This window comes from Pinibacter soli, assembly GCF_029961145.1.
Lineage (GTDB): Bacteria > Bacteroidota > Bacteroidia > Chitinophagales > Chitinophagaceae > Pinibacter > Pinibacter soli.
In genome coordinates this window covers 1584845-1752062 of the sequence record NZ_JASBRG010000007.1, presented here as the reverse complement: position 1 = coordinate 1752062, position 167218 = coordinate 1584845, and the positions used below count along the sequence as shown (strand labels likewise).

General features: G+C 41.3%; 124 protein-coding genes (1 of these 124 only partly in view). 66 read left to right on the top strand and 58 right to left on the bottom strand.

Features of this window, described 5'->3' with window-relative positions:
* Positions 1-104 precede the first annotated feature (104 nt).
* Entirely contained in the window at positions 105-521 is a 417-nt protein-coding gene (gene aroQ, locus QJ048_RS17475) for a type II 3-dehydroquinate dehydratase (RefSeq protein ID WP_282335695.1), read from the top strand.
* 177 nt (positions 522-698) lie between these two features.
* On the opposite strand, the gene QJ048_RS17470 is transcribed toward aroQ, so the two are convergent.
* From QJ048_RS17470 to QJ048_RS17460, 3 genes are all read right to left on the bottom strand, one after another.
* A complete protein-coding gene (locus QJ048_RS17470; protein WP_282335694.1) occupies positions 699-1508 on the bottom strand; it encodes a DUF4249 domain-containing protein in 810 nt (269 codons plus the stop codon).
* 91 nt (positions 1509-1599) lie between these two features.
* Positions 1600-3936, bottom strand: coding sequence for a TonB-dependent receptor (locus QJ048_RS17465; RefSeq protein WP_282335693.1), 2337 nt, complete (start codon positions 3934-3936; stop codon positions 1600-1602).
* A 260-nt stretch (positions 3937-4196) separates the two neighbouring features.
* Positions 4197-4886, bottom strand: coding sequence for a peptidylprolyl isomerase (locus QJ048_RS17460; protein ID WP_282335692.1), 690 nt, complete (start codon positions 4884-4886; stop codon positions 4197-4199).
* Between the two features lie 170 nt (positions 4887-5056).
* Here QJ048_RS17460 and QJ048_RS17455 point away from each other — a divergent pair, with 170 nt between their 5' ends.
* On the top strand, positions 5057-5761 hold the full coding sequence (locus QJ048_RS17455; RefSeq protein WP_282335691.1) for a toxin-antitoxin system YwqK family antitoxin: 705 nt from the start codon (positions 5057-5059) through the stop codon (positions 5759-5761).
* Positions 5762-5862: 101 nt separating this feature from the next.
* Here the strand turns inward: QJ048_RS17455 and QJ048_RS17450 are convergent, their stop codons facing one another.
* The 4 genes from QJ048_RS17450 to QJ048_RS17435 all read right to left on the bottom strand — a co-directional run bounded on the left by QJ048_RS17450 (position 5863) and on the right by QJ048_RS17435 (position 10448).
* A complete protein-coding gene (locus tag QJ048_RS17450; RefSeq protein ID WP_282335690.1) occupies positions 5863-6648 on the bottom strand; it encodes a gluconate 5-dehydrogenase in 786 nt (261 codons plus the stop codon).
* 225 nt (positions 6649-6873) lie between these two features.
* A complete protein-coding gene (gene kduI, locus QJ048_RS17445) occupies positions 6874-7716 on the bottom strand; it encodes a 5-dehydro-4-deoxy-D-glucuronate isomerase (protein WP_282335689.1) in 843 nt (280 codons plus the stop codon).
* 92 nt (positions 7717-7808) lie between these two features.
* Positions 7809-10010: a heparinase II/III domain-containing protein gene (locus QJ048_RS17440; RefSeq protein ID WP_282335688.1), complete on the bottom strand. Its 2202-nt coding sequence runs from the start codon at positions 10008-10010 to the stop codon at positions 7809-7811.
* Positions 10011-10109: 99 nt separating this feature from the next.
* Positions 10110-10448 (bottom strand): cupin domain-containing protein, encoded by a 339-nt coding sequence (locus QJ048_RS17435; protein WP_282335687.1) that lies wholly within the window; start codon positions 10446-10448, stop codon positions 10110-10112.
* Between the two features lie 233 nt (positions 10449-10681).
* On the opposite strand from QJ048_RS17435, the gene QJ048_RS17430 reads away from it, so the two are divergent.
* Together QJ048_RS17430 and ald are read left to right on the top strand one after the other, a co-directional pair.
* Positions 10682-11392, top strand: a complete 711-nt coding sequence (locus QJ048_RS17430; RefSeq protein WP_282335686.1) for a FadR/GntR family transcriptional regulator — start codon at positions 10682-10684, stop codon at positions 11390-11392.
* A gap of 424 nt (positions 11393-11816) precedes the next feature.
* The gene (gene ald, locus QJ048_RS17425) at positions 11817-12926 is read left to right on the top strand and encodes an alanine dehydrogenase (RefSeq protein WP_282335685.1); all 1110 of its coding nucleotides are present in this window, start codon (positions 11817-11819) and stop codon (positions 12924-12926) included.
* Between the two features lie 72 nt (positions 12927-12998).
* Here ald and QJ048_RS17420 read toward each other — a convergent pair whose 3' ends face one another.
* Positions 12999-13292 (bottom strand): hypothetical protein, encoded by a 294-nt coding sequence (locus QJ048_RS17420; protein WP_282335684.1) that lies wholly within the window; start codon positions 13290-13292, stop codon positions 12999-13001.
* Positions 13293-13845: 553 nt separating this feature from the next.
* On the opposite strand from QJ048_RS17420, the gene QJ048_RS17415 reads away from it, so the two are divergent.
* Together QJ048_RS17415 and QJ048_RS17410 are read left to right on the top strand one after the other, a co-directional pair.
* Positions 13846-13995 (top strand): hypothetical protein, encoded by a 150-nt coding sequence (locus QJ048_RS17415; RefSeq protein ID WP_282335683.1) that lies wholly within the window; start codon positions 13846-13848, stop codon positions 13993-13995.
* Between the two features lie 173 nt (positions 13996-14168).
* The gene (locus QJ048_RS17410; RefSeq protein ID WP_282335682.1) at positions 14169-14723 is read left to right on the top strand and encodes an NADPH-dependent FMN reductase; all 555 of its coding nucleotides are present in this window, start codon (positions 14169-14171) and stop codon (positions 14721-14723) included.
* A 253-nt stretch (positions 14724-14976) separates the two neighbouring features.
* Here the strand turns inward: QJ048_RS17410 and QJ048_RS17405 are convergent, their stop codons facing one another.
* From QJ048_RS17405 to dnaA, 3 genes are all read right to left on the bottom strand, one after another.
* Positions 14977-16023 carry a patatin-like phospholipase family protein gene (locus QJ048_RS17405; RefSeq protein ID WP_282335681.1) on the bottom strand — a complete coding sequence of 349 codons (1047 nt, stop codon included), beginning with the start codon at positions 16021-16023 and terminating at the stop codon, positions 14977-14979.
* A 91-nt stretch (positions 16024-16114) separates the two neighbouring features.
* The gene (locus QJ048_RS17400; protein ID WP_282335680.1) at positions 16115-16639 is read right to left on the bottom strand and encodes a hypothetical protein; all 525 of its coding nucleotides are present in this window, start codon (positions 16637-16639) and stop codon (positions 16115-16117) included.
* Positions 16640-16929: 290 nt separating this feature from the next.
* On the bottom strand, positions 16930-18369 hold the full coding sequence (gene dnaA / locus QJ048_RS17395; RefSeq protein ID WP_282335679.1) for a chromosomal replication initiator protein DnaA: 1440 nt from the start codon (positions 18367-18369) through the stop codon (positions 16930-16932).
* Between the two features lie 1029 nt (positions 18370-19398).
* On the opposite strand from dnaA, the gene QJ048_RS17390 reads away from it, so the two are divergent.
* Positions 19399-20982: an NAD(P)/FAD-dependent oxidoreductase gene (locus QJ048_RS17390; RefSeq protein WP_282335678.1), complete on the top strand. Its 1584-nt coding sequence runs from the start codon at positions 19399-19401 to the stop codon at positions 20980-20982.
* Positions 20983-21128: 146 nt separating this feature from the next.
* Here QJ048_RS17390 and QJ048_RS17385 read toward each other — a convergent pair whose 3' ends face one another.
* Together QJ048_RS17385 and QJ048_RS17380 are read right to left on the bottom strand one after the other, a co-directional pair.
* Positions 21129-23654 (bottom strand): hypothetical protein, encoded by a 2526-nt coding sequence (locus QJ048_RS17385; RefSeq protein WP_282335677.1) that lies wholly within the window; start codon positions 23652-23654, stop codon positions 21129-21131.
* A 394-nt stretch (positions 23655-24048) separates the two neighbouring features.
* Complete coding sequence (locus QJ048_RS17380) at positions 24049-24939, bottom strand: 3-hydroxybutyryl-CoA dehydrogenase (RefSeq protein ID WP_282335676.1); 891 nt, start codon at positions 24937-24939, stop codon at positions 24049-24051.
* A 340-nt stretch (positions 24940-25279) separates the two neighbouring features.
* On the opposite strand from QJ048_RS17380, the gene glmS reads away from it, so the two are divergent.
* Together glmS and QJ048_RS17370 are read left to right on the top strand one after the other, a co-directional pair.
* Entirely contained in the window at positions 25280-27115 is a 1836-nt protein-coding gene (gene glmS / locus QJ048_RS17375) for a glutamine--fructose-6-phosphate transaminase (isomerizing) (RefSeq protein WP_282335675.1), read from the top strand.
* A gap of 164 nt (positions 27116-27279) precedes the next feature.
* Complete coding sequence (locus tag QJ048_RS17370; protein ID WP_282335674.1) at positions 27280-29496, top strand: DUF4954 family protein; 2217 nt, start codon at positions 27280-27282, stop codon at positions 29494-29496.
* A 509-nt stretch (positions 29497-30005) separates the two neighbouring features.
* On the opposite strand, the gene QJ048_RS17365 is transcribed toward QJ048_RS17370, so the two are convergent.
* The 3 genes from QJ048_RS17365 to pfkA form a co-directional block, all read right to left on the bottom strand.
* Positions 30006-30344 carry an avidin-fold protein gene (locus tag QJ048_RS17365; RefSeq protein ID WP_282335673.1) on the bottom strand — a complete coding sequence of 113 codons (339 nt, stop codon included), beginning with the start codon at positions 30342-30344 and terminating at the stop codon, positions 30006-30008.
* A 143-nt stretch (positions 30345-30487) separates the two neighbouring features.
* Positions 30488-31978, bottom strand: a complete 1491-nt coding sequence (gene pyk, locus QJ048_RS17360; protein WP_282335672.1) for a pyruvate kinase — start codon at positions 31976-31978, stop codon at positions 30488-30490.
* A 111-nt stretch (positions 31979-32089) separates the two neighbouring features.
* Positions 32090-33076, bottom strand: a complete 987-nt coding sequence (gene pfkA / locus QJ048_RS17355; protein WP_282335671.1) for a 6-phosphofructokinase — start codon at positions 33074-33076, stop codon at positions 32090-32092.
* Positions 33077-33434: 358 nt separating this feature from the next.
* Here pfkA and QJ048_RS17350 point away from each other — a divergent pair, with 358 nt between their 5' ends.
* Positions 33435-34328, top strand: coding sequence for an SDR family oxidoreductase (locus QJ048_RS17350; protein WP_282335670.1), 894 nt, complete (start codon positions 33435-33437; stop codon positions 34326-34328).
* Positions 34329-34460: 132 nt separating this feature from the next.
* Here the strand turns inward: QJ048_RS17350 and ctlX are convergent, their stop codons facing one another.
* The 6 genes from ctlX to QJ048_RS17320 form a co-directional block, all read right to left on the bottom strand.
* Positions 34461-35375, bottom strand: a complete 915-nt coding sequence (ctlX, locus tag QJ048_RS17345) for a citrulline utilization hydrolase CtlX (protein WP_282335669.1) — start codon at positions 35373-35375, stop codon at positions 34461-34463.
* Between the two features lie 333 nt (positions 35376-35708).
* Complete coding sequence (locus QJ048_RS17340) at positions 35709-37049, bottom strand: DUF58 domain-containing protein (RefSeq protein ID WP_282335668.1); 1341 nt, start codon at positions 37047-37049, stop codon at positions 35709-35711.
* Between the two features lie 102 nt (positions 37050-37151).
* Positions 37152-38129, bottom strand: a complete 978-nt coding sequence (locus tag QJ048_RS17335; protein ID WP_282335667.1) for an AAA family ATPase — start codon at positions 38127-38129, stop codon at positions 37152-37154.
* Between the two features lies 1 nt (position 38130).
* Positions 38131-39357: a DUF4350 domain-containing protein gene (locus QJ048_RS17330; RefSeq protein ID WP_282335666.1), complete on the bottom strand. Its 1227-nt coding sequence runs from the start codon at positions 39355-39357 to the stop codon at positions 38131-38133.
* A complete protein-coding gene (locus QJ048_RS17325; protein WP_282335665.1) occupies positions 39350-40273 on the bottom strand; it encodes a hypothetical protein in 924 nt (307 codons plus the stop codon). The genes QJ048_RS17330 and QJ048_RS17325 overlap by 8 nt, the downstream gene beginning before the upstream one ends.
* On the bottom strand, positions 40270-41235 hold the full coding sequence (locus QJ048_RS17320) for a stage II sporulation protein M (RefSeq protein WP_282335664.1): 966 nt from the start codon (positions 41233-41235) through the stop codon (positions 40270-40272). The genes QJ048_RS17325 and QJ048_RS17320 overlap by 4 nt, the downstream gene beginning before the upstream one ends.
* A gap of 62 nt (positions 41236-41297) precedes the next feature.
* Here QJ048_RS17320 and QJ048_RS17315 point away from each other — a divergent pair, with 62 nt between their 5' ends.
* Positions 41298-42032 carry an RDD family protein gene (locus QJ048_RS17315; protein WP_282335663.1) on the top strand — a complete coding sequence of 245 codons (735 nt, stop codon included), beginning with the start codon at positions 41298-41300 and terminating at the stop codon, positions 42030-42032.
* Positions 42033-42085: 53 nt separating this feature from the next.
* Positions 42086-42526 (top strand): hypothetical protein, encoded by a 441-nt coding sequence (locus tag QJ048_RS17310; protein ID WP_282335662.1) that lies wholly within the window; start codon positions 42086-42088, stop codon positions 42524-42526.
* A gap of 36 nt (positions 42527-42562) precedes the next feature.
* On the opposite strand, the gene QJ048_RS17305 is transcribed toward QJ048_RS17310, so the two are convergent.
* Positions 42563-44047: a T9SS type A sorting domain-containing protein gene (locus QJ048_RS17305; RefSeq protein WP_282335661.1), complete on the bottom strand. Its 1485-nt coding sequence runs from the start codon at positions 44045-44047 to the stop codon at positions 42563-42565.
* Positions 44048-44276: 229 nt separating this feature from the next.
* On the opposite strand from QJ048_RS17305, the gene QJ048_RS17300 reads away from it, so the two are divergent.
* From QJ048_RS17300 to QJ048_RS17290, 3 genes are all read left to right on the top strand, one after another.
* Positions 44277-44600 (top strand): hypothetical protein, encoded by a 324-nt coding sequence (locus QJ048_RS17300; RefSeq protein WP_282335660.1) that lies wholly within the window; start codon positions 44277-44279, stop codon positions 44598-44600.
* The gene (locus QJ048_RS17295) at positions 44597-44962 is read left to right on the top strand and encodes a hypothetical protein (RefSeq protein WP_282335659.1); all 366 of its coding nucleotides are present in this window, start codon (positions 44597-44599) and stop codon (positions 44960-44962) included. The genes QJ048_RS17300 and QJ048_RS17295 overlap by 4 nt, the downstream gene beginning before the upstream one ends.
* A 112-nt stretch (positions 44963-45074) precedes the next feature.
* Complete coding sequence (locus QJ048_RS17290) at positions 45075-45479, top strand: SET domain-containing protein (RefSeq protein ID WP_282335658.1); 405 nt, start codon at positions 45075-45077, stop codon at positions 45477-45479.
* A 219-nt stretch (positions 45480-45698) separates the two neighbouring features.
* On the opposite strand, the gene QJ048_RS17285 is transcribed toward QJ048_RS17290, so the two are convergent.
* Positions 45699-47201 (bottom strand): trypsin-like peptidase domain-containing protein, encoded by a 1503-nt coding sequence (locus QJ048_RS17285; protein WP_282335657.1) that lies wholly within the window; start codon positions 47199-47201, stop codon positions 45699-45701.
* Between the two features lie 683 nt (positions 47202-47884).
* Between QJ048_RS17285 and QJ048_RS17280 the strand changes: the two genes are divergently transcribed.
* The gene (locus tag QJ048_RS17280) at positions 47885-50350 is read left to right on the top strand and encodes a TonB-dependent receptor domain-containing protein (protein WP_282335656.1); all 2466 of its coding nucleotides are present in this window, start codon (positions 47885-47887) and stop codon (positions 50348-50350) included.
* Between the two features lie 443 nt (positions 50351-50793).
* Positions 50794-51285: a YajQ family cyclic di-GMP-binding protein gene (locus QJ048_RS17275; protein WP_282335655.1), complete on the top strand. Its 492-nt coding sequence runs from the start codon at positions 50794-50796 to the stop codon at positions 51283-51285.
* A gap of 229 nt (positions 51286-51514) precedes the next feature.
* On the opposite strand, the gene QJ048_RS17270 is transcribed toward QJ048_RS17275, so the two are convergent.
* Entirely contained in the window at positions 51515-53197 is a 1683-nt protein-coding gene (locus tag QJ048_RS17270; RefSeq protein ID WP_282335654.1) for a S8 family peptidase, read from the bottom strand.
* A gap of 303 nt (positions 53198-53500) precedes the next feature.
* Positions 53501-55024, bottom strand: a complete 1524-nt coding sequence (gene amaB / locus QJ048_RS17265) for an L-piperidine-6-carboxylate dehydrogenase (RefSeq protein WP_282335653.1) — start codon at positions 55022-55024, stop codon at positions 53501-53503.
* A 161-nt stretch (positions 55025-55185) separates the two neighbouring features.
* Here amaB and QJ048_RS17260 point away from each other — a divergent pair, with 161 nt between their 5' ends.
* Positions 55186-55791 carry a DUF5034 domain-containing protein gene (locus QJ048_RS17260; protein WP_282335652.1) on the top strand — a complete coding sequence of 202 codons (606 nt, stop codon included), beginning with the start codon at positions 55186-55188 and terminating at the stop codon, positions 55789-55791.
* 1 nt (position 55792) lies between these two features.
* On the top strand, positions 55793-56587 hold the full coding sequence (locus tag QJ048_RS17255; protein ID WP_282335651.1) for a hypothetical protein: 795 nt from the start codon (positions 55793-55795) through the stop codon (positions 56585-56587).
* Between the two features lie 99 nt (positions 56588-56686).
* Here the strand turns inward: QJ048_RS17255 and panB are convergent, their stop codons facing one another.
* Entirely contained in the window at positions 56687-57502 is an 816-nt protein-coding gene (gene panB, locus QJ048_RS17250) for a 3-methyl-2-oxobutanoate hydroxymethyltransferase (RefSeq protein ID WP_282335650.1), read from the bottom strand.
* Between the two features lie 235 nt (positions 57503-57737).
* Between panB and QJ048_RS17245 the strand changes: the two genes are divergently transcribed.
* Positions 57738-57923: a hypothetical protein gene (locus QJ048_RS17245; protein ID WP_282335649.1), complete on the top strand. Its 186-nt coding sequence runs from the start codon at positions 57738-57740 to the stop codon at positions 57921-57923.
* 44 nt (positions 57924-57967) lie between these two features.
* Here QJ048_RS17245 and QJ048_RS17240 read toward each other — a convergent pair whose 3' ends face one another.
* The gene (locus QJ048_RS17240; protein ID WP_282335648.1) at positions 57968-58867 is read right to left on the bottom strand and encodes a Ppx/GppA phosphatase family protein; all 900 of its coding nucleotides are present in this window, start codon (positions 58865-58867) and stop codon (positions 57968-57970) included.
* 66 nt (positions 58868-58933) lie between these two features.
* Complete coding sequence (gene ppk1, locus QJ048_RS17235; RefSeq protein ID WP_282335647.1) at positions 58934-61102, bottom strand: polyphosphate kinase 1; 2169 nt, start codon at positions 61100-61102, stop codon at positions 58934-58936.
* A 337-nt stretch (positions 61103-61439) separates the two neighbouring features.
* On the opposite strand from ppk1, the gene rpmB reads away from it, so the two are divergent.
* The 11 genes from rpmB to QJ048_RS17180 all read left to right on the top strand — a co-directional run bounded on the left by rpmB (position 61440) and on the right by QJ048_RS17180 (position 70984).
* Entirely contained in the window at positions 61440-61676 is a 237-nt protein-coding gene (gene rpmB, locus QJ048_RS17230; protein WP_217793397.1) for a 50S ribosomal protein L28, read from the top strand.
* 54 nt (positions 61677-61730) lie between these two features.
* Complete coding sequence (rpmG, locus tag QJ048_RS17225) at positions 61731-61913, top strand: 50S ribosomal protein L33 (RefSeq protein ID WP_217793395.1); 183 nt, start codon at positions 61731-61733, stop codon at positions 61911-61913.
* Between the two features lie 36 nt (positions 61914-61949).
* Positions 61950-62123, top strand: a complete 174-nt coding sequence (locus QJ048_RS17220; RefSeq protein ID WP_217793393.1) for a DUF4295 domain-containing protein — start codon at positions 61950-61952, stop codon at positions 62121-62123.
* Between the two features lie 83 nt (positions 62124-62206).
* A complete protein-coding gene (gene ftsY / locus QJ048_RS17215) occupies positions 62207-63169 on the top strand; it encodes a signal recognition particle-docking protein FtsY (protein WP_282335646.1) in 963 nt (320 codons plus the stop codon).
* A 118-nt stretch (positions 63170-63287) separates the two neighbouring features.
* Complete coding sequence (locus QJ048_RS17210; protein WP_282335644.1) at positions 63288-63914, top strand: NAD(P)-dependent oxidoreductase; 627 nt, start codon at positions 63288-63290, stop codon at positions 63912-63914.
* A gap of 183 nt (positions 63915-64097) precedes the next feature.
* Positions 64098-65405 (top strand): 30S ribosomal protein S12 methylthiotransferase RimO, encoded by a 1308-nt coding sequence (rimO, locus tag QJ048_RS17205; protein WP_282335643.1) that lies wholly within the window; start codon positions 64098-64100, stop codon positions 65403-65405.
* An 895-nt stretch (positions 65406-66300) separates the two neighbouring features.
* On the top strand, positions 66301-67107 hold the full coding sequence (locus QJ048_RS17200) for a helical backbone metal receptor (RefSeq protein ID WP_282335642.1): 807 nt from the start codon (positions 66301-66303) through the stop codon (positions 67105-67107).
* 7 nt (positions 67108-67114) lie between these two features.
* Positions 67115-68224: a hypothetical protein gene (locus QJ048_RS17195; RefSeq protein ID WP_282335641.1), complete on the top strand. Its 1110-nt coding sequence runs from the start codon at positions 67115-67117 to the stop codon at positions 68222-68224.
* Positions 68225-68402: 178 nt separating this feature from the next.
* Positions 68403-69470 carry a class II fructose-bisphosphate aldolase gene (fbaA, locus tag QJ048_RS17190; RefSeq protein WP_282335640.1) on the top strand — a complete coding sequence of 356 codons (1068 nt, stop codon included), beginning with the start codon at positions 68403-68405 and terminating at the stop codon, positions 69468-69470.
* 369 nt (positions 69471-69839) lie between these two features.
* The gene (locus QJ048_RS17185; RefSeq protein WP_282335639.1) at positions 69840-70403 is read left to right on the top strand and encodes a DUF4142 domain-containing protein; all 564 of its coding nucleotides are present in this window, start codon (positions 69840-69842) and stop codon (positions 70401-70403) included.
* A gap of 167 nt (positions 70404-70570) precedes the next feature.
* Entirely contained in the window at positions 70571-70984 is a 414-nt protein-coding gene (locus QJ048_RS17180) for a response regulator (RefSeq protein ID WP_282335638.1), read from the top strand.
* A 181-nt stretch (positions 70985-71165) separates the two neighbouring features.
* Here the strand turns inward: QJ048_RS17180 and QJ048_RS17175 are convergent, their stop codons facing one another.
* A complete protein-coding gene (locus QJ048_RS17175; protein WP_282335637.1) occupies positions 71166-72005 on the bottom strand; it encodes an AraC family transcriptional regulator in 840 nt (279 codons plus the stop codon).
* A 155-nt stretch (positions 72006-72160) separates the two neighbouring features.
* On the opposite strand from QJ048_RS17175, the gene QJ048_RS17170 reads away from it, so the two are divergent.
* The 3 genes from QJ048_RS17170 (at position 72161) to QJ048_RS17160 (ending at position 76748) form a co-directional block, all read left to right on the top strand.
* Positions 72161-73636 carry a xylulokinase gene (locus QJ048_RS17170; protein WP_282335636.1) on the top strand — a complete coding sequence of 492 codons (1476 nt, stop codon included), beginning with the start codon at positions 72161-72163 and terminating at the stop codon, positions 73634-73636.
* Positions 73637-73855: 219 nt separating this feature from the next.
* A complete protein-coding gene (xylA, locus tag QJ048_RS17165) occupies positions 73856-75187 on the top strand; it encodes a xylose isomerase (RefSeq protein WP_282335635.1) in 1332 nt (443 codons plus the stop codon).
* 145 nt (positions 75188-75332) lie between these two features.
* A complete protein-coding gene (locus tag QJ048_RS17160; protein WP_282335634.1) occupies positions 75333-76748 on the top strand; it encodes an MDR family MFS transporter in 1416 nt (471 codons plus the stop codon).
* A 117-nt stretch (positions 76749-76865) separates the two neighbouring features.
* Here QJ048_RS17160 and QJ048_RS17155 read toward each other — a convergent pair whose 3' ends face one another.
* The 7 genes from QJ048_RS17155 to QJ048_RS17125 form a co-directional block, all read right to left on the bottom strand.
* The gene (locus QJ048_RS17155; protein WP_282335633.1) at positions 76866-78455 is read right to left on the bottom strand and encodes a Na+/H+ antiporter; all 1590 of its coding nucleotides are present in this window, start codon (positions 78453-78455) and stop codon (positions 76866-76868) included.
* Between the two features lie 69 nt (positions 78456-78524).
* A complete protein-coding gene (locus QJ048_RS17150; protein ID WP_282335632.1) occupies positions 78525-79379 on the bottom strand; it encodes a pirin family protein in 855 nt (284 codons plus the stop codon).
* A 25-nt stretch (positions 79380-79404) separates the two neighbouring features.
* A complete protein-coding gene (locus QJ048_RS17145; RefSeq protein WP_282335631.1) occupies positions 79405-79821 on the bottom strand; it encodes an OsmC family protein in 417 nt (138 codons plus the stop codon).
* Between the two features lie 50 nt (positions 79822-79871).
* Positions 79872-80162 (bottom strand): GNAT family N-acetyltransferase, encoded by a 291-nt coding sequence (locus QJ048_RS17140; protein ID WP_217793370.1) that lies wholly within the window; start codon positions 80160-80162, stop codon positions 79872-79874.
* A 306-nt stretch (positions 80163-80468) separates the two neighbouring features.
* A complete protein-coding gene (gene pflA, locus QJ048_RS17135) occupies positions 80469-81257 on the bottom strand; it encodes a pyruvate formate-lyase-activating protein (protein ID WP_282335630.1) in 789 nt (262 codons plus the stop codon).
* A 164-nt stretch (positions 81258-81421) separates the two neighbouring features.
* A complete protein-coding gene (gene pflB, locus QJ048_RS17130) occupies positions 81422-83656 on the bottom strand; it encodes a formate C-acetyltransferase (RefSeq protein WP_282335629.1) in 2235 nt (744 codons plus the stop codon).
* A gap of 31 nt (positions 83657-83687) precedes the next feature.
* A complete protein-coding gene (locus QJ048_RS17125; RefSeq protein ID WP_282335628.1) occupies positions 83688-84554 on the bottom strand; it encodes a formate/nitrite transporter family protein in 867 nt (288 codons plus the stop codon).
* Positions 84555-84898: 344 nt separating this feature from the next.
* On the opposite strand from QJ048_RS17125, the gene QJ048_RS17120 reads away from it, so the two are divergent.
* The 6 genes from QJ048_RS17120 to QJ048_RS17095 all read left to right on the top strand — a co-directional run bounded on the left by QJ048_RS17120 (position 84899) and on the right by QJ048_RS17095 (position 90103).
* Entirely contained in the window at positions 84899-86056 is a 1158-nt protein-coding gene (locus QJ048_RS17120) for a sensor histidine kinase (protein WP_282335627.1), read from the top strand.
* Position 86057: 1 nt separating this feature from the next.
* Positions 86058-86756, top strand: a complete 699-nt coding sequence (locus QJ048_RS17115; RefSeq protein ID WP_282335626.1) for a LytR/AlgR family response regulator transcription factor — start codon at positions 86058-86060, stop codon at positions 86754-86756.
* Between the two features lie 268 nt (positions 86757-87024).
* Complete coding sequence (locus tag QJ048_RS17110; protein ID WP_282335625.1) at positions 87025-87768, top strand: dioxygenase family protein; 744 nt, start codon at positions 87025-87027, stop codon at positions 87766-87768.
* A gap of 21 nt (positions 87769-87789) precedes the next feature.
* A complete protein-coding gene (locus QJ048_RS17105; RefSeq protein WP_282335624.1) occupies positions 87790-88296 on the top strand; it encodes a hypothetical protein in 507 nt (168 codons plus the stop codon).
* Complete coding sequence (locus QJ048_RS17100) at positions 88293-89006, top strand: pirin family protein (protein WP_282335623.1); 714 nt, start codon at positions 88293-88295, stop codon at positions 89004-89006. Before QJ048_RS17105 ends, QJ048_RS17100 begins: the two co-directional genes overlap by 4 nt.
* A 269-nt stretch (positions 89007-89275) precedes the next feature.
* The gene (locus tag QJ048_RS17095) at positions 89276-90103 is read left to right on the top strand and encodes a hypothetical protein (protein ID WP_282335622.1); all 828 of its coding nucleotides are present in this window, start codon (positions 89276-89278) and stop codon (positions 90101-90103) included.
* Positions 90104-90311: 208 nt separating this feature from the next.
* Here the strand turns inward: QJ048_RS17095 and QJ048_RS17090 are convergent, their stop codons facing one another.
* On the bottom strand, positions 90312-91166 hold the full coding sequence (locus QJ048_RS17090; protein ID WP_282335621.1) for a class I SAM-dependent methyltransferase: 855 nt from the start codon (positions 91164-91166) through the stop codon (positions 90312-90314).
* 234 nt (positions 91167-91400) lie between these two features.
* Here QJ048_RS17090 and QJ048_RS17085 point away from each other — a divergent pair, with 234 nt between their 5' ends.
* The gene (locus tag QJ048_RS17085) at positions 91401-92204 is read left to right on the top strand and encodes an alpha/beta fold hydrolase (RefSeq protein WP_282335620.1); all 804 of its coding nucleotides are present in this window, start codon (positions 91401-91403) and stop codon (positions 92202-92204) included.
* Positions 92205-92272: 68 nt separating this feature from the next.
* Here QJ048_RS17085 and QJ048_RS17080 read toward each other — a convergent pair whose 3' ends face one another.
* Positions 92273-92809, bottom strand: coding sequence for a pyridoxamine 5'-phosphate oxidase family protein (locus QJ048_RS17080; protein WP_282335619.1), 537 nt, complete (start codon positions 92807-92809; stop codon positions 92273-92275).
* Between the two features lie 183 nt (positions 92810-92992).
* Positions 92993-94504: a M20/M25/M40 family metallo-hydrolase gene (locus tag QJ048_RS17075; RefSeq protein WP_282335618.1), complete on the bottom strand. Its 1512-nt coding sequence runs from the start codon at positions 94502-94504 to the stop codon at positions 92993-92995.
* Between the two features lie 465 nt (positions 94505-94969).
* On the opposite strand from QJ048_RS17075, the gene QJ048_RS17070 reads away from it, so the two are divergent.
* Complete coding sequence (locus QJ048_RS17070; protein ID WP_282335617.1) at positions 94970-97198, top strand: patatin-like phospholipase family protein; 2229 nt, start codon at positions 94970-94972, stop codon at positions 97196-97198.
* A gap of 3 nt (positions 97199-97201) precedes the next feature.
* Positions 97202-97780, top strand: coding sequence for a hypothetical protein (locus tag QJ048_RS17065; protein ID WP_282335616.1), 579 nt, complete (start codon positions 97202-97204; stop codon positions 97778-97780).
* Positions 97781-97916: 136 nt separating this feature from the next.
* On the opposite strand, the gene QJ048_RS17060 is transcribed toward QJ048_RS17065, so the two are convergent.
* From QJ048_RS17060 to QJ048_RS17005, 12 genes are all read right to left on the bottom strand, one after another.
* Positions 97917-98993: an isoaspartyl peptidase/L-asparaginase family protein gene (locus tag QJ048_RS17060; protein ID WP_282335615.1), complete on the bottom strand. Its 1077-nt coding sequence runs from the start codon at positions 98991-98993 to the stop codon at positions 97917-97919.
* A 404-nt stretch (positions 98994-99397) separates the two neighbouring features.
* On the bottom strand, positions 99398-100888 hold the full coding sequence (gene araA / locus QJ048_RS17055; protein ID WP_282335614.1) for an L-arabinose isomerase: 1491 nt from the start codon (positions 100886-100888) through the stop codon (positions 99398-99400).
* A 43-nt stretch (positions 100889-100931) separates the two neighbouring features.
* Positions 100932-101630, bottom strand: a complete 699-nt coding sequence (locus QJ048_RS17050; protein ID WP_282335613.1) for an L-ribulose-5-phosphate 4-epimerase — start codon at positions 101628-101630, stop codon at positions 100932-100934.
* Positions 101631-101789: 159 nt separating this feature from the next.
* Positions 101790-103487, bottom strand: a complete 1698-nt coding sequence (locus QJ048_RS17045; RefSeq protein ID WP_282335612.1) for a ribulokinase — start codon at positions 103485-103487, stop codon at positions 101790-101792.
* A gap of 356 nt (positions 103488-103843) precedes the next feature.
* Positions 103844-105883, bottom strand: coding sequence for a glycoside hydrolase family 127 protein (locus QJ048_RS17040; RefSeq protein ID WP_282335611.1), 2040 nt, complete (start codon positions 105881-105883; stop codon positions 103844-103846).
* A gap of 161 nt (positions 105884-106044) precedes the next feature.
* Positions 106045-106578 carry a hypothetical protein gene (locus QJ048_RS17035; RefSeq protein ID WP_282335610.1) on the bottom strand — a complete coding sequence of 178 codons (534 nt, stop codon included), beginning with the start codon at positions 106576-106578 and terminating at the stop codon, positions 106045-106047.
* A gap of 59 nt (positions 106579-106637) precedes the next feature.
* Complete coding sequence (locus QJ048_RS17030; protein ID WP_282335609.1) at positions 106638-107579, bottom strand: RNA polymerase sigma factor; 942 nt, start codon at positions 107577-107579, stop codon at positions 106638-106640.
* Positions 107580-107702: 123 nt separating this feature from the next.
* A complete protein-coding gene (locus QJ048_RS17025; RefSeq protein WP_282335608.1) occupies positions 107703-108083 on the bottom strand; it encodes a hypothetical protein in 381 nt (126 codons plus the stop codon).
* Between the two features lie 488 nt (positions 108084-108571).
* Positions 108572-110104 (bottom strand): DUF5689 domain-containing protein, encoded by a 1533-nt coding sequence (locus tag QJ048_RS17020; protein WP_282335607.1) that lies wholly within the window; start codon positions 110102-110104, stop codon positions 108572-108574.
* 193 nt (positions 110105-110297) lie between these two features.
* Positions 110298-111824: a SusD/RagB family nutrient-binding outer membrane lipoprotein gene (locus tag QJ048_RS17015; protein ID WP_282335606.1), complete on the bottom strand. Its 1527-nt coding sequence runs from the start codon at positions 111822-111824 to the stop codon at positions 110298-110300.
* A gap of 30 nt (positions 111825-111854) precedes the next feature.
* Positions 111855-115130: a SusC/RagA family TonB-linked outer membrane protein gene (locus tag QJ048_RS17010; RefSeq protein ID WP_282335605.1), complete on the bottom strand. Its 3276-nt coding sequence runs from the start codon at positions 115128-115130 to the stop codon at positions 111855-111857.
* A gap of 729 nt (positions 115131-115859) precedes the next feature.
* Positions 115860-116192, bottom strand: coding sequence for a DUF5713 family protein (locus tag QJ048_RS17005; protein WP_282335604.1), 333 nt, complete (start codon positions 116190-116192; stop codon positions 115860-115862).
* A gap of 272 nt (positions 116193-116464) precedes the next feature.
* Here QJ048_RS17005 and QJ048_RS17000 point away from each other — a divergent pair, with 272 nt between their 5' ends.
* The gene (locus QJ048_RS17000) at positions 116465-117586 is read left to right on the top strand and encodes a flavin-containing monooxygenase (protein WP_282335603.1); all 1122 of its coding nucleotides are present in this window, start codon (positions 116465-116467) and stop codon (positions 117584-117586) included.
* A gap of 90 nt (positions 117587-117676) precedes the next feature.
* Here the strand turns inward: QJ048_RS17000 and QJ048_RS16995 are convergent, their stop codons facing one another.
* Positions 117677-118411: a hypothetical protein gene (locus tag QJ048_RS16995; RefSeq protein ID WP_282335602.1), complete on the bottom strand. Its 735-nt coding sequence runs from the start codon at positions 118409-118411 to the stop codon at positions 117677-117679.
* A 314-nt stretch (positions 118412-118725) separates the two neighbouring features.
* Here QJ048_RS16995 and QJ048_RS16990 point away from each other — a divergent pair, with 314 nt between their 5' ends.
* Positions 118726-120135: a carbohydrate porin gene (locus tag QJ048_RS16990; RefSeq protein ID WP_282335601.1), complete on the top strand. Its 1410-nt coding sequence runs from the start codon at positions 118726-118728 to the stop codon at positions 120133-120135.
* Positions 120136-120203: 68 nt separating this feature from the next.
* Here the strand turns inward: QJ048_RS16990 and QJ048_RS16985 are convergent, their stop codons facing one another.
* Together QJ048_RS16985 and QJ048_RS16980 are read right to left on the bottom strand one after the other, a co-directional pair.
* Positions 120204-120689 carry a hypothetical protein gene (locus QJ048_RS16985; protein ID WP_282335600.1) on the bottom strand — a complete coding sequence of 162 codons (486 nt, stop codon included), beginning with the start codon at positions 120687-120689 and terminating at the stop codon, positions 120204-120206.
* Between the two features lie 124 nt (positions 120690-120813).
* Positions 120814-121500 carry a TIGR02117 family protein gene (locus tag QJ048_RS16980; protein WP_282335599.1) on the bottom strand — a complete coding sequence of 229 codons (687 nt, stop codon included), beginning with the start codon at positions 121498-121500 and terminating at the stop codon, positions 120814-120816.
* A 286-nt stretch (positions 121501-121786) separates the two neighbouring features.
* Here QJ048_RS16980 and QJ048_RS16975 point away from each other — a divergent pair, with 286 nt between their 5' ends.
* A complete protein-coding gene (locus tag QJ048_RS16975; protein ID WP_282335598.1) occupies positions 121787-124210 on the top strand; it encodes an ABC transporter permease in 2424 nt (807 codons plus the stop codon).
* Between the two features lie 82 nt (positions 124211-124292).
* Here QJ048_RS16975 and QJ048_RS16970 read toward each other — a convergent pair whose 3' ends face one another.
* Positions 124293-125009: a LytR/AlgR family response regulator transcription factor gene (locus tag QJ048_RS16970; RefSeq protein ID WP_282335597.1), complete on the bottom strand. Its 717-nt coding sequence runs from the start codon at positions 125007-125009 to the stop codon at positions 124293-124295.
* A gap of 14 nt (positions 125010-125023) precedes the next feature.
* The gene (locus QJ048_RS16965) at positions 125024-126013 is read right to left on the bottom strand and encodes a sensor histidine kinase (protein ID WP_282335596.1); all 990 of its coding nucleotides are present in this window, start codon (positions 126011-126013) and stop codon (positions 125024-125026) included.
* A 503-nt stretch (positions 126014-126516) separates the two neighbouring features.
* Between QJ048_RS16965 and QJ048_RS16960 the strand changes: the two genes are divergently transcribed.
* The 20 genes from QJ048_RS16960 (at position 126517) to QJ048_RS16865 (ending at position 166961) form a co-directional block, all read left to right on the top strand.
* Positions 126517-129672: a SusC/RagA family TonB-linked outer membrane protein gene (locus tag QJ048_RS16960; RefSeq protein ID WP_282335595.1), complete on the top strand. Its 3156-nt coding sequence runs from the start codon at positions 126517-126519 to the stop codon at positions 129670-129672.
* A 17-nt stretch (positions 129673-129689) separates the two neighbouring features.
* Positions 129690-131045 (top strand): RagB/SusD family nutrient uptake outer membrane protein, encoded by a 1356-nt coding sequence (locus tag QJ048_RS16955; RefSeq protein ID WP_282335594.1) that lies wholly within the window; start codon positions 129690-129692, stop codon positions 131043-131045.
* A gap of 76 nt (positions 131046-131121) precedes the next feature.
* Positions 131122-134253 carry a SusC/RagA family TonB-linked outer membrane protein gene (locus QJ048_RS16950; RefSeq protein WP_282335593.1) on the top strand — a complete coding sequence of 1044 codons (3132 nt, stop codon included), beginning with the start codon at positions 131122-131124 and terminating at the stop codon, positions 134251-134253.
* Between the two features lie 50 nt (positions 134254-134303).
* Positions 134304-135818 carry a RagB/SusD family nutrient uptake outer membrane protein gene (locus tag QJ048_RS16945; RefSeq protein WP_282335592.1) on the top strand — a complete coding sequence of 505 codons (1515 nt, stop codon included), beginning with the start codon at positions 134304-134306 and terminating at the stop codon, positions 135816-135818.
* A 6-nt stretch (positions 135819-135824) separates the two neighbouring features.
* The gene (locus QJ048_RS16940) at positions 135825-136604 is read left to right on the top strand and encodes a DUF4843 domain-containing protein (protein WP_282335591.1); all 780 of its coding nucleotides are present in this window, start codon (positions 135825-135827) and stop codon (positions 136602-136604) included.
* Positions 136605-136627: 23 nt separating this feature from the next.
* The gene (locus tag QJ048_RS16935; protein WP_282335590.1) at positions 136628-138289 is read left to right on the top strand and encodes a PKD-like family lipoprotein; all 1662 of its coding nucleotides are present in this window, start codon (positions 136628-136630) and stop codon (positions 138287-138289) included.
* A gap of 251 nt (positions 138290-138540) precedes the next feature.
* Positions 138541-141003 (top strand): zinc-dependent metalloprotease, encoded by a 2463-nt coding sequence (locus QJ048_RS16930; RefSeq protein WP_282335589.1) that lies wholly within the window; start codon positions 138541-138543, stop codon positions 141001-141003.
* An 80-nt stretch (positions 141004-141083) separates the two neighbouring features.
* Complete coding sequence (locus tag QJ048_RS16925; RefSeq protein WP_282335588.1) at positions 141084-143594, top strand: zinc-dependent metalloprotease; 2511 nt, start codon at positions 141084-141086, stop codon at positions 143592-143594.
* A gap of 56 nt (positions 143595-143650) precedes the next feature.
* Entirely contained in the window at positions 143651-145033 is a 1383-nt protein-coding gene (locus tag QJ048_RS16920; RefSeq protein WP_282335587.1) for a TlpA family protein disulfide reductase, read from the top strand.
* Positions 145017-146780, top strand: coding sequence for a TlpA family protein disulfide reductase (locus tag QJ048_RS16915; protein WP_282335586.1), 1764 nt, complete (start codon positions 145017-145019; stop codon positions 146778-146780). The genes QJ048_RS16920 and QJ048_RS16915 overlap by 17 nt, the downstream gene beginning before the upstream one ends.
* 413 nt (positions 146781-147193) lie before the next feature.
* Positions 147194-147640 (top strand): SRPBCC family protein, encoded by a 447-nt coding sequence (locus QJ048_RS16910; protein ID WP_282335585.1) that lies wholly within the window; start codon positions 147194-147196, stop codon positions 147638-147640.
* 226 nt (positions 147641-147866) lie between these two features.
* Positions 147867-150251 carry an ABC transporter permease gene (locus QJ048_RS16905; RefSeq protein WP_282335584.1) on the top strand — a complete coding sequence of 795 codons (2385 nt, stop codon included), beginning with the start codon at positions 147867-147869 and terminating at the stop codon, positions 150249-150251.
* Positions 150252-150579: 328 nt separating this feature from the next.
* Entirely contained in the window at positions 150580-151584 is a 1005-nt protein-coding gene (locus QJ048_RS16900; protein ID WP_282335583.1) for a family 43 glycosylhydrolase, read from the top strand.
* Positions 151585-151598: 14 nt separating this feature from the next.
* Positions 151599-152744, top strand: coding sequence for a glycoside hydrolase family 88/105 protein (locus QJ048_RS16895; RefSeq protein WP_282335582.1), 1146 nt, complete (start codon positions 151599-151601; stop codon positions 152742-152744).
* Between the two features lie 345 nt (positions 152745-153089).
* The gene (locus QJ048_RS16890) at positions 153090-157154 is read left to right on the top strand and encodes a hybrid sensor histidine kinase/response regulator transcription factor (RefSeq protein WP_282335581.1); all 4065 of its coding nucleotides are present in this window, start codon (positions 153090-153092) and stop codon (positions 157152-157154) included.
* Between the two features lie 187 nt (positions 157155-157341).
* Complete coding sequence (locus tag QJ048_RS16885; RefSeq protein ID WP_282335580.1) at positions 157342-160362, top strand: SusC/RagA family TonB-linked outer membrane protein; 3021 nt, start codon at positions 157342-157344, stop codon at positions 160360-160362.
* Positions 160363-160453: 91 nt separating this feature from the next.
* Positions 160454-162079, top strand: coding sequence for a RagB/SusD family nutrient uptake outer membrane protein (locus tag QJ048_RS16880; protein WP_282335579.1), 1626 nt, complete (start codon positions 160454-160456; stop codon positions 162077-162079).
* 160 nt (positions 162080-162239) lie between these two features.
* Positions 162240-164066, top strand: coding sequence for a glycoside hydrolase family 35 protein (locus QJ048_RS16875; protein ID WP_282335578.1), 1827 nt, complete (start codon positions 162240-162242; stop codon positions 164064-164066).
* 292 nt (positions 164067-164358) lie between these two features.
* Complete coding sequence (locus QJ048_RS16870) at positions 164359-165675, top strand: BNR repeat-containing protein (RefSeq protein ID WP_282335577.1); 1317 nt, start codon at positions 164359-164361, stop codon at positions 165673-165675.
* 32 nt (positions 165676-165707) lie between these two features.
* On the top strand, positions 165708-166961 hold the full coding sequence (locus QJ048_RS16865; RefSeq protein ID WP_282335576.1) for a DUF2264 domain-containing protein: 1254 nt from the start codon (positions 165708-165710) through the stop codon (positions 166959-166961).
* A gap of 153 nt (positions 166962-167114) precedes the next feature.
* Here QJ048_RS16865 and QJ048_RS16860 read toward each other — a convergent pair whose 3' ends face one another.
* Positions 167115-167218: the end of a zinc-dependent metalloprotease gene (locus QJ048_RS16860; protein ID WP_282335575.1), read on the bottom strand. Its footprint extends 3025 nt past the window's final position; 104 of the gene's 3129 nt are visible here — the last part of the coding sequence; its start codon lies off the right edge, out of view; the stop codon is at positions 167115-167117.

Sequence of the window (167218 nt, the reverse complement as noted above, 5' to 3'; positions counted from 1 at the left end):
TTTTTTTTTTTGATGTTAGCCGAAAGGTTGCGGCAAGTAGTCGGAGAATATTGATTTTAATATTAACTTTCAACTTTCAACTTTCAACTTTCAACTTTCAATTGATGAAGCTCGCTATTATCAACGGACCTAACCTTAATCTTCTTGGAACGAGAGAGCCTGGTATTTACGGTAGCCAGACTTTTGAAGCGTTTTATGCAGATCTGCAGAAACTGTTTCCTGCCATTTCATTTCACTATTTTCAAAGCAATGTTGAAGGCGAGTTGATCAATGAACTGCAGCGAGTGGGCTTTGACTACGATGGTATTATAATGAACCCTGGTGGCTATACTCACACTTCTGTAGCGATTGGGGATGCAATAGCGGCCATTAAAACGCCGGTGATTGAAGTGCACATTAGCAATGTACATGCTCGTGAAGATTTCAGGAAACTGTCGCATGTTTCTGCTAAAGCAAAAGGAACGATTGCTGGACTGGGAATGAAAGGGTACGAGCTGGCGGTGAGATTCTTCTTGGCTTAAGAACAACCGAACTAATTTGAAAATTTGAGGATTTGAAAATTTGAAAATTCTTTCAGCTAGGCTTTGCTCTTTTTATTTATTCCCTTGGCATCTGAGAGCGAAGAAACTAATTGAGATCACACACCTAAAGCATTTTCAAATCCTCAAATTTTCAAATTGCAATTGCAAGGCAATTGCTTATTTTACAATCACCGATTTTTGCGATACACTGTACGCCGAAAAATATCCCAACGCGCCTCCGGTGATGCTGCTAACTGGATTCGCTGGTGCAGGATTGTCTGGACGATCAACGATGGTCTGAAGAGAATTGAAATACTCATAGTTTACTTTGTCAACACTTCTCATTTCTACAGACACCGAATCTCCTTTTTTAATGTACTCCTTATCCTTCCTAAAAAGAGTAAAGTTTGTTGAGTTGCCGTCAAAATATTTGTCGTTTGTGATATTGATGGCTTTAGACGAAACGCCATTGATGTATTGTTTAAAATAATAGTTATTGCCCAAACCTTTTGGATCAGTGAAATACACAACCGCTTCGAGCGTGTCTTCATCGCTGGATTTGAAGGTAGAGTGTTGTATTTTAATTTCATCTAAAGGAACAACTGCCGGCATTGTGGAACTCGCTGTGTATTCTTTGTTGTCAGTTGTTTTTATGTACAGATTGTATGTGCTGCCCACAGTACCTTTCAATGTTGCTGTTTGATAAGAGCCTGGAGCTGTTTCTTTAAGCGTTTCGCTATTCCCTTTGTTATCAGAAATTTTTACAACAGCGTTTTGAACTGCCGGAAAACTATTTGTTTGATCGTAATCCACGCTTGTAGAAAGCTTGATCGTATATGGACCGGGAGTATTGGAAATATTGCCTTCCACTACTAGTTGAGGTGCCGAGTTATTTGTTTTAACGTCGATTACCTTTTCGCATGATGTTGTGCCAACTACTACAGCCAACACTAGTAACATCGATATTATAGATTGAGTATGTTTCATCTGTATTGTCTTATTTTATTTTGGTCAGATGGAATTCGCGTGAAAACAATCATCGCTTTTGGTTGGCAAAATTGTTGTCATGCTCATTTCATTAGAATTTGAAATTGTAGGTTACAGAAGGAATGAATTTGAACAAGGCAACCTGAACAGCTTCTGTTTTGGTTGGGTCATCTTCGTTTGTTTTGAAGTTGATCGTGTAAGCGTTTTCTCTACCATAAGCATTATACAGAGAGAATGTCCAGCTTGATTCTTTTGTGGCAGTTTTCTTAACAATGTAAGTTGCGCCAAGATCAAGTCTGTGATAGGCTGGCATACGGTAACCATTTCTTTCAGTGTAATAGTTCACAACCTGGTTGTCTACCTGATACTTGCCGCTTGGGAAAGTAGTTGCGTTACCTGTGTAGTAAACGAAGTCGGCTGAGAATGTCCATTTTTTGCTTAACTCATACATCGCCACAACGGAAATGTCGTGCGTACGATCTTGTCTGGCGGAAAACCATGAACCCTTGTTAATGCCCGCAAATTGTCTTTCACTTTTCGCTATTGTATAGCCAATCCAGCCTGTTAATTTGCCTGATTTTTTCTTGATCAAAAATTCTGCACCGTAAGCTCTTCCTTTACCAAATAACAACTGCGATTCTACGTTTTCATTACCATAAATATCTGCCCCATTTTTATAGTCGATCTGGTTCTGCATTAATTTATAATAAAGCTCAGTTGAGAATTCGTACTGGTTGTTTTTAAAGTTCCTGAAATAGCCAACAGTGAACAGATCCGCAACTTCCGGCTTCACATTGTTGCTGCTTGGTATCCACACATCCCACGGTGACGAGGTTGACGAGGTGCTCAACAGGTGCATGTTTTGCGTATTGCGTGAATAACCTCCTTTAATGGAGTGCTGATCATTTATAACATAGCTTAATGATATTCTTGGCTCAGCAAAGAAGTATGTTTTTACCAAACCCGTGTTGCTGTACACTGAAGAATCTTTTATGCTGCTATCATCATTGTAAGTGTAAAATGTTCCCGGCCCCAATAATGAAAATGAACTGAAACGAACGCCATAGTTCACGTTTAAATGATCGGAGAATGTCCATGTATCATTGATGTAAGCGCCGTTTTCCCAACCATGTTTTTTCTGCAACTCCATGTTATTGATACCTGACTTTGGATTTGCGGTTACTTCGCCCGGAACAAAGGTGTGTGCGATAGAGTTGATACCAAATTTTACGTTGTGATTTGTTCCGACATACCATTGCAAATCCTCCTTGAAGTTCCAGTCTTGTATGGCAGACGTGATCTTTACATCATCACCATTATTGTTGAGGAGGATATGATAATTATAGTTGCTGAAAATAAGAGAAGTGTTAGAAAACAATTTACTGTTGAAGATGTGGTTCCAGCGAAGGGTAGCAGTTGAATTGCTCCAGTCGAGGCCAAACTGTTTATTGTAATTAAAGTTATCACGACCGAAATATCCTGACAAATAAATACGGTCCTTATCGCCTAGTTTATAGTTTGCTTTCGCATTGATATCGTAGAAGTAAAGCGTTGAATTTTTCGCCGTAGTATCTTTTGATAATTTAAGGAAAACATCTGCATAAGTGCGTCGCGCAGAAATGATAAAAGAACCTTTATCCTTAACGATTGGCGCTTCAACACTCAATCTCGATGAAATAAGACCAATACCGCCGCTAACACTTGCCCGCTTGTTGTTTCCTTCATTCATTTTTAAATCGACAACAGAAGACAATCTTCCACCGTATTCTGAAGGTGCGGTTCCCTTGTAAATAGTCGCATCTTTAATAGCGTCTGAGTTAAAAACAGAAAAGAATCCCAGCATGTGAGAAGGATTGTACACCGGAGCCTCATCCAGCAAAATAAGGTTTTGGTCGGCGCTGCCTCCACGTACATAGAAGCCTGAATTACCATCGCCTGCAGACTGAATACCCGGCAAGAGTTGGATGGTTTTCAGCACATCCTTTTCTCCAAAAATCACAGGGATGTTTTGAATCTCTTTCATGCTTACTTTTTCAACGCCCATAACAGGTCGCAAAACAGCTTCATTTTTTTTACGACTGCTAACGACAACTTCCTGTAGAGTGCTGTTGGCTCTTCCCAATTGCATGTTCAACCGGATATCTTTGTTGACATCCAAAGAAATCGTCTGTACATTGAAACCCACTGATTGCGCCACGAGTGTGTATTTGCCCTTGGGCACAGTGAGGGAATAAAATCCATAAGAATTGGTGACGATACCGGCGCTTTTGAGTTCTTTGATATAAACGGACACTCCGATCATATCTTCGCCGGTTGCGGAATCTTTTACTGTTCCGCTAATGCTAAACTTTTCCTGAGCATTGGCAGCTATAGATAGCACAGACAGGATAAGTGCCACTAACAGCTGAAGGCTTTTTTTAAATTGCATGTAAGGGTTTTAAAATTTTCTAATGATAAGGCCGCAAAAATCTTTATCTCATAGTCAAGAAATCGTTAAAATAGCCCAAAACAAGGTTTCATGCGATTTGGCACGCAAAATTATGCCATATGTTAAACTTTGGGTATTAAATAGTGATAAAAGGGTGGTTAAATAGGACTAATATTTTAACAAGATTAGTAGGGGCGAATTGCATTCGCCTTTTCCTAAGAATCGCATTCGCCCTTTAGGCGAGGCCGAATGTCGGATATTTATAAGAAAATTCGCAAGAGTAGAGCATAGCCAATATCCTGTTTCATATTGTCGGCCTTCTTAATTATGTGGACACCGGTTCTGCTCCAAACAATGAATACTTCTCCCTTTTTATGCGCCATGATTTGCTGTTCGATTTCCGGCAAAATGTGACCTTTTGCTATCCAGCCAAGATCTCCTTTGGTAGCAATTTCTCCCCCCATCGAGTACATCTGAGCCATGTCTTCAAAAGTCGCCTGGCCGTTGTTAATACGGTTAAGAATTGATTTGGAGAGGGAATCTGCCACGCGGTAGGTAAGTACAGATGTATCAATAAAAACCTGGCTGATACGGTTAAATGTGCCGGGCTCCTGCGCCAAAACTTCTACGAGATATTTGTCCTGCTTCCTGGTTAAGAATGGGCCATAAACCTTGCCGGGTTTGCCGTGATATGCCATGCTATCGGCAACGCCTTGAAAGTTTAAGGTATTCATAACCACTACCGTATCAATCTTGTATTTTTTCTTTAAAATGTCGCGAGTGTACAAGATCGGATTGTAGGATTTTTCAATTCCTTCCTTTATTTGCGGTATTGTTTTTGGTACAACTACCGCGGGCTGTGGCGGTGCCGGTTGTTTGTTTTGCGCACTTACAGAAAAGAAAAGAAATAAATAGGTTGATACAAAAAGGATGATTTTAAGCCGCGCCATAATTGAAATTAGGAATTAGAAATTAGAAATCAGGAAATAGTCGCAAAGAAATATATTGCCGGACGGGGTAAGTATCATTTACTTTTGACCAGCAAAAGGGAGAAGATTCAAAACTTAGTATTTAATACTTTTTTGCAGAATAAATTATTTGATCAGTACGTTTTATAGACATGAAAAAGATTGCTCTGAAATTTTCTATTGTAGTGTTCATTACATTTTTCATTGCCGGTCCTTTAATGGCTCAGCAATGGAAAAGTTATGTTATTGGCGTGAAAGGTGATACACTTAACCGTGTTGACAAAAAAGACAAAAAACAAGGGAAGTGGGTGGTGAGAGTTGAATCGCTACGCGGCGAACCGGGATATGAGGAAGAGGGCGTTTTTGTTGACGGCCGCAAGGAGGAAACATGGCGCAAATACAGCCTCATGGGTGATTTGCTGGCGGTAGAAAATTATAAGTGGGGACTAAAAGATGGCAGTAATTTGTACTACAGCAGTTTAACCGGAAATGTTGCGATAGAAGAAAGCTGGCTGGCCATCAATCCTGATAAGTTATATGATACTATTGATGTAGAAAACGTTGATGATCCCGGGCATTTTACTCGTGTGATAATCAAAAATGACGGGTCTTCATTAAAGCATGGTACGTGGAAATATTACGACCCGACTACAGGATTTGTCACTAAAACCGAATTTTACCATTTAGGAAAGTTAGACACGGATCCATTGGCTAAGGCTGCGTCTACAGATTCGCCGACTTCTGTTAAAAAAGATGCCGCAAAAACAAGTTCCAAGCCAAAAGAAGTAGAAGAGTTTGAGAAACAGAACGCGGGCAAAAAGAAAGTGAAAGTGAGGGATGGAGCGACGGGGTATTAAGAGTTGAAAATTGAAAGTTGAAAATGGAAAATGCTTCAAATGAAACAGGCTTGATTGACCTTAGGCATTTTCAATTTTCAACTTTCAATTTTCAATTAAACCTACTCGTGACTCGCTTTACCAAGCGTCGCCAGAATACCGCCATCAACATATAAAATGTGACCGCTTACAAAATCAGAAGCTTGTGATGCAAGGAAGATTGCGGCACCCTGCAAATCTTCAGGATTGCCCCATCTTGCTGCTGGTGTGCGTTTAAGGATAAACTCATTGAACGGGTGACCATTCTCGCGAATTGGAGCGGTTTGCGCCGTTGCAAAATAACCGGGCCCGATTCCGTTTACCTGGATATTATGTTTAGCCCATTCAGTTGCCATGCTGCGCGTAAGCATTTTCAAACCACCTTTAGCAGATGCGTATGCACTTACAGTTTCACGACCCAACTCGCTCATCATTGAACAAATGTTAATGATCTTACCGCCGCTGTTGCGTGCGATCATGCGTTTTGCAACATGCTTACCTACGATGAACGGAGCTGTTAAATCAATTTTCAACACCAACTCAAAGTCCGCCACTTCCATATCAACGATTGGCGTTCTTTTGATAATGCCTGCGTTGTTGATAAGAATGTCAACCGGAGCCACTTCTTTCTCAATTTGATCAAGCGCCGCTATCACTTCGCTTTCAACAGTAACGTCAAAGCGGTAACCATAGGCTTTGTAACCTTGCGCCTCGTATTCTTTTATGGCGTTGTCTAATTTTTCCTGTGATACATCATTTACTATGATTGTAGCACCGGCTTTTGCCAGCGCAATAGTCATCGCCATTCCCAGGCCATGTGTACCGCCAGTAGTGAGAGCGGTTTTTCCTTTTAAGCTAAATAGTTCCATGATTTTATTTGTTGATTTTTGAATTAGATATTTCCGCCTTCGGCGGGATTTTACCACAGAGTTAACCGAGGTTTTTTACACAGAGAGAACAGAGAGGTTGCATCAAAAATTAATATAACTTGAGTGAACAGAGGACTGAATGAGTTGTTCGCAAATCTCATTTCCTCCGTGAAAAAAACTCCGTTAACTCTGTGGTAAAAAAAATGGTGTGAAGAAGCGAAGCTTCTATCTCAGATCTCCTGGCTGTACTACATCCATATCACCATAGTCAAGATTTTCGCCGCCCATTCCCCAAATGAAAGTATAAGCAGCTGTTCCTGCGCCTGAGTGAATTGACCAGTTAGGTGAAATGATCGCCTGGTAGTTTTTCATCCACACGTGTCTTGTTTCTTGCGGCTCGCCCATGAAGTGGCATATTGCCTGATTTTCCGGAACTTCAAAATACAGATACACTTCCATTCTACGGTCATGTGTATGCGAAGGCATCGTATTCCAAACACTTCCTGTTTTCAACTCTGTCATACCCATTTGAATCTGACATGTTTGTACCACAGAGTTTACAATAAGTTTATTGATCGTACGGGCATTGCAAGTTTCCGGCGTACCAAGGTTAACAATCTCGGCTTCGTTTTTCGTGATCTTTTTTGTTGGGAAGTTTACGTGCGCAGGAGCGGAGTTGAAGTAGAAATATGCAGGTCTGTTTTTGTCGTTGCTTTCAAACGTAACTTCTTTGTTGCCGCGGCCAACATACAAAGCCTCTTTGTAATCCAGCTCGTATACAGTTCCGTCAACAGTTATTTTGCCTGCACCGCCAACATTGATAAAACCAATTTCACGACGCTCAAGAAAATAATTTGCTTTCAAAGGATCGATCGTTTCAAGTGTGAGCTTGCCAGAAGCTGGGACAGCGCCACCTGCAATCACGCGATCATACAGAGAATAAACCATGTTCACGTTATCATTCTCAAACAATTTTTCAATAAGAAAATGCTCTCTTATTTTTTTTGTGTCGTAATTCTTTACGTCGTTAGGATGCGCAGCATGGCGCAGTTCATAATTGGTAGCCATATTTAAGATTTATATTTTGATTGTTGCGTTTAAGTCAAAAGTCAGAATTCAAAACCCGTTGCCGAATCATCTTGTTTTTATTTTACTTTAATCTAGTTAACTTTTTTGAAGGAATAATTTCCTGTCCAGCTATATGATTTCCCATCAAAGGTAACAGTATGAGAATCAGTAGCAGATACCTTCCCATTATTAATTTCCAGTAACCATTTTTCATTCTTTTTACTCGTGAGCATTACTACAGTTGCTTCATCGTTGCTGCCTATCACTTCAATTTTTGCGAAGCTTCCATAAGAATCTTTGCTCGCTTCTGAAGTAGCGCTGAAAGATCCGTGTGGTTCAATTACTGAAGCAAACACGTGATCGCTGCCGTTTTCCCTGATAGTAATTCCTGGTTCGTTACGCAAACTGAATTCCGGATCATTCGCTCCAATCTCCGTAAAGAAAACTTCTGCGTTATTAGACGTGGCAGTAACAATGGTATAAAAATTATGTTCATTAAATAGTGTAAACAAACTGTTGTCTGTATTGGTTGTTCCTTTTGCTTTTACCCATAAAAACTCATAGCCATCTTTTTTACCAAATGGATACATTTGCGGCGAAGCAGTGTATTTAATATTTGTTTCGATAAGCGAACCTAAATAATAAAAACTGTAATCGTATTGATGTTGCTCTTTTGAAGAAAGCCTGTAAACATCAATCAGGAAGGGCTTCTCAATGCCTTCGGGTTGTACCATTGCCAACGTTCTTTGCATTGCTACACCGCTATAGGCGGTTGTATCTTTTCCGCTGGTGATCTGGAATGACTTATTGCTGAGATCGTTAAAATGTGTGTAGGAAAATGCATTTGCCCCTTCCGCTTTTTTAGTGTTGTTATCGTAGTTGGATTTAGCGTCAACAGTCACCGTATTATGCGCAATGGTTTGTTTTGACCACGTTCTGTTTTCAGGTAAATAACGACCACCTCTTTTTTGTTCTATGTTGAGGAAACGAGTGCCACCATAGTCCGTTAAAATTTCTTTCTCACCATCATACAATTGAATGGCAAGTTTATCGAAGTGACCGTGATCCATTCCATAGGAAGAATATTTTAGCAAGGCACTTACCGCATCAGGCGTTTCATTGCTGCGCAAAATACTGATGCCGCCTTTGCTTCCATCAGGGCCATCTGTTAGTGCCATTGAATGCCATTTAAAAGAAGGTGTCGATTTGCCTGAAGCAATTGCTTTTGCTACTTTCACGCCGTCTGTACTTAATAAAACGCGATCCTGTTTTTGTGCAACAAACAAGAGGGAAGGATCATCTTTAATGGATCCATAACTTATATCAACAGCATACACCACTTCGCCGGATTCCCACGATTTATCTTTCAATGCATCATTAAAGGGGAGAAAATAACCACTAGCATCTGTCATTTGCAAAAGTGCTGATGTTGCCTTTGCCAGCGTTCCGTTTTTGTAGGAAAATATTTTTAAAGAAGGTTGGTTATTGTCGATTGCTTTTGCCAGCACAAGAAACGGTTGAATAGCATAACGCAAATAATAAGCGCCTTCGGTGTAATAACCATCCGGTGAAAACAATTGCTGTATCTGTTTTAGATAGCCGGTTTTACCGTCTTTGTTGCCTCCGTAAATCGCTTTGTTAACCATATCCGTATCGCCGATTGCGTAGCCTGTCATAGCAACGCCCGCAACTGACCATGTACCATGATTGTGAATCAGGTTGAATGTTTTAGAGTCATTCACGGTCATGTACTTCACAAATTTGCGCAGCAAACTATCTTCAATAAATTTTCTGTCGTCCTTTGAAAGATAGTCGTACACGCAATCATATGCCTGTGCTGCATGCACGAGCCAAACAGCATCATTAAGACTTTGCCAGAAAAGCACTCCCGGTGTTCCCGAGTTTTTTCCTTCAGGGTGAACGCCAAGAGTGGGATACATTTTAGCGTAAGCGATGAACATTGCTTTCACGTATTCGGCATATTTTTTATCGCCGCTTACCTGCCAGATGATTCCGGCATTCAGCATGTTCTGATAATTCAGTTTATGTTTTTCGTGTGAATAGCCGCCGCCGGGGTCTTTTGGAAAAGGCACATCAATACCATTTTTAATATCCGCATCAACGCCGGCTTTCGCTTCAGCAAATGTTTTGTCGAGCAACGGATATTTTCCAAGTCCCTGTTTTATTTGCTGTACGCCCTCTTTAGTAAGAATAAGATTGGGATGTTTGCTTTGTGCAAATGAAAGCGAGGCAAAAAGCAAGCAGATCGTAAGTGTTCTAAAGTTTTTCAGCATGGCAAGCATTGTAAGGTATGAGTTTTGAGTTATTGGTTTTGAGTTTTGAGTTGGAGGTTTTATGAACGGCACTATTACTCATAATTCAAAACATTTGGTCTATTGTTTCAAAAAATCTTTGCGCATAGGTGCGAACGCATCGATCAATTCTCCTTGTTCAATACATTTTGCGCCGTGCAAAACATTAGACGGTACAAAGAATCCTTCGCCTTCTTTCAGCCGTTGTGTTTTGCCATCAATTGTTATTTCAAACACTCCTTTTGCTACATAAGAAGTCTGGATATGCGGGTGTTTGTGTTCGTAACCAACGGCGCCGCTTTCAAACACGACACGCACCATCATCACATCTTCATTGTAGCCCATGATTTGACGCTTAACACCAGGGTCGGTATTTTCAAATTGCATTTCTTGCTCTAGTAAAAATTCTTTGCTTTGCATAGTTGGTAAAATGTTGGGGAATAAAATCGGGTATGAAAATATTAAAAATTGGTCGACCAATTAACTAAATTGTGGGTCAATTTTTTAAAAATTATCTCATTTTCTATTTAGTATTGATTTACAGTCTTTTAAAATGATACTTTTATTCCTGAAGATGATCCCCCTCATGAAATTGGTCGTCCAATTTTGATATGATACTTATTTTGGTATTTTTGAAACGTAAATCTTGTTGAATGAAAGATGTTTTGGACGGTTTGAAGGAAGTTGTTGTTGAAAAACCGGTAGATGTTATTATCAGGCAAATAAAGGAGTTATTGATCTCCGGTCAGTTAAAGCCCGGGGACAAATTGCCGCCGGAAAGAAAATTGTCCGAGAAGTTTGCTGTGGGTAGAACCCATGTTCGTGAAGCTATCCAAAAACTTGAGTTCTACGGTATTTTGAAAACCAAACCTCAAAGCGGCACTTATGTTGCAGGCATTGGCATATCTGCGTTGGAAGGTTTGATAAGCGATATTTTAAAGATTGACGCTTACTCTTTCATGTCGCTGGTAGAAACACGTGTGTTGCTTGAAACGTCAGCGGTGGCGCTGGCCGCAGAGCGCAGAACGGAAGAAGATATTGAGAAACTGGAGCTTTCGTTGAATAACTATCTTGCCAAGGCAAAACAGGGAATAAAAGCCGTAGATGAAGATCTTATGTTTCACCTGACCATCGCGGAAGTCAGTAAGAACCAGGTGCTAAAATCGCTTTTGCTTATTATTATTCCTGATATTATTACCAATTACGCTGTTTTTAAAGTTTGCGATACGATTACTGATAAAGCGCTCAGTGAGCATGCACTGTTATTCCAGCAAATCAAGGAGGGTGATTCTGCGGGTGCGCAGGTCACTATGAAAGAGCATTTGCAAGGCATAATGGACTTTGCGAAAATGATCATTCAGTAGGAAGAAGTTATGAGTTATGAGTGGTTTAAAATGGTTGAAAACGCAACACTAAATGCTCGCATACATCATTGTGATTTGCACATTTAACCACAACTCATCACTCAATACTCACAACTCAAAACCTCCCCAATTATTTTTTCTTCTTAAAATGCAAAAGATCGCAGTATAGACGAAATTAAAATTCCCATTTATTTAGAGAAACCTTAACAAATGCCTTTGTTTTTTGAGGTTTGGAAAATAAATGTTGGCTATACGTGATTCCAAATCGTGGTTTCGTCAATTTTATGACTCATAATCCGGAATTATCCTTCAAATTTGCGGAGCAAATTACAACCTGGCATTTTCCTGTTTCGCCATATGCGGACCAGATTTCTTCAATAATTGAGAATGAGCGGGTTTAGTCAAAAAATTAAACATTAGAAAAATGATTATCGGGTTACCTAAAGAAATTAAAAACAACGAAAACCGTGTAGCGTTGACTCCGGCTGGAGTTTCAGAATTGGTTGCTAACGGACACACTGTGTATGTGCAGTCAACTGCAGGTGAAGGAAGTGGATTTTCTGATGAAGAGTACCAAAGCACAGGTGCAAAAATTCTCGCTACTATTGAAGAAGTTTACGCTATCGGCGAAATGATAGTGAAGGTGAAAGAACCAATCGAATCTGAATACAAATTGGTGAAAGAAAACCAATTGTTGTTTACATATTTCCACTTTGCATCTTACAAACCATTGACTGAAGCAATGGTAGCAAGCAAGGCGGTTTGTCTTGCTTACGAAACTGTTGAGAAAAACGGTGGCTTGCCATTGTTGGTTCCAATGAGTGAAGTAGCCGGTCGTATGGCGATCCAGAAAGGTGCAAACTACCTGGAGAAACCTCTTGGCGGTCGTGGTATTTTGCTTGGTGGTGTTGCCGGTGTAAACCCTGCAAAAGTATTGATCTTAGGTGGTGGTGTGGTAGGAACAGAAGCTGCGAAAATGGCTGCTGGCCTTGGTGCTGACGTTACTATCATGGACGTGAGCCTTCCTCGTTTGCGTTATTTGTCTGACGTACTTCCTGCAAACGTGAAAACTGTAATGTCAAACCGTTACAACATCCGCGAACTGGCGAAACATGCTGACCTTATCGTAGGTGCTGTTTTGATTCCCGGTGCTAAAGCTCCTTTCCTAATCACCCGCGACATGCTGAAAGACCTTAAAAAAGGTTGTGTATTGGTAGATGTTGCTGTTGATCAGGGCGGTTGTATCGAGACTTGTAAACCTACAACTCACGAGAATCCAACATACGTAATTGATAATGTGGTGCACTATTGCGTAGCAAATATGCCGGGTGCTGTTCCTTATACTTCTACACTCGCACTTACCAATGCTACTTTGCCTTATGTTATTCAATTGGCAAACAATGGCTGGAAAGATGCTTGCCGCGCAGACGCAGGACTGAAAAAAGGTTTGAACGTAGTAAACGGACAAATCGTTTACAAATCTGTAGCTGATACGTTTGGCATGGCACATTTGCCAGTAGAGGAAATTCTATAGAACAAAGTCAAAATTTAAAAGTCAAAATTCAAAAGGAGGAGACTCCATTTTTGAATTTTGACTTTTAAATTTTTAATTCATTTGCAGCGACGGCAACCTGAATCCATGTCCATCCAACACAAAAAGTTCATCGATCTCATAGGTCCAGTATTTGTATAATGGAGATTTTATGAGATATGCTTCCACACTCTCTCTATCCTCCGCGTTGATTGTGATCCAAGTGCGTCTTTTTTCCATGCTTACGGCATAATACTCAACTATATCCTTGTTAATGAGATAATTGATGTAGGTACGATGTGCCGGTACTAGCGTCATAAATTCGTCGTCCCACGAAAATTCTATGCTTACCTGGTATTTCTTCATCATAGTATACTAACGGTTTTACCCGCCTTTTAGTTTTAGACAATTCAATTGAGGTTGTAGTTGCATTGCTTATATGAAAGTTTTTTAGAATCACGGTTTAATTATTCTTTATTAATTATCATTCCCTCACCGTGATTTTTATATTCGATCCCTACTTGTCTCCTGATATCTTTCGGTGCTTTATAACTAAGGTTTGCTGTAATGGAAATAATGTTGCCTATTGCGCTATGCGAAACAATTTCGATCGCATGTTTTAATACTTGGTATGAATCGTATCCAGATGCCCTTCATTATAAAAGTGTGCTTTTTTTGATAGCTGAATCATGTCTTCGACGTGCTTGAAGTCATCAACAGAATCCTCTGCATATTGCCGGAACCGATCATTCCACAGTGCATAGTCTTCTTTGTAAAGCAGAAGCTCTTATAGCGGGCGGTTACATTATATGGGTAAAATTTGTGCCATTAGAGGCTATTTTTCATTAAGTAAAAGGCACTGTTTGGGAACAATTTTTTAATGCACTGGTTATATATTATTTCACCATTAAAATGTAGCATTATGATACGCAAATTAAAATCCGGTGAGTATCGTTTGTATTCGAAGAAGAAAGATCCTAAAACCAACAAGCGTAGAAATTTAGGCACATTTGATTCCCTCGAAGCTGCTAAGAAACATGAAAGGGATGTGCAGTATTTTAAGAGACACTAGCGGAGGAATTAGGTTAGGAGTTAAAAATTAGAGTTGCCCAATACTTAAGATGTATGGTGTATGATGTACGAGATACTTTAGTGTATTAGATTCTAATGAATATCGTACATCATACATCATACATCGTACTTCGTACATAAATGATTACCTTAATAAAACAAAAGTCAAAACTAATGGCTGTACATTTTGCAGGAGTATCAGGAAGCTTGCGTAAAGGTTCGTATAATACGAAACTACTTAAAACTGTTACCACGTTATTGCCAGAAGATACAACGATGGAGATTCTTTCCATTGATCTTCCGCTATACAATGCTGACCTGGATGTGCCTGCAGCAGCGGAGCGGCCTCCAGCTGTTGTGACTTTTAGAAATGAGCTTGCGAAGGCTGATGGGCTAGTTATTGTTTCACCTGAATACAATTACTCTATTCCGGGTGGCCTTAAGAACGCAATTGACTGGGCTTCCCGCGGCGCCGATGCGCCATTGCTTAATATGCCTGTATCTGTAATGGGAGCCACCACCGGCATGTGGGGAACGGTGCGTATGCAATTGGCTTTTCACGCCGTGTTTCAATTTCTCAATATGAAACCTGTTTATAAGCCTGAAGTGTTGATCGCTCAAGCACCCTCCAAATTCAATGAACACGGAGAGTTTACAGATGAAAGTGCAAAGGTGCTTATTAGGAAGCAACTGGAGAATTTGAAAAAATTAATAATTAATAAAGAATAATTAATAGGGCTGGCTGCTTTTAAACAGCAATCTTAGGAATTAAGAATGCTTTTTGAGTAACATTAAGACTATTAATCTGTGCTTCTTCTGGTGTTAAATCTTGAATTCAAGTAGACGGCACCATCAACAAAATATCCGTGTAGATCCGTCCAATCAGTGTCATCCGTGTGCCATCAAAGTTAAAATCAAAACATCCTGACAAATCATGACAATCATGAAAATCTGCGTTTCATTCTCAAGTCTCTTTACTTCCTCACACCAACCACTCACTTGTCTCCGAGGGAGGCAACGAAGCCAGAAACTCGCCTGTTAATGATTGTCCTGTTACCAGCATTTGTTTCATAGTAGAAGGATCGAACACAAGGCCGCCCGGGCCTCCATTTAACGGTTCTTTTGGTCTGATGATATATAACTTTAACGGTACTTTGTTTTTAAAAGGATTGTCAGGCAACGTAATGTTGAAATAGCTGTCAATCGTTGCCTGATCAATACCTGCGCTTTTCATTTTATTCTTTACTGCATTGATGTATAGCAAGCCCTTGTTGTACAACTGAGGGATGATGATATCATTTTTGCCCACGTCCATTGTGAAAATATCAAGCGTTTGGCCCAGTATGGGAAACAATGTTTGAAACTCTCCTGGTGTTGGCGGAAAAGTTTCTGCAGAAAGCAGGATAGTGAAGATCACCGTAGCGCCATTATCAATAGCCATTTCAACACCGGCATATTCTCTTACTCCACCATCTACGTATTGATATTCCGGATGTGCCTCACCGGGAACTTGCTTGTTAATTTGAATAGGCGGCATGAACACGGGTTGACATGCAGAGGCCATTATCGCCCTTCTGAAGTGGTCTGCACTTTGAAATGTTCGAACGATATAAGTATCTGATGGCGCCGGATTTTTGTTGTTTGTATACACTGTAATATCGCCGGTTTGCAGACAGGTTGTATTAATGTAAATCTGTTTGTCGCCCGTCATGAGCTTATTGTATATATCGTCTGTGAAATAGTGCGTAATGAGGTTCCACAAAGGGTTTGCATCGAATATGGAATGTTGACTGAGCCTGTTTCCAAGGTTGTCTTTCAATACAATATTCTGCGTTGTTTGTGTAGTGTATAATTGTTCGAGTAAATCAAATTCTTCCGTTGCTGCGAGAGGAGTAATCAGTGAACCGGTGCTGGTTCCAACTACAATATCAAAATGAAAAGTAGAGAATTGCTGATGCAATTGTTTGATCACACCCACTGCAAACGCGCCTTTTGAGCCGCCACCGCTAATAACCAATGCTTTTGGCATAACTTATTAATTTGAAAATTTGAGAATATGTAAATTTGAGAATGCCTCATGTGCATGTCTCTGATCTGGTAATGACAAAAGTTCCTGCCTGTCATTTGTTGAATGGTTCGTCTATCTTTTTTACTTTGCTTAATCTTACCGAAACAACACATTGGAACCACCAACTGTTGAGGTTATAATCCCTGTGCGCTGTAAGGCCGATGGTTACTTTGTTTAAGACGCTCACATGAATACCGCCGCCAACAAGCTGTTCGTGCTCGGTGCCAAACAACCAATTGGCCGATAAATGCAAATTGCCTATGCTCCCCATTTCTGCGGCATTAAGGTCTTTGATCTTAAAAAGAACTTCAGGGCCAAACAGTCCCTGTAATTTTTTATTGTAATAAATACCTCCTGCAACAACGCCAGCTTTTAATTTGCCGGGCACGGCGGTAACATGTTCGGTTAGCAATAAGCCACCCGTAAATACGTCCGGGCTGCTGGCTTCAAAATTTGTTGCCAGACCGCTTTGCAGTCTCAACTCCGTTGTCCAGCCTTTTTTGAATTCTGTTATTTGTGCATGTGTAAGCGAAAAAGAAAGTAGCAGGCACAATGCTAAGGAAAGGTATTTGTTCATACGCTAGTATTATGGCTTAAAGCTTAACGCAAAATGCATGACGCTGGTTTAAAGAACGGCAAAACTCTGTAGCGGAGACAGTTGTTAGTTTTTAGTTGTTAGAAGGAAAGCTGCACACAAAGCCTACCAACTACCAACTAACAACTGAACAATGAGACTGCTGCGTTCCGCGTTAGGCATTCCGCATTAGGCGTAGCTAAAGCCCTCAGTCGTAATAAGCAAACTTTAAGAAAACATAAAACCCGGACAAAATCCGGGTTTTACAATGAGTTATGTTTGGGGGTGTTAAACTACATAGCAGCAAGCTGAACTTTCTGTTGAAGCTCCATAACGTTTTCACGGAAAAGTCCATCGGTATCCATCAGGTCCTTTACTGTTTGACAGGAGTGTATTACCGTTGTGTGATCTCGTCCGCCAAAATGTTCGCCAATCGTTTTCAGAGAATTCTTTGTAAACGCTTTTGCAAGGTACATGGTGATTTGGCGCGCCTGTACGATCTCACGTTTACGGGTTTTCTGTAAAAGCTTGTCGTAAGGAACGTCGTAAAAATCACAAACCATTTTTTGGATAGCTTCGATGGTGATTTCCTTGGATGAGGTTTTAACAAAATTTCTCAACACTTTCTTTGCCAAGTCTAAATCAATTTCTCTTCTATTAAGCGAAGATTGTGCCAAAAGAGAGATCAATGCACCTTCCAGTTCACGAACGTTGCTGTTAATATTATATGCAAGATATTTTACAACTTCTTTAGGCATATCAAGGCCGTCATTCTTCATTTTTCTCTCCAGAATCTCAATGCGGGTCTCATAGTCAGGCACCTGAAGGTCTGCGCTAAGCCCCCAGCGGAAACGGCTTAATAATCTTTCCTGAACACCATCCAGATCTTTTGGCGCTTTGTCGGAAGTCAGAATCAACTGCTTGCCGGATTGGTGCAGGTGATTAAAGATGGCGAAGAATGCATCCTGTGACTTTTCTGCACGCATGAAGAATTGAACATCATCAAGGATCAACACATCTATCAGCTGATAGAAATGTATAAAATCATTGATCGCATTATTGCGACTGTGATCAATAAACTGGTTAATGAATTTTTCGGAGCTTACATATAATACCACTTTATTAGGATGTAGTCTTTTTACCTCATTTCCTATTGCCTGGGCAAGGTGTGTTTTACCCAAACCTACGCCGCCGTATATAACAAGTGGGTTAAATGAGTTGGCTCCTGGTTTCTCAGCTACTGTTTTACCCGCTCTTCGCGCCACACGATTGCTGTCGCCTTCCACGAAAGCGTCAAAAGTATAAATAGGATTTAGCTGAGGGTCGATCTGCATTTTTTTCAGACCGGGAATAACAAAAGGATTTTTTACCGGGTTATTTATAACCAACGGAAAGTCCATTTCGTTATTTGAAAATGTCTTGTATCCATGTGCAGGCACATCCATAGTCAATGGCTTATTTTTATGATTGCCACTATCAACCATGATACGATACTCCAGGCGTGCCTCTTTGCCAAGAACTCTTCTTAATGTTTTGCCAAGCAATGTAACATAGTGTTCTTCTAAATACTCATAAAAGAATTGGCTAGGTACCTGAATAACCAAAACATTATTCCTCAACTCTACCGGGCTAATAGGCTCGAACCATGTATTAAAATGCTGCCACTCTACAATATCTTTTATTATATCAAGACAATTACTCCAAACTTTATCTAATTCGTCAGCTTTGACCATTGCAGTATTGTAACATTTAAGTTGATAAAGAATAAAATTTCTCTCTCAGTTTTTCTTAAAAAAGGATTTTAATCCGTCCAAAAAAAGTTTTGCAGGGGAGCGAATATCAAAAGAATTTGTTGAAAAAAAAATTTTTTATTCCCTTGTTTTTGTTCCATTAACTACAGATTGGCATCAAAACAAATTTTATTTTTTTTCTTTTGATAGAGGCGAAAAAAAATGCCTGAAAATACCCGGTTGTTTTAATTTTTTTTGGCGAAAAAAATCATAATATACGGGCCCCGGTTTAAAGTCTTTATTTCTTTTAAAAAGAAATCTCCCTTTGCTGAAAAAAACAAACTTTCTTTTAGATTAGTTGATGGTAAAGCGTTTTAGAAAACCGTCGAGATGAGTAGTGAAAATTTTCTTTGCAGAAGTAGGCAATGATGAGAGTGAATATAATCCACGTTTTTTGAAACGAATGGCAAAGACGTTTTCATAAAATCTTTTTTAGGGATGATAATTTTTTGCAGAGATTTTTCGTGTTGCTTAATCATTTTAGTAAGATAGATTAAATAAAAAAAGGATGCAATACTTATTCCAAAAATTAAATTTTGTGCATAAAAAAATGTGGAAAACACGCGAAATGTTTTTTTTATTCACACCAAATTATAGTAGCTTTTGATAATGTGTATAATCGGTGAGGAACGCTTGACTTGAATCAAATTTTTTTAACAAAAAAAATTGTTCTCATTTTTTTGTCTTCCATATGGGCAAATTACTCTTCGTAACTCGTATGCAACAAAACTTCCTGTTCCATAACATGCCGGCAAAATGAAAGTTTACATGAAAAGAGTTTTGTTTTGAGATACTACCTGAACGACTGTAGAACCGAATAACCGAATAACTGAATAGACTGAAAGTTGAATAGTTAAGTTATTGAATTATTGAGGCAGGGAGCAAACCTGCACTTGGCGTTCAGTTATTCAGTTATTCATTCATTAATGTACCTTTGCTTCACTTTTAGGATAAAAACCTAACGACTATACAATGCAAAAAACCATCTCCATAAAGTTGCTTCCATCCGAAGCTGCGGATGATCAAATTATCAAAGAATATATTTCCGGTGAAACGGGAAAACCTTTATCGCAGGTAAATGGATTTTACATCACGAAGCAATCGCTCGATGCACGCAGCCGCAAAGTGTGGTGCAATCTTACCGTTCATGCATTTATCAATGAGCCATTTCAGGAGCGTATTGTAAAAAAGATCCAGTTAAGAAATGTAGCGTCGTCACCTGATAAGGTGATTGTGATAGGAGCGGGACCTTGCGGGCTATTTGCGGCATTAAAACTAATAGAGCAGGGTATTCAGCCTATCGTACTGGAAAGAGGAAAAGATGTTCGTGCACGCAGACGTGATCTTGCTGCTATGAACAAGGAGGGTATTGTTAATCCTGAAAGCAATTATTGTTTCGGAGAGGGTGGAGCAGGAACATATAGCGATGGAAAATTATATACACGCAGCAGCAAGCGTGGTGATATAGATCGAATTCTTAATATTCTTGTGCAATATGGTGCCGATGAAAAGATTTTGTACCAGGCTCATCCACATATTGGGACCAACAAGCTTCCTCTAATCATTACAGCTATACGCGAAGCCATCAAAGATGCAGGAGGAATATTTTTGTTTGAACAAAAGGTATCGGATTTTATCGTTAGTAATAATATAATAACAGGAGTGAAGACAGCCGCGGGAGATGTGTTTGAAGGAAAGGCTGTTATTCTGGCCACGGGGCACTCTGCGAGAGATATCTTTCAATTGCTAGATCGCAAAAAAATATTGATCGAACAAAAGCCTTTTGCGTTGGGCGTTCGCATCGAGCATCCACAGGAACTTATTGATAGCATTCAATATCATTGCGCTTTACGAGGAGATTTTTTACCACCCGCTTCTTATAGTTTGGTGCAGCAAGTTGATGGGCGAGGAGTGTTTTCATTTTGTATGTGTCCGGGAGGTATTATTGCACCTGCAGCAACAGATCATAATGAAATTGTAGTAAACGGATGGAGCCCATCGAAACGTAATAATCCATTTGCAAATTCCGGCATGGTGGTGTCTGTTGAAATTGCAGACATAGCGGCATCGAAAGAATTTGCAAAGCAACATGACATAAACAGCCCGCTTGCGGCTATGTATTTCCAGCAAATGGTAGAGCAAAAGGCATACAAAGCAGGGGGTGGTGCCTTGGTTGCACCTGCCCAACGCATGGCAGATTTTTCAAAGAATAAATTATCTGCCACTTTGCCGGATTGTTCTTACTTGCCGGGACTAGGTTCAGCGTCTTTAAAAGAAGTATTGCCGCCTTTTGTTTATAAAGGGTTGAGCGAAGGGTTTATCGCCTTCGGCAAAAAAATGCCAGGCTATTTTACCAACGACGCAGTGGTGGTTGCCACAGAATCAAGAACTTCCTCACCGGTACGTATTCCCCGTAACAAAACAGATCTTCAACATCCACAAATAAAAAATCTCTATCCGGCGGGTGAGGGTGCCGGTTATGCCGGTGGTATCGTAAGCGCCGCGATGGATGGAGAGAGAGTTGCGGAAGCGATATTGATGGCAATTAAGAATTAGGAATTAAGAATTAAGAATTCATTCTGTGTTGCACCACAAGTAGCATCGAACATCCTTTCATTTATACACCTGGCAATTCTTAATTCTTAATTGAAAAAGGAGCTCTCTTTCGAGAAACTCCTTCTATTGTAATCAAACTTTTGACATTATCTGTGAGGTCTTCCACCTCCGCCACCGGAAGAGTGAGTTCCACCACTGCTGCTACCACCTGAAGGACGTGAGAATCCGCCGCCGCCACCGCCATAGCTCCGTGGTTGCTGACTTTGCTGGAAGTTCATGCTTCTTTCTGCACCACGTTGCCTGTCATAGTTCGAGCGATCCATTGTTCCCTGAGCAGGTCTGTAAGAAGGCTGCTGCTGAGGCATTGGTCTTTGAACATCTGCAGGTCTTTGCATTTCAGGTCTGCTTTGCGGCTGCTGATAAGCAGGACGATTGTTCGCAGCTGGCTGTTGTTGCTGTTGCTGTGGAACACTTTGAGGCCTGTTACTGTAATCCGGCTGTGTCGGCCTTGTTGCATTGTTGTTAGGAATGCTCGATGGTCTGTTATTGCCTCCACTTCCATTGTTGTCAACAGAAGAAGGTCGTTGACTGTTTTCCTGTCTCCAGGTATTACCATCTCTCACTTCCCAACTGTTGTTGTTTCTACGGTATACATTTCCTTGTCTGTCGGTATAAACATTGTTTGGTCTGTTTACATTACCGCTACCATTTGGTGACACAGATGAAGGACGCATATTCCCAACGTTATTGGTATTGCCCGGCTGAGGTCTTGAAATAACATTGTTTACATCTCTTGTAGCGACTCTGCTGCCAACTGAACGTGTAGTTACTCCATTTGTGTGATAGCTGTACATATTTCTGTTATAACGGTTGTTGTTGATGGTCACATTGTTGTTGATAACAACGTTATTGTTTCCACCATAATAACCTGTTGGTCTGTAATACGGTTTTCCATAGAAGCCACCGCCGCCATAGTAGTATGCAGGTCTGTAGTAGTATGGGTGATAAACGGGAGGTCCCCACCATCCACCATAACCACCATAACAATAACCGAAGCTATACCATGGATTGTACCAACCGTAGTTGAATCCAAAACTAAAGCCCCAACCTGTCCATGGATTATAGTTAAAACCAAATCCCCATGTTACAGGATGTGGATAGTAGTAAGCTCCATACCAGCCGGGGTAATACCAACCTGTACCATACACTACCGTTGGCCCATATGAATAAGCTCCGAGATATCCAGGTGTATAACCAGTATATACAGTAGTTGGCGTTACATCATATATATAAACATACTTTGTATTGTAGTTCGGATTAGACGGTGAAATGTTATCAATTTCCGGAGGACGGGTTGTCGAAACTTCCCACGGGCCGGAAGGAGAAGACGATTGGAACCACACGGCATTGTCGCAGAGATAATAGGTATTGCCTGAGCGGAATACTGTGCTTGATGTATTTTGTGCATATTGAAGATTCGTTCCTTCCACCGCTTTGAAAGAAGGTGAACCGTCGTACGTTACATCACTTGCTTTTGCCGATTTTCTATCAACAGAAGCCGTTTGCGGAATTTGGTTATCCAGCAATGCGTCTCTTGATGCATCGGTGCCGGGCACATAAGCCAGTACATTATCTTTTGGTGATCCTTGTGGAATATTTGCAAAATCTTTCGGAAGTTGATTCGCATCTATGAATGTCCATGGGCCACTTGTGTTTGGCGCTTTGTACCATCTTCCGCTCAATACTGTGTAGTACTGATTGTTGTCGATGTTCATAAACACATCTGCATTGGAATTATCCATGTACAAAAGAGAAGTGTTTTGAATAGGAACAAAGTTTGGCTTGCCATTAGAAGCGATCAATTCTGAAGGATGATCTTTTACGATAATTTGCAGATCCTGGTTTGCCACATTTTGATCATCGTTTTTGTTGTCGCTATTGGCTGTATTGTTATTGTCTTTATTTTTCTCTTCGCTCTTTTTGATATCATCTTCCAGTTTTCGCAGATCTTTAGAAGGCTTATCTACTTTACTCCAACCTGACATTACATTTGGAGAAGTGTACCAGCTGCTTTGCGTATATAAATAATACTGGCTGTTGTCCTTGTCCTTCACCATGAAATACGGAGTGTTTGCCACTTTGCTGTATTTCTTATTGTAGTCTGCCATTTTTGGGGAACCGTCAAGCACTACCAGTAGTGATGGTTTTTGTGTCACTACAATTTCTGGAGCCTTGTTATTAAAAGAAGGTAAATTTTCCGAGCTATTTTGTTCCAGTGTGGTAACGACATCATCAAGATTCATTTGCAACTGCCATTTCGGAACCTCGTTTTCAATCATGTCGATAAGGTCCTCTTTCCTTGATGAGTCTGTAATAGCAGGGAAACGAAGATTGGTAACATCGATATTTTCCAACACCGCGGTGCGTGTACCTCTGTCGGTATTCATTTGTGCCTTGAACCACATAGCGCCAAATGATGGTTGCTTGCCATCAGTGCTTTCTATGGAAATGGCTGCACGTGCCTCCAGCTGATTACCGGTAAGTTTTTCCGGCTGGGGTTGGTAGATGATGATCTTACCCTTGTCTGTTTGTATTTCCCGAGGCCAGTCGGCATCCACGTTGTGCTGTACAACGCCGAGGAAACTGAGCATCGAAAATAAGATAGTTAACATTTTCAAAAGTTTGATTAAAAATAAAATAGGTCAAATTATGTACCAGTGAAAGCCAACAGTATTAACATACGATTGGATAGGCAAACTGTTACATAATCGCCACATATAAGACTGAAAGAAAAGTAAAAAGATTAACTGACGTATTATTCTAACGTTTCTTTTGCAAATTTCGTGTAAAAAGTTAGCAACGGATGACACAGAGTAGACTGATTTACACGGATTTTGGTTGGATGTATGGTGAAGAGCTAAGAAATGAAGGTTTTTGTTATAGCAAAAACTCCCGGCTGAAAATTCGCCGGGAGTTTACTGAGTTATTTTATTACAAATGAATGAGCATCAATATATGTGTAAATCAGTCTAATCAGTGTCATCTGCGTGCCATCTATTGCTCAGACTATTTAAACCTCTCGCTCACTACAAGGTCCTTGCTACCTGCAACGTATTTGTAAAATCCTTCACCGCTTTTTGCGCCGAGATATCCTGCGGTAACCATGTTCACCAGTAATGGACATGGCGCATATTTAGGATTGCCAAATCCATCATGCAGCACTCTCAAAATAGAAAGACAAACATCCAGACCAATAAAGTCTGCTAATTGCAGTGGCCCCATTGGGTGCGCCATGCCAAGTTTCATCACCGTGTCGATCGCTTCTACATCCGCAACGCCTTCATATAAACTATAGATCGCTTCGTTGATCATTGGCATTAAAATGCGGTTGGCAATAAATCCGGGGTAATCATTCACTACGCAAGGAATTTTTCCCAGCTTTTTACTTAACGCAACAATGGAGTCAGTTACGTCCTGGTCCGTTGCGTAGCCGTTGATAATTTCCACAAGTTTCATAACCGGCACGGGGTTCATAAAATGCATCCCAATTACCTTGTTCGCACGTTTTGTAACCGCAGCAATTTTTGTAATAGAAATCGAAGATGTATTTGTGGCAAGAATACAGTTAACGGGTGCCGCTTCATCCAGCTCCTGGAATATTTTGAGTTTTAGATTGATGTTTTCGGTGGCGGCTTCCAACACCAGGTCCACATCTTCTACGCCGGCGTGTATTTGATTAAATGTGGCAATATTGGCCAGGGCTTTGCTTTTTTGCTCCTCGGTAACCGTGCCTTTGGCAATTTGTCTGTCAAAGTTTTTAGCGATCGTGTGCAAAGCTTTTTCAATTTGTGGAGCAGATACGTCAATGAGGTTTACCTTAAAATCGTTTTGGGCAAAAACATGCGCAATGCCATTTCCCATTGTTCCCGCGCCAATAACAGCAACCGTTTTTATCATGTTTAAAAATTTAGGAAGCGTGAAGGTAGGCCAATTTGAAAATGCGTGAAAATTTGAAAATGCCAGGTGTAATTACTTTCTCATGTTAATCGGGAAATTTTCAAAAGATTGCTTTATGTATTTTATTTGAATGATTAATGAGCTTTTGAAATTTTTAGTAAAACATTTTTAGTATCTATTTTCTATTCAAGGAGTCTGCGGCATCATTTTCAAATTTTCAAATTCCCACATTTTCAAATTCTTCCTACTATCGGCTCTTCTTCATAATATTGTGCTTTCGTTGTGTCTACAATGAATTCTGATTATTGAACTATTTTACCATTGATTAAAAAAACTATTTATGTGTGGAATTGTAGCCTACATCGGGCCTAAAGAAGCGTATCCTGTAATTTTAAAAGGTTTAAAACGACTCGAATACCGCGGCTACGATAGTAGCGGTGTCGCTCTTCAAAACGGGGACCTGAGAGTTTACAAAAAGAAAGGAAAAGTTGCAGAACTCGAAGAAAGTCTCGTAGGAAAAGATCTTCACTCCAACATTGGCATCGGCCACACCCGGTGGGCCACACACGGTGAACCCTGCGACCGCAATGCCCACCCTCACATGTCAAACGACGGCAGATTGGCAATGATTCACAATGGGATCATTGAAAACTATGCTCAAATAAAAAGCGAATTGCTTAAGAAAGGATACACTTTCACAAGCGATACCGACACGGAAGTCCTGCTGAATTTCATCCAGGATATACAGCAAAACAACAACTGCGGATTGGAAGAAGCTGTACGCATCGCCCTTAAAAGAGTTGTTGGTGCATATGTTATTGTGCTGATGGATAAAGACAATCCCGACACTTTAATCGCAGCAAGAAAAGGTAGTCCGCTGGTAATCGGCGTTGGTAAAGGAGAACATTTCCTTGCGAGTGATGCTTCTCCAATCATTGAGTACACGAAGGAAGTAGTATATGTAAATGACTACGAACTGGCGGTCATCAAAGCGGATGAACTTATCCTGAAAAATCTTGGTAACGAAAAAATAACACCATACATTACGAAGCTCGACATGGAGCTGGCTGCTATCGAAAAGGATGGTTACGACCACTTCATGCTAAAAGAAATTTTTGAACAACCGCATACCATCTTCGATTGCTTACGCGGAAGATTGGATGTTAATGCCGGTACAATCACTATGGCAGGTGTTCAAAACCATATCGATCAGATCAAAAATGCCAATCGTATTTTGATTATTGCATGTGGAACAAGCTGGCATGCCGGCCTGGTGGCAGAGTATGTTTTTGAAGAATTGTGCAGAATTCCCGTTGAAGTGGAATATGCATCTGAGTTCCGATACAGAAATCCGATTGTAAATAAAGGAGACGTGATCATCGCTATTTCTCAAAGTGGTGAAACAGCGGATACTTTGGTGGCACTCGAAAGCGCTAAAGAAAAAGGTGCAACTATTTTTGGAGTAGTGAACGTTGTGGGCAGTTCCATCGCACGTATCTCGCACGCAGGAGCCTACACACACGCAGGTCCTGAGATTGGTGTGGCAAGTACAAAAGCCTTCACTGCGCAATTAGCGGTGCTTACAATGATAGCATTGAAAGTGGGTCACGAAAAAGGAACAATCGATGAAACCCGCTACCGCAAGTTGCTAAAGGAATTGGAGGAAGTTCCTGAAAAAGTATCAGCAGCATTGAAACTAAACGATCATATCAAAGCATTAGCTGAAAAATATAAAGACGCCAGAGATTTTCTTTTTCTTGGCCGCGGATATAACTTCCCGATTGCTTTGGAAGGTGCATTGAAATTAAAAGAGATCAGCTATATCCACGCTGAAGGTTACCCGGCAGCAGAAATGAAGCATGGTCCGATCGCGCTGGTTGATGAAACTTTACCTGTTGTATTTGTTGCCACTAAAGATTCTTACCACGAAAAGATCGTGAGCAATATCCAGGAGATCAAAGCTCGTAAGGGCAAGGTGTTGGCGGTGATTAGTGAGAATGACGAGATCATCGAAAAAATGGCTGACGATGTTATGATCGTACCATTTGCTGATGAGCTTGTTGCTCCGTTGATCAGTGTAATTCCTCTTCAATTGCTGGCATATTATATTGGTATTGCAAAAGGCTGCGACGTGGATAAGCCGCGTAATCTTGCAAAGAGTGTTACTGTTGAGTAATTAATAATTAAGAATTAAGAATTAATAGGGCTGCAGTCATTATTGAATGTAGCTCTATGATTTTTTAAAAAGCCTTGTAATGTCGATTTTATAAGGTATGAACACTTCTTTATTAATTACTAATTATTAATTCTGTTTTAAACCAACGCTTCATACTTCACACCATGAACATCATCTCCAAACAGGCGATCAATGCGCTGGGTTACGGATTTATTCCGAACGAATACTTGCCAAAAGGAAAAAATGAATATCATTTACGGAACATACAAAACCGCAGTGGTATTGAGTATAAGCACCTGACGGCTTACGAAATTGAAGTGCTTGTTCGCAACAGAAATACTTCAGACAACTGGAACAATATATTGGTATCCGATGCCTTTAACCCGGAACTGGTAAAGAACTGCAAGTTTTACGGATTGGTGCGCATCGGCAAACTGGAGCCGTATTTTCTTGAGTTCAACAACATTAAAATGCCTGTTGGTCTGTACAACAGCACCATTATCAGTTGCGACTTTGGCGACAATGTTGTGGTCGACAACGTAAACTATCTATCTCATTACATTATTGGCAACGAGGTTTTTCTTGTTAACATCAATGAAATGGCCACGACCGATCACACGAAATTTGGTAATGGTGTCCTTAAGGAAGGTGAGCCGGAAAGCATACGCATCTGGCTGGAGGTATGTAATGAAAATGGCGGCAGAAGCATTGTGCCTTTCAGCGGCATGTTGCCGGGCGATGCTTATCTGTGGTCCAGGTACCGCGACAATAAAGAATTGCAGGCTCGTTTCCTGGAAATTACAGAAAGACAGTTCGATAAAATAAGAGGTTACTACGGAAAAGTAGGTGACAGAAGTGTTATTAAAAACTGCTCGATCATAAAAGATGTTTGGATCGGTACAGATGCCTACATCAAAGGAGCCAATAAACTCAAAAACCTTACGATCAATTCTACGGCTGAAGCTCCAACGCAGGTGGGGGAAGGTTGCGAGTTGGTGAATGGAATCATTAATGTTGGTTGCAGAATATTTTACGGTGTAAAAGCTGTTCGTTTTGTAATGGCTTCGCACTCACAGTTGAAGTACGGTGCACGTTTGATCAACTCTTATTTGGGAAACAACGCAACCATTTCCTGTTGCGAAGTATTGAATTCACTTATCTTTCCTGCGCACGAGCAGCACCACAACAACTCGTTTTTGTGTGCCGCTCTGATAATGGGACAAAGTAATATGGCGGCGGGTGCAACCATCGGCTCCAACCACAACTCACGTGCTGCAGACGGTGAAATTATCGCTGGTAGAGGCTTCTGGCCGGGCTTATGTGTAAGCCTGAAACACAATTCAAAGTTCGCTTCATTCATGTTGCTGGCAAAGGGCGACTACCCTGCAGAGCTGAACATTCCAATTCCGTTTTGCTTAGTGGTAAATGAAGTGCATCTCGATAAAATCGTGGTCATGCCGGGTTACTGGTTCAAGTACAACATGTATGCATTGGCACGTAATGCCGGTAAATATATAGACAGAGACAAGCGCATTGAAAAACTGCAACACATAGAGTATGATTACCTGGCTCCTGATACGATCAACGAAATTGTAGGCGCATTATCGTTGTTCGAGAAATTTACCGGAAAGGCATATTACAGAAAATTTCCTGAAGGAAAAGTAAGTGAAGAAAAGATCATCGCGAAAGGTAAGGAGCTGTTGTTGAATAATGATCCTGTAGTGAACGGATTGGAAATATTGGCCGAAGGCTTTGAAAACAGCAGTCGCAAAGTAGAAATCATCAAAGTTGCTTATTGTTATAATTTATTCCGCGAGCTTATTTCCTATTATGTTGCAAACCAGTTAATAGATTGGTTCAAACAAAATAAAAAAGCCGGTATTGAAGAGTTGTCTGAAATTATTCCATCGCGCAATGCCCTAAGCGAGTGGGTTAATGTTGGCGGACAGCTAATGCTGGAAACTGAGCTGCAAAAACTTTTGCAGCAAATAATCAGCGGCAAGATAAAGAATTGGGATTCTGTTCACGCGTTCTATGAAAAACAAGGCATTTTGTACAGCCAACAAAAACTGCTGCATGCGATCGCTGCGTATGAGGCTGTCTATGGTATTGGTTTCAAAAAGAATATCCGCGAATTACTTCCGGCAATTTTAAATAGGAGTGTGGAAACGAAAGAATGGATGACGAAAGGTATTTTGGATTCACGTGCCAAGGATTATAAAAATCCGTTTAAGAAAATGGTGTATGATAATGACAAAGAAATGGACGCGGTTGTAGGAAGCCTGAAAGATAACTCCTTTATAAAACAGGAAACAGAGGCTCTCAAGTCCTACAAAGAAACTATAAAGAAGTTAGCCAAGGTTAAGCAAGTCGCATTGTAGAATTTTATATTTATCAATTTGGATTAAATTCTGTCCAAAACTGGTTGATTTTTGATAAAATACAGAAAAAATTCCGTCCGAAAATAAGTTGGGCATAAGGATGAAAATATAGTGAAACGCTTTATGACAAAGCGTTTCACTTTTTTAGGGAGTGGTTTGTCATAATTAAATCAGCTATTATTTGGTTTCAGCGGTCATGATTTCTGATATACTTTTACATCAGAAAGGAACGCGAGACGTTTCCACAAGATCAGAAAAGAAAAAAGTGAGAATCGGAAAGTTGATCTGACCTTGTTTCAAAATAGATTTTGAACTTTTTTTCATATGGCAAGCAATCGTTAGAGGTCATCTGTTTCTACAGTGTGACCCTTTTTTTTGCCCGGAACTTTCTGGATTTGCCACTGAGGTGCAGAAGGAACTGAATAATGTGTGTACGATGTACGAAATACTTCAGAACGCTGTACTCCGTAATATTCTTTTTGATTTGTATTCAACAACCAACAACTTCCTTAAATTTCCTCTACAATCGATCTTCCTGTACTTTCATCACCACTTGTCCATTGCCAGAGCTCGTGCAACCTTATTTTGCCATTGGATAATATTTCCGGTATAGATCTGCAAACACCCGTCATTAGTACATTTTGTGCATTCACATGATGGTAGCGCATACTAAGATCGCCGTTTTCACTTATCAGCGCAATCAAATGTCCTTCAATAATACCGCCGCCGCTATAAGTGGCTGTTACAATATTGCCCTTTTGTCTGTAATGAAAAGTAGTTTCACCGCTTACTTCGCCATTCTCCGTGTTTTCGATGGAGCGGAAGGTTTTGTTGTCGTAGTTAATCATAATTAAATGAAAATTGAAAGTTGAAAGTTGAAAGTTGAAAAGTGAGAGTTAAGCGTTGATTATGCAACATTTTCAATTTTCCATTAAAAAAAGCGGTCCTGCTTGCATAGGAACCGCTTTGTCGTATAGTTTTCCGGGCAATATTATTCAACTCTTGTAATCTTCAGCAAGTTTGTTGGCAGGTGTAAATGAACAGGAGTGCTACCTGTGTTTACAACGATATCGCCGCTTTTAATAAAGCCTCTTTCTTTTAATACTGTGATCTCATCGTTGATGATATTATCAAGGCTTTCTTCCTCATCGTAGTAGAAAGCGCGAACGCCCCAGCTCAAGCTCAATTGGTTCACCAAAGATCTTTCTTTTGTAAAAATATACAAACTTGATTTTGGTCTGTAGCTGCTCAGCATAAAGGCTGTGTAACCACTTTGCGTCATACCGATCAAAGCCTGTGCGTTTGCGTCTTTCGCAATTTTACATGCATTGTAGCAAATCGCATCGCTTAGGAATGAAGGAGAGTGTGGCTGAGGGATCAGATCGTCTTCACGGTTATAACGGTATTCTGTATTTTCTACTTCAAGAATGATTTTGCGCATAGTTTCCACAACCAATGCAGGGTGCATACCGGTCGCAGTTTCACCGCTCAACATCACCGCATCTGTACCTTCCAACACAGCGTTTGCTACGTCGGTGATTTCGCTACGGTTAGGTTTACTGCGGTCGATCATGCTTTCCATCATTTGCGTAGCCACGATTACAGGCTTTGCTCTGTGACGGCATTTGCGGATCAACTGACGCTGGATCAAAGGTACTTGCTCAACAGGAAGCTCGACACCCAAATCACCACGTGCAATCATGATTGCGTCAGATTCGATGATGATATCGCGAATGTTAACCAATGCTTCTGGTTTTTCGATCTTAGCAATGATCTTTGATTTGCTGTTTCTTGCTTTTAATTTGTCCCGCAGTAAAGTAAGGTCGTTTACGCTACGCACGAAAGATAGTGCCACCCAGTCAAGTTCCTGATCTATAATAAACTCAAGATCTTCAAGATCCTTTTCCGTCAATGCCGGAAGAGAGATTTTCGTATCTGGCAGGTTGATACCTTTTTTAGAAGAGATCACGCCACCCAGGATAACCTCAACCTTTACATCGTTTGAAGGCGTAATTTCAATAACTTTTACTTCCAGTTTACCATCGTCGATCATGATCTTATTGCCAAGTACCACGTCACCTGCAAGGTTAGGGTAAGAGACATAGATCTTTTCCATTGTGCCAACACATTTTTCGTTGGTAAAAGTGAGGATGTCACCCGGAACCACCGGCAATGCATTGTTTGCAATTTCACCTACTCTTAATTTTGGTCCCTGAAGGTCGCCAAGAATAGAAATGTTAACAGGCTCGGTAGCGTTTATTCTTCTGATATGTTCAATGATCTTCGCTTTGTCTTCGTGTTTACCGTGAGAGAAGTTAAGACGGAAAACGTTCACACCGGCTTTCACCAGTTCAAGCAGTTTTTCGTAAGTATCACAAGCGGGTCCTACTGTAGCAACAATCTTTGTTCTGTGGAATGAGTGATTGAGTGCTGTTGTGGAGTCCATTTCCTTATGGAGATATTTTGAAATGTTTTTAGACATGATAATGAATTTTTCGTTGACTTTCGGCCGTTTGTTGGTAAATGTGTTTGTATATGTTTTTTATTCGCTGCAAATGTACAATACGAAGCTGATGCATAAAAAAATGGCTTACTAGGAAGCCAATATTTTAATCATGTCAAACCAGTCTTCATCGATCTGTTGCTTTGCCTTTACTGCTTTTGACAGTGGAGTATAATGCATTTGATCGTTTACGATCCCCACCATTACATTGTTTCTGCCTTCCATCAGGCAAAGAACAGCGTGGTAACCCATGCGGCTCGCCAGGATCCTGTCGGCGCATGTAGGAGAACCTCCTCTTTGGATATGGCCAAGAACGGTGATCTTGATATCTGCGTTTGGTAACTTTTCCTTAATGTATTTGGTAACTTGTTCGCCGCCGCCAAATTCGTCCCCTTCGGCAACAACGATCAGGTTCATCAATTTTTTACGTTTTTCTTTTTCCTGCAATGAGTTGATAACCTCATCAATATCTGTTTTGTGTTCAGGAATCAACACGTGCTCTGCGCCTGTAGCCACGCCGCTGTGCAATGCAATATAACCGGCGTCGCGACCCATTACTTCAATAATGAATAAACGGTCGTGGGCATCTGCCGTATCACGGATTTTGTCAATCGCATCGATGGCTGTGTTTACAGCGGTATCAAAACCGATGGTAAAATCGCTTCCCGCAATGTCTTTGTCAATTGTTCCGGGCAAACCGATGCAGGGAATGTCAAATTCTTCGCTGAATTTCAACGCGCCATTGAAAGAACCATCACCGCCGACAACGATCAAGCCATTGATACCGTGGCTTTTCAGATTTTCGTAAGCTTTCTTTCTACCTTCAGGAGTGAAGAATTCTTTGCTCCTCGCTGTTTTCAGAATAGTGCCGCCTCTTTGAATGATATTGGCAACAGAGCGGGACTCCATTTTTACAATATCATTTTCAATCATGCCCTGGTAACCACGCATAACGGCATATACCTCCAGCCCGTGGTAAATTCCGGTACGAACAACTGCCCTTACAGCAGCATTCATCCCGGGAGCGTCACCACCGGAAGTTAATACTCCTATCCGGGTAACTTTTTTGTCCGTCATATAAATATAATGTTTGGGTTAAGCAAAATAACAGCGGTTCAATGTTTGTCTTTCGAAGTTCCAAAAATAAGGATTTGCAATGAATAGCTGTGCATGAAAGTGAAACGCAAACTGTTTTTATTGAATTAAATTTAGCAATGCTGAGCATTGTTAGTGTTTTAGCTCAGGTTTTTAAATTTTTGTTTGATATGGATCAGGTTTACCTGTTTTTTTGACGGGTAGAAAAATAAGAAGTCGTTTTTTTTGAGCGGAAAATTTATCATTGCAGAATGAAATGAGCGTGAAGGCAATTTGCCATCTAAAGACACGGTTATTTCATGCGAATTCCATCTGGCCAAAATCAAATGAAAATATACTGATGAAAAAAGTTCTGATAACCGGAGCAAACGGTTTGCTTGGGCAATACCTTGTAAAATTATTGCTGGAGAAAAACTATGTGGTAATTGCCACGGGCAAAGGTGACCAGCGACTGAGTCAAAATGAGAGTCCGCTATTCACATACTATGATATTGATGTGATTGAAGGTTTTTCATTGCATGAAGTTCTAAAACATGAAACGCCTGACGTTGTGGTGCATGCCGCCGCGATGACGCAGATTGATGACTGCGAACTGCAACCGGAACAATGCGAACGCGTAAATGTGCAGGGAACAGCACAGGTATTGCTCGATGCTGAAGCTTTTTGCAAGCACTTCATATACATTTCCACTGATTTTGTTTTTGATGGCGTGAAAGGAAATTACAATGAAACGGATGATTGTAATCCGGTGAGTTTTTATGGCTTTACAAAGCTGCAATCTGAAAGCATGGTGGAGATGAGTGAAATGCCGTGGACGATCGTGCGCACATGCCTTGTGTACGGAAACGTTGTTGGTGGCACACGGAGTAATATTGTAAGCTGGGTGAAAAACAGCCTCACCGAAGGCAATAAAATAAAGGTGGTCAGCGACCAGGTACGCACGCCAACATTCGTAGAAGATCTTGCGTGCGGCATAGAGTTAATCATTAATAAAACTGCTGAGGGTTTTTATCATCTTGCGGGAAAAGATATTCTTACTCCCTACGAAATGGCCATTGCCACTGCAGAACATTTCGGCCTCAATAAAGATTTAATTGAAAAAGTAGATGCTTCTGTATTCACACAGCCAGCGAAACGTCCACCTAAAACAGGATTGGATATTACGAAAGCAAGAACAGAGTTAGGGTATGAGCCGATGGGATTTAGCGAAGCGCTTAATAAATTGAAAATATAGTAGAACGCAGATCATCATGATTGTGATGATTGTCAAGATCTTTTGATTTGAAGTTGATAAAAAAGCAATCTCAAATCAAGAAATTCAAATCATGAATAATCATGACAATCATAAAAATCTGCGTTCCGTTTTCTACTCAATGGTGGGCAAATGAATCTCCGCCATCATGCATCTTGCGCTGCCGCCGCCGTTTTTCTCGATAGTGTTGAGGGAAGAGTGGACGATGCGATTAAAGCTTGTGAGTTTTTTTATTTGTTGCTCTGTTAATGATTCGTAGGCTTGAGTAGACATCACCAACAATTTCTCCCCTTTGTTGGTTGCCACTTGCAGCATGTTGCCTGCGAAGTGGTTCATCTGATCAAGTGTAATGTCGACAATTTCTTTTCCTGTATGTTTTATAGTGTTGATCACATGATCACGTTCTGAAGTGATGTGGATGCTGTCCAGGCAAATGACGACATATTTATCGCCAACACACATCATCACGTTGGTGTGGTAAATAGGCTGCCGATTTTTATCCACAGCTTCAAAAGCCTCTGGTTGGTACGTTGCCTGGTCACAGAAATCTTCCAGTACTTTTTTATCGGTTCTTGCAGAAATACAGGCGTATGCAATTCGCTTATCCCTGTCCAGCACCATGCTTCCTGTGCCTTCAAGAAATATATTGTCATCTTCGTAGTGAGTAAGGTCTATAATGCGTTCAATGGCGAAGTTTTCACTAATCGTTTCCAATACATTTTGTTTGCGCTCAAGTCTGCGATTTTCTGCATACATCGGATACAAAACAACAGAACCGTTTGAGTGAAATGATATCCAGTTATTGGGAAATATTGAGTCGGGCGTGTGTGGTTTTGGTGTGTCTTCTACCACAGTTACTGATACACCATTGGAACGAAGCACTTTTACAAAAGTATCAAACTCATCAAGTGCTTTATTTTGAACGTTGCCATCATCGCCGGCCACCTGGAACGCGTTGTTCACAGCGGTTTGTGCATTGTAGCCAAATTGCACCGGGCGTATCATAAGAATGTTATCTGTAGTTTGCATATTCTAATGACTGAATAATTGAATAATTGAACAGGAAGCAATATTAAGAATTTGTATACGATGTAGGAAGTGCGGTGTACGAAATACTTTTAAGCGTGGCATTTTGGTGACTTTCGTGCTCGCCTCGCCAATTTTTTCACCACAGAGTGAGGCGTTTTTTTTCAAAGAGGGAAGGAGAGGGGCTGTTAATAAATAGGAAGTTTCAGAAGGAGAAAGTATCTCAGAAGGCTCTTTTCCTTAATCTCTTTGTGGTTAGATCTTTTAAAAACAAATCCTCCGTTCCTCTGTGAAAAAAAACTCCTTTACTCCGTGGTAAATAAAGTGCCGAAGGTGCTAAACAATCTGCCTCGCTTTCAACTCAAGATATTTATTTAACGCATTTACCGTGAGCTTATTCGGTTCTGTCAGTAATGACATGATGCCATGCTTTTGTAACTCTCTCACAATCTGTTTTTTCTCGAAAGCAAATTTGCTGGCGATGGTGTGTGTATAGATATCCTCGATGGTGTGCGCCTTTTCATTAAGGAACGATGATAACTCAGAGTTTTCGAAAAATATAACTAGTAAAGGGTGATGATTCGCCAGTTTTTTCAAATATGGTAGTTGCCTTTCGAGGCTGTACATGTTTTCAAAATTAGTGAAAAGAATCAGCAGGCTGCGTTGCTTTACCTTATACCTGATATCGCTGTAAAGGCTTTCAAAATCGCTGTCCTGGAAATCCGTTTGCTGACGATAAAGACTCTCCAAAATAAGACCAAGCTGCGACCCTTTCTTATCGGGCATTACTGTTTGCCCCATTTTTTTTCCAAAGGTTATGAGACCTGCTTTGTCCTGCTTCATCAATACCATATTACTTAATACAAGAGATGCATTGATCGCATAATCCAGTAATGTCATGCCTTCGAAAGGCATCTTCATCGTGCGTCCTTTATCGATGATGCAAATAACCTGCTGGCTGCGTTCGTCCATGTAATTATTGATCATCAAGGTATTTCTGCGGGCAGATGCCTTCCAGTTTACCGTTCTGTAATCATCGCCCGACACATATTCTTTGATCTGCTCAAACTCAAGACTGTTGCCTATTTTGCGAAGCTGCCTTGAACCGGCTTCCATTAACTGGTTCGTTGCTGCCATCAATTGAAAGCGACGCATTTGCATATAAGAAGGGTAGGTGGCGACGTCTTTTTCTTCGCCGCTTCTGATATGCCTGACGATCATATTCAAAGGACCGGTAAACAAAATATTAATGATGCCGAAATTATATACACCGCGTTCTGTAGGTTTTAGAATATACGTATACGGTGATGTTCCATTTGCCGGCACTTTAAGATGTGTTCCTACATTGCTTAGCTGAAACTGCACGGGTACTTCATCCAGTAGCTGCACATTGATCGCATAGCCAAGTTGATTGCGCACTTTTATCGTTACAGGATTATCATCTCCATTACTGAATCTGTCTGAGCAAAGGCGTTCTGCTGTTACAGGCATTTTTTTACCAAATACTAACAGGAGATCAAACAATGCCGCAATGCAAAGGAATAGCGTAGCCATCTTTGCAATCAACATCAGTTCGGGAAAGAAAAAGGCTAACGCAAAAGCGGCAATGATACATCCCATGATGATGTAAAATAGCCTGCTGAAGTAGAAGGGGGAACCTGAATGTTTTTTCTTCATTGGTTTTTATTAGGCTTAAAGCTTAATGCATAACACTTAACGCATGTTTCCATGCGCTCAACCTGCGTTAAGCATTGAGCGTTTTGCGTTCAGCGTTGCACATTATCTCGGAACCTCAATCCCATGCACAATCTTCAAAATCACATCATCTTCGCTCACGCCTTCCATTTCTTTTTCCGGTGTTAAAATGATTCTGTGACGAAGCACCGGAACGGCGGCGTAAATGATATCATCGGGTGTAATGAAGTCTCTGCCGGAAATGGCTGCAGTTGCTTTAGCTGCTTGCAGCAGCGACAAAGATGCACGTGGTGAGGCGCCTAAGTAAATTGCTTTATCGTTTCTCGTCGCCACAATGATTTTTGCAATGAAGTTTAACAGCTTTTCTTCTGCTACTACATTTCTTACAAGCTGGCGCAAATGCAATATTTCAGATGTTGAGATTACAGCATTCACTGCATCTGTTTTTGTATCATTGTCCATCGAGCCGAAACGCTGAAGGATAGTTAATTCTTCTGCTTCCGTTGGATAAGGAACAACTATTTTAAACAGAAAACGGTCAAGTTGTGCTTCGGGTAGTCTGTATGTACCTTCCTGTTCTATCGGGTTTTGCGTGGCGAGTACCATAAAAGGCATTTCCATTTTGTGCGTGATGCCATCGATGGTAACCTGCTTTTCTTCCATTACTTCAAACAAAGCAGCTTGTGTTTTTGCCGGGGCACGGTTGATCTCATCAATCAAAATAATGTTGCTGAAAATAGGACCGCGTTTAAACTCAAAGCTTGTATTACCGGGATTATAAATACTCGTTCCCAACACATCGCTCGGCATCAGATCTGGGGTAAACTGAATGCGGCTGAAACCTGTTTGCAGGCTTTTCGCAACAAGTTTCGCGGCAAGTGTTTTTGCTACACCCGGCACACCTTCGATCAGCACATGTCCGTCTGCGAGGATAGCGGTAATGATGAGTTGAACCATTTCGTCCTGGCCAACAATGATCTTCCTGATCTCTGCCTGAAGGTTCGCGACGGCAGCATTCAGTTCGCTTACATTTATTCTTTGTTCAAATAAGGTTTCTTCCATATCAGGCTTTTTTGTAGAAATTTTCTAAATGGTTATAAAAGTGTTTCAGGTCATCAACAGTAATAGAGCCGATTTGTGTTTGCTGAACGTATCCGGTAAGCACACTGGCTTCTTCCTGCGGCACACCAGTTTTTACTGACAATGCTTTTGCAAAGTCATCATTAATGTGGCTCGTGTTTAGTTTATATTTTGTACGAACATGCTCCAGGAAAAACTGGCTCATTTTCGATGCAAGATTGAGGTGGTCGCCTTTTTCAAAATACAATTTTCCAACCGTGGAAATGAACTCCATGTGCTCATTTTTCGGTTTGCTGTATTCTGGTATCTGTCTTTGCTTGCGGCTGCTTTCGGTAAACAGGTAAACAACAAGCACTGCGAGGGTTAACCAAAATGCCCATTGAAAGTTAGGATAGTTGAGGATCACAGATAAAATACCTTTGCCTTCATTTTCTTTTTTCGGCCTGTCAGCAGAAAACAAATAGTATTCATCCCACACAACATGCGTAGGTTTTACAGGAACCATTGCTGCCAGTCGCTCGAGGTATTTGTGATTATTGTTGTACAAAAGAAAAAAGTTTGTCAAGGTGAGCGGTGCAGAATGAAGGAACAGCGTACCTTTTATGCTATTCATGGCAAGTAAATTCGGATTGCCATTGTCTGAATAACCTAACGGATAAGTAATTGTAGAATCGTAGTCCAAAAAACTATTGTCGTATGAAGAGCCGGGGCATGTGTACGCAACAGGCGTGTGAAACGCACCTGTGTCAAGCGTTACCATGAATGAGTCGGGCCTTATGATGTCGTTTATTTTATTCTTGAGATCATACCCGCTGTTATAAGCCTGCCTTATTTTGAAAACATCTGTGGCCATTGAGTTGTACATGACGGCACTAATAAAAACATAGTTTCCTTTTTGTGCAAAGCTGAGAATATTGTCCATCTCTTCTTCCGTAGGATCGAAGTCGAACGCTACAATTATCAGCACCTGTTTGCCGGTATCTACATTGAGGTTTTTCCATGCGCCCGGTTGATTGCGGTTCACCGTTACTTTTGCTGATGGAAACAGTTTCGATAATAATGAATAGGAAACATTGGTTCCGTAAGGAATTTTATCTTTAGGGTTCAGCGTAAACCTGGAATCGAATTGTTTACCCCTTTTTGTCGGAATAAACAGCAGCGCCAAAATAATTACCACGCCCACTATTACAAACGGCAATATCTTATTCATAGGATGGAATTATTTTCTTTTGCATAACGGAAAAATCCCGGCTTATTTTTTCATACATCTCCGGCGTTACATCAAACTTTCCATACCACACATATTCATAGTGCCTTGTAACTTTAAAGAAGTCGTCGTAATAAGAAGTCTTATTCAGCTGCATTAAGTAGTGAATGTTTGTAGAATCCGGCTTGAATTTAATGATGCCATTTTCAGACAGCAATTTCAGTGTTTGCAAATACAGAATGCGTGTTGCCAGTCTGTAGTTTTTATCTTTGATTGCTTTGTTCAACAGATCCTGGTAGGGAAGAATGAATATGTTTTCTCCGAGATCAGTTTCTTCCGGTTGCTCATCAATATTTTTATTGGAAGGCGCAAAAAATCCAACCTTGTTTGAAGATAGGAAATAGAAAAGCGCTCCCAGGAAAATGAGTATCGCCACGCCTAACAAAACGTATTGAAACCAGGGGCCTAAGTTTATTGTTCTTGGCGAATCATCTTCAAAGTTCTCATCTGGTTTGGATGCAGGCTCCGGTTTATCCGCATTTACTCTTTTGATAGAATCTGCAAAGAGCAGATATGCTTTTTGTTTCGCTTTGAATTTTTCTACCGCAGTCGCATACCAAAAATCTTTTTCTTTTTTTAAAGAATCAATCAAAGAAGGCGATAGCGTTTTTGCAGAAAATTTTTGGACGGTAAAAGGTTGTTCCGGATAGAACTTCGCATTGAAAAATCTTTCGGAGGAATCGTAAATGTGTTTTCGCCCGGTTTCGTCATTTTGTTCATTCTTAATCTGTTCCATTGCGGCTCTCTTCAGGGAATCCACATCAATATGCTGTGCATAAACGTGTCGGCTACCGCACACGAAAAGGAACGCCAGTAAAACAATTAAAGGATATGGTGGATAATAGAATCTTTTCTTCATGATTTTGCAAGGCTTTCCTGCTTAACTCGTTTCATAAGCTTAAGCGGATAAATAACAAAATAACCAATTACCAAACACAGGGAGATGGCTATTATAAATAGTTTCAGCACAATCGGCATATCTGCATGGCGGGTGACGAAGCCTTCAAATATTGCTGCGATAAACAACATGGGAACATTTGATAGTGCAATCATCACACCTTCTTTAGCACCTTGTTTTAGTGCTGCCAGTCTGCTTTTAGTACCAGGAAAAATCCAGCTCTTGGCCAATATCAATCCCGATGCTGCTGCTATTACAAAAGTAGAAAGCTCAATGGTGCCGTGAATTAAAATGGTAAGCAAACTATCGTTGATCAAACCTTTGCTATAGAACATGTATTCAAAAGCGCCTACCATTACGGAGTTATACATTAACATCAATACAGTTGGAATACCAAATAAAATGCCTCCGGCAAATTCTTTCAGGGATACCACCACGTTGTTCACGAAAATGTAACAGAAGCTTAGGAATTCATTTCCTTCACCGTATACACCAAATGGGTGTCCGTCCTGGATATTTTTTTCAGTCATGTTCACATAGCCATCGCCCATCACCATTCGCACAAAGCTTTCATCTGTTTTTGCAGAGAAAAATCCAATGGCGACGAATATTACAAACAAACAAAAACTAATCAATATTAAACCTAAGTGTTTCCCTATAGTAAGAGGGAGTGTATACTTGAAAAAATTGACTAAGCGAGACTTCGATTGTTTCTGATTTTGATAAATACCGAGGTATCTTTTACCTGCTTCTGTGTTAAGATATTTCGTAACGCGACTGGTAGGATAAAATGTTTTGCTGTATCCCAGATCTTCAACTAACTGAATGAATTCGTTAGCCATTTCATCTGGCTGGTCGCCGGGTAAATATTGCATTTGGAGCCAGCGGTCTCTATTTTTTTTTATGAATTGCGCTTCTCTCAATTAGGGTTGTTTTATCTTCGAAAATAGAATTACTTTACAATCTAACAAATCTTTTAATCCATATGGAAAAAATTACAGTTCAGACTAGTTTGAATATAGAACTGGAATTTGAATCAGCCCCTTTTCACAAGCGTTTTTTTGCACTGATAATCGATTGGATAATCCTATTTGCCTACACCTATATAACATCACGCATTATCGATTCTCTTGATACAGATTCAACGTCTGAGAATTTGCCTTTATTATACAATCTGTCAGGCTTAAAAATGATTTTTTACGTGCCTGCTTTATTGTATCACCTTGTGTGTGAAAGCTTAATGAACGGCCAGAGCCTTGGCAAAAAGATTTGCCAGATCAGGGTGATCAGTGATAACGGGGGGAGGGCAGCTTTTCATCAATTGGTGCTGCGCTGGCTACTGAGATTTGTGGATATTACGTTTGTGTTGCCGGGCTTGATCACTTACATGTCCACCAAAAGGAACCAGCGCCTTGGAGATCTGGCAGCCGGCACGATGGTGATTGACACCAAGCTTTCCTCGGATTTAAATGAAACCGTTTTCTTTGAACTGGAAAACGATTACAAACCAAAATATACCAATGTGTTGCGCCTCAGCGACCGAGATATGAACCTCGTAAAAGGGGTGCTTGATGCGGCGGTTAAGCAAAACAATACAGCGCTTTTGTATAGGACAACCGCGAAGATCCGCGAAGTGCTTAACATCCAGGAGTACGAAGATGACGTAGCATTTTTGGAAACGATTTTGAAGGATTATAATTATTTGTCGAATCAGAATTAATATTCGTTTGAAGGCATGACTTAGTTCTCAATGGAAGCAGTAAAAAGTAAGGTATGAAAATAGACGTGAATAAGGCAAATGAGCTTTTGAAAAATGAGCGATGGAATAAGATAATAGCTGGAGTGTTTTTTTTATTATTTGCGAGTTCTCTTTACTTCTACGCTTTATGGAATAATAGAAAAATCTATAATCGAATAATAGAGCATGCTGCTTATTCAACAGGATATTTTACAAGGTTTGAGAATTCCAAAGGATCAAGATCTGCAATTTTTAAGTTTTACGTGAATGACACATTACATGCTGGCGGTATAGGAAGCGGGGCGGTAAGCAAAGTATGGGCTCAAATACAAGGTCAATATTTTCCTGTGATATATAACAGAGAAAAACCTGAAGAATGTGACATTTTGGTATTCAGATGGGATTTCGAACGTTATAAAATGCAGTATCCCGATAGCATTCAGTGGGTGCAAGTGTTGTATGACCGGGCGCGGTGAGGTCAGCAAAGCCCTGAAAATTTTTCAGGACTTTTTTTATTGCTTAAAAAATTTTGCCGACTGGCTATAAGCATTCATGGAAAGCCTTGCCACATAAACACCTGCGGGCAAATTGGAAATGTCTATAGTAGGATTAGTTCCAGATATAGTTGATCTGTTTACAAGACTCCCGTTTGTACTAACGATATCCATTGTGCCGGAAATGTTATTATCGGAAATAACTTTAAGCTTGTTGTAGGATGCTGTTATGGTGACTGAATTGCCTTTGTTTTTTGACACCGCAACAATTTTGCTGTAATGAACTTGTTGGGTTTTATCAGTAAATTTTAACCTGTATTGAATCGTGCTATTGTCTTGCAAGGCGCCTTTATCTATGAACGTTATTTCATTCACTCCTATTGGTTGCAAATCACTAAAGTTAGCTTCCGTGCTTCTTTTGCGTTGAACCGTAATATCTGTAATATCGTTGGTACTGTTCAGTTGCCAGCGCAAGGTTACATCGCTGTCATTGACTGTGGCCTGGAAAGATTGCAGCTCGTATGGAAGTGCTGTGTAATAAGTGGTAAGCAAAGAAGAAAGATTAACTGATTGTAATCTCGCCGGTGTGGTGATAATAGAACGTTGGAAAAATTCATTGCTCACAAAAAAGGCAGTGCTGCTAATTGCGGCAATGCCTTCCATTTGCGTAAAGGCTGAATTCAATTGAACCTTCCTTTTATTGGCTCCAAAGAAGTCGTTGTTGGAGAAGTCATACAACAAATATAAAAATGGCGCCAACACAGTGGAGTAGCCGGTTAACACAATTGTTTTTTGCGAGGGCAAAATGGTGGCTCCCGTGATTAGACCGTCGACCAAAATGTCTGCTTTTAAATTAGCCGTATAAGTGCCGGGCGTTTTTGGCAAAGAATATAGCCTTGAGTGAAAATCGACCCAGTCTTTGCTAAATAAAAACAAGCTGTCATTGTATGCCACGAAAGCTTCGCAATCGTAGTTGGTTTGATTGCTTGCTGTTGCAGTAAAATCTGTTTGATCGCTGTAGGAGAAATTGATTGCTTGTGCATGCACACTTGTAGATGATTGTACATCAGCCTTTGCAATTTTATAGATGCGCAGGTTTTTGCGATTGCCGCTCGCATTGTTACCAAAATCGCCGATGTAAATGTATTGGTCATCCTGTGTGATCTCTTCCCAGTCGATATTCGTAGCGTTGGAAATGGTGACTATTTTAGTGATGTTGCCCGTAGCAGAATCGATAGCATATATCTCTGGTAATCCGCCGCTGTCATTGAATGTCCACACTTTGCCATCCCAATACAACAAACCTGATGTTTCCCTCAAGCTATTGTCCATTGTATATTTTACCTTAGGGGTCAACATGATGTCGTTGTATTTGCAGGAGCCGTCATTTGTTTTTGCAGTAGCATTATAGTTGTTAGCAGCTACATCCGTACAGCCACTCTGTGCGTGTAATTTGGCAAACGACGATAATATGAAAGCCGAAGAAAAAAATATTTTTTTCATGATTGCGGGTTCAACAATAAATAAATGGAAAGATGAATTTTCTAGTTGGAATTATCTCGGATGAATGGACACATAAGCAGTAAGCTGCCTGAAAAATAGTGATGAATTTTTATTCGCACAAAGATTTCCTCAATTGTTTGCCAGCGTTCTTTAAATAACGTCTATTTCAATTACGGAAGCTTGCCGAAAATCCGCTAAAAGAGTAGGCGCCATTTAAACCTTAATCATTATGTCAAAATCATTAAAATTCACGATCGAAGTAGAAGGGCTGGACATTCCTGACAAGTATCAGGCTGAAATAAGCAAAGCGCTGAACCAGGCTTTTATGCACAAACTCGGTGAACTGGATCTTGCCAGCGCTAATGCAAAAACGGAAGCACCAACAGCTGTCGGCGGCGGATTTATTTTCCAGAAATGGTTGATCAATGGCGGCAGAATATTGCAGCTAATGAGCAATGAACTAAAAGGCGCCCTTTCTCAAATTGAAAATCAACACGGTCTTGCTAACACCACAGGTCCGATTAGTATTGCACAACGAAACTCAATAGGATGAAAGAGAAATTCCTTTGCCCGAGTGCACCTTTATACGAGGGCTCAAAGCTGCTTGGTATAGTAAAGGATAATTCTGTAGACATTCTTTCTACGCCTATAGAGGTTGACGATGTTTTTGTAAAGGCTGCAAACACCGGAAAGGTTGCCGAGCAGAAATTTCGTTTTGTAAATAAATGCGTAAAGAGTGGATGCGAACAATGGACAGGTGCTGAATGTGGTGTTATAAAGCGTGTGTTAACAGCTATGGAAGAAAAAGTAAACAATGAACAATTACCTCCGTGTAGCATAAGACCGGAATGCCGCTGGTACGCACAGGAAGGAAACATGGCCTGCAAAGCCTGCCCAACCGTACGATACATTTGAGTTTTTGCAAGGGCTTCAGCAAGCTTAGCCTAACACACAGTTTACGCTGTCAGGCTAAGCTTGTTGAAGCCTCATTTTTTCTCCATCTTTGTAGCAACTCATTAATTCTACCATGTCTCTAACTTATAAACTCGAATCGAAAAAAAGCAAGATTGATGGAACCGGCACATTTGCGTTACAAAATATTCCTGCTAAAAAGAAGCTCGGAAATATGGGCGGAGAGATTGTTAGTCTTCGCAAAGCACGGCTGCTCGTGGCTTCGCAAAAGCGTATCGCGTGTGTTGAATTTGGCGATGGACGAGCACTAAACGGCAGCGTGAATAAAAACGAATTGAATTTTATCAATCACTCCTGCGGTCCCAACACGTACATGCGTGTAGCGCATGGAAAAGTAGAGTTCTACACCTTAAAGCCAATCAAAAAAGGAGAGGAGCTCACCTGTAATTATGGAGAAACCCACCACGATGGAAAGTTGAAGTGCAGATGTGGCGCACCGAATTGTAAAGGATTTATTTAATTGAAAATAGAAAGTGGAAAGTTGAAAATGGAGGGAAAGAGTTGAGAGTAGGAAAAGTTGTTAGTTGTTAGTTGATGGTTGTTAGCACTAGCCGATTATGCATGCCTGTGTCTATTTCGCAGCCGCACCCGTCATTTTCAAATTTTCAAATTTCCACATCTTCACATTATCCAAAAATAAAAGGCCCCGAAGGGCCTTTTATTTTTGGATTGCATAACATTAATTGTCACTTAATTTCAATGGGTATGGATATATACCTTCATAACCAGGATACACACCTTCCAGTTTGGCGTTTGCGCCAGAACTTTCGATAGCTTTTCTAAACTCATCTACAGTCTTCACTTCCTGGCCATTAACTTTTAGAATTACATAACCTTCCTGAATTCTTGAACGCTCAAGTAATCCACCGGATTTAAGGCTTTTTACAAGAACGCCGCCTTTAACACCAAGTTCGTTGGCATCTTTCTTAGACAGCGTTTCAAGGTCGGCGCCGAGTTTGTCTGCCGCAGTATTTTTTACTACTTCGGTTGTGCCGGCACTATTGCGCAATGTTACCATCACATCATTCAGTTTGCCATCACGGCGGTAGCTGATCTTGATTTTATCACCAGGGCGATAAGTTGCGATCTGGCCAACCATATCAGCACTTGTAGCTACAGTAACATCGTTGATCTTTTCAATGAAGTCACCTTTTTTAATACCAGCAGAAGCAGCCGCGCCTTCTTTCACAACGTCCATTACATACACACCGTCACCGTTCTTGATGCCGGCTTGTGATTTTTGCTCTTCAGTAATGTCATCTCTCAGGTAGTTGATACCGAGATAAGCTCTTTGTGCAGTACCATATTTGATGATATCGGCAACAATTTTCTTAACAATGTTTACCGGAATAGTAAATGAATAACCAGCAAACGAACCGGTTGGAGAAGCAATGGCTGAGTTAATACCAAGCATTTTGCCGTCCGTTGAAATAAGCGGACCGCCACTGTTTCCCGGGTTCACCGCAGCATCTGTTTGAATGAACGACTCGATAGGCGTGTTGCTCTGTCGGCCATTAATATTCAAGGTTCTGCCTTTTGCACTAATGATGCCCGCTGTCACAGTCGTTTCTAATGTAAGCGGATAACCTACGGCCAATACCCATTGTCCGATCCTTGCGTCATCTGAGTTGCCATACAGTAAGAATGGCAATCCTTTCGCATCGATTTTAATAACAGCGATGTCGCTGCTTGGGTCAGTACCGATTAGTTTCGCTTTAAAGCTTTTTTGATTGTTCAGCGTCACGTTGATTTCGTCAGCATCTTCAATAACGTGATTGTTAGTCACGATGTAACCGTCTTCACTGATAATTGCCCCTGAACCGGAAGCCATTGAAGGGATAGAACGTGGCATGCCGCCCATACCGTCGTCGTCAAAATCAAATCCAAAAAGGTCCAGCAATGGATTTTTCCTTGGTAAATTATTTGAAGCCGTACGAGTGGCCTTTGTTTTAATGTGAACAGTTGCCGGAATAGCAGCAGAAGCAGCCTGTGTAAAGTCTGTAGGAGGAGCACCGCCGGTCGCACCATCAAAAAAACCTGCATAATTCGACGGAAGCTTACCACTGTCAGCCACCGGATACTGGTAAGCGGTCTGGGTGGTTATTTTATTATACGCCCACATACTTCCAACAGACGTAGCAGCGCTAATTAAAATAATCGAGAATACTTGTTTTGTTGTCATATATAATCTTCCTTTTGATAGAACGTAAACGTCAAAAATTAATAACAATACAAATTAACGAAGCAAGAAAACATCTTGAATTACCGGTAAAACTGTTTAACAAATGTTTTACTAAGGTTTTCGTAGATCGTTCTTGTAAAGATAAAAAACATTAAGGGTAAAAGCCTGTAAAATATTGTGTTGGCAGGCCGATAAGATGAAATAAATTTTCTTTTTCTTCAAGAGATAAGTGTTTATTCTTATTAAAATATGCAAGCAGAGAATAAACATGAAATATCTACTAATTTTCCTTGTTTGATGTCAGCTCAATACACAGCATACTGCTTTCCGATGGCCTGAAATAAAACAAATAAAGAGGCAATAAGTTTGATCCGGCCTTTTCGATTTTTCACCTTCGTTTTTCAATTCATCTTTCCCGAGGGGGTAGCAGGGCGAATGCAATTTGCCCCCAAAGGCAAATTGTCTTGTCCCCCGCCAACTTATCTCCCAAATTCCATTCAACTGTCTCAATCACCTCTCATAACAAACCACCGTAAAAGTGTAACATGAAAATGACCGATTCTGTCTTACCTACTACCGAATATCAGTAGCAAACACCGTTCGACATAAAACAATGTACTGTGTAATGCATAGTACATAAGTTTGTGTTGTAATAATCAATAAACAGTACTATACACCACACCATGAGAGATTTACTGACTATGCTGAAGGTCCTAACATTTGTAACCTTATCTTATATCAGCCAAGCACAAATACCTGGAAACCAAATTATTGGTGCCGTAAATGACGACAAAGGAAACCCGGTTCAGGATGCGACCATTTTGCTTCTGCGAGCAACCGACTCATCACAGGTCCTGATTCGCAAGACGGACGCAAAAGGACATTTCGAACTAAAAAATCTTATCAAAGGCAAATACCTTGTAGCCATTACAGCTATCGGTTATAAAAAATTTACGTCGGAGTCGATCGAAGTTACCCAGACTGGCACCGCAAAAGACCTGCCTGTAAAACTTACGACATCCAGTAAAGAATTGAACAATGTAACGGTTGTAGCCAACAGACCGCCTGTTGAAATAAGAGCCGATAAAACGGTTGTAAACGTAGAAGCATCCGTTACCAACGTGGGGGCTACCGCGCTGGAAGTTTTAGAAAAATCGCCAGGCATTACGATTGATAAGGATGGTAACATCAGTCTTAAAGGGAAACAGGGCGTTACTATCATGATAGACGGCAGACCGACTTATTTGTCTTCTGCAGATCTGACTAATTATTTGAAAAGCCTTCCTGCAAGTGCGTTGGATCAAATTGAGATTATGACGAATCCGTCTGCGAAATATGATGCTGCGGGCAACTCTGGAATCATTAACCTGCGCACTAAAAAGAACAAGCAAAAGGGTTTCAACGGTAGCCTCACGCTCAATTATGGACAGGGTTCATACTGGAAAACCAATAATAGCCTCAATCTTAACTACCGCACAGGAAAGTTCAACATTTTTGCAAACTACAGCTACAGCATTTGGAACGGCTACAACCAACTTTACATCACCCGCAAGTTTAAAGATGTCAATACAAAACAGATCAATGGCATTTTTGAACAAGACAGCTGGATGAAGTTTAAAGAAAGAAACAATAATCTTAAAGTAGGGATGGATTATTTCCTGAATAAGAAAACAACATTGGGCGTTGTATTGAATGGTTATTTAAACAAAGAGATAAACTACAGCGAAAGCACGATCTTCTTAAAAGATCCTAACTACAACACAGATTCTATTACGTCTTCCGTAAATACGATCGATACGCGATACAATAGCGGAAGCGTGAACCTGAACATGCGTCATCAGTTTGATACCACAGGGCAGGAGATAACCGCAGACGTTGACTTCGCAAACTATACCAATAAAGGTGATCAGCATTTTACCAACAACACCTTTAACCCTGAATGGTTGCTGATTGGACAACAATACCTGCGTGCTTACATGCCTGTAGATGTAAACATTTATTCCGGAAAGGTTGACTACACAAAACCATTGAAAGGAAATGCAAAACTGGAAGTGGGCATTAAGAGCAGTTACGTTACAACTGTGAACAGCGCCAACTTTTATAATATTGAAAATGGGCACGAAACCGTTGACAACAATAAAACGAACTCTTTTACTTACAAAGAAAATATCAATGCCGCGTACGTTAATTTCAATAAGAAAATCAGCAATAAGTTTAGCATGCAGGTAGGTCTTAGATACGAGAATACCAACAACAATGGCAAACAGTCCGGAAACATTGCACAGAAAGATTCATCTTTTACTAACTCGTATCACAACTTGTTCCCTACAGCTTACCTGACGTATGCGATAAACGACAAGAATGACCTGAACCTGAACTATGGCCGCCGTATCGACAGACCGGCTTACCAGGATATGAATCCGTTCATGTTCTTCCTGGACAACTATACGTACATGGTAGGTAACCCATATCTGCAGCCTCAGTACACCAACAATATTGAGTTTTCGCATACTTATAGAAAGTTCCTTACTACTACTTTGAACTATAGTCATACGAAGAATATTTTCGCTGAAACATTCGAGCAACAAGGAAATGCAACGATCATTCACAGAGGAAATATTGGCAAACGCGATAATGCGGGTGTAGCGGTAAGTGCTCAAATTCCGATAGCAAAATGGTGGACAGCAAGTGTGTATGCAAATGTGAATTACAACCACTATCAGGGTACACTGTATAACGAACCGCTGGATATTGAAGCGACTAATTTCATGACCAACATTAATAACCAGTTTAAATTTAAAAAAGGTTGGAGCGCAGAGTTATCGGGCTTTTACAGAACAAAAGGCATAGAAGGTCAGATCCTGCTTCATCCTTTCGGACAGTTGTCAGCAGGCGTTGCAAAAAACATTTTGAAAGACAAAGCAACGATCAAATTGAATGCACGCGATATTTTGTACACACAAAAGATAAAAGGAGAAATCAACTTCCAGCAAACAGAGGCAACATTCAATCAACATAGAGATAGCCGCGTAGTGAATCTTTCATTTGTTTGGAGATTTGGTAAACAAATTCAAAATGCCCAACAAAACAGACGCACCGGCGGCGCGGACGATGAAAGCAATCGCGTAAAACGCGGAGGCGGAGATTAGAAATTAATTGAAAATTGAAAGTTGAAAGTTGAAAATGGGTTGTTGTATGGGCGAATCGCATTCGACGAGATGCACCGGCGGGGGATTGAAAATCGAACATAGGAGATGCTTGCTACTTTCAGCAATCAGTACATAAAACATTTTCAACTTTCAACTTTCAATTTTCAACTAATTCCTAAACCTTACGCCTTGAAACACCCTTAAAATAGCAGCATAGTTACTCGTGGAATCTAAGGAGCACAGTTGGTGAGCTGTGTTCCTTTTTTTATTGGCGATCGCTGGTATTATTTTTTTAAGCAGCGAAATTAAATTCCAGCATTGCGGACTGTCAGGGCGAATGCAATTCGCCCCTACATTTTCAAATCTTCAAATTTTCAAATTGTCCCATTTTCCATTTTCAACTAAAATCCTACTTTTACAGCTTCACCATTAAATGATTTCTTATGCCATCTTTTGATATCGTAAGCAAAGTAGATGTACAAACAGTGGATAATGCCATTAATACAGTAAAAAAAGAAGTAACTAATCGTTTCGATTTTAAAGGTGCACACGTGGTTATTGAGTTGAATAAAAAAGATCTAACCCTTGCACTTGAATCTGGCAGCGACATGCAGTTGAACCAAATTATTGATGTTTTGATTAGCAGAAGCATGAAACAGGGCCTGCCTCCTGAAGTATTTGATCTGAGCAAGGAAGCTTATCCGAGCGGAAAAGTTGTGAAGAAAGACGTTACTATTCGCAACGGTATCAAGCAGGAAGACGCAAAGAAAATAGTAAAGAACATTAAAGACAGTGGCCTCAAAGTGCAAGCTGCCATCATGGATGATATTGTGCGTGTAACGGGTAAAAAAATTGATGATCTGCAAGATGTGATACAAGCCAGTAAAAGCTGGAACCTTGGACTCGCCTTGCAATTTGTAAATATGAAAAGTTAATACACGGCCGGATTTGATCCGGCCTTTTTTTATTGCAACTTCCGTAGAGGCGCATTGAATGCGTCTGGCAGGAGACGCGTTCAACGCTTCTCTACAATTGCCGATCAATGATATACTGTTGAACGGAGCGTCGCAACCTCAGTTCCATCTATATTCTACCGCCGACCCCAAAAAACAAGAATGCCGAACTTTCGTCCGGCATTCTGCATATAATGAATTCTTAATTGAATTAGTCTTTCTTGCCTTTTTTCAAAGAAGACTTTGGTGCTTTCTTGCCTTCAAGTTTCAATGTAGAAGCCAGTTTGATAGCTTCGTAACCATTAACGATACCACCGGAAGTACACAGGTCAGACATGTTCACCATATCATCAGAACCTGGTTTTTTAACTTGCTCAGGCAATTTAACCACAGACTTTTCTATCACCATTTTAACCTGTTGCGGAGTAAGTTCAGGATAATATGAAAGGATAAATGCGGCCAAACCTGCTACAACAGGAGACGCCATACTTGTACCTTGTGCATTGCCATAAGTGTTGCCACCAGGAATAGTTGAATAGATCTTAGTACCGGGAGCAAAAACATCTACAGTACTTTTTCCGTAATTAGAGAAAGAGGCTGTATAGCTTTTGAAGCTCTCTGCAGAAAGTTCGCTGCTGGCGCCAACGGTAATCCAGTTGGTCGCTCTCGTGCCGCTTGCTCTTAAATATGGATTAGGGAAGTTGTCAACTGAATCAACATTCGCAGCGTCGTTACCTGCAGCATGTACAAGCAAAACGCCTTTTGATTCAGCATATTTCACCGCTTCATCAACCCATTTTTTTTCTGGAGAGAAGCTTTTACCAAAACTCATGTTTACTACTCTTGCGCCATTGTCAACAGCATAACGGATAGCCAACGCGATATCTTTATCGTGCTCGTCGCCATCAGGAACGGCACGGATCGCCATGATCTTTACATTATCCGCAACGCCATCCATACCGAGGCCATTGTTGCGTTTTGCAGCAATGATGCCTGCTACGTGCGTGCCGTGGAAAGGATTGCCGCTCATTACATCGGCATTGCCGTAGAATTTATCATTGAAGTCCATTTCGTTGTCCTTTACGATCTCAGCGCGGTAAGGTTTTGGAGGATTGGAAGCACCATCTTTTTTTCTTTCTTCGCTGGTTACGTATTCACTAAGGCCATCGATGAATTCTTTGTTGGTAGACTCCATCATATTGTTTGCTTTCAGCAAATAAAGGAAGCCGGCTTTCGCTCTTGCTGCATCTGGAGTTACGGCTGCAAAAGAGTCAAGATCGTTACCTGAGTAAACATCTTTACCAATAGATTTTTTCAGAATGGAATCGTTCTTAACAGACATCTCTAAAACTTTCTGCAACATTTTTGTATCTACACCACCAGTTGCATCACCTACAACTTTCTCTTTTGCTTTCAGCCACATTTCGTACTCGTCTTTCTGCTCCTGGCTGAACTTCGTAACGTCTATAGGTTTGTTTTCATATTTGTCTTTGAATTGATAGTAAACACGGATGGCTTCGTAAGAATCTTCTTTCACATAGCGACCATCTTTCCCACCAATAAAGTTCCATCCATGCACATCGTCTACATAGCCGTTGTGATCATCATCGATGCCATTGCCTGGAATTTCTTTTGGATTCACCCACAATATATCTTTCAGGTCCTCGTGCAAAGTGTCGATACCTGCATCAATTACCGCAACGACGATTGTTGTTGATTTTTTTCCTTTTACGAATTCATAGGCTTTGTCCATACTCAAGCCGTACACGCCATCTTTCGATTTGTCAAGCAATTGCCAGCCGTGGGGTAAATCTGTTTTTACGGATGTTCCCTGTGCATATGTAGAACCACTCACCACAAGAGCAAATCCAGCTAAAATGATAATTTTTTTCACTTGTAAAAATTTGGGTTTATAATTTCCTACGCTGAAATAAAACGCTGTATCCCGGCAAAAGGTTGCCGCACAATAATTTCAGCGGATCAAATATGAGGATTAATATCTTACAAAAGAATACCGTTCACAAAAAAAGATATTGAACCGCGCATTTGCCAGATGCAAAGACTTACGGATTTTCAGACGAAAATTGTACATCATCGAATGTTTGCAATATTTGTCTGAATCAACGATAAACAATCGCAGCCTTTTAACAACTAATTCCAAAATCTTAGCCTTCCGAAAATGCCGGTTAATAAACTGCTAAAACTCGAACTTAATACCTTGTGCCAAAGGCAATTGGGTAGAATAGTTGATAGTGTTTGTCTGGCGCCTCATGTACGCTTTCCATGCATCACTGCCGCTTTCACGACCGCCGCCGGTCTCTTTTTCGCCACCAAAAGCGCCGCCAATTTCCGCACCGGATGTGCCGATATTAACGTTTGCAATACCACAATCGCTGCCTGCGTGAGAGAGAAATGCCTCTGCTTCGCGAAGATTGAGCGTCATGATAGCAGAAGATAAGCCTTGAGGAACGCCATTTTGCATCGAAATGGCCTCATCAATACTATCGTATTTCATTACATACAAAATAGGAGCGAAAGTTTCATGCTGCACGATGCTGTATTCATTTTTTACTTCAGCAATACAAGGTTTCACGTAGCAGCCGCTTTCGAAACCGTCGCCATTCATTTGGCCGCCCTCCACAATAAAGTTGCCGCCCTCAGCTTTGCATTTATCAATTGCATTAAGATACATGGTTACCGCGTCTTTGTCAATAAGCGGACCAACATGATTGAGCTCATCAAGCGGGTTGCCTATGCGCAGTTGTTTGTAGGCGTTTTTCAGTTTATCAGTAAATGCGTTATAAACATCTTTGTGTATGATCAATCTGCGGGTAGAAGTACAGCGTTGCCCTGCAGTACCCACAGCGCCAAACACTGCGCCAACCAGTGACATGTCGAGGTCTGCATCTTTGGAAATGATGATCGCATTGTTGCCACCCAGTTCCAAAATGCTCTTGCCCAATCTTGCACCAACAGCAGCACCTACCGCTTTACCCATTCTCGTAGAACCTGTTGCAGAAACAAGCGGAACATTTACATCATTGCTCATCCATTCCCCCACATCACGACCACCGATCACGAGATTGCTCACGCCTTCGGGAACATTGTTTTTAGCAAATATTTCCGCTACAATTTTTTGACATGCAACGCCGCACAAAGGAGTTTTTTCAGATGGTTTCCAAATTGTCACATTACCGCAGATCCATGCCAGCATACTGTTCCAGCTCCATACGGCAACAGGGAAATTGAATGCCGAAATAATGCCCACAATGCCAAGCGGATGATATTGCTCGTACATTCTGTGTGCAGGTCTTTCGCTGTGCATGGTAAGCCCGTGCAGCTGGCGCGACAAGCCAACAGCAAAATCGCAGATGTCTATCATCTCCTGCACTTCGCCATAACCTTCCTGCAGGCTTTTGCCCATTTCGTAAGAAACGAGCTTGCCGAGATCTTCTTTGTGGTGGCGTAATGCTTCACCGATCTGCCGCACAATTTCGCCGCGCTTTGGAGCAGGCCACAGGCGCCATTTGGCAAACGCGTCTTTTGCTTTTGCAACTACGGCCTCATAATTTGCTTTATCTGCACCTCTTGCTGCGGCAATCAATTTGCCATCAACGGGAGAGTAGGAAAATAATTTTTCTCCATTGGCAGCCGGCCATTCCAAACCTGTGGACACGCCATTATTGTCGTTATCGATGTGTAGTTTTTGTAAGAATTCCATATGGCAAAGTTAACGATGGATGATGTAAGGTAATAATTGAATAACTGTAGTTATAAGGCAAAGTTGACTCAAAAGTTCAATTATTCAGTTATTCCGTTAGTCAATTATTGTTTTTGTGCAACGTATCTACCACCTTAATTGTCAACCTGAAAACCCCTAACATGAAACTTGCCCGTATATTATGCTGGCTGCTGCTACCGATGATTGCCGGTACCATAGAAGCCTGCTGTAGTTGCCCCGAAGGATTAAAGTATTTATTTGCCATCGACAAAATAAAACTTCAAGTTTTAGATAATAGTGGCCCTGAGCCTGTGGTAACAAGAGCTGATACACTTTGTAGAAAATGTTATGGAGTAATGCTTGAACTTGAAACTGTAAAGGTTGGACAACATAAGACGAGTCAACCTTTGTTTATGGAATCGGCATATGCAGCAGGGTTTTGCGAATGTCTCTCCAGTGGCTTTACAGGTGATTCTAAGGATACTATACAAAGTATACAGGTGTTTACTGTGCTCGATTTTGATTCCACACACAAAGCAGGCTCTGAGGTTACATCATTCTTTTTTGTTGATGCCACAAAGCCTCTTCCCGCCAACGGCATTTTTAACCAACCAATTTATACCTATGCAGAAGAGCCGAAGCCTATTGATTATAATTTCATTCTCATGCACGAATCTGACTATTCACAATGTCAATTTCGTGTAGTGGTCACAGTGGCAAGTGGGAAACAATTTGAACAAACTACTGCAGTAACCCATCTTATTTAATATGAAAGGCTATTTTCTTTTCTTGGGCGTGCTGCTATGTTGCGTCTCTGGTATACAAGCGCAAAAAAAGAAGCAGCTATATTACGCTGAAAGATCAAAATTTATACTCAGTCTTGAGGCCGGCGGACTTATCCCGCTTCATGGTTTTTCAAATCAAGATCCCTTTTTAAAAAATGCAACCAACATAGATAAAGGAGGTGGCTTCTTTCCTCTAACCAGGGTGGCTTATTTTCTTTCAAAGAAATGGGGGGCTGAGTTTGAATTTTTACCATGGATATTAAATCCCGCAAACACGGGGCAGGCCCAGCAATACTTAAGCAACCAATACTTAAGCAAATATTATGTGAACGCTTCGTCGCCAATGAATAGTCCCGACGCACTTGTGGTTAGTTTCATGATAGGGCCGATCTATAAAATTACATCGGGCAGGTTTATGATCGTTCCAAAATTATTATTTGGTATCAATAGTTACGATGGAATGATGGCCAACTATTCGTTGCATTTAAAAGAAAAAAATGGCAATGAAATTATTGACAAGATGTATAACTGGAACCAGGATGAATCAACCCAGGTTGGTTGGGTGTTTTCGCCTGCCTGCACATTTTCCTACAGGTTACTCAGAAGATTGGGGATAAACGTAAGTGCTAATTATCTCTTTTGTCCATCTGTTCGCATTGCATATACAACAACGGAACAGAATTATAAATTACAACAGCAAACTTCTCAAACCTATGTCTTTGAAAGTTCGCTCCAAAATGTAACAGTGGGCGCAGGCATTTCGTTTTTGTTGAAATGATTAAACTGAGCATAGAAAATCAAAAAACAAAAATCAAAAGTCAAAAGTGGTTCATTTTACAGAGTCCCTTTTTGACTTTTGACTTTTTAATTTCAATTATTAGTACTGCTCCTTCTCATTCGGGAAATCCTTCCTTCTGACATCCTTCACATACTGATGCACAGCATTTGTGATTTGTTCATGAAGGTTTGCATATTTTCTTAAAAAGCGAGGTTGGAATTCATTGTTGATGCCCAGCATATCGTGCATTACTAATACTTGTCCATCACAGTGTGGACCTGCACCAATGCCGATTGTTGGAATGGTTAGGCTCTCGGAAACTTCTTTCGCTAACTGAGCAGGAATTTTTTCCAGCACCACCGCAAAACATCCCGCTTCCTGTAGCAATATGGCGTCACGTTTTAATTTTTCTGCTTCAGCTTCTTCTTTCGCTCTCACCGCGTAAGTGCCGAATTTATAAATAGATTGAGGTGTTAAACCCAGATGCCCCATAACAGGAACGCCGGCAGAAATAATTCTTTTAACAGATTCCACGATCTCTTCACCACCTTCCAGTTTAAGGGCGTGTCCGCCGGACTCTTTCATTACGCGAATCGCAGAAACCAACGCTTCTTTTGAATTACCCTGGTAGGTGCCAAATGGCAAATCAACTACTACAAGGCTTTTATTTACGCCACGAATGACAGAAGAGGCATGATAGATCATTTGGTCAAGCGTAATGGGCAAAGTAGTTTCGTGACCCGCCATTACATTACTCGCAGAATCGCCCACCAATATAACATCTATACCCGCCGCATCAAAAACACGGGCAAATGAAAAATCATAAGCGGTAAGCATGGCAATTTTTTCTCCTGCTGCTTTCATACGCAACAGCGTATTGGTGGTAACTTTTTTTACTTCGTTGTGAACAGACATGTTTGCAATTTTAAGATTAGAATATAGGCGGCAAATGGTAATATGGATCTGCGTTAGAATAAAACATATCTGTCCGCATTTGCCCAAGTGGAAAGCGAAATTAGTAAAAAAACATACAATGGCACGCGGATGACACGGATTGGACTGATTTCCTCGGATATTTGGAAGCCGAATAATTGTGCAACAAATATTATTGAATGATATTGAAACGTAAGTTTGCAAAAAAATGAAACAGATGAGGGTTGCTGTTGCAAAAGAAAGGCCTGAAGATTCTGTTACGAAAGAATTGAAATGGTGGAAAAACAAGGCGTTCGTAAAAGAACTGAACAGACGCTGCGCTGACTGGGAAACCGGCAAGGACAAGGGCTATACAATGGAAGAAATAGATGCATCAATTGAGCAATTGAAAGCTCAATCCTAATCAGTGTAAATCAGTCCAATCCGTGTCATCCGTGTGCCAACTTCTCACACCTTCACCATCTTCTTACTCGTCAGTTCTGCATACAATGACTGTACTAATCCATCTGCCAAACCTATTTTTGGAACGTAAATAACTTCTGTATTTGCCCAACGCATCACATTAATGTAGATCGCAAGCGCAGGCACAATCACGTCGGCGCGGTCCTCACGAAGGTTGTAAAGACGCATGCGCTCCGGCACAGAAAAGCTTGATAATTCTTTATGATAATCTTTTAAAAGTTCCAGTGTTAGCGGCTTGCCATCCTTCCTTTTGGACAACGAGAACACCTTGTTGATATTTCCACCGGAACCAATGGCAACAACGTTTGGAATACCCTTTGTTTTTTCCTTGATAAAATTCTTCATGTTCGCCCAATGCGCTTCCTCCACCTGGTTCTTAAGAAGGCGAATTGTTCCTATATTAAAAGACTCTTTAAAGACCAATTGATTGTTGCTGAAAAAAGTAAGCTCCGTACTGCCACCGCCCACATCAATGTATAGATAAGAATTTTGCTTATCCATGTTCTCCGCAATGTGGTTCTCGTAAATGAGAGAAGCTTCCTCACTTCCGGAAATTATGTGAATTTCTATTCCCGTTTCTTTCTTTACTTTTTGAATGATCTGTTGAGAGTTGGTAGCATCACGCATGGCAGAAGTCGCGCAGGCGCGATAGTATTTCACGTCATAGACATCCATCAGATCGCGATAGGCTCGCATGGTTTTAATAAACATATCCTCTCTGTCCTTCGAAATCTTTGCCTGGTCAAAAACGTCGAAACCTAATCGCAGCGGCACACGCACAAGATTCAGTTTGTTGAACTGCGGTTTGCCTTCAGCAGTTTTTACAACCTCTGTGATCAAGAGCCTGGCGGCATTGCTTCCTATGTCTATAGCGGATAATTTCATTCGTAGGTAAAAAGTTCAAAAGTAAAAATTCAAAACTTAACTGACAAAATTCGCACCTCGCTGCGTCTATCCTTGTGTTACAACAGAAACGGCAGAAATGTTTTGCTCATCGTCGCTAACCACCTGTGTTCCATCTGTCTTTTTTTTATCCTCTTTCTTTTTGCCCTTTGAAAGCAGGTAGTTATAAATTTCTATTTGCGAACGGATTGGTTTTTCATCTTCCGGATGAGTGACATATTCGTTTCTTAGATTATTGTCCAGAATTCTTGCCTTCACATTATCGCTCAGTTGGATCTTCAATATATTCTTGATTACCTTTTTTATGTTTTTGTCGATGATAGGACAAGTTGCTTCTACACGATGGTCAAGATTACGTACCATCCAGTCGGCAGAAGAAATAAACACTTTTTCATCGCCTCCATTATGGAAAATGAATACCCTGGCGTGTTCCAGGTATTCGTCCACAATGCTGATCGCTTTCACCGGCGCTTTGAATTTTTTGTTCTCTGTGTACATACAAATGATACCGCGAATGATCAGGCTAATTTCCACGCCAGCAATCGCTGCGTCATTTAGTTTAAGGATCAGTTCCTCATCAGAAAGTGAGTTCATCTTCAAAATGATCTTCGCCTTTTTTTTGCGCTGCACCATTTTGATCTCGTTATTGATCAGTTTGATTAATTCCTTTCTTAATGAAGTGGGGCAGGGGATAAGCGTTTTGCAAAGATTCAAAACATTGTTATCTGGTTTGGGTTTTTCCAGGTAATTGAACATTCTGTTTAGGTCAGCCATTAGGTTTCTGTTGGCAGTAAGCAAACAATGATCTCCATAAATGCGGCTGGTGCTTTCATTCAAATTACCCGTACTTATAAAACCATAACTCACCGTGCGGTTATTTACCTTTTTCCTGATCATACAAATCTTCGCGTGAACCTTCATGTTCGGGTAACCAATCAAGACTTTCACTCCTTCCAGCTCCAGCAATTCCTTCCATTCAAGATTTGCTTCTTCGTCAAACCTTGCCTTTAATTCCAGCATTACCGTTACCTGTTTGCCATTTCTCACAGCATTGATCAGGGCATTCACAATTTTGGAATTCGCCGCAAGACGATAAGCCGTTATTTTAATAGAAGTAACACTTGGGTCGATCGCTGCTTCGCGCAAAAGATCAATAACCGGATTAAATGAATGGTATGGGAAATTGAGCAGAATATCTTTTTGCAAAACAATATCCGTAACACGATGACTGTCGATCAGGCCGGGATGGATGAATGGCTTCCTTCTCGGATTTTTCTTGAAAACATCCGGGAAGTCCATAAAGTGACGGAAGTTGTGAATCCGTCCGCCCGGACTTAAATTTCCTTTCTTGGCAAGGTTCAATCTGCGAATAAGGTATTCCAGTAAACCCGGATCCATTTCTTTGTCATACACAAATCTTACCGGCTTTCCTTTTCTGCGGTTTTTTAAACCTTTCTCAATTTTTTGGACAATATTCGTAGAAACGTCGTTGTCAATATCGATCTCAGCGTCCTTGGTCACTTTAAAAACCCACGACTCATATTTGTCATAACCGAAATAGCTGAAAATCGATGGAAGATTGTAGCGAACCACATCTTCCAGCAAAATAATATGATGCTCGCCTTCAGGAGAAGGGAGTTGTATAAAACGACCTACGGCGCGGTTGGGCACTTCGATCAGCGCATATTTCTGGGCATAAGCAGTGTCCGATTTGGACATCACCACGCCTAGATAAATTGATTTCTCGCGCAGGTAAGGAAATTGTGGAATGCTTTCGATCATCAGCGGGATCGTGTTGGCACGCACATTTTCTTCGAAAAACTTGATAATGAACACTCTCTGTTCGCGTGTGAGGTCCTTTTCAGTAAGGAGAAATATCTTTTCCTTCTCCATTTCCAGCTTAATATCGTCCCAAATGCGGTTGAATTCAGTTTGCTGGCGCAAAACGATCATTTGTATTTCGTCGATGATCTTTTCCGGGGAGGTTTCCAGGTGCATATTTAACTTGCCTTTTCCTCCCAGTTCAAACATGCGTTTCAGCGTAGCCACCCTCACGCGGAAAAACTCATCCAGGTTATTGGAAAAAATACCCAAAAAACGAATCCTTTCCTTCAAAGGCACATTTTTATCCGCCGCTTCCTGCAAGACCCTGGCATTAAACGACAGCCAGCTGATATCCCTGATAATTGTCTTATTTCTCATTTCCTGAAGTAACATTTGCGCCTTTTTTCCCAAATAAATGAAAATTAAAGGCTGCTTGAAATTAAGTAATTGTTATGATTTGTTGTGAGTTATGAGTTATAAGTTTTGAGTTGTAAGTTTTGGGTTTTGATTGCCGCGCTCAAAATGAAACAATTTTTACAGAGTAAATAAAGAAATAGGTTTAAGTTTTATATTTACATTTTGTATTGATAATCAATGTTTAACGGTTTTACGCCTCTTACTTAAAACCTAAAACCTAAAACTCATTACCCAAAACCCATAACTTTCTTCAAATTCTTTTTGTCAATTCAATACTTTTACTGACCTTTGCCGTCCAAAATTTTTCCAAGTCATGGCTAGAGTATGTCAGGTAACAGGTAAAACACCGATCAGCGGGCACAAGGTTTCTCACTCAAATATTAAAACTAAACGCAGGTTTTTACCAAATTTGCAAACTAAACGTTTTTTCCTTGTAGAAGAGGACAAATGGATCACTTTGAAAGTGTCTTCAGAGGCAATCCGCACAATCAATAAAAACGGATTGTATCCCGTAGTAAAAGAGTTAAGAGCGAAAGGTGTTAAGATCTAATTAATTTCCTTACTACTCGAAACCTATTGGTTTAATTAATAAATTTTTTATAAAATGGCAAAGAAAGGCAACAGAGTTCAGGTGATTTTGGAGTGTACCGAGCACAAAACAAGTGGTCAACCAGGTACTAGCCGCTACATCAGCACTAAGAATAAAAAGAATACTCCTGAACGTTTAGAGTTGAAAAAATTCAACCCTATTCTGAAAAAATACACTGTACACAAAGAAATTAAATAAGTAAATCCGAAAGGATAACTCATAAACTGATTCATTATGGCAAAAGCAGCTTCTAAGAACGCGAAGGTAAAAGATGCTAAAGCATCTGCTGAAGCGAAAAACTGGACTAAAGTTATTAAGGCGGTTCGTAGCCCGAAAACTGGTGCATACACTTTTAAAGAGCAAATCGTGCACAAGGATAAGGTGAAAGATTTTCTTGCCGGTAAATAATTTACATGTAAAGAGATTTTTTGTAAGAAGCTGTTCTGATGGTTTACAGGACGGCTTTTTCCGTTTAACTAAAAGCCTCAACTATGGGATTTTTCAATAAACTTTTTGGAAAAAAAGAAAAGGAAACATTAGATCAGGGACTTCAGCAAACCAAAGAAAACTTTCTTTCTAAAATTACCAAGGCAATTGCCGGTAAAAGTACCGTAGATGAGGAAGTGCTTGATAACCTCGAAGAAGCACTTGTTGGCGCAGACGTAGGAATCGATACAACTGTTCAGATCATCGACCGTATCGAAAAACGCGTAGCAAAAGATAAATACCTTAACACGACCGAACTCAATAATATTCTCCAGCAGGAAATTGAGTCCATGCTGGTAGACGCCCCAAGCGCAAATTCTTACGCATTCGATTCTGAATTGCCCTCCAGACCTTACGTGATCATGGTAGTGGGTGTGAACGGAGTAGGCAAAACTACCACAATAGGTAAACTCGCACATAATTTTAATAAGGCTGGCAAAAATGTATTGCTCGGTGCAGCTGACACTTTCCGTGCTGCAGCTGTTGATCAATTGACCATCTGGAGTGAACGCGCCGGCGTTCCAATTGTTAAACAGGATATGGGATCTGATCCCGCAGCCGTTGCATTCGATACCGTGCAAAGCGGAGTATCAAGAGGCAGCGATGTGATCCTGATCGATACAGCGGGCCGCTTGCATAACAAAGCACACCTGATGGAAGAATTGAGCAAAATTCGCCGTGTAATGCAAAAGGTAATTCCGGATGCGCCGCACGAAGTATTGCTGGTGCTTGATGGATCAACCGGCCAAAACGCACTTGAACAGGCAAAACATTTTACTGCCGCAACTGATGTAACAGCAATTGCTATCACAAAACTCGACGGTACTGCAAAGGGCGGCGTAGTTTTAGCAATAGCTAATCAATTCAAGATCCCTGTGAAATTTATTGGTGTAGGGGAAAAAATGGAAGACCTTCTTGTTTTCAACAAACATGAGTTTGTTGACTCTCTTTTTAATCTGGAAAAATAGTTCAATTTGAAATTTGAGATTTGATATTTGAGATTGATTCTCCAATGTGAAATTTCTAATTTCAAATTTCAAATCTCAGATTTCTAGTCCTAATTTCGAATCTCAAATCGTAAGTGAAATGAAAGTAATGATTGTTGGTAAAAACATCGCAAGACAGCATTTGATAAATCAGTTAGTCGGAAAAAAGATCGATGTTAGAGTTTTTGGCCGCCATGTATTGGAAAGCGTTACAAAGATTGACCATGTTGAATTAGTTACGGGGTCTGTTTTTGCCGAAGTAGATATCCGCGCAGCTTTGAAAGGCATTGACGCTGTAATTTCTATCATAGAAGCACGTAATGACGGTACAGATGTTACATTGTCTTTGGGAACAAAGAAAATTGTTGCAGAAATGGAAGCAGCCGGCATTAAGCGAATGATTGCCTTGGGTACAACAGCCGTTTTGGATATCAGCGAAGATGATCACGCATTGTTGGTTGACACAGATCTTTATCCTGAAACGCACAAATGCGAGGGTGACGAACTGAAAAAGGCAATGGAAACATTGAAACATTCAAAACTTGATTGGACATTGGTTTGCCCAGCGACTGTAAAGGAAGGAATTGTAACAGAGCATTATCACATTACAAAGAACTATCCGGCTTGGGGTAAAGGAAAAATTCTGGCCGGTGATCTGGCAGATTTTATTGTGAAAGAATTGGAAAGCGGAAATTATGTGAAAAGCAGAGTGGGAATCTCGAACTAAATTGTTGGGGCGAATGAATTCGCCCTATGCATTCTAAATAATTGCAAAGGCTCAGGGCGGTTTCGCTTTGAGCCTTTGCAATTATAGGACTCCGAATAACATCTTAAAAAATCTTAACAATCATAAAAAACAGCGTTTCAGGTTTTCAATGCCACATTTTCAAATTACCTTTGCCGCCTATTTATGAAGACAAGAACGCTTAAGAAAGATAAGGTAAACATCATTACGCTGGGTTGCAGCAAAAACATGGTGGATAGCGAGGTGCTAAGTGGCCAGCTTGCTGCCAATGAAATTGATGTAGTGCATGAAAGTGCGAAACGTGATCATAATATCGTGATCGTGAATACCTGCGGTTTTATCGACAAAGCCAAGGAAGAATCCATCAACACGATCATTGAGCAGGTTTCATTGAAGCAGAAAGGTAAGCTGGACAAAGTTTACGTTACAGGCTGCCTTAGCCAGCGTTACCGCGACGACCTGGAATCTGAAATTCCGGAAGTGGACGCATGGTTCGGTACAATGGAACTGCCTCTGATTCTCAAGAAATTTGAAGCTGATTATAAAAGCGAATTGTTGGGAGAGAGACTTTTGGCTACTCCTCAGCACTATGCTTACCTGAAAATAGCGGAAGGTTGTAACCGTACCTGCGCATTTTGCGCCATTCCACTGATGCGTGGTACACACGTGAGTAAATCCATTGAAGAGATTGTAGCTGAGGCTGAAAACCTGGTAAAACGTGGCGTAAAAGAGATCATGCTGATCGCACAGGAGCTTACTTATTACGGTTTGGATCTTTATAAAAAAAGAATGCTGGCCGATCTGCTGAACAAACTGGCAGATGTAAAAGGGCTTGAATGGATCCGTTTGCATTATGCTTACCCGCACAAGTTCCCAATGGAAGTGTTGGATGTAATGCGCGAACGCGATAATATTTGCAAATACCTCGATATGCCTTTACAGCATGCAGCAGACAATATGCTGAAAGCAATGAAGCGCCAGATCACCCGTCGCGAGATGGAAGAACTGATCGCCGCAATCCGCGAAAAAGTACCAGGCATTTGCTTGCGTACTACATTGATCGCAGGTTTTCCTGGTGAAACACAGGAAGATGTCGAAGAGCTTAAAGCATTTTTGCAGGCGCAGCGTTTCGACAGAGTGGGTATTTTCCCATATTCTCACGAAGAAGGTACTTCTGCGTACGATCTTGTAGACGACGTTCCACAAGAAGAAAAGGAGAGAAGAGCGCAGGAGATCATGGAAGTGCAGCAAGAGATCAGCTACGAAAAGAACCAGGAGAAAGTGGGCAAGATCTTCAAGGTATTGATCGATAAAAAAGAAGCAGGCCGCTACCTCGGCCGAACAGAGTTTGATAGCGTAGAGGTTGATAATGAAGTAGTAATCAGTAGCGATAAGAAGTTAACGGTCGGCGAATTCGTGAACGTAAAAATCACTAAAGCGTACGATTATGACCTTGAAGGAGAGGTAGTTTAATTGAAAATTGAAAGTTGAAATAGGAAAATGCGGTTTTCCCGTCAGTTTTCAGAATATATTGAAGCAGCACTTTTGTGCTGCTTTTTCTATTTATAGGGGATTTTACGCAACGCTCACTTTTTTGCCATTCCAATCTGAAGGACTTCAATTGATCATGAATTTCAGCTTCTATTTCCTATTTTTAATATTGTCGGGTATTTTTTAAATTAATCGAAACCCGCTCGGGTACTGACTTCCACGCATTGCAGCAATCTCATTTTCAATTTTCAATTTTCCACTTTCAATTGACTACATGGCGCGGTTTTTGTATTATTACATTCTACCTTCTTTATCTCTCAATCCACTTATTTAGCCGTAAAACATAAAAAGTTAGTAATAATACGATCGTTGTATTACTACATGTGTGTATTTACTGCACCACACAAATTGAGCAGATGTGCTCTTGTGGGGGAGCGGGGTCGGTTGTATGTTTGCATTAGAAGTTGATTGATCAGTAGATCAATAATATCCAAATCCAAGAGAAACCTACCGCTTAAAACACGGTAATTCCAATATCCAGTATCAGAAAGACCATTTAAAAATCCAGTATCAATCAACTTTCTTTTTATCCAATTTTCTTTGAAACCATAAGTCCAAGTCCGTTAAAACCGAAAACCAAGATCCGAGAAAAACCAAGATCCAAATCCAAGAAAAACTAAAAAGTCCTAAGTCCGTAAAACCAGTAGAAGTTTTTAAAGTCCAAAGTCCAGGTCCATCCGTCCCGAGAAACTAATTGAAATCCAGTAACCTCCTGCTAATTAAAGATTTTTTAGCAGGAGGAAACTAAAGCTCCTCCCCAACAATTTCACGTTTTTGATTTCCAATAATGCATAAATTGCCGCCACAAATCATTTGAATGCATTCTTTCTCGGACCAAACCGGTAATAGCATCTCTCTTTTGAATTTTCCCAAACGAATAATTTCTCTTGTTCCCTCGCAAACCGAATTGCTTTATACTTTACAGCTAGATGAAGAAGTCGTAGGTATCACGAAATTTTGTGTGCATCCTGAAATTTGGTTGCGCACAAAAAACAGGGTAGGTGGAACGAAGGATGTAAAATTTGACATCATAGAACAACTACAACCTGACCTTATTCTCGCCAATAAAGAAGAAAATGTAAAAGAACAGATCGAATATTTGTCAACCAAATTCCCAGTTTGGGTAAGCGATGTGGAGGATATTCAATCGGCGTACGAAATGATTTTGCAAATTGGCTCAATGACAGGAAAGGGCGTGATTGCAAATGAGTTAGCCGCTGCTATTGCCAAAGGATTTTCTGAATTGCATTCATTTGCGCCACCCACAAAAATTCCTGTCGGCTACCTAATTTGGAAAAATCCGTTCATGACGGTTGGCGGCGGTACATTTATCAACAACATGCTGGATGTTTGTGGTTTTAAGAATGTATTTGCTTCGCAAAAAAGATATCCTGAAATAACTATAGAGGACATCAAACAATCTGGTTGCAAAGCGTTGTTTCTTTCTTCAGAGCCTTATCCTTTCAAACAAAAACACATTGACGAATTACAAAAAGAATTGCCCGGTGTTGTTATAAAACTTGTTGACGGCGAAATGTTCAGTTGGTACGGAAGCCGCATGCTGCCTGCGATTGAGTATTTCAAAAGACTTATTCAGGAAGTTTTGTTAATTTGTAACAATTGAATGACGAATGAATTTACTGTACGATAAAAATATATTGCACTCGAAGGAACCGGGCAAGCCTTCACGTCGTAAACAATTATATAACGTAAATAAAGAATTGCGTGATTACCTGATCAGGTGGGGACGCGAAGTGGCGCTGCCGGTCGCTTATAACGATCTTTTGCTGTTCCGGTTTTCCATTCCGTTACTCGATAAAAATGGAAACGACACGCATTGGGAAAGAGTGAGCTATGACATGCGCGAGTGGGAATACCTGCGTGAAGGCCTTGTAAAAATCTACGCTATTTTAAAAATAGAAGGGAACTATGTTTACAATGATCATCTGGATGTGGCAAGTATAGATTATTGCCCATTCGGAAATTCCCGTCCTTTCAGAATTCGCATCATTAATAAGTTTAACGACAACTGTGATCATTATTACATAAAGCAGGCAGATGCATCGCGTATTTATGGTTTGGAGCTTGAGCATATTCTTTCATCTAATCGCGTACTATTTTTTACTAACTATAATACGCTGGTGGAACAACATATTCCCGGTATTCCGGGCGATATCTTTATACAAAGAGAATTAGATGGCGAACACACAAACAAAGTGCGCTTTGCAAAAGAGTTTGTGAAGTTTAATGAACATTGTTTTATCCGTCTTCTCGGCGACATGCGAAGCTATAATTTTGTAGTGAATGTGACACCGGATATAGAAGGTTATCACTACAAAATACAAGCGATAGATTTTGACCAGCAAAGTTACGAAGGCCGTAAAAATATGTACCTGCCACAGTTTTTTAAAGACAACTATGAGCTAGTTAAACTTTGCCTTTCATACCTTAATAAGGAATCTATCGAACAATACCAGGCTGAAGAAAGAACGTTGATGACCTTTAGGTTGGTGTCATCAAAACTGCGGATGCAGGCGCTTATGAACATTATGGTAAAGGACGATATTGCCCCTCCGGAAAAAATAAACCAGCTTAAAACAGAACTTGCTGAATTTTATAATCAGCCGCGATTTTTGAAATGCAAAACAATGGGAGATGTATTAAAGCTGCAGATGAAGCAGAAGTTAATTAAGAACCTGCAACAAATTCCGAAAGACAAAAGGCATTTCGTGTTCAGATAAAAACGGGTAGAGCAAAATCAATTAGATTCTGAATCAGCCGGGTGTATGATAATAATCAAAAAACAAGTTGTTTAAGCGCAATTTTAATCTTTATTATCAATTGAATACTTTCTTATCTTAGCGGGCCGACAAATTTCGACCAAACTCAATTGTATAAAACGAAAAAACACAATTTTAGATGAAAAAGTATAGAGCCGGGGTTCTATTTGGCGACGAACTGGAAGCATTGTACAATGATGCTAAAGATAACCAGTTTGCTATTCCTGCAGTAAACGTAATTGGAACAGACAGTATCAACGCTGTTTTGGAAACTGCTGCCAAAGTAAATTCTCCAGTAATCATTCAGTTTAGTAACGGTGGCGCTCAGTTCATGGCGGGAAAAGGTATGCCAAATGACCAACTTCAGGCAAACATTTCCGGTGCTATTTCTGGCGCTCTTCACGTACATAACGTAGCAAAATACTACGGCGTTCCTGTAGTGTTACACACTGACCACGCTGCAAAAAAATGGTTGCCATGGATCAGTGGTTTGCTGGATGCCGGCGAACAGTTCTATAAAGAAAAAGGTCAGCCTTTGTTCAGCTCTCACATGCTGGATCTTTCTGAAGAGCCTTTAGAAGAAAATATTCATACGTCTGTTGAATTCTTCAAACGCATGGCTCCGCTTGGTATGAGCATCGAAATCGAACTGGGTGTTACCGGTGGTGAAGAAGATGGCGTAGACAACAGCGGTGTTGAAAACGATAAATTATATACTCAACCAGAGCACGTTGCTTACTCATATACAGAGTTGAGCAAAGTAGGTAAACTGTTCACAGTTGCTGCCGCTTTCGGTAACGTACACGGTGTGTACAGCCCGGGCAACGTAGAATTGCGCCCTGTAATTCTGAACAACAGCCAGGTGTACATCGAGAAAGAATTGAAAACAGGTCCAAAACCTGTATACTTTGTGTTCCACGGTGGTAGTGGCTCTCCTCAACATCAGATCCGTGAGGCAATTGGTTACGGTGCCATTAAAATGAACATCGATACTGATATGCAGTGGGCAATGTGGGAAGGTGTATTGAAGTTCTACAAAAAGAATGAAGCTTATTTGCAAGGCCAATTAGGAAATCCTGAAGGCGCAGACAAGCCAAACAAAAAATTCTACGATCCACGCGTATGGCTTCGCAAAGGCCAGGATAGCTTTATTCAGCGTTTGGAAGTAGCATTTAACGATCTGAACTGTATAAACAGAAATGCATAAAAAGAAAGATCCCGCGAAATGCGGGACTTTTTGTTTTTAGAATGCACACGGATGACACGGATGACACGGATTGGACGGATTTACACGGATTTTTTAATAACTGAATAACTGAGTGTTCATGTGTAAGGGTCAATCTCAACCTTAAACACTCAGTTATTCTACTTTAGCTAACTATCCGTGTAAATCCGTCCAATCCGTGTCATCCGTGTGCCATCAAAATCTGCGTTCATCAGTTAAATCAGCGTCATCTGCGTGCTCACTAGTGCAGAATATTATCCTCAAATTGTTGCTTTATCCTCATAATTACCAAGGGCTTAGTATTTGATGCTTAGGTAGTACAATATTTTTTGTAAACCTAAAAGTCACATTATGAAACGGATTGTTTTTGCTTCATGCCTTGCCCTCGCTTCTTCTATAATGGTATCTTGTAACAGTGGTACAACTACAGAAAATAAAGACGCTGTAGATAGCGCCAAAGCTGTAAATAAAGAAATAAAACCTGTTGATAAATCAGTTTCTGACTTCGCAGTGAAAGCCGCCAGCGGTGGCATCATGGAAGTAGAACTGGGAAAAATTGCAGCACAAAAAGCTGTTAATCCGAGAGTGAAAGCTTTTGGTCAAATGATGGTGGATGATCACTCGAAAGCAAATGATGATCTTAAAAGTCGTGCTGCGATGGAAAATATCACGCTGCCATCCAACATGAGCGATGATCAGCAAAAAATGATTGATAAGTGCAACAAAAAGATGGGTAAGGATTTCGATAAGGAATACATGGATATGATGTTGAACGATCACAAAGAAGATGTGGATATGTTTAAAAAAGCTTCATCAGATTTAACAGATTCAACAATTAAAGATTTTGCAACAAGTACGTTGCCAACATTGCAAAAACATTTGGATTCTGCGCAAGCAATTACAGGGAAGCAGTAAACAATTTGAAAATTTGAGGATTTGAAAATTTGAAAATGCTTTTGGTTGAAAATTCATTGTCTAACTGGTCAGATCGTTTTGGCAGGATGATTAGAATTTGAAAATAGAATGATGCACATCCCATTTTAAAATTTTCAAATCCTCAAATTTTCAAATTACAATTTAACATGACGCAGGCAAAAATCTTACTGGTAGATGATGATCTGGAGGACCGCTTTTTGATTGAAGATTCATTCAAAGAGATAGGTGTGAGCGATCTTTTGCACTTTGAAGACAACGGTGAAAATGCGTTGAATTACCTGGAGCAAAGCTTTTATAGTTGTTCTCTTCCATGCCTCATAATACTTGATCTGAACATGCCGAAGATGAACGGCACTCAAATCCTTCGTCTTTTAAAAGGCAACGATAAATTCATCAATATCCCTGTTATCATTTTTTCTACTTCCTTAAATGCAATAGAAAAAGAAGAATGTCTTCGTCTTGGGGCTTATTCATATGTGATCAAACCAGTATTCTACAAGGATTCTATTGATACCGCAAAAATGTTTTACGATTTGTCGAGAGAATTTAGCGAGAGTTGATTTTACGCAAAGGCGCAAAGGGAAAACAAAGTACGCAAAGGCTGATCAATAGAAATACTACTGTCGACGTGTGCGACGCAACGATGCTGAATCAAAGTCTACCGCTCACCTCCAAAAAAGTCTTTTCAAATCATGACGATCATGATAATCTGCGTTCCCATTTTAAAATTTTCAAATATTCTCAATAGTTCTTCCGAAACTTCCCCGGCGTCATTCCCTTTCTTCTTAAAAATTGCCGGTTGAAATTGGCGATTGTTTCAAAACCGCTTTCATAGCAGATATCAAGAATGCTCATTTGTGTTGACAACAACAATTTACATGCATAGCCAATGCGTATTTCGTGCACAAAATCAAGGTAAGTTTTGCGTGTCCGTTTTTTAAAATAAGAACAAAAAGCAGGCACACTCATGTTGGCAATATTTGCAATAACCGTTAGTTCGATCGGTGATTTAAAGTTTGCCATTGTGTACTGAAAAATATTGTCAATGCGCCTTTGCTCATGTGGGTTAAGCGCTTTGATCTGTTGTGTGGAAACAAGTGTGTAGTCTTTCGTCTCGGCCAGTACCTGCAAACATTCACAAAGGCGAACAATTTTGCTAAAGCCACTTTCAGACTCCAGCGCTTTAATGTAAGGCTTAAGTATAGCTTTCGTTTCGCCGGTTATCTTCATGCCATGTGCAGATGTTGCGAGCAGTTTTTTTACAGACTTACTTTCAGGAAGATTTAGAAATTCCTGTCCCCAAAAATCATCTCTGAAGTGAATTACCACCGCACTTGTGATGAGATCCTCCGTGCTTTTCTGAAAAGTATGAGGCAGGTTGGAACCGAGAAAGAAAATATCATCTACCTCAAATTCATCTACGGCATTGCCCACAAAGCTTAATCCGCCGCCTTCCGTAAAAAGAATCAACTCGTACTCGATATGCTGGTGCCACGGAACTTCAAAAAGGGGAGTCCTGTGCGTTCTTGCGACGAACGAAGAATCTACTGCGAGGGGCAATTTCTCAATAAAAGTCTTCATAATACAATATTACGGTTTCCGGTGACTAAAAAATGCTAATTTGATTAATATTGTATAAGTTTTGATTAAAAAAATAGCAGTTTTAAATTCAAAGGGTTTATAATTTCGAATCGTCGGAATGATTGAATAATTTGAATCACTGAACTGTTTGCCATATGTTATTACTGGGAATAGACGTAGGAACTTCTTCCATTAAAGTGTCTGTTGTAGACGCATCTACAAGAAAAAACATTGTTTCAGCGCAATATCCTGAAACAGAATCTGCCATCAACTCCGTAAAACCAGGCTGGGCAGAACAAGAGCCGGAGATGTGGTGGGAACACGTACAACAGGCCATTCTAAAAGCAAACGCAACAAAAAAATACGATCCGAAGGAAATAGGGGCCATAGGTATCGCTTACCAAATGCACGGTTTGGTATTGGTAAATAAACAACAGCAGGTGCTGCGTCAATCCATTATCTGGTGCGATAGCCGTGCTGTTGAAATTGGAGATAAGGCCTTCTCCGCAATCGGAGAAGCAAAAAGCCTGAGCCATTTATTGAATTCTCCGGGCAACTTCACTGCATCAAAACTCGCGTGGGTAAAGGCAAACGAACCTGCCGTATATAATGAAGTTCACAAAGCAATGTTGCCAGGTGATTTCATCGCTATGAAATTAACGGGCGATATTACTACAAGCATATCTGCGTTGTCGGAAGGTATTTTCTGGGACTTTAAAGAAAACAAACTGTCTGACGACGTTTTTAATTACTACGGTTTTAGCAAAGACGTGATTCCTGCTATTAATCCTGTTTTTTCTGAACATGGAAAACTGCAGGCATCCGTTGCGCACATCCTCTCATTAAAAGAAGGTATTCCGGTGACATATAAGGCCGGTGACCAACCGAATAATGCATTGTCGTTGAACGTGCTGGAACCCGGTGAAGTAGCAGCAACAGCAGGCACTTCCGGTGTTATCTATGGAGTGAGCGATGAATTGACTTACGACAAACAATCCCGTGTAAATACATTTGCGCATGTGAATCACCGTGAGGATGAACAACGACTTGGTGTGTTGCTTTGCATCAACGGCACAGGCATTCTGAACCGTTGGGTGAAGAATACATTTACGCCTGCGATCTCATATTCACAAATGAACGACTCGCACAAGAAAGCGCCTGCGGGTAGCGACGGCCTGCGTGTATTGCCTTTCGGAAATGGTGCTGAAAGAATGCTGAACAACAAAATAGTAGGGGCTCATTTTCATAACATCGATTTGAATTTGCATTCGCAGGAACATGTGCAACGTGCATCGCAGGAAGGTATTGCGTTTGCATTTCGCTATGGTTTGGATATCATGCGTGAAAACGGCATGAATCCACAGGTGATCCGTGCGGGTAAAGCAAATCTTTTCTTAAGTGATCTTTTTGCAAAATCATTTGTAAATGCTACTGGCGTTCCTGTCGAATTATACGAGTGTGATGGTAGCGTGGGCGCTGCAATAGGTGCAGGTATTGGCGTGGGCGCATACAGCACGCCTAAGGATGCATTTGCAGATGAGAAGCCGCTGCAACTGATAGAACCAACGGAGACGAAGACATTCGACAAGTTTTATTTCGATTGGAAAGAGTTGCTGCAGAAATTTATTTGAAAAGAGAACGAACGCAGATTTTCATGATTGTCATGATTTGTTATGATTTTGAAATTGTGTCAATTGATCGTAATAATCACATAAAATCTGATTTCAAAATTGAATATGGAAAAACGCTGATTGCTCGATACGATGATTATTATGGTTTTAAAAAATCATAACAAATCATGACAATCATGAGAATCTGCGTTCCATAAATAAAAAATAAATACAAACGATATGTCAAAGATTGTAACCGGCTCGAAAGAGTTCTTTAAAGGTGTAGGACAAATTAAATTTGAAGGTCCTCAAACTGACAACCCGCTTGCTTTTCGCTGGTATGATGAAAACCGTGTGATCGGCGGAAAAACAATGAAAGAATATTTGCGCTTTGCAGGTGCTTACTGGCACTCTTTCTGTGCAACGGGTAACGATCCGTTTGGTGGTGGCACCATTGTTCACGAGTGGAATGAAAAAGCAGATGCTGTAGAAAGAGCAAAAGACAAGATGGATGCAGCTTTCGAGTTTCTTACAAAAATGAATCTTCCTTACTACTGCTTCCACGATACGGATGTTGTAGACTATACCGACAATGTTGCTGACAACGAAAAACGTTTGGCTGCATTGGTAGAATATGCAAAACAAAAACAAGCTGACAGTGGTGTTAAACTTTTGTGGGGTACTGCAAACGTGTTCTCTCATAAAAGATACATGAATGGAGCATCTACCAATCCTGATTTCCATGTGTTGTCACACGCTGGCGCACAAGTGAAAGCTGCGATCGATGCGACTATCGCTTTGAAAGGTGAAAACTATGTATTCTGGGGCGGTCGTGAAGGTTACATGAGTTTGTTGAACACAAACATGAAACGTGAGAAAGAACATTTTGCACGCTTCCTGCACACGGCAAAAGATTACGCAAGAAAGAACGGTTTCACAGGTACATTCTTCATCGAGCCTAAGCCTTGCGAACCAACTAAGCACCAATATGATTACGACAGCGAAACTGTAATTGGTTTCTTGCGTCAATACGATCTGTTGAATGATTTCAAATTGAACATTGAAGTAAACCACGCAACATTGGCTGGCCATACTTTCCAACACGAATTACAAGTTGCAGCAGATGCAGGTATGTTGGGTAGCATGGACGCAAACCGTGGTGATTATCAAAACGGATGGGATACTGACCAGTTCCCTAACAACCTGAATGAATTGGCTGAAGCAATGCTTGTAATTGTTGAAGCTGGAGGATTCCAGGGTGGTGGTATCAACTTCGATGCGAAGATCCGCAGAAACTCTACTGACATCGATGATATCTTCCACGCACACATCGGCGGTATGGACAACTTCGCAAGAGCGTTGGTCATTGCTGATGGCATCCTTAATAAATCTGACTACAAAAAATTGCGTACTGAACGTTATGCATCTTTTGATAGCGGAAAAGGAAAAGAATATGAGCAAGGCAAACTTTCTCTGGAAGATCTTCGTGCCTATGCGATTGAAAACGGCGAACCTGCTACTAAGAGTGGTAAACAAGAGTACTTCGAAAATCTTGTGAACAGGTTCATTTAATCAGCGTTTTGTAAGCAAGCATATATTCGATTACAATGCGGGGCCAAAAGCCTCGCATTTTTTTTGCGGGTACAGATAGCCACTGGCTACCGGGAACCTTTCCGCTGGAACAATTTTTTAACAAATCTGTTACTACATACATCTATTGAAAAATAAAACACTCATACTCATTACACTCATGTGCGGAACATTCATGGCGGCAATTGATGCCAGCATCGTGAATGTATCATTGCCTGTAATGCGCACTGAGTTTGATGTGCGGGTGGATGAAATAGAATGGGTGATCACCTCCTACATGGTCGCGTTTTCATTATTTATACCATTGATCAATTGGGTAAAAAACAGGATTGGTTATTATAACCTGTATTTATTAAGTGTGGCAATATTTACACTCGGTTCGTTGCTGTGTAGTCTTGCAGTTGATTTGCCGATGCTTGTAATTGCAAGAGTGATACAAGCCATTGGCGGCGGTGCAATTAGTCCAACGTCATTAGCGATTGTATCAGAAACATTTCCCAAAGAGGAGAGAGGAAGCGCCATTGGTTGGTGGGGATTGGGAAATGTGATGGGTCCCGCACTCGGGCCAACATTAGGTGGCGTATTGACGCAATATCTTGGTTGGCCATCTATCTTTTACGTAAACATTCCGGTAGGCATTGTTACCATATTGCTTACAATGAAACATCTTAATTTCTTAAAGAAACAACCACGCTACAAATATGGATTCGATATAAAGGGCTTCGCATTTTTCGGGCTCTTCATCATTGCTATACAGTATGCCATTGCAGGCATTGCGAAGTATAACCCGTTGTCGTGGCATGTGTTGGTTGGCTTTGGTGTTTCAATTTTATCATTGGCCCTGTTCATTCGTTCTGCAAGAAGACCCGCGCCATTATTGGATTTATCGGTGTTTAGATCGGGCGTGTTTTTAAACAGCATTGTGATTGTTGCGATACGTTCCATCGCATTGTATGGTGGCTTGTTTTTTCTACCGTTTTTATTGCAAGGCTTATTGGGCTTTTCAGAATTCCAGTCAGCTATGCTCATGTTGCCAAATGCGCTTGTAATGATTATTGTAAGACCAGTTGCGGGAAGGTATGCAGATAAAGGCGCGGTGAGAAATATTTCAGTTGCAGGAATTATTCTCGTCTCGATCTCCATGTTGTTGTTTTCCCGAATCAATGTTGGTTCGGGTATATGGTTGATTATCGTCGCAATGGTAGTGCGTGGAGTGGGCATGGGCATATTGGTTGCGCCTGTTTCTACTTCGTTGCTGAATGCAGTAAGCGAAGCGCAAACGGCAACAGCTACTTCGTTAAATAGTTTGGTACAGCAGGTTGGCGGTTCAATTGGTATTGCAATAAGCGGAGTGGTGCATCAATACATTTACAATTACTATCTCGATAAAAATGATGTGATCATTATTGCAGAGCACTTTGCTTTGCAAGATGGCTTTGTGATCGCGGCAATCATTATTGCCCTCGCTCTTATTCCTGCATTTAAGTTGCCTGCAAAGACGTATGTAAGACCTAAAGTAGAAGCGGAAGTTGCCTTGAAATAATAACTACAATCGGCACACGGATGACACGGATTTGACGGATTTACACGGATTTTTTTTTGATCACATTGAAAAGATGTAACGGTTCTGCATTTCACATCAACGGGCAAAACTCAAAACTCACTTGTGCAATCTCGCTTCTTCCAGATCAAGCTCCAATTCTTTCTTACGAATCAATTCATCCGGAAAGCTATTGTTGTGGCGCATTTTGTTTAACTCATTTCTTTTGATGGCAACAAGATCAATAAGCATTTGCCTGTACTTTGGAAGAAAGGCAGGCGCCTCAGCTGCATTGGTTTCCATGTTGAGGCGTTTGCCTGCAATGTCTATCATGCGGGCATAACGTTCTTTCACACGTATATAAGCATCATTATCTGCAAGCTCTGAATAGTGACTGTCCATGTGTTCAAGTGAAGCTTCTGCCAATCGCAAACGCACGGCCAGCGCCAGTTGTGACTCATCTTCTTCCGAATGTACTTTCAATACTTTGATCAACCACGGAAGCGTTAAACCCTGGAACACCAACGTAACAAGGATGAGAATGAATGTGATGAACAAAATAAGATCGCGGTGAGGAAAAGGCGTTTTGTCAGATAATGTCAATGGAATCGCCAATCCTGATGCGAGTGACACCACACCCCGCATACCGCTCCAGCCCACTATCAGCACATTTTGCCATGTTGGTTTGGGCTCTGTTGTTCTGATCTTTTTACTTAAAAGCCTTGGTATGTAAGTGTTTGGAAATATCCACGCTATTCTGATAACAATCACCAGCAGTGTGATCAACAATGCATAACCGATGGAAGCAATAATAGAATACTCCTGGATGCCATTGATGATGCTGCGTAATTGCAGGCCGATCAAAATGAACACAACACCGTTCAACATAAACACAACAGTGTCCCACACATGCTGCATTTGCAGTCTTGAGCTGTAGGAAAAAATGTCTTGTGATCTGTAAGTAAGAAATAAACCACCGCTTACAACTGCTAGCACGCCTGAGCTATGAAAATGCTCCGCCGCGATATACATGATATATGGAGTCATCAAACTTACAGCTGTATCAATGCTTGGTGTAGTGGGTAAGTAACGGTGTATCGAGTAAATGACAAAGCCGATGGCGATACCAATCAATACGCCCAAGACAACGACGTATAAAAAGTTTGCTTCAGCTTTCCAGATATTAAAATTACCAATAAGAATAGCTGCCAGTGCAAAGCGAAATACGATCAAACTCGCTGCGTCATTCACAAGGCTTTCGCCTTCAAGTATGGTAACGATTCGTTTGGGTAGTTTTAATTCCTGCATTACCGTTGTCGCGGCAACAGCATCTGGTGGCGAAATGATACCACCCAATAAAAAGCCAAATGCCAATCCGAAATTTGGAATGATATAAGATGAAAAGAATGCAACGCCACAGGCCGTTGTGATCACCAAACCAAAGGCCAGCAACGAAATTGGTCTTTTCCATTTCCAAAAATCTTTCCATGAGGTGTTCCATGCAGCAGCATATAACAAGGGCGGAAGGAATATCAGAAACACGAGATCCGGTTGCAATTGTATATCAGGAATGCCGGGAATGATGCTGATGAAAAGCCCTGACACGACAAGAAATATAGGATAAGAAATGCGCAGCTTGTTGCTAAGCATTGCCAGCATGGAAACGCCAAGTAACAGAGATATTATAAGGAGTATGTTGTCCTGGATCATACCGGGAAATTAGGAATTAGAAATTAGAAATCAGGAATTAGGAATTAGGTGGGGCGTAGGGTCCATCAATTAATAATCAAGCGTGCCGAATTTGCCATCGGCGAAATCTTGTTCCGCTTGCAAAACTTCTTCTTCAGTGTTCATTACAATGTTCCCTTTGGCAGCAACGGGTTCATTGATTGGTTCGGCAGATAGAAAAATGATTTTGCAATCAGCTTCAGTTGCTATTTGAATGTCTGTGTTATTTTTTTCAAAGATGATCAGCTCATGCGATTTTACATGACTGCCATTGACATTTGCTGATCCTTTCAGAAAATATAATAAGGTCCAGTATCCCTCTTTGGTAGAGAGTTTCAGCGTTTTGCCATTTGCTATACTTCCAAAAAGAGAAACGATTGGAGTGAATGATTGCAGTGGTCCGCTGAAATTTCCATATTCACCACTGGCCAGTTTTAAGTTGATGCCTTCTTCGTTAAAGAGCGATGGCATTTGACTTGCAGATACCTGTTGATAGTTAGGTGCGTCCCATTTATGAGCCTTCGGTACATTTACCCAAAGCTGTATAAATTCATAGTTGCCGCCTTTTTCAAGAAACTCTTTTGTTGGGCCTTCGCTATGTAATAATCCGCTTCCTGCAAACATCCATTGTACATCTCCCGCGTTAATAACACCTTCATTTCCCTGGTTGTCTTTATGGTATCCGGAGCCCTGAAACATAAATGTTACCGGTGCGAAACCCCTGTGTGGATGCGGATGCACACGCTCCGCAGGAGAGTTAGGTGAATACTGATGCTCTGGTAAATGATGCAAAACAATGAACGGATTAGCAAACCGGAAATCCTTATGTGGTAAAGGTTGTAAAATGGTTTCTTCGCCTATGCTTTTTTCTCGTCCTTCTAATATGTGATCGATCTTTTTCTCCATACAAAACAATTTTACTAGTGAAGCATTACGCAAGCATCGTGATAATGTCATTCGGTTTTTTCAACAGCTTGTGAACGGGACACACGTCTGCAATCTCCATCAAACGTCGACGCTGCTCGTCGGTAAGATCACCGCTGAATGAAAGCTCTACATAAAAGGTGTTGTTGCCGGATGGTAATGCCTTGCCTGATACAAGATTGACTTTGGCATGTATTTTCTGAAGGTTCCAGCCTTTGCGGTTGGCATACATACGCAATGTAATTACAGTGCAGGATGCGAGCGACATACAGATGTAATCTCCCGGCGCAGGGCCAAGGTCAAGGCCGCCTTTTTCCGTAAGCTCATCTGCTATAAGGCTATGGCCATTTACATTCAGGTTGATCGTATACAGCTCGCCGTTATTTTCGGCTTCTGCAGTGGCAATTATATTTGTTGGCAACACGATGGGTGGTTTTGTTTTTAAGGAATATTGGTTTCAGAAATTATGGCGGATTATTTTTTCCAGACATCATTGTACAGGTCGGGATGTCTTTGAAATTGCGCGTGAACGTATGGGCACAATGGAATGACTTTTAATTGATGTTGACGTGCATAGTTTACCATTGTTTCCAGCAGCTTTTTGGCAATGCCTTTGCCTTCTGCTTCCGGTTTCACTTCAGTATGATACACTGCCATGTCATGTCCGTTAATGCCAATTTCCATTTCGCCTATTTGCTGATCATTTTCCTCGTAAAAAAAAGCGCCTCGGTTTCTGTCGTTTAACTGAAGTGTGATATTGTCCATGGTAACAGGTTGAAGATTTGTTGCTCAAATTTAATGAACGAAGCTTATGTTACAAAGTGAGCACGTAGATGACGCAGATTTAACTGATTTGCGCAGATTTCTGATGGCACACGGATTGGGCGCCCGCCTGAATGAATTTATTCGGGCAGGGATTTATACGGATTTTTTTTGAGTATTTAGGCAAACCGGACTTAGTGAAGCATCTAAATTAAAAAAGTCCCTCGCTTGGGGACTTTACTTTTTCAAGTAGGCAATATATCGGTAGAAGATCCGTGAAAATCAGTCAAATCAGTGTCATCCGTGTGCTTACTTCAAACGCACATCAGCGAAATATTTTTGGAAAGTATGTAGTACTCTTTCTTTGATCTCTGAAGAAGGAGTCGTAACATCTGTTAACTGATAGGGAAGTCCCATCATGCGCCATTTATGCATGCCCAGCTGGTGATATGGAAGAATCTCGACACGGTCCACATTTTTGTAACCCGTAAATTGTCGGGCCCATCTTTCAACAAATTCAGGTTGATCGTTCCAGCCGGGTACCAGCACGTAACGCAGCCACATCTTTTGATTGACGCTTTCGCAATATTCAGCCACTTTTAAAGTAGGCTTGTTCGAAACGCCACATAGTTTGTGGTGCCAGTCATCATCAATATGTTTTACGTCGAGAAGAATCAGGTCTGTATGATGCAGCAGTTCTTTAACATCATTATCCAGTAATCTGCCATTGGAATCAAGGCAGGTGTTTATACCATTTTCGTGCAATTTTTTAAAGAAGGTAATCAACTTTGACCTTTGCAACAGCGGCTCTCCTCCGGAAACAGTTACACCGCCCTTGTGACCAAAATAATCTTTTTGATTAATGGCCCGTGTTACCAATTCATCGATTGAAACCATTGTGCCGCCATTCACATCCAGCGTATCTACATTTTGACAATACAGGCACCGAAACTGGCAGCCTTGTACAAAGATCACCATTCGCACGCCCGGGCCATCGTGCGTTCCAAACGTTTCAAGCGAATGAATGCGAAGATCATTCGGATGCTGAATGTTTAATGTATCCTGCTCGGTATCCTGGAGTGGAAAATATAGGCCCATGGCTGAATAATTAAAATAGTTGAAAATTGAAAATTGAAAGTTGAAAATGAAGTTGTTGGAAGCGCGACAATCTATGTTTTCTGTCGGACAATGAATGCCCGTTTTCCTTAAACAAACTTAATCTACTTCATTTTCAACTTTCAACTTTCAAATTTCAATTAAAACTACATGCTTTCATGGAATGTTCTCGCAATCACTTCCAGTTGGTGTGCTTTTGACAAGCGAACGAAATTAACCGCATAACCAGAAACACGTATTGTCAACTGAGGATATTGTTCCGGATGATTGTACGCATCCATTAATGTTTCGCGCTTAAGCACGTTAACATTCAGGTGATGTGCACCATGGCCAAAATATCCATTCAAAGTAGCAACGAGATTTTCAACCTGCTCTTCTTTTGTTGACCCTAATGATTTAGGGATCATAGAGAATGTGTTGGAAATACCGTCCTGTGCATCTTCGTAACTTAGTTTACTAACAGAGTTCAAAGAAGCGATCGCTCCTGTGCAATCACGGCCATGCATTGGGTTGGCACCCGGTGCAAATGATTCTCCCGCTTTGCGTCCGTCAGGAGTTGCGCCGGTGTTTTTACCATACATTACATTGGATGTGATGGTTAACAGTGACAATGTTGGTGTAGCGTTTTTGTATGTCTGGTGTTTGCGCAGTTCGCCGATAAAGAAGGATGTGATCTCTTTTGCGATATTATCAACACGATCGTCATCGTTACCATATTTAGGGAAATCGCCTTCAATGTTGAAATCAGTAGTCAAACCTTTGCTATTGCGAACCGGCGTAACTCTTGCGTATTTAATGGCACTCAGTGAATCTGCGATGATTGAAATGCCTGCTGCACCGTAAGCAATGTCAATGCCGGGATCTGTATCTATCACAGCCATTTGCGCTCTTTCGTAGTAATATTTATCATGCATGTAATGAATAACAAACATTGATTTTGCATACACTCTTGCTAATTCACTTAATGCATACTTGAATTGTTGCAGCACAAGATCATAACTTAAAACACCTTCCGGTACTGCAGGAATGCCGTTAATGATTTGTGTGCCTTTTTCTTCTTCGCGTCCTTCGTTAAGCGACAACAGTAACGCTTTTGGTATGTTCGCCCTTGCGCCAAAGTGTTGAATGCGTTTGCCGATAGGTTGGTAAGAAACGCAGCAAGCAATGCCATAATCATCAGACCCGCGAACGCATCTCATTACGTCATCATTTTCATATTGCAATGAAGATGTGTCGATAGAAACCTGTGCGCAGAAGCTTTTGAATTCTTCAGGCAAATCATTTGACCAAAGCACTGTAAGATTTGGTTCAGGAGCAGGTCCTAAATTGTATAATGTTTGCAAAAAGCGGAAAGATGTTTTGGTAACTTTTGTACGGCCATCGTGGAATTGTCCGCCAATAGATTCTGTTACCCATGTAGGATCACCGCCAAATATTTCATCGTAAGTGCCAGGCCTTAAGTGACGAACCAGGCGAAGTTTCATTACAAACTGGTCAACCATTTCCTGTGCTTCTTCTTCAGTGATAATGCCTGCTTCCAAGTCGCGTTCGATATAGATATCAAAGAATGAAGAAACGTTACCGAGAGACATCGCTGCACCATCTTGTTCTTTAATGGCTGCGAGATATGCAATGTATGTCCATTGTATCGCTTCTTGTGCGGTTTCCGCAGGACCTGTTATGTCAATCCCGTATCCTTTCGCCATCACAATCATGTCTTTCAATGCATTGATCTGCGAAGAAAGCTCTTCGCGCAGGCGAACTTTATGCTCAGTCAATTCTCCCGAAACATTGGCATAGTCAAATTTTTTTGCCTCGATAAGTACATTGGCTCCATAGAGTGCCATGCGGCGGAAGTCGCCAATGATGCGGCCCCTGGCATAGTTGTCAGGCAAACCTGTTAGTACGTGATTGGAGCGATAAGCACGGATTTCACTGTCGTAAGCATCAAACACCGCCTGGTTATGGTTTCTAGCATAATTAAAAATATCAACCACGCGTTCTGAAACTGTTAGTCCCCGTTCTTCAACCGCAGCCTGTACCAACTTAATGCCCCCAAAGGGTTTCATGGCACGCATCAATGGCAATTCCGTTTGCAGGCCAACAATTACTTCGTCATCTTTTTTTATATAGCCCGGCCCAAATGCGGTTATATTTGAAATTACTTCTGTATTGATCGAACGACAGCCATTGTTAATTCTTTCTTCGTTCAAAGCTACCTTAGCTGCGCCCCATACACTAAGCGTTTTCTTGCTGGGTCCTTGCAGAAAAGAGGCTCCTCCTTCATACGGAGTAATATTGTTTTTTACAAAGTCTGCCGGATCAATGTTTTTGTTCCATGCTCCTTTTTTAAACGCTCTTAAAGAAAGGTCTGTGTTCATAATAATACTGTTTAAATTTTATAAAAATCGATCAGTAACAATCATGTTTTGATTTCACTGATTTCTGTTCGTTCTTAAAAAACATCCACCAATAGAATGCCCCCACCATAAGCGCACCACCAACAAGGTTTCCAATAGTTGCAGGAATAATATTGTTTATGATGGCATTTGATAGGTTGAGGTTGCAAAGCTTTTCTGCACTTACTCCCATGTCTTTAGCAGCTTGCAGATAAGCAGGATTTGTTTTTGCAAGCAAACCCATTGGTATGTAATACATATTGGCAATTACGTGTTCGAGGCCAAGTACAATGAATAGAAATATCGGATAGAATATTCCCATTATCTTGCCGGCCACATCTTTGGCTGTGTAGCAGAACCAAACGCCCATACATACGAGCAGGTTGGCGAAGGTTGAGGAAATTAATGCAGCAGAAGGAGTCATAGAACTCTTAGTGGCTGCAACTTTTATGTTGTATGCGCTTATGAGGTTATCGGTGTGGCAGTCATGATTGTAGCAATACAGACAAACAACTACCAGCAATGAGCCAATCAAATTTCCGATGTAAACAAAGAATAAACTTTTCGCATAGTTTTTCCAGCTTGCTTTCTTCTGCAGGCAGCTTACCATGATAAGCGTGTTGCCGGTAAAGAGCTCGGAACCGCTTAACAGAATCAATACAAGACCTACTGGAAATATCAAACCACTTATAAGGCGTGCAAAACCAAGGTAAGGTATATTGTGTGTTACAATGATCGTTGCGTGTGCGGCGAGTGAAAGAAACACGCCAGCCATAATCCCAAGAAACAACATTTTTGTTGTGGGGAGAGTTGATTTTTTATGGCCCGTTTCTACTACGTAATCAACGACCTGTGCAGGAGTGTTATAACCTAAATCCATATAAACATTCTTGGTTTATATGGCAAGCAATCGTTAAGAATATGGCAAGCAATCGTTAGGAAAAATCGAAAGGAAACTTACGCAAACCTACGCCGTGTATCGCGGGGATTCTATGACATTAATCAAAAGTATTATGTTAAATCCCTGTTTTTAATCAGTTGCAAATCAGGAGTTAAAAATTAGGAATTAGGAATTAGAAGGGTGCGCATCGTAAGTTTTGTCAAACTCTCTAATTATCAGACTGTTTAGATGGCTTTTATGAAGTTGTGCTCACAACTAATTCCTAATTTCTAATTCCTGGTTCCTATTTGTCTCTATATTCGTATTTGTAACCTAACCATTGCATGAAGCTAAACATCTCGGTAATACTTGTCCATTTCATTGGCTGGATCTTGTTCCTGTCCCTGCCGGTGCTGTTTTTTGCAGGCTACAACAATGGTAATGGCATAGGGAGATTTTTATTTTCATGGGAGTATTGGCTGTATTTCACTTTCTACTGTTCGTTGTTTTATGTTCACACATTTGCGCTGTTGCCAAGGCTGTATTTTGCCGGCAAAAAGATTTGGTACGCATTGATCTTGATTGCCTTATTTTTTCTCACGCTAACGTTGAGACCTTTTGATTTGCTTACTTTCAAGCACAGGCCTTTTAATGATCGGGAGATGATGGCCGGTGAACGGCAAATGTTCCGGGAAAGACGGGAGCCGCCTCAAATGCACGGAGAGCCAGGAGAAATGCCACCGCCCGATTTTAATTCGAAGAATATGCAGCCAATGCCTCCGAATGGATTCGGGCAAAGAAGGGTGCACATCGATATTGTAAGTCTGTTTTTGTACTTCCTTATCATAGCACTGAGTCTCGCTTTGGAAATTTCAAGAAGGCTGGCTAAAGCAGAGCAAAAATTAATCGCCACCGAATCGGAAAAGGCGAGGGCCGAACTTTCCTTTTTAAAAGCACAGATAAATCCCCATTTTCTATTTAACACACTTAACAATATCTATTCTCTTTCATTGCTGAAAAATGAGAAGACGCCGGATGCCATTATGAAGCTGTCCAACATAATGCGTTATGTAACAGACGATGTGCATGAGGATTTTGTACCGTTGAAAGAGGAGCTGGACTGCATTGCGGATTATATTTATCTGCAGCAGTTACGATTGGGAAAGAACGTACAGTTGTGTTTTAAAATTACCGGCGACAGTGAGGATAGAGAGATTGCGCCTTTACTGCTTATGACATTTATCGAAAACGTTTTCAAGCATGGCGTTAGCAGTCACGAAACGTCAGTATTGACAATTCATTTAACTGTAGAGGAAACGCAGCTTGTTTTTACTACGCATAACAAAATATTTTTGGCAAATGAAAAGCTGGAAAGGATCGGGCAGGGGATTGAAAATGCAACAAAAAGATTGCAATTGCTTTATCCCGACAAGCATAGTTTGCAGATAGGAAATGCAAACGGTTACTATGACGTAAAACTAACTTTACAATTTAGCGAATAGTATGAAACTCAAATGTGTAGCGATAGATGACGAACCTTTAGCGATAGCACTCATACGGGAATACATCACCAGAATTCCTGAGCTGAGGCTATTGCATACATTTGAAGATGCTATTGCTGGCAGCGAATTTTTACGCAACAATCCTGTAGATATTTTGTTCGTGGACATCAATATGCCCGACATTTCCGGGCTTTCACTTGTTGCTTCGCTGAATGAAAAACCTGCCGTTATTTTTACTACAGCTTACAAAAAGTTCGCGTTCGAAGGGTTTGAACTGGAGGCAGTAGATTACCTGTTAAAGCCCATCAGCTTTGAACGGTTTGAAAAAGCAGTGAAGAAGGCGTTGCAGGTATTGAAGAGTAAAGAAAAAGAGACCGAACCGGTTCAGGATGATTTCTTTGTATGGAGCGAATACAAACAAGTTAAAATAGATCTTTCCCTGGTAGAGTTTGTTGAGGCACGGGAAGATTATGTGTTATTTCATCAGCGTCATCAAAGACCTGTACTGTCTTTGATGACGCTGAAAAGTGTGCAGGAAAAATTGCCCGTTACTAAATTCATCCGCATACATCGGAGTTATATTATTCCCGTTTCCTGCATAAAATTAATCGGTTCAAAAAAGGTGACACTCACTTCCGGTAAAGAACTTCCTGTGGGCAATAGCTATGCTTCGGCATTGCAGGAGATAGCACGCAGATGACACAGATTGAACTGATTTTCACTGATTTTTATCTTCCAATTTTAAAGTCGCGAACTTATCAAGAGTAGCGTCCTTAGTGTGTTGCAAACACTTTTGCTCTCCTATTAATTACTAATTATTAATTATTAATTCGCTTCATCGGTACAACGACTTCATTCACCGATACTTTGCTTTTTAGTGTTTAAACGATATATAATTTCGGTAAGAACAATACAGAGAATACCATGCTATAATTTCTACTCCTTGTTAGTTTATTAATTCAATTTTTATGGACAGAAAGCTTTTCGTAAAGCATGCATTCTCTGCTTTAGGTATTGTAGCTGTAGCGCCGTTGGTGAACGCGTGCAGTAAAAACGACTCTACAACAAATTCGTCGGCTGGTTCGTCGGGAAGTAGCAGTGATGTTACAACGGATACAAGTTGTTCGGTTTCGCCCACAGAAACAGAAGGACCGTTTCCGACAAAGCAACCTTCTTCTTATGTGAGAAGTGATATTACCAAAGGCGATGGAATAGGCTCGCCGCTTACGGCAAAGATCACAATCGTTAACGGTAATAATAATTGCACAGCACTCGCGGGTGCGATCGTTGACATCTGGCATTGTGATGTAGATGGCAACTATTCTGAGTATGGAGGCACACAAATGCAGTCTACCAACTTTCAATCTGTGCATTGGCTACGCGGCAGGCAGGTAACAGATGCTAATGGGCTCGTAACATTCAAATCTATTTTCCCCGGTTGGTATCAAGGGCGCGCCACGCACATCCATGTGCATGTGTACAATGCAAGTGGCACCTCCTTACTTGTTACGCAAATCGCATTTCCGGATGCATTGGCTATTACGGTGAACAGCACAGGGTCTGCATACGGTTATGCAAAAGGAACCAGTGGATACACGTACAACAATGCAGACAACGTTTTCAGCGATTCTGTAGCAAAAGAAATGGCGACTGTTACAGGCAGTGTAGACAAAGGATTTGACCTGTCGATTACCATTAAAGCAAATGCCTGATAAAGCAATATCCTACAGATCATGAAGCAAAGAATTATTACACTTTGTTACAGGAAAATGATAGATGCCAATTGCAGTGATGAATGGTCTAAGAATGTGTTTGCCGCAACTTACCAGGAATTCAAGATGCAGGCGCAGTTTTATAATCAACAGAAGAAGCATACAACATACAAGCAATTGATTGAGGAGGTGCAAGGTGCCAATAAGTTGAATTTTCTTGTCAGTGCCGCCATCATTGAGTATTTGAAAGAGTTAAACGATCAGGTGCCGGATGTTGTAAATAACTTAGGAAGATCTTTTTTACGATTTAAAAATTTTCAGTTTGAGATCAATAAATCGGATATCACAAACAGTGCATCGCATGTAGTAGCCATTTATTTTATGTCGCAGCCTTTAATATGGCACGATACTGTAGGAGATCAAATGATCACTTCTGAAAAATACGATGATAATTGCGAAATGATCATCAACCAGTTTCGCCTGAGCGACAACTTAGGAATTTATACACTTCAAACACTAGAAGTATGACAACTCAGTTACCTGCAAAAATGTTTGTCGCGGAGCAGCGGGGACATTTTGAAAACGATCATTTAAGAGTGTATGCGACTTTTAATTACAGCAATTATTTTAACGAACACAAAAAAGCTTTTGGACCCTTGCATTTGTTGAATGATAACACGCTGGCTGGTAATCATGTCTCTCTTACAAAGTTTGATGAAGATATGTACACAGTGTTGTTGCCAATCGTGGGTACAATTGAATATGCCGATAACCAAGGGGTGCATGCAGTGATTCACTCAGGAGAAATGCAATGTGGATTTTACAAGGGGAATTCAGGTTTTGTAGTTAAGAATCCGTATGAATCTGCATTGGTGAATTACCTGCAAATCGGTATTAGCGGATCATTTGTAGAAAAATTTGAAAAGCCACAACTCTTTCAATTTGACATTGATGGGTACAAAAATGTTTTGGTTGATATGACATTGAAAGAGGTTAATCCGGCCCTACCTTTTATTATGACTATTTGCAAGCTTACCTCTAAAAAAGAGCTTACCTATTTCATGAACGACCCTGGAAATGTGCTATACGCTTTTGCAATAGAAGGTGAATGCGAAGTAGAACAAAGGCTTCTGCATGCAAGAGATGGATTGGGTTTGCAGGATATTCATAAAGTAGAAATGGAAGGATTGACAAACAACGCGAATTTGCTGCTCATTGAAATGACACAAAAAAGATAGTCCAAATGTTGCAGTTACAATGAGGTGTATCAGGGTGTTTTTAAGGTTTACAAAAATGGCTCCGGTTCTCCGGGGCCATTGCCTTTTTGAGTGATGAGTTATGAGTTGTTGGTTGTTATTTGTCAGGGCTTGTGGCTCTTTCTTGCTGTAATCTGCATTTATATCGATTTGCAACCTGATCGTAATGTTTTTGACGGTGGTCCTGAAAGAATTCTTAATTCTTGATTTTTAATTCCTAATTTACCTTGGGTTAAACCAGCAACAATCGTATGAAAACAACATCCCTGTCTCTGATCACTTTCTTACTTTTTGCTCTCAATGCTTCTGCACAAAAGAATCCTACAGAAATGGCAGCGCCAATTGTAGAGGAAGGAAAAATGCTATACCGTTCTGAAATGGCTTCCTGGAATGGCACTGATTTGTTTTTAGAAAAATACACCGACAAAGGGAATATAGGCGGCTATTTTTCTTATGCTGATGGCGATTCCACAAGATGTATTTTTTACTCAAAAGAAGAAAGTCCCAAAGTGCTTGGTGCCGTCACATTTGACAGCACATACAGTACAAGTGTCGCAAGTGTTAATCTTGCTGAAAGATCATTTTCCAAAAAAGAAAAGGAACTCTTTGTAATAAGAGATGCCGCAAAGAAATTGATGTTGTCGGATACATTATTTGAGAGCTTTAACAATACCTCGTTAAATCTAATTCCCATTATCGTTAAAGGAGAAAGGAGAGTTTACATAATCACCGGAGCCGAAAAGACCGGCGTTGTTATTTTCGGAAATGATTATTTGCTTACGTTTGACAATGACGCAAAAGTTTTGACGAAGAAAAAACTACATGCCAACATTTTACCGTCATACTATGGCGAAAAAGACGGGAAAAAATCAGTTGGCTCGATTCACTCGCACAATTCGCAAACCGGCGACTTCATTACTCCCACAGACATTTGTACCTTGATGCTGTATGAAAAAGTAGCGGGATGGGAGCAATATGTTGTGGTGAGTGAACACTATGTAAACATCTGGAATTGTGAAACGAATACACTTGTCGTAAGGCCAAGTGAAAGCGAAAAAGAGATGCAGGAAACGATGTGATGATTGGCACACAGATGAAGCTGATTTGGCAGATTTGCGCAGATTTTAACCACGGAGTAAAGGAGTTTTTTTCACAGAGTGAAGGAGAGGATTATTACAACAATCTCTTTTCCTCTGTGAAAAAAAACTCTGCTAACTCTGTGGTTAAAGGAACTTAGTGGCCTTAATGTCTTAGTGGTAAATTTTTGAGATGCGAAGCATCCTCAAGCTACCTTGCCTTCAATCGCCATGTCTCTCTTACCTTACCGATCTTGCGGAATTCTTCCACCTGCTCCGGCGTAAGATTTTCAACAAAATAGGGATAAGCGCTCAGTTCTTTATAATCAATTTCGTTTACTTTATCTATTACAAAGCCCATGCGATCAAAGAAGTCTCTTGCGCTTTGTTCATCATCAAATTTCTTTTCGTCAATGCGATGCGTTGCTGTAAATTCTCCCAACGCATCTTTACGCTTCAATGTTTTGCTAAGATCCTTTTTAAAATAGATATCGCCTGTGATCCAGCAACCGCCGCATTTCCGTAGTATGTGATGGATAATTTCACAAAGCCTTTCTTTCTCCTCTGGTTCAAGATACATTAGCAAGCCTTCATTCACAATAGTTACCGGCCCTTTTTCAAAATGCCTGATTACTTTCGAAAACTGCTCCTCGTCGAGCACGTTTAGTTGCATGAGTTCCAGCTTGCTGTGTTTGCGAACATCATCAAGAAGATCTTCGATAATGTCTTTTTTCGCTTCAATAATACCGGGAAGATCAGTGTCTATATAGTGCAGATGATTTTTAGCTGTAGTCATTTCCAGACCACGAAAAGAGAAGCCTGAAGAAAGCTCCAGAATATTGTGCGCATCGATGTCTTCCAGCATTTCATTAATGCTGAAATAACGTGCTTCGAAATGTAGTATTCTTGCCCATAACCTCGCATCTTTGTTATCGTAATCGGGTTCATATGGTTCGGGCCGCATCATAAGCTCGGCAGCTTCTTTGGCATAGGGAATATCTGTGACTCCTTTCATTAATAGCAAAGCCCTGGCAGATGGACTGATAGTTGAATAATCTCTTAGCATAGCATCGTTATTTTTCTGGTAAACTTGTTGGTTATGTTCAGTAAGTTAGCAAAAAGCACACGAAGAAAAAAGTGAGAAAGATCAATGTGTGGAAAATAATATGATGGTAAAATGTAGCTACTAATTGTCGCATATACCCATTGTTATGTTTGCGGATGATTTCTATTTTTGAGAAAAATCAGCACAATGAAACCTTTTTTGGTAACAGTCACCATCATAATAATTTCAATAACTATGAGTACCAATTCAGTGCAGGCACAGCAAACAGGAAGTAACGGTAAGTATGCCAGCGTTAACGGCATCAATATGTATTATGAAATACACGGTAGCGGACAACCATTAGTGTTGATTCATGGCGGTGGCTCCACAATCTACACGACGTTTGGCAAGATATTACCGGAACTTGCTAAACATCACCAGGTGATTTCGGTGGAATTACAGGCACACGGCCATACATCGGACCGCAATGCGCCTTCCAGCTTCGAACAGGATGCTGATGATGTAGCGTCTCTGCTTAAGCAGTTAAACATTGCAAAGGCTTCCTTTTTCGGATTCAGTAACGGCGGTAACACGGCGATGCAGGTTGCCATCCGCCATCCGGAAATAGTTAACAAGCTAATCATCGCTTCTTCTTTGTACAGACGCGACGGCATGCCGCAGAGCTTTTGGGATGGAATGAATCATGCGACGATCGACAACATGCCAAAGCAATTGCGTGATGCTTATCTCAAAATAAATAATGACTCCGCCGGGCTAATGACAATGTTTAAAAGAGATGCGGTGCGCATGCAGAATTTTAAGGATTGGAACGAAGCTGACATCAAATCAATCAAAGCGCCAACGCTTGTTATTGCAGCATCAAATGATGTAATGACTCCTGAGCACACAGTAGCCTTGTACAGACTATTTGCAAACGGACAACTTGCAATTCTGCCCGGAGGGCACGGTGATTATTTGGGAGAAATCACAACAAGTGCTGCTCCCGGAGAAATAACATATGTTTTATCACTGTTTGACCAGTTTTTACACTCAAAGTAATTTGTTCCTCGGATACATATGCCAAACATCTTTGTTTTAAGGGATGTTTTTTCAAACGGTGGTTAAAACTATAAAGTTATCGTTCCTTCAATAGAATCATCTAATGTTTTACCCACTATTGCACCGGCAACACGTTTTATCAGGCCGATTGCCATATTATGTTTCGTATCCCAGTAATAACCTTCTGCCGGATCAACGCTGATTACCGAAATGCGTGGATCGTCAATGCCTTCGGTGAACCAGGTTTTTAAAATGGGTTGCCACAATTCTTTGATCTTCTCTTTGTCATCGCTAACAACTGCGGTGCCATAAATATTCAAGAAATCGGAATAATTCGAGCCCTGGAACAAAAGCTGAACGGAGGAGTCGAGTTGTAGTTCAGCGTTTTTATTACTATCCTTTGCGCTTAGAAACCAGAAAATGCCGTTCTCGTCGAGTTTTTGAACGGACATCGGGCGTGTAGAGAAAGCTTTTCCACTAGTGATATTTGTACAAAAAAAACAGGTGGAAGCCTTATCGGTAAGTTCTTTTATTTTCTCCAGAGCTTCATCCCACTGCAAATCTTTACGATTATTTTCCGGTTGTTGCCTGTTTATACTGTCCATATTGTTTTTATTAAGGAATGCAAAACTGGTACCGAAGGGACAGTGGAATTTTATCCCCGCTGAGTTTATGGATCATGCAGAAAATTCCCATTCTGTTGGGTTACACAGATGGTTTTCAGGACACCTTTTAGGACGATACGAAGCGTTATTAAATGTAGTATAGCATTCGCCTTTCCTGAATAGTTATTCCGCTTCCATCATTCCCTTAAAATAATCGATCAATCGTCTGTAGTTTTCAATGCTGATATATTCGTTATAGCCGTGAATGATCTTTTGCTCGTATTCATTTATTTCAAGCGGCAGAAAGCGATAAATGTTTTTGCTAACAGACTGATATTTGTAAGCATCTGTAGCAGCAATAGTTAGATAAGGTGTGATGATGGCAGAAGGATAAAGCCTTTCAATGTTTCTTTTCATGTTGTCATAGCCTTCTGATGGAACCGGTGAAATGCCCGATGCTTCACGTGCAGCAATCGTATCTATTTCGGTCTGGTAAGGTTTGCATATCTTTTTTGCATGATAAACAACATCCGCAACGGTTGTGCCCGGCAGCAAACGAAAGTTTACAGTCACTTCTGAAATCGTTGGTAACACGTTCTCCGCATCGCTTCCCTTGGCCATTGTGACTGCCGTGGTCGTGCGCACAAGTGCATTTGTGTTTGGCGCTTTGGTTAATGTCTTTATCAGCAAAGGTTTTAGTAGCCATTGATTGGCAATACCCACTTGCGAAACGAAACTCATCTCGCCACCAACATTCGTCAAAAAGTTTTCTACAGGAGGAATGATGTCTGGCTTTAATTGTTCATTCTCCAATTGCTGAATGATTTCTGCAGCCTGCACAAGCGAACTGTTCCGTGGTGGCATGGACGAATGACCGCCTGTTCCCTTTACTTTGATCTTTAAAGTGAGAAAACCTTTTTCTGAAGAGCCTATCAATGCAATGGGTTTTCCAATGCCTGCGATGCCAGGCGCAGCAACAATTCCGCCTTCATCATATACTGCATCAAACTCTATTTTGTTCGCTTGAAAATACGCGGCAATTTTACCGGCGCCATTCGCACCACTTACTTCTTCATCGTGGCCGAATGCGAAGTAAATGTCGCGATTTGGCTGAAATCCTTTGCTGATCAATTGTGTAGATGCTTCTATAATACCGAACAACATGCACTTCATGTCGATCGTTCCTCGTCCATATATTCGACCATGCGCAACAGCACCTGAAAAAGGTGGATATTCCCAATCTTTTTGAACGGTGTTTACGGGCTCTGCGGGTTTGTCGTTGATGTGGAAAATGACGGTTTTGGTTGTGTCTGAAGAAGGGCCGTAACCATTAACGGGAACCACATCATAGTGCGATAAAAACAACACCGGTTTTAGTGCCGGGTTTTTCCCTTTCCAATGAAAGACCAAACCATAATTGTTGATCGTAGCTGTATCCATTGTTTGATACGCAAGCGGAAATGTTTGTCGCAGATAAGTTTTGAAATCGTCAAAGGGCTTGAAGTTTGTCTGGCTGTAATTTGAATTGCTTACAGTTGGTATTCGGATGCCACCGGCGAATCGTTTCAGTTCTGCGGTAGAAGTGTCCGTGACAAAATAGCTGCTTTGCGTATTAGTATTTTTAGTGAAGGGATAAAGCTTAGTTTTTACAAGAACAATAACTACAAGGATAACAAGCAATACGAGTAAACTCATGAAAACGGTTTTCAGTAAGCGTAGCGCAGTCATAAGAGAGACGTTTAATAAATGTACTAAATGTGTACGATGTATAGAGTACGATGTACGGAAGTCTTTTAGAAGCTGCTCTTTGATAATACTCTCGCACCATGCAGGACTTTTTTTCACCACGCAGGCACTAAGGATACTTAGAATACACTAAGGAGTTCCCGATAGTCAGCGTTTCTTAGGAAGCTTAGTGTCCTTAGCGTTTTAGTGGTAAAGAATCGGGTGCATATTCGCCGAAAGCCCTGATTTTACTTGCATTTCTACGTAACTATTGCTATATTTATTAAGCATGCCAATATCTCCTTAAAAGCACTTCCTCTTTTTCCGCTCTCTATAAGTCAATTACAGCAGCAGTTTCCGGCTTATGAAATAAAGTTAAACGGCATAGTATCCGCTGTTTAATTCGTAAACACTATTTAACCTAAACCTTATAATATGGCAGGAACGATTGGTGAAGAATCTGCACTTACACTGGAAGACTTTCGCCTGGTAGTAGCTCCGCTTATTGAATACCTGCAAAAAAGCAATGGCGATAGTGTAATCAAAAAAGAGAAATATGGAAATGGCGAGCGCCGCAGCAATTTGATCTTATCAGATGTTGTGGATGACAACGGATCGCAGTATGTTGATCTTGTGCAGGAGGGTGGTGGCGTGCATGGTATTGCGCTCGCTGGTTACACTTATGTGCTGGAGAAAATGGGCGTGTCGTTTATGAAGATGGCCGGGACCAGTGCCGGTGCCATCAATACATTGCTGTTGAGTGCAGTGAATACAAAGGCTGAGATTTTAAAGTTGCAGGAGTGTGTAAAGCAACCCGTCAACGCGCCAACCGATAAATGGAACGATTCATTAAAATACCATCCGTTTAGTGTGAAGGCGGAAGATTACTATGAAACGCGTTCGGAGAAATTGTTGAAATATTTGTGTGAAAAGAAGTTGAGCGATTTGGTAGATGGACATATAATGTGGCGCAAATTGTTGTTGAATCTCTTTCAAAACACAGTGAATGTAAAGTCAGTTAAAGACTATCTTACAAGAATGAAAGTTTGGAGTCTCATTGCACTGGCGGCTTTCGGTTTACTCATTGTATCCGCATCGGGATTGGTTTTTATCACTTGCAATCAAAATCTTTATTGTTGTGATAACTGGATAGAAAAACTCTTCAAGTGGATCGCAGCTATTTCTGTTGTGGTCATCTTTTCTTCCATTAGTTATTTGCTCGGGCAATTTTTGGTGGGCAGGTTATTGTATAGAAATGCAGAACGTTTTGGTATCAATCCTGGAAAAGATTTCGAAGAATGGCTCACAAAAATTATGGAAGAGAATGGAATAAAAAACGTCTCGCATCTAAAGAACAAATTGCAACTGGAACGCAATTGTTTGAACCCCGCCTATTATCCTTCTAAAGTAAAATACGATAGTAAAAACTTACCCATAGAAACGCAGCCGTTTGTGAATGCAATAGACATTGCTAAGCAGGATATAGCAGTCGCCAAAGTCAGGGCAGATGACGCTAGTTTTCAAACAAAAGACGACATATTGGATGAGATGACTGATAAACTGGTGGCGCTGTCAAAAAAAATAAAACCGGAGCTGGCTGGGCGCAAGGATCTTGCGGCTAATTTACTTGAGGGGTTCCAGGAGATCATTGCTGCAAAAGCAGGAATGGAAACGGCAAGAGACGTTGTTGCCAACAACCAACAGCAGCCTGATCAACGGGATAGTAGCGAGGGAAGCGACCAGCCCCATGACGAAGAAACAAAAACATCCTTTGATAAGGAGATCGCCATTGTAAGTTCCGATATCACAAATGGAATCAAGGTTGAATTTCCTGCGATGCATAAAATGTACTGGGGTGAAGATTTTGATATTTCTCCTGCACGATACGTCAGGGCTTCTATGTCTGTACATTTTTTCTTCAAACCATTTGAGGTGGATTATGTAGCGGCGCAAAAATCAGTGATTGAAAAAGAATGGAAATGTTTGCTGAACATTGATAAAAGATTACAGGAGAAAGACACGCATGCGTTGATGGTTGATGGAGGTATGCTTTCGAATTTTCCCGTAAATATTTTTTACAATCCGAGCTCGCCTGTACCCATCAAGCCAACTGTGGGCATTAAGCTTGAGTTTGAAGATGATGCCACTTCCAATACCATCGATACGATGGGGAAACTTGTAGGCTCCATGATTTCGACGATGCGCTATTTCTACGACAGAGATTTTATTTCCAAGCATAATATTTTTAAGAAGACAATTCGCAGCATTGATACGGGGCAAATAAACTGGCTGAATTTTAATTTGAGTGATGAAGACAAGATTGAATTGTTCTTTCGTGGTGCGCTTACTGCTGCAATATTTCTGGTGAACAATGATGACTTGCAAAAACGTGCAAAGGATATTCAGTATCTCGTGAAATGTGGAACGGCGTTGAACTTCAGAGGAAAGAAGATCAACATTTACCCGGATCAAAAATGTGAATTTCGAACAGAGGATTATAGCACGGAAGAAGTTTCTTTTAACTGGAACAATTATAAAATAGACCGGGTGTTATTTATTGGCGAAGCCATTACAACCAAAAACAGGTTAAAGAGAAAAGCAAGCTTTGGCAAAAAACCTGATAACACTGTTGATGTAAATCCCAACCAACCGCCTAAAAAGTAGTGTATGGAACCGATAGATTATTCTATTAGAATTTACTGCCCCGACAACTTATTGTTGTTCGCTATTTTTCTGTCGTTTTTAAGTGCTTTGGCTATAGGAAGAATGATGTTGAATGCGAGCAAATTTATATTGAACAAAAAGGGGCAGCGACTATCAATAATAGAATTGGAAATGCCAAAGACTTTTGCACGATTTACCGACACGCTTGCAAACATGCCGGCAAAGGCGAAAGAGGCGGTACGCTTGAATTTGATCCTTGATTTTTTCTTCATGCCGTGTTTGTATTTGTGTATGTTTTTTGTTGCGACATACGCGAAACACCGCCTGGCATACAATCACAGTGTGAATGATGTTTGGATCAATGCTTTGTCTGTGGTTCGTTTACTTCCATTCCTGACATGGGCACTGGACATTACGGAGAATATGTTCACCCTATCGCTCATGCGCTTGCCCAGCAGAAGAGGTATTATCTGGATGAAATTTTTCTCAATTGTAAAATGGCTGAGTGGCTTTTTGTATGTGCTTTATTTCATAATGCTGCTAGTGATTTATGTGCTGAAGGTGAATCATCTTGCAGAATAATTGAAAATTGAAAGTTGAAAATTGAAAATGCAAAAGGTCGAACACTATTTGATAATGTTCGACCTTTTGCATTTTATAAACAGATGTGGGTTCGATATTTCAGCGCAACTCATTTTCAATTTTCAACTTTCAATTTTCAATTTTTATAAAAATAAATTTCAATCTTCCCATCTTTCGTCACAGCTCCTCTGTACATACCTTCTGTGTTAAATGGCATTGTCATGTTGCCGTTTTTGTCAAGGGCAATCAAACCACCTGAGCCGCCGAGTTTACCGACTTTGTCGATGACTGCTTTGCCGGCATTTTTTACTGACATGCCTTTATATTCCATCATCGCGGACAGATCATATGCCACTGTGCAACGGATAAAAAATTCTCCCCATCCGGTGCAGGAAACAGCAACCGTATTATTGTTTGCGTAAGTGCCTGCACCAATGATAGGTGAGTCGCCAATGCGGTTATATTTTTTATTGGTCATACCACCGGTTGATGTGCCTGCAGCGAGATTGCCATAAAGGTCAAGTGCAACACAACCTACAGTGCCAAACTTTTGGTCGGTGTTGATGATGCCGTATTTGTTGTTTTGCGAAAGAATTGTTTCACTGGTATCGTAAGGTGTTGGGTCGTCGTTAGAGCCGCTGTTTTTCTTTGCTTTGATGCTGTCTTCTTTAAGCGCTTGCTGCAGGTTGTCCCATCTGTCTTGTGTAAAAAAATAGCTTGGGTCGACAATTTCTAATCCTGCTTCTTTTGCAAACTGATCTGCACCTGCACCTGTCAGCATCACATGCTCTGATTTATCCATCACAGCTCTTGCTGCGCTAATTGGATTGCGAATGGTGCGTACACCTGCAACGGCACCGGCAGAGAGCGTTTTGCCTTCCATGATGGCGGCATCGAGTTCGTTATGTCCGTCGTGTGTAAACACAGCGCCTTTGCCGGCATTGAAATGTGGATCATCTTCGAGAACATGAATGGTCGCTTCAACTGCATCTACACTGGATTTGCCGGCTTTTATTTCTGCATAACCGGTTTCTAACGCTTTCTGCAAAGCTGCCCTGTAGGCTTGTTCTTTTTCGGGAGTCATTTTACTTTTTAAAATGGTTCCCGCGCCGCCATGTATGACGAGAACGTAATTGCCTTTTGCTTTTTTTTGTGCAATGGAAAAATTAAAATTAATAAGGAAAGCAGTAAGCAGTAGAAAAATGTTTCTCATATCAGAGTGTTTTGCGAAGTAAATTTAATTAGATTTAGAGTAGTTGAAAATTGAAAATTGAAAGTTGAAAGTTGAAAATGGCGACTGTGACAAACGCTTTCGGTGTAACACGTCATTGCGACCGCGAGAAACGAAGCGGGAAGCAATCTCATGCTTCGGGTGCCGGAGATTGCTTCGCTCATGCATTGTAAACTCCGAGCATCATGATGGTGCGCTCGCAATGACGGTGTTGCATACAAAGCGCCCAATAGCATTCTTTCTGTACAAGAGTGCGACGCAAACGAAGCACAATAGTAGCAATATCGCCCGGCCCATAATAACAAGTGAAACAAAAGAGAAGCCCCGGAAAAATCTCCCGGGGCCGCACATAAACTAATTTCTAGTTCCTAATTTCTAATTCCTGATTATCTATAGTACGCTTCGCTCCAGCGCAACTCATTTTTGAATTGATAGAGGTTTGTGTTTTTGCCGATCAGTGTGAATTCTATGTCTGCCATTTCTGCAAAGTCTTGCATGTGTTCTGCATTCAGGTTTTGGCTATAACCAGTGTGGTGCGCACCACCTGCAAGGATCCATGCCGCGCAACCTGTTTTCATATCCGGGTATGGTTTCCACAAGACACGTGCAACAGGTAGTTTTGGAAGATCGTGTGGCGCATCGACAGCTTCCACTTCGTTCACTAACAAACGGAAGCGGTTGCCCATATCAATTAAAGATGCGTTGATAGCAGGGCCGGAAGCCACGTTGAACACCAGTCTTACAGGGTCTGCTTTCCCGCCGATACCCAAAGGATGTATTTCGCAAGAAGCTTTTCCCTTTGCAATAGACTCGCAGATCTCGAGCATGTGAGAACCCAATACCATTGGGTTGCTTGGGTCAAAATGGTAAGTGTAATCTTCCATGAAAGAGTTGCCGCCAGGTAAGCCGCTACCCATTACTTTCATCGCACGTACCAATGCTGCAGTTTTCCAGTCGCCTTCGCCGGCAAAGCCGTAGCCTGCGCCCATCAAGCGTTGAGAGGCAATACCCGGAAGTTGTTTCATGCCATGCAGGTCTTCAAATGTATCTGAGAAGCCTTTGTAGTTGCCATCTTCAAGGAATGCTTTCATACCAAGCTCTATTCTCGCAGCATCGCGAAGAGATTCATATTGTGCGTTGCCTTTCAGTAAACTATTTGCTATTTTATAAGAGTCTCCGTATTCACTAACGAGCTTGTCAACTTCTGCGTCGCTGATCTGGTTGATAACGGCAACAAGGTCGCCGATGCCGTGTGTGTTCACAGAAAAACCGAATTTGTATTCAGCTTCTACTTTATCGCCATCAGTTACTGCAACGTAGCGCATGTTGTCGCCGAAGCGTACAAATCTGGCACCTTGCCAATCGTGCCAGCCCGCTGCAGATCTTGTCCAGCTGTTGATTTGCTCAAGAGCTTCAGGGTCTTGCCAGTGGCCCACCACTACCTTTCTGTTTCTGCGCATACGGCTAACGATGAAACCAAATTCACGGTCACCGTGTGCAGACTGGTTAAGGTTCATGAAGTCCATATCGATCTCGCCCCAAGGGATATCGCGATTGAACTGTGTATGTAAATGCAATAATGGTTTATGTAAAATTTTCAAACCGGTGATCCACATTTTCGCCGGCGAGAATGTGTGCATCCATGCGATGATACCGATACAATTCTTTGCAGCATTTGCTTCCGCGCAGATTGCATAAATTTCTTCTGTTGATTTTACTGTAGGTTTGAATACTACTGTTACGGGGATCTGAGAAGCATCATTTAAGGATTTAGCGATGATCTGTGAGTGTTCTGCTACTTGCTTTAAAGTTTCTTCTCCATACAGGTGCTGGCTTCCGGTTACGAACCAAACTTCCAGTTGCTTTAGGTTTATCATGTACTGTTTTTTTGCGATTGTTTATGTGTGAGGTGTTTTTTATTTATTGTCCGTAATAAGAGTTTGGACCATGCTTGCGTTCAAAGTGTTTTTGAATAAGCGAATCTTTCAGGCGTGGGCTGTCATGTCTGATCTGTTCTGTTAGGAATGCCATTTTCGCAACGGCTTCGCAAACTGCACTATTGTATACCGCTTTTGCAGCTGTTTTACCCCATGAAAAAGGAGCGTGGTTGCCAACAAGTACCATTTCTGTTTCTTCGTAGCTCAAGCCTTTATCTTTGAAGCAATTCATTATTTGAAAACCTGTTTGGTATTCATAATCACCTTTGATCATTTCATCATCCATTGGCGGAGCACAGGGAATATCATTGGTGGTATAATCTGCATGTGTAGTGCCGAAGATCGGAATGTCGCGCTGAGCCTGTGCCCACGCAGTTGCGTATGTTGAGTGCGTGTGTACGATGCCATTGATCTTATCCCAGTGCTTGTACAAAACTGCGTGGGTTAATGTATCGGAAGAAGGGCGAAGATTACCGTCTACTATTTTGCCTTCGAAATCTACGATCACCATTTTAGCAGGCGTCAGATCCTCGTAAGGAACACCGCTCGGCTTAATGGCAAACACGCCTAAGTCTCTGTCTGCGGCACTTACGTTTCCAAATGTAAAGATCACAAGGTTTAGCTTTGGTAGCTGCATGTTTGCTTCGTAAGCAGCTTGCTGGATGTGCGTGTATTTGCTCATTTTGTTTTTATGATTAATGAGAGGCTTTGTGGTTTTAATTAATAATTAATAATTAACAATTAATATCGTGTGTCTCTAATGCTTTTTTTCCTGGCCGTAAAGTATCGAAAGCGGCATTTACTAACGATTGCAGCTCTATTAATTCTTAATTATTAATTATTAATTGACAGCGGCAACTTTGCTTTGAACAGGTGTTTTGGATGTTGCATTACCAAGTTCCAAGTATTTTGCGTATCGTTTCGCATATACAGGAACCAAGGCTTCGTTTGGATGGTACTCAGCATCAAAGCCTTGTCCCATCGCATGCATGGCGTCTTCTACTTTTTCATACAAGCCAGCTGCTGTTGCGGCAAACATTGCTGCACCCAATGCGCAGGTTTGTTCTGAACTGTGAATGCGGATCGGCATGTTCATTACGTCTGCCATCATTTGCATGATGAACGGAGATTTTTTCGCCACACCTCCCAGGCCGATCAAACCTTTTACAGGAACGCCTTCTGTATTGAATCTGTCAACAATCGCTTTCGCTCCAAAACATGTTGCTTCTACAATTGCTCGGAAGAATTTAGGTGCGTCTGTTGCGAGATTTAATCCGGTGATAGTACCTTTTAATAATTGGTTCGCATCCGGTGTACGGCGCCCGTTGAGCCAATCTGTTGCCAGTTCTGCTTTTTCGTCCACTTTAAAGTTTGCTGCCTGTTTGCTCAACTCAGCGATCATGTTATCAGTGGTCTCGTTGATCAGTGCTTCCAATGTTTGTCCATCAGCAAGTTTGCTGTTTTTCAAAACATTTTGCAAAGGCCATGACAACAGGTTTCTGAACCATGCGTAACAGTCTCCGAATGCAGATTGTCCAGCTTCCATTCCCATCATGCCCGGGATAACCGAACCTGGAACCTGGCCGCAAATACCTTTTACCAATATACCGTCCACTTCATCAAAAGGAGCAACCAACATGTCACAAGTTGATGTTCCCATAACCTTACTTAAATGGTATGGTTCAATTTGTCCACCCACTGCACCCATGTGTGCGTCGAACGCGCCTATACCTACAACAACGTTTGTAGTAAGACCGAGACGGCTGGCCCATTCGTTTGACAAATGACCGGCTGCCTCAGAAGAAGTATATGTATCGTTGAATAAATTTTTAGTAAATCCATCCAGCAATGGGTCCAGTGTTGCGAAGAAGTCATTTGGAGGAAGTCCGCCGAATTCTTTCGCCCACAAAGCTTTGTGACCTGCAGAGCAAACGCCGCGTTTTAGTTTCGTAATATCTTTTCCTCCTGTTAAAAGGAAAGGGATCCAGTCGCAATGCTCTACCCATGAGTGGATCTGCTGTCTAACCGTTTCGTCTACACGAAGAATGTGCAGGAGTTTTGCCCAAAACCATTCTGATGAATAGATGCCGCCAACAAACTGAAGATAGTTTGTGTCGAATTTTGTAGCATGGTCGTTTATCTCCGCCGCTTCGTTTGTGGAGGTGTGATCTTTCCACAATACAAACATAGCGTTTGGATTGCTTTCAAATTCCGGCAACAAAGCCAGCGGTGTTCCGGTATCGTCAACTGCAACAGGAGTGGAGCCGGTTGTATCCACCGAGATTGCTTTTACATCTTTAGCTATATCCGCACCTGCTCTTGCCAAACAGTCTTTGATCGTTTTTTCGATTCCCTCGATATAATCAAGAGGGTGCTGTCTGAACTGATTGTTCGCAGCGTCGCAATAAAGACCGGCTTTCCAGCGTGGGTAATAAAAAACAGATGAGGCTACTTCTTTACCGTTGAGGGCGTTCACGATGATGGAACGAACGGAGTCTGAGCCAAAGTCAACACCTATTACAAAGGCATTCTGTGTCATTGCTGTAATTGTTTTTAGAACTGTTTTATATCTGCGCCGCAAGACAATTATGCCTGTTTTGAAGGTTGACAAGCTCAATGATCCGGCAAGCGTAAATTATATTAGTGTCAAAGTAACACTTATTGTGAGAATTAAAAAAATATTTTTAGAACTAGCGTTGTTGGCGCTTGAATGTCAACCGCAAAGGGCGCGAAGGTGACGCAAAGAAAGCAAAGAAGTCACGAACTAAAGTATGCCCGAAACCAGCGTGCAAAGAGGAAGAAGGAGGTAAGTCTTTGCTTCCTTTGCGCCTTTTATGCCGGCTATTTATTTTGCTACCAACTCCTTTGCGCCCTTTGCGGTTAAAAGACAGGTAGTTAGTGATTGACAACCGGTGTCAGCGCTTCATCACTTGCCATCAACTGCACGTCCTTCACTTTTTCAGGGAACCAGATCATCATTTCTCCTTTGCCGCGGTTGGCCCAGGCATAATAAGGAATGGCGGTAAAAGACTGTGCACGGGTGCTTACGTTTACACCGTCGTTGCTGATGTCTACGGCAGGAACGTTCGCTTTTAGAATCGTAACTCCGTTAAGTAGGGCGGCATTGTATTCGCTTGTAAATGACGAAGCTTCAGGCAGAATAATATTGCTTACACGTCCGTCATTGTCTTTCCATTCGCCGCAATACATAAGGGGGCCGCGTTGCAGAGCCACTTTGTTAATATCGTTTTTAATGTTGTTGCTGGCCACTACTTTTCTAATTTCCATCGGTAAAATCACTTCCACTTTGTCGCCTTTTTTCCATGTTCTGTTTAAAACTGCGTAACCTTTGTCAACGGTATATTCTGCCACATTTCCGTTGATTTTTATAACAGTTTTTTGCGTTGAATTGTTCTGAAAGCTGTATAAAGATGACGGTATCGCTTGGTTGTTTGCCCAGCCCGGAATGCGCACGAGCAGGTTGAACTGTGTCGCTTTTTTAGGATCGATGGTGAAAGAAAGATTGCCATCCCATGGATAGTTGTTTTCCTGCCTTATCTGAACCGGTTTGCCATTTACATTAACAGAAGCGTCGCCACTCACGAACAGATTTACATATATGTCATTTCCTTTTTGTGCGTATACATAGCCCGGAAGCGCTGGAATAAATCTTGCGAGGTTGGTGGGGCAGCAGGAGCAGTCGAACCAACCTGAGCGAACGGGTTCCATTGCAGTGTGAGAAAAGTTGTTGGTGATCTGCATGGCGTTGGTGTAGAAGAACGATTTGCCGTCCAGACCAATTCCTGAGATCAAACCATTGTACAAAGTTTTCTCCAGCACATCAATGTATTTGGATTCGCCATGCAGCATGAACATGCGCTCGTTCCAGTACACACCGGCGATGGCTGCACAAGTTTCGTTATATGCAGTAGTGTTTGGTAAGTCATAGTTGTCACCAAAGCGCTCGCCATCAGGAATGGCACCAACGCTTCCCTGCACATACATTTTTTTGCCTACCACATTGTCCCATATTTTGTCAATCGCGGCAATCATTTTTTGATCGCCTGTAAGTGCCGCTACGTCTGCCATTCCGGAGTACAGATATTCTGCACGAACTGCATGTCCTTCTGCTTCTGTTTGATCGTACACGCTTTTATCATCCTGCCAGTAAGAACCGTTTTTCCAGGGGTTCTTATTTTTTGCATCGTAATCTTTTCTTTGCCCACGTTGTTCAATGAAGAATTTTGCAGTCTCCAGGTATTTCTTTTCCCCGGTTACACGATATAATTTCACAAGACCCATTTCCACAATTTCATGACCTGGCGCCACGCCACGTTTGCCCGGTCCAAAAACAGAGCAAACAAGGTCAGCGTTTTTAAGTGCAATGCTCAGCAGGTTTTTTTTACCTGTAGCCTGGTAGTGCGCAACCGCAGCTTCATATAAATGTCCCGCGTTGTATAGCTCATGGCTAAGCTCAGCTTCCTTCACCCATCTTTCCTGTCCGGCCCATGCGTGCGGGTGCGCGGGATCTATTGTTCTTGCAGTATATAAATATCCATCGGGTTCTTGTGCCTTTGCAATTTTATCAATCAGCGTGTCAAGGTATTTTGATAAAGTGGCATCAGGGAAAACGCTTAGCGAATACGAAGCTCCTTCCAGTGTTTTATAAATGTCCGTGTCGTCAAAAGGAAAGGTGGTGCAGAATTTGCCCGATTTCGCTGCAGCCATTTCAAAGTTTTTTACACGTCCTGTGCTTTCACATCTTTGAAAAGAAGCAGGAATGGTTACGGTGCGATTGGTTTGAATGCGAGGCAGCCAGAAATGATCATTGAGCTTTACCTGTGTAAAAGGCACTCCGGTGATGGAGTAGTCAGTTTGTTGTGCGTGCGAGCCCAATGCTGCAAGCAGCAAAAACGGCAAGAAGCGTTTTTTCATGATAGCGTTCAATTTTGTTGATCGGGTAAGTAAATGTTTAGTGTCAAAATAACACTTATTTGTGGAAATTAAAAAGTAAAAATAAAAAAGTCAAAAAAACTCGGGTGTAACTTGCACCAAAGACCTTTTGATTTTTGAGTTTTTACTTTTTAATTATTTACTTACTCCGTCCTGTGAAAAACCGCGCTGCCTTTTTCTATTTCCTTGTTATCCAAAAAACTTACCAAAGCAAATTCAAGCGTATTATCGTCTTTGAACACAAGGTCAATTTTTTCGAGGAACTTTTTCTTTTGTTGAATTTCATTTGCCTGCATGTAAAAATGATTATCAGCTTTCCAAACGCCCAGGTGATCATGGGCTGTACCGAAGTTGTCAACGCTGAACCAATGTATCTTGTTGTCATTGCTGTTGTAACCAACAAGATTTGATCCCTTTAGTGTGCCAAGTTGCGGATCGGTGAACCATTCGTCCATGTATAAACCGCTGCCATCTGCGGTTTTTTTGAAGTCTACATAATAGGTGAATTCATGCTTTTGGCCATCCATCATAAGAGTGGCTTTGCCCTCCCATTTTCCAAGGAGCTTCATGAGGTTAGTGAACGCTGCTGGCATTTGATTTTGTGCCTGTGTTTGAATAGAACCATTGGCTGAAAGCAATGCAATGATGATTGCCTGTAAAATGATTTTGTTGCGCATAGGTTATGTTTTTTAGAGTGATACATTGCCCATGCAAAAAGTTCGGATGGAAGCGAAAATTATTTTCTGGGAGCGTCGTAAACGTGGATGGTTTCTACCGCCTTGCCCGGATTCCGGAACAGAACGTATACGGAAGAAGGGGCGCAGCGGTCAGGATATTCAGGCGTATTGATGTTTGGGCCCTCGATAATAGAAATGTTGCCGCAACTGATAACATCATGCACATTGAACCTCGTACCCAGGACAAGATCCTCATTTATTTCTTTCTCAACGATTTGTCTCCCTTTGCCGTATTTGCCGCTGGTGAAGCGAATATTGATAGCAGGATGAAGGTGGTCAAATAATTCGTTGCGAGTGTATGCATCATCATACAAATTGCTCCAAAGGCGATAGTAGTAGCCTGACCATTCCTTGGCATTTTTTAAAATTTTATCGCCAGCATCTTCGAATTTATTGTAGACCTGCGAAAGCTTTTGTCGTGCCGCTGATAACCTGCTGCGAACGGTGCCAACCGGAATGCACAGTATCGCTGCGATTTCTTCGTAACTATTGTAGTTGCTGAAATAACGAAGCAATACGCATGATCTCAACTCATCTGAGAGTGCCTGGAGCGACGAATACAATTGTTGTTGGTACGATGTTTTTTCAACAGCAGCATGCACGGACTGGAAAATCATTTGTTCGCTAATGCACGTTGATTCGCTAAACTGGTTAAATTTTTTCTTACGAAGCAATTGGTAGGTGCTGTTGATAAGAATATGTTTCAACCAGGGATAAAAAGAACCATTATTTCGAAGGGTGTGTAAATGAGTGAAGGCAGCGATGAATGTACCCTGAACGGCATCCTGTGCGGTGTCGCTATTCGAGCAAATTCTGAGAGCCAGTGCATACAACCTTGGACGGAAAAATTCAAAAACAGCGCCCATTTCACAAATATTTCCGTTTAGTGCCGCATTTGTTTTTTGCTGTATAATTTCCGGAATGTTAAGTGCCTGTTGCACGATTAAGAAGTTTTGGCCCATATAAGTTACGAAATCCCCTGGCCGTTGTCAATGCAAGCAAAAAGTCAAAAAGGTTTTGATTGTAAACTTGCACTGGAACCTTTTTGACTTTTTAATTTCTTCCTATGCAGCTTGTTTCTTCTCTTTCATCTTTTCCTTCATTTGTTTTTTCATTTCCTCTTTCTTTTGCAGATAGGTTTGATATTGACTATCATTTAATATCGCTTTTAACTCAGCATCTTTTGCTGCTTCATCGCTTTTCATACTTGTCATTTTGTCCTGCTTGGTAGCAGTGCTCTTATGGAGTTCATCCATTTTGTTGGCATACTTTAAATTGACGTCCTGCACCTTATTGGCTTGGTCGTCGGTCAGCTTCAGGTTGGACTTCATCCAGTTTGTTTGTTTCATCGCCCTTTCAGAGGCGGAAGGCATTTGAGCAGAAACAGAAAGGCCTACAAATACAAATGCGGAAATAATCAAAAGATGGCTAATGATCTTTTTCATACAAAATGTTTTTTAAAGTGATGTAAGAAGATAACTATACAGTAATCAAAGGATTAGTTCTGCGTTAATGTTTAGAAGCAAAATCACATGTATTTGTTCTGCAATAAACTGAAAGGAATTTGAGTGAATAACAAGTCTTTCCGTAAAAAGTTTGCACGTTTGCGTTAATTTAAAACGATGTTGAACCGCTTAAAGTAGCTAATTAAAAATTGAAAATTAAAAGTCGTTTAGTTAAGTAACATTTCGATTAGTTGGTTGCTATATCCAGGAAAGAAAGACAGCTTGTCATCCCGACGAAGGAGGGATCTGAGTCTCGCCCAATCAAGTTCGTTAGTGTTAGACCCAGATCCCTCGTTCCCCGGGATGACAAGCGAGATAGTTTTGTTTTTTCAAACCTCTTAACTAAACGACATTGAATTGAAAATTAAAAAGTCAAAAGGTCTTAGGCGCAGTTGCACCTAAGACCTTTTGACTTTTTAATTTTCAATTTATTTAACCTGCGTTCCGCTGGTTTCAATCATGTCGATTGTGCCGCCCTTTGCAGGAATCAACACATTCGTTTGAGATCGTGCGGTCGTCCATCTGCCAAGTTTCGTATCGTACACACCGCCCAGCAGCTCAAAGTAACCAATGTTTGCCGTAGGGTAGGTAAGTGCAAGTGTATTTGAACCAGCTCTGTTGAATGCTTGTGATTTCAACGTAAGCGGATTTTTTATGTCATAGAAATCAGTGTTCGTAATACGGTAGCCCATTTCAGGTGGGCCCGCAGCGTAAATCGTACCACCGGTTCCAATAAACATAACGTCAACTGGTTCTGAGTTTGCGTTTACAGCGCTGTCCGCGAATACTGCGATGCCAGATGCGTTTCCACTGTTTGCCAGGATATTTGTTGTAACTGCACCAAAACCATCGCCCGGAATTTTAGTGTAGTCAAAAGTTCTGATCCATTTGGCGGCGCTGATATCACCAGAAGTTTCACCGTTGATTTTCTTTCCGGTTCCACCTACGTAGAAGAAATCTCCCTTCTTAACAGTTCCCGAGAAAAGGTTGAACTTGAAAGTACGTAGCCCTCCCGTGGCCCAGCCGGTAGTAGGGTTCCCTACTGGAGTAGAGGCACCTGCATTGTTTGTAGTTACTACTGCGAAAGGCGTTTTAGAGAAGTCGATGTCTTTTGTAGCCTTCAATTGGATGTACTCATAGTTGGCTTCGCTTTTGCTGCTTTCATTGTAAGGATCTGCAAGGAAACCTGTAATTACAACAGGAGCGATGTTGATAACAGAACTAAGCACTTGCACATCGCTGCCGGTACGCAAACGCAATGTCGGCTTGGTTGTTTTTCCATCATTGGCGTTAAATACAATTCCATAGAAATTGGCCAGCACTGGAGCTTGCATGCTTGCAAATGATGCAGTTGCTTCTGTATGCAAAGTGATGCTGCCGAAACCATCGTTCAGTTGTTTGTCGCCGCTCAATGTTTCGCCGGGAGCAGGCAGCGGATCGAAACCGCCTTTTACGACAACGATCAACGAACTTTCATAGTTGTCAGGAGTTGCAAGGACCTGAGCGGTTGTTATGCGGTTAATAGCAATGGCATTTCCTGAAGAGACCTTTCTGATGTTGCTTTCTGTAAGACCGGTAATTTTAAGAATGCCATTTGGTTTTGTCAAAGTGCCGCCGGATATTTTAACCACCAGCGAATCACCTGTTGTATATTTTGTTGCAGCAGATCCAAGATCGATGGAGATGCCTCTTACTTTAGACAAGCGGCGTGCGTCCTGCACCGCTACTAAACCTGCCGGCATATTGCTGCCAGAGTGATCAGAAACTACCATAACAGCGATACTGTCGGCGCCGCCAAGGTTTTCAGGCGTAAGTATAACGTCTATTCCTTTGTACAAAGGTCTCACGTCAAAAACAGAAATGTAAAGGCTCGGAACACCGCCCGGATATGCGTCTTTTTTGCATCCCCACAATGAAGCTAAGGATAGCGCGAAGAAGGAATACTTTAATATTTGTTTCATTATTAGTTTTTTTGAGTTAGCACACAGATGACACGGATTTAACTGATTTACACGGATTTTTTGTGAACCTGGCGTTTTCCGTATCAAATGTGTGCTGCTTAATTCATTTTTTCTGAGAGGTTGAAAATTGTTGTCATTTTACGAACTGCATTAACAACTCTCCACTGAAAAATCATTTTCAATTTTCAATTGATTACGGTTTCTGCCACCAAACCTGCGTGCTGATCGCATCTGTTCCTTGTGAAGCAACAGCTGCTTTATAGTTGGTAGGGTTTGTTGATTGTATGTACACCGGATATTTTAATCTTGCCGGCATTACACCACCGTTTTGCAAGCCTGTTCCTTTGGGCAACACAGGGTGACCGGTGCGGCGGTATTCGAACCATTGCTCCATATCTGTAAGGAATAATGCGTAATACTTTTGCAGGTGGATCATTTCCATTTTTGCGTTCAGAGTAGCAGCGTCATCCCAGGTGATATCAGCAGCACTTGTGTAGTCTGTGATTTTTTTGCTCCATGTCGGGATCCACTGTGTGATGCAGTTTTGAATGCCGGCATTATAGTAGTCGCCCGCTTTTCCGCTGATCCATCCTTTTGCAATACACTCTGCCATGATGAAATTCAATTCAGCGTAAGTCATGATGATACCAGTGTTAGGATCTGTTTGTAATGTAAGCGGAACGGCACTGTTAACAGTTTGGTCGGTTGCATAGAAATAAGCGCCTTTTGGTGCGCCTGTTCCCGGAGAGTATCCGCTGGGTACACCAATGAAGTTACCCGCAGCAGGTGCGATGCCCCATCTGCACACACCATTTGTGCCATAAGTTGGAATGTCGATGAAAGGGCTGCTCCATGCAGAAAGGTGATCGATAAAGAAGCTGCATATTGCAGGAGCTCTGAAGTCTTGCGCCCTCACACTTACATAAGGAGAAACCAACGCACCGCCTGTCCATTTCAAAATTGCAGACTCAGCATTACTGGTCATGATCGGACGGTTGGTGGTATCTGCAATGCGAGTTTGAATCTGCTTGATGACATCAGCTGTAACATCCTGTTTGCCTGAAATGCGCAGTAGTAAACGCAGGTATAATGAGTTGCCGAGTTTTCTCCATTTGCTAACATCTCCACCGTATACAGGATCGCTGTTAGGAACAATAGCGGTTCCTTTTTTCAGCAACGTATCAGCTGCATCCAGTCTTTTGAAGATATCTGTGTAGATGTCCTTTTGTCTGTCAAAAGCAGGAGTGAAATTCAAGCTGTCTCTTCCTTCGTTTGAATGGAAATAGGGAACGTCTCCGTAAGTATCTGTAAGCATAGAGTAAACCCATGCCTGGCAGATCTGAGAGATGCCCATGTATGAAGTGTTGAGTGTAAGAGAATCACTGGCAGTTTTGTAAAGATCTTTATAGTTGGTAAGATCTGTGAACCAGCCGTTGTATAAGTAGTCAGAAACGTTATCGCGGATATCGTATCTGAATACCTCTCCCTGCCCATCACCCATGTCCACAGTCACCTGCATCAATTCGTTGTTAACGTTGCGGTTTCTTAGCAGGTTATAGTTTAAAGTGCTTGCCAGCGCAGGCGCCAAAAGCTGCTGTGGCAGCGTGTGCGGCGTATTGTTCGGATCAGTGTTTACCTCTGTGAAATTTTTTGTACAGGAAGTAAGAGCAACACTGAACGCGATTATTGCAGTTGAAAATTTATAAAAAGTTGTCTTCATAATCGTAAATAATAATTACACTTAATAATGTTACAAACCAACAATGATGTTAGCTCCGAATGATCTTGTAGATGGAAACTGGCCGATTTCAAAGCCCTGGAGAATGTCAGAACCATTCAATGTTCCGAACTCAGGATCGAAGCCCGGCCATTTGCTCCAAATGAAAAGATCTCTTCCGTAAACGCCTACGGTTACTTTTTGCACACCGATTCTTTTTGTTATCGAAGGATTGATGGTGTAATCCAGGCTTAACTCTCTGAATTTGATAAAGTCTGTAGAAAACGTACTTCCTTCTGCGTTGTCAACACCAAAATGAGAACGGTAGTAGTTGTCGACATCGGTTGCGATAACTGTATTCTTTGTATAAGAACCGTCTTTTCCCATCACTACGCCATTGCCAACGATACCGCTGTATCTTCCTGGAAGCGTGCTGGTGATTTTACCCTGTTCTGCCAGTTTGTAATGTGTAAGTGAATACGCTACCGCACCATATTGCGCATCAAACAACAAGTGCATATGGAACTGTTTGTAAGTGAAATCGTTGTTCAAACCAATTTTACCTTTAGGGTTAGTGTTACCCAATTTTTTTACATTATCAGAGATCAATGCAAAACCTGTTGTGCCATCATATACAACCTGTCCGTCCGGAGCACGTACGTAGCCTCTGCCAAACAAGTCACCAATGCTTCCTCCAACTTGTGCCACCAATTGGGCACCGCCTGTAGGACCGTTGTACAACACAACTGAACTATCAGCCAATTGTTTGATAGTGTTTACGTTTTTAGAATAAACAAGGCTTGTTGTCCATTTGAAACCATGAGGGTTCACGATCGGTGTGGCATTTACTGAAAGCTCAATGCCCTTGTTGTTAACCTGTCCTATGTTGATCAGTGATTTTGCGTAACCGGACGATTGGTCAACGATACGTTGAAGGATCTGGTTCTTTGTGCTGCCCTGGTATACTGCAACGTCAAAGCCTAAACGGTTTTTGAAGAACTCAACATTTGCACCCGCTTCGTACGTAGTTGTTTTAAGCGGCTTCAGGTTTGGGTTCGCCAATGTTGTTGGGTTTTCCAAACCACCATTGAACAAGCTTCCAGCAGATGTGTAGTTGAATGAAGTGATGTAAGGAGTTGTACCGCCACTGCCTACGCCAGACGCAGAGAATCTAAGTTTTGCAAAACTGATCGCTTCCGGAAGTTTTACTGCGTCAGATAAAATGAAGCTCAGGTTAGCTGAAGGGTAGAAGAAGCCTGCATTTTCGGTACGTGTTGGTGTAGCCAAAACGCTGTTCCAGTCTTGTCTTCCTGTAACATCAAGGTAAATCATATTTCTATAATTCGCAGTGATCATACCATACAAGCTGTTGATATTGTATTTGCTTTTCCATGGCATACTAACTAAAGGACCAGCTGCGTTAGCCATTGAGTAGATGCCAGGATAAGTAAGTGAATCAGCACGAACTTCATCTCTGTTGTAGTTGTTTCTCAACATGCTTCCACCGAGAGATGCGGTGATGTCGAAATCGTGATTGATCTTCTTGGCATATCTCAGAAAAAAGTCAGCACTTGATTCCATTGAGAAGATGTTCTGAGTGCGGTAGCTTCCTTTCGGAAATTTCGCACCTGCATCATACGGACGTTCTTGTGCACGCTGCTCGTAAGACATGTCCAAAGAAGTTCTTACCTGCAAGCTCAATTCTTTGGTGAAGTTGTAAGTTGCCTGGATGTTGCCTGTTACAGCATTGCGGTTCGATTTGTTGATAAACTCATATGCAACAGCATAAGGGTTTTCAGGGAAAGAGCTGAATGGATATTCGATAGCTTTATTTTCTTTACCATTCTGCCAGTAGTTTTTCAACCAGTTAAGATCAGCGCTTGGTTGCCAGAAAATGTACCAGTACATGATTGACTGGTTACCGTAACCCGCTCCAGGCAAGTTGTCGCTCCATTTGTTGTTGTAGTCAACTTTAGAAGAGATGGTCAGTTTGTCGCTCAACTTAGAATTAACAGACATAGAAACGGTGTTTCTTTTATAGCCTGTATTTGGAAGTATCCATTTGTTGGAAACATTTGTAAGACCAAATCTTGCTGTTGTTTTTTCAGTACCACCTTCAACGCTGATGCTGTTTGTATATGTTTGACCGGTTTGAAAATATTCACGGCTTTGATTTTTGTAAGGAACCCATGGTGTTTTTATTGAATCTTGCGATTGCGTCCCTGGGTTGAACTGATAAAATTTTTGTCCGTTAAATTTTGGGCCGTACGCAGAACTCGTTCCACTTGTACTTGCTAATCCTTCGCTGGCACCCCAAGAATAATAATCAGCACCCGCAAGGCCCTGACCGTATTCGTATTGGAGGTCGGGCCATCGGTTAACTTTCTCCGCGTTGGCATTTGAACGAATTGTTACACTCATTTTTTTGCTTCCACCACCGGACTTCGTCGTAATAATGATGGCTCCGTTTGCGCCTCTTTGTCCGTACAATGCCGCCGCACCGGGCCCTTTCAATATTTGTACGTCTTCGAAGTCTGCAGGGTTAAGGTCATTCAGGTTGCTACCATAATCCGCCGGCATGTTATCACTACCTGTGCCGTAAACAGTTTCTCCTCCGTTAGCTGTTCTTCTTCCGCTTCCCTGGTTGATCACAACACCATCCACAACGATCAACGCTTCGTTGTCGCCGGTCAGGTTGTTTTCACCACGAAGAATGATTTTGTTGGAACCTGCAGGGCCGCTGTTTGATCTGATGAGATTCAAACCAGCTACCTTACCAGACAATGCGTCTGTCCAGTTGCCTGCCATCGACTCTGTTAATTGCTCGCCTTTTACAGTGGTTGTTGAATAGCCAAGAGCTCTGTTGGAACGTTTAATACCAAGGGCGGTTACAACCTGCACTTCCTGCAGGTCTGTTGCTGCGCCCAGCAGTGCAATGCTAAGCTGGTTGTGTTTGCCAACTTTGATTTCTTTGGTTTTAAAACCAACTACAGAAATAACCAGTGTGTCTTCTTCTGCACAACTGATTTTAAACACACCATCAAGGTCGGTGTTCGTTCCTTTCTTCGATTTTTTGATCATTACTGATGCACCTGCAACAGGTTTGTCATCAGCTACATTTTTTACTGAGCCGGATACTAATTTTTGCTGAGCAAAAGAAGCACCGCAGAGCAGTACCAATGCAATAATGCTCAAAAAAGAAACTCGTTTTTGTTTTCTGCTTCTTACACCCGCCGACGAATCAGTGGGGGCTAAACAAGCATTGCCGGGCGTTTTGGGTCCATAGCAAATTGCGGTAGAAAGATTCATTTGAGTTTGATTTGGTAAGAAATGAAGCGAGAGTGCTGATCAAGGCGTCGCACCGCATTTCTTTTTGTCAAAAGTTTGGTTGTGAAATTCAGGGCGCAATAGTAGAGCCGCGACGTTAAGTTTATGTTAACCAGACGTTATGTTAAAGTGATGTTATCGGTTACGCACAACCGAATAATTACATTATGTGTTTTGTCGGGTACAATCTGAGTTGGTAACATTCCCTTAATCTTGGAAACGGACTTTCGCCGGAAAGTAAAGTTTTGAATAATGAGTTGAGTTAGTTGTCCGAAATTTAAGTTACGACTGCATATAACTAGCAACCTAATACAAAACCAATAAGCTCCAACTCGGGATATAGAAATGATGATGGCAGCTTTAGTAATGAGTATGTGCCGTATGGTTTTAGCTAATTGAAAATTGAAAGTTGAAAATGATTGCCGGAGTAAAATGTCGGAGGGAGTATTTGAAGTTTCGAGTTGGCGAGTTTTTTTTGGGGAGGTCAGCTACATATCTTTGATTGGACTTTGGTTGCGTCGCACTCTTCAACTGAAGTAATTCTAATCATCAGGAAGTAATGTTGTTACGAAAACTCTGTTCAACATATATTCTTCAGTTGAAGAGTGCGACGCAAGGATGTTAAATTGAAAGACAAATGCCGCCTTCCCGACTAAGCGTTTAAAAAAATAGCGAGTTGAAGAAAAAGGAACGACAATATTTTCAATTAAATTACCAGTCTCTCTCCCTAATCGCTTCTTCCACATTCAATGTTATTTCAAAGTGCTTTAAAATTCTGTCTATTGTCATTTCAATAGATTCAAGGGCGACGGTGTCGAACTCGCTGTCGTGTTCCAAAAACTCGTCTTGCAGATCATTTGTCTTTGTGATCATTTTGTCAAACAATTCCTGGATATCTGTGTTAGAAAGATGGCCCTTTTCAAGTTGGTCGACAGTTTCTTTAATGACGACTTTAAGTTTGTCGACCAGGAATGGAGGATAGAAATCATCTTCGTACATTTCAGGAATGTACTCAAAGTCATCTGGCAGTTTTTTCGTACGCATGATCGTTAGTTTTAAGAGGTGTAAATAGCGGAAAACTAGTCGGGTTCTCAATGATGTCGGTCACGCTCTATCATGAATTTAAGCAAAAAATGTGGAAAATAAAAGCCATTCATAAGCTGGCCGGCCGTGTGTGCATAAATTCTGCCTAAGTTTTGTATCTTGTTATAACTGGGAAAAAACGAACGCCAATAAACCCCCGAAAAACCATGACATCTAGTCGCTAACGAATGCTGCTGCGGTAACTACTCTTTAATAACTATTAATTTTTTCCTATGGTCACCAACACGCTTGTAATTGGCGCAAGCATTGCAGGTTTGGCCGTTGCAGGTTCTTTACAAAAGCAGGAGATAGAATACACTATTATAGAAAAGGATAACTGTATTGCTGCTCCATGGCACAGGCACTACGATCGATTGCACCTGCACACGAGTAAAAGATTTTCTCATTTACCCTACAAAAAATTTAATAGCAATGTGCCGCGATATCCGGCGAAAGAACAAGTTATAGAGTATCTAAACGACTACAGATCTGCCTTTGATATCAAGCCTCTTTTTAACATGGAAGCTTTTTCCGTAAAGCGGGTAAACGATGTGTGGGTAACGCGGACAAACAAAGAAAGTATAGAATCGAAATTTGTGGTGATGGCTACCGGTGCTTTTGGAGAGCCCAAAACGGCATTCTTCAAAGGAATGGAAACATTTCCCGGAAGAATTATGCACAGCAGCGAATACAAGACCGGTGCAGATTTTAAAGGACAGAAAGTGTTGGTTGTTGGCTTTGGCAACTCCGCGTGTGAAATAGCTATGGACCTGTACGAGCAGGGGGCAAAGCCTGTTATGTCTGCTCGTTCACCTGTTAACATTGTGCCGCGTGATGTACTCGGAATTCCTATTCTGGAGATAAGTATTTTATTGAATCCTTTGCAACCTGCAGTTGCAGATTTGATCAGCAAGCCATTGATGAAATTGTTGATCGGTGACATCAGCAGACTTGGCCTGCAGCCAATGCCATACGGTCCGTTGAGGCAAATCCAAAAAGATCACAAAGCGCCAGTGCTCGATATTGGAACGGTTAAGCATATCCGGCAGGGTAACATACAAGTGGAGGGAGGCATTGATCACATCACCGGCAATATAGTGTATTTCAAAAACGGGAGGGTGGCTAAATTTGATGCAATCATTGCTGCTGTTGGTTATCGCAGTGTTGATGAGAAAATTGTGAGTGTAGAAAAAGAGCGTTTCGATGATTTGCTGGTCAGTGTAGATCATCAAAATTATTTTGGAAAAGACGGCTTGTATTTTTGCGGCTACTGGATAAGTCCGACAGGACAGATACGGGAGATTGCACAGGATGCGAAGAAGATTGCGAAGGATATCGCGAAGAAGAATAACTGAGTAACTGAATGGTTGACGATTGCAGGGTAAGGTTGAAAATCTACGGTTCGACTATTTAGTTGTAGATAAGAAAAAGAACACCGCAATTCACTAAGTATGCCGTCTATCAGGAGGATAACTGATCCATTTTGCACCTGTGTCTACATAACCTTCTTTTATCCAGTCTTCAGATTTATAAAATTCTTTACCAAGGGTTCGCACGTTGTCAAAATCAATTGAATTGTTGAATAGAGCGTGAAAAACGGAGCTCGTGGCATTTTCGTTCCAGTTATGAATGAACAGGCCTTCCACTTTTTGCTGGTAAATGTGGAAGGGAACAAAACGAAATCCTTTGAATTGTTTCTCTATCTTTTCGCAAACGATGTTGAAGCCTTCTGCGAATTCATTTTCGGGAGAAACGGCAAAGTAATTAGTGCTATGGTAACTGTCATTGTCTTCCATCTTTACCGTGTTTTTGTCCTGACCAAATACTGTGTAAAAAGGCCCCAGTAAACTGACATAGAAATGAAGCTCTTTTGTTCTGATTAAATTGTCTGCTATGTTTTTTTCAAGTTCTATATAGGAGCTTAAGCAGGGATTCAAGATGTTAGTTGTCCCAAAAACATATTTGCCTGTTTCTTTTGCGATCTGGTTGGTAAAATTGTTCCAGTGTTCAAATTGCGTTTTATCGACAATCTCGTCAGTAATAATTTTTCTTAATTCTTTATATCCCGGATATTCAAAAAAGAATTTCGTTTCATCTTTTTTTATGCCGAGGGGATAAAAGCGAATGATCGTCTGGTATATGGGCCAAAAATCGAACTTGTCGTAAGAGAAGAGAAACATAATATTCGTTTGATATCAACCGAATATACTCAGCTAAATTGAATACCGCAATGCGAAATGATTTCACGCAGCGAACGCAGCGGTGCAACGGCGCGGCGAAGTATTTCATGCAAAGTTGCATAAGGAGCGAAGGGCATAAGGGCAGAAAGTGAAATGCTTAGTTTCCATTTTCCGTTGCACCTTTGTTCCTAACCTTTGCGCCTTTGCCTGCCCGACTAAAGTCATTCAGGCGGGCGTGAAATCGCCCTCATGAAAACTTTTCGGGAAATTAAACTCAATCGGCACTGGTTTGTTATTAGTCCAAATCCTACGCCATGGGCCGCTCATTCTTGCCTGTTGTATACACTTGCATTGCAATTATCCTAACGTTTACCGCTAGGGCGCAGGAACCTGTTATCCAAAACAAGTATTTTTCGCTCGGCTCTTACGGCCGCGTAGGAGTCGGCTGGGCGCCTGATGTTACCGGTAAAGTGGGCCGCAGTCTTAATTTGAAAGGCATGGGCGCAGTTGGCGGCAGGCTGGAACAGGGAGACTATTTTGAGCTTGGTACAGCCTTTCATTTTTTTCCGGGAACGGCAAACAAAGATACCTCCACGCTGGACGCCCAAATTCGATTTGGATTCTTTCCCACACAGGGCCAGTTGATTGGAAACAGCACTTCGAAATCATACGGCAGCATCACCACCACGATTCCTGAGTTATATGTGGAGGCAAAGAAAATTGCAGGTTCCGATTGGTCCGCGTGGATCGGTGCCCGTTATTTTAGAGGAGGCGATATTCACATTATCGACTACTTTCATTTTGATGATCACAGCAGCCAGGGAGTGGGTGTGAAATATAAGAACACACAATTTTCTGTAATGCTTCCAGGCGCAGTGGACACCAATAGTTCGGTTCCTCCTTATTTTTATCTGAACGTCCGCGATTCTACACCGGTGCTGGGACTTCGTGGCAGACAAGTCTACATTATAGAACAGCAGCTATTCAACAAGTATGGACAAATAAAGCTAATGGGTGAGTTTCACAAACTGAACAACGCCACAAAAAACGATACGGCCAATTATAATTACCCGGCAGATGTCGGTTTTGTGCTGGGCGTTAAACACCAGATAGAGCTAAAGAAATTACTCGCAGGTTCTTTTCAACAGTTTTCGATAAGGTATGGATATGGCATTGCAAATGGCGGTGATGGGGGCGGTTCCAGGACCTTCCTTACTTACGGAGCGCCAAATATTAAAACCCAAAAGTTTAACAAAGCGTCTTCCATTGCACTGACGGAACATTTTTTGGCCAACTTCAATCGCGACTATTCTCTTAACGCTTATGGAATCTACACCCAGAGCAGAGGTGCGGCAGACAGCAGTAATAAAGCGCCGGACTTCATGGGCAGGCTGGTGTTTAACCGCAAAACAGATATTGCCGTTGGCTTCCGGGGAACGTGGTACATCACCAATTGGTTCCACCTGATGCATGAGGCGAACTATGCCGCCCGCAAAGATGGTACGCAGCCTTATGCCACGATGTTTAAGTTTGGTATTATTCCAACCATTGTGCCCTTCGCTAAGCGTGACGTCTGGAGCAGGCCGCAGTTAAGATTCATTTATGAAATTGCTTTCTACAACAAATTTGCCAGCGACAATCTTTATTCTGACTATCTGCAACAGTCCGGCAGCAAAAGCTTTGGGCAGTACATAGGGTTTGGAGCGGAGTGGTGGTTGTGGTAAAGAATGCTGAGCCAATGCATGTTTTGGAAATAACCTAAGATAGATGTCTCCCGCATTGTTATTGCATTTTACCAGAAAACTATCATGATGAATCCAACGTAAAAAGCAATACAGAAAAGTGTAAAATCGTAGCCAGATTTTGAAAAAGTTCTTTTGCTCACTATCACCCAAAGCGAAGTAATTATCAAGCCAATCATTACCCCCAGGAACAGCGGATTGTCTATTTGATCGATAACTGACGCGTTTTGCAGAGAAGCAGACGGAGAAGACATTGTCATTGGAATTTGAAAAATAACAGATTGCTCAATGACCAGGCTTGAGTCTTTATTTAGCTCGAAACGGAAATGCTCTGGAACCTGGTATTTTCTGCCAGATTTACAAACAAAGTATATTGTGTGATGGCTGCTGTTTCTTGATCTGCTTTCAATGTCTGACACGAAATCGAATTTTTCGTTTACTATTTTTCGCGGAAGAAAGTGGCAATCCGCTATAACAGTTAACGCAATCAATACATTGAATATGGCTAAATAGAAAAAGGCCTTTGACTGATTCATGATTAAGTCTATTAATCGTATTTCTGAAAAATCCCAATCTCACAGATGCTAATGGCACATACTATATTGAAGACAGATAAAAAGAAATGGAAACAGAGTCTTGATTGGTTCATGGTTTAAACGATTACTCATACTTCTGAAAAATGCCTTTATCGAAAGGCGTCCATAAACAGGCTCTTTGATCACAACTTTTAAGGCCGTTATTTGCCCACGTATTACAGGTGTGGAACATGCTGTAACTTCCTTTCGCTTCATAGAAAGCGTCGCTATTGCCGTAATTGGCATTGGTAACGATATGCATGACATGACCCGTTGCGTCATGTTGAAGACTGTTAGTAATGTAGTTGATTAATTTGCTGTATTCCTCTTTGCTGATCATGATCTTCTTGCAAGTCGAATCCGATGGCAAACGGTTGTGGTAGGTAGCGTGGATCGCGGTGGTGCTTAATCCAAATGCCGCTTTAAACGCAACACTGAATTTCAGGTCTGCCCATGTTGGTGTTTGCAGATAGAAGCCTTTATCTCCCCAGCCAAGTCCAAGATATTGCATGCCGGCTGTATCTTTCAAATGTGTATTTGCAAAACAAATTTCCTTTGTCCAATCGAATTGTTCGTTCTTGGATGGAACAACAATGTCTGTGTGAACGCCATTTGTCAAAATATAAATTGTCACATCGCTTGAAGGCTGAGGGTTTTTGTTCACAGCAATTTTCGCCAAACCATATGCGGAAAGAAGGTAAATGATTACAAATGCAATAAAGCCTGCAATGAAGATACCAATGTACTTGAGTGTTTTCTTTAAAAGGCGCACGATGTAAATGTTTAGGAGTCGGGTAATATAAAGCTGCGAAGATAATGAGTGTTGACCAATCGACTAATTGAATGGTTGAACTATCGATGCAAGGGCGACTTTGAATTTCAGTTATTCAGTTACTCAGTTATTCTGTTATTGATCAATACTGAACGTTTTGTTGTATCAAAATCGTACATGTTCCGAGGAGCTTCTTCACTAAACAATTGACTTGCAATGTTTAAAACGATTGGCATTTTTTTGGCAAGTTCTATATCAATAACAACACCTTGCTAAAAAAACAGGTATGATCAGGAACTATTTCAAAACTGCGTGGAGAAATCTTCTTAAGAACAAGATTTTTTCCTTTATTAATATATCGGGTCTTTCAATAGGTATTGCAGCATTTCTGCTGATCATAAGCTATCTGCGCTTTGAATATAGTTTTGATACATTCAATGTCAACAAGGATCGCATTTATCGTGTGCCGATGGTAATAAGCGAAACTAACGGTAAACCGCAAACATTTGCGTTTACATTTCCTGCACTAGCTCCGGCCATGAAAAAGGATTTTCCTGAAATAGAAGAAATTGTGCGCTTTAGAAGACGTTGGGGTGTGGTGCAGTATGAAGATCAAAAGATCGTTGAAAATGGAATGGTTTATTATGTTGATCCTGGTGTGTTCAATGTGTTTACTTTCCCTTTTGAAAAAGGCGATCCTGTCAATGCTTTTACACAATTGAACGACGCGGTCATTACGCATTCCACCGCACAGAAATATTTTGGTAGCGAAAATCCTGTTGGCAAACTTTTGCGTTATGATCATGAAGATTACAAAGTAACGGCTGTGCTGGAAGACATTCCCGCAAACGCTCATCTTCAATTTCACATTCTTCTTAACTACAACAAATACATTCAGCTAACCAGGGGAGGTGCTGATAAAAGCTGGACTTGGAGTGACTTTTACACCTATCTCTTGTTGAAGCCGGGAACTGACGCCGCCGCGTTGCAAAAGAAAATGCCCGCATTCACTGATCGTTATATGGGGGACCTTATGAGGAAAAACGGCTACAGTGTCTCGTTTAATTTACAACCGCTAAAAGACATTCATACAAAATCCAATTATGATTATGAAATGGCTGGTAGCGGTAATCTTTCTTACCTAAAGTATTTGGGCATTGCGGCCTTATTCATCTTGCTGATTGCATTGATCAACTACGTGAATCTTTCAACGGCACATTCATTGGAACGCTCCAAAGAAGTGGGTGTACGCAAAGTCGTTGGCGCATCAACGCAACAACTGGTGCGGCAATTCCTCGCTGAAACATTTTTGGTAAACATGATGGCAATCGTTTTGGGGTTGATCTTTTTCAAATTGTCATTGCCGTTCTTCGCGAGGCTTATTAACCAGGATGCAGCCGCTCTACAAACAAACAACTGGATATTCTGGTTGGGAATAATCGCCTTGTTTGTCGTTAGTACACTAGTCGCAGGTTTTTATCCCGCTTTTGTCTTGTCTTCATTCCGACCGGTGCAAACACTTAAGTCTGCCGCTGGAGGCGCAACAATAAAAGACAGAGCGTTTTTTAGGAAGTCACTTGTGATCCTTCAGTATTCAATCGCCATCATTTTAATCGGAAGCGCCATTGGTTTTTACAAACAGTTGAAGTTTATGAGCAGCCGCGATCTTGGCATTAATATAGATCAAACGCTTGTATTGCAACAGACTGTTGACATGGATAGCAGTAAAAATCTTATAGTTGAAAAGGCAATACACGACCTGCAACAAATTCCGGGCGTTGAATATGTAACAGTTTCTACTGACGTTCCCGGTGGAGAAGTAGGAAGCTCAGAAGGTTTCAGATTATTGTCCTCCAATGATGACAAGCGCTGCAGGACTTTTGGCATAGATGAATATTTTGTTCCGCATTTTGGTCTGAGCATTTTGGCCGGAAGAAATTTTGATAAAGACAAAGCTTTTGGTACCGACACCACACAGCCTGTAAGTATTATTGTAAATGAAACAGCCGCAAAAGTATTTGGGTTTGCAAAGCCTGCTGAAGCCATTAATCAACAGCTTCAGGCAGCCAACGGCACCATGTGTAAGATCGTAGGCGTAATGAATGACTACCATCAGCAATCATTGCGGTATAGTTATGATCCTGTGATTTATTATCCAAACAGGCATATTGATATGAACAACTTTTCCCTGAAGTTGAAAACAAACAATATTGAACAAGTAATGGCGCAGGCCAGGCAAACATGGAGCGCTGCCTTTCCGCAGAGTCCGTTGCAATACTTTTTCCTAGACGAATTTTTCAATCGCCAGTATAAAGATGATCAGTTGTTTTCTACTGTGCTATGGTGGTTCACGGTGCTGGCGATTATTATTGCCAATCTCGGTTTGCTCGGTTTGTCATTGTACAGTATTGCAAAACGAACAAAAGAAATTGGCATAAGAAAAGTGCTCGGCGCAAATATTGCACAGATCACTGCACTTGTTACTAAGGACTATATCAAGCTAATGCTCTATGCAGGATTGATCGCTATTCCGATTGCATACTTACTGCTTCAAAGCTGGCTGAAAGATTACGCTTTTCACATTCGCATAGGCCTTTGGTTTTTCTTCCTGCCATTATTATTGATCACGCTGGTTGCATTTGTTACAATTGCTTACCAGGCGATGAGAGCCGCATCTGCCAATCCTGTGAAGAGTTTGAGAACAGAGTAGGGGCGAATCGCATTCGCCCTTGTAGCATCCGAATGAATGACAGATAAATGTTTCAGTGCGGCAGGGCGAATGCAATTCGCCCCTACGCTTTCCTCGACTCAAGCAGTTTGAAAAAACTTTCCTGGTAAGTAACACCTATAGGAATGATCTGGTCCTTAATACTCACTTCCTGGCGTTCGATTGAAACAATTTTGTCTAGCGCAACAATGTATGATTTATGTACCCTAACGAACCGGTTGGGAGGCAACACCTTTTCCAATTGTTTCATCACCTGTAATGTAACAATGCGTTGTGTTTTTGTGTGAATGGAAACATAGTTTTTTAAACCTTCGATATACAAAATATCATCCAGCTCCACCCTTACCATTTTTGTTTCCACTTTTATAAAAATATAGCCGCCGGTAGGGGCATGCAGGTCGGGACCGCCTTCTATTTTTTGCGTTGGGTTGGTCCGGTTGTATGCTTTTTCAACCGCTTTGTAAAATCTTTCAAATGAAATCGGCTTCAGCAAATAGTCCGTTACATTGTGTTCAAATCCCTCAATTGCATACTCCTCATAGGCTGAAGTGATAATAACCTGTGCACGGTTTTGCAGCAGCTTCATAAACTGGATTCCGGTTAACTGCGGCATTTGTATGTCGAGAAAAATCAAATCAACAGGGTTGGAGTTGAAATCAATCAGTCCATCCATTGGGTTATTATAGGTTTTCACCAAGTCAAGAAAAGGAACCTTGCTGATGTAATTTTCCAGCAACGTGGTTGCAAGAGGCTCATCATCGATAATAGTGCACTTTAGCATACTTCGCGTTATTGCTATAAAGGTAAAATTAAATTTACGATATGCATATCATTCGTGTGTTGAATGTCGAAAGTATGGTTATTTGGATAGATAAGGTCAAGCCGTTTTTTCACATTTTGCAGGCCAATGCCCCCCACTTTATCTTTTTGGTAGTTGTTGTTGTAATTGGCGATATGAAACTTAAGTTTCTCATCAGTTACTGTTAATTCAATGACCACAGGTTTCTTACAGTCAGAAATTATTCCGTGTTTGAATGAATTTTCAATTAACGGGAACAGTAGCAAAGGGACAATTCTTTTGCCCGAAATATCACCTTCTATTGAAAAATTGATATAGACATCTTCAGAATGGCGCAGTTTCTCCAGATCAATATAGCTGTTAATGTGCCTTAGTTCCTTGTGCAGACTCACCTTGTTTGAATCATCCTCTTTTTCGTATAGCATATACCGTATGAGCTCTGAAAGCTTCAAAATGCTGTTGCCGGTTCTTGTACTTTCCTCAATTACAGCGAGGGAGTAGATATTGTTCAAAGCATTAAAGAGAAAATGAGGATTAACTTGCATTTTCAGATAAGACAGTTCTGTTCGTAGCTTTTGGGTTTCCAGATCCTTCCTGATCTTTTCTCCCTGCATCCAGCTTAGCAAAAGGCGATATGCAAAACCCACGACAACGATCGAGAAGTTTGTTAAAATGTTAAGCTGAAAATAACTCCTGAAGCGATAGCTGAAAAACCCCAGTGACTGTGTTGGAGCTTTTCTTTGTAACACATTATTAAAAAGAGTTTTACTTAAAAGATATTCGGTGTTATAGACTTCAAGCCGGAATTTGAAATAGGTGAAAGCGATCGTTAATAGCAAAGACCCCAGTAGCACCCAGAACCATTTTTTCTGCAACGTTCCAATCAGGGATATAATGTGAAAGGCAGTTACGTAAAAGAGAAGAAAGTTGAGGGTGATGAGTGCAAAATGATTAAAAAAGAACTGCTCGGTGGTAAACTTTGTCATGTTCACTAGTGTCGGCAGAAATATGACAAAATGCAAGAAAAGCCATGTTATCCAATGGATAACAAAAAGGACAAAGCGATTTTGTTTGAAGGGGAGTGCCAACACCGGGAATATATTTAAATTAAATTCTCTCACAATTTACACTCTATAATGGTTAATTCATTCCCTAAAGTGATCAAATAGTTAAATGTTTTCTTCGGTTGATTGACGTATTTTAGAATTTTCGGGATGAATTTGTTTAAATTGTGGATGAGTTGTTCGTCCTTCGAATTCCCCAATTCGTATAATGGCACCTGCAAATGATCAAATGTATCCTAACGCTACTAATAATCAATCTATTTTTAATGTGACCGGATTGACCTGGAACTAAAAAAGAGAAGAAAACTCGTGCCAATTTCTTTTGAAGCTTCCAAATAATAATTGATCTGTAACACCGCCAGCTTTATCCTGATATTCTTACCTCGTTGAATTTGCAACAAGTATAATTTATATAATAACTGTTCATGATACGTTTACTATTTGGTAGTCTTTTTTACAGTCTTTGTATTTTTTGTTTTTCCAAAACCGTAGCAGGGGAAACAGGTAGTCATTTTACGAAGGATTCTATCCCTTCAAGAATAATCCCCAAATTAAGAATTACTGTCAAGGATATGGCAGATGGCTTACCCATCGATAGTGCATTGGTTATAGCCGGCTATAAAAAAGGCTATACAAACGCCAATGGGTATATTGAATTTGACAGTATTTCTAAAGAAACAATTATTACGGCAGTGGTAGATCGCTATTTTTCGTTGTCAAAAACAGCAAAACCATCACTTACTTTGCGCCTTGCAAGGAAAGAATATTCTTTTGCAAATACCTATTCAAACGGTCTTTATGAAAGACCTCTTGAACACTTTTCCGGTGCTGCCACAATAGTTGACGGTGTAGAACTGAGAAGACTAAATCCGGTAAATTTTGCCGATGCGTTAAAAATATGTGCGCCTTCTTTTTTGGTTACAAGAGGCAATGACAATGGAGATGATCCAAATATTACGCCATCTACAAACATTCGCGGGTTATACAATTTCCCTGCTTCTGCATCAGTCGTGCTGTACCCCGGCGGTAATAATACAAATCTACAATTGAACCCCTCAGTTGGTGACTTTGTGGCCGGCAATGTGGCAAATCCAAACCAACCGGTGGTTTTATTGGATGGCGTGCAGGTGTCACTTCAAACGGTGCTTGATATGGACATCAACCGCATTAGCCAGGTAGTTATTTTAAAAGATGCTGCTGCAACAGCGGTTTATGGAGTGCGTGGAGGAACCGGTGTTTTGCTGGTTAAAACAAAAAAGCCGGAGAAAGGCATGTTTAATGTTACCTATTCGGGTCAGGTTCAAATTGCTACACCGGATTTGTCCTCTTATCATTTAATGAATGCGGCTGACAAACTTCAGTTAGAGCAGACCTCAGGTTTTTGGGGAGATAACGCTGCACTTGCTCAAAAGCGTCAGGCATTTGCCCAAAGCGGTAGGAATACAAACTGGCTTGCAATTCCAACAAGAACAGGCGTCGGCTCGAAGCACTATTTAACAGTGGGTGGAGGCGACGATGATCTAAGTTACGGTATGGACTTTTCGTACAATGATGTTGAAGGAGTAATGAAGGGATCGAAGAGGCAGAACATCAATATCGGCGGATATGTTGGTACTCGCATAAAAAACTTCACTGTCAATAATTATCTGAGATATACAACTACCAACGCCTTTAACTCTCCTTACGGAACATTGGCCGAATATGCCGGACTAAACGCATTCTGGAATCCTTATGATTCTATAACCGGAAAATTTGCCAAAGTGCTGGACGAGTACAGGTACAAGGGAGACAGCGTTCGTATTTATAATCCTGCCTATAATGGTATACTATCCACCACAGACAAAGGCAAGTATACAAGATTCAGCGATCAACTTTCTTTGAGCTTGAATATTGGCCGGGGTTTTAAAGCAGATGGTTACATCAGTTTGAGCAAACAGGCTGATGTAACGGACGTTTTTCTGCCTCCGGGACACACTGCGTTTGCAAACTACACTCCGGAGCTCTTCTTTTTAAGAGGTATGTACAACCAGGTGTCGAGCGATTTTTCGAGCATGGAGGGCGGACTTAATCTTAATTACACAAAAAGGGTAAACCTTCACCAATTCTATGGTTCTGCAGGAATAATGGCTATGCAAACAAGAAGCGAGTCTGCTGGTATCTCACTCGTTGGCTTTACAAGTGATAAATTGTCTGCGCTGTCTTTTGGAAATTCATATCTGACCAGTAAGCCACAGGCAAGTCTCATTCTCACAAGACTGGCTTCCGCTTATGGAAACTTTACATACAGCTATGATAATCGATATCAATTAGAGGTGACAGGGCACGCCGATCAATCTTCACAATTCCCACAAAATGTGACTGAACCTTATTGGTCCGTTGGCGCAAGCTGGAACCTGCACCAGGAAAGATTTTTTCATGCCAATAAGTTCGTGAGCATTTTGCGTGTGCGTGGTAGCGTAGGTACAACAGGAAACCAGTTCTACCAGTCGTACCTTTCTCACTCAACTTATGATTATTACACAGACAGACAATATATCCAGGGATCTACTGGCTATACTAATGTTGGCATTGGACAGGGCGCTTATTTAACTGCTTATGCCAACAATGCTCTTAAAGTTCCGCAAACTGAAAAACAAAATATTGGCCTTGAAGCAATGTTGTTTAAGGACAGGTTATCGATTATGATTGATGCATACAAAAACAAATCAAGCAATATTATTCTGCCTGTATCATCTCCTGCATCAACAGGGTTCATGAATTTCAGTTACTATGATAACCTTGGAGCTATTGAAAGTAAAGGAGTGGAGTTTGCTTTAAACTACCGTGTTATCAATAACATTAAAAAAGGAGTAACCTGGTCAGTAAGTCTTAACGGAATTCACAATGAAAACCGCGTTGCAGCCATTTCAAACTACATTGATGGGTTAAACACAAACAAAGCTGTTGACAATACAGTGCCTCAGCCTAACTACGTAGTAGGCCAGTCCCTAACCGGTATATGGGCCGTTCGTTCGCTGGGCATAGATCCCGCAACAGGGCAGGAAAAGTTTTTGAAAGCAGATGGTACCCAAACGTTTACATGGAACGCAGCAGACAGAGTGCTGGCAGGAGATCTCAATCCAAAATGGCGCGGATCATTTGGTACATCGATTTCTGTAAAAAGTATTTCCGCAGGCGTTTATTTTTCCTATCAGTTAGGCGCTTCATACTACAATCAAACATTGGCTGATTATGTTGAGAATGCGGATATCAGTTACAATGTTGACGAAAGAGCTGCAAATAACCGCTGGACGAAGCCGGGAGATGTGGCGCTGTACAAAGCTTTATCAGTAAATGGACTTGTTACATCACCTACTTATGCAACAACAAGGTTTGTAGAAAAAAATAACAGTATCGAATGTGCGGCGATTTCATTGGGTTACAAACTGGCAGAAAAAATTTCATCAAAGATCGGTGCGAAAAATACAATGTTTGGGTTTATTGCCAACAATGTTTTTCAATCATCAACAATGAAAGCGCAAAGAGGTATTTATTATCCTTTTCAACACACGTACACCTTTTCAATAACAACAAGTTTTTAAAATCATAATAGTAGCAGATGTTAAGCAGAAATTATTTAGTTGTTTTTCTTGCGCTTATCTCGGCACTCTCATTTAGCTCATGTCAGAAATGGGTAAATGTGCCGCCGCAATTGCAGGTAGATCAGAATGAATTGTTTGCGAATGAGCAAGGCTTCAGAGATGCATTGAATGGCATTTACCTACAAATGGGAAGTCAAAGCTTATATGGAAGAGATTTGACTACAGGTGTTCTCTCTATTATGGGGAGAAGTTATGATACATCTTTCAAGCAAGCAGATACTTTGTTTTACCAAAGTGCGGCATTTAATGTGCAGCATTATACATTGAAAAATACATTTCAAAATGTTTGGGACAGCCTTTATTTATGTGTAGCCAATTTGAACAATGTGTTGGCAAATGCAGACGCCAGGCAAAATGTTTTCTCTGCAGGACACTATAATACAACAAAAGGAGAAGCATTGGGTTTGCGTGCGTTTATCCACTTCGATCTCTTGCGCTTGTTTGCTCCGTCACCTGCGGCTGCGGGTTTGAGTGTGCCGGCAATTCCATATATAACGAAGGTGTCGCCGTACGCATCACCGGTATTGTCGACCGGTGCAGTAATTGATTCTTGTATAGCCGATTTGTTAAACGCTCAAAATTTGCTGAGCAAATCCGACATGACGACGTCCCAGTTTACTGCGTGGGCCGTAAAAGGATTGCTGGCCAGGATCTATTTGTATAAAGGTGATCTTGCAAACGCTCAAAGCAATGCACTTGCCGTTATTAACAGTAATGTATTTCCATTGGCTACCAATAATACTGACCTGATGTTTAATAAAGAGCAATTGTTCTCGCTGTATAGCAGCGGTAATTTTGCATTCGCTTATAACAAGTCTGTATTTGTTAAACCGCTGGGTTTATCTCCGACTAATCAAACCGCTGTATTTGTAACCGGCAGCGGTTCAGGCAATGATTACAGAAAGCTTGGCGCTTTTGTTGATCCAACTACAGGTAACACTACTGGAAACATCATTTCTCCCAAAAAGTATTACACTAACGGTTCCGTAAGTGTAAATACATTGCCAATGATCCGGTTAACGGAGCTCTATTACATTGCAGCAGAAGCTTCCAATGCATCGGCGGACTCTCTTACAGCCACAAATCTTCTTGACTCAGTACGGGTGCATCGCAATCTTGCCAAGTATACTCAAACTGCATTGAAAAGAGATAGCATCAATATTGAAATTGGCAAAGAATATCAAAAAGAGTTTTTGGGCGAAGGACAAGTGTTTTTCTACTACAAAAGAAAAAATATTCCATTCGCATCTCTGCCTTATACAAAGGTCCCTGTGGTGCCTAATGCATCTTATGTTTTTGTAAAACCGGAATAACTAAATCGAGAAAGAAATTATGAACTGTTTTAAAAATATACTATCAATAAAATTCCGCGCAATCATATCCGCGAAAATGTCATTGACACTTCTCGTGTTTTCTGTTATTTGTATTTCGCTTTCTGCACAGGATAAAATTCCCGTTTTGAAAGGGGTTGTGAAAAATGATGCCGGTGAACGTTTGGTTGGTGCCACAGTTTTTGTGCAGGGAACCAGTAACCATGCAGTTACCGGTAAAGACGGCAGTTTTGAATTGCATAATGTAGAAACAGGGGCCACTCTTCGGATTTCTTATGTGGGCCATGCCGCTACAACAATAAAAGTAAAACGTGGCGATACTGACATAGCAGTGAAGATGGTTCAATCATCAAATATGATGAACGAAGTGGTTGTGAATACGGGGTTGTACAAAAGACCAGCCGGCAACTTTACCGGTGCCGCAAAAACCTATGCCGGTGATGATCTGAAATTATTGAATCCCACCAACGTTTTGCAGGCATTGGCAATGGCAGATCCTTCTGTTCGTATTGAGCAAAACAATGCAATGGGGAGTGATCCGAACAGTTTGCCGGTTATTCAGTTAAGAGGTCAGAACAGTTTACCGGTAGGCACACAAGGTGGAACGTCTGATTACTATAGTTCAGCAGTTTCCAGCGGTGATATTATGTCAAGTTATTTGTCAAATCCCAACCAGCCGCTGATCATCCTTGATGGTTTTCAGACTTCGCTGCAGACGCTGTATGACATGGATATCAACAGAATTGCCAGCATTACAGTATTGAAAGATGCTGCGGCAACAACAGCGTATGGCGCCAAAGCCGCAAATGGTGTAATTGTCGTGGAAACCAAACAGCCTCTACCGGGAAGAGCTCAGGTTTCGTATGCGGTAAATTTTAACCTGCAGGCGCCAGATCTGACTTCATATCATTTGATGGATGCAAAACAATTGCTGGAGGCACAGCGTTTGGCGGGTGTTTACTCAGATCCCAATAATGGCCATTATAATAATGTAGCATTGAATCAGTGGTATGATCAGCGTTTACAGCAAGTGCAGAGCGGTGTAAATACCTATTGGCTCTCACAGCCGGTACGTACTGGTTTTGGAACGAGTCATAGTCTTAATGTTTCCGGAGGCACAAGAGCAATCCGCTATTCTCTTGCACTTAACTACAATAATGGCGTGGGTGTAATGAAAGGCTCTGGTCGTGACAATTTCGGGTTGAGCTATGCTCTTTCCTATAATGGAAAAAAGATCCGTCTCAGCAATTCGACAAGCATCGGTTACAACAAAGCAAATAATTCTCCCTGGGGAAGCTTTAACCAATATGCTAGTCAGTTTCCATACTTCAAGCCATATGATTCTGCCGGAAATGTGATCAAAGTATTCGAGCCCAGTGCTGCCACATTAGGTATAGGGCTGAATGCACCTGGCGGAACATTCACCAATGCTGCATACAACTCAACACTAAATGTTAAAGACTATTCCTATTATTACAGCCTAACCAATAATACCAATCTTGAATGGACAATAAACAGCAATTTTAAATTCAGGGCTGCTGTAAGTTATAGTGCCAATACGCCAGGTGCCGAACAGTTTTTGCCTGCGGATCATACCAGCTTCGTTAACGCTTTAACAGCAGGTCTTGGCACAATGGGATCCTATACCAGAACGAGAGGTAACAATAATGTGCTTGATGGAAAACTGAACCTGGATTATTATAAAAAAATAAACGCCCATACTTTTTTTGCAGCGGTGGGTACCGAAGTACAAGGTACGTCAACGAACGCAACCACTATTAAAGTCACCGGAATACCTAATGAGTACCTTGGGGAATTGGGCATGGCGAATGGTTATGGTCTTGCGCAGAAACCGCAAAGCAATCAGGGTATTACCCGCACGATTTCTTCATTTGCAAGCTTCAGTTATAACTATGCAGAACGCTACACAGCAGAAGTTACCGGCAACGTAAGCGGATCTTCGCTGTTTGGTGCAAACCAGCGGTTCGCTCCTTTTTGGGCCGGAGGTATAGGATGGAACGTAGATAAAGAAAAGTTTTTTGTCAGCAATCCCATTATCCAGCAACTAAGATTCAGGTTGAGCACGGGTGTAACAGGTAACCAGAATTTTGCCGCTCTTGGTCAGTCAATCTACCAATACAATAATCAAAATAGTTACAGGTTGCAGTTAGGCGCGACAGCTCCCTCATATGCAAATCCCGATCTGAAATATCAGCAGACACTTAAAAACAATCTGGGAGTTGCCATCATCTTATTGAATGGACGTTTAAATGTCTCAGCTGATGTATTCCGTGAAACAACCAACAACCTGATTTTGCCATTAGATGTGGCACCTTCCACAGGATTTTTGCAATACCAGGACAATCTTGGAGCCACAAAAAATAGTGGATATGAGGTTACTGTTTCCGCACCTATCATTCGCGATCGCAAAAGAAATATATTCTGGTCCTTATCCTTCAATGTTGGTTCAGCAAAAAATGTTATTACGGCGCTTTCTCCTGCGGTAGACGCTATCAATGCAACGTATGACACAGCAGGAACAAAGCAGCTGCAGGCATTGCCAAAATATGTGGTGGGCAGATCACTTAGCCAGATATGGGCGGTGCAATCTTTAGGTATAGATCCTGCAACAGGCAAAGAACTGTTCCAGAAATTGGACGGAAGCAAAACATTTTTATGGGATGTAAAAGACAAACAACCGATTGGTGATGCTGCCCCTAAACTAAAAGGTGGGTTTGGTTCAAACTTCACATATAAAGGATTCTCGTTGAACATTAATATGAGCTTCCAGTGGGGGGGACAAATGTATAACCAGACGTTGGTTGACAAAGTGGAAAATGTGGATCTGCGTTCAGCCAATGCAGATGAGCGTGTAATCACACAAAGGTGGAAACAGCCGGGCGACAAGGTGCCATTCAAAGCATTAGTGGTAAATGGAACAAATACACTGCAGGCAACTTATGCCACTTCGCGTTTTGTTCAAGACAATAATTTTTTGGATGCAAGTAGTTTGACAGTGGCTTATCAGTTTTCTCCCAATTTATGGTGGGTGCGCAAATTGAGGCTGTCCACTCCAAGATTAGCTGTTACCCAAAACAATGCGTTTCATTTGGGTACCATAAAAACGGAAAGAGGTACTGCTTATCCTTTTGCACGCAGTTTTAGTTTTGGGCTGTCTACCACTTTTTAATAAATATTATCATGAGCTATTTATATAACAATAAAAGAAAAAGAAGGATCATGCCAAAGCATCTAATGGCGGTTTATTCGGTAATGGTGTTGTTCATGGCAACATTATGCGGGTGCAACAAGTTTTTGGATGTGGCACCCAAAGACAAAGTACCACAGGGAAAATTATTTAGTGATGAACAGGGATTCAAGGACGCTTTGAATGGTGTCTATCTTGGAATGGACAAGCCCGCCACCTCATCCGGCGTTTTTGGTTTGTATACCGGTGATTTGTCTATGGGATTTATGTCGACCCTTGCATATGACTACGACAATGCCGCAACGCCAAACGTAGGCTCCAATGCCAGTTTTTTTACGACAGCCTATGCCTACAATTATGCGGATGTTACTATAAAACCTGAAGTGACTGCCATTTGGAACGGCATGTACTACAATATCGCTAATCTCAACAATATGCTTGTCCAGATCGATGATAAGAAAAGCTTATTTACGGGCGATTCCTACAATCGCGTAAAAGGAGAGGCTACGGCATTGAGGGCGTTGTTTCATTTTGACCTCGCCCGCATGTATGGACAGCCGCCGGTTACAGGCATGTCCGCACCTGCCATTCCCTATGTTACACGTTATGGCGTTACGTCCACTCCATTTTCCAGCTTAAGCAATGTGTTGGATTCATGTATCCGCGATCTTGCCGCGGCAAAAGACATGTTGGCTCAAACGGATACTTCAGCAGTGCTAAAAAGTGTTGATGATGCGTTTACCTCATATACACAAAATCACCTGAACTATTGGGCTGTTGAAGCGCTGATGGCCCGTGTCTATTTGTATAAGGGCGACATGGCAAACGCAGGCAAATACGCAAAAGCTGTTATTGCCAGCGGAAAGTTTCCATTGATCACCACTAATGTGGCGCTGCAAACGAATACTGTAAGAGACAGGCTCTTTTCGCAGGAGCTCCTATTCTCGGTGTATTCAAGCAACGTAAAAAACTACAATCTCAATTTGTTTAACAAGAGTAGCGGAACGCCGCTACAAATATTGACAACTCCCATTGTAGTAAACGGAGTAAAAGATACGGTGGGAAATAAATATCTGTACTACAGAAAAGGCAGTGGTGCAGCAAGCGATTACCGTTTTATATCCTGGTTTGACAAAAATGTGGCAACAAGCGCGGTGGTGGTGCCTTCCAAATATTTTCAGGATGATAATTTGCCTTACTATATGCAAGGAAACGTTCCGGTTATACGCGTTTCTGAGATGTATTATATCGTTGCTGAAGTTGCAAAAGCAAACGGCGATATTCCTACAGGCGTTGCATTCTTAAATAATGTTCGTCAGGCTCGCGGCCTCTCCATGTTGAATGCCGGCGGAATTAGCACTACAGATAGTTTATCCAGTGAGATCATGGCAGAATATAGAAAGGAATTTGTGCAGGAAGGACAAACGTTCTTTTACTACAAAAGGCTAAACAAAGATCTGAGAGTTGTAACCGCTACCACTGCCGCAGTTCCTGCCGGTGCGTACGTGTTTCCAATTCCGGATCAAGAAAACGAATACAATCACTAATTAACTATGAAAAGAATATATATCACCACAATATTGCTCGCAATTGCTGCAGGATTTGCTGCATGCAAACAAGAGTCACCCACGATGTTTACTGAAAATGATGCCATTTATTTTAGTGCGGCATCTGACAGTATAGGATATAGTTTTGCCAAATACCCAAGTCGTGTTGTTGATACCATCAAAGTACCGGTTACTGTTTTGGGCAGCCCAGTAAATGCTGACCGCGAAATCGTTGTGCAATCGATAAAAGATTCTGCTATCAATGCTGTGGAAGGGGTGCACTATAAATTGCTGACACCGTACAAAATGCCGGCAAACCAGGTAACCACACAACTGCCGGTTGTTATTTATCGTACGCCTGATCTGGATAGCCTCACAGCGACATTTGTTTTGAGCCTGCAGGTGAATAATAATTTCAAACTGGGATTTGCTCAAAAAAGCAGGATCAAACTGAAAACCGCCTATTTGCAAAAGCCATCCTCATGGGGTGAAACCAACGGTACGCAATGGGCCGGCAACATTAGCAATTTTGGAACCTGGACAAGAACAAAATACAAGATGATCCTTGCTGCTTTGTACGATCCTATTGGAGACTCTACCATTACAGAGTTTCCCTATCCCAAAAGTTCAGCGCCGGTTATTTATGGTCAGTATTTGCAATTGGTAAGAAACTATATCAGAACAAATTATCCGGGTAATGTTTCTTCTCCGGTAGGAGTAGGTGCCACCCTGAGGGATCCCGATGCAAACAATGCTGTTGTACTGGTAGGAAATGCAAATTATTAATGGAGAAAAAAGTTTTAGAAACAATGAACCATAAAAATATTTGGAGAGCTTTTATAGTTGCCGCATTGGGCATATGCGCACTTGTAGCCTGTAAAAAAGATAAGGGTAATTATAATTATTCCTCTGTTAATACCATAACCGTTATCACGGATACCGTGAATGCAAATCGTAGCCAGATTATAACGGTTGATTCGATTTCGGTTAAACAGTTTGATACTTTAACGGTGAATATTCAGCTGTCTCAAACGCAAGCGTCTGAAAATCTTTCCTACCAATGGATGATCATCCAGACCGCACAGAATCTTGCAAACCCGTTTCAATACATTGTGGGTACATCAAAACAATTAAAAGCGAGAATTGATGTGCCAATCAGTGTGTACCGCCTGGTTGTAAAGGTTACGGATAATGCGACAGGTGTTTCTTTTTACAAATTTTACGCTTTGAATGTGGATAGCTCCCCATGGGGCGGAGAAGGATGGGTTGTGTTACAGGACCAGCCTTCCAACGGTGGATGTGATATTGCGTTAATCGCATCACGGGACGGAACGGCAGGCAGCGGAGCTATATACTCCAATTTATATTCATTTGGAAATAACGGAAAGAAATTGCCAACAGGTACAAGCAAGGTTAATGTGCTTGACTACTCAGCATCGTTGCGTATCCAGAAAGTTTCCTTCTTCTATCCTAACGGAGGTTTGCAGGTGCGATCAACTGATTTTGCAGACTCCAGTTATAGCTCAGGCTGGTTTTTTTCCGAGCCTGCTACTATTAATTTACAGGCAAACGCCTGTAGTTCTCAGTATGAATATTTGATCAACAATAACCAACTACATTACAGAGCTGTAAATTCGACTTCTATCAAGACGCCACCAATTCTGTTTAATGCGCCGTTACTGGGTTCCTGGACGCTTGCTCCATTTGTTTTAAATCCCGCTGGGTCGTTGAGTGATTATTGGTTTATGTTATACGATCAGGCTAACAAATGTTTTCTTCAATACAATGCTCAAACCGGAGCATTAGTGGGAGTTACCACAGATGTTCCGAATGGACATTTTGCTGCATATTCTAAAGGAACTGCACCACTGGATCCCCTAACTGGTTCAGGATTTGATTTGAACTACATAGGCAAAACACTCCTCTATGCAGAGAATAGCCAGCCTCAATCAGGAAATCCTGTTACATACAGTTGTGTTTTTAGAAATACCACCAGCGATTCTACCTGGCTTTATCAGCTTTCTGTTGGAGGTTTTGCAGCGACAAATGCCAATATCACAGGCAGGTATCTTCTCTCGGGGACAAAAGTACCGGGAATCAATACAGCAAAGCTTTTTGCTTTCCCAACTTTTTTAACGCTACCCGGAAAATTCTATTATGTAAATGGTAATACTATTAATACTTGTACCATTGCAACGCTCGCTACGTCTACTTCTTTGGTTGGTTATACGTTCCCGACAGGAACTATTATTAAAACGATGAAAGTTTTCAAATCTGGCTACGCAACTGCACCTTCAACAGACAGCAGAGTATTGGTTGTGGCTACTGATGAAACAGCGACTGGTGGTGGCAATAAAGTTTATTTCTTAAGCTTAACATCAACAGGTGATATTAACAACACTCCAATTGCTGTATATGGAGGCTTTGATAAAATCGTTGATGTTGCATTCAAGAAAGGATTGGGACTGTAAACTGAATGAGTCGCTTTCGGCTTTTGATTTTCATTCACAGCCGATATGATAGTGTTTCAAAAATACCATTAAAACAAGCATCTGCACCTTAACGCAGATGCTTGTTTTTTATAGGTTGCATCAAGGATAAGAAGGGTGTCAAAATTCGTCAAGTTTTTTTATTAATTGGTACTATTTGCCAATAAACACTCTGTAAACAGGAGTAGTTTTAAGGTTCTTGTGAAACAGAAATAATATTTCAAAAGTTAGTTATGAATCTAAAAAAGGTATTTGGTTTTCTTTCGCTGGTTAGTGCGGTTAACTATGTAGTTGCGCAGGACAGTACCAGTGTAAAAAAGGCGGAGTCTCCAAAAATTAAATCATATTCAGAAGTCATCACTTCAAGAGCCGTTGCGAAAAACGGTTTATTCACGGTATATAAGCAAGATGAAAAATATTTCTTCGAAATCCCCGACTCTTTGCTTAACAGAGACGTTCTTTTCTCCACTCGTTTAGCCAAGGTGCCGACAGGCAGCCCAATGTTCAACGGTGAAATGGTGAACAGTATCATCGTGTATTTTGAAAAGGCAAGTGATGAAAAACTATACGTGAAGGCGCTGACAAATGTAGCCATGGCTGCTCCTGGTCAGGCGATCGCAAGAGCTGTTTCCAATTCATCCATGGACCCTATCATAATGGTAGTAGACGTTAAGGCTCGTGGAAAAAATAATAAGAGCTCCATTATTGATGTTACGGATTTCTTCTTAAAAGATAATATCATAACAGGTTTCGATGCGGGTGCCAAGAAAAATATGGGATTGGGCGGTGTTGCTCCAGACAGATCTTTTCTTTTGGCGGCAGATTCCTACCAGCAAAATATAGAGATTAAAACCTTAAAGACCTACACCATGGGCGCAGGTGGCACGGACGCAAGTCCAAGTGTTGGTGTAACATTTGAGTTGAGCAACTCTGTTATGCTTCTTCCAAAGGAGCCTATGCATGCGAGATACGCTGACCCTCGTGTTGGATACAGCACAGAAAGCTGCAAAGTGTTTTCTGATGATCAGCAAAAAGTGGACATAAAAACTTTTGTTGTTCGTCAGCGTTTGGAGCCCAAAGCTGAAGACATCGAAAAATATAAAAAAGGCGAATTGGTAGAACCCAAAGAACCTATCGTTTATTATGTAGATCCAGCAACGCCGAAACAATGGCGCGCATATATTATAGCTGGTGTCAACGATTGGAACGAGGCATTTAAATCTGCCGGTTTTAAAAATGCAATTATTGGCAAAGAATGGCCCGAGAATGATACAACGATGAAGCTGGAAGATGCAAGGTATAAAGTGATACGCTATTTCGCTTCCAGTCAGTCCATGTCAACTGTTCCTAAAGTGTACGATCCGCGCAGTGGTGAAATACTACAAACTTATATCGGATGGTCGCACAGTAACTTGCAGGCGCTGCACGACTGGTATTTTGTTCAGGCATCTGCCGTTGATCCTGCGGCAAGAAACGTAAAATTCAGCAATGAATTAATGGGCGCCCTGATCAAGGCTGAAATTACCAGAGCGGTGGGTGTTTCTCTCGGACTTCGCAGCAATCTCATTGCAAGCTTTGCTACTCCGGTAGAAAAACTTCGTGAGAAAAACTGGGTAGAGAGCAATGGATTTTCCTCTTCAATAATGGATATGCAGCACTACAATTACGTAGCGCAACCAGAAGACAAAATTTCAACGAAGGGGCTTATTCCTCAAATTGGTGATTACGACAAATGGGCTATAAAATATGGATATAGCTATACAGGTATAGATGATTTTGAAAAAGAAAAGGACCAGTTAGCAAAATTTACAACCAGTACAACTGCAGATGGAAGATTGAGTTTTAAGACAGAGGTAACTCCTAACCTCAATGATCCTTCTGATCCGCGTGCACAAACTGAAGACCTGAGCAATGACCAGGTGAAGGCGGCCGAGTACGGTATAAAGAATCTGAAGATTTTAATGGCAAATCTTCTGAGCTGGACACGGGCAGATATGGACATGTACGACAACGCAGCAGGTGCATACAATGATGTTGTTGATTGGTACAAAATTCTTACACGTCATGCTTATACGCAGATTGGCGGTACTTATGAAAATGCGAAGACAGTAGAGCAGTCCGGTGATGTTTATACTATTGTTTCAAAAGAAAAACAAAAAAGAGCACTTGCTTTTTTACAAAAAGAAGTGTTTCAAACGCCAACATGGTTGTTGAATCCTGAAGTGCTGAACAAATTCAGTAAGCCGGCTAAAAAAGAAAAATTGATTGGAATACAGTATGATGCTTTGTACTATGTGCTCAAACCTGACCGCTTGTATAAGATGACCACTGAAACAATGCGCTACGGAAAAGAAAATACTTATACCGTGGATGAATTGATGACAGATGTTGAAAAAGGTTTATGGAGTGAATTGAATGGCAAACCAGCAATAATAGACAGCTATAGAAGAAGCTTGCAGAAATCATGGATCGAAAGTCTTAGTAATGTTCTGAAAGAAGCGTCCAAAACACCGGAGCCTGGCAGCACATCACCAGATCTTTCCCTAACCGATATTCCTGCAGTGGTACGTGCTCACATGGAAAGCATTGCGAATCGTTGCAAAACTGCTGCTGCAACTTGCACGGATCCAATGACGCTTGCACACTTGAAATATGTAGAAGCGAAACTGAGAAAAAAGCTGAATCCTAAAGACTAAGTGTTTAAAAAATACTTGTCTGCATTAAACATGAAATGATGAAATCATCCCGCTTGGGCGGGATCACTAAAATGAAACGGATGAAACAAGTTTTCTTATCGACAATATTATGTGGTTTTCTTTCTGCAATTGGTTTTGCGCAAACGAATGTAGCTGCGCCAACTGCTATCAAAACAACATCAACTTCCTATAATCAAATTGTTAAGCCTGGAACGCTTAGCAAAAAAGGATTGTTTTCCATTTACAAAACGGATGATAAATATTACTTTGAAATACCTGACTCATTGTTGGGTCGACAGCTTTTGCTAACTACATGGCTCGTAAAGGTGCCAGGAGGAAGTCCCAAGTTTGGCGGAGAATCAATGAATACCCGTGTAATAACTTTTGAAAAAGAAAGAGGGAAAATTGCTTTAAAGGTTGTTACCATACTTCAAGAAACAGATAGTACGAATGCCATCTCCAAAGCGATAAAAAATTCCAATGTAAATTCGATCGCGACTTTGTTCGATGTAAAAGCACAAGGTACAAGCGGCAGGTCTTCGATCATTGATGTTACCGATTTTCTTCAAAAGGAAAATTCATTTACGATACTTAGCTCAGAAGTTAAAAGAGGTTTGTCAGTTGGTTCAATGGCGCCAGATCGCAGTTTTGTGAAAAGCTTTGCTGCCTATCCGATCAACGTTGAGGTAAAAATGCTGCGCACGTATTCGGCATCTGGAGGCGGCACAGTTGGAATAGGTGCACGCCCTGCAGCTGCACCATTGGACGCTGCTCAAATTGGAGGTGCGATCACACTTGAAATTTCTACTTCCATTTTTTTGATGCCGGAAAAGCCGATGATGCCGCGCAGGTTTGATGCAAGAGTTGGATACTTCGCAGATGCCTACAATGAATTTGCGGACGAACAGCAAAAAGCCGATACAAAAATTTTTATTGTACGTCAGCGCCTCGAGCCCAAAACAGAAGATATTGAAAAATACAAAAGAGGGGAACTTGTAGAGCCTAAAGAGCAGATCGTTTATTATGTAGACCCTGCAACTCCTAAGCAATGGCGCCCATACATTATAGCAGGTATCAATGACTGGAACGAGGCATTTAAAGCAGCCGGATTTAAAAATGCTATCGTGGGTAAAGAATGGCCGGAAAACGATACTACAATGAGTTTGGAAGATGCCCGTTATAAAATTGTACGTTATTTTCCTTCCGAAGTAGCAAATGCTTATGGTCCAAATATTCACGATCCTAGAAGCGGCGAAGTGCTGCAAAGTTATGTGGGATGGTACCATAACGTTATGACCTTGTTGCATGATTGGTACATGATACAAGCAGGACCAAGTGACCCACGTGCACGCAAAATGAAGTTCAGTGACTCACTGATGGGTACTTTGATTCGTTTTGTGTCATCGCATGAAGTTGGCCACACACTAGGCTTGCGTCACAACATGGGCAGCAGTAGTTTGACGCCGGTTGAAAAATTGCGTGACAAGGCTTGGGTAGAAGCGCATGGTCACACAAATTCTATTATGGATTATGCCCGTTTCAACTATGTGGCACAACCTCAAGACAGCATTGGCGAGGCCGGACTTATGCCGCGAATCAACGATTATGATAAATGGGCTATTAAATGGGGCTACACGTGGACCGATGCAAAAGATGACGAGGCGGACAAAAAGATCGTTTCTCAGTGGATCGTTGACAGCCTGAAAGCTAATCCTAGATTGTGGTTTGGTGGAGAAGGTATGAACAATGACGCTCGTTGTCAATCGGAAGATTTGGGCGACGATAACATGAAAGCGAATGAATACGGCATTAAGAACCTGAAATATGTAATGTCTCATTTGGAAGAATGGACAAAAGAAGACAATGATCTTTACACAAATTTGGTAGGTGTATACCGCCAGGTGGTTAGCCAATACCTGCGCTATGTAACGCATGTAACAAAGAATGTTGCCAGCACTTACGAAACATGGAAAACAGTAGAGCAGCCCGGTAATATTTATGCGCCGGAACCTGCAGCAAAGCAAAGAGAAGCAGTTGCATTTTTAAATAAAGAGGTTTTTACAACACCTGAATGGTTGCTTAATAGTGACATTCTTAATAAAATAAGCAATCCGGTGCGCTTGGGAAGTGTGAGTACTGTGCAGGGGAGAGTATTGGATCAATTGTTAAGTGACAGAGTATTGAATACATTGTTAATGCATGAGAGAAGATATGGCAAAGACAGCTGTTATACAATGATCGCGTTTTTGAATGATTTAAAAGCTGGTGTTTGGAGCGAGTTGAAAACAAATCAGCCGATAGATATTTATCGTCGTAGTATTCAGAAGAATTACATTTCAAATGTTTTTGCTGCCATGAAAGAGGTAGAAACAGGAAATAATCTGATAGGTCTATTGATGGGTGGGTCGACCGCGCAGGAAAATACACCGATTACAATGACTACGGACATCGGCTCTTATCTTGCTTTGCATCTTGAAAAACTACGAAGCGAGATTCTGGCTGCGATTCCAGCGGCTAAAGACAAGGATACAAAAGATCATTTGATCTATGTGGCTCAGCAAATCAAAACAGGGTTAAAAAATCAGTTTTAATTCTTTGAAAGATGATACGAAAAGTCTTACAGATTATCCCTCTACTAATAATCCCTATGGTCTTCAATGCTTATGCGGCAGGATCTAAACCAACAGAGGTAAACTGCCATGTGCATAACAACAAAGGGAGTGCTGTTTTTTTGTACAGAGTAAAAAATGGCCAGGCGATGAGTCTCGGCTTTAAACGCCCCGACGCAAAAAACAACTGTAAGTTTTCATTTGAAGCTGACAGTGATGCAATTTATTTTTTGCGCAAGGGTGGGGCACATTTGTTTGAATTTACTCATGTCATTTACCTGCACCCAGGCGATCAGCAAAAGGTGGACATCTATCCAAATGATCTGGGGATTGATTTTGATAGTATTAAAATTGCAAACCCCAACAAGGAAACGGTGTCTCTGAAAAAATGGGTAAGCGTCTTTAATCAGTCGTATAAACAAGTAACAAATCGAAATCAACGGGATCAGTTTTTGGAGACTTATAAAACACTGCTTGCAACAGCGGATGAAATAAAGAAGACCGGTGTTACCTCAAATAAGGATTTCAATAAACTCCTGGTCGAGAAGATTAACACAGAAGTTTTATTTCTTAAAGCTGCCGCTTTTTTCTATGCAGGAGAAAGAATGAATGCAGGATATGATACCACTGCATCCCGTCAATGGTTTTATGAAACTTTAGGGAAGGAAAAAATTGACAGGACAGACTTGTTACAATCAGAGCACGGTTTGGAAATGCTAAACTATTTGTTAGGCTACCAGTTTTTTCAGCAGTATAAAAATGGTGAACAGATGCTTGGCGTTCCTTTCCTAGAAAAAATAAAAAAGATAGAAAACGATACGGTTCGTGCGGTGTATGCAACCGCACATATGGAGCAGCTTACCAATTACGAACAGTTTGTTTTGGAGATCCAGCCGTTTAAACAAATAATTACTAACGCAGGCCTGCAAGGCAACTATCAAAAAAAATACGATAAGTTAAGTCTTTATGCAAAAGGAAAGCCAGCATATAATTTTTCGTTGTACGACAATAACGACAAGCACTATTCACTGACCGATTTCAAAGGGAAAGTAGTAGTGCTTGATATATGGGCAATGTGGTGCGCCCCTTGCCTGGCAGAAAAACCAAATTTCAAGAAACTGGAAGAGGAGTATAAAGGTCAAAACGATATCGTTTTTCTCGGTGTATCCGTCGACGGTTTGTCGAGGAAGGAAGTTTGGAAAGATTTTGTTGCAAAAAAAGGATATACAAATATTGAGATGTTATCAAACTTCGAGGAATCAATAATGAAGTACTATAACATCGGCGGCATCCCGCGTTTTATGGTCTTTGATAAGGAAGGAAAGATTGTTAGTGTTGATGCGCCACGTCCTTCAAGTCCGGCGTTGAAAGAACTTATTGAAGAAACATTGAAAAAGAATGATCATGCAATCGGTAATTAAGAAAGTTTTAGCAGGTGCGGTGATGTTCGTTGCTGTATCTGCATGGGGCCAAAGCGCTACACATGTTGTAAGTGGAGTTGTTACTGAAAAAGTAAATGCAGAATTGTGGGTTAATAAAATCGTTGACAATAAACTGCAAAGAGTGGCAGAATATAAAATTTCTCCTTCTGACGGAAGTTTTTTGTTTTCGATTCCAAAAGATTCGGCATCAGTTTATCGCTTTCAGCTGAACGTGCTGAAGCCTCATGGCCGTCATTTTACGAATGATAAAATTTGTTTAGTTACATTATCGCTGAGCCCAGACAAAGATTATTCTTTGTCAATTACTCCTTCAAAGTTTGATTCGTTGAAGAAAAAAGGATGGGAAGTAAAACAACTCGTCACGCCTCCGAAATTTACCATGGTGGCAGGCTCTGTAAAGAATGTGACAATGGGCATGGTATCATTAAATACAGTTGCAGAAGGAGAGTTGAAGAATGTAAGTACGGCGATGATTAATAGCAAAGGTGAATTTGCTATTCCGGTAAATGTAAAATCGAAAGGATTTTATTATCTATCATCACCGCGCTGGAAATTGCGGTTTTACTTACAGCCGTTAGATAACCTGCAAGTGGAAGTTGACAACAGAACAGGTTTCCTTTCGTCTGTTAACGGATCATTGGTGAATCAGATACTTTATAACTGGCAGCAGTTAACATTGCCAATGACCAGTTATGGATACAATCTGTCAACTTTCACCAATGATAAATTTGATCTAACATCCTATATCAATAACTATAAAAAATTGCAGCCATCTATGGACGCATTTGTAAAAGATATTGATATTAAAGACAATGCTATAAAGGCGCAAATTCATGAGGCGCTTTCTATTGACAAGGAGTTGGCGCCAATGAATTTATTGTTTCAGCTTTCCGCAAAAAAGATAGGCAGTTTCAGAGCTCAGCCTAAGGAATTCGACAATGTTCCTGAGTTTTATAAAACATTCATTCAGCCAGATAAATTCAATACGGCATCTCTATTAAAAATAGGAGAAACAAGACAATACATGAAGTTGTACGCTCTCTTGAATGTGGCTGCTTTGCCAAAAGAAAAAAGAGATCAGTTGTCAAAAGGAGAGAAGCTTAAGTTAATGATTAATTCGATCAGCAATGACACTTTGAAATCGTACTTCTTTAAAGATCAGATGGATCAAATTGAGATCAACAATCTTAGTGAATTCAGAGAAACATTTGAGCCACAAAAAAAGTATGCAAAGCTTGCCCCGGCAAATGAAACTTACAAAGGCATTTTTGCTATGTATGCCGGCGATACTGCTTTCATTGGAAAATCAGCTTACGACTTTTCCCTTCCGGATAGCACAGGCAAAATGGTTTCAATGAAAGACTTTAAAGGAAAGGTTGTGTTGGTTGATGTTTGGGCAACCTGGTGCGGCCCATGCAAAGCGCAAATGCCTTTTTTGAAAGAGATTGAAGAAGAATATGTGGGTAACAAGAACATCGTTTTCGTTGGCATTTCACTCGATAAAATGGAAGCTCGTCAAAAGTGGATGAACATGGTTACTGAAAAACAACTTGGTGGCGTGCAATTGATCGATGATTTTGGAAAAGCATTTGGAAGAAAATATCAGCTTACGGCCATTCCAAGGTTCATGCTGATTGACAAACACGGAAAATGGATTGAGATCCGTTGTCCGAAACCTGAAGCAAAAGAAGATTTGAAAAAATATATTGATAAAGCATTGTTGTGAAACAATGAGCAATTACCAATGGCAAGTGGTTGGTAAATAAGTCGATCCACATGGGTGATGTGATCGCAAATTTTAAGACAGATCCGGCCATTGTGCCGGATCTGTTTTTTTATTGAGATAAAGCGATGATCTTTTTTATTTAAAGGATGTAAAAAATACTCAGCAAGAATAAAATTCCTGCCCGACTAAGTCTGCAGGCGGGCGTATAAATCAGTCCAATCAGTGTCATCTGTGTGCCAACCCTCGGTCGCAAACACCCCACTCTTTGTCTCATCCCACCTTTTTCCAAGTCAAATATTACTGGCATCTTTGTTGTGTTGATTTCAACCAGCAAACAGCATCAGTGGAGCAGCAACACTTTAAAAACGGGCGGAACCGAAAAGCCAAACGAGTAGGACCTTAAAAACTTTCTTATGCCAAATAGTGTTTCCCTGCACAGAGTGCTTAAGGCTTCGCCGGAAAAAGTATATCGCGCATTTACAGAGGCGCTTGCAATTGCCTCATGGTTGCCACCATATGGATTTCTCTGCACCGTTCATGAAATGGATGTAAAAGTGGGTGGTTCATTTAGAATGTCATTTCACAATTTTACAACAAGCCACGGCCATTCATTTGGTGGTAAATATTTAGAGGTGAAACCCAATGAGTTTTTGAAATACACTGATAAATTTGATGCTCCTAATTTGCCAGGAGAGATGGTCACTTCAGTTACGCTTCGTAAAGTGATTGTGGGTACAGAAATTAAAGTTACACAGGAAGGAATTCCAGACATGATACCCGCTGAGATGTGCTATCTGGGCTGGCAGGAGTCGTTGGATAAGTTGATGCGATTGGTGGAACCAGTGATTCCGGATGCGTGATCAGGAATTAGAAATTAGGAATTAGGAGTTAGTCGCACATGGATGATTCAGATTTGGCGGATTGGTGCAGGATTTCTAATTGCTAATTTCTGGTTGCCGTACCAAAACCGAACACTTTTGTATCGGAATCAAACATGCGCAACGGACCGTTAGTTGCTAAACCTTTGATATTACTATACAAATATTTCTGGCATGTTATTATCTTTTCTTTTCCAAACAACACTAAATGCTCAGAAATTATTTTAAAACGGCTTTTCGTAGCATCACAAGACAAAAGGCTTTTTCTTTTATAAATATTTCGGGGCTGGCATTGAGCCTTACCGCAGTTTGGATCATTTCATTGTACATTGCTGATGAAATAAGCTATGATCGCTACCACCACAATGCGGAGAGAATCTACAGACTCGTTTCTCACGGATGGTGGGACGAAGAGAAATTTGATATCACAGGCACGTCGGGATTATCCGCGGCAGCTTTTAAAAAGGATTTTCCGGAAGTGGAAGATGCTGTAAGAATTGATCCCGAAGGCGGTGGTATACTCACTTACAATGACAAGACAATTAAAGAAGGCAATATCTTTTTTACTGATCCTTCTTTCTTCGATGTATTTACTTATCGTTTCATCGCAGGTGGAACAAATGCGCTAAAAGATCCCAACGCGATTGTGCTCACAAAAACACTCGCGACAAAACTGTTTGGTGATCCAGCAGCTGCGATCAGCAAAACAGTTTACATAGATAAAAGCCCTGTGAATGTGGCCGCGATTATAGAAGACGTTCCGGCAAGCTCACATTTTACATTTAAGGCGCTGCGCCCGTTTTCTCCGGATTACAAAGGCGATTGGAACAATCTCAGCATTTACACTTACATCCTTTTGAAGAAGAATGCAGAAATAGAAAAACTGCGTGCAAAAATGCCTGAGTTTGTTACAAAATATCTTACCCTCAATGCGCAGAATATTCATTTCAATCTTGAACTGCAACCCTTTACCTCGATACATCTTCGCTCTCACTTAATGTATGAGTTGGGAGAGAACCACGATATAAAATACATTTATGTTTTGTCCATCGTTGGTTTGCTTGTTCTCATCATTGCATTGATCAATTATATCAACATCTCTACGGCCCGTGCATCCGTGCGCCTGCGCGAAGTAGCGGTGAGGAGAATTGTAGGTTCCAGTAAAAATAATCTCGTTAGTTTGTTTCTTGCTGAATCCATCAGCATGATCGTTATTGCAGCTGTGATCAGTGTGGTCTTGGTGGCGTTGCTTATGCCGCTGATCAATAATGTTACAGGAAAAACTTTATCGATATGGAGATTTGGTTTGTCTGCAAGTATTTTTTATCTCTTATGTTTTACAACGATTGCCGGGCTTATTGGTGGGTTATATCCGGCATTATTTTTATCGAGTTTCAAGGCCATTCCTGCTTTGAAAAATCAATTGGGCGATGTAAAGGGACAAGTCATTTTCAGAAAATCACTGGTGCTATTTCAGTATGCCGTAACCGTAATTTTAATAACATCATCGCTCGTTATCTATTTACAGCTTCACTACGTCAGCAATACAGATCTCGGCTTCAACAAAAATCAAATGATGACCTTTCATATTGATTCCAGAGAGGTTAGGGGAAAAGTGCCCGCTCTTCGTGAAGCCTTATTGCAAAATCCAAATGTAAAAGCGGTTGCGTCTGCTGGCAATCCAATTGGTAATAACAACATTGGCATGATGGATTACAGCGTTGAAAAGAATGGCGTCTTCGAAGATCGCAGCAATCTCGCGTATGGCTTAACCATTGATCCCGATTTTATTCCTGCGATGCAAATACATTTGAAAGAAGGACGAAATTTTTCAAAAAACATAACGTCCGATAGTGATGATGTAATTGTGAACGAAGCCTTTCTTCAGCGACAGGGCTGGACAAGTGGTGTCGGTAAAAGGATTTCCAGAGGTAAAGATTCTACTGGAAAAATTTCCGCGGTAAACATCATTGGCGTCGTAAAAGATTACCACATTTATTCTTTGCAACACAAAATAGAACCAATGATCATGCAGTTGCCAAAGAATGCCATGGAAAGCGACAACATGTATGTTCGTTTAAGTGAAAGCAACCTCTCAAAATCTTTGACGGAGGTAGAGAATACATTCAGAAAGTTTGACCCTTCGGCGACGTTCGATTATCAGTTCCTTGATAAAAATTTCCTTGCACAATACCAGGCCGAGCAAAAGCAGGGACAAATATTATTTGCCTTTACGATGCTTACTATTTGCATTGCCTGCCTTGGTTTGTTTGGTTTGATCACGTTTACTGTTAGCCAGCGGGTAAAAGAAATTGGTGTAAGAAAGGTGCTGGGTGCCAGCGTAACGAACATCACCATGTTGCTCACAGGAAGTCTGTTGAAAATTATCTTCCTTTCCATGCTTGTAGCAGTTCCATTCTCCTGGTTCATGATGAACAAGTGGCTGCAGGATTTTGCCTACCGCATCCACCTCAATTGGTGGATCTTCCTGGTCTCCGGATTTGTTGCAATGATTATTGCACTATTCACACTTGGCTTCCAGGCCTTCAAAGCCGCCATAGCGAACCCTGCACAGAGCCTGAGGACTGAGTAGAAGAAGGCACACGGATAACACTGATTGGACGGATTTACACGGATCTTTTTTAAGGCACGCAGATGACGCTGATTTAGCAGATTTGCACTGATCACTATAGATCAATTGAATGCCTGATAAATATTTTCGTGTTTGATAAAAGAAAAAATCCGTGTAAATCCGTCTAATCCGTGTGCCATCAAAATCTGCGTCAATCACCTAAATCAGCGTCATCTGCGTGCTCACTCCTAAAATGTCCCCCTTTTTATCAAGATTTACCCCCTGTACAAAAACGCTTGTAGGGCTATTTTCGTTTTGCTAAAAGTCTTTCCTTCAATTGTTTATTATTATGAAAGATAAAACGAATGCTTGTTTTACTGGCAGCAAATTCTTCCTGTGTATCGTGGCAATAATTGCCATGCTTACCTCTGCAATCGCTCAAAAAAAGATCAACCCCGGCGAAGTTTGGCCGGATGACAAAGGCAATCACATTCAGGCCCATGGAGGCGGTATTGTAAAAATCGACAAATATTATTATTGGTATGGCGAAGAGCGCAGGCAAGGCATGGATACTGGGCTGCGCTATGTTAGTTGCTACCGCTCAAGCGATTTGACGAATTGGAAGTTCATGGGCGACGCTTTGCAACTTCCGGACCCTGAACATTTGGGCAGTCACTGGGTGTTGGAAAGACCAAAGGTTTATTTCAACCGGAAAACGAAAACCTATGTGATGTACTTCCATCTGGATGATGCCCGGTACAAGCTTGCAAGGGTAGGTATTGCTACGAGTGACAGGCCAGAAGGTCCGTTTCTGTACCGTGAGAGTTTTCGTCCGCTGGAAAAAGAAAGCCGCGACATTGGGCAATTCATTGATGACGACGGAACCGCTTACCTGGTTTTCGAAAGCAGGCCTACAAAAGGATTTTCCATTGCAAAATTGTCAGATGATTATTTAAAAGTGGAAAAAGAAGTTTGTTTGATCAATGCCCCATTGGAAGGCGGGGCCATTGTTCACTACAAAGGATTGTACTACGCCATCGGTTCTGCGCTAACCGGTTGGAATCCCAATCCAAATAAGTACGCCACTGCAACATCACTCGAAGGTCCATGGACGGAGTTTAAAGATATTGCAGCTCCCGAAACAAAAACCTATGGCTCGCAATCTACAATGATGCTGAAAGTGGAAGGAACAAAAAATACTACGGTAATTTTTATGGCCGATCAATGGAAACCTAAAACACAATGGGATTCCCGTTATCTGTGGATGCCTTTGCAAATAGGCGACGGAAGGCTATGGTTACCGGAGCCAAAGCCATGGTCCATCGATATTAAAACCGGTAATGTGCAATTTTAAAAAACGATTTTACTATGAAACGATTTGCAAGCCTCAGCTTATTGATACTCACAGGATCATTGTTTTTTCTTTCCTGTAAAATTCACAAAAGCACCAAGCAGTTTGGCAACAGTGCAAAAGAAGTGTTAGACATTATCAACGTTGTAAATAATAAATGGCAATCAACACACTCTCCTGAGCAAAGATCTTTCTGGGATGTAGCGGCTTATCAAACAGGAAATATGGAAGCGTATGCTGTTACAAAAAACGAAAAGTACAGGCAATACGCAGAAGTCTGGGCAAATTACAATAACTGGAAAGGTGCAACTTCTGATGACACATCTGAATGGAAATATTCCTATGGCGAAAAGCCTGAGTTTGTGCTGTTTGGCGACTGGCAATGTTGTTTTCAAACCTACGCCGATCTGTATAATCTGGAAAAGGATGAGAAGAAAATAGCAAGGGCAAAACAGGTAATGGAATATGAAATGAGCACGTCAAAAAATGATTACTGGTGGTGGGCCGATGGCCTGTACATGGTAATGCCCGTGATGGTGAAATTGTATAAGACCACGCAAAACCCTCAGTATCTCAATAAGATGTATGAATATTTTGAGTACGCTAATTCAATCATGTACGACTCCACCGAAAAGATATACTACCGCGATGCTCGTTATGTTTTTCCTGCACATAAAACGGTAAATGGTAAGAAAGATTTTTGGGCAAGAGGAAACGGTTGGGTTTTTGCTGCTCTCGCAAAAGTTTTGAAAGACTTGCCCGCAAATGATCCACATAGAAGTGAGTACATAGCAAAATTTACCGGCATGGCAAAAGCGCTCAAACCCTTACAACAAGCCGACGGCTATTGGGCAAGAAGCCTGCAGGATGCAGAACATGCGCCCGGCCCTGAAACCAGCGGCACTGCATTTTTTACCTACGGCTTAATGTGGGGTATGAATAATGGTTATTTAGATAAAAATGAATTCCTGCCTGTAGTAAAAAAGTCATGGGCATATCTTACTAAAACTGCAATACAGCAGGATGGAACGATTGGTTATGTGCAACCTATAGGCGACAGGGCAATTCCTGGCCAGGTGGTGGATAAAAATTCTACCGCAAACTTTGGAGTAGGAGCGTTCTTGCTGGTGGCTTGTGAAATATACAGGTACTTGAGTAAATAGTTTCTGACCGACCTTGTTGTTTTTACCACAGAGTGAAGGAGGTTTTTTTTCACAGAGGAAAGGAGATTTGTTAACAGCATTCTCTTTCCTCGGACATCCAGCAAAGCTTCTTTTTTCCAAAGCAACTCCTCCTTTCCTCTGTGAAAAAAACTCTGCTCTCTCTGTGGTTAATTTGGCTATGCAACTCGACGACTTGTTGCATAAAGTGGTAACATCGAATTTTTTCCGATTAATTCTTTTCAAAAAAGTGAGTAATTACTTGATAAGTCTTTATGAAAAAGGTAATTTAATTGTGCGAATCACACTTATTTGCAACAAATAAGGATCACAAAGCTAACGATGCTCATGAGAAAGACTTTTTTGCTGGTTTACCTACTGGCTTTTTGCGTCATACTGCAAGCCAGAGATTTGCCAATCCGCTATTTAGGAATTGAGCAGGGGCTCTCCAATAATGTCATCACAACCATCTACCAGGATCATCGCGGTTTTATGTGGATAGGAACATATGACGGTCTCAATCGCTTCGACGGATATAATTTTAAAGTTTTCAGAAACATCATAGGAGACAGTACTTCATTGTCTACCAACAACGTGCTTTCCATTTGCGACGACGGAAAAAACAATATCTGGGTGGGCACGCAAAACGGACTGAATATTTTTAATCAACACAACGAAGCCTTCTGCAATCCAATTTACCTCGTTCATGGAAATGGAGCACAGCAACACTTGCAAGGCGAAGTGCTTTCCATTCTTAATATAAAGGATCAGCAGGTATTGGTAGGTACACGCACCAATGGTCTAATTGTGTTTAAAGGTGCATCGCACTTCGGTATACAGGTGCCGCTAAAGATTTCCGATAAAGAAGAATGGAACTACCAGGTGCATGCTATCAAGTATGATGAAGCAAGAAAAAGAATCTGGCTCTCTGTAAAAGGCAAGGGTATATTCTTGTTTAATATTGAAACAAATGAAATAACTCCGGCAACTGCAGCGGTTACTCAGGCAAATGTGATGGAGATTGACAGGCAAGGTAATTTGTGGTTGGGCACAAACAGCGACCTGGTTTACTACAATGCAAATACCCGCGAAACTTCTTACAATCGCCTTCCTTTAAGTACAACAGTGACGAGTTTATGTTTCGATAAAAAAGAAACATTGTGGATAGGTACAGATGGAGCAGGTGTTTTTCAACTGCCTCCAAATGCAAAGACAGCAACGGCTTTCAAGTCTTCAAATGGAGCGGAGCTGATCAATAGCAACGCTGTCTACTCCGTTTGTTGCGATAAGAATGGTCGCAAATGGATCGGTACTTTGCGCGGCGGTATCAATGTAGTGGAATGCAGCGAACCGTTTTTTGAACATGTGGTGTATAAAGGAAAGGTTCCAAGCAAAGTAGATAATTTTATTTTATCGTTCTGCGAAGATGGCCAGCACAACGTTTACATAGGTACAGATGGCGCGGGTTTGCGGTATTGGGACCGTCGTCACAACACCTATGTTACCTACAAAAGCGATCCTGATAACGCTGGTTCTATAAGCAGCAATTTCATCACCAATATTATTAAAGATGACCAGCAGGATATCTGGATTTCCACATGGTTCGGTGGTATAAACAGGCTTAAGAAAAACAGCAATCGCTTTGAGCGTTTTGAGTTATACAATCCAAATACAAACAGTCGTGAACCAAACGCATGGCTGGTATACCAGGATGCGCAAAAAAATATCTGGGCCGGCACAACCAATGACGGAAGTCTTTATCTCTTCAATAAAACGAAAAACAAGTTTGAAATTTTTGATCCTGCTATTGTAAACCTGCAAACCATTGCTGAAGACAAACAGGGGAATTTGTGGGCAGGCAATTACACCTCCCTCATAAAAATAGACAGGCTCAACAAAAAGCATCAGGTGTGTGCCGTTGGCCATCCCATCCGTTGCATCAGGGAAGATGCGAAAGGCCGTTTTTGGTTGGGTACACAGGATGGTGGTTTGCTATTGTTTGATCGTTCTACGGGAAATTTCAAACGCTTCACTACGTCGGAAGGTTTGCCAGGTAATACCATTCTTCGCATGCTGGAAGACAAGAGTGGTAACTTGTGGATGAGCACTTACAATGGACTCGTGAAGTTTGATCCCAATACCTATACATGCAACAACTTTTCTCAATCAGACGGTTTGCAAAGTAACCAGTTCAGCTTCAATGGCGGACTGGCGCTATCTTCAGGTGAGTTTATTTTTGGCGGCATTAATGGCTTCAATATTTTTAATCCGGACAGCGTAGTTGTTCGCAAAGACAATTCCGATATCTTTTTAACAAGCGTTAAAGTTGACAACAAGCCACTTGCGCAAAGCGATGCATCGTCTGCCGAAGTAGATGAACAAGCCATCAGGCAGATCACTTTGCCTTTCGATCGTTCTTCTTTATCCCTTGATTTTATTGCCCTTGATTATTCGACATCCGATAAGATTCGTTACGCATACATGCTGCAGGGTTGGGATAAAAGCTGGAACTATGTGAACAAAGGAAGAACCGCCAACTATTCCCGGCTGCTGGAAGGTAAATATGTTTTCCTTGTAAAAACATCCAACGCGGATGGCACTTGGGGCAATGCGACAAAGCTGCTGCAAGTGATCGTTCTACCTCCATGGTACAGAACATGGTGGGCCTACTCGCTTTTTGTGTTGGTAGCAGCGGCCATGATTCTTGCCTACATTAAATATGCACGCCGACAAGAACGACTCAAATACGAAATCAAACTGGCACATGTAAAGAATGAGCAGGATAAAATAATGGCTGAAAAGAAACTGTCGTTCTTTACCAATATTTCACATGAGTTTAGAACGCCATTGTCGCTGATCATTAATCCTATTAAAGAGAAGCTGGATGAAACGCCGGACTTTGCATTAACCATTGCCTACAGAAATGCAAGACGCATGCTCAGCCTGGTGGACCAGTTGTTGCTTTTCCGCAAGGCAGATAGCGGCGAGGATATGCTGAAGATTACACCGGTTAATTTGCAAATGCTTTGTGACGGCGTGTATCAATGCTTCATTCAACAGGCAAAAGCAAAGCAGATACAATATCAATTCACTGCTCCTGACACACCTGTTAATATATGTGTTGACGTGGAGAAAATAGAAATCGCCATTTTCAACTTGTTGTCCAACGCCTTTAAGTTCACACCAGAGAAAGGTTCCATTACATTTAAGATTGAAGAGAATGGCGAAGATGTAATTATCACGATCACAGACAGCGGATGTGGTATCGCAAAAAGTGATCAGGTGAAGATCTTCGAAAAATTTGCGCAGGCAGCAGATGCGGTTACACACAAATCCGGCTTTGGCATCGGGCTATATCTTGTAAAACATTTTGTAGAGGCACATAAGGGAAGTATCAAAATCAGCAGCGAGGTAAACAGCGGGTCGTCATTTTCCATACAACTTAAAAAAGAAAAACAACACTTGCAGGTTGCTGCACAACCTATTACAGAAGCGAATAATAATCAGTTGCTGGAAGAACTCGCTGCGGCAAATGATGACAAGTTCGCTGAAACGCTCACTGAAGAAATGCTGGCTTCCGGAAAAAAAGTGGAAGAAGTGATTACGGAAAAGCGTTCAATCTTGTTAGTCGACGACAGCCGCGACGTTCGCAACTATCTGAAGCTTTTGTTCAACGACAAATACATTTTGTACATGGCAGATGATGGGGTAGAAGGTTTGGCACTTGCTGATGAACATTTGCCCGATCTCATCATCAGCGACATCAACATGACGGAGATGGATGGGCTTGAATTGTGTGCCAAGATAAAACAGTCATCCAGGCTCAACCATATCCCTGTTATTTTGCTTACCGCTTCCACAGATATAGCTGTTCGCCTGAAAGGCATCGAAGGTGGTGCTGATGATTATATCACCAAGCCTTTTGATAAGGACCTGCTTACGGCAAGAGTGGAAACTATCTTGCGCAACCGCAGCCAGTTGCAGCAGTATTTCTTCGACAACATCACCTTGCGCAGTTCATCTGTAAAAGTATCTGCCGAATACCAGGACTTTTTACAACGATGTATTGAAGTGGTGGAAAATAATCTTGACGCAGATGATTTCAATATGAAGAAATTTGCGAGAGCCATGGGCATGAGTCACTCAAGATTGTATCAAAAGATTAAAGCAATCTCCGGTCAGTCACCCAATGCCTTCATTCGATCTATCCGTCTTCGCAGGGCAGCGGTGCTGATGTTAACTGGCGACATGAACATTACACAATCAGCAAATTATGTCGGCATCGGCGATGCCCGTTATTTCCGTGAACAATTTGTAAAGCTATTTGGGGTAATACCTTCTGAGTATATCAAAAAATACCGCCACACATTCAACAATACGTATAACACTATTAAGATCAAGGGGAAGGCATAACGGAGCACAGTGGGTATTTTTAAAATTGCTATTTTACCCACCCTTTTTTAAAGGTTTACCCCCCGTTCCCGTATCATTTCAAAACTAATATTACACTACCAAACAAGGTCATAGGATTGCTTGCAAACATTTTTCCAGGTGGGTGCAATTTCCTGCGATCTGATTGCTCACCAAACAAAAACGTTATATGAAAAAAGACCACTGCCTTCACCGGCAGACCAAACTGCTGCTATTGCTAATAGCCTGCTTTTTATTTGCTATTCCATTTTCTTACGCTCAAAATGCTACCCTTGCCGTTTCAGGAAGAGTAGTTGATTCTAAAAATGTTCCCATCACCGGTGCCACTGTTGTCGTGGAAGGGGCCAAAAACGGAACCGCCACAGATGCAAACGGTGCATTCAAGATTAATGTACCACAAGGTGCTGTTTTGCACATAACTGCCATAGGTTACCAGGAATTCAAAGTAAAGGTGGAAAGCGACAAATCAGTTACCGTTACAATGAAAGAGGATGAAGCCAAATTGATGAACGACGTAGTAGTGGTGGGTTATGGTACACAAAAAAGATCTGATGTAACCGGTGCAGTGGTTTCTGTGCCCAAAGCCAGATTATCCGAGTTACCGGTAACCAACGTTTACCAGGCGATACAAGGATCTGTTGCCGGCCTGAACATTAGTGCGGCATCATCTGTGCCCGGTTCTACACCTTCTGTAGGTGTGCGCGGACAAAACTCTGTGACTGCCAGCTCCGAACCATTTGTGGTAGTTGACGGTGTGCCTTTAACCAAAACCGGAGGATCGATCAATGATATCAACCCCAACGATATTGCTTCCGTAGAATTTCTGAAAGACGCTTCGGCCGTGGCTATCTATGGTGTAAACGGGTCAAACGGTGTAATGCTTATAACTACAAAAAGAGGAGCAACAGGTAAAGCACAGATCCGTTACAGTGGATATTATGGAACTGAAAGTATTGCACACATTCTTAAGCCAAGGGAGGGCGCGGCGTATGTACAAAAATGGAAAGACTATAACGCACAGTCTGGTTTAACACCTCAATACGATGTGCCAAACATAGCCGAACTTCCATATTACAACCAGGGAAAAACTACCGACTGGATGGATGTAATAACAAGACAAGGCATCATACAGGACCACAACCTTAGTATTTCCGGAGGAAACAAAGACGTGAAATATTATATTTCCGGCGATTACCTGGATGAGAAAGGACCATTGTACGGATATAATTACAAAAGAGCAAGCATCCGTTCTAACCTTGATATCAACATTACAGACTACCTCACAGTAGGTACTTCATTCTTCTTAGCAAACAACAACTACGACGGCGGACGTGTCAACATGCTGAACGGTTCAGCAATGAGCCCTTATGCACAGGTAACAGATGCAAACGGCATCTACATCATTTACCCAATGTATGCGGAATTGCTGTACACCAACCCAATGTTGCCACAATATACGGACCAGGTAAACCGCAGTACAAACGTTACTGGTAACGGCTATCTCGAACTCAAAATCCCTGGTAAACTAAAAGGGCTGAAATACAGGCTGAATGCCTCTTACACTTATCTGCCCACACTGCAGGGCAGCTATGTGGGCCGTATGGCAAATGACCTGAATGGTACTGCCAGCAAAACAAATACTCAAACGAAAAGCTACATCGTAGAAAACATCCTGACCTATACAAAAGACTTTGGTAAGAGTCATATAGATTTCACAGGCTTGTACAGCGCACAACAAAAACTGTTTGACTCTACAAGAGCGGGTGCAGTTGGTTTTATTAACGACCAGTTGTCTTTCAATAACCTTGGTGCAGGCGCTACGCAAACTTCTGCTTCATTTGCGAGCCAGTACAGGATCAACTCACAGATGGCTCGTATCAATTATAGCTACGACAGCCGTTACATGATCACCGGTACTGTAAGAAGAGACGGTTCTTCTGTAATTGGCGCAAACGCCGATAAATATGGATCGTTTCCTTCTGTGGGATTAGGATGGAACATCAGTAACGAACAGTTCATGAAAGGCATCAAAGCAATCAATCTTCTTAAACTGAGAGCTTCTTATGGTAAAACAGGTAACGAAGCAATTGGGCCATATTCTACCATAACAAAAGATAAACTTGCACGCTATCCTTTCAACGGACTTGCGTATACGGGTGTGGTTGCTGATAACCTGGGTAACAGCAAGCTGCACTGGGAATCTACAAAGGGCCTTAACCTTGGTGTCGACTTCTCGTTGGTGAACAATCGCATCGGGGGTTCAATTGATGTGTATCACACGAAAACAGATGGGATCATTCTAAGCCGCAACATTCCTGTAATGACAGGCTTTACATCGGTTTATGATAACATTGGAAAAGTGGACAACAAGGGTATTGAAGTAACGTTGAACACCAAGAATATTGCTACCAGTAATTTCCGTTGGGAAAGTACTATCACTTTCACCCGCAATAAAAACAAATGGGTTGATATTTATGGTGATGGAAAAAATGATGTAGGTAACAAATGGTTCATCGGTCAACCGGTTTTTGCTATTTACGACTACCAAATGACGGGCATCTGGCAGGAAGGTGAAGATCCATCTAAACAGGATCCATCTGCAAAACCAGGCTTTATCAAATTTGCAGATCTCAATCACGATGGAAAAATTACTGCTGACAGCGACCGCGTTGTGCAGGGACAAACCGCTCCAAAATGGTACGGTGGTTTTTACAACACCTTCCACTATAAGGATTTTCACCTGAGCATCTTCTTCCAAACAGTACAGGGCGTTACAAAAAATGACAATGACCTGAACTATGTAGACGAATCCGGTCGTCGCAATACGCCACAAGAAGTTGGCTACTGGACATCAGCAAACAAGAGCCAGGACTTTCCTGCACTTACTACTGCTGCCAACAATGCAAGACGCGGTTACGCTTACCCAAGAGACGCAAGTTATACAAGATTGAAAGACATCACACTTAGCTATACCGTACCGCAAAGACTGGTAGATAAAATGAAACTGGGAGGTTTGACAGCTTATATCAGTGGAAGAAATCTTTACACATGGACAAAATGGATCGGCTGGGATCCTGAAAACAACGTATCGCTAAGAGGTACAGGTACAGATGGTACGCTCGGTTCATGGACAAACAACTATCCAACCATCCGTTCATTTGTGTTTGGTTTAAATGTTTCATTAAAATAATTCTACCATTTTATAAAGACGCACACAACTTCATGAACAAGAGAAAAGAGTACAACGAACATTCATGGACAGTGCGATAAAAATATTAGATATGAAAAAAATTATTGTCATACTTTCAATTGCTTTTGCGGGGCTGCTCACCTTCTCGTCCTGTAGCAAAAGCTGGCTGGATGAAAAGCCATTGTCAGCTTACAGTCCAACAACATTAAATGACTCGCTCGGTTTCGAAGCTTCCGTAGTTGGTTTATACAATAACCTTGCAGCGTATCTGTGTTATTCTGGTAACCAGGGCTGGTTATGCGTTTGGCAGATAGGAACCGACATCGCTTACAGCGGTCAGCCGGAAGGAATCGAAACGCCATACTACAACTACACTTTGCTTAACTCAACTGATGGTGCATCAAACCGCGTGTGGACATGGTGCTATCAAACCATCAACAACTGCAATGTGATCATTCAGAATGTTGAAGATCCTTCACTAAAAGGAATGACTGATGCGAACAAAAAAGCAATAGATGGAGAAGCCCGTTTTTTTAGAGCATATTGCTATAATCAACTGGTACAGTGCTTTGGTAAAGTGCCGTTGGTAACAAAACCGATCACTTCGCCAAAAACAGATTTCACCCGCGCCTCAGTAGATTCAATCAATGCGTTGCTCGTAGAGGATCTTACTTTTGGTGCCGCTAACCTACCTGACATTGAAGCTGTAAAAGTAAGTAGTGGAAAAAAACTCTATGGCCGTGCAAACAAATACCAGGCGATGCAATTGCTTGCTGAAACATATCTGCGCATGGGGAAAAATGACCTGGCCGAGCAACAGGCACAGGCCATTATCAACAGCGGCCAGTTCAGTCTTACGAAACAGCGTTATGGTATTAAATCAACACAGGCCGGGGATTACTACTCTGATATGTTTCTGTATGGCAACGAACGTCGTGTGCAAGGCAACAAAGAAGCGCTTTGGGTATTGGAACAGGAAAATCCATCTTCTGTAGCAGGTGGTAACGTAGATAATGCACAACATCGTCGTGTGTGGGTGGCAGCTTATTACGCTATTTCAGGAATGAAGATTTGTGATTCACTAGGCGGAAGAGGTCTCGCCCGTTTGCGTTTGAACAACTGGGTTCTCTATGGTTTGTATCCACAGGGAGACATGAGAAATTCTCAGTTCAACATTCACAGACAGTTAATTTATAACGATCCAGCTTTCCCTACAACCTATGGAAAACCGGTTCCGTTGAACAATGCAGATACTATCTTTAGAACTTGCCCGTATTCTACTAAGTGGGGGTTCTATGATCCTAAAGATGATTTTGGTTATGCAACACTTAAAGATTTTATCTTGATGCGTTTGGGTGAAACATATTTGCTATTGGCCGAGGCGCAGATCAAACAAGGCAAAACAACCGAAGCCGCAAACTCAATTAATGCATTGCGTACAAGAGCGCAGGCGCCGCTGGTAACCGCAGCAAATATGACGATGGATTTTTTGCTTGACGAACGTGCAAGAGAACTGGTAGGTGAAGAAAACAGGCGTTTGACATTGACACGTACAGGCACACTTGTTGACAGAGCTTTGAAATATAACGCTGTAGCAAATCCTACAACATATTCCATCAAAGGGCTTACTTCAACAAATCTTTTAATGCCGATTCCACAAAGCCAGATCGATCTTAACAAAGATGCGAAACTGGAACAAAACACAGGATATAACTAACAGTCAAAAAAACATTGGCAGCGGCAATAGCTGCTGCCAATTCTTCAAATCGATGTTGTTTAGTTAACGAAATGAGGGACTACCGTTAATGCCCTACGGGCAATATAGACAGTTCCAGTTATTTCTATTGATATCGTTTCCGCTCCACAAAGAGAGAGATATGAAGAAGATATTACTATGCCTTTCATTGGGCCTTATAGCGCTGTGCCCGCAACTAAAAGCACAGAAAGTTCAACACACATTTGCATTGGGCGATTTTAGTTTTTTGCTTGACGGCAAGCCATTTCAAATGATTTCCGGTGAGATCCATTATCCGCGTGTACCACGCGAAGCATGGAGGCAAAGAATGAAAATGGCGAAGGCAATGGGACTCAACACCATTGGTACTTACGTTTTTTGGAACGTGCATGAACCTCAAAAAGGTCAATACGATTTCAAAGGCAATAGTAATATTGCTGAGTTCGTAAAAATTGCGCAGGAAGAAGGCTTGTGGGTCGTGCTCAGGCCGAGCCCATACGTATGTGCAGAATGGGAATTTGGCGGCTACCCATACTGGCTGCAAGACGAAGAAGGATTGATCGTGCGCAGCAAAAATCCCAAGTACCTTGAAGCATACAAAAAATATATTCTGCAGGTTGGTAAACAATTATCACCTTATCTGATTACACACGGTGGAAATATTCTTATGGTGCAGATTGAAAATGAGTATGGTTCCTATGGATCTGACAAAGAATATTTATCCATCAATGAAAAATTATTTCGCGAAGCGGGATTCGACGGAATCCTTTATACATGCGACCCTGCGAGGGATGTAGAAAAAGGTTATTTGCCCGGCTACCTTCCCGCAGTGAATGGTGTTGACAATCCTGAAAGAGTAAAATCTATCGTAAAAAAATATCACGAAAACAAAGGCCCGTTCTATGTAGCAGAATGGTATCCTGCATGGTTCGACTGGTGGGGGCAAACTCATCACACAGTGCCTGCGGAAAAGTATACAGGAAGGTTGGATACGCTGCTAAGCGGAGGTCTTTCTGTAAACATGTACATGTTTCACGGTGGCACTACGAGAGATTTTATGAACGGCGCTAACTGTTATGACTCGGGCTTCTATGAGCCGCAGATCAGCAGTTATGATTATGATGCGCCACTTGATGAAGCGGGCAATGCGACAGAGAAGTTTATGAAATTCAGGCTGGTCATTCAAAAACATTTACCTGCAAACCAGTCATTACCTGAAGTTCCCCCAGCAAAACCCTCCATTACTTTACCCTCTATTCACTTTGTTGAAACTGTTAATCTCTCATCGATTCTACCAAAACCTGTGCATGCGGAAATGCCAATGACTTTTGAGGCACTGCACCAACCTTACGGATTTGTTTTGTACCGCACTAAACAAACCGGCGGCATCAGCGGAATGCTTTGGATAAAAGAATTACGCGACTACGGCATCGTATTCATCAATGGAAAAAAGATCGGTGTTCTTGACAGACGTTTGAAACAAGACAGTATCGCTGTTGACTTGCCGGCCGGCGAAGTAACAATAGATATTTTCGTAGAAAACCTCGGCCGTATCAACTTCGGCCCCAACTTACTAAAGAACAACAAAGGGATTACAACTAGCGTAGCATTGAATGGCAAAGTGCTGAAAGGTTGGGACATGTATTCATTGCCTTTCCAACATATAGAAGACATTAAGTTTGGTAAAACGGCAATATCAAATGATCAACCTGTGCTCAAGAGGGCATATTTCAATATAACAGAAACCGGAGACACTTACCTCGATATGCGCAACTGGGGCAAAGGATCTGTTTGGATAAACGGCCATAACCTCGGTAGATATTGGTACGTAGGCCCGCAACAAACATTGTATGTTCCCGTAGAATGGTTGAAGAAAGGAAAGAATGAAATAGTGGTGCTGGAATTGCTGAAGCCGCAAGACGAATTAAGCAGCCTGAGTAAACCGATACTGAGTGAAGTGAGGAAGTGATGGAATAACTGAGTAAGTGAATAACTGATGTTCGCATGATTAAGATGCTATAATTGTTAAACACTCGTGCATCGTCATTGCGAGCCCGCGGAGAATGAATGATCAAATGGAAAAAATAAAAGTCAAAAATCAGCGAACGGGCGAAGCAATCTCAGCAGCGGGTGTGGCAGTGAGATTGCTTCGCTGCGCTCGCAATGACGTGTAGCAGCGAAACCATTTGCAATCATCACGATGTTCCCAATTATTTTCCTAAATTCAAACTTTTGTAGAAGTACAAAAGCACTTTACCAACATGATCAAACATTGCCTTTCATTCATCATCATATGCTGCAGTTTCGCTTGCCTCGCACAAAAGAAAGGCATCACTGTTGCCGGCACATCAATCGTTGGTGAAGGCTGGGCAAACAACTCCGTTAACGTCACCGTCTTTAGAAAAAACTCACTGGTAACAAACAACAATACACAATACATTGCATTTTACGACAAGGACAAATTCGTTGTTGTAGGAAAAAGAACATTGCCTTCCGGCAAATGGCAACTGCAACGAACAGCTTTCACCGGCAATGCGGATGATGCACACAATGTTATCAGCATAATGACCGATGGTGATGACTTCCTGCACATCGCATGGGATCATCACAACAATAAGTTGCACTATGCAAAGTCTGTATCACCCGGCTCCCTTGAGTTTTCGCCGCAAACCGGCATGACTGGTATACACGAAGGCAAAGTGAGCTATCCAGAATTTTATCGCTTGCAAAATGGTGATCTCTTATTTTTCTATCGCGATGGAGGCTCTGGAAATGGTAACCTGCTCATCAACAAATATTCCGTTAAGGACAAGCAATGGAAGAACTTGCAACAAAATCTTATTGATGGCGAAGGGAAGCGGAACGCTTACTGGCAGGCGTGTACAGACGAACAAGGCGGTATTCACATTTCATGGGTTTGGAGAGAAAGTCCTGATGTTGCGAGCAATCATGATCTGTGTTACACCGTATCCAAAGATGGCGGTATGACATGGCAAAAATCAAACGGCGAAAAATATACACTGCCTATTACTGCCTCAACCGCAGAGGTTGTATGCCATATTTCACAGCATAGTGAGCTGATCAATCAAACATCCATGGTGGCTGATAAATCTGGAAATCCCTACATCGCCTCTTACTGGCGGGAAGCAAACGACAGCGTGCCGCAATATCATGTAGTGTTTAAAACAGGTAGCGATTGGAAAACCAATTCGTTATCATTTAGGAAAACACCATTTTCATTAAGTGGTGCGGGAACCAAACGAATTCCAATTGCACGCCCACAGCTCATTGCATGGCAGGCGGGAAAACAATTTTCAGCAGCGTTGTTGTTTCGCGATACAGAACGGGGGAGCAAAATTTCAATAGCTTATTGTGAGAATTTGTCAGCCAATAAATGGAGTGTAAAAGATATTTACGAAGAAAATGTAGGAGCATGGGAACCAACATATGATACAGAGCTTTGGAAACAAAAACATCGCCTGCATGTTTTCGTGCAAAAAGCAGAACAGGTCGACGGGGAAGGTAAAGCGAACGTAAAGCCAGAAATGATAAAGGTTTTAGAGTGTTTGGTAAAATAGCATTCTCAATAAAAATAATCAACGTGTTTATTATGAAAACAAAATGGATATTACTGTTAGGAGGATTATGCATTGGAAGCATTGGATTTGCTCAAAAGAAAAGCAAAGCAAAAACTGAAACTAAAACTGAAGTAACCGGATTAGACGACAGAAAATTCTGGATCGCTCAGTTGGATAAAATGGTGCAGCCTGTGATGCGAAGCCTTGCTCATGACAGCTTGCGCATCAACATGCCGACAACGGTTTCCATACATATTGATAATGCAGAGCATCGTAAGAAAGTGGCCTACCTTGAAGTATTGGGACGTACGCTAAGCGGCATCGCTCCGTGGCTGCAACTTGAAGGTGGTTCAACTGAAGAAGTTACACTACGCAATCAATATCGTCAATGGGCCTTGCAAGGTGTAAAGAATGCATTGGACTCTTCTGCAAAGGATTTCATGCGGTTTGATATTGGCGGGCAACAACTCGTTGATGCATCCTATCTCGCTTATGCTTTCATAAGAGCCCCATGGTTGTGGCAAAACCTTGACACCGTTAGTAAGCAACGTCTGGTTGCTTCCATCAAAACGACAAGACAATTCAAACCTGTTTTTTCCAACTGGTTATTGTTCTCTGCCATGAATGAAACGTTTTTCGCAAGGTTCGGCTACGAGTGGGATCCGATGCGTGTTGACTTCGCCATGATGCAGCTGGAGCAGTGGTATCGCGGCGATGGCATGTACTCAGACGGAGAGGGCTACGCCTTTGATTATTACAACAGCTATGTAATTCATCCTTATCTCGCTACCATTTGCGACATCATCGGAACAAAGACCAGTGCGTACAAAGAAATGATTCCGAAAATCTATAAACGCAACGAACGTTACGCGATCATCCAGGAAAGATTGATCAACGACGATGGCACTTATCCTGCAACGGGACGCTCTATTATTTATCGCGGTGCCGCATTTCATCACCTGGCAGATATGGCATGGAAAAAAAGATTACCTGCGCAACTTTCACCTGCAAGTGTGCGTTGTGCCTTGACAGCAGTGATCAAAAAAACATTGGAAAGCCCAACGACTTATACAAAAGAAGGTTGGTTAACAATCGGCTTGTATGGCTCACAACCAAGTCTTGGTGATTTTTATAACAACTCGGGAAGTCCGTATATCTGTTCAAATGTTTTCTTGCCGCTGGGGCTTCCGGCAACAGATGATTTTTGGGCAAAGCCTGCGGAAAAATGGAGCGCACAAAAAATATGGAGCGGAGAAGATTTTCCAAATGATCATAGTGTGAAATAGAAATTGAAAGTTTGAAAATGAGGAGTTATGGTGCCGTAGGGGCGAATCGCATTCGCCCCTAAAAATCTAAAACTCTCAATCAATAAGGTTTAAGTATAATGCCTTGTTGATTGAGAGCTATCATCACACACATATTGCTACGTGATTAAAACCTTATTGTTTTATAAACTTCGTATTTACTACTTTGCCATTTTCCGGTATCATGCGTAAGATATATTGCCCCGCAGGCAAATTGGCAACATCAATATTCTCTTTCT

Excerpts from the sequence above, each read along its gene's own strand:
- ald (WP_282335685.1), top strand. The coding sequence starts at position 11,817 with ATGATTATCGGGTTACCTAAAGAAATTAAAAACAACGAAAACCGTGTA.
- QJ048_RS17400 (WP_282335680.1), bottom strand. The coding sequence starts at position 16,639 with ATGAACAAATACCTTTCCTTAGCATTGTGCCTGCTACTTTCTTTTTCG.
- QJ048_RS16885 (WP_282335580.1), top strand. The coding sequence starts at position 157,342 with ATGAAAAAAGACCACTGCCTTCACCGGCAGACCAAACTGCTGCTATTG.
- araA (WP_282335614.1), bottom strand. The coding sequence starts at position 100,888 with ATGATAAACCTAAAGCAACTGGAAGTTTGGTTCGTAACCGGAAGCCAG.
- QJ048_RS17000 (WP_282335603.1), top strand. The coding sequence starts at position 116,465 with ATGGTCACCAACACGCTTGTAATTGGCGCAAGCATTGCAGGTTTGGCC.
- QJ048_RS17090 (WP_282335621.1), bottom strand. The coding sequence starts at position 91,166 with ATGCTAAGAGATTATTCAACTATCAGTCCATCTGCCAGGGCTTTGCTA.
- QJ048_RS17280 (WP_282335656.1), top strand. The coding sequence starts at position 47,885 with ATGAGAGATTTACTGACTATGCTGAAGGTCCTAACATTTGTAACCTTA.
- QJ048_RS16895 (WP_282335582.1), top strand. The coding sequence starts at position 151,599 with ATGAAACGATTTGCAAGCCTCAGCTTATTGATACTCACAGGATCATTG.
- QJ048_RS17050 (WP_282335613.1), bottom strand. The coding sequence starts at position 101,630 with ATGAGCAAATACACGCACATCCAGCAAGCTGCTTACGAAGCAAACATG.
- kduI (WP_282335689.1), bottom strand. The coding sequence starts at position 7,716 with ATGGCTACCAATTATGAACTGCGCCATGCTGCGCATCCTAACGACGTA.
- QJ048_RS17290 (WP_282335658.1), top strand. The coding sequence starts at position 45,075 with ATGTCTCTAACTTATAAACTCGAATCGAAAAAAAGCAAGATTGATGGA.
- QJ048_RS17455 (WP_282335691.1), top strand. The coding sequence starts at position 5,057 with ATGAAAAAGATTGCTCTGAAATTTTCTATTGTAGTGTTCATTACATTT.
- rpmB (WP_217793397.1), top strand. The coding sequence starts at position 61,440 with ATGGCTAGAGTATGTCAGGTAACAGGTAAAACACCGATCAGCGGGCAC.
- QJ048_RS17300 (WP_282335660.1), top strand. The coding sequence starts at position 44,277 with ATGTCAAAATCATTAAAATTCACGATCGAAGTAGAAGGGCTGGACATT.
- QJ048_RS17100 (WP_282335623.1), top strand. The coding sequence starts at position 88,293 with ATGACAACTCAGTTACCTGCAAAAATGTTTGTCGCGGAGCAGCGGGGA.
- QJ048_RS16870 (WP_282335577.1), top strand. The coding sequence starts at position 164,359 with ATGATCAAACATTGCCTTTCATTCATCATCATATGCTGCAGTTTCGCT.
- pflA (WP_282335630.1), bottom strand. The coding sequence starts at position 81,257 with ATGGGCCTATATTTTCCACTCCAGGATACCGAGCAGGATACATTAAAC.
- glmS (WP_282335675.1), top strand. The coding sequence starts at position 25,280 with ATGTGTGGAATTGTAGCCTACATCGGGCCTAAAGAAGCGTATCCTGTA.
- QJ048_RS17155 (WP_282335633.1), bottom strand. The coding sequence starts at position 78,455 with ATGATCCAGGACAACATACTCCTTATAATATCTCTGTTACTTGGCGTT.
- QJ048_RS17010 (WP_282335605.1), bottom strand. The coding sequence starts at position 115,130 with ATGAATCTTTCTACCGCAATTTGCTATGGACCCAAAACGCCCGGCAAT.
- QJ048_RS16880 (WP_282335579.1), top strand. The coding sequence starts at position 160,454 with ATGAAAAAAATTATTGTCATACTTTCAATTGCTTTTGCGGGGCTGCTC.
- QJ048_RS16955 (WP_282335594.1), top strand. The coding sequence starts at position 129,690 with ATGTTAAGCAGAAATTATTTAGTTGTTTTTCTTGCGCTTATCTCGGCA.
- QJ048_RS17020 (WP_282335607.1), bottom strand. The coding sequence starts at position 110,104 with ATGAAACAAATATTAAAGTATTCCTTCTTCGCGCTATCCTTAGCTTCA.
- QJ048_RS16920 (WP_282335587.1), top strand. The coding sequence starts at position 143,651 with ATGGTCTTCAATGCTTATGCGGCAGGATCTAAACCAACAGAGGTAAAC.
- QJ048_RS17015 (WP_282335606.1), bottom strand. The coding sequence starts at position 111,824 with ATGAAGACAACTTTTTATAAATTTTCAACTGCAATAATCGCGTTCAGT.
- QJ048_RS17175 (WP_282335637.1), bottom strand. The coding sequence starts at position 72,005 with ATGAAGACTTTTATTGAGAAATTGCCCCTCGCAGTAGATTCTTCGTTC.
- QJ048_RS17095 (WP_282335622.1), top strand. The coding sequence starts at position 89,276 with ATGAAAACAACATCCCTGTCTCTGATCACTTTCTTACTTTTTGCTCTC.
- QJ048_RS17380 (WP_282335676.1), bottom strand. The coding sequence starts at position 24,939 with ATGATAAAAACGGTTGCTGTTATTGGCGCGGGAACAATGGGAAATGGC.
- QJ048_RS17105 (WP_282335624.1), top strand. The coding sequence starts at position 87,790 with ATGAAGCAAAGAATTATTACACTTTGTTACAGGAAAATGATAGATGCC.
- QJ048_RS17240 (WP_282335648.1), bottom strand. The coding sequence starts at position 58,867 with ATGAAATTATCCGCTATAGACATAGGAAGCAATGCCGCCAGGCTCTTG.
- QJ048_RS16970 (WP_282335597.1), bottom strand. The coding sequence starts at position 125,009 with ATGCTAAAGTGCACTATTATCGATGATGAGCCTCTTGCAACCACGTTG.
- QJ048_RS17420 (WP_282335684.1), bottom strand. The coding sequence starts at position 13,292 with ATGATGAAGAAATACCAGGTAAGCATAGAATTTTCGTGGGACGACGAA.
- rpmG (WP_217793395.1), top strand. The coding sequence starts at position 61,731 with ATGGCAAAGAAAGGCAACAGAGTTCAGGTGATTTTGGAGTGTACCGAG.
- QJ048_RS16985 (WP_282335600.1), bottom strand. The coding sequence starts at position 120,689 with ATGAATCAGTCAAAGGCCTTTTTCTATTTAGCCATATTCAATGTATTG.
- QJ048_RS17110 (WP_282335625.1), top strand. The coding sequence starts at position 87,025 with ATGGACAGAAAGCTTTTCGTAAAGCATGCATTCTCTGCTTTAGGTATT.
- QJ048_RS16950 (WP_282335593.1), top strand. The coding sequence starts at position 131,122 with ATGTCATTGACACTTCTCGTGTTTTCTGTTATTTGTATTTCGCTTTCT.
- QJ048_RS17220 (WP_217793393.1), top strand. The coding sequence starts at position 61,950 with ATGGCAAAAGCAGCTTCTAAGAACGCGAAGGTAAAAGATGCTAAAGCA.
- QJ048_RS17260 (WP_282335652.1), top strand. The coding sequence starts at position 55,186 with ATGAAACTTGCCCGTATATTATGCTGGCTGCTGCTACCGATGATTGCC.
- QJ048_RS17195 (WP_282335641.1), top strand. The coding sequence starts at position 67,115 with ATGAATTTACTGTACGATAAAAATATATTGCACTCGAAGGAACCGGGC.
- QJ048_RS17470 (WP_282335694.1), bottom strand. The coding sequence starts at position 1,508 with ATGAAACATACTCAATCTATAATATCGATGTTACTAGTGTTGGCTGTA.
- QJ048_RS17405 (WP_282335681.1), bottom strand. The coding sequence starts at position 16,023 with ATGCCAAAAGCATTGGTTATTAGCGGTGGCGGCTCAAAAGGCGCGTTT.
- QJ048_RS17450 (WP_282335690.1), bottom strand. The coding sequence starts at position 6,648 with ATGGAACTATTTAGCTTAAAAGGAAAAACCGCTCTCACTACTGGCGGT.
- QJ048_RS17435 (WP_282335687.1), bottom strand. The coding sequence starts at position 10,448 with ATGCAAAGCAAAGAATTTTTACTAGAGCAAGAAATGCAATTTGAAAAT.
- QJ048_RS17415 (WP_282335683.1), top strand. The coding sequence starts at position 13,846 with ATGATACGCAAATTAAAATCCGGTGAGTATCGTTTGTATTCGAAGAAG.
- QJ048_RS17390 (WP_282335678.1), top strand. The coding sequence starts at position 19,399 with ATGCAAAAAACCATCTCCATAAAGTTGCTTCCATCCGAAGCTGCGGAT.
- QJ048_RS17045 (WP_282335612.1), bottom strand. The coding sequence starts at position 103,487 with ATGACACAGAATGCCTTTGTAATAGGTGTTGACTTTGGCTCAGACTCC.
- QJ048_RS17200 (WP_282335642.1), top strand. The coding sequence starts at position 66,301 with ATGCATTCTTTCTCGGACCAAACCGGTAATAGCATCTCTCTTTTGAAT.
- QJ048_RS17440 (WP_282335688.1), bottom strand. The coding sequence starts at position 10,010 with ATGCTGAAAAACTTTAGAACACTTACGATCTGCTTGCTTTTTGCCTCG.
- QJ048_RS17075 (WP_282335618.1), bottom strand. The coding sequence starts at position 94,504 with ATGAGTTTACTCGTATTGCTTGTTATCCTTGTAGTTATTGTTCTTGTA.
- QJ048_RS17245 (WP_282335649.1), top strand. The coding sequence starts at position 57,738 with ATGAGGGTTGCTGTTGCAAAAGAAAGGCCTGAAGATTCTGTTACGAAA.
- QJ048_RS16925 (WP_282335588.1), top strand. The coding sequence starts at position 141,084 with ATGAAACAAGTTTTCTTATCGACAATATTATGTGGTTTTCTTTCTGCA.
- QJ048_RS17180 (WP_282335638.1), top strand. The coding sequence starts at position 70,571 with ATGACGCAGGCAAAAATCTTACTGGTAGATGATGATCTGGAGGACCGC.
- QJ048_RS17080 (WP_282335619.1), bottom strand. The coding sequence starts at position 92,809 with ATGGACAGTATAAACAGGCAACAACCGGAAAATAATCGTAAAGATTTG.
- QJ048_RS17040 (WP_282335611.1), bottom strand. The coding sequence starts at position 105,883 with ATGAAAAAACGCTTCTTGCCGTTTTTGCTGCTTGCAGCATTGGGCTCG.
- QJ048_RS17315 (WP_282335663.1), top strand. The coding sequence starts at position 41,298 with ATGGAAAAAATTACAGTTCAGACTAGTTTGAATATAGAACTGGAATTT.
- QJ048_RS17060 (WP_282335615.1), bottom strand. The coding sequence starts at position 98,993 with ATGAGAAACATTTTTCTACTGCTTACTGCTTTCCTTATTAATTTTAAT.
- QJ048_RS16995 (WP_282335602.1), bottom strand. The coding sequence starts at position 118,411 with ATGTTTCTCTTCTCTTACGACAAGTTCGATTTTTGGCCCATATACCAG.
- QJ048_RS17255 (WP_282335651.1), top strand. The coding sequence starts at position 55,793 with ATGAAAGGCTATTTTCTTTTCTTGGGCGTGCTGCTATGTTGCGTCTCT.
- ctlX (WP_282335669.1), bottom strand. The coding sequence starts at position 35,375 with ATGCAAACTACAGATAACATTCTTATGATACGCCCGGTGCAATTTGGC.
- QJ048_RS16910 (WP_282335585.1), top strand. The coding sequence starts at position 147,194 with ATGCCAAATAGTGTTTCCCTGCACAGAGTGCTTAAGGCTTCGCCGGAA.
- QJ048_RS17410 (WP_282335682.1), top strand. The coding sequence starts at position 14,169 with ATGGCTGTACATTTTGCAGGAGTATCAGGAAGCTTGCGTAAAGGTTCG.
- QJ048_RS16905 (WP_282335584.1), top strand. The coding sequence starts at position 147,867 with ATGCTCAGAAATTATTTTAAAACGGCTTTTCGTAGCATCACAAGACAA.
- QJ048_RS17005 (WP_282335604.1), bottom strand. The coding sequence starts at position 116,192 with ATGCGTACGAAAAAACTGCCAGATGACTTTGAGTACATTCCTGAAATG.
- QJ048_RS16890 (WP_282335581.1), top strand. The coding sequence starts at position 153,090 with ATGAGAAAGACTTTTTTGCTGGTTTACCTACTGGCTTTTTGCGTCATA.
- QJ048_RS17070 (WP_282335617.1), top strand. The coding sequence starts at position 94,970 with ATGGCAGGAACGATTGGTGAAGAATCTGCACTTACACTGGAAGACTTT.
- QJ048_RS16965 (WP_282335596.1), bottom strand. The coding sequence starts at position 126,013 with ATGACAAAGTTTACCACCGAGCAGTTCTTTTTTAATCATTTTGCACTC.
- QJ048_RS17025 (WP_282335608.1), bottom strand. The coding sequence starts at position 108,083 with ATGAAAAAGATCATTAGCCATCTTTTGATTATTTCCGCATTTGTATTT.
- QJ048_RS17350 (WP_282335670.1), top strand. The coding sequence starts at position 33,435 with ATGAAAAAAGTTCTGATAACCGGAGCAAACGGTTTGCTTGGGCAATAC.
- QJ048_RS17325 (WP_282335665.1), bottom strand. The coding sequence starts at position 40,273 with ATGAAGAAAAGATTCTATTATCCACCATATCCTTTAATTGTTTTACTG.
- QJ048_RS16935 (WP_282335590.1), top strand. The coding sequence starts at position 136,628 with ATGAACCATAAAAATATTTGGAGAGCTTTTATAGTTGCCGCATTGGGC.
- QJ048_RS17385 (WP_282335677.1), bottom strand. The coding sequence starts at position 23,654 with ATGTTAACTATCTTATTTTCGATGCTCAGTTTCCTCGGCGTTGTACAG.
- QJ048_RS16960 (WP_282335595.1), top strand. The coding sequence starts at position 126,517 with ATGATACGTTTACTATTTGGTAGTCTTTTTTACAGTCTTTGTATTTTT.
- fbaA (WP_282335640.1), top strand. The coding sequence starts at position 68,403 with ATGAAAAAGTATAGAGCCGGGGTTCTATTTGGCGACGAACTGGAAGCA.
- QJ048_RS17125 (WP_282335628.1), bottom strand. The coding sequence starts at position 84,554 with ATGGATTTAGGTTATAACACTCCTGCACAGGTCGTTGATTACGTAGTA.
- QJ048_RS17365 (WP_282335673.1), bottom strand. The coding sequence starts at position 30,344 with ATGATTAACTACGACAACAAAACCTTCCGCTCCATCGAAAACACGGAG.
- panB (WP_282335650.1), bottom strand. The coding sequence starts at position 57,502 with ATGTCTGTTCACAACGAAGTAAAAAAAGTTACCACCAATACGCTGTTG.
- pyk (WP_282335672.1), bottom strand. The coding sequence starts at position 31,978 with ATGTCTAAAAACATTTCAAAATATCTCCATAAGGAAATGGACTCCACA.
- QJ048_RS17170 (WP_282335636.1), top strand. The coding sequence starts at position 72,161 with ATGTTATTACTGGGAATAGACGTAGGAACTTCTTCCATTAAAGTGTCT.
- QJ048_RS16940 (WP_282335591.1), top strand. The coding sequence starts at position 135,825 with ATGAAAAGAATATATATCACCACAATATTGCTCGCAATTGCTGCAGGA.
- QJ048_RS17140 (WP_217793370.1), bottom strand. The coding sequence starts at position 80,162 with ATGGACAATATCACACTTCAGTTAAACGACAGAAACCGAGGCGCTTTT.
- QJ048_RS17340 (WP_282335668.1), bottom strand. The coding sequence starts at position 37,049 with ATGAAGAAAAAACATTCAGGTTCCCCCTTCTACTTCAGCAGGCTATTT.
- QJ048_RS17065 (WP_282335616.1), top strand. The coding sequence starts at position 97,202 with ATGGAACCGATAGATTATTCTATTAGAATTTACTGCCCCGACAACTTA.
- xylA (WP_282335635.1), top strand. The coding sequence starts at position 73,856 with ATGTCAAAGATTGTAACCGGCTCGAAAGAGTTCTTTAAAGGTGTAGGA.
- pfkA (WP_282335671.1), bottom strand. The coding sequence starts at position 33,076 with ATGACGGACAAAAAAGTTACCCGGATAGGAGTATTAACTTCCGGTGGT.
- QJ048_RS17085 (WP_282335620.1), top strand. The coding sequence starts at position 91,401 with ATGAGTACCAATTCAGTGCAGGCACAGCAAACAGGAAGTAACGGTAAG.
- QJ048_RS17295 (WP_282335659.1), top strand. The coding sequence starts at position 44,597 with ATGAAAGAGAAATTCCTTTGCCCGAGTGCACCTTTATACGAGGGCTCA.
- QJ048_RS17310 (WP_282335662.1), top strand. The coding sequence starts at position 42,086 with ATGAAAATAGACGTGAATAAGGCAAATGAGCTTTTGAAAAATGAGCGA.
- dnaA (WP_282335679.1), bottom strand. The coding sequence starts at position 18,369 with ATGGTCAAAGCTGACGAATTAGATAAAGTTTGGAGTAATTGTCTTGAT.
- amaB (WP_282335653.1), bottom strand. The coding sequence starts at position 55,024 with ATGGAATTCTTACAAAAACTACACATCGATAACGACAATAATGGCGTG.
- QJ048_RS17430 (WP_282335686.1), top strand. The coding sequence starts at position 10,682 with ATGAAAGATGTTTTGGACGGTTTGAAGGAAGTTGTTGTTGAAAAACCG.
- QJ048_RS17305 (WP_282335661.1), bottom strand. The coding sequence starts at position 44,047 with ATGAAAAAAATATTTTTTTCTTCGGCTTTCATATTATCGTCGTTTGCC.
- ftsY (WP_282335646.1), top strand. The coding sequence starts at position 62,207 with ATGGGATTTTTCAATAAACTTTTTGGAAAAAAAGAAAAGGAAACATTA.
- QJ048_RS16875 (WP_282335578.1), top strand. The coding sequence starts at position 162,240 with ATGAAGAAGATATTACTATGCCTTTCATTGGGCCTTATAGCGCTGTGC.
- QJ048_RS16975 (WP_282335598.1), top strand. The coding sequence starts at position 121,787 with ATGATCAGGAACTATTTCAAAACTGCGTGGAGAAATCTTCTTAAGAAC.
- QJ048_RS16945 (WP_282335592.1), top strand. The coding sequence starts at position 134,304 with ATGCCAAAGCATCTAATGGCGGTTTATTCGGTAATGGTGTTGTTCATG.
- rimO (WP_282335643.1), top strand. The coding sequence starts at position 64,098 with ATGAAGACAAGAACGCTTAAGAAAGATAAGGTAAACATCATTACGCTG.
- QJ048_RS17460 (WP_282335692.1), bottom strand. The coding sequence starts at position 4,886 with ATGGCGCGGCTTAAAATCATCCTTTTTGTATCAACCTATTTATTTCTT.
- ppk1 (WP_282335647.1), bottom strand. The coding sequence starts at position 61,102 with ATGTTACTTCAGGAAATGAGAAATAAGACAATTATCAGGGATATCAGC.
- QJ048_RS17370 (WP_282335674.1), top strand. The coding sequence starts at position 27,280 with ATGAACATCATCTCCAAACAGGCGATCAATGCGCTGGGTTACGGATTT.
- QJ048_RS16900 (WP_282335583.1), top strand. The coding sequence starts at position 150,580 with ATGAAAGATAAAACGAATGCTTGTTTTACTGGCAGCAAATTCTTCCTG.
- QJ048_RS17275 (WP_282335655.1), top strand. The coding sequence starts at position 50,794 with ATGCCATCTTTTGATATCGTAAGCAAAGTAGATGTACAAACAGTGGAT.
- QJ048_RS16930 (WP_282335589.1), top strand. The coding sequence starts at position 138,541 with ATGAATCTAAAAAAGGTATTTGGTTTTCTTTCGCTGGTTAGTGCGGTT.
- QJ048_RS17210 (WP_282335644.1), top strand. The coding sequence starts at position 63,288 with ATGAAAGTAATGATTGTTGGTAAAAACATCGCAAGACAGCATTTGATA.
- QJ048_RS17285 (WP_282335657.1), bottom strand. The coding sequence starts at position 47,201 with ATGACAACAAAACAAGTATTCTCGATTATTTTAATTAGCGCTGCTACG.
- QJ048_RS17335 (WP_282335667.1), bottom strand. The coding sequence starts at position 38,129 with ATGGAAGAAACCTTATTTGAACAAAGAATAAATGTAAGCGAACTGAAT.
- QJ048_RS17115 (WP_282335626.1), top strand. The coding sequence starts at position 86,058 with ATGAAACTCAAATGTGTAGCGATAGATGACGAACCTTTAGCGATAGCA.
- QJ048_RS17150 (WP_282335632.1), bottom strand. The coding sequence starts at position 79,379 with ATGGAGAAAAAGATCGATCACATATTAGAAGGACGAGAAAAAAGCATA.
- QJ048_RS17120 (WP_282335627.1), top strand. The coding sequence starts at position 84,899 with ATGAAGCTAAACATCTCGGTAATACTTGTCCATTTCATTGGCTGGATC.
- QJ048_RS17185 (WP_282335639.1), top strand. The coding sequence starts at position 69,840 with ATGAAACGGATTGTTTTTGCTTCATGCCTTGCCCTCGCTTCTTCTATA.
- pflB (WP_282335629.1), bottom strand. The coding sequence starts at position 83,656 with ATGAACACAGACCTTTCTTTAAGAGCGTTTAAAAAAGGAGCATGGAAC.
- QJ048_RS16990 (WP_282335601.1), top strand. The coding sequence starts at position 118,726 with ATGGGCCGCTCATTCTTGCCTGTTGTATACACTTGCATTGCAATTATC.
- QJ048_RS17465 (WP_282335693.1), bottom strand. The coding sequence starts at position 3,936 with ATGCAATTTAAAAAAAGCCTTCAGCTGTTAGTGGCACTTATCCTGTCT.
- QJ048_RS17035 (WP_282335610.1), bottom strand. The coding sequence starts at position 106,578 with ATGCGCAACAAAATCATTTTACAGGCAATCATCATTGCATTGCTTTCA.
- QJ048_RS16915 (WP_282335586.1), top strand. The coding sequence starts at position 145,017 with ATGCAATCGGTAATTAAGAAAGTTTTAGCAGGTGCGGTGATGTTCGTT.
- QJ048_RS17330 (WP_282335666.1), bottom strand. The coding sequence starts at position 39,357 with ATGAATAAGATATTGCCGTTTGTAATAGTGGGCGTGGTAATTATTTTG.
- QJ048_RS16865 (WP_282335576.1), top strand. The coding sequence starts at position 165,708 with ATGAAAACAAAATGGATATTACTGTTAGGAGGATTATGCATTGGAAGC.
- aroQ (WP_282335695.1), top strand. The coding sequence starts at position 105 with ATGAAGCTCGCTATTATCAACGGACCTAACCTTAATCTTCTTGGAACG.